207 protein-coding genes, 8 tRNA genes and 1 pseudogene (2 of these 216 cut by a window edge) are annotated in these 227,515 nt (G+C 71.0%); 134 read left to right on the top strand and 82 right to left on the bottom strand.

What is annotated here, in order from left to right; genetic code table 11:
* On the bottom strand, window positions 1–158 hold the start of the coding sequence (locus tag CRP56_RS08760) for a phosphotransferase family protein (protein WP_097261917.1). The gene continues 865 nt to the left of window position 1, outside the view; the window shows 158 of its 1,023 coding nt (coding positions 1–158); it begins with the start codon at window positions 156–158; its stop codon lies off the left edge, out of view.
* A 200-nt stretch (window positions 159–358) separates the two neighbouring features.
* On the bottom strand, window positions 359–655 hold the full coding sequence (locus tag CRP56_RS08755; RefSeq protein ID WP_097261915.1) for a hypothetical protein: 297 nt from the start codon (window positions 653–655) through the stop codon (window positions 359–361).
* A gap of 112 nt (window positions 656–767) precedes the next feature.
* Between CRP56_RS08755 and CRP56_RS08750 the strand changes: the two genes are divergently transcribed.
* On the top strand, window positions 768–1,745 hold the full coding sequence (locus CRP56_RS08750) for an NADP-dependent oxidoreductase (protein ID WP_097261912.1): 978 nt from the start codon (window positions 768–770) through the stop codon (window positions 1,743–1,745).
* A 75-nt stretch (window positions 1,746–1,820) separates the two neighbouring features.
* On the opposite strand, the gene CRP56_RS08745 is transcribed toward CRP56_RS08750, so the two are convergent.
* Both CRP56_RS08745 and CRP56_RS08740 read right to left on the bottom strand, forming a co-directional pair.
* Window positions 1,821–2,147, bottom strand: a complete 327-nt coding sequence (locus CRP56_RS08745; protein ID WP_373559634.1) for a DUF202 domain-containing protein — start codon at window positions 2,145–2,147, stop codon at window positions 1,821–1,823.
* Entirely contained in the window at window positions 2,144–2,536 is a 393-nt protein-coding gene (locus tag CRP56_RS08740; RefSeq protein ID WP_097261910.1) for a YidH family protein, read from the bottom strand. The genes CRP56_RS08745 and CRP56_RS08740 overlap by 4 nt, the downstream gene beginning before the upstream one ends.
* A 62-nt stretch (window positions 2,537–2,598) precedes the next feature.
* Here CRP56_RS08740 and CRP56_RS08735 point away from each other — a divergent pair, with 62 nt between their 5' ends.
* A complete protein-coding gene (locus CRP56_RS08735; protein WP_097261907.1) occupies window positions 2,599–3,372 on the top strand; it encodes a hypothetical protein in 774 nt (257 codons plus the stop codon).
* Here CRP56_RS08735 and CRP56_RS08730 read toward each other — a convergent pair.
* A complete protein-coding gene (locus CRP56_RS08730; RefSeq protein ID WP_097261905.1) occupies window positions 3,354–3,869 on the bottom strand; it encodes an NUDIX hydrolase in 516 nt (171 codons plus the stop codon). The two genes, CRP56_RS08735 and CRP56_RS08730, sit on opposite strands and share 19 nt — an antisense overlap.
* A 159-nt stretch (window positions 3,870–4,028) precedes the next feature.
* Window positions 4,029–4,922, bottom strand: coding sequence for a DMT family transporter (locus CRP56_RS08725; RefSeq protein ID WP_097261902.1), 894 nt, complete (start codon window positions 4,920–4,922; stop codon window positions 4,029–4,031).
* A gap of 421 nt (window positions 4,923–5,343) precedes the next feature.
* Here CRP56_RS08725 and CRP56_RS08720 point away from each other — a divergent pair, with 421 nt between their 5' ends.
* From CRP56_RS08720 to CRP56_RS08705, 4 genes are all read left to right on the top strand, one after another.
* The gene (locus CRP56_RS08720; protein ID WP_097261900.1) at window positions 5,344–6,294 is read left to right on the top strand and encodes a hypothetical protein; all 951 of its coding nucleotides are present in this window, start codon (window positions 5,344–5,346) and stop codon (window positions 6,292–6,294) included.
* Window positions 6,295–6,324: 30 nt separating this feature from the next.
* Window positions 6,325–7,848, top strand: a complete 1,524-nt coding sequence (locus tag CRP56_RS08715) for an APC family permease (RefSeq protein WP_097261897.1) — start codon at window positions 6,325–6,327, stop codon at window positions 7,846–7,848.
* 74 nt (window positions 7,849–7,922) lie between these two features.
* A complete protein-coding gene (locus CRP56_RS08710; RefSeq protein ID WP_097261895.1) occupies window positions 7,923–8,669 on the top strand; it encodes a molybdopterin-dependent oxidoreductase in 747 nt (248 codons plus the stop codon).
* Complete coding sequence (locus CRP56_RS08705; protein ID WP_097261893.1) at window positions 8,653–9,273, top strand: cytochrome b/b6 domain-containing protein; 621 nt, start codon at window positions 8,653–8,655, stop codon at window positions 9,271–9,273. Before CRP56_RS08710 ends, CRP56_RS08705 begins: the two co-directional genes overlap by 17 nt.
* A 1,161-nt stretch (window positions 9,274–10,434) precedes the next feature.
* Here CRP56_RS08705 and CRP56_RS08695 read toward each other — a convergent pair.
* Both CRP56_RS08695 and CRP56_RS08690 read right to left on the bottom strand, forming a co-directional pair.
* Complete coding sequence (locus CRP56_RS08695; RefSeq protein ID WP_097261888.1) at window positions 10,435–11,832, bottom strand: GntP family permease; 1,398 nt, start codon at window positions 11,830–11,832, stop codon at window positions 10,435–10,437.
* A 45-nt stretch (window positions 11,833–11,877) separates the two neighbouring features.
* Complete coding sequence (locus CRP56_RS08690; RefSeq protein ID WP_097273852.1) at window positions 11,878–12,384, bottom strand: gluconokinase; 507 nt, start codon at window positions 12,382–12,384, stop codon at window positions 11,878–11,880.
* A 148-nt stretch (window positions 12,385–12,532) separates the two neighbouring features.
* Here CRP56_RS08690 and CRP56_RS08685 point away from each other — a divergent pair, with 148 nt between their 5' ends.
* Window positions 12,533–13,234, top strand: coding sequence for a FadR/GntR family transcriptional regulator (locus CRP56_RS08685; RefSeq protein WP_097261886.1), 702 nt, complete (start codon window positions 12,533–12,535; stop codon window positions 13,232–13,234).
* Here CRP56_RS08685 and CRP56_RS08680 read toward each other — a convergent pair.
* The 4 genes from CRP56_RS08680 to CRP56_RS08665 all read right to left on the bottom strand — a co-directional run bounded on the left by CRP56_RS08680 (window position 13,231) and on the right by CRP56_RS08665 (window position 19,344).
* Entirely contained in the window at window positions 13,231–13,611 is a 381-nt protein-coding gene (locus tag CRP56_RS08680) for a YchJ family protein (RefSeq protein ID WP_097261884.1), read from the bottom strand. The genes CRP56_RS08685 and CRP56_RS08680 overlap by 4 nt on opposite strands.
* An 11-nt stretch (window positions 13,612–13,622) precedes the next feature.
* The gene (locus CRP56_RS08675) at window positions 13,623–14,966 is read right to left on the bottom strand and encodes a M1 family metallopeptidase (protein ID WP_097261882.1); all 1,344 of its coding nucleotides are present in this window, start codon (window positions 14,964–14,966) and stop codon (window positions 13,623–13,625) included.
* A gap of 68 nt (window positions 14,967–15,034) precedes the next feature.
* A complete protein-coding gene (locus CRP56_RS08670; protein ID WP_097261879.1) occupies window positions 15,035–18,886 on the bottom strand; it encodes a Pls/PosA family non-ribosomal peptide synthetase in 3,852 nt (1,283 codons plus the stop codon).
* Window positions 18,887–19,256: 370 nt separating this feature from the next.
* A tRNA-Leu gene (locus tag CRP56_RS08665) sits at window positions 19,257–19,344 on the bottom strand.
* Between the two features lie 187 nt (window positions 19,345–19,531).
* Here CRP56_RS08665 and CRP56_RS08660 point away from each other — a divergent pair.
* The 3 genes from CRP56_RS08660 to CRP56_RS49065 all read left to right on the top strand — a co-directional run bounded on the left by CRP56_RS08660 (window position 19,532) and on the right by CRP56_RS49065 (window position 22,241).
* Window positions 19,532–20,857, top strand: coding sequence for a M20/M25/M40 family metallo-hydrolase (locus CRP56_RS08660; protein WP_059196582.1), 1,326 nt, complete (start codon window positions 19,532–19,534; stop codon window positions 20,855–20,857).
* 142 nt (window positions 20,858–20,999) lie between these two features.
* Entirely contained in the window at window positions 21,000–21,233 is a 234-nt protein-coding gene (gene chpH / locus CRP56_RS08655; protein ID WP_097261877.1) for a chaplin ChpH, read from the top strand.
* Window positions 21,234–21,359: 126 nt separating this feature from the next.
* Window positions 21,360–22,241, top strand: a complete 882-nt coding sequence (locus tag CRP56_RS49065) for a chaplin family protein (RefSeq protein WP_097261875.1) — start codon at window positions 21,360–21,362, stop codon at window positions 22,239–22,241.
* Between the two features lie 66 nt (window positions 22,242–22,307).
* On the opposite strand, the gene CRP56_RS08645 is transcribed toward CRP56_RS49065, so the two are convergent.
* Window positions 22,308–22,496 carry a DUF5703 family protein gene (locus tag CRP56_RS08645; RefSeq protein WP_079308592.1) on the bottom strand — a complete coding sequence of 63 codons (189 nt, stop codon included), beginning with the start codon at window positions 22,494–22,496 and terminating at the stop codon, window positions 22,308–22,310.
* Between the two features lie 47 nt (window positions 22,497–22,543).
* Between CRP56_RS08645 and CRP56_RS08640 the strand changes: the two genes are divergently transcribed.
* Window positions 22,544–23,242 (top strand): hypothetical protein, encoded by a 699-nt coding sequence (locus tag CRP56_RS08640; RefSeq protein ID WP_097261873.1) that lies wholly within the window; start codon window positions 22,544–22,546, stop codon window positions 23,240–23,242.
* 146 nt (window positions 23,243–23,388) lie between these two features.
* Here the strand turns inward: CRP56_RS08640 and CRP56_RS08635 are convergent, their stop codons facing one another.
* Both CRP56_RS08635 and CRP56_RS08630 read right to left on the bottom strand, forming a co-directional pair.
* Window positions 23,389–25,512: a helix-hairpin-helix domain-containing protein gene (locus CRP56_RS08635; protein WP_097261871.1), complete on the bottom strand. Its 2,124-nt coding sequence runs from the start codon at window positions 25,510–25,512 to the stop codon at window positions 23,389–23,391.
* Window positions 25,509–26,495, bottom strand: coding sequence for an aldo/keto reductase (locus CRP56_RS08630; protein ID WP_097261869.1), 987 nt, complete (start codon window positions 26,493–26,495; stop codon window positions 25,509–25,511). The genes CRP56_RS08635 and CRP56_RS08630 overlap by 4 nt, the downstream gene beginning before the upstream one ends.
* A gap of 113 nt (window positions 26,496–26,608) precedes the next feature.
* Here CRP56_RS08630 and CRP56_RS08625 point away from each other — a divergent pair, with 113 nt between their 5' ends.
* The gene (locus CRP56_RS08625; RefSeq protein ID WP_097261867.1) at window positions 26,609–27,664 is read left to right on the top strand and encodes an LLM class F420-dependent oxidoreductase; all 1,056 of its coding nucleotides are present in this window, start codon (window positions 26,609–26,611) and stop codon (window positions 27,662–27,664) included.
* A gap of 291 nt (window positions 27,665–27,955) precedes the next feature.
* The gene (locus tag CRP56_RS08620; protein ID WP_097261865.1) at window positions 27,956–28,744 is read left to right on the top strand and encodes a hypothetical protein; all 789 of its coding nucleotides are present in this window, start codon (window positions 27,956–27,958) and stop codon (window positions 28,742–28,744) included.
* Window positions 28,745–28,754: 10 nt separating this feature from the next.
* Here the strand turns inward: CRP56_RS08620 and corA are convergent, their stop codons facing one another.
* A complete protein-coding gene (gene corA / locus CRP56_RS08615) occupies window positions 28,755–29,753 on the bottom strand; it encodes a magnesium/cobalt transporter CorA (RefSeq protein ID WP_179850971.1) in 999 nt (332 codons plus the stop codon).
* Window positions 29,754–29,815: 62 nt separating this feature from the next.
* Between corA and CRP56_RS08610 the strand changes: the two genes are divergently transcribed.
* From CRP56_RS08610 to CRP56_RS08590, 5 genes are all read left to right on the top strand, one after another.
* A complete protein-coding gene (locus CRP56_RS08610) occupies window positions 29,816–30,502 on the top strand; it encodes a histidine phosphatase family protein (RefSeq protein WP_097261864.1) in 687 nt (228 codons plus the stop codon).
* A 68-nt stretch (window positions 30,503–30,570) separates the two neighbouring features.
* Window positions 30,571–31,161 (top strand): DUF3090 domain-containing protein, encoded by a 591-nt coding sequence (locus CRP56_RS08605; RefSeq protein ID WP_079308586.1) that lies wholly within the window; start codon window positions 30,571–30,573, stop codon window positions 31,159–31,161.
* Entirely contained in the window at window positions 31,125–31,940 is an 816-nt protein-coding gene (locus tag CRP56_RS08600) for an SCO1664 family protein (RefSeq protein WP_097261862.1), read from the top strand. Before CRP56_RS08605 ends, CRP56_RS08600 begins: the two co-directional genes overlap by 37 nt.
* A gap of 121 nt (window positions 31,941–32,061) precedes the next feature.
* Window positions 32,062–33,291, top strand: coding sequence for a cysteine--1-D-myo-inosityl 2-amino-2-deoxy-alpha-D-glucopyranoside ligase (gene mshC / locus CRP56_RS08595; RefSeq protein ID WP_097261860.1), 1,230 nt, complete (start codon window positions 32,062–32,064; stop codon window positions 33,289–33,291).
* A gap of 221 nt (window positions 33,292–33,512) precedes the next feature.
* Entirely contained in the window at window positions 33,513–34,466 is a 954-nt protein-coding gene (locus CRP56_RS08590) for an SMP-30/gluconolactonase/LRE family protein (protein ID WP_097261858.1), read from the top strand.
* A gap of 67 nt (window positions 34,467–34,533) precedes the next feature.
* Here the strand turns inward: CRP56_RS08590 and CRP56_RS08585 are convergent, their stop codons facing one another.
* From CRP56_RS08585 to CRP56_RS08550, 8 genes are all read right to left on the bottom strand, one after another.
* Window positions 34,534–35,553, bottom strand: a complete 1,020-nt coding sequence (locus tag CRP56_RS08585) for a PAC2 family protein (protein WP_097261856.1) — start codon at window positions 35,551–35,553, stop codon at window positions 34,534–34,536.
* Between the two features lie 300 nt (window positions 35,554–35,853).
* Complete coding sequence (locus tag CRP56_RS08580) at window positions 35,854–36,525, bottom strand: FadR/GntR family transcriptional regulator (RefSeq protein WP_097261855.1); 672 nt, start codon at window positions 36,523–36,525, stop codon at window positions 35,854–35,856.
* Between the two features lie 99 nt (window positions 36,526–36,624).
* Window positions 36,625–37,920 (bottom strand): amidohydrolase, encoded by a 1,296-nt coding sequence (locus CRP56_RS08575; RefSeq protein WP_097261853.1) that lies wholly within the window; start codon window positions 37,918–37,920, stop codon window positions 36,625–36,627.
* Window positions 37,917–38,669 (bottom strand): nucleoside phosphorylase, encoded by a 753-nt coding sequence (locus CRP56_RS08570; protein WP_097261851.1) that lies wholly within the window; start codon window positions 38,667–38,669, stop codon window positions 37,917–37,919. Before CRP56_RS08570 ends, CRP56_RS08575 begins: the two co-directional genes overlap by 4 nt.
* Window positions 38,666–39,538 carry an ABC transporter permease gene (locus CRP56_RS08565; RefSeq protein WP_097261849.1) on the bottom strand — a complete coding sequence of 291 codons (873 nt, stop codon included), beginning with the start codon at window positions 39,536–39,538 and terminating at the stop codon, window positions 38,666–38,668. Before CRP56_RS08565 ends, CRP56_RS08570 begins: the two co-directional genes overlap by 4 nt.
* Entirely contained in the window at window positions 39,538–40,590 is a 1,053-nt protein-coding gene (locus CRP56_RS08560; RefSeq protein WP_257040269.1) for an ABC transporter permease, read from the bottom strand. Before CRP56_RS08560 ends, CRP56_RS08565 begins: the two co-directional genes overlap by 1 nt.
* On the bottom strand, window positions 40,580–42,124 hold the full coding sequence (locus tag CRP56_RS08555; RefSeq protein ID WP_097261845.1) for an ABC transporter ATP-binding protein: 1,545 nt from the start codon (window positions 42,122–42,124) through the stop codon (window positions 40,580–40,582). The genes CRP56_RS08560 and CRP56_RS08555 overlap by 11 nt, the downstream gene beginning before the upstream one ends.
* The gene (locus tag CRP56_RS08550) at window positions 42,105–43,154 is read right to left on the bottom strand and encodes a BMP family ABC transporter substrate-binding protein (protein ID WP_097261843.1); all 1,050 of its coding nucleotides are present in this window, start codon (window positions 43,152–43,154) and stop codon (window positions 42,105–42,107) included. The genes CRP56_RS08555 and CRP56_RS08550 overlap by 20 nt, the downstream gene beginning before the upstream one ends.
* A gap of 296 nt (window positions 43,155–43,450) precedes the next feature.
* Here CRP56_RS08550 and mtnA point away from each other — a divergent pair, with 296 nt between their 5' ends.
* Entirely contained in the window at window positions 43,451–44,482 is a 1,032-nt protein-coding gene (gene mtnA, locus CRP56_RS08545) for an S-methyl-5-thioribose-1-phosphate isomerase (RefSeq protein WP_097261841.1), read from the top strand.
* Between the two features lie 44 nt (window positions 44,483–44,526).
* On the opposite strand, the gene mtnB is transcribed toward mtnA, so the two are convergent.
* From mtnB to CRP56_RS08530, 3 genes are read right to left on the bottom strand one after another with little or no spacing between them, the layout of a single operon-like run.
* Window positions 44,527–45,135, bottom strand: coding sequence for a methylthioribulose 1-phosphate dehydratase (gene mtnB, locus CRP56_RS08540; protein WP_097261839.1), 609 nt, complete (start codon window positions 45,133–45,135; stop codon window positions 44,527–44,529).
* On the bottom strand, window positions 45,132–45,851 hold the full coding sequence (mtnC, locus tag CRP56_RS08535; RefSeq protein ID WP_097261836.1) for an acireductone synthase: 720 nt from the start codon (window positions 45,849–45,851) through the stop codon (window positions 45,132–45,134). Before mtnC ends, mtnB begins: the two co-directional genes overlap by 4 nt.
* Window positions 45,848–46,447, bottom strand: a complete 600-nt coding sequence (locus tag CRP56_RS08530) for a 1,2-dihydroxy-3-keto-5-methylthiopentene dioxygenase (protein ID WP_059196555.1) — start codon at window positions 46,445–46,447, stop codon at window positions 45,848–45,850. Before CRP56_RS08530 ends, mtnC begins: the two co-directional genes overlap by 4 nt.
* Window positions 46,448–46,965: 518 nt before the next feature.
* On the opposite strand from CRP56_RS08530, the gene CRP56_RS08525 reads away from it, so the two are divergent.
* The 4 genes from CRP56_RS08525 to mtnK are packed head-to-tail and all read left to right on the top strand — an operon-like array spanning window position 46,966 to window position 51,835.
* On the top strand, window positions 46,966–48,063 hold the full coding sequence (locus tag CRP56_RS08525; RefSeq protein ID WP_097261834.1) for a substrate-binding domain-containing protein: 1,098 nt from the start codon (window positions 46,966–46,968) through the stop codon (window positions 48,061–48,063).
* Window positions 48,050–49,579: a sugar ABC transporter ATP-binding protein gene (locus CRP56_RS08520; protein WP_097261833.1), complete on the top strand. Its 1,530-nt coding sequence runs from the start codon at window positions 48,050–48,052 to the stop codon at window positions 49,577–49,579. The genes CRP56_RS08525 and CRP56_RS08520 overlap by 14 nt, the downstream gene beginning before the upstream one ends.
* A gap of 28 nt (window positions 49,580–49,607) precedes the next feature.
* A complete protein-coding gene (locus tag CRP56_RS08515) occupies window positions 49,608–50,651 on the top strand; it encodes an ABC transporter permease (RefSeq protein ID WP_097261831.1) in 1,044 nt (347 codons plus the stop codon).
* 11 nt (window positions 50,652–50,662) lie between these two features.
* Window positions 50,663–51,835, top strand: coding sequence for an S-methyl-5-thioribose kinase (gene mtnK, locus CRP56_RS08510; protein WP_097261829.1), 1,173 nt, complete (start codon window positions 50,663–50,665; stop codon window positions 51,833–51,835).
* Here the strand turns inward: mtnK and CRP56_RS08505 are convergent.
* From CRP56_RS08505 to CRP56_RS08485, 5 genes are all read right to left on the bottom strand, one after another.
* The gene (locus CRP56_RS08505; protein ID WP_097273848.1) at window positions 51,824–52,372 is read right to left on the bottom strand and encodes an SMI1/KNR4 family protein; all 549 of its coding nucleotides are present in this window, start codon (window positions 52,370–52,372) and stop codon (window positions 51,824–51,826) included. The two genes, mtnK and CRP56_RS08505, sit on opposite strands and share 12 nt — an antisense overlap.
* A gap of 180 nt (window positions 52,373–52,552) precedes the next feature.
* Window positions 52,553–54,169 (bottom strand): glycerol-3-phosphate dehydrogenase/oxidase, encoded by a 1,617-nt coding sequence (locus CRP56_RS08500; RefSeq protein WP_097261827.1) that lies wholly within the window; start codon window positions 54,167–54,169, stop codon window positions 52,553–52,555.
* A gap of 45 nt (window positions 54,170–54,214) precedes the next feature.
* On the bottom strand, window positions 54,215–55,756 hold the full coding sequence (glpK, locus tag CRP56_RS08495; protein WP_097261825.1) for a glycerol kinase GlpK: 1,542 nt from the start codon (window positions 55,754–55,756) through the stop codon (window positions 54,215–54,217).
* A 90-nt stretch (window positions 55,757–55,846) separates the two neighbouring features.
* Window positions 55,847–56,647: an MIP/aquaporin family protein gene (locus CRP56_RS08490; RefSeq protein ID WP_097261823.1), complete on the bottom strand. Its 801-nt coding sequence runs from the start codon at window positions 56,645–56,647 to the stop codon at window positions 55,847–55,849.
* 354 nt (window positions 56,648–57,001) lie between these two features.
* Entirely contained in the window at window positions 57,002–57,766 is a 765-nt protein-coding gene (locus CRP56_RS08485; RefSeq protein WP_097261821.1) for an IclR family transcriptional regulator, read from the bottom strand.
* 305 nt (window positions 57,767–58,071) lie between these two features.
* Between CRP56_RS08485 and metH the strand changes: the two genes are divergently transcribed.
* The 4 genes from metH (at window position 58,072) to CRP56_RS08465 (ending at window position 66,148) form a co-directional block, all read left to right on the top strand.
* Complete coding sequence (gene metH / locus CRP56_RS08480; RefSeq protein ID WP_097261819.1) at window positions 58,072–61,587, top strand: methionine synthase; 3,516 nt, start codon at window positions 58,072–58,074, stop codon at window positions 61,585–61,587.
* 184 nt (window positions 61,588–61,771) lie between these two features.
* Window positions 61,772–62,473, top strand: coding sequence for an HAD family hydrolase (locus CRP56_RS08475; protein ID WP_097261817.1), 702 nt, complete (start codon window positions 61,772–61,774; stop codon window positions 62,471–62,473).
* Window positions 62,474–62,895: 422 nt separating this feature from the next.
* On the top strand, window positions 62,896–64,503 hold the full coding sequence (locus CRP56_RS08470; RefSeq protein ID WP_097261815.1) for an ABC transporter substrate-binding protein: 1,608 nt from the start codon (window positions 62,896–62,898) through the stop codon (window positions 64,501–64,503).
* A 67-nt stretch (window positions 64,504–64,570) separates the two neighbouring features.
* Window positions 64,571–66,148, top strand: coding sequence for an ABC transporter substrate-binding protein (locus CRP56_RS08465; RefSeq protein WP_097261813.1), 1,578 nt, complete (start codon window positions 64,571–64,573; stop codon window positions 66,146–66,148).
* Window positions 66,149–66,214: 66 nt separating this feature from the next.
* Here the strand turns inward: CRP56_RS08465 and CRP56_RS08460 are convergent, their stop codons facing one another.
* Window positions 66,215–66,886 carry a response regulator gene (locus tag CRP56_RS08460; protein ID WP_020141342.1) on the bottom strand — a complete coding sequence of 224 codons (672 nt, stop codon included), beginning with the start codon at window positions 66,884–66,886 and terminating at the stop codon, window positions 66,215–66,217.
* 14 nt (window positions 66,887–66,900) lie between these two features.
* Window positions 66,901–67,878: a RecB family exonuclease gene (locus tag CRP56_RS08455; RefSeq protein ID WP_097261811.1), complete on the bottom strand. Its 978-nt coding sequence runs from the start codon at window positions 67,876–67,878 to the stop codon at window positions 66,901–66,903.
* A 175-nt stretch (window positions 67,879–68,053) separates the two neighbouring features.
* Here CRP56_RS08455 and CRP56_RS08450 point away from each other — a divergent pair, with 175 nt between their 5' ends.
* From CRP56_RS08450 to CRP56_RS08440, 3 genes are all read left to right on the top strand, one after another.
* Entirely contained in the window at window positions 68,054–69,631 is a 1,578-nt protein-coding gene (locus CRP56_RS08450; RefSeq protein ID WP_101924575.1) for a site-2 protease family protein, read from the top strand.
* A 38-nt stretch (window positions 69,632–69,669) separates the two neighbouring features.
* On the top strand, window positions 69,670–70,572 hold the full coding sequence (locus tag CRP56_RS08445) for a tRNA (adenine-N1)-methyltransferase (protein WP_097261809.1): 903 nt from the start codon (window positions 69,670–69,672) through the stop codon (window positions 70,570–70,572).
* A gap of 209 nt (window positions 70,573–70,781) precedes the next feature.
* Entirely contained in the window at window positions 70,782–71,363 is a 582-nt protein-coding gene (locus CRP56_RS08440) for a hypothetical protein (RefSeq protein WP_097261806.1), read from the top strand.
* A gap of 96 nt (window positions 71,364–71,459) precedes the next feature.
* On the opposite strand, the gene CRP56_RS08435 is transcribed toward CRP56_RS08440, so the two are convergent.
* Window positions 71,460–71,765 (bottom strand): ferredoxin, encoded by a 306-nt coding sequence (locus CRP56_RS08435; RefSeq protein WP_097261804.1) that lies wholly within the window; start codon window positions 71,763–71,765, stop codon window positions 71,460–71,462.
* 574 nt (window positions 71,766–72,339) lie between these two features.
* Here CRP56_RS08435 and arc point away from each other — a divergent pair.
* The 6 genes from arc (at window position 72,340) to prcA (ending at window position 78,526) form a co-directional block, all read left to right on the top strand.
* Complete coding sequence (arc, locus tag CRP56_RS08430; protein ID WP_097261802.1) at window positions 72,340–74,106, top strand: proteasome ATPase; 1,767 nt, start codon at window positions 72,340–72,342, stop codon at window positions 74,104–74,106.
* 245 nt (window positions 74,107–74,351) lie between these two features.
* On the top strand, window positions 74,352–75,863 hold the full coding sequence (gene dop / locus CRP56_RS08425) for a depupylase/deamidase Dop (protein ID WP_373559633.1): 1,512 nt from the start codon (window positions 74,352–74,354) through the stop codon (window positions 75,861–75,863).
* A 188-nt stretch (window positions 75,864–76,051) separates the two neighbouring features.
* Window positions 76,052–76,270, top strand: a complete 219-nt coding sequence (locus tag CRP56_RS08420; protein WP_059196534.1) for a ubiquitin-like protein Pup — start codon at window positions 76,052–76,054, stop codon at window positions 76,268–76,270.
* A 166-nt stretch (window positions 76,271–76,436) separates the two neighbouring features.
* Window positions 76,437–76,925, top strand: coding sequence for an endonuclease VII domain-containing protein (locus CRP56_RS08415; protein WP_373559632.1), 489 nt, complete (start codon window positions 76,437–76,439; stop codon window positions 76,923–76,925).
* Window positions 76,877–77,722 carry a proteasome subunit beta gene (prcB, locus tag CRP56_RS08410; protein ID WP_097261795.1) on the top strand — a complete coding sequence of 282 codons (846 nt, stop codon included), beginning with the start codon at window positions 76,877–76,879 and terminating at the stop codon, window positions 77,720–77,722. Before CRP56_RS08415 ends, prcB begins: the two co-directional genes overlap by 49 nt.
* Before the next feature lie 66 nt (window positions 77,723–77,788).
* The gene (gene prcA, locus CRP56_RS08405; RefSeq protein WP_097261792.1) at window positions 77,789–78,526 is read left to right on the top strand and encodes a proteasome subunit alpha; all 738 of its coding nucleotides are present in this window, start codon (window positions 77,789–77,791) and stop codon (window positions 78,524–78,526) included.
* A gap of 79 nt (window positions 78,527–78,605) precedes the next feature.
* Here prcA and CRP56_RS08400 read toward each other — a convergent pair whose 3' ends face one another.
* On the bottom strand, window positions 78,606–79,625 hold the full coding sequence (locus CRP56_RS08400; protein ID WP_179850970.1) for a LacI family DNA-binding transcriptional regulator: 1,020 nt from the start codon (window positions 79,623–79,625) through the stop codon (window positions 78,606–78,608).
* Between the two features lie 107 nt (window positions 79,626–79,732).
* Between CRP56_RS08400 and CRP56_RS08395 the strand changes: the two genes are divergently transcribed.
* The 12 genes from CRP56_RS08395 to CRP56_RS08340 all read left to right on the top strand — a co-directional run bounded on the left by CRP56_RS08395 (window position 79,733) and on the right by CRP56_RS08340 (window position 92,013).
* Entirely contained in the window at window positions 79,733–80,992 is a 1,260-nt protein-coding gene (locus tag CRP56_RS08395) for an MFS transporter (RefSeq protein WP_097261787.1), read from the top strand.
* Between the two features lie 9 nt (window positions 80,993–81,001).
* A complete protein-coding gene (gene pafA / locus CRP56_RS08390) occupies window positions 81,002–82,363 on the top strand; it encodes a Pup--protein ligase (RefSeq protein ID WP_079311557.1) in 1,362 nt (453 codons plus the stop codon).
* 128 nt (window positions 82,364–82,491) lie between these two features.
* The gene (locus tag CRP56_RS08385) at window positions 82,492–83,499 is read left to right on the top strand and encodes an FKBP-type peptidyl-prolyl cis-trans isomerase (protein WP_097261784.1); all 1,008 of its coding nucleotides are present in this window, start codon (window positions 82,492–82,494) and stop codon (window positions 83,497–83,499) included.
* 61 nt (window positions 83,500–83,560) lie between these two features.
* Entirely contained in the window at window positions 83,561–83,932 is a 372-nt protein-coding gene (locus CRP56_RS08380) for an FKBP-type peptidyl-prolyl cis-trans isomerase (RefSeq protein WP_097261781.1), read from the top strand.
* Between the two features lie 149 nt (window positions 83,933–84,081).
* Complete coding sequence (locus CRP56_RS08375; protein ID WP_059196526.1) at window positions 84,082–85,035, top strand: helix-turn-helix transcriptional regulator; 954 nt, start codon at window positions 84,082–84,084, stop codon at window positions 85,033–85,035.
* Window positions 85,036–85,054: 19 nt separating this feature from the next.
* Window positions 85,055–86,083: a helix-turn-helix transcriptional regulator gene (locus CRP56_RS08370; protein ID WP_097261778.1), complete on the top strand. Its 1,029-nt coding sequence runs from the start codon at window positions 85,055–85,057 to the stop codon at window positions 86,081–86,083.
* Window positions 86,084–86,172: 89 nt separating this feature from the next.
* Window positions 86,173–86,433 (top strand): hypothetical protein, encoded by a 261-nt coding sequence (locus CRP56_RS08365; protein ID WP_097273845.1) that lies wholly within the window; start codon window positions 86,173–86,175, stop codon window positions 86,431–86,433.
* Window positions 86,434–86,442: 9 nt separating this feature from the next.
* Window positions 86,443–86,637 carry a hypothetical protein gene (locus CRP56_RS08360; protein WP_079311563.1) on the top strand — a complete coding sequence of 65 codons (195 nt, stop codon included), beginning with the start codon at window positions 86,443–86,445 and terminating at the stop codon, window positions 86,635–86,637.
* Between the two features lie 261 nt (window positions 86,638–86,898).
* Entirely contained in the window at window positions 86,899–87,186 is a 288-nt protein-coding gene (tatA, locus tag CRP56_RS08355) for a Sec-independent protein translocase subunit TatA (RefSeq protein WP_097261776.1), read from the top strand.
* 47 nt (window positions 87,187–87,233) lie between these two features.
* Window positions 87,234–88,196 carry a twin-arginine translocase subunit TatC gene (tatC, locus tag CRP56_RS08350; protein WP_097261774.1) on the top strand — a complete coding sequence of 321 codons (963 nt, stop codon included), beginning with the start codon at window positions 87,234–87,236 and terminating at the stop codon, window positions 88,194–88,196.
* 30 nt (window positions 88,197–88,226) lie between these two features.
* Complete coding sequence (locus CRP56_RS08345; protein WP_097261772.1) at window positions 88,227–89,117, top strand: diacylglycerol kinase; 891 nt, start codon at window positions 88,227–88,229, stop codon at window positions 89,115–89,117.
* 40 nt (window positions 89,118–89,157) lie between these two features.
* Window positions 89,158–92,013 carry a DEAD/DEAH box helicase gene (locus CRP56_RS08340; protein ID WP_097261769.1) on the top strand — a complete coding sequence of 952 codons (2,856 nt, stop codon included), beginning with the start codon at window positions 89,158–89,160 and terminating at the stop codon, window positions 92,011–92,013.
* Window positions 92,014–92,078: 65 nt separating this feature from the next.
* Here the strand turns inward: CRP56_RS08340 and atzF are convergent, their stop codons facing one another.
* The 4 genes from atzF to CRP56_RS08320 are packed head-to-tail and all read right to left on the bottom strand — an operon-like array spanning window position 92,079 to window position 98,680.
* Window positions 92,079–93,731, bottom strand: coding sequence for an allophanate hydrolase (gene atzF / locus CRP56_RS08335; protein ID WP_097261766.1), 1,653 nt, complete (start codon window positions 93,729–93,731; stop codon window positions 92,079–92,081).
* A 13-nt stretch (window positions 93,732–93,744) separates the two neighbouring features.
* A complete protein-coding gene (locus CRP56_RS08330) occupies window positions 93,745–97,248 on the bottom strand; it encodes a 5-oxoprolinase/urea amidolyase family protein (protein ID WP_097261764.1) in 3,504 nt (1,167 codons plus the stop codon).
* On the bottom strand, window positions 97,245–97,859 hold the full coding sequence (locus CRP56_RS08325; protein WP_097261761.1) for an urea amidolyase associated protein UAAP2: 615 nt from the start codon (window positions 97,857–97,859) through the stop codon (window positions 97,245–97,247). The genes CRP56_RS08330 and CRP56_RS08325 overlap by 4 nt, the downstream gene beginning before the upstream one ends.
* On the bottom strand, window positions 97,856–98,680 hold the full coding sequence (locus CRP56_RS08320; protein WP_097261758.1) for an urea amidolyase associated protein UAAP1: 825 nt from the start codon (window positions 98,678–98,680) through the stop codon (window positions 97,856–97,858). The genes CRP56_RS08325 and CRP56_RS08320 overlap by 4 nt, the downstream gene beginning before the upstream one ends.
* Window positions 98,681–98,872: 192 nt before the next feature.
* On the opposite strand from CRP56_RS08320, the gene CRP56_RS08315 reads away from it, so the two are divergent.
* The 6 genes from CRP56_RS08315 to CRP56_RS08290 all read left to right on the top strand — a co-directional run bounded on the left by CRP56_RS08315 (window position 98,873) and on the right by CRP56_RS08290 (window position 104,331).
* Window positions 98,873–99,499: a TetR/AcrR family transcriptional regulator gene (locus CRP56_RS08315; protein WP_179850969.1), complete on the top strand. Its 627-nt coding sequence runs from the start codon at window positions 98,873–98,875 to the stop codon at window positions 99,497–99,499.
* 269 nt (window positions 99,500–99,768) lie between these two features.
* Complete coding sequence (locus tag CRP56_RS08310; protein ID WP_097261756.1) at window positions 99,769–101,352, top strand: sensor histidine kinase; 1,584 nt, start codon at window positions 99,769–99,771, stop codon at window positions 101,350–101,352.
* A complete protein-coding gene (locus tag CRP56_RS08305) occupies window positions 101,349–101,756 on the top strand; it encodes a roadblock/LC7 domain-containing protein (RefSeq protein WP_097261753.1) in 408 nt (135 codons plus the stop codon). The genes CRP56_RS08310 and CRP56_RS08305 overlap by 4 nt, the downstream gene beginning before the upstream one ends.
* Window positions 101,753–102,160, top strand: coding sequence for a DUF742 domain-containing protein (locus tag CRP56_RS08300; RefSeq protein ID WP_097261751.1), 408 nt, complete (start codon window positions 101,753–101,755; stop codon window positions 102,158–102,160). Before CRP56_RS08305 ends, CRP56_RS08300 begins: the two co-directional genes overlap by 4 nt.
* Window positions 102,141–102,761, top strand: a complete 621-nt coding sequence (locus CRP56_RS08295) for a GTP-binding protein (RefSeq protein ID WP_097261748.1) — start codon at window positions 102,141–102,143, stop codon at window positions 102,759–102,761. The genes CRP56_RS08300 and CRP56_RS08295 overlap by 20 nt, the downstream gene beginning before the upstream one ends.
* 73 nt (window positions 102,762–102,834) lie before the next feature.
* A complete protein-coding gene (locus tag CRP56_RS08290; RefSeq protein ID WP_097261746.1) occupies window positions 102,835–104,331 on the top strand; it encodes a cytochrome P450 in 1,497 nt (498 codons plus the stop codon).
* On the opposite strand, the gene CRP56_RS08285 is transcribed toward CRP56_RS08290, so the two are convergent.
* Window positions 104,325–105,272 (bottom strand): RluA family pseudouridine synthase, encoded by a 948-nt coding sequence (locus CRP56_RS08285; RefSeq protein ID WP_097273841.1) that lies wholly within the window; start codon window positions 105,270–105,272, stop codon window positions 104,325–104,327. The genes CRP56_RS08290 and CRP56_RS08285 overlap by 7 nt on opposite strands.
* 19 nt (window positions 105,273–105,291) lie before the next feature.
* Window positions 105,292–106,833 carry an amino acid permease gene (locus CRP56_RS08280; protein ID WP_097261744.1) on the bottom strand — a complete coding sequence of 514 codons (1,542 nt, stop codon included), beginning with the start codon at window positions 106,831–106,833 and terminating at the stop codon, window positions 105,292–105,294.
* 226 nt (window positions 106,834–107,059) lie between these two features.
* Between CRP56_RS08280 and CRP56_RS08275 the strand changes: the two genes are divergently transcribed.
* The 3 genes from CRP56_RS08275 (at window position 107,060) to CRP56_RS08265 (ending at window position 109,609) form a co-directional block, all read left to right on the top strand.
* Entirely contained in the window at window positions 107,060–107,650 is a 591-nt protein-coding gene (locus CRP56_RS08275) for a PadR family transcriptional regulator (RefSeq protein ID WP_097261742.1), read from the top strand.
* A 187-nt stretch (window positions 107,651–107,837) separates the two neighbouring features.
* A complete protein-coding gene (locus CRP56_RS08270; RefSeq protein ID WP_097261739.1) occupies window positions 107,838–108,836 on the top strand; it encodes an ATP-binding cassette domain-containing protein in 999 nt (332 codons plus the stop codon).
* On the top strand, window positions 108,833–109,609 hold the full coding sequence (locus CRP56_RS08265) for an ABC transporter permease (protein WP_097261737.1): 777 nt from the start codon (window positions 108,833–108,835) through the stop codon (window positions 109,607–109,609). The genes CRP56_RS08270 and CRP56_RS08265 overlap by 4 nt, the downstream gene beginning before the upstream one ends.
* A gap of 56 nt (window positions 109,610–109,665) precedes the next feature.
* Here CRP56_RS08265 and CRP56_RS08260 read toward each other — a convergent pair whose 3' ends face one another.
* From CRP56_RS08260 to CRP56_RS08250, 3 genes are all read right to left on the bottom strand, one after another.
* Entirely contained in the window at window positions 109,666–110,508 is an 843-nt protein-coding gene (locus CRP56_RS08260) for a siderophore-interacting protein (protein ID WP_097261735.1), read from the bottom strand.
* 148 nt (window positions 110,509–110,656) lie between these two features.
* Window positions 110,657–111,586: a 5'-3' exonuclease gene (locus CRP56_RS08255; RefSeq protein WP_257041901.1), complete on the bottom strand. Its 930-nt coding sequence runs from the start codon at window positions 111,584–111,586 to the stop codon at window positions 110,657–110,659.
* 21 nt (window positions 111,587–111,607) lie between these two features.
* Window positions 111,608–111,967, bottom strand: a complete 360-nt coding sequence (locus tag CRP56_RS08250; RefSeq protein WP_257040231.1) for a hypothetical protein — start codon at window positions 111,965–111,967, stop codon at window positions 111,608–111,610.
* A 161-nt stretch (window positions 111,968–112,128) separates the two neighbouring features.
* On the opposite strand from CRP56_RS08250, the gene CRP56_RS08245 reads away from it, so the two are divergent.
* From CRP56_RS08245 to CRP56_RS08230, 4 genes are all read left to right on the top strand, one after another.
* Entirely contained in the window at window positions 112,129–113,187 is a 1,059-nt protein-coding gene (locus tag CRP56_RS08245) for a quaternary amine ABC transporter ATP-binding protein (RefSeq protein ID WP_097273839.1), read from the top strand.
* A complete protein-coding gene (locus tag CRP56_RS08240; protein ID WP_097261729.1) occupies window positions 113,180–115,795 on the top strand; it encodes an ABC transporter permease/substrate binding protein in 2,616 nt (871 codons plus the stop codon). Before CRP56_RS08245 ends, CRP56_RS08240 begins: the two co-directional genes overlap by 8 nt.
* Before the next feature lie 282 nt (window positions 115,796–116,077).
* The gene (locus CRP56_RS08235; RefSeq protein WP_079309904.1) at window positions 116,078–116,650 is read left to right on the top strand and encodes a helix-turn-helix domain-containing protein; all 573 of its coding nucleotides are present in this window, start codon (window positions 116,078–116,080) and stop codon (window positions 116,648–116,650) included.
* The gene (locus tag CRP56_RS08230; protein ID WP_097261726.1) at window positions 116,647–117,366 is read left to right on the top strand and encodes a helical backbone metal receptor; all 720 of its coding nucleotides are present in this window, start codon (window positions 116,647–116,649) and stop codon (window positions 117,364–117,366) included. Before CRP56_RS08235 ends, CRP56_RS08230 begins: the two co-directional genes overlap by 4 nt.
* Here CRP56_RS08230 and CRP56_RS08225 read toward each other — a convergent pair.
* Complete coding sequence (locus tag CRP56_RS08225; protein ID WP_097261723.1) at window positions 117,314–118,456, bottom strand: TDT family transporter; 1,143 nt, start codon at window positions 118,454–118,456, stop codon at window positions 117,314–117,316. The genes CRP56_RS08230 and CRP56_RS08225 overlap by 53 nt on opposite strands.
* Before the next feature lie 70 nt (window positions 118,457–118,526).
* Between CRP56_RS08225 and CRP56_RS08220 the strand changes: the two genes are divergently transcribed.
* Entirely contained in the window at window positions 118,527–119,459 is a 933-nt protein-coding gene (locus tag CRP56_RS08220) for a LysR family transcriptional regulator (RefSeq protein WP_097261721.1), read from the top strand.
* Between the two features lie 9 nt (window positions 119,460–119,468).
* Here CRP56_RS08220 and CRP56_RS08215 read toward each other — a convergent pair whose 3' ends face one another.
* Both CRP56_RS08215 and CRP56_RS08210 read right to left on the bottom strand, forming a co-directional pair.
* Window positions 119,469–120,152 (bottom strand): gamma-glutamyl-gamma-aminobutyrate hydrolase family protein, encoded by a 684-nt coding sequence (locus CRP56_RS08215; protein WP_097261720.1) that lies wholly within the window; start codon window positions 120,150–120,152, stop codon window positions 119,469–119,471.
* A gap of 125 nt (window positions 120,153–120,277) precedes the next feature.
* Window positions 120,278–121,030, bottom strand: coding sequence for a FadR/GntR family transcriptional regulator (locus CRP56_RS08210; protein WP_097261719.1), 753 nt, complete (start codon window positions 121,028–121,030; stop codon window positions 120,278–120,280).
* Window positions 121,031–121,124: 94 nt separating this feature from the next.
* Here CRP56_RS08210 and CRP56_RS08205 point away from each other — a divergent pair, with 94 nt between their 5' ends.
* The 4 genes from CRP56_RS08205 to CRP56_RS08190 are packed head-to-tail and all read left to right on the top strand — an operon-like array spanning window position 121,125 to window position 125,574.
* Window positions 121,125–122,483, top strand: coding sequence for a glutamine synthetase family protein (locus CRP56_RS08205; RefSeq protein WP_097261718.1), 1,359 nt, complete (start codon window positions 121,125–121,127; stop codon window positions 122,481–122,483).
* 11 nt (window positions 122,484–122,494) lie between these two features.
* Window positions 122,495–123,889 carry an aldehyde dehydrogenase family protein gene (locus CRP56_RS08200; protein WP_097261717.1) on the top strand — a complete coding sequence of 465 codons (1,395 nt, stop codon included), beginning with the start codon at window positions 122,495–122,497 and terminating at the stop codon, window positions 123,887–123,889.
* A complete protein-coding gene (locus CRP56_RS08195; RefSeq protein ID WP_059196491.1) occupies window positions 123,886–124,668 on the top strand; it encodes a 3-oxoacyl-ACP reductase in 783 nt (260 codons plus the stop codon). Before CRP56_RS08200 ends, CRP56_RS08195 begins: the two co-directional genes overlap by 4 nt.
* 27 nt (window positions 124,669–124,695) lie before the next feature.
* Window positions 124,696–125,574: a DUF2510 domain-containing protein gene (locus CRP56_RS08190; protein WP_097261716.1), complete on the top strand. Its 879-nt coding sequence runs from the start codon at window positions 124,696–124,698 to the stop codon at window positions 125,572–125,574.
* Window position 125,575: 1 nt separating this feature from the next.
* On the opposite strand, the gene CRP56_RS08185 is transcribed toward CRP56_RS08190, so the two are convergent.
* On the bottom strand, window positions 125,576–126,778 hold the full coding sequence (locus tag CRP56_RS08185) for an amino acid deaminase/aldolase (protein ID WP_097261714.1): 1,203 nt from the start codon (window positions 126,776–126,778) through the stop codon (window positions 125,576–125,578).
* Between the two features lie 465 nt (window positions 126,779–127,243).
* Between CRP56_RS08185 and CRP56_RS49060 the strand changes: the two genes are divergently transcribed.
* Both CRP56_RS49060 and mycP read left to right on the top strand, forming a co-directional pair.
* Entirely contained in the window at window positions 127,244–128,581 is a 1,338-nt protein-coding gene (locus CRP56_RS49060; protein WP_306459437.1) for a hypothetical protein, read from the top strand.
* Window positions 128,578–129,759, top strand: coding sequence for a type VII secretion-associated serine protease mycosin (gene mycP / locus CRP56_RS08175; RefSeq protein WP_097261710.1), 1,182 nt, complete (start codon window positions 128,578–128,580; stop codon window positions 129,757–129,759). Before CRP56_RS49060 ends, mycP begins: the two co-directional genes overlap by 4 nt.
* Before the next feature lie 4 nt (window positions 129,760–129,763).
* Here mycP and CRP56_RS08170 read toward each other — a convergent pair whose 3' ends face one another.
* Entirely contained in the window at window positions 129,764–130,792 is a 1,029-nt protein-coding gene (locus CRP56_RS08170) for a serine hydrolase (RefSeq protein WP_097261708.1), read from the bottom strand.
* A 150-nt stretch (window positions 130,793–130,942) separates the two neighbouring features.
* On the opposite strand from CRP56_RS08170, the gene CRP56_RS08165 reads away from it, so the two are divergent.
* A complete protein-coding gene (locus CRP56_RS08165; protein ID WP_097261705.1) occupies window positions 130,943–131,674 on the top strand; it encodes an SseB family protein in 732 nt (243 codons plus the stop codon).
* A 1-nt stretch (window position 131,675) separates the two neighbouring features.
* Here the strand turns inward: CRP56_RS08165 and CRP56_RS08160 are convergent, their stop codons facing one another.
* Window positions 131,676–132,035: a DUF1844 domain-containing protein gene (locus CRP56_RS08160; protein ID WP_059196484.1), complete on the bottom strand. Its 360-nt coding sequence runs from the start codon at window positions 132,033–132,035 to the stop codon at window positions 131,676–131,678.
* 387 nt (window positions 132,036–132,422) lie between these two features.
* Between CRP56_RS08160 and infC the strand changes: the two genes are divergently transcribed.
* From infC to CRP56_RS08110, 10 genes are all read left to right on the top strand, one after another.
* Window positions 132,423–133,088, top strand: coding sequence for a translation initiation factor IF-3 (gene infC, locus CRP56_RS08155; protein WP_097261702.1), 666 nt, complete (start codon window positions 132,423–132,425; stop codon window positions 133,086–133,088).
* A gap of 108 nt (window positions 133,089–133,196) precedes the next feature.
* A complete protein-coding gene (rpmI, locus tag CRP56_RS08150) occupies window positions 133,197–133,391 on the top strand; it encodes a 50S ribosomal protein L35 (protein WP_003977225.1) in 195 nt (64 codons plus the stop codon).
* Between the two features lie 98 nt (window positions 133,392–133,489).
* Window positions 133,490–133,873: a 50S ribosomal protein L20 gene (gene rplT, locus CRP56_RS08145; protein ID WP_033531708.1), complete on the top strand. Its 384-nt coding sequence runs from the start codon at window positions 133,490–133,492 to the stop codon at window positions 133,871–133,873.
* Between the two features lie 107 nt (window positions 133,874–133,980).
* A complete protein-coding gene (locus CRP56_RS08140) occupies window positions 133,981–134,823 on the top strand; it encodes a TrmH family RNA methyltransferase (RefSeq protein ID WP_097261700.1) in 843 nt (280 codons plus the stop codon).
* A gap of 53 nt (window positions 134,824–134,876) precedes the next feature.
* Window positions 134,877–135,986 carry a sensor histidine kinase gene (locus tag CRP56_RS08135; RefSeq protein WP_097261697.1) on the top strand — a complete coding sequence of 370 codons (1,110 nt, stop codon included), beginning with the start codon at window positions 134,877–134,879 and terminating at the stop codon, window positions 135,984–135,986.
* A 173-nt stretch (window positions 135,987–136,159) separates the two neighbouring features.
* Window positions 136,160–137,281, top strand: a complete 1,122-nt coding sequence (gene pheS / locus CRP56_RS08130) for a phenylalanine--tRNA ligase subunit alpha (protein WP_097261695.1) — start codon at window positions 136,160–136,162, stop codon at window positions 137,279–137,281.
* Window positions 137,281–139,791: a phenylalanine--tRNA ligase subunit beta gene (gene pheT, locus CRP56_RS08125; RefSeq protein ID WP_097261692.1), complete on the top strand. Its 2,511-nt coding sequence runs from the start codon at window positions 137,281–137,283 to the stop codon at window positions 139,789–139,791. Before pheS ends, pheT begins: the two co-directional genes overlap by 1 nt.
* 137 nt (window positions 139,792–139,928) lie before the next feature.
* Window positions 139,929–140,984: a PP2C family protein-serine/threonine phosphatase gene (locus CRP56_RS08120; protein ID WP_097261690.1), complete on the top strand. Its 1,056-nt coding sequence runs from the start codon at window positions 139,929–139,931 to the stop codon at window positions 140,982–140,984.
* 280 nt (window positions 140,985–141,264) lie between these two features.
* The gene (locus CRP56_RS08115; protein WP_059196476.1) at window positions 141,265–142,605 is read left to right on the top strand and encodes a hypothetical protein; all 1,341 of its coding nucleotides are present in this window, start codon (window positions 141,265–141,267) and stop codon (window positions 142,603–142,605) included.
* A gap of 74 nt (window positions 142,606–142,679) precedes the next feature.
* Window positions 142,680–143,225: an NUDIX hydrolase gene (locus CRP56_RS08110; protein ID WP_097261688.1), complete on the top strand. Its 546-nt coding sequence runs from the start codon at window positions 142,680–142,682 to the stop codon at window positions 143,223–143,225.
* Between the two features lie 21 nt (window positions 143,226–143,246).
* On the opposite strand, the gene CRP56_RS08105 is transcribed toward CRP56_RS08110, so the two are convergent.
* Both CRP56_RS08105 and CRP56_RS08100 read right to left on the bottom strand, forming a co-directional pair.
* Window positions 143,247–143,504, bottom strand: a complete 258-nt coding sequence (locus tag CRP56_RS08105) for a hypothetical protein (protein ID WP_097261686.1) — start codon at window positions 143,502–143,504, stop codon at window positions 143,247–143,249.
* A 223-nt stretch (window positions 143,505–143,727) separates the two neighbouring features.
* Window positions 143,728–144,588 carry a 3-hydroxybutyryl-CoA dehydrogenase gene (locus CRP56_RS08100; protein ID WP_097261683.1) on the bottom strand — a complete coding sequence of 287 codons (861 nt, stop codon included), beginning with the start codon at window positions 144,586–144,588 and terminating at the stop codon, window positions 143,728–143,730.
* A 250-nt stretch (window positions 144,589–144,838) separates the two neighbouring features.
* Here CRP56_RS08100 and CRP56_RS08095 point away from each other — a divergent pair, with 250 nt between their 5' ends.
* A complete protein-coding gene (locus tag CRP56_RS08095; RefSeq protein ID WP_179850968.1) occupies window positions 144,839–146,095 on the top strand; it encodes a glycoside hydrolase family 10 protein in 1,257 nt (418 codons plus the stop codon).
* 8 nt (window positions 146,096–146,103) lie between these two features.
* Here the strand turns inward: CRP56_RS08095 and CRP56_RS08090 are convergent, their stop codons facing one another.
* Window positions 146,104–146,301 (bottom strand): DUF1918 domain-containing protein, encoded by a 198-nt coding sequence (locus tag CRP56_RS08090; protein WP_097261681.1) that lies wholly within the window; start codon window positions 146,299–146,301, stop codon window positions 146,104–146,106.
* 92 nt (window positions 146,302–146,393) lie between these two features.
* A complete protein-coding gene (locus tag CRP56_RS08085) occupies window positions 146,394–147,338 on the bottom strand; it encodes a DMT family transporter (RefSeq protein WP_097261678.1) in 945 nt (314 codons plus the stop codon).
* Between CRP56_RS08085 and CRP56_RS08080 the strand changes: the two genes are divergently transcribed.
* The 3 genes from CRP56_RS08080 (at window position 147,337) to CRP56_RS08070 (ending at window position 150,008) form a co-directional block, all read left to right on the top strand.
* The gene (locus CRP56_RS08080; RefSeq protein ID WP_097261675.1) at window positions 147,337–148,770 is read left to right on the top strand and encodes an aminotransferase-like domain-containing protein; all 1,434 of its coding nucleotides are present in this window, start codon (window positions 147,337–147,339) and stop codon (window positions 148,768–148,770) included. The two genes, CRP56_RS08085 and CRP56_RS08080, sit on opposite strands and share 2 nt — an antisense overlap.
* 83 nt (window positions 148,771–148,853) lie before the next feature.
* Window positions 148,854–149,279, top strand: a complete 426-nt coding sequence (locus CRP56_RS08075) for a GNAT family N-acetyltransferase (protein ID WP_097261673.1) — start codon at window positions 148,854–148,856, stop codon at window positions 149,277–149,279.
* Between the two features lie 132 nt (window positions 149,280–149,411).
* A complete protein-coding gene (locus CRP56_RS08070; RefSeq protein WP_097261670.1) occupies window positions 149,412–150,008 on the top strand; it encodes a histidine phosphatase family protein in 597 nt (198 codons plus the stop codon).
* Window positions 150,009–150,037: 29 nt separating this feature from the next.
* Here CRP56_RS08070 and CRP56_RS08065 read toward each other — a convergent pair whose 3' ends face one another.
* Window positions 150,038–150,481, bottom strand: a complete 444-nt coding sequence (locus tag CRP56_RS08065) for a DUF6314 family protein (protein ID WP_097261668.1) — start codon at window positions 150,479–150,481, stop codon at window positions 150,038–150,040.
* A gap of 157 nt (window positions 150,482–150,638) precedes the next feature.
* Here CRP56_RS08065 and CRP56_RS08060 point away from each other — a divergent pair, with 157 nt between their 5' ends.
* Window positions 150,639–153,122 (top strand): alpha-L-arabinofuranosidase C-terminal domain-containing protein, encoded by a 2,484-nt coding sequence (locus CRP56_RS08060; protein ID WP_097261665.1) that lies wholly within the window; start codon window positions 150,639–150,641, stop codon window positions 153,120–153,122.
* On the opposite strand, the gene CRP56_RS08055 is transcribed toward CRP56_RS08060, so the two are convergent.
* Window positions 153,109–153,555: a carboxymuconolactone decarboxylase family protein gene (locus CRP56_RS08055; protein WP_097261662.1), complete on the bottom strand. Its 447-nt coding sequence runs from the start codon at window positions 153,553–153,555 to the stop codon at window positions 153,109–153,111. The two genes, CRP56_RS08060 and CRP56_RS08055, sit on opposite strands and share 14 nt — an antisense overlap.
* Before the next feature lie 165 nt (window positions 153,556–153,720).
* Between CRP56_RS08055 and CRP56_RS08050 the strand changes: the two genes are divergently transcribed.
* The 6 genes from CRP56_RS08050 to CRP56_RS08025 are packed head-to-tail and all read left to right on the top strand — an operon-like array spanning window position 153,721 to window position 161,189.
* The gene (locus CRP56_RS08050; protein WP_097261660.1) at window positions 153,721–156,291 is read left to right on the top strand and encodes a YfhO family protein; all 2,571 of its coding nucleotides are present in this window, start codon (window positions 153,721–153,723) and stop codon (window positions 156,289–156,291) included.
* A gap of 45 nt (window positions 156,292–156,336) precedes the next feature.
* The gene (gene argC / locus CRP56_RS08045; RefSeq protein ID WP_097261657.1) at window positions 156,337–157,365 is read left to right on the top strand and encodes an N-acetyl-gamma-glutamyl-phosphate reductase; all 1,029 of its coding nucleotides are present in this window, start codon (window positions 156,337–156,339) and stop codon (window positions 157,363–157,365) included.
* Window positions 157,362–158,513 carry a bifunctional glutamate N-acetyltransferase/amino-acid acetyltransferase ArgJ gene (gene argJ, locus CRP56_RS08040; RefSeq protein WP_097261655.1) on the top strand — a complete coding sequence of 384 codons (1,152 nt, stop codon included), beginning with the start codon at window positions 157,362–157,364 and terminating at the stop codon, window positions 158,511–158,513. The genes argC and argJ overlap by 4 nt, the downstream gene beginning before the upstream one ends.
* The gene (gene argB, locus CRP56_RS08035) at window positions 158,510–159,421 is read left to right on the top strand and encodes an acetylglutamate kinase (RefSeq protein ID WP_059196462.1); all 912 of its coding nucleotides are present in this window, start codon (window positions 158,510–158,512) and stop codon (window positions 159,419–159,421) included. The genes argJ and argB overlap by 4 nt, the downstream gene beginning before the upstream one ends.
* Window positions 159,418–160,623: an acetylornithine transaminase gene (locus CRP56_RS08030; RefSeq protein WP_097261652.1), complete on the top strand. Its 1,206-nt coding sequence runs from the start codon at window positions 159,418–159,420 to the stop codon at window positions 160,621–160,623. The genes argB and CRP56_RS08030 overlap by 4 nt, the downstream gene beginning before the upstream one ends.
* Before the next feature lie 20 nt (window positions 160,624–160,643).
* Window positions 160,644–161,189 (top strand): arginine repressor, encoded by a 546-nt coding sequence (locus CRP56_RS08025; RefSeq protein WP_059196460.1) that lies wholly within the window; start codon window positions 160,644–160,646, stop codon window positions 161,187–161,189.
* A 56-nt stretch (window positions 161,190–161,245) separates the two neighbouring features.
* Here the strand turns inward: CRP56_RS08025 and CRP56_RS08020 are convergent, their stop codons facing one another.
* The 5 genes from CRP56_RS08020 to CRP56_RS08000 form a co-directional block, all read right to left on the bottom strand.
* Window positions 161,246–162,046 carry an FAD:protein FMN transferase gene (locus CRP56_RS08020; RefSeq protein WP_373559631.1) on the bottom strand — a complete coding sequence of 267 codons (801 nt, stop codon included), beginning with the start codon at window positions 162,044–162,046 and terminating at the stop codon, window positions 161,246–161,248.
* Window positions 162,039–162,818, bottom strand: coding sequence for an FMN-binding protein (locus tag CRP56_RS08015; RefSeq protein WP_097261650.1), 780 nt, complete (start codon window positions 162,816–162,818; stop codon window positions 162,039–162,041). Before CRP56_RS08015 ends, CRP56_RS08020 begins: the two co-directional genes overlap by 8 nt.
* Window positions 162,819–162,888: 70 nt before the next feature.
* Window positions 162,889–164,271, bottom strand: coding sequence for a ferredoxin reductase family protein (locus tag CRP56_RS08010; RefSeq protein ID WP_165951302.1), 1,383 nt, complete (start codon window positions 164,269–164,271; stop codon window positions 162,889–162,891).
* Window positions 164,272–164,346: 75 nt separating this feature from the next.
* Complete coding sequence (locus tag CRP56_RS08005; protein ID WP_097261647.1) at window positions 164,347–164,778, bottom strand: FMN-binding protein; 432 nt, start codon at window positions 164,776–164,778, stop codon at window positions 164,347–164,349.
* Between the two features lie 10 nt (window positions 164,779–164,788).
* Window positions 164,789–166,138, bottom strand: a complete 1,350-nt coding sequence (locus CRP56_RS08000; RefSeq protein WP_097261644.1) for a ferredoxin reductase family protein — start codon at window positions 166,136–166,138, stop codon at window positions 164,789–164,791.
* A 175-nt stretch (window positions 166,139–166,313) separates the two neighbouring features.
* On the opposite strand from CRP56_RS08000, the gene CRP56_RS07995 reads away from it, so the two are divergent.
* The gene (locus tag CRP56_RS07995) at window positions 166,314–167,054 is read left to right on the top strand and encodes a response regulator transcription factor (RefSeq protein WP_059196454.1); all 741 of its coding nucleotides are present in this window, start codon (window positions 166,314–166,316) and stop codon (window positions 167,052–167,054) included.
* 11 nt (window positions 167,055–167,065) lie between these two features.
* Entirely contained in the window at window positions 167,066–168,559 is a 1,494-nt protein-coding gene (locus CRP56_RS07990; RefSeq protein WP_097273831.1) for a sensor histidine kinase, read from the top strand.
* On the opposite strand, the gene CRP56_RS07985 is transcribed toward CRP56_RS07990, so the two are convergent.
* The 3 genes from CRP56_RS07985 to CRP56_RS07975 form a co-directional block, all read right to left on the bottom strand.
* A complete protein-coding gene (locus CRP56_RS07985) occupies window positions 168,546–169,250 on the bottom strand; it encodes a L,D-transpeptidase family protein (RefSeq protein WP_097261642.1) in 705 nt (234 codons plus the stop codon). The genes CRP56_RS07990 and CRP56_RS07985 overlap by 14 nt on opposite strands.
* 3 nt (window positions 169,251–169,253) lie before the next feature.
* Window positions 169,254–169,841 carry a pyridoxamine 5'-phosphate oxidase family protein gene (locus CRP56_RS07980; RefSeq protein WP_097261640.1) on the bottom strand — a complete coding sequence of 196 codons (588 nt, stop codon included), beginning with the start codon at window positions 169,839–169,841 and terminating at the stop codon, window positions 169,254–169,256.
* A gap of 122 nt (window positions 169,842–169,963) precedes the next feature.
* Window positions 169,964–170,851 (bottom strand): hypothetical protein, encoded by an 888-nt coding sequence (locus CRP56_RS07975; protein ID WP_097261638.1) that lies wholly within the window; start codon window positions 170,849–170,851, stop codon window positions 169,964–169,966.
* 196 nt (window positions 170,852–171,047) lie between these two features.
* On the opposite strand from CRP56_RS07975, the gene argH reads away from it, so the two are divergent.
* From argH to CRP56_RS07955, 4 genes are all read left to right on the top strand, one after another.
* Window positions 171,048–172,475 (top strand): argininosuccinate lyase, encoded by a 1,428-nt coding sequence (gene argH, locus CRP56_RS07970; protein ID WP_097261635.1) that lies wholly within the window; start codon window positions 171,048–171,050, stop codon window positions 172,473–172,475.
* A gap of 141 nt (window positions 172,476–172,616) precedes the next feature.
* Complete coding sequence (locus tag CRP56_RS07965; protein ID WP_097273828.1) at window positions 172,617–173,594, top strand: aldo/keto reductase; 978 nt, start codon at window positions 172,617–172,619, stop codon at window positions 173,592–173,594.
* A gap of 83 nt (window positions 173,595–173,677) precedes the next feature.
* Window positions 173,678–174,268 (top strand): TetR/AcrR family transcriptional regulator, encoded by a 591-nt coding sequence (locus CRP56_RS07960; protein WP_097261633.1) that lies wholly within the window; start codon window positions 173,678–173,680, stop codon window positions 174,266–174,268.
* A complete protein-coding gene (locus CRP56_RS07955) occupies window positions 174,265–175,791 on the top strand; it encodes an MFS transporter (RefSeq protein WP_097261631.1) in 1,527 nt (508 codons plus the stop codon). Before CRP56_RS07960 ends, CRP56_RS07955 begins: the two co-directional genes overlap by 4 nt.
* Before the next feature lie 74 nt (window positions 175,792–175,865).
* On the opposite strand, the gene CRP56_RS07950 is transcribed toward CRP56_RS07955, so the two are convergent.
* Window positions 175,866–176,540: a lysophospholipid acyltransferase family protein gene (locus CRP56_RS07950; protein WP_079311818.1), complete on the bottom strand. Its 675-nt coding sequence runs from the start codon at window positions 176,538–176,540 to the stop codon at window positions 175,866–175,868.
* A 323-nt stretch (window positions 176,541–176,863) separates the two neighbouring features.
* Between CRP56_RS07950 and CRP56_RS07945 the strand changes: the two genes are divergently transcribed.
* The 3 genes from CRP56_RS07945 to CRP56_RS07935 all read left to right on the top strand — a co-directional run bounded on the left by CRP56_RS07945 (window position 176,864) and on the right by CRP56_RS07935 (window position 179,202).
* Entirely contained in the window at window positions 176,864–178,054 is a 1,191-nt protein-coding gene (locus CRP56_RS07945) for a glycerophosphodiester phosphodiesterase (protein ID WP_097261630.1), read from the top strand.
* Window positions 178,055–178,128: 74 nt separating this feature from the next.
* On the top strand, window positions 178,129–178,659 hold the full coding sequence (locus tag CRP56_RS07940; protein ID WP_097261627.1) for an RNA polymerase sigma factor: 531 nt from the start codon (window positions 178,129–178,131) through the stop codon (window positions 178,657–178,659).
* Between the two features lie 45 nt (window positions 178,660–178,704).
* The gene (locus tag CRP56_RS07935; protein WP_097261625.1) at window positions 178,705–179,202 is read left to right on the top strand and encodes a GNAT family N-acetyltransferase; all 498 of its coding nucleotides are present in this window, start codon (window positions 178,705–178,707) and stop codon (window positions 179,200–179,202) included.
* On the opposite strand, the gene CRP56_RS07930 is transcribed toward CRP56_RS07935, so the two are convergent.
* Complete coding sequence (locus CRP56_RS07930; RefSeq protein WP_373559630.1) at window positions 179,192–179,635, bottom strand: hypothetical protein; 444 nt, start codon at window positions 179,633–179,635, stop codon at window positions 179,192–179,194. The two genes, CRP56_RS07935 and CRP56_RS07930, sit on opposite strands and share 11 nt — an antisense overlap.
* Complete coding sequence (locus CRP56_RS07925) at window positions 179,616–179,975, bottom strand: hypothetical protein (RefSeq protein WP_097261620.1); 360 nt, start codon at window positions 179,973–179,975, stop codon at window positions 179,616–179,618. The genes CRP56_RS07930 and CRP56_RS07925 overlap by 20 nt, the downstream gene beginning before the upstream one ends.
* A gap of 111 nt (window positions 179,976–180,086) precedes the next feature.
* Here CRP56_RS07925 and CRP56_RS07920 point away from each other — a divergent pair, with 111 nt between their 5' ends.
* The 10 genes from CRP56_RS07920 (at window position 180,087) to CRP56_RS07875 (ending at window position 193,756) form a co-directional block, all read left to right on the top strand.
* Window positions 180,087–180,737, top strand: a complete 651-nt coding sequence (locus CRP56_RS07920; protein ID WP_097261618.1) for an HAD-IA family hydrolase — start codon at window positions 180,087–180,089, stop codon at window positions 180,735–180,737.
* A 322-nt stretch (window positions 180,738–181,059) separates the two neighbouring features.
* Window positions 181,060–182,091 (top strand): methionine ABC transporter ATP-binding protein, encoded by a 1,032-nt coding sequence (locus CRP56_RS07915; RefSeq protein WP_097273826.1) that lies wholly within the window; start codon window positions 181,060–181,062, stop codon window positions 182,089–182,091.
* On the top strand, window positions 182,088–182,813 hold the full coding sequence (locus tag CRP56_RS07910; RefSeq protein WP_097261617.1) for a methionine ABC transporter permease: 726 nt from the start codon (window positions 182,088–182,090) through the stop codon (window positions 182,811–182,813). The genes CRP56_RS07915 and CRP56_RS07910 overlap by 4 nt, the downstream gene beginning before the upstream one ends.
* Window positions 182,814–182,891: 78 nt before the next feature.
* Window positions 182,892–183,731 (top strand): MetQ/NlpA family ABC transporter substrate-binding protein, encoded by an 840-nt coding sequence (locus CRP56_RS07905; protein ID WP_097261616.1) that lies wholly within the window; start codon window positions 182,892–182,894, stop codon window positions 183,729–183,731.
* A 10-nt stretch (window positions 183,732–183,741) separates the two neighbouring features.
* Complete coding sequence (locus tag CRP56_RS07900; RefSeq protein WP_097261614.1) at window positions 183,742–184,566, top strand: MetQ/NlpA family ABC transporter substrate-binding protein; 825 nt, start codon at window positions 183,742–183,744, stop codon at window positions 184,564–184,566.
* 153 nt (window positions 184,567–184,719) lie between these two features.
* The gene (locus tag CRP56_RS07895; RefSeq protein WP_179850967.1) at window positions 184,720–185,361 is read left to right on the top strand and encodes a GNAT family N-acetyltransferase; all 642 of its coding nucleotides are present in this window, start codon (window positions 184,720–184,722) and stop codon (window positions 185,359–185,361) included.
* Between the two features lie 105 nt (window positions 185,362–185,466).
* On the top strand, window positions 185,467–186,678 hold the full coding sequence (gene cbiE, locus CRP56_RS07890) for a precorrin-6y C5,15-methyltransferase (decarboxylating) subunit CbiE (RefSeq protein ID WP_097261611.1): 1,212 nt from the start codon (window positions 185,467–185,469) through the stop codon (window positions 186,676–186,678).
* A gap of 367 nt (window positions 186,679–187,045) precedes the next feature.
* Window positions 187,046–191,401 carry a nicotinate-nucleotide--dimethylbenzimidazole phosphoribosyltransferase gene (gene cobT / locus CRP56_RS07885; protein WP_097261608.1) on the top strand — a complete coding sequence of 1,452 codons (4,356 nt, stop codon included), beginning with the start codon at window positions 187,046–187,048 and terminating at the stop codon, window positions 191,399–191,401.
* A gap of 239 nt (window positions 191,402–191,640) precedes the next feature.
* The gene (gene cobA / locus CRP56_RS07880) at window positions 191,641–192,873 is read left to right on the top strand and encodes a uroporphyrinogen-III C-methyltransferase (protein WP_097261606.1); all 1,233 of its coding nucleotides are present in this window, start codon (window positions 191,641–191,643) and stop codon (window positions 192,871–192,873) included.
* Window positions 192,874–192,937: 64 nt separating this feature from the next.
* Window positions 192,938–193,756, top strand: coding sequence for a TrmH family RNA methyltransferase (locus CRP56_RS07875; protein WP_097261604.1), 819 nt, complete (start codon window positions 192,938–192,940; stop codon window positions 193,754–193,756).
* 9 nt (window positions 193,757–193,765) lie between these two features.
* Here the strand turns inward: CRP56_RS07875 and CRP56_RS07870 are convergent, their stop codons facing one another.
* Window positions 193,766–195,172: a serine/threonine-protein kinase gene (locus CRP56_RS07870; RefSeq protein ID WP_097261602.1), complete on the bottom strand. Its 1,407-nt coding sequence runs from the start codon at window positions 195,170–195,172 to the stop codon at window positions 193,766–193,768.
* Between the two features lie 196 nt (window positions 195,173–195,368).
* Here CRP56_RS07870 and CRP56_RS07865 point away from each other — a divergent pair, with 196 nt between their 5' ends.
* The 4 genes from CRP56_RS07865 to CRP56_RS07850 all read left to right on the top strand — a co-directional run bounded on the left by CRP56_RS07865 (window position 195,369) and on the right by CRP56_RS07850 (window position 197,571).
* Window positions 195,369–195,644 carry a hypothetical protein gene (locus tag CRP56_RS07865; RefSeq protein ID WP_097261600.1) on the top strand — a complete coding sequence of 92 codons (276 nt, stop codon included), beginning with the start codon at window positions 195,369–195,371 and terminating at the stop codon, window positions 195,642–195,644.
* A 197-nt stretch (window positions 195,645–195,841) separates the two neighbouring features.
* Complete coding sequence (locus tag CRP56_RS07860; protein WP_059196429.1) at window positions 195,842–196,039, top strand: hypothetical protein; 198 nt, start codon at window positions 195,842–195,844, stop codon at window positions 196,037–196,039.
* A 222-nt stretch (window positions 196,040–196,261) separates the two neighbouring features.
* Window positions 196,262–197,197: a phosphotransferase family protein gene (locus CRP56_RS07855; protein WP_179850966.1), complete on the top strand. Its 936-nt coding sequence runs from the start codon at window positions 196,262–196,264 to the stop codon at window positions 197,195–197,197.
* Between the two features lie 80 nt (window positions 197,198–197,277).
* A complete protein-coding gene (locus CRP56_RS07850) occupies window positions 197,278–197,571 on the top strand; it encodes a TFIIB-type zinc ribbon-containing protein (RefSeq protein ID WP_079083420.1) in 294 nt (97 codons plus the stop codon).
* A gap of 61 nt (window positions 197,572–197,632) precedes the next feature.
* Here CRP56_RS07850 and CRP56_RS07845 read toward each other — a convergent pair.
* From CRP56_RS07845 to CRP56_RS07825, 5 genes are all read right to left on the bottom strand, one after another.
* Window positions 197,633–197,704: transfer RNA gene (locus CRP56_RS07845), tRNA-Val, on the bottom strand.
* A gap of 32 nt (window positions 197,705–197,736) precedes the next feature.
* Window positions 197,737–197,808 (bottom strand) — tRNA-Val (locus tag CRP56_RS07840).
* A gap of 32 nt (window positions 197,809–197,840) precedes the next feature.
* Window positions 197,841–197,912 (bottom strand) — tRNA-Val (locus CRP56_RS07835).
* Between the two features lies 1 nt (window position 197,913).
* A tRNA-Cys gene (locus CRP56_RS07830) sits at window positions 197,914–197,987 on the bottom strand.
* Window positions 197,988–198,028: 41 nt separating this feature from the next.
* Window positions 198,029–198,101 (bottom strand) — tRNA-Gly (locus CRP56_RS07825).
* 178 nt (window positions 198,102–198,279) lie between these two features.
* On the opposite strand from CRP56_RS07825, the gene CRP56_RS07820 reads away from it, so the two are divergent.
* The 3 genes from CRP56_RS07820 (at window position 198,280) to CRP56_RS07810 (ending at window position 201,112) form a co-directional block, all read left to right on the top strand.
* Complete coding sequence (locus tag CRP56_RS07820; RefSeq protein ID WP_097261596.1) at window positions 198,280–199,329, top strand: chorismate-binding protein; 1,050 nt, start codon at window positions 198,280–198,282, stop codon at window positions 199,327–199,329.
* A gap of 70 nt (window positions 199,330–199,399) precedes the next feature.
* Window positions 199,400–200,221 carry an aminotransferase class IV gene (locus CRP56_RS07815; RefSeq protein ID WP_097261595.1) on the top strand — a complete coding sequence of 274 codons (822 nt, stop codon included), beginning with the start codon at window positions 199,400–199,402 and terminating at the stop codon, window positions 200,219–200,221.
* Window positions 200,222–200,287: 66 nt separating this feature from the next.
* A complete protein-coding gene (locus CRP56_RS07810; RefSeq protein ID WP_097261593.1) occupies window positions 200,288–201,112 on the top strand; it encodes a GNAT family N-acetyltransferase in 825 nt (274 codons plus the stop codon).
* Window positions 201,113–201,141: 29 nt separating this feature from the next.
* Here the strand turns inward: CRP56_RS07810 and CRP56_RS07805 are convergent, their stop codons facing one another.
* Window positions 201,142–201,663 (bottom strand): DsbA family protein, encoded by a 522-nt coding sequence (locus tag CRP56_RS07805; protein WP_097261592.1) that lies wholly within the window; start codon window positions 201,661–201,663, stop codon window positions 201,142–201,144.
* Window positions 201,664–201,848: 185 nt separating this feature from the next.
* Here CRP56_RS07805 and CRP56_RS07800 point away from each other — a divergent pair, with 185 nt between their 5' ends.
* Both CRP56_RS07800 and CRP56_RS47485 read left to right on the top strand, forming a co-directional pair.
* The gene (locus tag CRP56_RS07800) at window positions 201,849–202,289 is read left to right on the top strand and encodes a hypothetical protein (protein WP_097273824.1); all 441 of its coding nucleotides are present in this window, start codon (window positions 201,849–201,851) and stop codon (window positions 202,287–202,289) included.
* Window positions 202,290–202,444: 155 nt separating this feature from the next.
* The gene (locus tag CRP56_RS47485) at window positions 202,445–202,597 is read left to right on the top strand and encodes a hypothetical protein (RefSeq protein WP_020138043.1); all 153 of its coding nucleotides are present in this window, start codon (window positions 202,445–202,447) and stop codon (window positions 202,595–202,597) included.
* 67 nt (window positions 202,598–202,664) lie between these two features.
* On the opposite strand, the gene CRP56_RS07795 is transcribed toward CRP56_RS47485, so the two are convergent.
* Both CRP56_RS07795 and CRP56_RS07790 read right to left on the bottom strand, forming a co-directional pair.
* Window positions 202,665–203,225, bottom strand: coding sequence for a CGNR zinc finger domain-containing protein (locus tag CRP56_RS07795; protein WP_097261590.1), 561 nt, complete (start codon window positions 203,223–203,225; stop codon window positions 202,665–202,667).
* A gap of 254 nt (window positions 203,226–203,479) precedes the next feature.
* Window positions 203,480–203,893 (bottom strand): SsgA family sporulation/cell division regulator, encoded by a 414-nt coding sequence (locus CRP56_RS07790; protein ID WP_004002642.1) that lies wholly within the window; start codon window positions 203,891–203,893, stop codon window positions 203,480–203,482.
* A 191-nt stretch (window positions 203,894–204,084) separates the two neighbouring features.
* Between CRP56_RS07790 and CRP56_RS07785 the strand changes: the two genes are divergently transcribed.
* From CRP56_RS07785 to CRP56_RS07755, 7 genes and pseudogenes are all read left to right on the top strand, one after another.
* Window positions 204,085–204,552, top strand: coding sequence for a TIGR02611 family protein (locus CRP56_RS07785; RefSeq protein WP_097261588.1), 468 nt, complete (start codon window positions 204,085–204,087; stop codon window positions 204,550–204,552).
* Between the two features lie 79 nt (window positions 204,553–204,631).
* Window positions 204,632–204,703 (top strand) — tRNA-Val (locus CRP56_RS07780).
* A gap of 324 nt (window positions 204,704–205,027) precedes the next feature.
* A pseudogene (locus CRP56_RS07775) lies at window positions 205,028–206,316 on the top strand (extracellular solute-binding protein).
* A 14-nt stretch (window positions 206,317–206,330) separates the two neighbouring features.
* Complete coding sequence (locus CRP56_RS07770; protein WP_097261583.1) at window positions 206,331–207,287, top strand: carbohydrate ABC transporter permease; 957 nt, start codon at window positions 206,331–206,333, stop codon at window positions 207,285–207,287.
* Window positions 207,284–208,159, top strand: a complete 876-nt coding sequence (locus tag CRP56_RS07765) for a carbohydrate ABC transporter permease (RefSeq protein ID WP_097261581.1) — start codon at window positions 207,284–207,286, stop codon at window positions 208,157–208,159. Before CRP56_RS07770 ends, CRP56_RS07765 begins: the two co-directional genes overlap by 4 nt.
* Before the next feature lie 10 nt (window positions 208,160–208,169).
* Window positions 208,170–208,760, top strand: coding sequence for a hypothetical protein (locus tag CRP56_RS07760; RefSeq protein ID WP_179850965.1), 591 nt, complete (start codon window positions 208,170–208,172; stop codon window positions 208,758–208,760).
* A 136-nt stretch (window positions 208,761–208,896) separates the two neighbouring features.
* Window positions 208,897–211,632: an exo-rhamnogalacturonan lyase family protein gene (locus tag CRP56_RS07755; protein WP_097261579.1), complete on the top strand. Its 2,736-nt coding sequence runs from the start codon at window positions 208,897–208,899 to the stop codon at window positions 211,630–211,632.
* A 67-nt stretch (window positions 211,633–211,699) separates the two neighbouring features.
* Here the strand turns inward: CRP56_RS07755 and CRP56_RS07750 are convergent, their stop codons facing one another.
* Window positions 211,700–214,087: an SCO7613 C-terminal domain-containing membrane protein gene (locus CRP56_RS07750; protein WP_257040173.1), complete on the bottom strand. Its 2,388-nt coding sequence runs from the start codon at window positions 214,085–214,087 to the stop codon at window positions 211,700–211,702.
* Window positions 214,088–214,173: 86 nt separating this feature from the next.
* Between CRP56_RS07750 and CRP56_RS07745 the strand changes: the two genes are divergently transcribed.
* Complete coding sequence (locus tag CRP56_RS07745; protein ID WP_097261574.1) at window positions 214,174–214,620, top strand: SRPBCC family protein; 447 nt, start codon at window positions 214,174–214,176, stop codon at window positions 214,618–214,620.
* A gap of 39 nt (window positions 214,621–214,659) precedes the next feature.
* A tRNA-Val gene (locus CRP56_RS07740) sits at window positions 214,660–214,731 on the top strand.
* A gap of 58 nt (window positions 214,732–214,789) precedes the next feature.
* Here CRP56_RS07740 and CRP56_RS07735 read toward each other — a convergent pair.
* Window positions 214,790–215,518: a 3'-5' exonuclease gene (locus tag CRP56_RS07735; RefSeq protein ID WP_097261571.1), complete on the bottom strand. Its 729-nt coding sequence runs from the start codon at window positions 215,516–215,518 to the stop codon at window positions 214,790–214,792.
* A gap of 168 nt (window positions 215,519–215,686) precedes the next feature.
* Between CRP56_RS07735 and CRP56_RS07730 the strand changes: the two genes are divergently transcribed.
* The 3 genes from CRP56_RS07730 to thrS all read left to right on the top strand — a co-directional run bounded on the left by CRP56_RS07730 (window position 215,687) and on the right by thrS (window position 219,534).
* Window positions 215,687–216,253 carry a DUF4365 domain-containing protein gene (locus CRP56_RS07730; protein WP_097261568.1) on the top strand — a complete coding sequence of 189 codons (567 nt, stop codon included), beginning with the start codon at window positions 215,687–215,689 and terminating at the stop codon, window positions 216,251–216,253.
* Entirely contained in the window at window positions 216,250–217,467 is a 1,218-nt protein-coding gene (locus CRP56_RS07725) for a hypothetical protein (protein WP_097261566.1), read from the top strand. The genes CRP56_RS07730 and CRP56_RS07725 overlap by 4 nt, the downstream gene beginning before the upstream one ends.
* Window positions 217,468–217,557: 90 nt before the next feature.
* A complete protein-coding gene (gene thrS / locus CRP56_RS07720; protein ID WP_097261565.1) occupies window positions 217,558–219,534 on the top strand; it encodes a threonine--tRNA ligase in 1,977 nt (658 codons plus the stop codon).
* Window positions 219,535–219,567: 33 nt separating this feature from the next.
* On the opposite strand, the gene CRP56_RS07715 is transcribed toward thrS, so the two are convergent.
* Window positions 219,568–220,236: a potassium channel family protein gene (locus tag CRP56_RS07715; protein WP_257040169.1), complete on the bottom strand. Its 669-nt coding sequence runs from the start codon at window positions 220,234–220,236 to the stop codon at window positions 219,568–219,570.
* 67 nt (window positions 220,237–220,303) lie between these two features.
* Between CRP56_RS07715 and CRP56_RS07710 the strand changes: the two genes are divergently transcribed.
* Entirely contained in the window at window positions 220,304–220,867 is a 564-nt protein-coding gene (locus CRP56_RS07710) for an HIT family protein (RefSeq protein WP_059196410.1), read from the top strand.
* A 4-nt stretch (window positions 220,868–220,871) separates the two neighbouring features.
* Here the strand turns inward: CRP56_RS07710 and CRP56_RS07705 are convergent, their stop codons facing one another.
* Complete coding sequence (locus CRP56_RS07705; protein WP_097261563.1) at window positions 220,872–222,539, bottom strand: hypothetical protein; 1,668 nt, start codon at window positions 222,537–222,539, stop codon at window positions 220,872–220,874.
* Between the two features lie 236 nt (window positions 222,540–222,775).
* Window positions 222,776–224,971, bottom strand: coding sequence for an elongation factor G-like protein EF-G2 (locus CRP56_RS07700; protein ID WP_097261561.1), 2,196 nt, complete (start codon window positions 224,969–224,971; stop codon window positions 222,776–222,778).
* Between the two features lie 216 nt (window positions 224,972–225,187).
* Here CRP56_RS07700 and pgsA point away from each other — a divergent pair, with 216 nt between their 5' ends.
* The 3 genes in view from pgsA to CRP56_RS07685 are tightly spaced (each overlapping or abutting the next) and all read left to right on the top strand, a layout consistent with a single transcriptional unit that may run on beyond the window.
* Window positions 225,188–225,904, top strand: coding sequence for a phosphatidylinositol phosphate synthase (gene pgsA, locus CRP56_RS07695; protein WP_097261558.1), 717 nt, complete (start codon window positions 225,188–225,190; stop codon window positions 225,902–225,904).
* Window positions 225,901–226,809 (top strand): phosphatidylinositol mannoside acyltransferase, encoded by a 909-nt coding sequence (locus CRP56_RS07690; protein ID WP_097261557.1) that lies wholly within the window; start codon window positions 225,901–225,903, stop codon window positions 226,807–226,809. The genes pgsA and CRP56_RS07690 overlap by 4 nt, the downstream gene beginning before the upstream one ends.
* Window positions 226,806–227,515, top strand: partial view of a glycosyltransferase family 4 protein gene (locus CRP56_RS07685; protein WP_097261555.1) — the 5' portion only. The gene runs 460 nt beyond the window's last position; the window shows 710 of its 1,170 coding nt (coding positions 1–710); its start codon is at window positions 226,806–226,808; the stop codon falls past the right edge of the window. The genes CRP56_RS07690 and CRP56_RS07685 overlap by 4 nt, the downstream gene beginning before the upstream one ends.

Below are 227,515 nucleotides of genomic sequence, written 5' to 3'. Positions count from 1 at the left end.
CAGCGCGAGGTGCCGTCGGAGACCGTGTACGTGAGGTTCGACCGTCCGCCCTCGATCAGCCGGCCGGTCAGGGGGCCGTTGACCAGACCGGGCCGCTCGCGGTCGAGCAGACCGCGCAGCCGGTCGAGGTCCAGTCCGGGCGGATGGTCCGGGCTCATACATCGCTCCTACGGGCAGGTGAACGGGTCTGCACCTCATGATGCCGACCGGTCGGTATGCCGTCCAGTGGGTGGAGCGAAAGTGATCCGGGCCACGATAGGCGGACGGCTCCCCGCGCGGTGCGACGAGGAGCCGTGGAGCTGTTTTCCGCGTGCCTTCCGCGTGCCTTCGGCGTGCTTTTTCGGCGCCCTTCGGCAGCTCAGTGATCGTCCCAGTGGCCGTTGTGCGGGGCGTGCCGGTGGCCGTCGTGCAGATAGTCGACGTGGTCGCCGTGCAGCACGCTCTCGTGGCCGCAGTCCTGGCCGTGCTGATGGTCGTGGCCCTCGTGCGAGACGTGGCCGGCGGGCTCGCACTCGTCCCAGTGGCCACTGTGCTCGCGGTGCAGGTGCCCGTCGTGTGCGTAGTCGACGTGGTCGCCGTGCCGGACCTCGGTGTGTCCGCAGTCGGGGCCGTGGGCGTGCGCGTGGGAGGCGTGTTCCTGGTGGACGGTGGTCATGTTGCTCACCTTCGGAGATGTTGCCGATGACGCCGGACAGGCTGCCACGCGAACGCCGCAAATCCGGGCATCCCGCTTGCGTGGCGCCCTACTACCCCGGAGGGTCGGTGCCATGAAGGCCATCAGCTACGCACGCTACGGCGGCCCCGAGGTCCTCGCGTACGGTGACGTCCGCGACCCCAAGGTCGGCGTCGACGGGGTCCTGGTCAAGGTCCGCGCGGCGGCCGTCAACCCGGTCGACTGGCACTGCCGCGAGGGACATCTGGACCGCGTCCTCGACCCGGTGTTCCCGGTGGTCCCCGGCTGGGACGTCTCCGGTGTCGTGGTCGGACTCGGCGTCTCCGTCACGGAGTTCGAGGTCGGCGACGAGGTGATCGGCTACGTCCGCGAGGACTTCCTGTCCCGTGGCACCTTCGCCGAGTACGTGGCCGCCCCGGTGCGCACCCTCGCCCACAAGCCGCGCAACCTCTCCTTCGAGGAGGCGGCCGGCCTGCCGCTGACCGGGCTGACGGCCTACCAGGTGCTCGTCAAGGCGCTGCAGGTCAAGCGCGGCGAGACGGTCCTCGTGCACGCCGCGGCCGGCGGCGTCGGCTCGATCGCGGTCCAGCTCGCCCGGCACTTCGGCGCCCGCGTCATCGGCACGGCGAGCCCGCGCAACCACGACTTCGTACGCGGCCTCGGCGGCGATCCGGTCGCCTACGGCGAAGGCCTGGCCGAACGGGTGCGCGGGCTGGCCCCCGAGGGCGTGGACGCGGCGTTCGACACGATCGGCGGCGAGACCCTCACGGTCTCGGCCAACCTTCTGGCCCCCGAGGGCCGCCTGGTCTCCATCGCGGACGGCGAGGTCGTCGCCTACGGCGGCCGCTACTACTGGGTCCGCCCCGACGCCGACGACCTCCAGCGCCTGTCCGAGCTCGCGGAACAGGGCGTGGTCTCGGTGCACGTGTCGGAGACCTTCCCGCTGGAGCGGGCGGCCGAGGCACAGCGGCTGAACCAGGAGGGGCGGACCAGGGGGAAGATCGTGGTCACGGTGGACTGGGAGACGGAGGGCGAGGAGGGACAGGAGGGCCAGGAGGGCCCGGGGCTCTAGAACCGGCGAGGAGGCCAGGGAGGCCAGGGAGGGCAGAGTCTTCAGAAGCCCAGGGTCTTCAGAAGCCCAGGGTCTTCAGAAGACCAGCGCCGCCCCGCACACCGCCACGGCCACCGTGCACAGCGCCGTGGCCGTGGCATGTCGCGGGGTGAGCGCTGCCGGGGCCCCGGTCGCGGCGAGCGCGCGGATCCGGCGGTGCGCGAGCAGCAGGAAGCCCAGCCACAGGACGGTGCTCAGGGCGCACGCGACGACACCGACCGGCGACACCCCGCCGTGCAGCGCGGCCTTCATGGCGAGCACGGCGGAGACGGTGCCGGACAGGGTCGTACGACGCCACGCGAGCCGTGTGCGCTCCGGCTGGAGTCCCGGGTCGCGTCCGGCGTCCGCGACCACCGCGCTCACCCCTCCCACCCGACGAGCACGACGAAGACCATCACGAGCGCGACGACCGCCACGACGATGCTCAGCAGCGCCGGGAACCTCGACACCGGCAGATCCTCGCCCCGGCGCATCGCCCGCTCGCAGCGCGTCCAGTGGTTGACCGCGCGCAGGGAGCACAGCACACCGGCGCCCAGCAGCGCGAGCGCCAGCCCGACCCGCCAGCCCCAGCGCAGGTCCGGCAGGAACTGGTCCACGGCGAAGCCCCCGCCGATCAGCGCGAGCGCGGTGCGCAGCCAGGCCAGGAAGGTGCGCTCGTTGGCGAGCGAGAACCGGTAGTCGGGCGTACCGCCTTCTTCCCGAACCTCCTCGGGCGCGAACCAGAGCCGGACGTTCCGTGCGAATTCGATCACGCGAAGGACCCTACCGGGCGGGGACGGGGGCGTTGTCAGTGGCGGTCGCTACGGTTCGGGGCATGGATCTTCCCTCGCCGCTCGCCGGGTACGCGGCGCCCGGTCATGGCATCGCCCCCGCCGAGCACCTGCTCGACCTGCCGGGGTTCTGGCCGGTGTTCTACGCACCGGTCTGGGACGAGTTCGCGGCGGACCCCGAGGTCTTCGGCGCCGACACGGCGGACGTCGACGAGGCGGCCGAGGTTCTCTACGGGCGGGAGGAGGTCTGGCCGGCGTTCCGCGTTCCGCTCGCCGGCGGACATGTGCTGTGGATCGTCCACCGGAACTTCCCGGGCGAGTCCGGCACGGACTATCTGATCACGCACCCCGACTGGGACCGACACGCCGATCTGGCCGCCATCGACGGGCATTTCAGCGGACCGGGCCTGTCCTGGCCGGAGCTGCTGGCCGTGGCCGGGTCGGCGCCGGACGGGGGCGAGGGCGTACGGGACGCGGACCGGCGTCTGCTCCTGCTGCTGCCCGCCTTCGGCGACGCGGACGTGCCGGTCGCGGCGGCCGTGGAGCGGATATCCGTGGCGCTCCGGGCCGTGGGCGTGGCTCCCGAGGCGGCGCCCGAGGTGGCCGAGCGGCTGCTGGACCACGACTTCTGGGACGGGCCCACCTGGACGTTCCAGGGCCAGAGCCCGCTCAGTGGCGGCACCCCCACCGAGCCGAGCCCGCTCGCCGTCTGCGACGGTCGCCACAGCCCGCGCGCGGCACCGCTCGGCTCACGCCTCACCGCGTCCCAGGCCCACGCCCTGGCGAACGCCCTGGGGGGTCAGCCGGCCGCCCGGTGAACCCGCAGCCGCGCGTAGGCGTCCAGCCCGTCCGGCACCCACTTCCACTCGGTGAGCCGCCGCTCCACCTCGTCCTCCGTCAGGAAGTCGTGCCAGGCGACCTCCTCCACCTGCGGACTGACCGGAAGCTCGCAGCGGACCTCGTACACCGCCGACCACCAGCTCTGCCCGGCCCCGTCGTCGTACAGGAACTTGAAGAGGAAGGCCGGCTCCGGCAGCCCGCTGACGCCCAGCTCCTCCTCGGCCTCGCGCAGTGCCGCGTCGTCGTAGGACTCGCCCGCGCCGACCACGCCGCCGACCCACATGTCGTACAGCGAGGGGAAGACCAGCTTGGTCGGGGTACGGCGATGCACGAAGAGCCGACCGTCCGCGTCCCGCGCCTGGATGAAGACGCAGCGGTGCCGCAACCCACGGGCGTAGGCCTCACCGCGCGGGACCTGCCCGACGACTTGGTCGTGCTCGTCGACGATGTCGAGGATCTCGTCAGCAGCGCTCATGGGTCCCATCCAAGCAGCCTGGCCTTTCCGAGCCGCCTGGGGGCAACGCCCCCAGGGGCGCGGGGCTGTGTCGATCAGCGGCTCCGCCGCGGGGCGCGCCCAGCCCCCACAAACCCGCAGCCGACACACCTCTCCGCACCCCAACGGCGAATGGTCGCCTCAGTTCGGCTGAAGCCTCCGAGCCCGAACACCCTCCCCGGCCCCACACGGCATGGCCGGATGCATCCCGAGCAGCACGATGCCCACGACAACCGCCGCAAGCCCCACCGCCTCCCACGCCAGTGCCCCGGTGTCGGTGCGCAGCCGGTCGCCGAGGAAGCCGACGCCGCAGATGATCCCGGCGAGCGGCTGGGCGGCGGTGAGGGCGGGCAGGGACATCCGCAGCGAGGCCGTCTCGAAGGCGCTCTGGACGAGGACCAGGCCGGTCACGCCGAGCGCGAGGACGGCGTACGGCTGCCAGCCGGTGAGGACCTCCATGAGGCCGCCCTCGGAGAAGCGCTGGCCGGTCACCCGGGTGAGGGCGTCCTGGACGCCGTAGAGGAGTCCGGCGGCCACCGCCAGCAGGGCCGGTCCCGAGCTCAGCCGCGAGCGCTTGGCGTACGTCGTCAACAGCAGCGCGAACCCGATCATGGCGCCGATGATCAGCCAGTGCCGGAAGGGGTCGGTCACCGCGGAGCCGCCGCGCGGCTCGCCCGCCATGATGAACGCCGTCACCCCGCCCGCGAGGAGCAGCAGACCCGCCCAGCCCTGCCGGCCCAGCGGCTGCTTGGTCTGGTGCCGGGAGAGGGCCATGGCGAAGAGGAGGTTGGTCGCGAGCAGGGGTTCGACCAGGGAGATCTCGCCCTGGCCCAGCGCGATCGCGCCGAGGACCATGCCCGCCACCATCAGGCCGATGCCGCCGAGCCAGCGGGGCATCCGCACGAGGTCGAGGAGCAGCCGGGGTGAGAGGAAGTCGTTCAGGGGTGCCCGCTGAGCCGCGTTCTGCTGGAGGACAAAGCCGATGCCCAGGCAGCAGGCCGCGCTCACGGCGAGAACCAGAACCAGAACCGACACGCTGCCTACCTCGATCACTCGGCCGGGCCACGGGGTGGGGAGAGGCCCGACTGTAGCGCCGTTGGGCCCGGCCTGCTCCCGGGAGTACCCGGATCCGGGCGGTTGACTCGGACCCGCACCGAGGTGCACGTCCCTTTCCGCCATGGTGAGCGCCCTGGGCGGCCGACGCCATGGCCTGCGCCACATTCATGCCGGGCCCGGGTGCGGAGATGTACGGTCAACATTCACAACTACCCCACGAGACCCACAAGTTGACGCGTGTAACACCCGTTTCGACCTTGACGGGAACCGTTGGCTGAGGGTTTGCTGTCCGTGACCATTTGCCCACGCCTTGATGATCAACTCCGTTGGTCGGCCCCGTGGGTCATCGCCCCTGCCCAACAGCCGACGTCGAGTCACGTCGCACGAGGAAGTCTCCGCGGTGTCACCACCCCCGCCTCCCCTCGGCCGCAGCCGCCGACGCGCGGCTCAGGCCTTCGACGCCGCCCTCGACGACGCCGAACTCGTCGCCGCCCGCGCCGCCTTGGCCCAGGGCCGCTGGCAGGCCGCCCGCACCCTGCTCGCCCACACGGGCGACGAGTGGGACCTGCGCGGCCACCGCGTGACCGTCCTCGCCATGGAGCCGTACAGCGCCGCCTGGGCCCGCGACTGGCTACTGGCCGAGCCCGAGTCCGCCGACGCCGCCGTCCTGCTCGCCCTCGCCCAGGTCCAGCGTGCCCTGCGCGGCAAGGAGAAGACCGACCGCGCCCGCGAGGCCTGCCGTACCGCGGCCGACCGGGTGCCCGCCGACCCCACACCCTGGTTAGGCATGCTCCTGCTGGAGCAGGGCTCGACCGCCGCCGAGAACGCGGTCCGCCTCTTCGAGCAGATCCGCGTGCGCTTCGCCGACCACCACCACGCCCACCACCTGATGGTCGCCCGCCTCGCCGAGCACCGCGCCGCCGCCGGCCCGGACCCGCTCCACGAGGTCTACGACTTCGCCAACTGGGCCGCCGAACAGGCCCCCGCCGACTCGCCGCTCGCCATCCTCCCGGTCATCGCGCACGCCGAGCGCTACCGCGTCCTCGCCGCCGCGGGACACGAGCCGGCCGACCCGGCCGCCTCCGGCCACTGGGTCGGCCGCCGGGCCCGCCAGGTGATGAAGTCGGCCTTCGACTGGTGGCTGGAGTGGGAGCACGAAGGCCACCCGCGCCGCCTCGTCGACCTCAACTTCCTCGCCCACGCCAAGGTCTGCGAGGGCCGCGGTGCCGAGGCCGCCGCCCTCTTCCACCGCATCGGCGAGCACCCCACCCCGGCCCCCTGGTCGTACCCCGACCGGGACCCCTACCCCGCCTTCCGCGCCGCCCGCGACCACGCGCTCGGCACGGTGTAACGCCCCCGAACCCAGCTAAGGACGGTCCCGATGACCACGAGCAGAGCCAGCGCCGGCGACGGCATCAGTACGTACAAGGGCGAGGAACGGGCCCTGCGCGCCGACCGCCTCGGCATCGGCGGCCTGCTGCTCTCCCTCCTGGCCGCGACCGCCCCCCTCATGGTGGTCGCGGGTGTCATGCCCACCACATTCGCGGTGATGGGCATCGTCGGACAGCCGCTGCTCTTCGTCGCCCTCGGCGTCATCCTGATCCTCTTCAGCGTCGGCTACGCCGAGATGAGCCGGCACGTCCACAACGCGGGCGCCTTCTACGCCTACATCTCCCGCGGCCTCGGCGGCACCGCCGGCGCGAGCGCGGCCCTCGTCGCCCTCGTCGCCTACAACGCCCTCCAGGTCGGCATCTACGGCATCTTCGGCTTCGAGGTCTCCGGCCTCTTCTCCACCTACGCCGACCTTGAAGTCGCCTGGTGGATACCGGCGCTCGCGGCCGTGGCCGCCGTCGGCGCGCTGGGCTGGCTGAAGATCGACGTCAACGCCAAGGTGCTCGGCGTGCTGCTGGTCATCGAGGTGGCCCTGGTCGTCATCTTCGACATCGCCGCCGTCGCCGACCCCGCCAAGGAAGGCCTGTCCCTGCACGCCTTCAACCCGGACACCCTCTCCGGCGCCGGCGTCGGCACCGCCCTGTGCTTCTGCATCGCCGCCTTCACCGGCTTCGAGCAGGCGCCCGTCTACGCCGAGGAGACCAGCCGCCCGCATGTGCTCGTCCCGCGCGCGATGTTCCTCGCCGTCGGCGGCGTCGCCGTGTTCTTCGCGCTCAGCAGCTGGGCCCTCACCGTGGCCACCGGACCCTCGGCCATCGTCGGCGAGGCCCAGAAGCAGAGCGCGGGACTGCTCTTCGGCCTCACCGAGGACCGCCTCGGCACCACCTTCACCGACGTGCTGCACTTCCTCTTCGTGACCGGCATGTTCGCGGCCCTGCTCAGCTTCCACAACGTCGTCGCCCGCTACGCCTTCGCCATGGGCCGCGAGGGCCTGCTGCCGCCCGCCTTCGGCCGTACGACGGGATCGAGCGGCGCCCCCGGCACCGGCTCGCTCCTCCAGACCGCCGTCTCCGCGGTGATCGTGATCGCCTTCGCGATCGCCGACGACAAGCCGACCGGCGACCCGACCGAGCCCGTCCTGCACCTGTTCACCTGGGGCGGCAACATCGGCGCCCTCGGTGTGATCCTGCTGATGGCCGCGGCCTCCTTCTCGGTCGTCGTGTTCTTCGCCCGCCGCGGCGCCGCCGGCGCCCAGGTCTGGCGGCTGGTCACCTCCGTGATCGCCGGGATCGCCCTGCTCGTCATCGCCGGCTACACGGTGAAGGACTTCGACGTCCTCGTCGGCGCGGGCCCCGACTCCTCCCTGAGCTGGCTGCTGCCCGGCATCATCGGCGCGTCCGTGATCGTGGGCCTCGTCCAGGGCCTGTACCTGCGTTCCCGCTCGCCGGAGGCCCATGCCCGCATCGGCCTGGGCAACGAGGCCTTCCAGCTGGACAAGGCGGCGCAGTCGTAAGAAGTGGTTACGGAAATCTGACGGGCACCCGCGAACCCTGGTCCGCCAGGGCCCGCGGGTGTTCGAATGAGTACGTGAATCCCGGACAACCCGAGGCGGACGGCCCGCACCCCGAGTCGACCGGCCGCCCCGTCGGCCGCCGCGTCCTCCTCGGCACCCTCGGCCTCGGCGCCCTGGGCGTGGTCACCGCGCCCACCCTGCAACGCGGCCTGGAGGCCTTCCTCGGCAGCGCCGCCGACAAGGACCCCACCGGCCTCACCGGCCTGCTCCCCAACGGCGGCGGCTTCCGCTACTACTCGGTCGCCTCCTCCGTCCCCCACAAGAACGCCGCGAACTATCGTCTGCGCATCGACGGCCTCGTCGACCGCCCGGCGACGTACACACTCAACGACCTGCGCGCGATGCCGCAGACCCGGATGGTCAAGGACGTCCAGTGCGTCACCGGCTGGCGGGTCCCCGACACCCCGTTCGAGGGCGTACGCCTGTCCCATCTGCTCGACGCCGCCGGCGTACGGGCCGAGGGCACCGCGATCCGCTTCTCGTGCTTCGACGGCACCTACACCGAGAGCCTCACCCTCGACCAGGCCCGCCGCGCCGACGTCCTGGTCGCCCTGCGCATGCAGGACAAGGACATCGGCCACTCCCACGGCGGCCCGGTCCGCCTGTACGTGGCCCCCATGTACTTCTACAAGTCCGCCAAGTGGCTCTCCGGCATCACCGTCACCGAGGATGTGGAGCCCGGCTACTGGGAGGGCCGCGGCTACGACGTCGACGCCTGGGTGGGCCGTTCGAACGGACGGGACGATGACCCTACGAGCTGACGCCCCGCCCGAGACCCGGATCCGCCGCTTCGGCCGCTCCCAGCGCTGGGTGCACCGCACCACGGCCGCCCTGATGGGCGTCTGCGTGGCCACCGCGGCCTGCCTCTACATCCCCCAGTTCGCCGAACTCGTGGGCCGCCGCGAGCTGGTCGTCCGCATCCACGAGTGGGCGGGCCTCGCCCTGCCGGTCCCCGTCCTGGCGGGCCTCGCCTCCCGCGCCTTCCGCGCCGACCTGGGCTTCCTCAACCGCTTCGGCCCGCACGACCGCGTGTGGCTCCGCGCGGCCCTGCACCGCGACAAACGGCCCTCGTCACGCCCGGCGGGCAAGTTCAACGCCGGGCAGAAGATCTACGCGTCCTGGATCGCCGGCGCCTCCCTGGTCATGCTCGGCACGGGCCTGCTGATGTGGTTCACCCACCTCACCCCGATCCAGTGGCGCACCAGCGCGACCTTCGTCCACGACTGGCTGGCCCTGACGATCGGCATCGTCCTCGCCGGCCACATCGGCATGGCCCTGGGCGACCCGGAGGCCCGCCGCGGACTGCGGACGGGGCTGGTCAGCCGGGAGTGGGCCGAACGGGAGCACTCCCTGTGGCGTCGCTGACCGGGTCAGTGGGCCGAACGGGAGCACCTCCTGTGGCGTCGCTGACCCGCTCGGTGTCGCCGCCACATCGGGCGCCACGACGGTGAAGGCGCCCTCCGCCCGCACCTCCACGCCCCCGAACTGGACGGCCACGTCGGCCTTCTTGGGCAGCCCGCCCGGGTCGAGCGCGGGCACCACCACGTCCAGCACCACCCGGTCACCCTCCGCCGAGCCCAGCACCGGCGGTGCGTCCGGCAGCCGCCCGTCGACCAGCACCCGCCCGTCCCGCAGCAGTTCCGCCGGGTCGAAGTAGACGCCGGTCAGCTCGACCGCCACCGTCTCGCCGGGCAGCGCCTCGCCGTCACCACCGGTGTCGACACCGGACAGCCGGTAGGCGCAGGCGGCAGCGCCCCCGGAGGAGGCCTCCAGCCGTACGGTGCCGGAGGGGTGCCGCCGGTGGAAGTCGAGCAGTCCGCCGAGCACGGTGTACGCGGCCCGCCCCTTGCAGGTGTCGGCCCGCCCGGCGAGCGCGGTGTACTCCTCGGCCGCCGACGCCCAGCTGCCGCCCTTGCCCTGCACGGCGAGACAGGCCGAGGCGAGGCCGCGCAGCAGCCGCCACTCCGGGTCGGCCGACGCGGCGGGGATGCCGTCGAGGACGGCCCGGCACTCGGCGGGGGCACGCAGCCGGTCGTATCCGCTGGACGGGTCCGCGATGCCGTCGGTGTTCGGCGAGCCGGGGCCGGGCGGCAGCCATGGCGGGCTCTGGAGAAGCCGGTTGCCGGGCGAAGGGGAGGGGGAGGGGCTGGAGTTACGGGGACCTTCCGGGCTGTCGGTGACGTGCGGAGTGTGCGCGTGGCCGTCGGGCGAGGGTCGGGCCGGGCCGGGGGAGGGCAGCGGTGTCGCCCGGTGTCCCGTGGGAGTGGGGCTCGACGGACCGGCGGTGACGATTCCGCCGCCTCCGTACCCCCTGTCCGGCGTGTCCCTCCCGCCCCCGGTGAAGGCCGCGGCGGCCACCGCCACCGCTCCGGCCAGGAGCAGCCCCGAGACACGCATCCCGAGGGAAACCGCCATGACGCCCCCCACGACGACGGTAGGCCCCTGGGGCCGGCGCCCAGGGGCCTACCATCATCGGTCCATCGGCGCCCGATACGGAAGCCGGTGACAGCGATGTCGTACGTACCGCTAGATGACCAGCGAGAGCAGCAGCACCAGACCGCCCGCGACCACCGAGATGATTGTCTCCATCACCGACCAGGTCTTGATGGTCTGGCCGACGTTCAGGCCGAAGTACTCCTTGACCAGCCAGAACCCGGCGTCGTTGACATGGCTGAAGAAGAGCGAGCCGGCGCCGATGGCGAGGACCAGCAGGGCCGTGTGGGTCGTCGACATGTCGGCGGCCAGCGGGGCCACCAGACCGGCCGCGGAGACCGTGGCCACCGTCGCCGAACCGGTCGCGAGCCGGATCGCCACCGCGATCAGCCAGGCCAGCAGCAGCGCCGGGATCGACCAGTCCTTGGAGATGTCCAGGATCATCTGGCCCACGCCGGTGTCGATCAGCGTCTGCTTGAAGCCGCCGCCCGCGCCGACGATCAGCAGGATGCCCGCGATGGGCGCGAGCCCCTTCTCGACCAGCGGCGTCAGCCGCTCCTTGCCGAACCCGGCGGGCCGCAGCAGCGTGAAGATGCCGACGAGCACGGAGGCGAGCAGGGCGATCAGCGGCGAACCGATGACGTCGAAGACCCGCTGCGTGGTGTTCTCGGGGTCGTCGATCATGATGTCGACCAGCGCCTTGGAGAGCATCAGGACGACGGGGAGCAGGATCGTCGCCAGCGTCGGGCCGAAGCCGGGACGCTTCTCCAGGTCCTCGGAGACACGCTGCGGAATCATGCGGTCCGGGGCCTGGACGTCCACCCAGCGGGCGGCGTACCGGGAGAACAGCGGACCGGCGATGATCACCGTCGGGATGGCGACGAGGACGCCGAGCGCGAGCGTGACGCCCAGGTTGGCCTTGACCGCGTCGATCGCGACCAGCGGGCCGGGGTGCGGCGGGACCAGGCCGTGCATCACGGACAGACCGGCGAGCGCCGGGATGCCGATGCGCATCAGCGAGTAGTTGCCGCGCTTGGCGACCATGAGCACGACCGGGATCAGCAGGACGACGCCGACCTCGAAGAACAGCGGCAGACCGATCACCGAGGCGATGAGCACCATGGCCCACGGCATCGACCGGCCGCCCGCCTTGGCGAGGATCGTGTCGACGATCTGGTCGGCGCCGCCGGAGTCGGCGAGCATCTTGCCGAGGATCGCGCCCAGCGCGATCAGCACGCCCACACCGGCGACGGTGGTGCCGAGACCGCCGGTGAAGCTGGTGATGACCTTGTCGAGCGGCGCCCCGGCGAACGCGCCCAGCGCGAGCGAGCCGATGGTCAGCGACAGGAAGGCGTGGAGCTTGAACTGCGTGATGAGCAGGACGATGACGGCGATGCCCGCCAGGACGGCGATGCCCAGCTGAGCGTGACCGGCCGAGGTGATGGGCTCGACGGGGTCCGCTGCCAGTATCTCGACGCTGAGTCTGGTCACGGGGGTTCCCTTGCAGGTACGGGGATGGGGAGGGGAGGAGGCGAGTTACGAGAGCGCGGCGAGCGCCTTGGCGGCCCGTCCGGTGATCTCCTCGGGGCTGCCGGCCACGTCCACCACGACACCCGGCTCGTCCTCCTGGAGCGGCTGGAGGGTGGCGAACTGCGAGTCGAGCAGGGCGGTCGGCATGAAGTGCCCCTGCCGATGGGACATGCGGTCCTCGATGAGGGCGCGGTCGCCCGCGAGGTGCACGAACACGACACCGGGAGCGGCGGCGCGCAGCCGGTCGCGGTACGACCGCTTCAGCGCCGAGCAGCTGACCACCCCGCCGAGCCCCGCCCGCCCGTGCGCCCAGTCGCCGATGGCGTCCAGCCACGGCCACCGGTCGTCGTCGGTGAGCGGAGTACCGGCCGACATCTTGGCGATGTTGGCCGGCGGGTGGAAGTCGTCGCCCTCGGCGTACGGGACGCCGAGCCGAGCGGCGAGCAGCGGACCGATCGTGGTCTTGCCGGTGCCCGCGACGCCCATCACCACGACGACATGGGGGGTGTTCATCACTGCCTCACTGTCCGTTGTCTTCTTCGACAGGTCGACGCCCTCGGGCGTCGACGACACTGAAACTCATTAGGTACGACGAATTCAAGAGTCTGTGACAAATAAGTCTGACTTTTTGTTCCCGTGACATGCCCCGTACGCTGAGTGCATGAGCACACCGGGCCGGGGGCTGCACGGCCAAGTACTGGACACCCTCGGACCTGCGATCACCGCGGGTGAGTACCCGCCGGGCAGCGTTCTGCGCACCGACGAACTGGCACAGCAGTTCGAGGTCTCGCGGTCGGTGATGCGCGAGGCGGTCCGCGTGCTGGAGTCCATGCACCTGGTCGAGTCCCGCCGCCGCGTGGGTGTGACGGTCCGCCCCAAGTACGAGTGGAACGTGTACGACCCTCAGGTCATCCGCTGGCGCCTGGCCGGCGCCGACCGCCCCCAGCAGCTGCGCTCGCTGACGGTCCTGCGCTCCGCGATCGAACCGGTCGCGGCGGGCCTGGCGGCCAAGCACGCCACGGCGGAGCAGTGCGCCGAACTCACCAAGTGCGCCCTGGGCATGGTCGCCCACTCACGCGGCCACCAGCTGGAGGGCTATCTGGTCCATGACATGGCCTTCCACCGGGTGATCCTCACGGCCTCGGGCAACGAGATGTTCGCCCGTCTCGGCGACGTCGTGGCCGAGGTCCTCGCGGGCCGTACGCACCACGAGGTCATGTTCGAGGACCCCGACCCGGCCGCGGTCACCCTGCACGTCCAGGTCGCGGAGGCGGTCCGCGAGGGCGACGCGGTACGAGCGGAGGAGCTGACCCGCGAGATCACGGTGGGCGCGCTCCAGGAGCTGGACATCCTCGCGCCTTAGTTCTGGGCGGGGAACTCCCCGTCGACGTACACCCACGCCCCGTCCACCCGCTCGAACCGGCTGCGCTCGTGCAGCGAGCCGCCCCGGTAGGACGCCCGGAACTCCACGGTCCCGGTGCTGTGGAACGCGGACCCGTCCCCCGTGCCCAGGATCTCCAGCCCCGTCCACCGCATCCCCGGATCGAGGTCGAGCCGCGCCGGCCGCGTCCGCGGATGCCAGGTCCGCAGCAGATAGGCCGCGTCCTGCCGCACGAAGGCGCTGTACCGCGACCGCATGAGCGCCTCGGCGGTCGGGGCGGCGGCGGCACCGGAGTGGTACCGGCCGCAGCACTCGGCGTAGGACTTGGGCAGGCCGCAAGGGCAGGAACGCGCGTTCATGGCAGCCATTCTCAGCCCGCCGCCCGCGTCCGAGGCATCGGCAGCGGCGGCAGCGCCGCCCCGTACACCCACGCGTCGAAGACGTCGTCCAGCGGCTCGGGCGCGAACCGCGCCACATGCGCGGTGAACGTCTGGGTCGTCACCGCCCCGCCCCGGTGCAGCCCGGCCCAGCCGCGCAGCATCCGGAAGAAGGCGTCGTCGCCCATCGCGCAGCGCACCGCGTGCACGGTCAGCCCGCCGCGTTCGTAGAGCCGGTCGTCGAACATCGACTTGCGGCCCGGGTCCGCCAGCCGCAGGTCCTGCGGCAGCCCCGACAGCAACCGGTGCGCGGCGGCGGCGAGTTGCTGGGCACCACGGCCGCCCGAACGCTCCGACCACAGCCACTCCGCGTACTTCGCGAACCCCTCGTTGAGCCAGATGTGCCGCCAGTCGGCGATCGAGACACTGTTGCCGAACCACTGGTGCGCCAGCTCGTGCGCCACCAGCCGCTCCGAACTCCGCGCCCCGTCCACGTGGTTGGACCCGAAGAGCGACAAGCCCTGGGCCTCCACCGGCACATCGAGCTCCTCCTCCGTCACCACGACCGCGTACTCGTCGAAGGGATACGGCCCGAACAGCTGCTGGAAGACGTGCATCATCTGCGGCTGGCGCGCGAAGTCCCGGGAGAACTGCGGGAGGAGCTGCGCGGGGATGTGCCCGTGCTGCGGCACCCCACCCAGCCCCGGGTCGGCCAGCACCACCGTCTGGAACTTGCCGATCGCCAGCCCCACCAGATAGCTGGAGGTCGGCGCCGCCTGCTCGTACACCCAGGTCGTCGTGGACGCCTTGGTCGTACGGGTCAGCAGCCTGCCGCCCGCGACCACCGCGTACGCCGACGGCGTGGTGATCGAGATCTGGTACGACGCCTTGTCCGCGGGCCGGTCGTTGCACGGGTACCAGGACGGCGCCCCGATCGGCTGGCTCGCCACCAGCGCCCCGTCCTCCAGCTCCTCCCAACCCAGGCCGCCCCACGGACTGTTGACCGGCTTGGGGTTGCCCGACCAGTGCACCTCGACCGTGAAGGCCGCGCCCGGCCGCACCGGCTTGGCCGGGCGGACGCGCAGCTTGCCGCCGCGGTGCGTGTAGTGCGGCTGACGCCCGTCCACCCGCACCCGCCCGATCCTGAAGTCGGCGAGATTCAGGAAGAACTCGGAGAGCGGCGACCGTCCCGCTATGCCGTTGATCCGGGCCGTGCCGGACAGCCGGTTCGGGCCCGGACGGTAGTCCAACGTGAGCTCGTACCGGTGCACCCGGTAACGCGCGTCACCGTTGTCCGGGAAGTACGGGTCGGACCCCGCCGCCTGCTGAACCGCCACTGGTGTGTCTACTCCCTGCGCCGTACTGCCACTCTGACCGCCGCCCATGGGCTCCGAGTGGCCCGCGCTCAGGGTCGCCATGCCTCGATCGGGTTGCCGAGCCAACGGGTGTCGTCCGGCACGGACTCCGCGGCCATGACGAGCGACGCGGGACCCAGGGTCGTACGGGCCCCGATCGTGCTGCCGGGCAGCACGATCCCGCCAGGACCCAACGTCGCGCCCTCACGGAGGACCACAGTATCCGTCCGCAAGATCCGGTCGTGGAAGAGGTGCGTCTGGAGCACACAGCCCCGGTTCACGGTCACCGCGTCCTCCAGGGTCACCAGGTCCGTCTCCGGCAGCCAGTAGCTCTCCACCCAGACACCCTTGCCGACCCGTGCCCCGAGCCCCCGCAGCCACGCCGTCATCAGCGGCGTCCCCGGCACCGAGCCCGCCAGCCACGGCACCGCCACGACCTCGACGAACGTGTCCGCGAGCTCGTTGCGCCACACGAAGGAACTCCACAGCGGATGCTCCCCGCTGCGGTGCCGCCCCACGAGCAGCCACTTCGCGACGATCGACAGCAGCGCGGCCGCGACACCGGCCGCGAGCAGCACCACACCGGACAGCACCGGCGCCCACGCACCCAGCGCGCACAGCGCCGCCACCGTCAGCACCCCGATCGCCGCCGAGCAGAACACCGGCACGATCCGGCACAGCTCCACCAGAGCGCGCGCCCACAGCAGCCGCGCCGGCGGGTCGTACGTCCGGCTCTGGTCGCCGTCGGCCGTGCTGCGCGGCAGCTTCACCGGCGGCAGCCCCAGATAGGAGCTGCCCTTCTTGGCCTTCTTCGGCGTCGCCGACAGCACCCCGACCAGACCGCCGTCCGGCACGGACCGCCCCGGCGCGGTCATCCCCGAGTTCCCGAGGAAGGCCCGCCGCCCGATCTCGGCCCGCCCGATCCGCATCCAGCCGCCACCGAGCTCGTACGGCGCGGTCAGCGTGTCGTCGGCCAGGAACGCCCCCTCGCCGACGGTCGTCAGGCTGGGCAGCGCGAGCACGGTCGACACCTCGGCGCCGCGCCCGATCCGCATCCCGAGCAGCCGCAGCCACACCGGCGTGACCAGCCCGGCGTACAGCGGGAACAGCGTCTCCCGCGACCGGTCCATCAGCTGCGTCACCGTCCAGGCCTGCCACCCGACCCGGCTGTGCGTCGGATGCGTCCCCTCGCGCAGCCCCAGACTCAGCAGCCGCACCCCGACGAGGATCAGCAGCGCGTACGCCGCCCCGAAGGCCAGCGTGGCCGGTACGAGGGCGATCAGGGCCCCCGTCAGCGGCGCGTCCGGCGTGAAGAACAGGCGGCCCACCGCGAACGCGGCCGCGCCCGCCAGCACCGGCAGCGCGCTCAGCCCGAACCCGGCAACGCCGTACATCACCCGCCAGGACGTGCCCCGGCGCGGCCGGTCCTTCGGCCAGTTGCGCTTGGCCTTGCCCAGCTTGACCGCGGGCGCGCCCGCCCATCGCTGACCGGTGGGGATCTGCCCGGTGACCGCCGAACCCGGCGCCACCTCGGCCCGCTTGCCGACCCTGGCGCCCGGGAAGAGCATGCTGCGCGTCCCGACGACCGCGTGCGCGCCCACCTTGACCTGGCCGATCTCCAGCCGGTCGCCGTCCAGCCACCAGCCGGAGAGGTCCACCTCGGACTCGACGGCCGCGCCCCGGCCCAGCTTGAGCATGCCGGTCACCGGCGGCAGCGAGTGCAGGTCGACGTCCGGACCGACCTTCGCGCCCAGCGCCCGCGCGTACCGCTCCAGCCACGCGCCGGTCAGCCCGGTCGCCCCGCTGAACTCGGCCAGCCGCTCCGCCGCCCACAGCCGCAGATGCACACTCCCGCCGCGCGCGTACCGCCCCGGCCGCACACCCCGCAGCAGCAGCCGGGCCCCGCCCGCCGCGATCGCGAGCCGCCCCGGCGGACTGAACAGCACCAGAGCGCCCGCCGCGACCAGCCACCACGGGGCGGTCGGCAGCCAGGCGTACGGCAGCACGTTCCCCAGCGCGGCCAGCACGACCGTCCAACGCAGCCCCAGCAGCGTGAACAGCGGCACCAGCAGCAGGAGCTGCAGCACCTTCGCGCGCACGGGCACCGGCGCGACGAACCGCGTGCCGCCGTCGTCCTGCCTCGACTTCTCCAGCCGGCGGGCCAGCTTCCGCAGCACCGGCTGCTGGTAGATGTCCAGGACGGCCGCGCTCGGGTAGCGGGTGCGCAGCCGCGTGGTCAGCTGCGCGGCGGCGAGGCTGCCGCCGCCGATCGCGAAGAAGTCGTCGGAGGCGCTGCTCACCGGGATGCCGAGGACCTCCGCCCACTGCTCGGCGAGCCAGGCCTCGGTGCCGTACAACTGCTCGGCCGGGCCGGACGTTTCGAGGTTCTCCAGCGGCCAGGGCAGGGCGTTGCGGTCCACCTTGCCGCTCGTCCGCGTCGGCAGTTCGTCGACCGGCGCGAGCAACGGCACCAGCGCGGCGGGCAGTTCGGCGCGCAGCTTCTCCACGGCCGTCGCCTGGTCCCAGCCGTCCTGCGTGACGACGTACCCGACGAGCAGCTGATTGCCGCTGCGCGCGGTCCGTACGGCCGCCGCGGCTCCGGCGACACCCGGCAGCGCCTGCAGCGCCGCGTCGACCTCACCCAGCTCGATCCGCCGCCCGCCGAGCTTGATCTGCTCGTCGGCCCGTCCGAGGAACACCAGTCCCTCGGCGTCCGCGCGGACCAAGTCCCCGCTGCGGTACGCCCGTTCCCAGCCCAGCGACGGGAGCGGCGCGTACTTCTCCGCGTCCTTCTCGGCGTCCAGATACCGCGCGAGCCCGACGCCGCCGATCACCAACTGTCCGCTGGCGCCCATGGGTACGGGCTCCCCGGCCTCGTCGACGACGGCCAACTCCCAGCCGCGCAACGGCAGTCCGATCCGGATCGGCTCCTCGCCGGTCATCAGCGCCGCACAGGCCACGACGGTCGCCTCGGTCGGCCCGTAGGTGTTCCACACCTCGCGCCCCTCGGTGACCAGCCGCTGCGCCAGCTCGGGCGGGCAGGCCTCACCGCCGAAGATCAGCAGCCGTACGTCGTTGAGGGTCTCCGGCTCCCAGAGCGCGGCGAGCGTCGGCACCGTCGACACGACGGTGATCTCCTGCTCCACCAGCCAGGGCCCGAGATCGGCCCCGCTCCTGACCTGCGACCGCGGCACCGGCACCAGACAGGCCCCGTACCGCCACGCCAGCCACATCTCCTCGCAGGACGCGTCGAAGGCGACCGACAGGCCCGCCATGACCCTGTCACCCGGACCGATGGGCTCGTCGGTCAGGAACAGCGCGGCCTCGGCGTCCACGAACGCGGCGGCGCTGCGGTGACTGACGGCGACACCCTTGGGCTTCCCGGTCGACCCGGAGGTGAAGATGATCCACGCGTCGTGCTCGACGCCGGGCCGTGCGGCGGGCTTCGCGCTGCGCCCGGTGACGGTCAGCTCGTGCCCGGCCCCGACGACGGCCCGTACCTCGGCCTCCCCGAACACCAGCTCGGCCCGCTCGTCCGGGTCCTCGGCGTCCACCGGCACATAGGCGGCACCGGCGGCGAGTACGGCGAGAATCGCGACGTAGAGCTCATTGGTCCCGGACGGAACCCGGACCCCCACCCGGTCCCCGAGCCCGACCCCGGCCTCCGCGAGCCGCCGCCGCAGCCGCTCCACCTCGACGGCCAGCGCGCGGTAGCTGAGGCACGTCGTGCCGTCGTCCAGGGCGGGCTCGTCGGGGTAGGAGCGCACGCACGCGTCGAAGATGTCGACGAGCGTGCGCGGAGAGGCCGCGGGGCCCCCGGAGAAACGCGCCGTGTCCCCGAACCGCTCGCGGATCTCCTCGTCGAGCAGGCCGAGAGCACTGCTCTCGTGTATGGCTGCCATCGGTCCTCGCGTCTCGATCCCGGAAGCCTCCGGGGCGCTGGCGGGCCCGCAGGTCTGCCTGGGGTTGTCCGGGTCCAGCTCCGTAACAAGCCGGAAATTTTAGTACGACGCTAGGTCCGGGCCCCTGGGACGGCCACCGGACAGGCCCGTATGGGTGGCTGGTCGAACCGGCCGCACACCGCCTGACCTGCGGCTTCTGGCAGTGGACGAGACATGCCCCACATCGGCCGCACATCGCCCAAGAGTGGGGAGAACAGGCGGAGTTGGGGGAATTGTCCACGGGGTGTACCGCCGCGTGCACCGCGGGGCGCACCGCCTCGGACCCGGCGCTCGGAAAAGCAAAAAACCCCTGCTCGACAGGGGTTTCAGCTGGTGTCCGAGGGGGGACTTGAACCCCCACGCCCGATAAAGGGCACTAGCACCTCAAGCTAGCGCGTCTGCCATTCCGCCACCCGGACAAGGTGTCTGTCGTGCGGGGTTTCCCTCGCGGCGACAGAGGAAACATTACCAGGCTTTCGAGGCGCCCCGATCACCCCCTCGCTCCCGCGTGAACGGCGTGTGACGGACCGGGTCCGGTCTTGGGCGCAGCCCCTCGGAGAGAGAGGATGAGGGGAACCACCAGCAGGTACAGCGGGAGGAAGCAGCGTGAGCGGGACGGACACGACCAGGCACGTCACCGGCGAGGACGAGGTCGTGGACCTCTGCCGCGAGCTGATCCAGATCGACACCAGCAACTACGGCGACCACTCGGGGCCGGGTGAGCGCAAGGCCGCCGAGTACGTCGCCGAGAAGCTCGCCGAGGTGGGCCTCGACCCGCAGATCTTCGAATCCCACCAGGGGCGCGCCTCCACGGTCGCCCGCATCGAGGGTGAGGACCCCTCCAAGCCGGCCCTCCTCATCCACGGCCACACCGACGTCGTACCGGCCAACGCGGCGGACTGGACCCACCACCCCTTCTCCGGCGAGGTCGCCGACGGGTGCGTGTGGGGCCGCGGGGCCGTCGACATGAAGGACATGGACGCGATGACCCTCGCGGTCGTCCGCGACCGGCTGCGCAGCGGCCGCAAGCCCCCGCGCGACATCGTCCTCGCCTTCCTCGCCGACGAGGAGGCCGGCGGCACGTACGGCGCCCGGTACCTCGTCGACAAGCACCCCGACCTCTTCGAGGGCGTCACCGAGGCGATCGGCGAGGTCGGCGGGTTCTCCTTCACCGTCAACGAGAACCTGCGGCTCTACCTGGTCGAGACCGCCCAGAAGGGCATGCACTGGATGCGGCTCACCGTGGACGGCACCGCCGGCCACGGCTCGATGACCAACACCGACAACGCCATCACCGAGCTGTGCGAGGCCGTCGGCCGGCTCGGCCGGCACAAGTGGCCGGTGCGGGTCACCAAGACCGTGCGGTCCTTCCTCGACGAGCTCTCCGACGCCCTCGGCACCGAGCTCGACCCCGAGAACATGGACGAGACCCTCGCCAAGCTCGGCGGCATCGCCAAGATGGTCGGCGCGACGCTCCAGAACTCGGCGGCGCCGACCATGCTCGGCGCCGGCTACAAGGTCAACGTCATCCCCGGCCAGGCCACCGCCCACGTCGACGGCCGCTTCCTGCCCGGCTACGAGGAGGAGTTCCTCGCCGACCTCGACCGCATCCTCGGCCCGCGCGTGCGCCGCGAGGACGTGCACGGCGACAAGGCGCTGGAGACCGACTTCGACGGCCGGCTCGTCGACGCCATGCAGACCGCGCTGAGCGCCGAGGACCCGATCGCGAAGGCCGTGCCCTACATGCTCTCGGGCGGCACCGACGCCAAGTCCTTCGACGACCTCGGCATCCGCTGCTTCGGCTTCGCCCCGCTTCAGCTGCCGCCGGAGCTCGACTTCGCGGGCATGTTCCACGGCATCGACGAGCGGGTGCCCGTGGAGGGGCTGAAGTTCGGCGTGCGGGTGCTGGACCGTTTCATCGACGCCTCCTGAAGTTGACGTTGCTTATCGGGCGCACGTGCGACCGGGCCTGAGAAGGGTGAATGCGCTCATAAGCTCGTAGCTCCATTACTCCCTCCTCGTTACAGGTGATGCGATCCGCTACTTGGGATCGCATTGCCAACAAGGAGGAATAATGATCAAGAAGGTCGTCGCCGCCGCGGCTGCCACGGGTGGCCTGGTTCTCGCGGGCGCGGGCCTCGCTGCTGCCGACGCGGGTGCTCAGGGTGCCGCGGTGCACTCCCCGGGCGTCCTGTCCGGCAACGTCGTCCAGGTGCCGGTTCACATCCCCGTGAACGTCTGCGGCAACACGGTCTCCGTGATCGGCTTGCTGAACCCCGCCTTCGGCAACACCTGCATCAACAAGTGACGTTGTGCCTCGCCCCATGAGGGGCTGAGCCCGTCGGCCTCGGAGCGCGCGCCATGCGCTCCGGGGCCGACCGGTCTTTTCACGAGGATCGCAGGACGGAATCGACAAGGCAGGGGGAATTCAGGAATGCGACAGGCAACCCGCAAAGGCCTGATGACGGTGGCGGCCGCGACCGGCGTGATCGCCGCGGCGGGCGGCGCCGCGCACGCCGACTCGGGGGCGGGCGGTTCCGCGTCGAACTCACCCGGCGTGCTGTCGGGCAACACGGTGCAGGCGCCGGTGCACGCGCCGGTGAACGTGTGCGGCAACACGGTCAATGTCGTCGGGGTGCTCAACCCGGCGGTCGGCAACAAGTGCGCCAACCAGGGCGGATCGTCCGGTTCCGGCGGGTATGGCGACTCCGGGGGGTACGGCGGACACGGGGGTTCCGGGGGTGGTTCGTCGTCCGGCGGGCACGCCTCGGACTCGCCGGGTGTCGGCTCGGGCAACCATGTCCAGGCGCCGGTCGACGTCCCGGTCAACGTCTGCGGCAACAGCGTCGACGTCATCGGCGTCGGCAACTCCACGACGGGCAACGACTGCGGCAACGGCGGTACCGGCTCGGGCGGCGGCCACCCGGGCACCCCTCCGGGCGGGCCGGGCCAGCCGGGGAACCCGGGTACGCCCGGGAACCCGGGTACGCCTGGGAACCCCGGTACTCCGGGCAACCCCGGCACCCCTGGCAACCCGGGTATTCCGGGCACCCCTGGCAACCCCGGCACTCCGGGCAACCCCGGCAACCCGGTCGAGCCGGGTCAGCCCGGCACCCCGGGCACTCCGCCCTCCGCGGGCGGCCAGACGCCGGGCGGCGGCAACCACCAGGGGACCCAGACGGTCACCCAGCCCCACGGTGACGCCCAGCTCGCCCACACGGGCAGCGACCTGCCGCTGGGCCTGACCCTCCCGGTCGGGGCGGGCGCGCTGCTGGCGGGCGCGGTGCTCTACCGCAAGGCCCGTGCCGCGGCGTAGCGGTACAGGCACGAAGCGGAGCGGGCCCCGCGGCCGCGGGGCCCGCTCCGTTCTCCCGGCCTCACCTCACCAAGTGGCCCGCACCTGGCGGATGATCCTGCGGCGCAGCCGCACCTTGCGGCTTCCGTCACGCAGCAGGCTCAGGCGGTCCAACTCCCAGTGTCCGTACTCGGCATGGTCCGTCAGCAGACGTGTGGTGTCCTTGCGGGAGACCCCGCGCGGCACGTACACGTCGACAAATTCGTATTCCGGCATCGCATCTATTGTGCGGGCTGGGGCCCGGTACGGATAGCGTCTGCACTATGTCTGATGCTGTGCAGCCCACCGCTGCCGAGGTACGTGCCGCCGCCGACGCGGTCAAGACCGCGCTCGACCGCCACCTGGCGGCGGTCGAACGCCGGTCGGGGGAGGACGACGAGGCCGTCTACGAGGCGTTCAACGAACTCGCCGCGGCCGCCGAGGCGTACGACGAGCTGCTCTACGACCGTTACGACGAGGTCACGCCCTTCGAGATCCCCGGCGGGGAGGAACTGCCGCCGTACGCCGGCCCCGAGGAACCGAACGCCCTGAGTGTGCTGATCCGCCGCGACTACGCGGTCGCGGAGCCGCAGCGGCTGTTGGCGCAGGCCCAGCGGATCGAGGCGGCGGACCCCGGCGGGGAGGCCTCCGGCACGGCTGCCTCCGGCACGGTGCATGGGGCGCTGGGGTTGCTGTTCGGTGAGTACGAGCCGGACGAGATCGCCTCGCGGCACAAGGAGTTCGGTCTGGAGGAGGGCGATTCCACGCTGTGGGTGACCGCGGCGGAGGAGCCGGCCGAGCCGGGGGAATGGCTGGATGCGCCGTTCGACGGGGTCGATCCGCAGCAGGTGGTGTGCCGGTTCGATGTGAGCGCGGTCTTCGACGACGACGTCGACGACGGTGCGGAGGATGACGAGCTCGATGAGCTCGATGCGGATCTGGACGAGGACGAGGATCTGGAGCCCTTGGACGCGGAACGCTAGCGCTGGGCTTGGGCGGCGGCGGTCATGGAGGTTCCTTCCGTGGCCGCCGCCGGGTTTTTGCGCCGATTCGCCGTGGGGGCGTTGTGTCGTACGCGACTGAGGCTTCGTTGTGGCTGGTCGCGCAGTTCCCCGCGCCCCTGGGTGGGTCAGCTCGACGCCAGTTGTGGGGTGAGCAGTACCTGTAGACGGGTGGTGCGGGGCTTTGCCTCGATTTCTGCGACTGCCCTCGGCAAGGCCTGTTCCGCGCCGTGTACCACCGACAGGTGGCGGGCGGCTCTGCCGAAGGCCGTGTAGACCCAGGGGCGGTTCAGGGCCTGGGTGGCGTCGCCCGGGAGGACCACCACGACCGCCGGCCAGCGGCCGCCGACCGCCTGGTGGGCGGTCAGGGCCCAGCCGTGGCGGACGGACTGGTCCACGCGGTCCTTCGGGACGACGACGGCCTCGCCCGAGCAGGTCAGGTGCAGGCCCTCCGCGTCGGCCTTCACCACCTGGCCCGGCAGGGTGCGGCCCGGGGTGGGGGAGTAGGCGACCCGGTCGCCGGGGTCGAAGCCGCCGAAGCGGCCCGGGCCCGGGTTGAGGCGCTCCTTGAGGGCGGCGTTGAGGGCGCGGGTGCCCGCCGCTCCGCCGTGGCCCGGGGTGATGACCTGGGTGTCCTCGGGCGGGACGCCGATCGCCCGCGGCACCGAGTCGGCGACGAGCTGCACGGTCCGGTGCACGGCCTCGCCCGCGTCCCGCACCGGCACGATCACGACCTCCTTGCCGGGAGCCTCGACCTGGTTCAGCTCGCCGATGCCGATACCGGAGACCAGCTCGCCGAGCGGACCGGGGTCGGGGCGCCGGGAGGCGACCTGGGGGCAGACCCGCGCGGCCAGCAGATCGGCGAACACCCGTCCGGGGCCCGCCGACCACAGCACCGCCGGGTCTCCGGCCAGCAGCAGCCGCGCCCCGTCCGGCAGCGACTCCGTGAGCAGCGCCGCCGTCTCCACGTCCAGCTGCGGGGCGTCGAGCACGACGAGGAGGTCCAGGTCGAGGGCGCCGTCGGTGTCCCGGCCCGGTCCCTCGGCACCGGACAGGAGACCGCTGACCGTCGTCACGGTGGTCGCCTCGGGGAGCAGCGCCGCGAAGCGGTCGCGTCCGAGCGGGCCGTGGGCCGCCGCCCAGGCACGCAGGCCGAGTTCCCGGGCCGCCTGGAGCAGCGCCGCCGGTTCCGCCAGGGACGCCTCCCCGCCGGTGTGCAGGACCAGGCCGTGGCCCGCGACCGCGCGGATCAGCTCGCCGGCCGACGCCTGCGCGGCGCCCGCGGCGCGCTCCCAGTCCTCGGCCGACCCGTCCTGCTTCGGCGCCGAGTTGATCAGCCGGGCCAGTCCGTCAGCGAGGCTCTCCTCGGCCAGCGCGTACCGCTCCAGGCCGACCAGGACGCGGACCGGGCGCTCCTCGTCCTCGGCCTCGGGCTCCGGGGCCCGTGGGTCGAGGGCGTCCTGGAAGACCAGGGCCTCGGCCTCCGCGAGGGTGTTCTGCACGGCCGCGTCGGCGTCCGGCACGCCCTGCTTGCCCAGCGCGGCGACGAGCGTGGGCAGTTCGAGGGCGGTGTGCCCGGCCAGCGCGGCCTGCTCCAGCAGCCAGACGGTCACGGCACGGCCCCGGCGCTCGTCGTCCGGGCCGCACTCCGCGCCCAGCAGCGCCCGCGCGAACCCGTCGGCCTGCTCCGGCCGTACGCCGGTGACGCGCAGCAACTGCCAGGGATCGGCGCGCAGCTGCTCGGCCGCGCCCTCCCCGAGCGCGGCGGCCACCTGCGGGACGAGCGCCTCTGGGGCGCCGCCCTCGGCCAGGACGCCACGCACCGACTCGACGGTCTCGGCGGCCGGGGCCGCGGGAACGTCCGCGGCGACGGGCTGGGGGCGCCGCTCCGGTTCCGGCGCGGGCCGGCGCGGTGCCGGGGGCTCGCTGAAGACCGCCGCCACCGGCTTGGCCCCGCTCTCCACCGCCCGCACGGCCGCGAGCAGATCGGCGGCCTTGCCGCTGAGCTTCGCCCCGCTCTCGACGGGCCCCTGCTTCTCGGCCTTCCGCCGCGCGATCCGCTCCCGCTCGACCTTCTGCGCCGCGAGCTCGGCCTCGGCCTCGGACAACTGGGGAGCGGCGTCGCCCTCGCCGCCGGTCGTGGCCTCGCTCTCCACGGCACCGGCCTGCTCTCCGGTCGCCGTCGCGGTGTCCTCCCCGGTCGGCGTCTCCTCCGGCTCGGTCTCCTCGGTGGGCCCCGGCTCCGTGCTCACAGCGTGCTCCAGTCGTGATCGGGATAGCGGTGCACGGGCGCCGACACGTCGTCGAGCGCCCGGCAGATCTCGTCAGGAAGACTAAGGGCCTCCACTGACAATGCCGCCGTGAGCTGCTGCGCGTTGCGCGCGCCGACGATCGGGGCGGTCACCCCGGGCCGGTCGCGGACCCAGGCGAGGGCCACCTGGAGCGGGGTCACCGCGAGCCCGTCGGCCGCGGTCTGCACGGCGTCCACGATGCGGCTCGCGGTGTCGTCGAGGTACGGCTCGACGAAGGGCGCCAGATGCTCGGAGGCGCCCCGCGAGTCGAAGGGCGTGGCGTCTCCCCGGTACTTGCCCGTCAGCACTCCGCGGCCCAGCGGGGAGGAGGGCAGCAGCCCGATGCCCAGGTCCAGCGCGGCCGGCAGCACCTCGCGCTCGACGCCCCGCTGGAGCAGGGAGTACTCCAGCTGCGTGGCCGCCAGCCGGGTCCGGGTACCGGGTGCCGCCAGCTGCCAGGTCGCGGCCTTGGCGAGCTGCCAGCCGCAGAAGTTGGAGACGGCGGCGTAGCGCGCGCGGCCGCTGCTGACCGCCAGGTCGAGCGCCTGGAGGGTCTCCTCCAGGGGGGTTTCGGGGTCGTAGGCGTGGATGTGCCACACGTCGACGTAGTCCGTGCCGAGACGGGTGAGGGAGGCGTCCAGCGCGGAGAGCAGATGGCCGCGCGAGCCGTCGAAGCGGCGGTCCGGGTCCGGCACGCTGCCCGCCTTGGTGGAGATGACCAGGTCCCGGCGCGGGACCAGGCCTTCTATGAGACGTCCGAGCAGATACTCGGCCTCTCCGTCGCCGTAGACGTCGGCCGTGTCGACGAGGCTGCCGCCCGCTTCCCAGAACGTCTTCAAGAGGTCCGCGGCGTCGTGCTCGTCGGTGTCCCTGCCCCACGTGAGGGTGCCGAGTCCGATACGGGACACACGCAGGCCGGTGCGGCCGAGATGCCTCTGCTCCATGAGCGCCGACATTACTGGCCTGAACCAGTGGTGTGGGGGCCTGTGGACAACCAGTTTCCCCACGCTAAGGTCACCTCACAAGGGACGTTACTGATCGGTAAGGGGAATCGGCCATGCAACTCGGCATCAACCTCGGTTACTGGGGCGCCGGAATGGACGCGGACAATCTCGCCGTCGCCCAGGAGGCCGACCGCCTCGGCTACGCCGTGTGCTGGGCCGCCGAGGCCTACGGCTCCGACGCGGCCACCGTGCTCAGCTGGGTCGCGGCGCAGACCGAGCGCATCGACGTCGGCTCGGCGATCTTCCAGATCCCGGCCCGCCAGCCCGCGATGACGGCGATGACCGCCGCCACCCTGGACTCGCTCTCCCACGGCCGTTTCCGCCTCGGCCTCGGCGTCTCCGGGCCGCAGGTCTCCGAGGGGTGGTACGGCGTCAAGTTCGACAAGCCACTGGCACGCACGCGTGAGTACGTCGAGATCGTGCGCAAGGCCATGACCCGCGAGCGGCTGTCCTACGACGGCGCCCACTGGACGCTGCCGCTGCCGGGCGGCCCGGGCAAGCCCCTGAAGCTGACCGTGCACCCGGAGCGTGAGCACATCCCGCTCTACATCGCCGCGATCGGCCCCAAGAACCTGGAGCAGACCGGTGAGATCGCCGACGGCGCGCTGCTGATCTTCCCCTCGGCGGCGCACCTGGAGGAGACCACGATCAAGTACCTGCGGGCCGGGCGGGAGAAGGCCGGGAAGACCCTCGAAGGCTTCGACGTCCACCCGACGCTGCCGCTCGCCCTGGGCGAGGACAAGGACGTGGCCACGCTCGCCGACACCTTCCGCCCCTACACGGCCCTGTACGTCGGCGGCATGGGCAGCGCCAAGCAGAACTTCTACAACCAGCTCGCCCAGCGCATGGGCTTCGAGGCGGCCGCCGCCGAGGTCCAGGAGAAGTACCTCGCGGGCGACAAGCAGGGCGCCGCGGCGGCGATCCCGCACGACCTGATCGACCAGACGACGCTGCTGGGTTCCGTGGACCGCATCGCGGACCGGATGAAGGAGTACGCCGCGGCCGGTGTCACCTCGCTGAGCCTCGCTCCCGCCGGCTTCACGCTCGACGAGCGGATCGCCGCGCTCCGCGCCGGGGCCCAGGCACTGGAGCTGTCCGGACTGGCGTAACAGCGGGCCGGACCGCGTAACGGCGGGTCGAGCGACGTAACGGCGGGCGCCGTAACACGCGCTTCAAGACCGCCGGAGGTTTCTGCGGCCGTGGTGGGGGCTCGGGGGTCTTCCCCGCCACGGCCGTCACGCAGAACAACGCGCGCGTGCCCGCCGGGTTACGCCCCCGACGTGACCCCGTGGGTCCTCCTTTTGGCGGAGTTGTCCGACACAGCTGTTGCAGCACCTCTCTCGCCGCATTTGACTCGTTCTCTGGCGGATTGCCGCGGAGTCCCGCAGAGAGGTGCCACGATGCTTTCGGCCAAGAGTCTGTTCACCGAGATCCTCGACAACGACGATTCCTTCCGCCTGTTCTGTTCCATCGCCGCCAGCGGCGAGTCGCAGGGAGGCTGGGAGAACGCCCGCATCGCCGCCCTGGTCCCGGAGGGCGAGCGCGACCTCGCCCCCAAGATCACCCGGCACGGCGCCGACGAGGACAAACACGGCCGGATCTTCAACGCCCTCATGAAGAAGCGCGGCCTCGACCCCGTGCCCGTACCCCCCGACACCGACTACACGATGCTCCTGGAGCGCAACGGCATCGGTCTCGCCCACGACAAGCTCAAGGCCGACCAGCCGCTCACCGTGCGGGACATCGTGACCTACCTCTCGCACAGCAGGGTCACCGAACAGCGCGCCTCCGAGCAGATGGAGCTGCTGCGCAAGCACTTCGCCGACCACCCAGACCTGGGGCGCGCGGTGAAGATGATCTCCAACGACGAGGACAACCACCTCGCTTACTGCCACGAGGAGTTGCTGCGCTTCGCGCACGCGGGCCACGGCCGGGACATCCAGCGCATCCTCCGGGAGTGCGCGCTCGCCGAGATCCGCGTCTACCGCGACGTCAGCCTCGCCGTCATGGCCCACATGGGCCGCATCCTGGGCTGGCCCAAGGCCAAGTCGGCGGTCCTCGCGGCGGGCATCCACGCCGTGTACGCCTACGAACGCGCGGCGGGCTGGCGCCGGATGGTGTCCCTGAAGATGCCCGAGCGGCGTGACGCGCTCGGCGGCCCGGCCACCGCCGCCCCCGAGTTCGCCTGAGCGTCGGTTCCTAGAGCCAGCCCCGGCGCTTGAACGTCCGGTACAGCAGGACCTCCAGGACGGCCATCAGCGCGATCACCGCCGGATACGCCCACACCCAGTGCAGCTCCGGCATGTGGTCGAAGTTCATGCCGTAGATCCCCGCGATCATCGTGGGGATCGCGGCCATGGCCGCCCACGCGGAGATCTTCCGCATGTCGTCGTTCTGCCGGACGCTCATCTGCGCCAGATGAGCCGACAGGATGTCCGACACCAGCCGGTCCAGGCCCTCCACGGACTCGTTCACGCGCGTGAGGTGGTCGTTGACGTCCCGGAAGAAGGGCCGCGCCGTCTCACTGACGAACGGCACCGAGCCGCCGAACTGGCCGATCCCCGCCAGCCGGGTCAGCGGCAGCGCCAGCGGGCCGGTGGCCCGGCGGAACTCCAGGATCTGCCGCTTGAAGGTGTAGATCCGCGACGCCGTGGTGCGCGAGCCGCCGCCCCCGTCCGGCGAGAACACCTCCGCCTCCAGTTCCTCCAGGTCCGTCTGGAGCTCGGTCGCCACCTCCAGGTAGTGGTCGACGACAGCGTCCGAGATGGCGTACAGCACCGCCGTGGGCCCCTTGTGGAGCATGTCCGGCTCCTGCTCCAGGCGCCGCCGTACGGCCTTCAGCGGGGCGCCCTCGCCGTGCCGGACGGTCACCACGAAGGAGTCGCCGAGGAACAGCATGACCTCGCCGCTGGAGACCTGGTCGCTGTCGGGCTCGTACACGACCGGTTTGAGGACGAGGAAGAGGGAGTCGTCGTAGACCTCCAGCTTGGGCCGCTGATGGGCCTTCAGGGCGTCCTCGACCGCCAGCGGGTGCAGCCCGAACTCCTGGGTGACGAGGTCGAACTCCCGCTCCGACGGCTCGTGCAGCCCGATCCAGACGAACCCGCCGGCGGCCCGCGCCTCCGCCAGGGCGTCGGACAGGTCGTCGGGGCCCTCGGTGCGGTGTCCGTCGCGGTAGACGGCACAGTCCACGATCACGGTGCGTATTCTCCCGTCACTCGCTCGCCGGCGCACGGGCGCGTGCGCCTACCCTGGGCCGCATGCCCACGCTGATCCTCGTCCGGCACGGACGATCCACCGCCAACACCGAGGGACTGCTCGCCGGGTGGACCCCCGGTGTCGCCCTCGACGAGCGCGGCCGGACCCAGGCCGCCGCGCTGCCCCAGCGCCTCGCCGAGCTGCCCCTCGCCGAGATCGTCAGCAGCCCGCTCCAGCGCTGCCAGGAGACGCTCCAGCCCCTCCTGGACGCCCGGCCCGGGCTGACCGTCCACAACGACGAGCGGATCGGCGAGTGCCACTACGGCGACTGGTCCGGCCGCAAGCTCGCCGAGCTCAACGACGAGCCCCTGATGCAGGTCGTCCAGGCCCACCCGTCGGCGGCCGCGTTCCCCGGCGGCGAGTCGATGCGGGCCATGCAGACCCGCGCCGCCGAGGCCGTACGGGAGTGGAACGCGCGTGTGGAGCGCGACCACGGCGCCGACGCCGTCTACCTCATGTGCTCGCACGGCGACATCATCAAGTCGCTCGTCGCGGACGCGCTCGGACTTCATCTCGACCTCTTCCAGCGGATCTCTGTCGATCCGTGTTCCATCACCGCGATCCGTTACACCCGTCTGCGCCCGTTCCTCGTACGCCTCGGCGACACCGGTGATTTCGCCTCCCTGGCCCCGCGCGAGACCCCGCCCGCGGACGACGCCCCGGTCGGGGGTGGTGCGGGCGCACCGTGATCGTCGGGCGCAGTAGGGTGAAGCGGTCGCAATAGCGCCGTACCCATCACGACTCCAGGAGACAGGACGTGTCCCGTCAGGTGTTCCTCTACGACCCTCCGGACCGCTTCGTGGCCGGCACGGTCGGACTGCCCGGACGCCGTACGTTCTTCCTCCAGGCCATCGCGGGCTCCCGGGTGACCAGCGTGGCCCTGGAGAAGACCCAGGTCGCCGCCCTCGCCGAGCGCATGGACGAGCTGCTGGACGAAGTGGTCCGGCGCAGCGGCGGCAACGCCTCCGTCCCGGCCGTGGCACCCACCGAGATCTCCGACACCGCCCCGCTGGACACCCCCGTCGAGGAGGAGTTCCGCGTCGGCACCATGGCGCTGGCCTGGGACGGTGAGGAGCAGCGCATGATCGTCGAGGCGCAGGCCCTCGTGGAGCTCGACGCGGAGTCCGAGGAGGACCTCGCCGAGGCCGAGGAAAGGCTCCTCCAGGACGAGGAGAACGGCCCCCCGATGCTGCGGGTCCGGCTCACCGGCGCGCAGGCGAGGGCCTTCGCCAAGCGGGCCCTGGACGTCGTCAACGCCGGGCGGCCGCCGTGCCCGCTGTGCAGCCTCCCGCTCGACCCGGAAGGACATGTATGTCCGCGCCAGAACGGATACCGCCGCGGGGCGTGACCACGGCCGAGCTGCTCACCCGCGGTGAGCTGACGGTGCGCGGACAGATCCGGGACGCCTCCAACGCGGTGCTGCACTGCTCCGTGGAGCACGACGGCCAGGAGGCCCTCTGCGTCTACAAGCCCGTCCGCGGCGAGCGCCCCCTGTGGGACTTCCCGGACGGCACCCTCGCCCAGCGCGAGGTCGCCGCCTACGAGGTGTCCGAGGCGACCGGCTGGGGCCTGGTCCCGCCCACCGTGCTGCGCGACGGGCCGTTCGGCGAGGGCATGGTCCAGCTGTGGATCGAGGGCGCGCCCGGCGCCGAGCTGCTCGCCTTGGTCGACGGCGAGGAACCCGAGCCCGGCTGGAAGGCCATCGGCCTCGCCGAGGTCGGCGAGGGGAAGACCGCGCTGCTGGTGCACGCCGACGACGAACGGCTGCGCCGGCTCGCCGTCCTGGACGCCGTGATCAACAACGCGGACCGCAAGGGCGGCCATCTGCTGCCCGCGGGGGAGCGCCTGTACGGCATCGACCACGGCGTCACCTTCAACGTCGACAACAAGCTCCGCACCCTGCTGTGGGGCTGGGCGGGCGAGCCCCTGACGGGGGAGGCGGTGGACGTCCTCAAGGGCCTCAAGGAGGCGCTCGGCGCCGAAGGAGCGCTGGCCGCCCGTCTGGCCGTACTCATCACCCCTGCCGAACTCGACGCCACGCGCGCGCGTGTCGACGAACTGCTCGCCACCGGCAAGCACCCGGAGCCGAGCGGGGAGTGGCCGGCCATTCCCTGGCCGCCGGTGTAGCGGCACACTGGACGGCCGCCGGTGTAGCAGCACACCGGACGGCAGCACGCAAGACCGCCTTACCGGCCATCCGGCCCGGTCCGGTTCGTATACGGAACATCCGTCCGGTTAGGCTCATGACATGCATGCCTGGCCCGCTTCCGAGGTCCCCGCCCTGCCTGGTCAGGGCCGCGACCTGAGGATCCACGACACCGCGACCGGCGGTCTGGTCTCCCTCGACCCCGGTCCCGTCGCCCGAATCTACGTCTGCGGCATCACGCCGTACGACGCCACCCACATGGGACACGCGGCGACCTACAACGCGTTCGACCTCGTGCAGCGCGTGTGGCTCGACACCAAGCGGCAGGTTCACTACGTCCAGAACGTCACCGACGTCGACGACCCGCTCCTGGAGCGTGCCGAGCGGGACAGTGTCGACTGGGTCGCCCTCGCCGAGAAGGAGACGGCCCTCTTCCGTGAGGACATGACCGCCCTGCGGATGCTCCCGCCGCGGCACTACATCGGTGCCGTCGAGGCGATACCCGGCATCGTTCCGCTGGTGGAGCGGCTGCGGGACGCGGGTGCCGCCTACGAACTCGAAGGCGACATCTACTTCTCCGTCGAGTCCGACCCGAACTTCGGCAAGGTCTCGAACCTCGACGCCGCCGCCATGCGGCTGCTGTCCGCCGAGCGCGGCGGCGACCCGGACCGGGCGGGCAAGAAGAACCCGCTCGACCCGATGCTGTGGATGGCCGCCCGCCCGGGCGAGCCCAGCTGGGACGGCGGCTCGCTCGGCCGCGGCCGCCCCGGCTGGCACATCGAGTGCGTCGCCATCGCCCTCGACCACCTCGGCATGACCTTCGACGTCCAGGGCGGCGGCTCCGACCTCGCCTTCCCGCACCACGAGATGGGCGCCTCCCACGCCCAGGTGCTCACCGGCGAGTTCCCCATGGCCAAGGCGTACGTCCACGCCGGCATGGTCGCCCTGCACGGCGAGAAGATGTCCAAGTCCAAGGGCAACCTCGTCTTCGTCTCGGCGCTGCGCCGCGAGGGCGTCGACCCGGCCGCCATCCGGCTCGCCCTGCTCGCCCACCACTACCGGGCCGACTGGGAGTGGACCGACCAGGTGCTCCAGGACGCGGTCGCGCGGCTCGGACGGTGGCGTGCCGCCGTCTCCCGGCCCGACGGTCCGGCCGCCGAGGAGCTCGTCGAGGAGATCCGCGAGGCCCTCGCGAACGACCTCGACGCCCCGGCCGCGCTCGCCGCGGTCGACCGCTGGGCGGCCCGCCAGGAGGAGTCGGGCGGCACGGACGAGAGCGCCCCCGGCGTCGTCTCGCGCGCGGTGGACGCGCTGCTGGGTGTCGCGCTGTAGCGCTGCGGTACCGAGAACGGCGCTTCCCCGGCGGGGGAAGCGCCCTTCTCATGACCGGGTGCCGGTCAGTTCAAAGGGGGTAACGCGTGCAATCCGTCCGGAAACAGATGTCACGTCACAATCCGGCCAGTGACTGCGGAGGCGACGGTCATGTGATGGGGTGAGATCGTCTGTTGACCGTTCGGCCGGTGATCGCCGGCCCCTTGGCAGAAGGACGCACAGTGGCACCCACAGCACGTTCCTTCGCACGTAGAAGACTGCTCACCGGCACCGCGGCGCTGACGGGAGCGGCGCTGCTCGGCGGCACCGCGCACGCGGCCGAAGCGCCGAAACCCGCCTGGCCCGACCAGTTCCCGCTGCCCGACGGCTTCCAGCCCGAGGGCATCACCATCGGCGGCAAACCCTTCGCCTACTTCGGCTCCCTGGCCAATGGCGACATCTACCGGGCGAACCTCGCCACCGGCCGCGGCTCGGTCGTCAGCAAGGGCCTCGGCGCCGAACACCCCACCGTGGGCCTCAAGATCGGCCAAGGCAGGCTGTTCCTCGCCGGCGGCGTCAGCGGCGAGATCCGCACGGTGGACCTCCGCTCGGGCGCCCTCGAGAAGGTGTACGCCACCGGCGGCAGCTTCGTGAACGACGTCATCCTCACCCCGGGCGCCGCCTGGTTCACCGACTCCTTCAAGGCCCAGCTCTACCGCGTGGCCCTCGGCAAGCACGGCGAGCCCGGGACCCTGACGACGCTGACCCTGTCCGGCGACTGGGTCCAGGGCGACGACTTCACCGCCAACGGCATCGAGCGCACCCCCGACGGCCGCGCCCTGCTCGTGGTGAACTGCTTCGCCGACGGCGGCACCCTCATGCGGGTCGACCCGCGCACCGGAGCCGCGACCGCCGTCGACCTCGGCGGCGCCAAACTCCCCAACGGCGACGGCATGTTGCTGCTCGGCCGGACCTTCTACGTCGTCCAGCAGGCGCAGAACGCCATCGACGTCTTCCGCCTGAACGCGGCCGGCACCAAGGGCACGGCGATCACCCGGATCACCGACCCGCGCTTCCGCATCCCGACCACCGCCGCGGCCTGGGGCGACCGGCTCTACCTGCCCAACGCCCGCTTCGACGTGGAGCAGCCGACACCCGACACCGGCTACGACGCGGTGGCGGTACCGCAGGTGTGACGCAGACCTGCCGGGCATGCAGAAGGGCGGTGCGCGCCAGGCGCACCGCCCTTCCCCGTCCCGCTTCTCACTCCTCCGACGAATCCCCTGAATCGTCGCCGTCGGTCCCCGTCTCCGCACCCGGCTCGGGATCCGTGTCCGCGCTCGGCTTCGGCGGCTTCGGCGGGCGCGTACGACCGCTGGGGCCGTCCCGCAGATACGACGTACCGTCGCCGCTCTCCGTCGCGTGCCCGCCCGGCGGGCTGCCGCCGTCCCGGCGCCGCAGATACCGCTCGAACTCGCGGGCGATCGCCTCGCCCGACGCCTCCGGCAGCTCGGCGGTGTCCCGGGCCTCCTCCAGCGTCTGCACGTACTCGGCGACCTCGGTGTCCTCGGCGGCCAGCTGGTCCACGCCCACCTGCCAGGCGCGCGCGTCCTCGGGCAGCTCGCCCAGCGGGATGCGCACGTCGATCAGGTCCTCGAGCCGGTTGAGCAGGGCCAGCGTGGCCTTCGGGTTCGGCGGCTGCGACACGTAGTGCGGCACGGCCGCCCACAGCGACACGGCCGGCACACCCGCGTGCGTGCACGCCTCCTGGAGGACGCCGACGATGCCCGTGGGCCCCTCGTACTTGGTCTCCTCCAGGTCCATCCGCTGGGCCAGGTCCGCATCCGACGTGGTCCCGCTGATCGGGACCGGACGCGTGTGCGGGGTGTCACCGAGCAGAGCGCCCAGGATCACGACCAGTTCCACGCCCAGTTCATGGGCGAAGCCCAGCAGCTCGTTGCAGAACGAGCGCCAGCGCATGGACGGTTCGATACCTCGGACCAGTACGAGATCGCGCGGCTTCTCGCCGCCGACCCGGACCACGGACAGCCGTGTCGTGGGCCAGGTGATCTTGCGTACTCCGGCGTCCATCCACACCGTGGGCCGGTTCACCTGGAAGTCGTAGTAGTCCTCGGCGTCCAGCGCCGCGAACACCTCGCCCTTCCACTCCCTGTCCAGATGCGCGACCGCGGTGGAGGCGGCGTCGCCGGCATCGTTCCAGCCCTCGAACGCGGCCACCATGACCGGGTCGATCAGCTCGGGAACCCCCTCGAGCTCGATCACCCAGTGCCTCCTTCCGACGTGCCCTCCCGTACGCCCCAACCTTACGGCGTCCAGCGGGGGCGTCCGCAGCCCCCTTGCACGGGGGAGTGAACGCATCACTGCCCCATTAGCCACCCCGGAACACCCCCCGGTCATCCGAGCTGTGCCGAATCACCCTGCACGGATGTCACGCGGGCCGGCCGGTGACCCGGGTAGACGTCGGAGGACGCCGAGCGAACAGGGGAGGTCACAGTGACGCGCGTAGCCCCTGCGGTCCCGGGGCGTCACAGTGACGCGCGCAGCCACTGCGGTCCCGGGTCGTCACAGTGACGCGCGCAGCCACTGCTCCACGCTCGCGATGTGCACCGTCGCCCAGGACCGCGCCGCCTCCGCGTCCCGGTCCCGCAGGGCGGCGAGGATCATGCGGTGCTCGTGCAGGGTGCGGCTGACGGCGTCCTCCTGGGTCAGGCCGCGCCAGATCCGGGCCCGGGTGGTGGGGCCCGACAGACCGTCGAGGAGGGAGCACAGCACGGAGTTGCCGGAGCTCTGCACGATGCCCCGGTGGAAGTCCAGATCGGAGGCGACCAGCTCCTCCACCGACGGGGTGTCGCCGAGCTTGTCCAACTGGGCCGAGAGCGCGTCCAGTTGCTGCTCGCTGACCCGGGAGGCGGCCATCCCGGTCGCGGCCGGCTCCAGGATGCGGCGCACGGCGAGGAACTCCAGCACGGTGTCGTCGCGGTGGAAGTCGACGACGAAACTCAGGGCTTCCAGGAGGAGTTGGGGGTCGAGGCTGGTCACGTACGTGCCGTCGCCCTGTCGCACGTCCAGGATCCGGATCAGCGACAGGGCGCGCACGGCCTCGCGCAGGGAGTTGCGGGACAGCCCCAGTTCCGAGGCGAGTTCGGACTCCTTCGGCAGCCGGTCGCCGGGGCGCAGCGCACCGGAGACGATCATGTCCTTGATCTTCTCGATCGCCTCGTCGGTCACTGCCATGGCCGGCCTCCCTGTGGTTCACGCGCATGTCCGTCGAGACATCCGATGTCTCACGTCATTATGGGGGCGGAAACAGCGCCGCGGGAGCGAAATCCCCGGTCAGACCAGTGCTTCCAGGTCGGCGATCACGGCCGGCTCGTCCAGCGTCGTCAGCACGCGGTCCCGCATCAGCACCCGCCCGTCGACCACGGTGTCCCGGACATCCGCCGAGTGCGCCGCGTAGGCGAGCGTCGACCACGGGTCGTGCGGCGGCCGCAGATGCGGGGCGTTCAGGTCGAGGACGACGAGGTCGGCCCGCTTGCCCGCCTCCAGGGAGCCCAACTGCTCCCCGAGCCCGAGCGCCCGCGCACCCTCGATCGTCGCCATCCGTACGGCCTGTTCGGCGCCGACGAGGGTGGGGTCGCCGCCCGCCTTGTGCACGAGCGCCGCCTGCCGCACCGCCCCCAGCACATCCAGCGTGTTGGAGCTGACGGCCCCGTCCGTGCCGAGCCCGACGGTCACCCCGGCGCTCAGCAGCCGCGGCACCGGCGCGATCCCGCAGCCCAACTTCAGGTTGGAGACGGGACAGTGGGCGACCGAGGTGCCGGTGCGGGCCAGCACCGCGATCTCCGGGCCGGTCAGATCCACGGCGTGCGCGAGCAGCACGTCGTCACCGAGCAGCCCGAGCGAGTCCAGCAACTCCACCGGCCGCTTGCCGTACTTGACCTCGACCGTGGCGACCTCGGTGGCGTTCTCGGCCGCGTGGATGTGGATCAGGGCGCCGAACTCCCGTGCCAGGGCGAAGATCTCGACGAGCTGGTCGGGGGAGAGCGTGTACGTCGAGTGCGCGAACACCACGGGCCGGTGGCCGGGGCGGGCCGGGCCGCGCGCCACCAGATCCCGGCGCGCCCACTCCAGCCGGTCCTCGTACACGATCGCGTCCGGCGGCTCGGGTACGTCCATGAAGGTGGGCCCGGTGTGCAGCCGCCAGCCCGCCTCACGGGCCGCCTGCTCGGCCGCCTCGTGGAACCAGTACATGTCGAGCGCGGAGGTCACTCCGGCCCGGACGCTCTCGGCGACCGCGAGCCGCACCGCTGCCGCCACGTTCTTCGGCGCCAGCAGCCGGGCCTCGGCGGGCAGCACCCGCTCCAGGAACCCCTGGAGGGTGACGTCGTCGGCGAGACCGCGCAGGAGGGTCATCGCGAGGTGGGTGTGCGTGTTGACCAGACCCGGGAGGACGAGACAGCCCGCCGCGTCAATGCGCTCGGCGGCTGTGAATCGCGCTTTCAGCTCCTCGGCAGGGCCGACGGCGACGATCTCGCCCTCGTGGACCGCGACCGCCCCGTCCCGTACGACGGTCCCGGCCTCGTCGACGGTCAGCACGTCACCGCCGTGCACCAGCAGATCGATGCTCACAGCCCGTACTCCTCGGCCAGCAGCCGCAACGCCTCCAGCGACACGACCGCCCCCTTCTCGACACCGGCCGCGACCACGTCACGGTGCGGGTCGTAGACGCTGGTGCCGGCCTCGTCCACCAGCTCGTCCGCGTTCGCCCCGTCGACCACCAGCACGCCACCCGCGACCAGTCCGCGCAGCGACGCCGTGACCAGCAGGGCGGAGAGCTCCATCTCGATGGCGGCGAGGCCGGCACCGTCGTAGGAGAACATCGGCAGCAGGCCGGGCTGGAAGGCCGCGCGGGTCCAGACGACGCCCCGGTGGTGCGGGGCGTCCGCCTCGCGGGCCGCGCGCTGGAGCGCGAAGACGGCCTCGGGGGAGGAGACCGCCGGGTACTCCGGCGGCAGCAACTGCTGGGTGACCCCGTCGTCGCGGACCGCCGCCTCGGCGATGACGAGGTCGCCGTCGGCGATCCCCGGCTTCATCGCCCCCGCCGTACCGAACCGCAGCAGCACCCGCACGCCCGCGTCCGCGAGCTCCTGGAACAGCAGGATCGCGCCCGGACCGCCCACCCCGTGCGAGGCGACGACGACCGGCAGGCCTTTCCAACTGCCGCTGAACACACGGTATTCGCGGTGGTACGACACCTCCTCGGCGCCGTCGAGCAGCGCGGCGACGGCCGCGGCGCGCGCCGGGTCGCCGACGACGACCGCGTGGGCCGGCAGGCCGGTGCGGGGTATGCGGGTGATGGGCAGCAGGTCCTGCGTCATGAGGCGACTCCGGTGGACGACGGACGGACACGGCGACGACGGCGTGCCGTGGTGAGGAAGAGGGCGCCGAGCGTGACGACGTACGGCGCGGCGTCGGTGGCCTGTTGGGGCAGACCGAGGCCCTGGAGGCGGAAGCCGGCCGCCTCGGCGAGGCCGAAGAGCAGCGCGGCGAGCAGGACGCCCAGCGGCAGGGCGCGGCCGAGCATGACGGCGACGACGGCGATCCAGCCGCGGCCCGCGGTCATGTTCTCGGTGAACAACGTGACGTTGCCGAGCGCGAGTTGGGCACCGGCCAGTCCGCACAGGACGCCGGAGAGCAGGACGGCCGCGTACTTGTACTTCGCTGGGCTCACCCCGAGGGTGGCCGCCGCGTCCGGCGCCTCGCCGACCCCGCGCAGCCGAAGGCCCCACACATGCCGGGACAGCATGACCGCGGCCACCGCGACCGCCGCCCACGACAGATAGGCGAGCGGACTCAGACCGCCGATCAACGGCAGCCCGGCGAGTGACGGGTCGTCAAAAGTGCCCTGAACACCGAAGATCGTACGCAGCAGGAAGCTGGTGAGGCCCACGGCGAGGAGGTTCATGGCCACGCCGAGAACCACCGCGTCTCCGCGGAGCGTCACGGTCCCGACGGCCAGGATCAGCGAGTAGGCCGCGGCCGCGAGCGCCGCCGCCAGCACGCCCAGCCACGGGCTCCCGGTGAACCAGCTCGTCGCCACGGCCGTGAAGCAGCCCATCAGCATCATGCCTTCGAGGCCGATGTTGAAGACCCCCGCCCGCTCGCAGATCGCACCGCCCAGCGCGGCCAGCAGGATCGGGGTCAGCGCGCGCAGCGCCGACATCAGGAGATCGGAGTCGAAGAACATCACACCGCCTCCTTACGACGGTTGAACCACCGGCTGGGGAAGCGCAGTCGGGCCGCGAGGAACACGATCACGATCGCCTGGAGCACCTGCGTCAGTTCGCGCGGCACCTCCGTCGTCCGCTCCATCGCCAGACCGCCGACCTGGAGGACGGCGAAGAAGAAGGACGCGACGACCGTGCCCAGCGGGGCGGCCGTCGCCAGCAGCGCGGCGGTGAGTCCCGTCCAGGTGTAGCCCGGTGCGGTCAGCGAGCCGTCCACGAAACGGTAGGGGAAGCTCAACACCCCGATGGCGCCCACGAGTCCGGCGGTCGCGCCCGACACGGACATCAACTTCAGTGTCAGGCCCCGGCGTTCGACGCCCGCGTAGGCCGAGAAGCGCGCGTTGAGACCGGTCATGCGGATCTCGTACCCGATCGCGGTCCGCCGGTCCGTGAACCAGTAGGCGGCCGCCGCGAGGACGACCAGGACCAGCCCCCAGGTGACCGTGGAGTCGCCGAACGCGGGCAGCGCGACCCCGTCCGGCAGGGCACGGGTCTGGGGGAGGCTGGAGCCGGGCTCCTTGAGCGGGTAGCGCGCCAGGTAGGAGGCGAGCGACACCGCCGGGTAGCTCAGCAGCAGGCTGCTGACCAGCAGAGGGACACCGAAGTGGTTCTCGCACAGGGCGGCCAGGGCGGCGTAGAGGGCACCGGCCGCCATGCCCGCGAGGAGGGCGAGGACGACGGTGAGGGGCGCCGGCAGCGGTGAGTACAGGCCGGTCACGGCCGCTGTGATGCCGCCGAGGACCATCTGGCCGTCGCCGCCCAGGTTGATGAGCCCGGCCCGCAGCGGGATCGCCAGCGCGAGCGCCATGCCGAGCACGCTGGTGCCGGTCGTCAGCGTGGAGCCGATGCCGTCGGCGCCGAGCGAGCCGGTGAGGACCGCCTCGTAGGCCGCGATCGGGTCCGCGCCGGTGCCGACCAGGAAGAGGGCGCCGACGAGGACGCCCGCGAGCACGGAGAAGGTGATGGGGGAGCGCAGGGCTCCCGATATCCGGTCGTTCATGTCAGGCGACATCCGATTGTTCATGCCGGTCGACGGCCTCCACGGTGACCTGGCCGCCCGCCATCGCGAGACCCAGCGTCCGCTCGTCCGCCTCGTCCTTGCCGTACGACGCCGTGATCCGGCCCTCGTACATCACCAGCACCCGGTCCGCCAGGCCCCGGATCTCGCTCAGTTCGGCCGAGACGAGGAGCACGGCGTGACCGGCGTCGCGGTAGGCGATCAGCTGGTCGTGGATGTTCTGGATGGCACCGATGTCGACCCCGCGGGTCGGCTGCTCGACGAGCAACAGCGGCGCCTCATGGGCGAGTTCACGGCCGATGAGCAGCTTCTGGAGATTGCCGCCGGACAGGGCGGAAGCCGGTGCCTCTGGCGCCGACGCCTTGATGCCGAAGCGGTCGATCAACTGCCGTGCGTGCGCCCGGACTCCGGCCGGCGCCAGCAGCCCGCGGGACGACAGCGACGTACGGTGATGTCCCATCGCGAGGTTCTCGGCGACGGACGCGGCAGGTGCCGTACCGACCGCGTGGCGGTCCTCGGGGACGTACGCCAGCCCCTTGAGGCGGCGTTCGGTGGCCGAGGCGTGGGTGATGTCGGCGTCGAGCAGGGAAACGCGTCCCCCAGTGGTCGGCCGCAGTCCGGCCAGCGCCTCGATCAGCTCGCTCTGGCCGTTGCCCGCGACGCCCGCGATGCCGACGATCTCGCCCGCCCGCACCGTGAGCGAAGCCTCGCGCACCCCGTCGGTGGTGAGGCCGGCCACGCTCAGGACCACGTCACCCGGCGTCCCCGGGGCGTGGATGCGGTCCAGTTCGACCGCGCGGCCGGTCATCGCGGCCGCGATCTCGTCCGCGGAGGTCTCCGCGGTGACCAGGCGGGCCACCACCCGGCCGTCCCGCAGCACGGTCACCCGGTCGCTGCCTTCGAGGACCTCGCGCAGCTTGTGCGTGACGAGGATCACCGTACGGTCCTGCGCGGCCAGCGACTTGAGGACGGCGAACAGCGCGTCCGCCTCGGCGGGCGTGAGCACCGCCGTCGGCTCGTCGAGGATCAGCGTGCGGGCGCCGCGGTGCAGCAGCTTGAGGATCTCGACGCGCTGACGCAGGCCCACGGGCAGGTCGCCGACGCGTGCGTCCGGGTCCACGGCCAGGCCGTGCTCCTCGGCGAGCGCACGCACCCGGCGGCGGGCCGCGGCCCGGTCCACCAGGCCGAAGCGGCGCGGCTCGGCGGCGTAGACGACGTTCTCGGCCACGCTCAGCGAGTCGAACAGCTTGAAGCTCTGGTGGACCATGCCGAGTCCGGCGGCCATCGCGTCGCTGGGGCTGGCGAAGTCCGCCTCGCGCCCGTCGACCCGGACCGAACCGGCGTCGGCGCGCGTCATGCCGTACAGGATCGACATGAGCGTGGACTTGCCCGCGCCGTTCTCGCCCATGAGGGCGTGGATCTCGCCGCGCCGGACGGTCAGGTCCACGGCGTCGTTGGCGAGCGTGCCGGGGAACCGCTTGGTGATTCCCCGGAGCTCGACCGCCGGATCAGCTTGCGGCGGGGTCATCGACCGTCAGCTTCCCGGACACGATCTGGTCGCGCAGTTCCTTGACCTTCGCGAGGACGTCCGTGTGGTCGGCGATGACGCACTTCGACGTCGCGACGCCGTCCTCCAGGCCGGTCAGACTGATGCCGCCCTCCTTGAGGCCGTAGGAGACGGTCGTGCCCGCCTTGCCGTCGAGCACCGACTCGATGCCCTTCTCCACGGCCACGTCCGTGCGCTTGATCACGTTGTCGACGACCGTGCCGGGCGCCGAGGTGCACTGGTTGACGTCGACGCCGTACGCGTAGGCGCCCTTGGCCTTCGCGGCCTCGAAGACGCCGTAGTTGCCGGCCGCCGCGGCCGCCATCAGCTGGTCGTACCCCTTGGCGAGCAGGGTGCCCGCCTGCTCCTTGGCGCGCGCCGAGTCGTCGAAGGGGGACTGGCCGCCGACGAAGCGCGTGTCGGTGGTGGTCTTCGGCGCGACCTTCTTGGCGCCGGCCGCGAACGGGTCGCTGTAGCGGCGGAACTGGGGCGTGTCGAGGACGTCGACCGCGCCGACCTTGCCCGACTTGCTGAGCAGGCCCGCCTCGGCGCCCGCGAGGAAGACGCCCTCGTGCTCACGGAAGACCGCGCAGCTGACGTTCTTGAAGGTCTTCGTGGTGCAGGCGTCGATGATCAGGAACTGCTGCTTCGGGTTCTTCTGGGCCTGCTGCGCGACGATGTCGGCGAACTCGAAGCCCACCAGCACGATGACGTCCGGCTTGGCGTCGACCGCGGCCTGCACGTTCTGCTGCTGGGAGGCGGTGTCCGTGGACTCGTAGACCTTCTGTGAGCCGTCGTGCTTCTTCGCCGCGGACTTGATGCCGCTGACGGCGAGCTTGAGGAACTCGTTCTGGCCGACGGCGTCCGGGGTGACCAGCGTGAAGGACGTCTTGCTGCCCGCGCTCGCGCTGCCGGAGTCGTCCTTCGCGGCGGCGTTGCAGGCGGTGGCCGCGGTGACGATCAGCGCGGTGGTGGCGGCGACCTGGAGCGTACGGCGGGATCTGCGGAGCATCGGGGGAGGCCTTCCGGATACGGCGATACGCGCTCCGCCGGGAGCGCGTGGGGGTGATGGGTGGGGTGACGCTGCGGGGACGGGGTCAGCGTCGACAGCCGTCGCCGGCACACCGGCCGAAGTCGAGGAAACGGCGCTTGGTCAGCAGCACGATCTTTCCTCCTTCGTCTCGGTCTGCGGACTGATCGCTGGACAGTAGCATCCGTTTCCGGACATCTGCTCGACTGTCTCGAACTATGGTTCGTGCAGGTCATGTACGGTGGCGGAGACCACCGGAACATCAGGAGTGTCCCGATATGCCCCAGGAATTGCGCGCGGTCGAGTGGACCGGGGAGAGCCTCGCCCTCATCGACCAGACGCTGCTGCCGCAGCGTACCGAGACGCTGGATGTCCACGATGTGGACACCCTGGTCGACGCGATCCAACGCCTCGTGGTGCGCGGCGCTCCGGCCATCGGCGCGGCCGGCGCGTACGGTGTCGCGCTCGCGCTCATCGAGGGGGAGCGCGAGGGCTGGTCCCAGGACGAGGTGCGTGCCGCCGTCGCCCGGGTCCGCGCGGCCCGCCCCACCGCCGTCAACCTCATGGTGTGCGTGGACCGCGTCATGACCCGCTTCGACGAAGGTCTCGACGCGGTACTGGAGGAAGCCGCCGCCGTCCAGCGCGAGGACGTCGAGGCGAACCGCGCGATGGGTGCCTTCGGCGCCGACTGGCTGCTCGAAATGGTCGGCGAGGACCGGCCGTTGCGCATCCTGACCCACTGCAACACCGGCGCCCTCGCGACCGCCGGCTGGGGCACGGCACTCGGCGTCATCCGTGAACTCCACGCCCGCGGGCGCCTGGAGGTCGTGTACGCCGACGAGACGCGCCCGCTGCTCCAGGGATCCCGGCTCACCGCCTGGGAGTTGGTCCAGGAGGGCATACCGCACTACGTCCAGGCCGACGGGGCCGCCGCCGGCACCATCCTGCGCGGCGAGGTCGACGCGGCGATCGTCGGCGCGGACCGCATCGCCGCCAACGGCGACACCGCCAACAAGGTCGGCACCGTGGGCGTCGCCCTCGCCTGCGCCGACGCCGGCATCCCGTTCCTGGTGGCCGCGCCGACGACGACGGTCGACCTCGCCACCAAGACCGGCGACGACATCCACATCGAACTCCGCGGTGAGGCCGAGGTGTTGGAGTGGGGCGGGGTGCGCACGGCACCCGCCGAGTCACGCGGCCACAACCCCGCGTTCGACGTGACGCCGGGGCGGCTGGTGACGGGGCTCGTGACGGAGCGGGGCGTGCTGGAGGTCTCCGCCGGTCAACTGCCCGGGGATCACCTGAAGTAGACGGAAAGGGACCCCCTGATCCCAGGGGGTCCCTTTTTCTGTGCTCAGCGCTGCGACAGCTCCAACTCCAGCAGCCACTCCACCACTTCGGTGTGGTGCCGGGCCTGCTTCGGACTGTCGCCCCAGACATAGAGGCCGTGCCCCGCGACCACCACCGCCGGCATCCGCGGGTCCCGCGCCGCCTCCAGCCGGTCCCCGAGCACCTTCATGTCCTGGCTGTTGGCGATGACCGGCAGCGTCACCTCGACGTCGTGCGCGGGCTGCCCGACGCCCTTCAGCATCTCCAGGTCCCTGAAAACGATCCCGCCCGGCTCGCGTCGCCCCATGGCCACGGACGCCACAGTGTGGACGTGCACCACGGCCCCGGCCCCGGTCAGCGCGGCGACCCGGGCGTGCAGCTCGGCCTCGGCGGACGGCTTGCCACCCTGCACGGCCGCCCCCTGCCCGTCCACCAACACCACGTCGGCGGGCGTCAGTTCACCCTTGTCGTGGCCGCTCGCGGTGACCGCGAGGCGCAGCGGGTCACGGGTGAGCACCACGGACAGGTTGCCGGAGGTGCCCCGCATCCAGCCGAAGGAGGCGAAGCGGGCGGACTCGGCGGCGAGGACCGCCCCCGCCTCCTCCAGATCGAGTGCGCTGATCTCAGCGGTCATGTGGTGCTCCTGGAAACGGTGATCTCGTCGAACGTCCCCGCCTGCGCGTGGTCGCCGACGCCTTGCTCGTAGTACGGCTCCCCGGGCCGCCGGATGCCGACCGCGTGCCAGCCGGCCGCGCGGGCCGCGTCCAGCTCGCCGGGGCGGTCGGAGAGGAAGAGGAGCCTCGACGGCTCGACGCCGGTCGCCTCCGCGATACGGCGGTACGACTCCGGCTCCTGCTTGGGGCCCGCGTTCTCGGTGTCGTACAGCCCCGAGACGAGGGACGTCAGGTCGCCCTCCGGGCTGTTGGTGAACCACGCCCGCTGCGCCGCCACCGACCCGGACGAGTAGACGTACAGCCCGAGGCCCGCCGCGTGCCAGGCGCGCAGACGCGGTACGACGTCGTCGTAGAAGTGCGAGACGAGGTCGCCGCGGGCGAAGCCCTCGGACCAGATGATGCCCTGGAGGGTCTTGAGCGGGGTGGCCTTGCGGTCCTCGTCGAGCCAGGAGTTGAGGGCCTTCTCGACGGCCGTCGCGTCCGCGTCCGGGTCGCCGAGCTCCTCGCGGACCTGTGCGACGGCCCGCTGGACGTCCGGATCACCACCGCGCTGGGAGAGCAGTGCTCCGAAACGTGAGCGGGAGTAGGGGTAGAGGACGTCGACGACGAAGCCCGTGGCGCTCGTGGTGCCCTCGATGTCGAGCACCACGGCGTCCACGTCGTACGACAGACTCATGCGGAGGCCTTGTCCGCCTCGTAGCCCGCCGCGATCGTGTCGTAGTCCGGGAAGCGGGACGCGATCGTCGAACCGGTGAAGTTGCCGATCCAGCCGTCCTCCTCGTGGAAGAAGCGGATCGCGGTGAACGACGGGTTGGTGCCCATGTCGAACCAGTGGGTGGTGCCGCGCGGCACGCCCAGCAGGTCGCCCTTCTCGCAGAAGACCGCGTGCACCTCGCCGTTCACGTGCAGATAGAAGATGCCGGAGCCGGAGACGAAGAAGCGGACCTCGTCATCGTCGTCGTGCGTGTGCTCCTGGAGGAACTTCTCGCGCGCGGCCTTCGCCTTCGCCGGGAACTCCGGGTCGTCGCTGGGGTGCAGGCCGAGGACGTCGACGGTGGTGAAGCCCTCCTCGGCGTTCAGCTTCTCGATCTCCGGGCCGTACGCGGCGAACACCGTGTCGCTGTCCGCGTCGAAGGGGACGTCCTCGCGGATCGGCCACTGCTCGTAGCGCACACCGAGCGGCTTGAGCGCCTCGGCGATCTCGGCGGGGTCCGAGGTGCGGCGGACCTGCGTCTCGGGGCCGGACTCGGACCAGGTGGTCAGCAGCGTCATGGGAACAACTCCAGGAGTCTGGAAGGAAAGTCCGGATACCGAGACAAGCACCGGACCGGCGGGGGAGGAAGAGGACGGCGGCGAAACGCGGCGGGACAGTCGGTCAGCCGCGACACAGCGCGCGACAACAGCGGCGCATGCAGGGCATACGCAGCGCGTTCGCACGGGGTGTCGTCATCGGGGCCTCACTGTGCCGGGTCGGGTGCCGGTCCCGCGATGGTAACCCGCCATGTCCGGTCAATCGCGTGTGACGTAGTCGTTGTCTCACCTGCTGAGAAACCGCTTCCACACCTTTGACGGATGGCTGAAATCGTTCTCATGATCTGCGTATGAAGACGCTGCTGCTCGTACGGCGGCTGTACGTGGACCTGCTCCGGACGACCACCGCCAGCTGTCGCTGACCCCTCCCGGAGCCCCGCCCTGCCCTTCTTAGGCGGTGGCGCATTCCCTTCTGCTCGCGCTCCGGGCCAGGCACCCCCTTCATCCGCTCAGCACCACCCCGCACCTGGAGCCCCACCATGTCCCGCACCCGTCTGCCCCTTGCCGCGCTCTCCCTCGCGTCCGTCTCCGCGCTCGTGCTCTCCGGCTGCTCGCAGTCGAGCGACGCCTCCAAGGACGCCGGCGACACCGCCGCCTCCGCATCGGCCGCCACCGGCAAGAAGCCCGCCCCGTTCAGCGCGGGCGCGGTCAAGGTCGCCCTGGTCAGACAGAGCGGCGCAGGCGACTACTTCGAGCAGTGGGGCAACGGCGCCAAGGCGCAGGCCAAGGCCCTCGGCATCGACCTGACCGTGTACGACGCCCAGGCCGACAACGCCAAGCAGGCCACCGACCTGTCCTCGGCCATCAACTCCGGCGCCAAGGCGATCATCATCGACCACGGCTTCCCGGCCACCATCCAGCCGGAGATCGACAAGGCCGTGAAGAAGGGCATCAAGGTCGTCGTCTACGACGTCGAGACCCCCACCAAGGGCGTCGTCTCCACCGAGCAGGACGACGCCAGCATGGCCCAGGCCGTCCTCGACGTGATGGCCCAGAAGGTCGGCAAGAACGCCAAGGTCGGCTACGTCAACGTGGCCGGATACGCCGCCCTCGACAAGCGCAACACCGTCTGGGCGAAGGAACTCGCCGCGCAGGGCTGGAAGCAGGAGTTCAAGGTCGGCAAGGTCACCGACTCCACGGCCACCGACAACGTTCCCCTCGTCTCCGCCGCGCTCACCCAGCACGGCGACGTCGCCGGCGTCTTCGCCCCCTACGACGAGCTCGCCAAGGGCACCGTCCTCGCCGTGCAGAACAAGAAGCTCCAGGACAAGGTGAAGGTCTTCGGCGCGGACGTCTCCAACGCCGACATCCAGCAGATGACCGCCGCCGGCAGCCCCTGGGTCGCCACCGCCGGCACCGACCCGTCCGCCGTCGGCGCCGCCGTCGTCCGCACCACCGCCCTGGAACTGGCCGGTCAGCTGAACAAGACCTCCGTCGAGTTCCCGGCCGTCGCCATCACCCAGGACTTCCTGCGCGAGAAGAAGATCGAGAACATGGACCAGCTGCGCGAGGCGCTGCCGGCGCTGAACCTGTCCCAGGTCTCGACCGCGGACTGGATCTCGAATGTCGCCCACTGAGACGACGAAGACTCCTGCTGTCGCTCTCACCGACGTCAGCATGGCCTTCGCCGGCAAGACGGTCCTGGAGTCCGTCTCGCTGGACATCGAGCCGGGCAGCGTCGTCGCGCTGCTCGGCGCGAACGGCGCCGGCAAGTCCACGCTGATCAAGATCCTGTCCGGCGTGCACACCGACCACGGCGGCCAGGTGCGGGTCGCCGGGGAGCCCGCGGCCCTCCAGTCGCCGCTGGCCGCCCGGCAGTTGGGCATCCAGACCGTGCACCAGCGCATCGGCGAGGGCATCGTGCCCGGCCTCACGGTCGCCGAGAACCTCGCCTTCGAGGAACTCGCCCAGCGCCGCGGCAACCCCTTCCTCAACGGCGCGAAGCTCCTGGCCCGCGCCCGCGAGATCCAGGCGGGCCTGGAACTGGGGTGGAGCGACGCGCTGTTGAAGAGAGACGTCACGGAACTCGGCATCTCCGACCGTCAGTTGCTCATCCTCGCCCGCGCCCTGGCCACCCGCCCGCGCCTCCTCATCCTCGACGAGCCGACCTCCGCGCTGTCGGCGGCCGAGGCGGAACGCCTCTTCGCCCTCGTCGAGAAGATGCGCGACGACGGCATCGCCGTGCTCTACGTCTCCCACCGCCTCGGCGAGATCGACGCCCTCGCCGACCGGCTGGTCGTCCTGCGGGACGGCCGTCTCACCGAGGACCAGGCCAAGCCCTTCGACTGGGACGCGGCCCTGCGCGCGATGCTCGCCCAGGCCCACGAGGCGACCACGGCCCGGCCGGTACGGGAAGGCGCGGCCGGTGAGGTCGCGCTGTCCCTGCGCGGGGTACGTCTCTTCGAGGGCCGCACGCCCCTGGACCTGGATGTCCGCACAGGCGAGGTCACCGGCGTCGTCGGCCTGCTGGGCGCGGGCAAGACCGAGCTGGCCCGCGGCCTGTTCGGCGCCGAGCCCTTCACGTCGGGCACCGTCGAACTCGACGGCAGGCCCTACGCGCCCCGCCGCCCCGCCGACGCCATCCGCGCCGGCATCCACCTGGTCCCCGAGGACCGGCACGCCGACGCCCTCGTCCCCGGCTGGTCCCTCGCCCAGAACGTCTCGCTGCCGTTCCTGAAGTCCCTGTCCCGCCTCGGTCTCGTCAACACGGCCAAGGAGGACGCCCTCGGCCGCGACACCATCGACGCCCTCGGTGTCGTCACCCGCGACGAGCACAGCACCGTCGAGGAGCTGTCCGGCGGCAACCAGCAGAAGGTCGTCGTCGGCCGCTGGCTCGCCGAGACCCCTCGCGTCCTCATCCTGGACGAGCCGTTCCGAGGAGTGGACATCGGTGCCCGCCGTGACATCGGCCGCCGTGCCCGCGCCCTGGCCGCCGAGGGCGCCGCCGTGCTCGTCCTGTCCGCCGACGTCGACGAGGTGCTGGAGGTCGCCGACCGGGTCGTCGTGCTGGCCGCCGGCGAGATCCACCTCGACGCCTACGGCGAGGACGCGGAACGCGACCGCGTGATCCAGACCATCTCGGCGTCGGTGTGACGCCCGCCGCCGCTGAAGGAAGCACCCCATGACCACAGCCCAGAGCACCCCGGTGAAGACGGCGACCCCGTCCACCACGGCCACCCCGGCCGCGCGCGTCCAGAACGCCGTCATCAAGTACGGCTTCATCTTCGTGACGGTCGCCCTCTTCCTCTACTTCGCGCTCAGCGAGGGCTCCTTCCGTGAGTCGGCGACCCTCCTCGACACCCTGCGCTATGTCTCCGTCGCCGCCATCCTCGGCCTCGGCGTCACCCTCACCCTGGCCGTCGGCGGAATGGACATGTCCGTCGGCGCGGTCGCGGGCCTCGGCGTCTCCGTCGCCGCGCAGACCATGGTCGTCTACAACCAGGTCGGCACCGTCGCCATCGTCGCGGTGCTCGCGGCGGGCGCCGTGGTGGGCCTGCTCAACGCCCTGCTGATCGTCGTACTGAAGATCCCCGACATGCTGGCGACGCTCGGCACGCTGTTCATCGTCCAGGGCCTCAAACTCGTCCTGGTCGACGGCCAGTCCATCACCCCCGGCATGACCCTGGACGACGGCACCACCGCGCCCGGCAAGTTCACCGAGGGCTTCCTGAAGATCGACCGCGGCACGGTCCTCGGCATCCCCATCTCCGTCCTCGTCTTCGGCGGGCTGACCATCGCCGCCTGGGTCTTCCTCGCCCGCACCCGCTGGGGCCGGGTGCTCTACGCCATCGGCGCCAACCCCGAGGCGTCCCGGCTGGCCGGCATCCGCGTCGGCGCGTACCGGGCCCTCGCCTACGTCCTGTCCGGCGTCCTCGCCTCCGTCGGCGGCCTGATCCTGGCGTCCCGCATCGGCCAGGGCGACGTGTCGGCCGGTACCTCACAGCTCCTGGAGGCCGTGGCGGTCGCCCTGGTCGGCACGTCGGTCCTCGGCAAGGGCCGACCGAACGTCTGGGGCACGGCCCTGGGCGCGGTGCTGATCGGCATCATCACCACCGGCCTGACCATCAAGGGCCTGCCGTACTACACCCAGGACGTCGTCGAGGGCGCGGTCCTCATCCTCGCCCTGGTCTTCAGCTTCACCCTGTCCAAGCGCCGCACCGCATAGGGGAGTTCACGATGGGTTACCGCATCCTGGAGACCGAGGACATCCCGGCCTACCTGCGCGAGCGCGGCCACTGGGACGAGGCCGCCGACCCGGAGGTCCGCGAGGTCTCCGACGGCAACATGAACCGCGTCTTCCTGGCGACCTCGCCCGCCGGCACCCACAGCCTCGCCGTGAAGCAGGCCCTGCCGTGGGTCCGCGTGGCGGGCCCGTCCTGGCCGATGAACCCGGACCGCGCCGACGCCGAGGCCCGCGCCTACGACCAGGTCGCCAAGGTGGCCCCGGACAAGATCCCGGCGATCCACGGCTACGACCCCGAGAACTACGCCCTCGTCATGGAGGACATGTCGGACCTGGAGGTCCTGCGCACGCTCCTCAACGAGGGCGCGGCCTACGGCCCGGACACCTCGGCCCGGGTGGGCGAGTTCGTGGCCCAGCTCTCCTTCGCCACCAGCGACTTCGGGATGCCCTCCGCCGAGCGCAAGGCCCTGATCGCGGCCTCGGTCAGCCCCGAGCTGTGCAAGATCACCGAGGACGTGGTCCTCTCCGAGCCGTACATCGAGCACGAGCACAACCACTGGCACGAGGGTGTGGCCGACCTGGCGGCGGAGTTCCGCGCGGACGCCCGCCTGCGCACCGAGGTCGCCGACCTCCGGCACACCTTCATGACCAGCGCCCAGGCCCTTCTCCACGGCGACCTGCACACCGGCAGCATCATGGTCGGCGACCGCGAAGGCGCCCCGGTCGTGCGGGTCTTCGACCCGGAGTTCTCCTTCGTCGGCCCGATCGGCTACGACCTCGGCCTGTACTGGGCCAACGCGCTGGTGTCGGAGGAACGGGCCCGGGCGCTGGGGTCTCTGAGCGACCACGGCGACCAACTCCGGCTCTCCTGGGAGGCCTTCGAGACGGAGTTCCGTCGCCTCTGGCCGACCCGCGTCGACACCTTCTTCGACGACACCTACCTGGACCGCTTCCTGCGCCGCGTCTGGACGGAATCGGTCGGCTACGCGGGCACGGAGATCATCCGCCGCATCATCGGCTTCGCCCACCTGACCGACCTGACGACCCTCCCGGACCCGGCACCGGCGTCCCGCAGGGCGCTGCTGCTGGGCCGTGAACTGATCGTGCGCCGCGAGGAACTGCGGGACGTGGCCGCCGTCCGCGAGGCCGTCACCTCACTGGGCTGACTCGGCGTCGAACCACTCCTGGCCGGCGGCCCAGTGCCGCACCCACCCGGCGAAGCCGGGCGCGGCGGTCGTATGACCGAACTCCGCGCCGAACGGCAGGGCGCCCACATCGGTGACCTGCCATATCTGCCCGCGGTGCGGGCCGGTGACGACCAGGTGCCAGTCCATGCCGCAGCCGTCCGTGCCGAGGTTCAGCGACCCCTGGTGGACGACCTGCTCGACGACGGCGTCGGGGTCCGCGTGACCTCCGTCGTCGTCCTCCCACATCCAGGGCTCGGCGAGTGGGAAGGGACGGCCCAGATCCTGCCCCTTGGCACTCTCGGCCAGCCCCACCAGCCCGTACTCCGGCGGCCCCTGGAACGACCCGTCCGACACCTCCGCCACGAAGGTCCGGTACGGCTCCGGCAACACCACGCCGTGCTCCGCCTCGAAGGCGTGCACCGCCTCCCACCCCAGCGCCGAGGCACCCTCGTCGTCCACGCCGAACGCCTCGCGCAGCGCGGCGAGTTCCTCGGGGACGGCCCGTTCGATGTTCATGCGCCCCATGAAAGCACCCGCCACTGACAACGCGGCATGCGAGAGGGGCGGCTCCATCGGCGTGGAGCCGCCCCTCTCGCGTACCGGCCCCATAGGGGAGGAGGGCCGGGCCTCGGTCGGGCCGGCTCCCGTCAGGAGGAGCCGCGCCCTTCGAGTCGTAGCGCCTGCTTCTCGAAGCGCCTACTTCTTGTCGAGCAGGTCCTGCACCTTCGCCCGGACCTCGTCCGTGGCCAGACCCCGGATCGTCAGCGTCGTCCGGCGGCGCAGCACGTCGTCCGCCGTCTCGGCCCACTCGGTGTCACGGGCGTACACGACCTGCGCCCAGATCTCGGGGGCGTCGGGGTGGACGCGCTCACCCAGCTCCGGGTTCTCGTTCGCCAGCCGGGCGATGTCGAAGGCGAGGGAGCCGTAGTGGGTGGCCAGGTGCTTGGCCGTGTCGGCGGCCATGCGCGGACCCGGCGCCGGGTTGTCGACCAGCAGGCGGTGCGCGACCGCGCGCGGGTTGGCGACACCGGGCAGCGGGAGCTTCTTCGGCAGGGACGAGATCGGTTCGAAGTCGTCGCCCAGCGGGTGGCCCGGCAGCGCCTCCAGCTTCTGCATGACGGTGCGGCCGATGTGCCGGAACGTCGTCCACTTGCCGCCCGCGACGGACAGCATGCCGCCCTTGCCCTCGGTCACGACCGTCTCGCGCTTGGCCTTGGCGGTGTCACCGGGCCCGCCCGGCAGCACGCGCAGACCCGCGAAGGCGTACGTGATGAGGTCACGGTCGAGCTGCTGGTCCCGGATGGAGAACGCGGCCTCGTCGAGGATCTGCGCGGTGTCCTTCTCGGTGACCTTGACGTCCGCCGGGTCGCCCTCGAACTCCTCGTCGGTCGTACCGAGAAGGAGCATGTCCTCCCAGGGGAGGGCGAAGGTGATCCGGTACTTGTCGATGGGGGTCGCGAGCGCGGCCTTCCACGGGGAGGTCCGCTTCAGGACCAGGTGCGCGCCCTTGGAGAGGCGGATGGAGGGCGCCGCGTTCGGGTCCTCCATCTTGCGCAGGTGGTCGACCCACGGGCCGGTCGCGTTCAGCACGAGCCGGGCGTTGACCCCGAACTCGTCGCCGGACAGCCGGTCACGCAGCTCGGCGCCCGTGACCCGGCCCCGGGTGAAGCGCAGGCCGGTCACCTCGGCGTGGTTCAGGACGACCGCGCCCGCCTCGACGGCCGCGCGGACCGTCATCAGCGCCATGCGGGCGTCGTTCATCTGGTCGTCGCCGTAGACCGCGACGGCCTTGAGGTTGTCGGTGCGCAGCTCGGGCACGTCCTGCGCCGCCTTCGCGGGGGACAGGAGGTGGCCGACGCCGTCACCGAACGCGGAGAGCGCGGAGTAGGCGAAGACGCCCGCCCCGAGCTTCGCCGCGCCGTGCGGCCCGCCCTTGTACACGGGCAGGTAGAACGTGAGCGGGTTCGCCAGGTGGGGAGCCACCTGGCGGGAGACCGCACGGCGCTCGAAGTGGTTCTCCGCCACCAGCTTCACCGCGCCGGTCTGCAGGTAGCGCAGACCGCCGTGGAGAAGCTTGGAGGAGGCGGAGGAGGTGGCGCCGGCGAAGTCACCGGCGTCGACCAGAGCCACCCTCAGGCCGGACTGCGCGGCGTGCCAGGCGGTGGAGATGCCCAGGATGCCGCCGCCGATCACGAGAAGGTCGTACGACGCCTTGGCGAGCTGCTCCCGGGTCTCGGCGCGGCTCGGGTTGGAGCCGGAGGCCGGGCGCGTACCGAGGGCAGGCACGGACTGGAGGGTGGACTGACTGGTCATTTCGGGTTCTTACTCCTCATCAGAGATGCCGGAGGGGGGAGGCCTTCAGCTCTCCTCGTCCTCGAGCCAGCCCATGGTCCGCTCGACGGCCTTGAGCCAGCTCTTGTACTCACGGTCGCGCTTCTCCGCGGCCATGTTGGGGGTCCACTCGGCGGCTCGGCGCCAGTTGGCGCGCAGGTCGTCGGTGCTGGTCCAGAAGCCGACGGCGAGACCGGCGGCGTAGGCGGCACCGAGGCAGGTGGTCTCGGCGACCATCGGACGGACCACGGGGGCGTCCACGAAGTCGGCGAGGGTCTGCATCAGCAGGTTGTTGGAGGTCATACCGCCGTCGACCTTGACGGCCGCGAGCTCGACACCGGAGTCCTTGGTCATGGCGTCGGTGATCTCACGGGTCTGCCAGGCCGTGGCCTCCAGGACGGCGCGCGCGAGGTGCGCCTTGGTGACGTACCGGGTCAGGCCGGCGATCACACCGCGGGCGTCGGAGCGCCAGTACGGGGCGAACAGACCGGAGAAGGCCGGCACGAAGTAGGCGCCGCCGTTGTCCTCGACCGAGAGCGCGAGCGTCTCGATCTCGGCGGCGGTGGAGATCAGGCCCATCTGGTCGCGCATCCACTGCACCAGCGAACCGGTGACGGCGATCGAGCCCTCGAGGGCGTAGACCGCCTTCTGGTCGCCGATCCGGTAGCCGACCGTGGTGAGCAGGCCGTTGTACGAGTTGACCGGCTTCTCTCCGGTGTTCATCAGCAGGAAGGTGCCGGTGCCGTACGTCGACTTGGCCTCGCCCTCGGCGAAACAGGTCTGGCCGAACAGGGCCGCCTGCTGGTCACCGAGCGCCGAGGCGACCGGGATGCCGCCGAGCAGGTCGCCCAGCTTGCCGCCGGTGACCTCGCCGTAGACCTCGGCGGAGGAGTGGATCTCCGGGAGCATCGACAGCGGCACGCCGATGGACTCGGCGATCTTCTCTTCCCACTCCAGGGTGTGGAGGTTCATCAGCAGGGTGCGGGAGGCGTTGGTGACGTCGGTGTAGTGCTTGCCGCCGTTGACACCGCCCGTCAGGTTCCAGATGACCCAGGTGTCCATGGTGCCGAACAGGATGTCGCCGGCCTCGGCGCGCTCGCGCAGGCCCTCGACGTTGTCCAGCAGCCAGCGGGCCTTGGGCCCGGCGAAGTAGCTCGCCAGCGGCAGACCCGTCTCACGGCGGAAACGGTCCTGCCCGACGTTGCGGCCGAGCTCCTTGCACAGGGCGTCGGTGCGGGTGTCCTGCCAGACGATGGCGTTGTGGACGGGCTCACCGGTGTTCTTGTCCCACAGCAGCGTGGTCTCACGCTGGTTGGTGATACCGATGGCCTTGATGTCGTCCCGGGTGATGCCGGCCTTCTGGATGGCTCCGGCGACGACTTCCTGGACGTTGGTCCAGATCTCGTTGGCGTTGTGCTCGACCCAGCCCGGCTTCGGGAAGATCTGCTCGTGCTCCTTCTGGTCGACGGAGACGATACGGCCGTCGCGGTCGAAGACGATGCAGCGGGAAGAGGTCGTGCCCTGGTCGATCGCGGCGATGAAGGGGCCGGCGGTGTGGGCGTCGGTCACGGTGTGCTCCTGAGGTTCCGTGGATAAGCGGTCTGTCTACGGCTGCTTGCTACGAGTGCTTGCTACGCGTGCTTGCTAGGAGTGCTGCTTCTAAGCGAAAGCGACGTTGTAGATGCCCGCAGCGATCGCGCCGCCGATCAGCGGACCGACGACCGGGACCCAGGCGTAGCTCCAGTCGGAGCCACCCTTGTTGGGCAGGGGCAGGAGGGCGTGCACGATACGCGGACCGAGGTCACGGGCCGGGTTGATCGCGTAACCGGTCGGGCCACCGAGGGACAGACCGATGGAGACGACGACGAGGGCGGTGATCAGGGCGCCCAGGGTGCCCAGGCCCTTGCCGTCGCCGTTGAGGCCCTGCGTGAGGACGGCGAGGACCAGCACGATGGTGCCGATGACCTCGGTGGCGACGTTCTGCCAGGCGACCCGGATCTCCGGACCGGTGGAGAAGATGCCCAGGACCGGGCCGGCGCCCTGCTCCTGTGCCTCGACGGCCTTGGTCTTGGTGGACTGCGCGCCCGGACCGCCGACGATCTCCTTGTCGGTGAGGTGCGCGTGGAACTGGCCGTAGTAGGCGATCCAGACCAGAGCCGCACCGATCATGGCGCCGAGCAGCTGCCCGCCCCAGTAGACCGGGACGTCACTCCAGGAGATGCCGTTCTTCTTCAGCGCGAGCGCGAGGGTCACGGCCGGGTTCAGGTGTGCGCCGGACAGGGGCGCGGAGGTGTAGACGGCCGTGAGAACGGCGAAACCCCACCCGAAGGTGATGGCGAGCCAACCGGCGTTACGGGCCTTGGAGGCCTTCAGCGTGACGGCGGCGCACACGCCACCGCCGAGCAGGATGAGTATGGCGGTACCGATGGTCTCGCCGATGAAGATGTCGGAGCTGGACACCCGCGACTCCTTTGTCCTTCGTCCAGGGAAAGCGGAACCCCGGGTCCCTCCGGTGGTTCGCGTGCCCTCGGGGGTGAGAGCGTTGCCGGCCCTTGGCGTTGTCACACTCTAGCGCGTATTGCCGGTAGGTGTTCGACAATGCCGACCGATGGACGGGAGTCTTGCTCCGGCGTTACGTGCGCGTCAAGGGTTCTGTTATCGAAAGCGCGATCGTTATTGATTGCTGTGGGCTATCGATCTCCAGGCGGGGCAGTTGAGGCGCCTCGCCCGATTTGTCCACTTCAGGGTATGGCGAAGCCGGGGCGCCGTCGCGGCGTCCCGTTGGCTTTACCGATTTCTCTGGCTCGACGGGCCCTAGAAGCGCCCGGCGCCCAGGTCGCGCGACACCGCGCGGGCGCAGTCGCGGACCGCCGCGATCAGCTCGGGCCGCAGCTCGCCGTCCCGGCACAGCCGCTCCACGGCACCCGTGATGCCGACCGCGCCGACGGGCATCCGCCGCCGGTCGTGGATGGGGGCGGCGACTCCCGCGACGCCCTCCCAGGTCTCCTCCACGTCCGCCGCGTAGCCACGCGCGCGGGTGATGTCGAGGACGTTCTCGAAGCTCTCCAGCTCGCACACCGTGCGATCCGTGAACGGTTTGCGGTCCGCCTCGATGACCTCGCTGTGCGCCACCGGGTCGTAGGCCGACAGCACCTTGCCCAGGGCCGTGGAGTGCAGGGGCTGCATGGCCCCGATCTCCAGCACCTGACGGCTGTCGTCGGGCCGGAAGACGTGGTGCACGATCAGCACGCCCTGCTGGTGCAGGACCCCCAGATAGACGCTCTCGCCGCTGGAACGGGCCAGGTCGTCGGTCCACACCAGCGCACGTGCCCGCAGCTCGTGCACGTCGAGATAGGTGGTGCCCAGGCGCAGCAGCTCGGCGCCCAGCTGATAGCGCCCGGAGACGTCGTCCTGCTCGACGAAGCCCTCCGCCTGGAGCGTGCGCAGAATCCCGTGCGCGGTGCCCTTGGCGAGGCCCAGGGCCGAGGCGATGTCCGACAGGCCGAGCCGCCGCTCGCCGCCCGCGAGCAGCCGCAGCATCGCGGCCGCCCGTTCGAGCGACTGGATGTTCCGTGCCATCGCCGTCCTGCCTCCGTCCCCTTCGCCGTCGACCCGCGACGTCGCTGCCGCCGTTCGGCAATGTCGAACACTACTAGTCCATGCCGACCGACCGCCAATAGTCGGACGACACGTTCGCGTCAGTCGACGCGCAGTCTTGCGTCACTCGTATCCCGCTGGTGACCTGCTCGTCATCCTCGTCCGCCCCGTGGACTTCCTGACCATCCTGGTTCGGTCCCGGCTACCCTGGCGGCGTGCGCCTGCTGAGGGAAGCCCCACCGCAGGTCGCAAAGCCGACAGCCGTCGCACCCAAAGGGAGCCCTTTCATGGCCTCGTTGCCACCGTCCCCTTCCGCCGACAGCCGGGCCCGTGTGTCCGCGCTCCGCGAGGCGCTCGCCACCCGTGTGGTGGTCGCCGACGGAGCCATGGGCACCATGCTGCAGGCGCAGGACCCCACTCTTGAGGACTTCGAGAACCTCGAAGGCTGTAACGAGATCCTCAACGTGACCCGCCCGGACATCGTCCGCTCCGTCCACGACGCCTACTTCGCGGTGGGCGTGGACTGCGTCGAGACCAACACCTTCGGGTCCAACCACACGGCCGCCTCCGAGTACGACATCGCCGACCGGGTCCACGAACTGTCCGAGGCCGGCGCCCGCATCGCCCGTGAGACGGCCGACGAGTACACCGCCCGCGACGGCCGCCAGCGCTGGGTCCTCGGCTCCGTCGGCCCCGGCACCAAGCTGCCCACTCTCGGCCACATCGACTACGCCACCATCCGCGACGGCTACCAGGCCAACGTCGAGGGCCTGCTCGCCGGCGGCGCCGACGCCCTGATCGTCGAGACCACCCAGGACCTCCTGCAGACCAAGGCCTCCGTCCTCGGCGCCCGCCGCGCCATGGCGGCACTCGGCGCCGACGTACCCCTCGTGGTCTCCATGGCCTTCGAGACGACCGGCACCATGCTGCTCGGCTCCGAGATCGGCGCCGCGCTGACCGCGCTGGAGCCGCTCGGCATCGACATGATCGGCCTGAACTGTTCCACCGGTCCCGCCGAGATGAGCGAGCACCTGCGCTATCTCACCCGGCACTCCCGCATCCCCCTGCTGTGCATGCCGAACGCCGGCCTGCCCATCCTCACCAAGGACGGCGCGCACTTCCCCCTCGACCCCGAGGGCCTGGCCGACGCCCAGGAGAACTTCGTCCGCGACTACGGCCTGAGCCTCATCGGCGGCTGCTGCGGCACCACGCCCGAGCACCTGCGCCAGGTCGTCGAACGCGTCCGCGACCTCACCCCGGCCGAGCGCCACCCGCACCCCGAGCCCGGCGCGGCCTCCCTCTACCAGACCGTCCCGTTCCGCCAGGACACCTCGTACCTGGCGATCGGTGAGCGCACCAACGCCAACGGCTCCAAGAAGTTCCGTGAGGCGATGCTGGAGGGCCGCTGGGACGACTGTGTGGAGATGGCCCGCGACCAGATCCGCGAGGGCGCGCACATGCTCGACCTGTGCGTGGACTACGTCGGCCGCGACGGCGTCGCCGACATGAAGGAACTGGCCGGCCGCTTCGCCACCGCCTCCACGCTGCCGATCGTCCTGGACTCCACCGAGGTCGACGTCATCCAGGCCGGCCTGGAGAAGCTCGGCGGGCGCGCGGTCATCAACTCCGTCAACTACGAGGACGGCGACGGCCCCGAGTCCCGCTTCGCGAAGGTCACCCAGCTCGCCCAGGAGCACGGGGCGGCGCTGATCGCGCTGACCATCGACGAGGAGGGCCAGGCCCGCACCCCGGAGAAGAAGGTCGAGATCGCCGAACGGCTGATCGACGACCTCACCGGCAACTGGGGCATCCACGAGTCCGACATCCTCATCGACACCCTGACCTTCACGATCTGCACCGGTCAGGAGGAGTCCCGCAAGGACGGCATCGCCACCATCGAGGCGATCCGCGAGCTCAAGCGCCGCCACCCGGACGTGCAGACCACGCTGGGCCTGTCGAACATCTCCTTCGGCCTGAACCCGGCCGCCCGCATCCTGCTGAACTCGGTCTTCCTGGACGAGTGCGTCAAGGCGGGCCTGGACTCGGCGATCGTGCACGCGTCGAAGATCCTGCCGATCGCCCGGTTCTCCGAGGAGGAGGTGCAGACAGCCCTCGACCTCGTCTACGACCGTCGCGCCGAGGGCTACGACCCGCTGCAGAAGCTGATGGCCCTGTTCGAGGGCGCCACCACCAAGTCCCTGAAGGCGGGCAAGGCCGAGGAACTGGCCGCGCTGCCGCTGGAGGAGCGCCTCAAGCGCCGCATCATCGACGGCGAGAAGAACGGCCTGGAAGCCGACCTCGAGGAGGCCCTCCAGGACACGCCCGCTCTCGACATCGTCAACAACACTCTCCTGGACGGCATGAAGGTCGTCGGCGAGCTGTTCGGCTCCGGCCAGATGCAGCTGCCGTTCGTGCTCCAGTCCGCCGAGGTGATGAAGTCGGCGGTCGCCTACCTCGAACCGCACATGGAGAAGTCGGACGCCGAGGGCAAGGGCACCATCGTGCTGGCCACGGTCCGCGGCGACGTCCACGACATCGGCAAGAACCTCGTCGACATCATCCTGTCCAACAACGGCTACAACGTGGTCAACCTCGGCATCAAGCAGCCGGTCTCCGCGATCCTGGAGGCGGCCGAGGAGCACAAGGCCGACGTCATCGGCATGTCCGGGCTGCTGGTGAAGTCCACGGTGATCATGAAGGAGAACCTGGAGGAGCTCAACTCCCGTGGCATGGCCGCCGATTACCCGGTCATCCTCGGCGGCGCCGCGCTGACCCGCGCCTACGTCGAACAGGACCTCCACGAGATCTACCAGGGCGAAGTCCGCTACGCCCGCGACGCGTTCGAGGGCCTGCGCCTGATGGACGCCCTCATCGGCGTCAAGCGCGGCGTGCCCGGGGCGGCGCTGCCCGAGCTCAAGCAGCGCCGGGTGCGCGCCGGTTCCGTACAGGCCGAGGAGGAGCGGCCCGAAGAGGGGCACGTCCGCTCCGACGTCGCCACCGACAACCCCCTCCCCACCCCGCCGTTCTGGGACACCCGCGTCATCAAGGGCATCCAGCTCAAGGAGTACGCCTCCTGGCTCGACGAGGGCGCCCTCTTCAAGGGCCAGTGGGGCCTGAAGCAGGCCCGCACCGGCGACGGACCGACCTACGAGGAACTCGTCGAGACCGAGGGCCGCCCGCGGCTGCGCGGGCTGCTCGACCGGCTCCAGACGGAGAACCTCCTCGAAGCAGCCGTCGTCTACGGCTACTTCCCGTGCGTCTCCAAGGACGACGACCTGATCATCCTCGACGACCAGGGCAACGAGCGCACCCGCTTCACCTTCCCGCGCCAGCGCCGCGGCCGCCGCCTGTGCCTGGCCGACTTCTTCCGCCCGGAGGAGTCGGGGGAGATTGACGTCGTCGGCCTCCAGGTCGTCACCGTGGGCTCCCGCATCGGCGAGCAGACCGCCAAGCTCTTCGAGGCCAACGCCTACCGCGACTACCTCGAACTGCACGGTCTGTCCGTCCAGTTGGCCGAGGCCCTCGCCGAGTACTGGCACGCGCGCGTGCGGTCGGAACTCGGCTTCGCCGGGGAGGACCCGAGCGACATCGAGGACATGTTCGCCCTGAAGTACCGGGGCGCGCGCTTCTCCCTCGGCTACGGCGCCTGCCCCAACCTGGAGGACCGCGCCAAGATCGCCGACCTGCTCCAGCCGGAGCGCATCGGCGTCCACCTGTCCGAGGAGTTCCAGCTGCACCCCGAGCAGTCCACGGACGCGATCGTGATCCACCACCCGGAGGCGAAGTACTTCAACGCCCGCTAGAAAGGTGCCTGAGGGGCACATAAGCGCAGCTCAAGACGGCCCCCGGCGGTACTTGAGATGTGCCCCGGGCCACGTCGGATAAACAAGGCGCATCCCCCGGGACAGTCGTACACTGGACGGTCCATCGCAGGCCGGTTCCCTCCGTGGGAACCGGCCTGATCGTCCCTCAAGGAGGTGCGCCTAGATGACCAGTACGGTCCCCGCGCTCGGAACCCGTACGGCCGAAGGCTCGGCCCTGCAGGCCGTGCTGCTCGACATGGACGGCACCCTGGTGGACACCGAGGGCTTCTGGTGGGACGTCGAGGTGGAGATCTTCGCCGGGCTCGGCCACACCCTCGACGACTCCTGGCGCCATGTCGTGGTCGGCGGTCCCATGACCCGCAGCGCGGGGTTCCTGATCGAGGCGACCGGCGCCGACATCACCCTCCCCGAACTCACGGTGCTGCTCAACGAGGGCTTCGAGGACCGCATCGGCCGCGCCCTGCCGCTGATGCCGGGCGCCCTGCGGCTGCTGGCCGAACTCTCCGAGTACGAGATCCCCACCGCCCTGGTCTCCGCCTCCCACCGGCGCATCATCGACCGCGTGCTGACCTACCTCGGCCCCCAGCACTTCGCCCTCACCGTCGCCGGCGACGAGGTGGCGCGCACCAAGCCGCACCCCGACCCCTACCTCTTCGCCGCCGCGGGACTCGGCGTCGATCCGGCCAGATGCGCCGTCGTGGAGGACACCGCCACCGGTGTCGCCGCCGCCGAGGCAGCGGGCTGCCATGTCGTGGCCGTGCCGTCCGTCGCGCCCATCGCCCCCGCCGCCCGGCGCACCGTCGTCGGCTCCCTCGAGGAGGTCGACCTGGCATTTCTGCGCGGCCTGATGACGGAAATGCGCTGAGCGTTCACCCAGCGTGCATCGCGGATAACGCAAGCATTTCCGAGCCGCGCGCAAAGGAATTCGAATCTTGATCGCTGACCGAATTCCGCTGTCCGTACACCTTGTTGAGCATGTGACGTTCCCCACTCGACGGGAGGTCGACAGGTGGCGCAGCCTGTGCCTGCGGCCCGCAATGAGAGGGTTGTGCCGTGCCCTTGTGTCCTGATTGATGGAAACCTGCACTAATCCTTCCCCTGTCGGGTTTTCGGTGTGTCCGCACCCGGTTTCGCTCCGTGATGACACCTCAACTCCGGTGCCTGTGAACCCCTCTGCGAGCGCGGACTAATCTCGTCGCGAGAACATCACCGCACCCCCCCGTGGATCCGCCGCACCACCCATGCATGCCGGATACACGGACTCGACAGCTCTGGAGAAACTCGAGCATGAACCGCAAGACTTTGGTGCTGCCGGCCGTGATCGGTCTGCTCGCGCCGGTTCTCGCCGCCTGCGGCGGGTCCGACGGCAGCAGCGGCGGCGGAGACGCGATAGTCGTCGGCACCACGGACGCGGTCACTGCCTCGAAGGACGCCCCCGCGCCCCTCGACCCGGCCTACGCCTACGACGCCGGCATCTGGAACATCCTGCGCCAGACCGTGCAGACCCTGATGATCCAGCCGCGCGGCGAGGGCGAGCCCGTGCCCGAGGCCGCCGAGAGCTGCGGTTTCACCGACACCGGCAACGAGCGCTACGCCTGCAAGCTGCGCCCGGGCCTGAAGTTCGCCAACGGCGACGATGTCACCGCCAAGGACGTCAAGTACTCCATCGACCGCGCGCGGAACATCAACGTCGAGGGCGGCCCGGTCGGCCTGCTCTCCACCATCGACACCGTCGAGACCCAGGGCGACCGTGAGGTGATCTTCCACCTCAAGACGGCCGACGCCACCTTCCCGTACAAGCTCTCCACGCCCGTCGCCGGCATCCTCGACCCCGAGGACTACCCGGCCAAGAGCCTGCGCGACGGCTTCGACCTCGACGGCTCCGGCCCGTACACCATGTCCGCCGAGGTCAAGGACGACCAGCTCGTCAGCGCCGTGTTCACCAAGAACCCCAACTACAAGGGGATCCTGAAGGTGAACAACGACAAGGTCGAACTGCGCACCTTCGCGGACGCCGACGCCATGGGCACCGCCATCGACAAGGGTGACATCGACGTCATGTCCCGCACGATGTCGCCCGAGCAGATCGAGAAGCTCTCCGCCGCGTCCAGTGACAGCGATGTCGACCTCGTCGAGATGCCCGGCCTGGAGATCCGCTACCTGGCCTTCAACACCAACGCCCCGACGGTCAAGACCAAGGCCGTGCGCCAGGCGATGGCCCAGGTCATCAACCGCAGCGAACTCGTCTCCAAGGTCTACGGCTCCGAGGCCGAACCGCTGTTCTCGCTGGTGCCGGCGAGCATCATCGGCCACTCCAACTCGTTCTTCAACAAGTACGGCGACCCCAGCAAGACCAAGGCCGCAGCCCTCCTGAACAGGGCGAACATCACCACCCCGGTCAAGCTGACGCTGCACTACACCACCGACCACTACGGCTCGGCCACCAAGAAGGAGTTCGAGCAGCTCCAGCAGCAGCTCAACGCCTCCGGCCTGTTCGACGTCAGCATCAAGGGCGAAGCCTGGAAGACCTTCCGCCCCGCCGAGCAGAAGGGCACGTACGACGTCTACGGCATGGGCTGGTTCCCGGACTTCCCCGATGCCGACAACTACCTCGCGCCCTTCCTCGACAAGGACAACTTCCTCGGCTCGCCCTACGCCAACAGCGAGATCCGCAACACCCTGATCCCGGAGTCCCGCCGCCAGGCCGACCGGCTGTCCGCCTCCAGCAGCCTCACCGACATCCAGGACATCGTCGCCGACGACGTCCCGGTGCTGCCGCTGTGGCAGGGCAAGCAGTACGTCGCCGCCCGCGACGACATCACCGGCACCGCCTACGTCCTCAACTCCTCCTCCACCCTTCAGCTGTGGGAGCTCGGCCGTGGCGTGAGCGGCTGATCGTCCCTGCCCGGGGCCCGGGACGGCCGGCCCCGGGATCCGACACCCGACGACAAGGCACTCGCACGTGAACCTGCGCAACCAGTGGCCGGTCCTGCCCATCATGGCGGGGCTGGCCTCCGGCCTGTTGACCGGCTGCGGCTCGGAGAACGGAGAATCCGGAAGCGGTGGCTCCACCGTGGTGATGGGGATGTCCGACGACGTCCTCGCCACCGACCCGGCCTCCGGCTACGACCCCGGCTCGTGGCTGCTGTTCAACAACGTCTTCCAGTCGCTGCTCAGCTTCCCCAAGGGAGGCACCGAGCCGGTGCCGGAAGCCGCCGAGAGCTGCGGGTTCAGCGACAGCCAGACCAAGGTCTTCAAGTGCACGCTGAAGGACGGCCTGAAGTTCAGCAACGGTGACGACCTCACCTCGGAGGACGTCAAGTTCTCCTTCGACCGCATGCTGAAGATCAACGACGACGCCGGCCCCGCGATCATGTTCCCCATGCTCGACAAGGTCGAGACGCCGAACGAGAAGACGGTCGTGTTCCACCTGAACACGCCCGACGCCACCTTCCCCAGCAAGCTCGCCTCCGGCGCCGGCTCGATCGTCGACCACAGCCAGTACGACGCCGACAAGCTCCGCGAGGACGGCGAGGCCGTCGGCTCCGGCCCCTACAAACTCGACTCGTTCGACGACGGCGAGGCCGTCTTCTCCGTCAACGAGAACTACGAGGGCTCCGCCAAGATCAAGAACTCGGGCGTCACCCTGAAGTTCGGCGTCGACCAGGCCCAGCTCAAGCAGGACCTCACCGACAACAAGATCGACATCGCCTACCGAGGCCTCAGCGCGAGCGACATCTCCGACATCGAGGCCGCCGGCAGCGACGCCGACGTCGAACTCGTCGAAGGCACCAGCGCCGAGGTCCAGCACCTCGTCTTCAACATGGACGACCCCGTCGCCGGCAAGCTCGGCGTCCGCAAGGCCATCGCCTACCTGCTCGACCGCGACGCCCTCATGGCCAAGGTCTACCAGGGCACCGCCACCTCGCTCTACTCGATCATCCCGGCCGGTATCGCGGGCCACAACACGGCCTTCTTCGACACCTACGGCGCCCGCCCCTCCAAGGCCAAGGCCGCCGCCGCCCTCAACACCGAGGGCATCACCGGCAAGGTCAAGCTCACCCTCTGGTCCACCCCCACCCGCTACGGCCCCTCCACCGACCAGGAACTCAAGGCGATCGCCGGCCAGCTCAACGACAGCGGCCTCTTCGCCGCCGACGTCAAGTCCGTCGCCTACGACCAGTACGAGAAGGACATAGCCAAGGGCAAGTACGGCGTCTACGTGAAGGGCTGGGTCCCCGACTACCCGGACGCCGACAACTTCACCGCCCCCTTCTTCGGCAAGGGCAACGTGCTGAGCAACAACTACACCAACAGCACGATCACCGACACGCTCATCCCGCGCACCGCCGCCCAGAGCGACCGCGCCGCCACCGACAGCGACTACGGCCACCTCCAGGACGTCGTCGCCGCCGAACTCCCCGTCCTGCCCCTGTGGCAGGCCAAGCAGTACGCCGTCGTCCGCGACAGCGTCTACGGCCTCGAGTACTGCCTCGACGCCTCCACCGTCTTCCGCTTCTGGGAGATCAGCAAGGGCTGACCGGCCCCGGCAACAGCAAGGGCGCCCCCTCCGGAGAGCGGGCGCCCTTGCTGTTGCCGGCTGTGGCTACTGCGCGCCGGGGCGCACCAGCCCGCTCTCGTACGCGTACACCGCCGCCTGCACCCGGTCCCGCAGCCCCAGCTTCGTCAGCACATGCCCCACATGCGTCTTCACCGTGGTCTCGCTGACGAACAGATCGGCCGCGATCTCCGCGTTCGACAACCCTCGCGCCACCAGCTTCAGCACCTCCACCTCACGATCGGTGAGCGTGTGCAGCGTGTCCGGCACCGGCTCGTCACCCGACGGCAGATGCGTGGCGTACTTGTCGAGCAGCCGCCGCGTGATGCTCGGCGCGAGCATCGCCTCACCCGCGGCCACCACCCGGATCGCCTGCACCAGCTCGTTGGCCGGCGCGTCCTTGAGCAGGAAGCCGCTGGCCCCCGCGCGCAGCGCCTCCACCACGTACTCGTCGAGATCGAACGTGGTCAGCACCAGCACCTTCGCCGGACCGTCCCGCCCGGGCCCGGTGATCTGCCGGGTCGCCTCGACGCCGTCCATCCGGGGCATGCGGATGTCCATGAGAACCACGTCGGGCTGCAACGCCCGCACCTGGTCGAGCGCCTGAAGGCCGTCTCCGGCCTCGCCGACCACAGCGATGTCCTGCTCCGCCTCCAGAATCATCCGGAAGCCGGTACGCAGCAGCGGCTGGTCGTCGACCAGTAGGACGCGGATGGCCACGTGACACTCCTTCGCTAGTCCGGCCCCATTCTGCCCTGTGACGCCCCGCCGGACTCGGCCGCCCTCACCGGCAGCGGATACGGCGGGGGAGTACCGCCGAACTCCGGGCAGTGCGCCTGGTGGTCACACCAGCCGCACAGCTTCGTCGGCCGCGGCCGCCAGTCGCCCGTCTCCGTCGCCAGCCGGATCGCCTCCCACAGCGCCAGCAACTTCCGCTCCACCCGCTCCAGATCCGCCGGCACGGGGTCGTACGTCAGCACGTCACCACTGCCGAGATACACCAGCTGCAACCGCCGCGGCACGACCTGCTTCAGCCGCCACACCACCAGCGCGTAGAACTTCATCTGGAACAGCGCACCCTCGGCGTACTCCGGCCGCGGCGCCTTGCCCGTCTTGTAGTCGACGATCCGCACCTCACCCGTGGGCGCCACGTCCACCCGGTCGATGATCCCGCGCAGCCGCAGCCCCGACTCCAGCTCCGCCTCGACGAACAACTCCCGCTCGGCAGGCTCCAGCCGCGTCGGATCCTCCAGACTGAACCACCGTTCCACCAGCTGCTCGGCCTCCCCGAGCCACCGCGCCAGCCGCTCACCCTCCGGATCGTCGGCGAACAGCTCCACGACCTCGGGCCGCGACTCCCGCAACCGGTCCCACTGGCCGGGGACCAGCGACTTCGCCTGGGGCGCCGTCCGCTCGCCCGCCGGAGCGTCGAACAGCCGCTCAAGCACCGCATGCACCAAAGTGCCCCGCGTCGCCGCCTCACTCGGCTTCTCCGGCAACCGGTCGATCACCCGGAACCGGTACAGCAACGGGCACTGCATGAAGTCGCTCGCCCGCGACGGCGACAGCGACGCGGGCGCTATGGCGACACGCGCCTCGGCCGTGACCGTCACATCCTGTGCCGTCGCCGCCTGCTCGCCCACGACCGGCGGATCCACGTCCGCGACCCCGCCGCCGGCGGCCTCCGCCGCGCCCTCGGTGCTCGTCTCCATGCCCACAGACCTTACGGCCCACCACTGACAGTGACCCACTCACCGCCCGGACCCGCACGACGGCCCGGGAAACACGGGGGGTGCCGGGGCGGAACGCGTCGCGACCGCCGCATACCATCGACCCCGAGACCCTTCCGCCGGCAGGCGCGGAAGACGCTTCGAACGAGGGGACACCGTGGACGAGAGCGGCGGGAGCGGGCAGCCGCGGTCCGGCAACGACGAGCCGACCCAGCACGCAGGCCCTACGACCCCGGCCGCCGACCCCACCACGGGGGAGGGGCAGCGGGACGAGCCCACGACCGGCCCCACCGAGGACACGACACCGGGCGAAGCGACCCCGCCGAGCAGCTCAAGCACCACGGACGCCGAGGCGAAGCGCCAGAAGGCGGAGCCGGACGACCACACCGACGGGGAGGCCACGGAGACCACCGGGTCCACCGGGTCCACCGGGGCCACCGGGGCCACCGGGGCCACCGACGGTGTCGAGGACCACCCGACGACGCCGCGGACCCCCACCCCCCACGACCAGGACCCGGCCCACGACCACCGCACCCTCGCCCACTCCGGCGCCACCAAGGGCCGCCCGCCCCAGCGGCAGCGCGAACCCGGTGGAGGACTGCTCATGGGACGCCCCTTCGGCGTGCCCGTCTACGTCGCGCCCAGCTGGTTCCTCGTGGCCGCCCTCATCACCTGGGTGTTCGGCGGACAGCTCGACCGCGTCCTGCCCGAACTCGGCGCCGCCCGCTACCTCGTCTCCCTCTTCTTCGCGATCGCCTTCTACGCCTCCGTCCTCATCCACGAACTCGCCCACACGATCGCCGCCCTCCGCTTCAAGCTCCCCGTACGCCGCATCCAGCTCCAGTTCTTCGGCGGCGTCTCCGAGATCGAGAAGGAAGCCGAGACCCCCGGCCGCGAGTTCGTGCTGGCCTTCGTCGGCCCCCTGCTCTCCCTCGTCCTCGCCGGCCTCTTCTACGTCGCCCTCCAGCCCGTCGAACCCGGCACCGTCCCCGGCGTCCTCCTCGCCGGCCTGATGATCTCCAACCTCATCGTGGCCGCCTTCAACCTCCTGCCCGGCCTGCCCCTCGACGGCGGCCGCATGCTCCGCGCCGTCGTCTGGAAGATCACCGGCAAGCCCATGAGCGGCACCATCGCCGCCGCCTGGGTCGGCCGCGCCCTCGCCGTCTCCGTCCTCATCGGCCTCCCGCTGCTCACCCAGTCCGGAGCCCTCGGCTCCAACGCCGAGGACAACGTCGGCATGGACACCGTCATGGACGCCCTGCTCGCCGCGATCCTCGCCGCCATCATCTGGACCGGCGCCGGCAACAGCCTTCGCATGGCCCGGCTGCGCGAACACCTCCCGGAACTGCGCGCCCGCAACCTCACCCGCCGCGCCGTCCCCGTCGAGACCGACACCCCCCTCTCCGAGGCCCTGCGCCGCGCCAACGAAGCCGGCGCCCGCGCCCTCGTCGTCGTCGACACCGACGGCGAACCCCTCTCCCTCGTCCGCGAGGCCGCCATCGTCGGCATCCCCGAACACCGCCGCCCCTGGGTCGCCGTCAGCGGCCTCGCCCAGGACCTCACCGACGGCATGCGCGTCTCCGCCGAGCTGGCCGGCGAGGACCTCCTCGACGCCCTGCGCGCCACCCCCGCCACCGAATACCTCGTGGTCGAGGACACCGGCGAGATCTACGGCGTCCTGTCCGCCGCCGACGTCGAGCGCGCCTTCGTCAAGGCCATGGCCCGCCCCTCCTAGTGGTCGGCGGCCCTCCGAAACGCCGGTAGTCTGTTCACATGTCCGAACCGACCGGTGCCGCCCGCAGGCGCGGGCCCTTCAAGGTCGGGGACCAGGTTCAGCTGACCGACCCCAAGGGCCGCCACTACACGTTCACGCTCGAAGAGGGAAAGAACTTCCACACCCACAAGGGTTCCTTCCCCCACGACGAGCTGATCGGCGCACCCGAGGGCAGCGTTGTCCGCACCACCGGTAACGTCGCCTACCTCGCGCTGCGCCCCCTGCTCCCCGACTACGTCCTGTCCATGCCCCGCGGGGCAGCCGTCGTCTACCCGAAGGACGCGGGACAGATCCTCGCCTTCGCCGACATCTTCCCCGGCGCACGCGTCGTCGAAGCCGGCGTCGGCTCCGGCTCGCTCAGCAGCTTCCTGCTGCGCGCCATCGGCGACCAGGGCATGCTGCACTCCTACGAGCGCCGCGAGGACTTCGCCGAGATCGCGCAGGCGAACGTCGAGCGCTACTTCGGCGGCCCGCACCCGGCTTGGCAGCTCACCGTCGGCGACCTCCAGGACAACCTGTCCGACACCGACGTCGACCGCGTCATCCTCGACATGCTCGCCCCCTGGGAATGCCTGGAGGCCGTCTCCAAGGCACTCGTCCCCGGCGGCATCCTGTGCTGCTACGTCGCCACCACCACCCAGCTCGCCCGGACCGTCGAGTCCATCCGCGAGATCGGCTCCTTCAACGAGCCGACCGCCTGGGAGTCGATGATCCGCAACTGGCACATCGAGGGCCTCGCCGTCCGCCCGGACCACCGGATGATCGGCCACACCGGCTTCCTGCTCACCGCCCGCCGCCTCGCCGACGGCGTCGAGCCGCCCATGCGCCGCCGCCGCCCCGCCAAGGGCGCCTACGGCGAGGACTACGCCGGCCCCAACGCCGACGGAGGCTCCGGCCGCTGAGGCGGCCCCGTGCCGCGTACAACGCAACCGCGCCGCGGCCGAGTTCCCGACACCCGCTCCGGAACTCGGCCCCGGCGCCTTTTCGTTGCCGACACCCCGCGTCCCGAGGTCCGTGCGACAACCACCGACCCCGCCGTTCCGCTCCCCTGTGACGTGTGGCACCATGCGGGACACCCCCACCGCCACAGCCCTCTCGGGAGTCACCCCTAGTGCAGCCCTCCGCGGTTCCGGAACTCGCTCACACGCACACCCGCCCCATCCACTGGGTGGCCACCGCCACCGCCGTGGCAGGCGTCGTAGCCCTCTCCTCGGTCCTCCAGCCGAATCCGGCCACCGCCGCCCAGGCCGCCGGCCCGCAGTCGCAGCAGGCCCCCGCAACCACCACCACCGCCCCGAACCCGGCCCACGTCGACTTCCCGATCGACTGCGGCCCCGTCAAAGCCCTGGTGGTGAAGAAGGCCTCCGGCGACCTCGACGGCGACGGCCGCCCCGAGACCGTCGCGGTCGTCCACTGCGACGCCCCGATGGGCACCCCGCCCGACGCCGTCTACGTCCTCACCCAGGCCGCCGACGCCAAGAAGCCCCGCGTCGTGGCCACCCTGATCGCCCCCAAGGCCCGCACCAACGTCAAGACCCTCACCGTCTCCGACGGAACCGTCCTCGCCGACACACTCGGCTACTCCTCGGACTCCGTACCCAGTTGCTGCCCGGACGTGCAGGCCAGCGTGAAGTGGCAATGGAAGAACGGCACCTTCCTGCGCTCCACCCCGGCGGGCGCACAGAGCGTCTGAGCCCCGCTCAGCACGCCACCACGGCCGCGACCAACTGACAGAGCGACACCAAGCGTTCCGGCCGGGGCGACACCGCCGACCGGCACCCGCGCGCGCTCACGCCACGTCGGGCCCGTACACCTCGACCCCGTCCGACACCCGGCGCACATGAATGCACTCGCCAGGGCACTCCTTGGCCGAGTCCACCACGTCCGTCAGCAACGGCAGCGGCACCGGCGTCGACGCACCCGCCGACTGCAGCAGCTCGTCGTCCGCGCCCTTCACGTACGCCAGACCATCGATGTCCAGCTCGAACACCTCAGGCGCGTACTGGACACAGATGCCGTCGCCGGTACAGAGATCCTGGTCGATCCAGACCTCCAGAGCCTGCCCCTCGACCCCGGCCTCCTGCTGCACGCTCACGTCTCCTGCCACCTCCGGTGCTCAACACCCCCGACCCTACCCCCGCCACCGTACGAACCCTCGGCCGCCGACCAGCCCCCCGGACCCGGCCACCTCATCGCGCGCCGGTGGAGTACCCCTCGAAAACACCTCGACCCCGCCTCGCGCACCGGTCCGGACACCCCCGCTCCACACCCGTGCGCCCCCCGTGCCACCGCCCGCCGGCCGCCCACCCACCGGCCACCACCATGACGCACCCCACCCATCCGCACACGCTCCGTCAACACCGCCCCGCCATCGCCCGACTACCCCCACCCCCGTGAAAACAAGCACCGAAGGCCCGATCACGGGGCTCCACGAGCCCACGACCGGCGGCGCTGCGGGCAACTCACCCCCGCCACGGAAGATTTCGAGCACTCCTGCCCAGGAACAGTCGGCTTCTGAATCACGTTGACTGGGTATTCAGACGGCGTGAGGGAGAGCGCAGGGTGACCGACGACACACCTTGACAGTCTTTGTGATCTAGGGGTTTCAATCGACACCCACCCAGGTAGGGTCTGGAAGCGTCCAGCTCCCCTTGGAGGAGGTGAGGACCGTGGCAGCCCACGACGACGACATGAACCGCGGCATCCGCCCGGGACGAGGGTCCGACGACCCGGCCGGGCAGATTGCCTACCTTGAGCAGGAGATCGCCGTCCTGCGACGCAAGCTCGCCGACTCTCCGCGGCACACGAGGATTCTCGAAGAGCGGATCGTCGAGCTGCAGACCAATCTGGCCGGCGTGTCCGCCCAGAACGAGCGACTCGCGAACACGCTCCGCGAGGCCCGCGACCAGATCGTGGCCCTCAAGGAAGAAGTCGACCGGCTCGCACAGCCCCCGGCCGGCTTCGGCGTCTTCCTGCAAGCCAACGAGGACGGCACCGCCGACATCTTCACCGGAGGACGCAAACTCCGGGTGAACGTCAGCCCCAGCGTCGACCTCGAAGAACTCCGGCGCGGCCAAGAACTGATGCTCAACGAAGCACTCAACGTGGTCGAGGCCATGGAGTTCGAGAGCGTCGGCGACATCGTCACCCTCAAGGAGATCCTCGAGGACGGCGAACGCGCCCTCGTGCAGGGGCACACCGACGAGGAAAGGGTGGTGAGGCTCGCCGAGCCCCTGCTGGACATCACCATCCGCCCCGGCGACGCCCTCCTGCTCGAACCCCGCTCCGGCTACGTCTACGAAGTCGTGCCCAAGAGCGAGGTCGAAGAACTCGTCCTCGAAGAAGTCCCCGACATCGGCTACGAACAGATCGGCGGCCTCGGCGGCCAGATCGAAGCCATCCGCGACGCGGTCGAACTGCCGTACCTCTACCCGGACCTGTTCAAGGAGCACGAACTCCGCCCGCCCAAGGGCGTCCTGCTCTACGGACCCCCCGGATGCGGCAAGACGCTCATCGCCAAGGCCGTCGCCAACTCGCTGGCCAAAAAGGTCGCCGAGGTCACCGGCCAGGCCCAGGGCAAGAGCTTCTTCCTCAACATCAAGGGCCCCGAACTCCTCAACAAGTACGTCGGCGAGACCGAGCGGCAGATCCGCCTCGTCTTCCAGCGTGCTCGTGAGAAGGCGAGCGAGGGCACTCCCGTCATCGTCTTCTTCGACGAGATGGAGTCCCTGTTCCGTACCCGTGGCTCGGGTGTCAGCTCGGACGTGGAGAACACCATCGTCCCGCAGCTGCTCGCCGAGATCGACGGTGTCGAGGGCCTGCAGAACGTGGTCGTGATCGGTGCCTCCAACCGCGAGGACATGATCGACCCCGCCATCCTGCGCCCCGGCCGCCTGGACGTGAAGATCAAGATCGAACGTCCCGACGCCGAGGCCGCGAAGGACATCTTCGGCAAGTACCTCACCGAGCGCCTCCCGCTGCACGCCGACGACCTCGGCGAGCACGGCGGCAGCAGGACGACCACCGTCGAGAGCATGATCCAGACGGCCGTCGAGCACATGTACGCGGAATCCGAGGAGAACCGCTTCCTGGAGGTCACCTACGCCAACGGTGACAAGGAAGTCCTCTACTTCAAGGACTTCAACTCCGGCGCCATGATCGAGAACATCGTCGGCCGCGCCAAGAAGATGGCGATCAAGGACTTCCTCGACCACAACTCCAAGGGCCTTCGGGTCTCCCACCTCCTCCAGGCGTGCGTGGACGAGTTCAAGGAGAACGAGGACCTGCCCAACACCACCAACCCGGACGACTGGGCCCGCATCTCCGGAAAGAAGGGCGAGCGGATCGTCTACATCCGTACCCTCATCACCGGAAAGCAGGGCGCCGACACCGGACGCTCCATCGACACGGTGGCGAACACCGGACAGTACCTGTAAAAAACAGGGCGGCTGCGGGTGCCCTCACCGGGTACCCGCAGCCGACTGTTTTCCAGGACACCGTCACAACCACAGGCGTGCAAGGCAATGACGCAAATGATCTCCCCACCAGCGCAAAGCCGTTCTAGGCTCTTCGGTACCGCCGAGTCGCGCAGTGCGGGGACGGGCACCGCACACGCACCGGAGCGCCAGCGGTACTTGAGCGCCGCCCCCGACCGAGGGCGCCGCCGGGCAAGGAGGGCCGCATGACCGTACGGCGAGTAATGGGCATCGAGACGGAGTACGGGATCTCCGTCCCCGGCCACCCCAACGCCAATGCCATGCTCACCTCGTCCCAGATCGTCAACGCCTACGCGGCGGCGATGCACCGGGCCCGCCGGGCCCGCTGGGACTTCGAGGAGGAGAACCCGCTACGGGACGCGCGAGGCTTCGACCTCGCCCGCGAGGCCGCCGACTCCAGCCAGCTCACCGACGAGGACATCGGCCTCGCCAACGTCATCCTCACCAACGGCGCCAGGCTCTACGTCGACCACGCACACCCCGAATACAGCTCCCCCGAAGTCACCAACCCCCGCGACGCCGTCCTCTGGGACAAGGCCGGCGAACGCATCATGGCCGAAGCCGCCGAACGCGCCGCCGCACTCCCCGGCGCCCAGCCCATCCACCTCTACAAGAACAACACCGACAACAAGGGCGCCAGCTACGGCACGCACGAGAACTACCTGATGAAGCGGGAAACCCCCTTCTCGGACATCGTGCGCCACCTCACCCCCTTCTTCGTCTCCCGCCAGGTCGTCACCGGCGCCGGCCGCGTCGGCATCGGCCAGGACGGCCACGAACACGGCTTCCAGATCAGCCAGCGCGCCGACTACTTCGAGGTCGAGGTAGGCCTGGAGACCACCCTCAAGCGCCCGATCATCAACACCCGCGACGAACCCCACGCCGACGCCGAGAAGTACCGCCGCCTGCACGTGATCATCGGCGACGCGAACCTCTCCGAGATCTCGACGTACCTGAAGCTCGGCACGACGGCCCTGGTCCTGTCCATGATCGAAGACGGCTTCATCGCCGTCGACCTGGCGGTCGACCAGCCCGTCCGCACCCTCCACCAGGTCTCCCACGACCCGACCCTGCGACGGCTGGTCACCCTCCGCAGCGGCCGGACACTCACCGCAGTCCAACTCCAGATGGAGTACTTCGAGCTCTCCCGCAAGTACGTCGAGGAACGCTACGGCGCCGACGCCGACGAACAGACCAAGGACGTCCTCGCCCGCTGGGAAGACACCCTCAACCGGCTCGAGAACGACCCCATGAGCCTCGCAGGCGAACTCGACTGGGTCGCCAAGCGTGAACTCATGGAGGGCTACCGACGCCGCGACGGCCTGGAGTGGGACGCGGCCAAGCTCCACCTCCTCGACCTCCAGTACGCCGACGTACGCGCCGAGAAGGGCCTCTACAACCGCCTCGCGGCCCGCGGCCGCATGAAGCGACTCCTGGACGAGGCGGACGTCGAGCGGGCCCGTACGAAGCCGCCAGAGGACACACGCGCCTACTTCCGCGGGCGCTGCCTGGAGCAGTACGCCGACGACGTCGCCGCGGCCTCCTGGGACTCCGTCATCTTCGACCTCCCGGGCCGCGACTCCCTCCAGCGGGTCCCAACCCTGGAACCACTACGCGGAACGCGAAATCACGTCAAGGAGCTCCTGGACCGCTGCCGCACGGCGGAAGACCTGGTCAGGGTCCTCTCCGGCGGCTGAGCGGGTACTCGGGCAGTGTCGGCCGGACAGGGTGGAAATCCCTCCGTCCGGGAATCATCGAGGTGGCCCCCGCACGTTGAGGAAACTGCGGGGCCGATGTCAGACCCGGCTTGTAGGGTCTGATCATCACCGAACGGCGGATAGCCGACCTGGCGACCATGTCGGGCGAAACGAGCGGGGTGAGGGTTATGTCAACCAAGGACACCGGCGGCGGCCAGCAGAAGGCGACGCGCTCCACGGAAGAGGCCGAGGAGCAGACTGCGGAAGCGCAGGGCTCGGAAGACCTCAAGGAGCGCCACGAGAAGCTGAGCGATGACGTGGACTCGGTTCTCGATGAAATCGACGACGTACTCGAGGAAAATGCCGAGGATTTCGTGCGCTCCTTCGTGCAAAAAGGTGGAGAGTAAAGGTCGTTTGGCCACTTTGCCTTCGAAGTGAAGGTGGCGGGGGAATAGGGTGGTTGACGAGCCGAACGCGAAGGAGTGCAGAAAGTGCCAGCGAGAGCTGCCGCTTGCTGCATTCGCGCGAGACAAGAATCGGCGTGATGGCCTCCAGGTGCACTGCCGGGAGTGCGTGGCGGAATACAGCGCCGCGTACTACCGGCGGCGCCGGGAATCCATGGGCAAGGCGGTCCGGGAGCCCGTGGAGGCCCCGGCCGGGCACAAGCACTGTCGGACCTGCGGCGAGGTCAAGCCACACAGCGAGTGGCATCGCAACGCAACAGCGTCCGACGGCTTGTCGACACGCTGCAAGGCGTGTCGGGCGGTCCAGGGGAGACAGGATCACCTCAAGCGTCAGTACGGCATGACGGAAGCCGAGCGTGACGAGATGGTCGCCTCACAGATGGGCCTCTGTGTGATCTGTCTGAAGGCCCCGGCCGTTCATGTGGATCATTGCCACAAGACGGGTAGGGTCCGTGGCGTACTGTGCTTCAACTGCAATTCGGCCATCGGCAAGTTGGGAGACGATCCCGACGCCGTCCGCCGGGCCGCCGCTTACTTGGAAGGAATCGCGTGGAAGCCAACACTCGTAGCACCGGGCGTCTACCAGCTGCCTTCCTGACGCCAGGGTCCTCGTCCTTCATGGACTTCCTCTCCGAGCACCAGCCGGAGATGCTCCCCGGAAACCGTCAACTCCCGCCCACTCAGGGCGTGATCGAGGCGCCGCACGGGACGACCATCGTGGCCGTCACCTTCCCCGGGGGCGTTGTGCTCGCCGGTGACCGGCGAGCCACCATGGGCAATGTCATCGCGCAGCGGGACATCGAGAAGGTGTTCCCGGCGGACGAGTACTCGGCGGTGGGTATCGCCGGTACCGCCGGCCTTGCTGTCGAGATGGTGAAGCTCTTCCAGCTGGAGCTGGAGCACTTCGAGAAGGTGGAAGGCGCTCAGCTGTCGTTGGAGGGCAAGGCCAACCGGCTGTCGACCATGATCCGGTCCAACCTCGGCATGGCCATGCAGGGGCTGGCCGTGGTGCCGCTGTTCGCGGGGTACGACGTCGACCGGGAGAGGGGGCGGATTTTCTCCTACGACGTCACGGGCGGTCGTTCCGAGGAGCACAACTACGCCGCCACCGGTTCCGGGTCGATCTTCGCGCGCGGTGCGATGAAGAAGCTGTTCCGTGAGGATCTGACCGAGGAGCAGGCGACCACGCTGGTGGTGCAGGCTCTGTACGACGCGGCTGACGACGACTCGGCGACCGGTGGTCCCGATGTCGCCCGCCGGATCTATCCGATCGTCACCGTGATCACCGAGGACGGTTTCCGTCGGTTGACGGACGAGGAGTCGTCCGACATCGCCCGTTCGATTCTGGAGCGGCGTCTGGAGCAGCCTGACGGTCCGCGGGCCGCGCTGCTGTAGGCGGTCGGCGCTCCGGTTCTTGTTCAGGTGATCGCAGTGACTTCTACAGAAAGGGACGGATAACCGGTGTCGACGCCGTTCTATGTCTCCCCCCAGCAGGCGATGGCCGACCGGGCGGAGTACGCCCGTAAGGGCATCGCGCGTGGCCGCAGCCTGGTTGTGCTGCAGTATGCCGACGGCATTGTGTTCGTCGGTGAGAACCCGTCCCGTGCGCTGCACAAGTTCAGCGAGATCTATGACCGGATCGGTTTCGCGGCCGCCGGTAAGTACAACGAGTACGAGAACCTGCGGATCGGTGGTGTGCGGTATGCCGATCTTCGTGGGTACACGTACGACCGTGATGATGTGACCGCGCGTGGTCTGGCGAACGTGTACGCGCAGACGCTGGGCACGATCTTCTCCTCCGCGGCCGAGAAGCCGTACGAGGTGGAGCTGGTCGTGGCGGAGGTCGGTGACACGCCTGAGGGCGATCAGATCTATCGGCTGCCGCATGACGGTTCGATCGTGGACGAGCACGGTTCGGTGGCGGTCGGTGGTAATGCGGAGCAGATCAGCAGCTATCTCGATCAGCGTCATCAGGACGGTATGAGTCTGGCCGAGGCGTTGAAGCTCGCGGTGCAGGCGTTGTCGCGGGACACGAACGGTACGCAGCGGGAGATTCCGGCGGAGCGGCTGGAGGTCGCGGTGCTGGACCGTACGCGTCCGCAGCAGCGGAAGTTCAAGCGGATCGTGGGTCGTCAGCTGGCGCGGCTGCTGGAGACCGATGGTGCGGAGACCGAGGCGGAGAGTTCCGAGGAGGAGTAGTCCGGTCCCTCTGCGGTTGTTCTCTGCGCTCACCCTTTTTGTGCCCCGGCCCGGGTCTCCCGGTCGGGGCACAGGGCGTTCAGGGGGTGCTGGGCGGGGCTGTGGAGGCGCGTACGACGAGTTCGACGGGGATGTCCCCGGCGTCGGGTGTGCGGCCGTCCAGGACGGTCAGGAGGGCTTGCATGCCGCGTTCGCCGAAGAGCTCGGCGTCGAGTCGTACGGTCGTGAGTTCGGGGTCGAGGGCGGCGGCGAGGGCGATGTCGTCGACGCCGGTGACGGAGACGTCGTCGGGGATGCGCAGGCCGCGGCGGCGGAGGGCTTTGTAGACGCCGGCGGCGAGTTTGTCGTCGTCGCAGACGACGGCGGTGGGGTGGTGGGGGCCGGGGGCTGCGAGGGCTGCTTCGGTGGCTGCGAGGGCGCCTTCGATGGACATGGGGGTGTGGGCGGTCCGGAGTGATGTTCCGGGGGTGGCCGCGAGTCGTTCGGCGAGGGCACGCGCGCGTACTTCGAAGGTCCAGGAGGGGATGTCGGCGGCGAGGTGCAGGAAGTGCCGGTGGCCGAGGCCGAGGAGGTGGTCGGCGATCTGGTGGGTGCCGTCGGTGATGTCGAGGTTGACGGTGGCGGCGCCGAGGCTGCCTTCGGGGTCGCTGTCGAGCATGACGAGGGGGAGTTGGTCGCCGCGGATGGCGGTGAGGGCGTCGGCGGCCATGGAGGAGGCGATGACGCCGTCGAGGGCGGCCGGGGCGGAGGCGAAGGGGTCTCGGGCGGGGCCGACGCCTTCGGGGGAGGGGTAGAGGACGACGCCGAAGCCGCGTTCGGCGGCGACGCGGGCGGCGCCGGTGTAGACGCCGGCGAAGAACTCGGTCGTCAGGGCGGGGACGACGAGGAGGACGGTGCGGGTGCGGCCGAGGCGGAGGTTGCGGGCGGCGAGGTTGGGGCGGTAGCCGAGTTCCCGCGCGGCTTGCCGTACCCGCTCGGCGGTGGTCTCGGAGACGCGGCCGCGCCATTTGTCGCCGAGTACGAGGGAGACGGCGGCCTGGGAGACGCCGGCGGCCTGGGCGACGTCGCGGCTGGTGGGGCGGGTGCTGCCTCGTGCCACCGTGTGCCTGCTCTTTCGTCTGGACTCGTGAACAGCGCACATGGTACGTATGACTCGGGACGTTATACGTAACACTTGAGTGCTGTCGGCGAGGAAGAGGGCGGAACATGGCCGCGGGATACCTGGAGATCCTCAGGGCTAGGCATGCGACGCGGCTGCTCGTCGGCACGCTCGTGGGGCGGCTGCCCAACGCCATCGCGGCGATCGCGATCGTGCTGTTCATCCGCTCCGAGGGCGGCACCTACAGCCTCGCGGGCGCGCTGGCGGCGGTGTACGGGGTCGCCAATGCCGTGGGGCAGCCGGTGCTGGGGCGGCTGGTCGACCTGTACGGGCAGCCGCGGGTGCAGCTGCCGGCCGCGGTCCTGTCGGCGCTGGCGATGACCGCCTTCGCCTTCACCGGCACCGAGCCGCTCGTGCTGTCCTACGCCGCCGTGGCCGCCGCCGGTCTCTTCACGCCGCCCCTGGAGGGCGGTCTGCGGGCGCTGTGGTCGTCGGTCCTGCACCGGGAGGACCAGGTGCACACGGCGTACGCGATGGACGCCGTGGCGCAGGAAGTGATGTTCACGGTGGGGCCGTTGCTGCTGACGCTGTGCGCGTCGCTGTGGTCGGCGCAGGCGGCGTTGCTGGTGTTGAACGTCCTCGGGGTGCTGGGGGCGCTCTCCGTGGTCGTGTCGCAGCCCTCGCGCGCGTGGCGGTCGGCGCCGCGGGAGGCGCACTGGCTGGGTGCGTTGCGCTCGCCGGGGTTGCTGGCGTTGCTGGCGGCTTTCCTGTTCGTCGGTGCCTCGCTGGGGTCGATCGCGGTCACGTCGGTGTCGTATGCGGACCATCACGGTGGTGACGTGGTGTACGGCTGGATGATGGCGGGCCTGGGGCTGGGTGCGCTCATCGGTGGCACGGTGTACGGGGCGCGGCAGTGGACCGGTGAGCCGGCGCGTCGACTGCGGGTGCTGGTAGCTCTTCTGGCGGCATGTCAGGTGCCGTTGATGCTGCGGCCCGGTCCGGTGGCGATGGTGGTGCTGACCGTGCTCGCCGGGCTGTTCCTGGCGCCGGCGATCGCGTGTGCGTTCGTGCTGGTCGACCGGCATGCGCCGCGGGGCACGGTCACGGAGGCGTTCTCCTGGCTCGTGACGACGTTCACGGTGGGTTCCTCGGTCGGAACGGGCCTCGCGGGGCCGGTCGTGGAGCGCGGTGGGGCGCTGTGGGGGTTCGCCGTGCCGGCGGTCACGGGGGGTGTGTCGTTGCTGGTTCTGCTGGCCACCGGGCGGGTCCTCGCAGCTCCCGGCAGGGGGGCGGTGGTTGCGGCTTCATCGGAAAATGATCCAAACCGTGCTGCCGAACCCCGTTTCAGCACAGGGGATCGGGCGTAATGTTCACTCATGGACCGCCGCATTTTCGGGCTGGAGAACGAGTACGGCGTCACATGTACGTTCAGGGGACAGCGACGCCTGTCTCCCGACGAGGTGGCGCGGTACCTCTTCCGCCGTGTCGTGTCATGGGGCCGCAGCAGTAACGTCTTTCTGCGAAACGGCGCCCGCCTCTATCTCGATGTCGGGTCACATCCGGAATACGCGACTCCCGAATGTGACAACGTGACGGAACTGGTCACGCACGACAAAGCGGGCGAGCGCATTCTCGAAGGACTCCTGGTGGACGCCGAACGACGCCTGCACGAGGAAGGAATCGCGGGCGACGTCTACCTCTTCAAGAACAACACCGACTCGGCCGGCAACTCCTACGGCTGCCACGAGAACTACCTCGTCGCCCGCCACGGGGAGTTCTCCCGGCTCGCGGACATCCTCATTCCGTTCCTCGTCACGCGGCAGTTGCTGTGCGGTGCCGGCAAGGTGCTGCAGACGCCGCGGGGCGCGGTCTACTGCGTGAGTCAGCGGGCGGAGCACATCTGGGAGGGCGTCTCCTCGGCGACGACCCGTTCGCGCCCGATCATCAACACGCGTGACGAACCGCACGCGGACGCCGAGCGTTACCGTCGTCTCCACGTCATCGTGGGCGACTCGAACATGTCCGAGACGACCATGCTGCTGAAGGTCGGGGCGACCGACCTGGTGCTGCGCATGATCGAGGCGGGCACGGTGATGCGTGACCTGACGCTGGAGAACCCGATCCGGGCGATCCGCGAGGTCAGCCATGACATCACCGGCCGGCGCAAGGTGCGTCTGGCCAGCGGCCGGGAGGCCTCCGCGCTGGAGGTGCAGCGCGAGTACTACGAGAAGGCCGTGGACTTCTGTGAGCGCCGCGGTATTCGTACGGGCACCGTCGAGCAGGTCCTGGAGCTGTGGGGCCGCACGCTGGACGCGATCGAGGCCGAGGACCTCGACCGGATCGGTACCGAGATCGACTGGGTGATGAAGTACAAGCTCATCGAGCGGTACCGGGCCAAGAACAACATGACCATGTCGCATCCGCGGGTCGCGCAGATAGACCTCGCGTATCACGACATCCACCGTCGTCGCGGGCTGTACTACCTTCTGGAGCGGAAGGGGCAAGCGGCCCGTATCTGCAACGACTTGAAGATCTTCGAGGGCAAGTCCGTGCCCCCGCAGACCACTCGGGCCCGGCTGCGCGGTGACTTCATCCGCCGGGCCCAGGAGCAGCGCCGGGACTTCACCGTCGACTGGGTCCATCTCAAGCTGAACGACCAGGCGCAGCGCACGGTGTTGTGCAAGGACCCGTTCCGTTCGGTGGACGACCGGGTGGAGAAGCTGATCGCCGGTATGTGAGTCGGGTGTTCCGGCCGGATTGCCGGAACGCAACACGGGCGCCGTACGTTTTCCGTACGGCGCCCGTCTCACGCCGTAGAGTTGCGCGCACGCCATCAACAAGATCGATCGATTACGAGGCTCTCACCGTGCGCCGACGCTCACTTCTCATTGCCGTACCCGCTGGAATGGCCACACTCGCCGCGTGCGGTGACGAGGATTCCGACTCGAGCAAGGCGAGCGAGAGCACGTCTCCGTCTCCCTCGGCGTCGGAGACGTCCGCCGCGCCGGCGCCGAAGATCGTCGACGGTCCGCTGCCGGCGATCACGGCGGGGACCAAGTTCGGTGAGAAGCCGACGGTCGCCAAGGGCAGCGGTGATCCGTCGGACCAGGTCGCGGTGAAGACGGTGATCGCGGGAGGCGGCCAGACGGTCGCGGAGAACGACTACATCCAGGCGAACTACCTGGGCCAGATCTGGGACACGGCGAAGGTCTTCGACAACTCCTACGACCGCAAGACGCCGCTGGTGATCCAGCTCGCCCAGGGCTCGATCATCGACAGCTGGCGCTATGCGCTGGCGGGCAAGAAGGTCGGCAGCCGGGTGCTGATGTCCACGGCGCCGACGTGGGGGTACGGCAAGACGGGCAACTCGCAGGCGGGCATCAAGGGCACCGACACGCTGGTCTTCGTGGTCGACATCGAGGGCACGTTCAACGCCAAGAGCTCGGCCAAGGGCAAGACCGTCGCCCAGGACGACAGCAAGCTGCCGAAGGTGAGCACCAACACCGACGGCAAGGCGCCGACCATCGACGTGCCGAAGGCTGACGCGCCGACCAAGCTGGTCGCGGAGTACGTGATCGAGGGCGACGGCGACGAGGTCAAGGCGGAGAACACCGTGCTCGTCCAGTACAAGGGCGTGCTGTGGGACACCGGCAAGGAGTTCGACTCGACGTACAGCCGCAAGGCGCTGACGTCGTTCTCGCTGCAGCAGGTCGTCAAGGGGTGGGCGCAGGGTCTGACCGGAAAGAAGGTCGGCAGCCGCGTCCTGATCGTGATCCCGCCGAAGCTGGGCTACGGCGACAACCCGCCGGCCGGCAGTGGCATCTCGAAGGACTCGACGCTGGTGTTCACCGTGGACATCCTCGCGAAGATGTGAGCCCTGTCAGGGTGTAAGACTGTCCCTGTTGCCTTTCCGTGAACAAGCAGGAGCTAGTGACGTGAGCATCGACAAGCCCGAGATCGACTTCCCGGGCGGCGAGCCCCCGGCGGACCTCGAGATCAAGGACATCTGGGAGGGCGACGGCGAGGTCGCGCAGGCCGGTCAGAATGTGACCGTGCACTACGTGGGTGTCGCCTTCAGCACCGGCGAGGAGTTCGACGCCAGCTGGAACCGCGGTACGCCGTTCAAGTTCCCGCTCGGTGGCGGCCGCGTCATCAAGGGCTGGGACCGGGGCGTGCAGGGCATGAAGGTCGGTGGCCGTCGCCAGCTGACCATCCCGGCGCACCTCGCCTACGGCAACCAGAGCCCGACCCCGGCGATCAAGCCGGGCGAGACGCTGATCTTCGTGGTCGACCTGATCGCCGTCTGATCGTCCCATCTGACGTGTGATCGTCACACGATCGGTCTCGATCGGCTGGGGCCCATGCCTGTCCGGGCATGGGTCCTCGGCTTTTGCCACGCCACCGCGGGGCGGTACGGTCAACGTCATTACGCACCATAGGGAGGCGAAGGGCGTCGATGGCCATTGCCAAGGCCGAGCGGCTGATGAACCTGGCGCTGTGTCTGCTGGGGACCCGCAGGCCGCTCAGCAAGCGTGAGCTCCGCGAGTCCATCGAGGCCTACCTCGAAGCCAGCAGCGACGACTCCTTCAACCGGATGTTCGAGCGCGACAAGGACGATCTGCGCGAACTCGGGCTGGTCATCGAGACCGTGGAGAACCTCGACGGCGAAGTCGGCTACCTCGCCCGCCGCGACAGCAACCGCCTGCCGCCCATCACCCTCGACGCCGAGGAGGCCGCGGCCCTGGGCCTGGCCGCGAAGGTGTGGCAGCAGGCCCGCCTCGCGGGCGCGGCCAGCGGCGCCCTGCAGAAGCTGCGCGCGGCCGGGCTGCCGGAGGACGTCGACCCGTACGAGGCGCACGGCGCCCTGGAGCCCCGTATCCCCGTGCACGAGGCGGCGTTCGAGCCGTTGATGCTGGCCTGCCGGGACCGCCGCCCGGTCGTCTTCGACTACCGCAAGGCCACCGCCGCCCACCCCGAGACCCGGCATGTGGAGCCATGGGCCCTGGAGTGCTGGCGCGGGCACTGGTATCTGGCGGGCTGGGACCGCGACCGGGGTGCCGAGCGGGTCTTCAGGCTGTCGCGGATCACCGGCAAGGTGCGCTCGCGCGGCAGCAGCTTCACCGCGCCGGTGCCCGACGTCGTCACCGTCCGTGAGACGGTCGCGAGCTGGGCCGGGGAGACCGCCGACCGCAGCGCGCTGATCCGGCTGCGCACGGACGCCGGTTACCCCTTGCGGGCGAAGGCCACCGCGGTGCGGGAACTCGGGGACGGCTGGGACGAGTTGGAGATCCCGTACGGCCACGGGCTGGACGCCTGGCTGGTGGAGTTCGGTCCGGACGTGGTCGTCCTGGAGCCCGCCGAGCTGCGGGCCGACGTGGTGGACCGGCTGCGTGCCGTGGCCAAGGGCTGAGGGGGAGCGGGAAACAACTGTGGCAGGCAAACCGGTCAGGCCCGTCAACGCCATCGACCAGACCCGGCGGATGCTGTCCCTGGTGACGTATCTGAAGGAGCGGCCCGGCGCCCGCGTCGAGGACGTCGCCCGGGCCTTCGGCATCACCGAGGACGAGCTGGTCTCCGACCTCGACGTGCTGCCCATGTGCGGCACCAGCTTCCGCGGCGGTGACCTCCTCGACATCGACACCGACGGCGAGCGCATCTGGTGGCACAACCCGGCCGCCCTCGGCGAGGAGACCGCCGAGCCGCTGAGGCTCGCCGCCGACGAGGCCACCGCGCTGCTCGTCGCCGCCCGCGCGGTGTCCACGCTGCCGGGTCTGCGCGAGAGCGACCGGCAGGCGCTGCTGCGGGCGACGGCCAAGGTGGAGACCGCCGCCGGTGAGCAGGCGGGCGCCAGCTCCCGGCTGTCGGTGACCTTCGAGTCCGAGGGTGGCGTCTTCGCCGACGTCGACCGGGCGATCTCCGAGCGGCGCCGGCTGTGGATCCGCTACTACTCGCCCGCCCGTGACGAACTCAGCGAGCGCGAGATCGACCCGATCCGCCTGGTCAGCGTCGGCCACACCTATGTCGAGGCCTGGTGCCGCCGCTCCGAGGCGCGCCGCACCTTCCGCCTCGACCGGGTCGCCGAGATCAAGATCCTCGACGAGCCGTCCGCGCCGCCCGAGATCGAGCTGCGCGACCTGTCCGAGGCGCTGGTGCAGCCGGCCGCCGAGGACCCGGAGGTCGTCGTCGAGGTGGGCCCGGGCGGTCGCTGGGTCGCCGAGTACTACCCGCACGACAGTGCGGATGAGCTTCCGGACGGCGGGCTGCGTATTACCCTGCGCACCCCCGACCCGGCCTCCCTGCGCCGGCTGGCGCTGCGCCTGGGCCGGGACGGCCGCATCGTCTCGCCGAGCGGGCTGGCCGACAGCGCCCGGCAGGCGGCGCGCGAGGCGCTGGCGGCGTACGACGGGGTCGAGGTGCGGGACGACGAGCGGTACGACAGGCAGGAGCAGGGGCTTTGAGCGAGTCGGCTACCTCCGGTGCGGTCACCTCGGGTGCGGCGACCTCCGGGGCGAGTGTCCCCGGCGCCGCCGCTTCCGATGCGGCGGGGATGTCCGTGGCGGCTGCCTTCGCCGGGATGAGAAGCGTCTCCCCGATGGTGTTCCGGGCGGGCTGCCCGGACTGCCGGGGCCGCTTCGAGCTCACCGCGAGCGCCCTGCGGCTGGCCATCGGAGCCACCAGCAAGACCACGTTCTACTCGTTCACCTGCCCCGACTGCGGAGTCTCCGTGCGCAAGCCGGCCGGGGAGCGGATCGTGGAGCTGCTCACCGGCGGCGGGGTCAGGACACTGCGCCTGCACTCGACCCTCTAGGGTCTGCCTATGTTCTGGTCGATGTTCGCCGTCGCTGTGGGCTTCCTGGGAATCGCCGTCCTCGGTGTGCTCGCCGTACGCGTCTTCCTGGAGGCGCAGCGTCTGGGCCGGCAGGTCTCCGACTCCGCGCAGCGCATCAGCAGGGCCGCGGCGGATCTGGAGCGGGCCGCCGAGAGCACCGCGCGCTCGGTGGACGCACTGTGAGTGCCGCTGTGCTGTCCATGTGAGTCCTGCGCCGCAAGCGTTTTGGGTCACTTCGCCCTGTCACCTTGACGGCATGGGCAGGTACGCTGCTGGTCGCGGACCGGAGAACGAGGCCCGGATCGCGGACCGGGAGTACGCACGGGGATTGCCTCACGTTTACCCCTGAGCGTTACGATCGCTGACAACACGATCGTTCAGACACCTGTCCGACCGGTCGTACAGCACCCCACTCCAGCCGCCTCGGTGAGAAGGTAAAGACTTATGTTCGGAAGGCTCGGCGCCCCCGAGATCATTCTCATCCTCGTCGTCATCATCCTGCTGTTCGGCGCGAAGAAGCTTCCCGACATGGCGCGCTCGCTCGGCAAGTCCGCCCGCATCCTCAAGAGCGAGGCGAAGGCGATGAAGGACGAGGGCAAGACCCCCGCCCCGGCCGACCCGCCGCAGCAGGCCGACGACCAGGCCTCGGCGCAGCGCATCATCCAGGCCGCTCCCGGTGACGTGACCAGCTCCCGCCCGGTCACCGAGCCGACGGACACGACCAAGCGCTGACGCAGGGCCGGTGACCTCCGGCCCGCCGCACGAGATGGGAACGTGGGTTGCTGAAGTCTGCCCGCAAAGAGGAGAAGGATCCCGAGGGGCGGATGCCCCTTGCGGACCACCTTCGTGAGCTTCGCAACCGGCTCGCGAAGGCGCTGCTGGCCATCGTCATCGTCACGATCGTCGCCGCCTTCTTCTACAACGACATCATCAACTTCCTGACGAAGCCGATCCTGGACTCGATCGGATGTCAGCAGAGTTTCGCGGAACTCGCCAAGGCGGGGGCTTCCGACGACTCCAGCGTGAAGTGCGCCCGGATCACCATCAACGGTCTGCTGGCGCCCTTCAATCTGGCTCTTCAGGTTTCGTTGATGGCCGGTGTCGTGATCGCCTCGCCGATCTGGTTGTACCAGCTCTGGGCGTTCGTCGCCCCGGGCCTGCACAGGCACGAGAAGAAGTACGCCTACGCCTTCGTATTCACGGGCGCCCCGCTGTTCCTCGGCGGCGCGTACTTCGCGTACGCGGTGCTTCCCACCACCGCGAAGGTGCTGATCGACTTCACCCCCAACGGCAGCATCGACAACCTGCTGCCGCTCGACGATCTGCTCCAGCTCGTCACCCGCATGGTGATCGTCTTCGGTCTCTCCTTCGAGCTGCCCCTGCTGCTGGTCTTCCTCAACCTCACGGGGATCATCACCGGCAAGCGGATGCTCGGCTGGTGGCGCGGAATGATCATGGGAATCACCGTGTTCGCCGCCGTCGCGACGCCGAGCACGGACCCGCTGAGCATGCTCGCGCTGGCCGGCCCCATCTGGGTGCTGTACTTCGGCGCCACGCTGTTCTCCCTGCTCAACGACAAGCGCCGGCGCCGCCGCGAGGCCGAGGGCCCCGCCGACGACGAGGCCTCCGACCTGGATCTCACCCCCGAGGACATCGGCGAGGTCGAGACGGTCTCCGCGAGCCGGGCGCTGCCCGAGCAGTCGACCACGGAGCGGGTCAACGGTTATGACGACGTGACCTGAAGATCGGGTGGCCGCTCGTAGGGTCGGGACGTGACCAGCGAGATCACCCTCTTCGTCAACCCCACCGCGGGTCGCGGCCGGGGCGCCCATGCGGCGCAGCCGGCCGCTTCCGCGTTGCGGGCGGCCGGTTTCTCCGTGCGCACGGTGCTCGGGGAGAACGCCGGGGACGCCCTCACGCGCGCGCGTGCCGCCGTCGCGGACGGCACCGGCGCGCTGATCGCCGTCGGCGGCGACGGCATGGCGCACCTCGCGCTCCAGGCCGTTGCCGGCACGCGCACCCCGCTCGGCCTGGTCGCCGTGGGCACCGGCAACGACCTCGCCCGCGCCCTGGGCCTGCCGGTACGGGACCCGGCCGCCGCGGGACGGCGGATCGCCGGCGCCCTCAAGGGCGGCGAGCTGCCCGACATCGACCTTGGACAGGTGGGCGACCGCTGGTTCGGTACCGTCCTCGCCTCCGGCTTCGACTCCCGCGTCAACGACCGAGGCAATCGCCTGCGATGGCCCACGGGCCGCTTCAAGTACGACCTCGCCATGATCGCCGAACTGGCCGCGTTCAAGCCCTTCCCGTACCGGATCAGGCTCGACGACGGCGAGGTCCGCGAGATCGAGGCGACCCTGGTGGCGGTCGGCAACGGATCGTCGTACGGCGGCGGCATGCGGATCTGTCCCGGCGCCGACCTCACCGACGGCCTGTTCGACATCACCGTCGTCGGCGACTGCAGCCGGGCCACCCTGCTCAGGGTGTTCCCGCGCGTGTACCGGGGCACCCACGTCGACCATCCCAAGGTCACCGTGCACCGGGCGGCGAAGGTCGAGATCGGCGCGGCGGGGATCACCGGCTACGCCGACGGGGAGCCGCTCGGGCCGTTGCCGCTGACCGCGCGCTGTGTGCCGGGCGCGGTGCGGGTCGCGGGGCTCTGAAGTGCACGGACCCCGGGTTTGACAAGACGGGATCCGGATAATGATCGTCCTGTTGTCAGTGGGGCCCGGTACGCTCGAAAGCACGATGACAGAGGACCTCTCACCGGCCGAGCGGTATGCGGCTGCCCGTGTGCGGGCTGCCGAGCAGGCCACCGCGCTCGCGGGCTTCCGCGAGATGTACGACTTCGGCCTCGACCCCTTCCAGATCGAGGCCTGCCGGGCTCTTGAGGCGGGGAAGGGCGTGCTGGTGGCCGCCCCCACCGGCTCCGGCAAGACGATCGTCGGCGAGTTCGCCGTCCACCTCGCCCTGCAGCAGGGCAAGAAGTGCTTCTACACGACACCCATCAAGGCGCTGTCGAACCAGAAGTACGCCGACCTGTGCCGCCGCTACGGCGCCGACAAGGTCGGTCTGCTCACCGGCGACAACAGCGTCAACTCCGAGGCCCCGGTGGTCGTGATGACCACCGAGGTGCTGCGGAACATGCTGTACGCGGGCTCCCAGACCCTCCTCGGTCTGGGTTACGTGGTCATGGACGAGGTGCACTACCTCTCCGACCGCTTCCGCGGTGCCGTATGGGAAGAGGTGATCATCCACCTTCCCGAGTCGGTGACGCTGGTCTCGCTGTCGGCGACCGTGTCCAACGCCGAGGAGTTCGGCGACTGGCTCGACACCGTCCGCGGCGACACCGAGGTGATCGTCTCCGAGCACCGGCCCGTGCCGCTGTTCCAGCACGTGCTCGCCGGGCGGCGGATGTACGACCTGTTCGAGGAGGGCGAGGGCCACAAGAAGGCCGTCAACCCCGACCTGACGCGGCTGGCCCGCATGGAGGCCCAGCGGCCCTCGTACCAGGACCGCAGACGCGGCCGGGCGATGCGCGAGGCCGACCGCGAGCGGGAGCGCAGACAGCGCTCGCGCGTGTGGACCCCGGGCCGTCCCGAGGTCATCGAGCGGCTCGACGCCGAAGGGCTGCTGCCCGCCATCACGTTCATCTTCAGCCGCGCGGCCTGCGAGGCGGCCGTACAGCAGTGCCTGTACGCCGGCCTCAGGCTCAACGACGACGAGGCGCGGGCCAAGGTCCGTGACCTGGTCGAGGAGCGCACCGCCTCCATCCCGCACGAGGACCTGCACGTCCTCGGGTACTACGAGTGGCTGGAAGGCCTGGAGCGCGGCATCGCGGCCCACCACGCGGGCATGCTGCCGACGTTCAAGGAGGTCGTCGAGGAGCTGTTCGTACGGGGGCTGGTCAAGGCCGTGTTCGCCACCGAGACCCTCGCGCTCGGCATCAACATGCCCGCGCGGTCGGTGGTGTTGGAGAAGCTCGTCAAGTGGAACGGCGAGCAGCACGCCGACATCACGCCGGGCGAGTACACCCAGCTGACGGGGCGTGCGGGGCGCCGGGGTATCGATGTCGAGGGCCATGCCGTCGTGCTGTGGCAGCGCGGCATGAGCCCCGACCACCTCGCCGGGCTCGCCGGCACGCGCACGTACCCGCTGCGGTCCAGCTTCAAGCCGTCGTACAACATGGCGGTCAACCTGGTCGAGCAGTTCGGGCGGCACCGGTCCAGGGAGCTGCTGGAGACGTCGTTCGCGCAGTTCCAGGCCGACAAGTCGGTCGTGGGCATCTCGCGTCAGGTGCAGCGCAACGAGGAGGGTCTCGAGGGCTACAAGGAGTCCATGACCTGCCACCTCGGCGACTTCGAGGAGTACGCGCGCCTGCGGCGTGAACTGAAGGACCGTGAGACCGAGTTGGCCCGGCAGGGCACCAACCAGCGGCGTGCCGAGGCCGCCACGGCGCTGGAGAAGCTCAAGCCGGGTGACGTCATCCACGTCCCGACGGGCAAGTACGCCGGTCTGGCCCTGGTGTTGGACCCGGGCCTGCCCGCCGGGCGGTCCAACGGACACCGGGGGTTCGAGCAGCATGACGGGCCCCGGCCGCTGGTGCTGACCGCCGAACGGCAGGTCAAGCGGCTGGCGTCGATGGACTTCCCCGTGCCGGTCGAGGCGCTGGACCGGATGCGGATCCCCAAGTCCTTCAACCCGCGCTCGCCGCAGTCGCGTCGGGACCTGGCCTCCGCCCTGCGGACCAAGGCCGGGCACATTCCGCCGGAGCGGGCCCGTAAGAAGCGGGCGGAGGCCGCCGACGACCGTGAGATCGCCCGGCTGCGGACCGCGATCCGGGCGCACCCGTGCCACGGGTGCGACGACCGGGAGGACCATGCGCGGTGGGCCGAGCGGTATCACCGGCTGCTGCGGGACACCTCGCAGCTGGAGCGGCGCATCGAGGGGCGCACGAACACGATCGCGCGGACCTTCGATCGCATCGTCGCGCTGCTGACCGAGCTCGACTATCTGCGGGCCGACGAGGTCACCGAGCACGGCAAGCGGCTGGCGCGGCTCTACGGCGAGCTCGATCTGCTGGCCAGTGAATGTCTGCGGGCCGGGGTCTGGGAGGGGCTTGCTCCTGCGGAGCTCGCTGCTTGTGTCTCGGCGTTGGTGTATGAGGCGCGGGTCGGTGACGATGCCATGGCGCCGAAGGTGCCGTCCGGCAAGGCGAAGGCCGCGCTGGGGGAGATGGTGCGGATCTGGGGGCGGCTGGATGCGCTTGAGGAGGACTTCCGGATCACGCAGACCGAGGGGGTCGGGCAGCGGGAGCCGGATCTCGGATTCGCCTGGGCCGCGTACATGTGGGCCAGTGGGAAGGGGCTCGACGAGGTGCTTCGGGAGGCTGAGATGCCGGCCGGGGACTTTGTGCGGTGGTGCAAGCAGGTGATTGATGTGCTGGGGCAGATCTCGGCTGCGGCGCCTGCGAGGGAGGGGTCTTCTGTGGCCAAGGCTGCGCGGAAGGCGGTTGATCTCTTGCTGCGGGGGGTTGTGGCCTACTCGTCGGTGGGGTGACGGTTTGCTTCGCGGGTGCGGGTGCGCTGTGGCTGGTCGAGCAGTTCCCCGCGCCCCTAGGTCCGTCAGTGTCCCGTGTGTTCGAGATAGTTCCGCCAACTGCCGTGTCGCGTGATGTCTTCCGCGTCCGTCAAGGCGGCTGGCTCGCAGAGGAAACCTGGGGCCCTGCTTCCGTCCGACAGTTCCACGCTGCCCAGGGTCATCGGCCTCGGGAGCGTGGACAGGAGGCGGCCCAGGCCCTCTGCCGGGAGGCGCCAGATCTCTGTCTCGATCGCGGCTCCCTGCTCGCCTACGTGCACCAAGCCCGGCTTCGGTGGCGTCGTGCGCAGGGCATGGAGGTGATAGGCCGCGGCCGTCGTGGTCGTGCGTTCCAAGCGGGCGCCCAGTGACAGGAGTTGGGGGTTCAGGGGCTGGCCCGACAGGTGGGCCCCTACCACCGCCAGCCTCGTCTCCGGCTGGAGCAGGGCGGCCAGCCTCGCCAGGCGTTCGTCCGTGAAGGCCGGGCCGATCAGCATCACGCCGAACGGGAGGCCGTTGACCTCGCCCGCCGGTGCTGCCACCGCTGCCAGGTCGAAGAGGTTGGTGGAGTTGGTGAAGCGGCCCAGGCGGGCGTTGCTGGACAGGGGGCCCGCGGCCACCTCCGCGAGAGTGGGGTGGCCCGGGGTCGTGGGGAGCAACAGGGCGTCCGCGTCGGACAGTTCGGTCAGGGCGCGGGTGCGGAGGGCCGCCAGGCGGTCCATGTCGGCGTAGAGCTGGTGGGCCGGGATGTCGCGGGCGCGGGTGATGATGCCGGCGACGGTCGGGTCCAGGCCCTCGCCGCCCTCTGTGAGCAACTTGTCGACAAAGCTCCCCACCGCCGTGTAGCGCTCGGCCACGAACGCGCCCTCGTAGAGCATCGCGGCCGCCTCGGTGAACGGGGTCAGGTCGAGGGTGCGGATCTCGGCGCCGGCAGCCGCCAGCCGCGCCACTGCCGCCTCGTAGGCCTCCGCCCAGCCCTCGTCCAGTTCGCCGAGCTGGGCCACTGGAGGCACTGCGATTCGCCACGGGCCCGGTGCCCGGCCGGGGAGCGGCGGGGGTGTGGCTGTCGTCATGTGGGCGAGCGCCTGTTCCGCCTCGGGGAGGGTGCGGGCGAAGACCGTCACGCAGTCCAGGGAGGCGCAGGCCGGGACCACGCCGGTCGTCGGGACCAGGCCTCGGGTGGGCTTGAGGCCGACGATGCCGTTGAAGGCGGCCGGTACCCGGCCCGACCCGGCCGTGTCCGTGCCCAGGGCGAAGTCGACCAGGCCGAGGGCCACCGCGACGGCCGAGCCCGAGCTGGAGCCGCCGCTGATGCGGGACGGGTCGTGGGCGTTACGGACGGCGCCGTGCGGGGAGCGGGTGCCGACCAGGCCGGTGGCGAACTGGTCCAGGTTCGTGGTGCCCAGCACGATCGCGCCCGCCGCGCGGAGGCGGGCCACGACGGGCGCGTCCTCGTCGGGGTGGTAGGCGTACGCCGGGCAGCCCGCGGTCGTCGGCAGGCCCGCCACGTCGATGTTGCCCTTGGCGGCGAACAGGCGGCCGGCGAGGGGGAGGTACGCGCCGCCGGCCACGCGGGCATCCAGGGCGCGGGCCTCGGCCTCGACCTCCGCCTGCGCCCGCAGGTCGATCCAGATCTCGGGGCGGTCCACGGCCTCGATACGGGCGTAGGCGGCGCGGACGCGGGTGAGGGCGTCGGTCATGCTGTTCCTCGTTTCAGTTCGCGGGGCCGAGGACCAGCAACGCCGTCCCCGCTTCCACCTGGTCGCCCGGTCTGGCCAGGATCTCCGTCACCACGCCGTCGACCGGCGCGTGCACCCTGGACTCCATCTTCATCGCCTCCAGCGCGAGGAGCGGCTGACCGGCCGTCACCTCGTCGCCGGGTGAGACATTCAACTGCCATACGGAGGCGGCGAATTCGGCCTCGACCAGGTGTCCTCCCGCCGGGACCGTCACCTCCGCCGGGGGAGCCGGCGGTGCCGCCGCGGCCTCCGCCCTGGTGAACTCGCCCGCGGCCTCCCACGCGTCCCGTTCCGCGGCGAACGCCGACTGCTGCCTGGTCCTGAACTCGCCTATGGAATCGGCGTTGTCGGAGAGGAAGGCCTGGTAGTCGGCGAGGGAGAAGGTGCCCTCGTCGATGCGGGGCACGAAGCGGCCGGAGGTGATGTCCGCCCGCAGGTCGAGGAGTTCGTCCGCGTCGACCGGGTACCACTTGATCCGGTCGAAGAAGCGCAGCAGCCAAGGGGACCCGGGCTCGAACGCGCCGCGCTGTTGCCATCCCGACCACACCTGGGTCGTACGGCCCACGAACTGGTAGCCGCCGGGGCCCTCCATGCCGTAGATGCAGAGGTAGGCGCCGCCGATGCCGACCGAGTTCTCCGCGGTCCAGGTGCGGGCCGGGTTGTACTTGGTCGTCACCAGGCGGTGACGGGGGTCGAGGGGGGTGGCGACCGGGGCGCCCAAGTAGACGTCTCCCAGGCCCAGTACGAGGTACTCCGCGTCGAAGACCGTGCGGTAGACGTCGTTCACCGAGTCGAGGCCGTTGACGCGGCGGATGAACTCGATGTTCCACGGACACCAGGGCGCGTCGTCGCGCACGCCCGCCATGTAGCGGGCGATCGCCTCCCGGGTCGCCGGGTCGTCCCAGGACAGCGGGAGGTGGACGGTGCGGGAGGGCACGACCAGTTGGTCCGTCGGAGGGAGCCCGTCGACGATCTCCCGTACGGCGGCGAGGAGTTCGTGCTGGGGCAGGCGCCGCGGGTCCGTCTGGATCTGGAGGGAGCGGATGCCCGGGGTGAGGTCGGTGACCCCGTCCAGAACCGCCTCGGCCACCGCTTCCATCAGGGCGTGGACGCGCATGCGCAGCGCCAGGTCCAGCTGCATCGGCCCGAACTCGACGAGCAGGTTGTCGTCGCCGCTGCGGCGGTAGGTCACATCGCCGTCGCGGGCGAGGATGCCGCCGTCCACGATCTCCGGTCGGGGTGAGCCGTCGACGTCCACCGGTACGAAGCGGACCGTGTCGCCCGGCCGCAGCTGGCCCAGCTTCCAGCGCTCGGCGCTCAGGACCGTCGCCGGGCACACGAAGCCGCCAAGCGAGGGGCCGTCCGGGCCGAGCAGCACCGGCATGTCGCCGGTGTAGTCGACGGCGCCGACCGAGTACGGGGTGTCGTGGATGTTGGACGGGTGCAGGCCCGCCTCGCCGCCGTCGGTGCGGGCCCAGCGGGGCTTCGGGCCGACGAGCCGGACGCCGGTGCGCGCCGAGTTGAAGTGCACCTTCCAGTCGGCGGCGTAGAAGTCGCGGATGTCGTCCTCGGTGAAGAACTCCGGTGCCGCGTGCGGGCCTTCGACGGCGGCGATGTGCCAGGTCGAGCCGTACGACGGCCGGTCGGTGACCGGCGTGCCGGTGGTGACCGACCCTCCGTGCAGGACGTCGCCGGTGCGCAGCGCCCTGCCGCCGTGCCCGCCGAAGCGGCCCAGCGTGAAGGTGCTCGCGCTGCCGAGGAACGCGGGGACGTCGAGGCCGCCGGCGAAGAGGACGTAGGTGCGCAGGCCGTGCTCGGTGGGCGCGCCCACGGCCAGCAGCGACCCGGCGGGTAGCGTCACCGGCTCCCACTGCGGGACCGGTACGCCGTCCACGGTGACCTCGGCGGGGGCGCCCGTGACGCACACGGTGGTCGGGTGGGTGAACCTCAACGACGGTCCCTGGAGGGTGCATTCGAGGCCGGGCGCGCCTTCGTGGTTGCCGAGCGCCTGGTTGCCGAGCCGGAAGGCGCGGTCGTCCATCGGGCCGCACGGGGGTACGCCGACCTGCCAGTAGCCGGTGCGGCCGGGCCAGTCCTGCACGGTGGTGAGGGTGCCGCCGGAGACGACCTCGATGCGTGGGGTGGGGTCGGTGATGCCGGCCAGGGTCGCCGTCGAGTGCGTCGCCCGGGTGAAGCGCGGGTCGGCGAGGGCGGCGCGGACCAGGCCCAGGTTGGTCTCGATGCCGTCGACGCGGGTGCGGGCCAGCGCCTCGTCGAGGCGGCGCAGCGCGTGGGCGCGGTCGGAGCCGTACGCGATGACCTTCGCGAGCATCGGGTCGTACGACGTCGTCACCTCGGTGCCCGTCTCCACCCAGCCGTCGACGCGGACGCCCGGCGGGAACTCGACCCGCGTCAACAGGCCGGCGCTGGGCCGGTGTTCGCGGGAGGGGTCCTCGGCGTAGACGCGGGCCTCGACGGCGTGGCCGCGCGGGGGGCCGGGGTCGCGGACGACGTCCGTCTCGCCGCGGGCCAGCCGCAGCATCCAGGCGACCAGATCGACGCCGTAGATCTCCTCGGTGACCGGATGCTCCACCTGGAGGCGGGTGTTGACCTCCAGGAAGTAGGCCTCTTCGCGGGCGGCGTCGTAGACGAACTCGACGGTCCCGGCGGAGCGGTAGCCGACGGAGGCGCACAAGTCACGGGCGCTGGAGGCGAGTTGCTCGCGCACGTGGTCGGGGAGGCCCGGGGCCGGTGCCTCTTCCAGGACCTTCTGGTTGCGGCGTTGCAGGGAGCAGTCGCGGTCGCCGAAGGTGACGACCCGGCCCTCGCCGTCGCCGAAGACCTGGACCTCGACGTGGCGGGCGTGCTCGACGAGGCGTTCCAGGAAGACGCCCGCGGAGGAGAAGGAGGCGGCGGCGACGCGCTGCACGCGGTCCCAGGCATCCTCCAAGTCCGCCCTGGAGCGACATGCCGACATACCGATGCCGCCGCCACCGCCGGTCGCCTTGAGCATGACCGGGTAGCCGATCGCCGACGCCCGCGCGAGGGCCTCGTCCAGCGAGGCCAGCAGGCCCGTCCCGGGTGCCAGCGGCACCCCCGCCGCCTCGGCCGCCGCCCGCGCGGTGTGCTTGGCGCCGAACAGCTCCAGCTGCTCCGGCGTCGGGCCGACGAAGACGATCCCGGCCTCCTCGCAGCGCCGCGCGAAGTCGGCGTCCTCGGACAGGAAGCCGTACCCGGGGTGGATGGCGCCCGCGCCGGTGTCCTTCGCCGCCCTCAGGACCAGGTCGGCGTCGAGGTACGACTCCTTGGCGGGTGCGGGCCCCAGCCGTACGGCCGTGTCGGCGAGCCGGACGTGGGCCGCCGAGCGGTCCGGGTCGGAGTACACGGCGACCGTGCGCAGGCCCAGCTCCCGAGCCGTGCGGATGATCCGTACCGCGATCTCGCCGCGGTTCGCGACGAGCAGCGTGTCGAAGCTCATCCGGCGGCCCCGATCGTCATCTCGACCGCCGTCGGCTCGAAGCCGTTGCAAGGGTTGTTGATCTGGGGGCAGTTGGAGACGAGGACGAGGACGTCGCACTCGGCGCGCAGGGTGAGGGAGAGACCCGGCGCCGAGAGGCCGTCGACGATCCCGAGCGTGCCGTCCTTCTCGACCGGCACGTTCATGTACCAGTTGATGTTGGAGACCAGGTCGCGCTTGCCGAGGCCGTGCCGGGCGCCCTCGGCGAGGAAGTTGTCCACGCACGCGTGCTGGGACCAGGTGTGGTGGCCGTAGCGGAGGGTGTTGGACTCCTTGGAGCAGGCGCCGCCGACCGTGTCGTGGCGGCCGACGTCGTCGGCGACGACCGTCATCAGCGGCGTGTGCTCGTTCGACATCAGCACGCTGCCGGTGGTGAGGAAGATGTTGCCCTGGGCGTGCAGGGTGTCCGGCGCGCTGTAGCGGACGGACGTGTCGTGGGCGTCGTAGACGAGGAAGTCGACGGCCTGGTTGCCGTGCAGGTCGGTGATGGTGAGGGTCTCGCCCGCGCGGACGACGGAAGACCAGGCGGCCCGGGCCGGTACGACGGTCTTGGCGGGAACCGTGGACGTCATGCGAGCCCCCTTGCGGCGAGGAATTCGGCGGTGTTGAGGAAGGCGCGGCGGCCCTCGGGCGTGGCGTCCCGCAGGGGGTCGCCGGGCGCGGTCGGCGCGGCCCGCCAGGCGAGGACCTCCAGCGGGGTGCTGACGTAGTCGGGGCGCGGGTCGGCCGGGTGCGGGACGTTGGCGATCAGCACGGTGACGTCCTGCTCGGTCCGCAGGGTGACGCTGCCGCCGGGACCGGCCGAGCCGGTGAAGTCCAGGGCGCCGTCCTCGCGGACCTCGACGCCCTGGAAGAAGGAGAGCGACGGGGGCAGATCGCGGGGAGCGAGGCCGTTCTTGGCCGCCGCCAGCTTGAACAGCTCGCGGCCGGCGGGGGAGGGGGACTGCGGGGTGCCGTCGCCGTAGCGTTTCGTGTTGCGTACGAGGGTGGAGGTGCCGCACAGCGCGTCGTGCCGGCCCGAGCTGTCGGCGACCACGGTCGCGAGGACGCGGCCCTGGTCGGACAGGAGAAGCTGGCCTTCGCCGAGGTAGGCGTTCCACTGCACCTTCACCGTGTCGGCGACGTTCAGCCGTTCCCAGGGGCGGTCCGCCGCGTACAGCAGGAGGTGGGCGCAGGCGTCGCCGCGCAGGTCGGTCAGGCGCAGCTCGGTGCCGCGGGCGAGCACCCGGTGGGTGTAGTTGCCGCCCGCGACCGTCTCGGCCCACACCAGATGGCCCGCCTCGCAAGGGGGCTCGGGCCAGTCGGCGGCCGGCACCACCGGCATGGCCTCGGTGCGCGTGCCCTCCTGGGCGCGGGCGTGATCGCGCGCTCCGTACGTGGTCGCTGTCGCCATCGCGGGACCTCCGGCTCCGGGAAACTTCGTGAGGGGCTTCATGCGGGGGTATTTCTGTCGTGCGACAGAAATTAGGGGCCGGTCGGGTCGCGGGGGTTGCCCGGGTGTTGCGGGGCGGTTACCGAGGGCTCACCCCGGCGGCCCCGTCGACGCGTGGATCACCAGGTGGCGCCCTGTGCGAGGATCGAACGCATGGGAGCGACAGGTGGGCGACGGGTCGGCAGGCCGCGGGCCGCGCAGCGGGCGGACAGCGGTCTCGAACCGCGGGCCGAACTCCTCGACGCCGCCGCCGAGTTGTTCACCACCCGCGGCTACGCGGCCACCACCACCCGCGCGGTCGCCGAGCGCGCGGGCATGCGGCAGGCCTCCATGTACCACTACGTCTCCGGCAAGGAGGAACTGCTCGCCCAGCTCCTGGAGTCCACGGTCACCCCGTCCCTGGGCTACGCCCGTGAACTCCTCGCCGACGACGCGACACCGGCCGCGGACCGGCTCTGGGAGCTGTGCCGCGCCGACGTCGAGCTGCTGTGCGGCGGCCCGCACAACCTCGGCGGCCTGTACCTGCTGCCCGAGGTGCGCGCCGAGCGGTTCGCCGGGTTCCGCGCCGTGCGCGCCGAACTCAAGGACGCCTACCGGCAGTTGCTCGCCGCGACCGAGGCCGGCGGCGGGCTCGCCAAGAGCGAGCTCGACCTGCGCACCGACCTGGTCTTCGGGCTGATCGAGGGCGTCATCCTCGTCCACCGCTCCGACCCCGAACGCCCGGTGTCGGTGTTCGCGGAGGCGACGGCCGACGCGGCGCTGCGCATCGCCGGGATCTGAACCCCGTATCGGAAACGGGCCTTCACCCGTCACGGTGAGTGGCTTTCGCATGCCTGTACGCCGTGACGCACCGTGTGCGAATGGCGGCTCAGCGTGCAAATGGAGCCGAGGGTACTCCTCTCGCGGGGGCGATTTCAGGTGCTTGCTGAATATGACACGGCGATGATCCGGTCGGACTAAGCTCGCCCGCAGCGCACCGAGTTGAGATGTATTCGGGCGCTTGTTCCCTAGAAATGCGCCTCCCAGCCGATATGTTTCAGAGGGCCCACATGGTGAGTGTTCAATCCCCACCCGGACGCCGTGAACTTCCCTACGCGCGCGTGCTGTTGCTGCCCGCGATACTGATGGCGGCGGCGACCGGAGCCGCAGCCGCCGCCGTGTCGGAGCCCGCCCGTACGGCCGTCGGCTGGTGCGGCGGCGTCGCCATGCTCCTGGTGCTCGCGGTGGCGACCGAAGCGGTACGCCGCGGCCGGGCCCTGCGTGACCTGCGGGCCGAGCACGCCGGTCACACTGCGTATCTGGAACGCCGGGTCGCCTCCCACGAGGCCGAACTGATCCGCTTCGCCAAGGAGATCGTGCCCAACGCGATCCACCGGTTGCGATCCGGAAATTCGCCCGGTGAGGTGATTCGCCGGATCGGCGACATCGACCCCTCCTACCGCGAACTGCCCGAGTCACAGCTGAGCGTGCTCCACACGATCCTCCAGATCATCGACAGCGAGGAAGCCCTGCGCGACTCCGCACAGCGCAACTTCGTGAGCATCGCCCGCCGCGTCCAGGCCATCGTCCACCAGCAGAACAACGAACTCCGGGAGATGGAGGAGGACCACGGCCGCAACCCCGAGGTCTTCGACGACCTCCTGCGCATCGACCACGGCACCGCGCTGATCGGCCGCCTCGCCGACTCCATCTCCGTGCTCGGCGGCGGCCGCCCCGGCCGCCAGTGGCCCGACCCCGTCCCGCTCTACAGCGTGCTGCGCGGCGGTATGTCCCGCATCCTCGAGTACCGCCGCATCAAGCTGGACTCCATCGCCCAGGTCAACATCCGCGGCATCTCCGTCGAACCGGTCATCCACGCCGTCGCGGAACTCATGGACAACGCCACCCGCTACTCGCCGCCGCAGACCAAGGTCCACGTCACGGCGACCGAGGTGCAGACCGGCGTCGCCGTCGAGATCGAGGACGCCGGCGTCAGCTTCAGCGAGGAAGCACGCAACAAGGCCGAGGGCATGCTGGAGCGGGCCAAGGCCGGCGTCGACCTCCAGGACCTCGGCGACACCCCGCGCCTCGGCCTGGCCGTCGTAGGACGCCTGTGCACACAGTTCAACATGCAGGTCTCGCTGCGCAGTTCGGCATATGGCGGGGTCCGCGCCGTGCTCATCGTGCCGCGCGAGATGATGACCGAGGAGCCCGCTCCCGGACTCGCCCACGGCATCGGCGCCGGTGCCGTACCGAAGACCGAAGGTGCGCTCGAAGGTCCCAAGCGCGCACCCAAGAGGCGGCGCCCCACCAGCCCCCGCATCCCGGCCCATGTGTCCATGGAGGACGAGGTCCCCGAGGTGACCGAATGGACCGCGGGCGGGCTGCCGCAGCGTCGCAGCCGGGTCAAGATCCCGCTCAGCCAGCGGCTCGCCGAACAGGCCGCCATCGAGAAGGCCGAGCGCGAGGGCAAGCCGTCCATCTGGTCGACATCCGCACCCGCCCCCGAGCCGGACGAGAAGGAACCCGCACCCGGCCTGTGGGTCGAAGCGTTCTGGAACGGACTCAAGGGCGCCCCGGACCCGACCGCAGTCACCCAGCAGACCACTGAGCCGGCCCGCATCGAGGCCGACGACGAGAGGGACCATAAGTGATCCAGCAGCGCGCCAACTTCGACTGGATGCTCAAGGATCTCGCCGATGGCGTACCGGGCATCGAGATGATCGTGGTGCTCTCCGCCGACGGCCTGCGCATCGCCCGCCACGGCGGCGACCCGGACGCCGCCGATCGCGTCGCCGCGGCCTGCGCCGGGCTCCAGAGCCTGGCCGGTGCCGTGGCCCACGAGATCCCGGGCAGCGACGGCCGGATGAAGATGGTGCTCATCGAGATCAACGGCGGCTACTTCTATCTGATGGCCGCGGGCGCCAACGCCTACCTCGCGGTCCTGTCCGACGTGGTCGCCGAACCGGGTCTGATGAGCAACAGAATGGCCGACCTGGTGGTCCGGATCGGGGCCCATCTCACCAGCCCGCCCAGGCGCAACGGCCAGACCGTATGACTCCTCCGCAACGCCAGCGGCGACTCCCCAGCCCCGAACTCGTCGAACCGGTCGCCAAACCCGAGGGGGCGGGCGGCGGGAAGCGCCCGCCCGAACGCCTCTACGTGGTCGCGGGACCGGACGGCGAACGCGCCGACCTCGACCTCGTCACGTTAATCGTGGCGCGCGCCGACCCCCCGCCCTCCGCGACGCCCGAGCAGACGGCGATGCTCCGGCTCACCACGGCCCCCCTGTCGGTGGCCGAGCTCTCGGCCTATCTCAACCTGCCGTTCAGCGTGGTGACCGTACTGATCACCGAGATGCTGACGGCCGGACTGGTGCAGGCGCGCGCCCCGATCGTCCGGCAGGCGCTCCCCGACCGTTCCCTTCTCGAAGCGGTGATGCATGGACTTCAAAGGCTCTGACACCATCCCCGGACCACGAACAGAGGATCATCTGCCGCACACGGCCCAGGCCGCGGTGAAGATCGTGATCGTGGGCGGCTTCGGAGTCGGCAAGACGACGATGGTCGGCTCGGTCAGCGAGATCAGGCCGCTGACCACCGAGGAAACCATGACGCAGGCCGGTATCGGTGTCGACGACAACTTCGGCTCCGACACCAAGACGGCCACCACCGTCGCCATGGACTTCGGCCGGATCAGCATCACCGACCAGCTCGTGCTGTACCTGTTCGGCACCCCCGGCCAGGAACGCTTCTGGTTCCTGTGGAACGGTCTGTTCGAAGGCGCGCTCGGCGCGGTGGTGCTCGTCGACACCCGCCGCCTGGAGGTCAGCTTCGACGTCATAGGGCGGCTGGAGGAGCGCGGCGTGCCCTTCGTCGTCGCCGTCAACAGCTTCCCGGACGGGCCGCGTTACCCCATCGCGGACCTGCGCACCGCGCTCGACCTGGCCCCGGACATCCCCATCATGGAGTGCGACGCGCGCCGCCGGGCGTCCAGCCGCGACGTGCTGATGACCCTGATGCGCTTCCTGCACTCGCTCGCCATGACCGGCGCGCTCACCTGACGCCCGACCCCTGACGGGCGCCGCCCCCCGACCTCAACTCCCCTGCAACCGGATCCACTTCGGAGCGACCACAGTGACGCCTGAACCCCACTCCCTGACCGGGGCCGGCCCCCTCGCCGGCCCACCCCCCGGCTGCCCCGCCCACGGCCGCGGCCCCGGGGGGCTGCACCGGCTGTACGGCCCCGACGCGGAGGACCTCGAAGGGCTCTACGAGAAACTCCGCGAGGAACACGGCCCGGTGGCGCCCGTACTGCTCCACGACGACGTCCCCATGTGGATCGTCCTCGGCCACGCCGAGAACCTCCATCTGGTCGGCACGCCCTCGCACTTCTGCCGCGACAGCCGCATCTGGACCCCGCAGATCGAGGGCATGGTCAAGCCCGACCACCCGATGATGCCGCACATCGCCTGGGCGCCCATCTGCTCCTACGCCGAGGGCGACGAGCATCTGCGGCTGCGCGGCGCGGTCACCGGCGCCATGTCGACCATCGACTACCGCGCCATCCGCCGTCACATCAACCGCCACACCCAGCGCCTGGTCAACGAGTTCTGCGAGACCGGCAGGGCCGACCTGATGAGCCAGTTCGCCGAGCACCTGCCGATGGCCATCCTGTGCGAGATCCTCGGCATGCCGGACGAGTACAACGACCGGCTCGTCCAGGCCACCCGCGACCTCCTCAAGGGCACCGAGACCGCCAACGCCAGCCAGGGGTACGTCATGGGCGTCCTCCAGCGGCTCGCCGAACGCCGCCGCAAGGACCCGCAGGACGACTTCGCCAGCCACCTCGTCCTGCACCCGGCGAAACTCACCGACGACGAGGTCACCACCCACCTCTGGCTCGTCCTCATGGCCGCCTACGAGGCCACGGTCAACCTCATCGGCAACGTCATCCGCGTGGTCCTCACCGACCCGGGCTTCCGCGCCCGGCTCAACGGCGGCCAGATGACGGTCCCGCAGGCGGTGGAGCAGTCCCTGTGGGACGAGCCGCCGTTCAGCACCGTCTTCGCCTACTACGCCAAGCAGGACACCGAGTTGGGCGGCCAGCGCATCCGCAAGGGCGACGGCCTGCTGTTCGGCATCGCGCCGGGCAACGTCGACCCCCGGGTACGTCCCGACCTCGACGCCAACATGCAGGGCAACCGCTCCCACCTCGCCTTCGGCGGCGGCCCGCACGAGTGCCCCGGTCAGGACATCGCCCGTGGCATCGCCGACACCGGTGTCGACGCGCTGCTGATGCGGCTCCCGGACGTCCAACTCGACTGCGACGAGGACGAGCTGGAGTGGCGGCAGTCGATCTCCTCGCGGCATCTGGTGGAACTGCCCGTCCGGTTCGAGCCCAAGCCGCAGCAGGACATCATGCAGAAGCCGGGCCACGCGCCGGTGCCGCAGCAGCGGCCGGCGTGGCAGCTCGGCACGGAACCGCCGGAGCCGGCAGCTCCCGTGGCGCCGGTGGCGGCGGAGCCCCGGCCGGCCGCGCCCCCGGCGCCGCAGCCGCCCCTGCCGACGCCCGAGCCCGCGCGGCCGAGGGGCGCCTGGCAGCGGTTCCTGCGCTGGTGGCGGGGCTACTGACCGGCCCAGTCCGCGTAGGAGAACCAGGCCTGCAGCGTCGCGGCGCTGCGGAACCGGTGCTCGACCCCGGTGACCGGATCGGTGAACTCCAGTGAGCGTGCCAGCAGTTGCAGCGGTCGCCGGAAGTCACCGGCCGGCACGGCGTCGGCCACCACGGGGTACAGCGGATCACCGAGGATGGGCAGGCCCAGGGCGTTCATGTGGACGCGCAGCTGATGGGTCTGCCCGGTGGCGGGCAGCAGCCGGTACCAACCCAACTCGCCTCGGTGGTCGATGAGTTCGACCCGGCTTATGGCGTTGGGCTCGCCCGCCACCTCATAGGCGGCCAGCACCCCGCGCTCCTTCACGATCCGGCTGCGCACGGTCCGGGGGAGGGCGAGCGAGGGATCGTACGCCGCCACCGCCTCGTACTCCTTGCGGACCCGCCGCTCGGCGAACAGGGTCTGGTAGGCGCCCCGTTCGCCGGGGCGGACCGTGAACAGCACGAGGCCGGCGGTGAGGCGGTCGAGCCGGTGGGCGGCGCCGAGCGTCGGGATGCCCAGCTCCCGGCGCAGCCGGGCGAGCGCGGTCTCGGTGACATGGCTGCCGCGCGGGGTGGTGGCCAGGAAGTGCGGCTTGTCCGCGACGACGATGTGCTCGTCCCGGTGGACGACCGTCAGCGGGAACGGCACGACCGGCTCGTACGGCAGCTCGCGGTGGAACCACACGTACATGCCCGGGACGTACGCCGCGTCGGGCGGCACGGCCCGGCCGTCCGCGTCGACGACCTGCCCCGCCGTGAACATCCCGTCGACGACCCCGGCCCCCGCCCCGCTGAGCCGCTCCACGAGGTGCTCCCGGACCGTGGTCCACGGCCCCTCGGGGGGCAGCCGCACGCGCACCGGGTCCACCCCCTCGCGCTGGGGGAGGGGAGAGGGCGGAATCCGGTTCTTGCGTCTCATCACCGGCCAGGGTAGATCGTCACGCCGGGGCGACGGCCTCCGCGGCGACCGGCGTACGGGCCTTGTAGGCCCGGTAGGCCACGCCCGCCGCGACGGTCACGCCGAGGAACAGCACCGTGAACCACTGGAACCACCAGTGACCGCCCGCCGGGTCGTACACCGCCGCCCGCGGCCAGGCCAGGTTCACGGCCATGAGGAGGCCGTAGAGCAGGGCCAGGGCGTTGACCGGGACGCCCCAGCGGCCCAGGGAGAACAGGGGCGCGCCCGTCTCGTCCGTGCCGTCGGTGGTGAACCGGCCGCGCAGGCGGGTGACCAGGAGCGGGCCGGTGACCATCGCGTACGCCAGGTACAGCATCACGATGCAGGTCGTGCCGATGGCCAGGAACGCGTCCGGTGAGGCGAAGTTCAGCAGGAGCAGGGCGGCGGCGAGGACGCCGACGACCAGGGCGGGCGCGGTCGGCATACCGGTGCGGGAGTTGACCCGGGCGAGCCGTGCCGAGAAGGGCAGCTGGCCGTCGCGGGCCATGGAGAACAGCATCCGGCAGGCCGCCGTCTGGATCGCCAGGGTCGCCACCGCGATCGCCACCACCACGTCGGCCAGCAGCACCTTGCCGACCCCGTCGCCCAGGCTGCTGGTGAGGACGTAGCTCAGCCCGTCCACCGCGAGGTGCCCGTCGGTGAGGCTGGGCGCCGCCAGCAGGCCGCCCAGCACGATCAGCCCGCCGAGCAGCCCCGCCGCGCCCAGCGCGGTGAGGATCGTCCGGGGAGCGGTGCGCCGCGGATTATGCGTCTCCTCGCTCATCTCGCCCGCGCTGTCGAAGCCGATCATCACGTACGCCGCCGTGAACGAACCGACCAGCAGCGCCCCGAACAGGCCGCTCTGCGCCGCGCCCTCGGTGTGGAAGGTGATGCCCGGCGTGCGCTCGGAGTGCGTGAGCAGCAGGACGACGATGAGGACGGCGCCGATGATCTCGGCGGTCACGCCGACCCGGTTGACGACCGACATCACGCGGTTGTCCAGGATGTTCACCAGCGTCGTCAGCGCCAGCAGGATCACGCCCAGCACCGCCGCGTTCGCCGCGCCGTCCGTGGACGTCACCGCCGGGTCGGTGCCGACGAGTTGGAAGCCGGACCAGATCGCCGGGAGCACCAGCTGCAGGGCCAGGGCCGCCGCCGCGACCACCACGATCTGCCCGATCACCATGATCCAGCCGGCGAACCAGCCGAAGGTGAGGTTCGACAGCCGGGACGACCACTGGTAGATCGCGCCCGAGATCGGATAGCGCGCCGCCAGCTCCGCGAAGCAGGCGGCCACCATCAGCTGCCCGAGCAGCACCGCGGGCCAGGCCCAGAAGAAGACGGGGCCGCCGAACGCGTACCCGAAGGCGAAGAACTGGAAGACGGTCGTCAGGACGGAGATGAAGGAGAACCCGGCCGCGAACGAGGCGTATCTGCCGAGGCTGCGGTGCAGCTCCTGGCGGTAGCCGAACTCGGCGAGGGAGCGGTCGTCGGGGGAGTGCGGTGGATCGGGGTGGACGTCGGACGGGGTGGTGGTCGTCACGGAGGCACCTGCCTTCGACGTGGAATTCCTGTCAGGCGACAGAAATTAAGGAGAGGCTGTTTCGCCCCGATGACGCGGCCATGTCGAGGACGGTCCCAACTCCTCACGCCCTTGCGTGGAGCGCTCAAACGCGATACATCGTGTCTATTGACGGCTCTCCGTAGATCGCGATATGTTCGGCTACGGATATTCGGATGCGGGTGAGGATGCGAGGTGGATCGGGACCATGCGGCGACGCAAGCTCCGCAACCCCCTGGCGCTCGCCGTGCTGGCGACGCTGTGGCAGAAGCCGATGCATCCCTACGAGATCGCCCAGACCCTGCGCCGCCAGGGCAAGGACTCCAGCACGAAGATCAACTACGGCTCGCTCTACACGGTCGTGCAGAGCCTCGAGAAGCACGGCTTCGTCGAGGTCACGGACGTGGAGCGACAGGGCAACCGCCCCGAGCGCACGGTGTACGGCATCACCGCGGCCGGCCGCCAGGAGACCACCGAGTGGATGTCGGACCTGGTCGCCTACCCGGCCAAGGAGTACCCGATCTTCGAGACCGCGCTCTCGCTGCTCGGCGTGCTGCACCCGGACGACGTGGTGACCCTGCTGGAGGAGCGGCTCGAAGCCCTGCTGGTCAAGGCGGCCGCCGACCGCGGCGCGCTGGAGAAGCTGTCGGAGACCCTGCCCCGGCTCTTCCTCGTGGAGAACGAGTTCCAGCTCCACATGGTGGAGGCGGAGGCGGAGTGGGTCCGCGGCTTCCTCGACGAACTCAAGGCGGGCGCACTGCCCGGGATCGAGGAGTGGAAAGCCCTGCACGAGACGTGATCTGAACCGGCAAGAACACAAGAACAGGCCCCGGCACGGCTGTTGCAGCAGCGGTGCCAGGGCCTCGAACCCCGAGCTGAATCCGCCGTGAGGCACATCCAGGCGATCGAGGTGCGGCACACCCAGGATAGCCCGGTGCCCCTCCAGCGGATCAGCTGTCATCCGCTCACCCAGGAGAGCACCTGCCATGAACACCCGTGCGCCCGCAGTCGAGGCGCGTCAGCTGATCAAGACCTACCCCGGTGACGTCACCGCCCTCAACGGCATGGACCTCACCGTCGAACCCGGCACGGTCTTCGGGCTCCTCGGCCCCAACGGCGCCGGCAAGTCCACCACCGTCAAGATCCTCACCACCCTGGCCCGCCCCGACTCCGGCGCCGCCACCGTCGCCGGCCATGACGTGCTGCGCCACCCGGACCGGGTCCGCCGCGCGATCGGCGTGGTCGCCCAGAACTCCGGCGCCGACCCCGTCGCCACCGGCCGCGAGAACCTCCGCCTCCAAGGGCGGCTCCACGGCCTGAAGGGCGCCGACCTCGACCGCCGGGTGACCGGGCTGCTCGACCGCTTCGCCCTCGCCGACGCGGCGAACCGCCCGGTCAAGGGCTACTCCGGCGGCATGCGACGCCGACTGGACGTGGCCCTCGGGCTGGTGCACCGCCCCCAGGTCCTCTTCCTCGACGAGCCCACCACCGGCCTCGATCCGCAGGTCCGCGGCGCGATGTGGGACGAGATCGGCCGGCTCGCCGACGAGGAGGGGCTGACCATCCTGCTCACCACGCACTACCTCGAAGAGGCCGACCGGCTCGCCGAACGCGTCGCGATCGTCGACCGCGGCCGGGTCGTCGTCGAAGGCACCCCCGACGCCCTCAAGGGCGAACTCCGCGGCGACGCCGTCCACCTGGAACTGCGCGCCACGGTCGGCGAGGCCGGCCGTACGCTGCTCAAGGGCGCCCTCGGCGGACTGCCGGGCGTGCACGAGGTGGTGGTCGACGGCCACCACGCCAGCGTCCGCGCCGACGACGGGGCGGCCGCGATGCCCACCCTGCTCGGCGCCCTGGAGCGGGCCGGGGTCGGCGTCGCCGCCGCGACCGTCGCCCGCCCCTCGCTCGACGACGTGTACCTCCGCTACACCGGCCGCCGCTACACGCAGACCGACGAACTCGTCCTCGCGGGAGGTGAGCGATGAGCACCGCCGTCTCCCAGACCTGGTACATGACGCAGCGTCAACTCATGGTGTTCGTGCGGCAGCCCGCCTTCGCCGTCATCACGCTGATCCAGCCGGTCATCTGGCTGTTCCTGTTCGGCAGCCTGTTCCGCCATGTCGTCGAGCTCGGTGGCTTCGGCACCACCTCCTACCTCGACTATCTCGTCCCGGGCGTGGTCGTGATGAGCGCGCTCAGCTCCAACATGTGGGCCGGGATGACCACCCTCGACGAGATCCAGCGCGGCACCCTCGACCGCTTCCTGACGACGCCGGTCAGCCGGGCCGCGCTGATGAACGGCAACGTCGTCAACAACGGCCTGGTCACCGCCCTGCAGTCGGTCGTCATCGTGCTGCTCGGGCTGCTGGGCGGGGCGGACTACCCCGGCGGGATCGCGGGCGTCGCGGTGCTGGTGCTCGCCTCGGTCCTGCTCGGCACGGTCTTCGGGGCGTTCTCCAACGCGCTGGGGATGCTGGTGCGGGAGCGGGAGTCGATCATCGGCATCAACACCTTCCTGCTGCTGCCGCTGACGTTCCTGTCCTCCGCCTTCATGGCACCGAGCCAGATGCCGTCCTGGATCCGGCACGTCGCCGACTTCAACCCGCTCAACTGGGCGATGGTGGCCGGTCGTTCGGCACTGTCGGAGAACCCGGACTGGGGGGCGGTGCTGGTGCGCGGCGGGGCGCTGCTGGGGCTCGCGGTGGTGGCCGTGTGGCTGTCGATACGGACGTTCAGGTCGTATCAGCGGTCGGTGTAGCGGGAAAAGCGAGGGAGGGCGCCGCGGCGCCCTCCCGAAGACCGCTCACTGCTGAGCTACGCCGCCGGCGTGCCCTCCTGCTCGCTCTCGATCCGGGCGTTCCACTCCCGCTTCGAGGCCTGCCAGCCGTCCTCGTTGTGGCCGAGCCGCCAGTAGCCGGAGATCGACAGGTCCTCGCGGGGGATCTCCCGCTCGACCCGCAGCAACTGCCGCAGCTCCTTCACGAAGTGCGCCTCGCCGTGCACGAACGCGTGCACCCGCCCCTCGGGGAACTCCAGCGCCCGCACGGCCTCGGTCAGCGCCTCGCCGACCGGGCGGTCCCCGCGGTGCAGCCAGACGACCTCCACATCGGAGTCGATCTTCTGCTCCTCCTCGGGACCGGCCACCTCGACGAAGGCGTACGCGGTGACGCCGTCGGGCAGCGCCTCCAGGGAGCGGGCGATCGCGGGCAGCGCGCTCTCGTCACCGGCGAGCAGATGCCAGTCGGCGGCCTCGTCGGGGGCGTAGGCACCGCCCGGGCCCATGAAGTGAACGGTCTCGCCCGGCTGGACCCGCATCGCCCACGGACCGGCGAGGCCCTCGTCGCCGTGGATCACGAAGTCAAGGGTCATCTCGCCGTGCTCGGCATCCCAGTGCCGGACCGTGTAGGTCCGGGTCACCGGCCACTGCTCGCGCGGGAACTCCTCGCGGATCCGCTCCACGTCGAAGGGCTCGGGGTAGACGGCACCCCCGGCCGGGAACAGCAGCTTCACGTAATGGTCGGTGCAGGTGTCCGCCGCGAACTCGGCGAGCCCCTCGCCACCGAGCACCACTCGCTGCATGTGCGGGGTCAGTCGCTCGGTGCGGACGACCTGCGCGGAATGTGGCTTGCGCGGCTTGCGTCCCGGTCGTTCTGCCATGGCGGCCTCCCTGCTTCCATGCTTAGGCTTACCTAAGTTAGCATCTCACCCCTGCGTCACGCCCCTTGTCCGAAGGCAAGATTGGGCCAAGACCGAGAACGCCGATCCCGGCCGCTGAGAAGGTAATTCGCCCAGCGGGAAAGATGATTTACGGTGCCAGGGTCGTCAGCAGCCGCTTCAGCGAGCCGCCGAGGCCCCAGCGGGCGCCCAGCTCCTCCACCGCCGCCGGGTCGCGCGGACCGCGCGGCAGGGTCGTGTCGACGTCCGGCAGCGGGACGTCGTCCGCGACCCGGACGACCTTCGGCGCCACCGCGACATACGGCCGGGACTCGTCCAGGCGCTTGCGCTGCGACGGCGTGAGCTTCGCCTTCGGGTCGTCGACCGCCGCCATGATCCCGGCCAGGTCGCCGAACTCGGCCAGCAGCTTGGCCGCCGTCTTCTCCCCGATGCCGGGCACTCCCGGCAGGCCGTCGCTCGGGTCGCCGCGCAGCAGCGCCAGATCCGCGTACCCCCGCCCGTCGACCCCGTACTTCTCGCGCAGCCACGCCTCGTCGGTGAGCTGGAGCGTGCCCACGCCCTTGAGCGGGTACAGCACGCGGATGCCGCGGGCGTCGTCCACCAGCTGGTAGAGGTCGCGGTCGCCGGTGACGATGTCGACCGGGCCCTTGGCCCGCCCGGTGAACGTGCCGATCACGTCGTCCGCCTCGTACCCGGCGACGCCCACGCGCGCGATGCCGAGCGCGTCCAGGACGGCCTCGATGACCGGCACCTGCGGCGACAGCGTGTCCGGCACCTCCTCCTCGTCCGGCCCCGCCTCGTGCTCCTCGGCGACGCGGTGGGCCTTGTAGGAGGGGATCAGGTCGACCCGCCACTGGGGGCGCCAGTCGGCGTCCATGCAGGCCACCAGCTCATCGGGGCGGTGGTCCTTGACCAGGCGGTCGATGAACTCCAGCAGCCCGCGCACGGCGTTCACCGGCGTGCCGTCCGGGGCCTTCACGGACTCCGGGACGCCGAAGTAGGCGCGGAAGTAGAGCGAGGCGGTGTCGAGAAGCATCAGTCGTCCGGTCACGCCTCGCATCATGCCGTACGGCACCGACAGTCACCCGTCGACGCGGGTCAGCAGCCAGCGCCAGCGCGGTTGTTCGGTGACGAGGGTCGCGGCGGCCAGTACGGACACCGGAACCGCCGCCCACACCGGCCAGGCCCACCACGCCGCCACCACCGCCGCGACGAGCTGCAGCAGCACCAGCAGGATCGTGACCGCGCCGGGCACCGGGACGATCACCTGCGCCTTGTCGCCCGGGGTGGAGAACACGGTCGGCAGACCGATCAGAATCGCCACCGCGAGAATCGCGAGCGCCCAGGAATGCGGGGCCAGCGCCCAGGGCGTGGCGACCCACGCCACCAGCTCCGTCGCGAAGCGCAGCGCCGACGCGCCTCTGTCGTCCGGTCGTTCCACAGTCGTCCCCCCAGCATCCATGTGAAGCGTCGACGGTGATCCTACGGACCGCAGGGGGTGATCGTACGGAATGGTTGTGAACTGAACCACTTACCGGTTTGTCCTGGTCGGCCGGGGGCAGGCGCGGCCACTGACCCCCGCCCCCGATGCAAGAGGTACGCGTGTCTTCCAGGCTTGAGGCCGAACATCTCTACAAGGTGTTCGGCAGACGACCGAGTGAGGCAGTCGAGAGGCTGCGCAGTGGAGCCGACCGGGAGGAGCTGCGCGCCGACGGCACGACCGCCGCCGTCATCGACGCCTCCTTCACCGTGGACCCGGGCCAGATCTTCGTCGTCATGGGCCTGTCCGGTTCCGGCAAGTCGACGCTGCTGCGCATGCTCAACGGGCTGCTGGAACCGACCGCGGGACAGGTCCGCTTCGACGGCCAGGACCTGACCGCCCTCGGCGCCCGCGACCTGCGCGAGGTCCGGGCCCGCAAGATCAGCATGGTCTTCCAGCACTTCGCGCTGTTCCCGCACCGCAGTGTGCTGGAGAACGCCGCCTACGGTCTCGCCGTCCAGGGCGTGGCCAAGGCCGAACGCGTCAAGCGTGCCACCGAGGCCCTGGAGCTGTGCGGCCTGGCCGGCTGGGAGAAGTCCTGGCCGGACGAGCTGTCCGGTGGCATGCAGCAGCGCGTCGGCCTCGCCCGCGCCCTGGCCACCGACGCCGACCTGCTGCTGATGGACGAGTCCTTCAGCGCCCTGGACCCGCTGATCCGCCGGGACATGCAGGACCAGCTGCTCACGCTCCAGCAGACCCTGAAGAAGACCATCGTCTTCATCACCCACGACCTGAACGAGGCCATGCGCCTCGGCGACCGCATCGCCGTCATGCGCGACGGCCGCATCGTCCAGAACGGCACCGCCGAGGACATCCTGGTCCGGCCCGCGAACGACTACGTCGCCTCCTTCACCAAGGACGTCGACCGCTCCAAGGTGCTCACGGCGTCCGCCGTGATGGACACCGACGTACGCGGCGACGAGACCGACTGCGGCTGTGCGGGCGACTGCGAGACCGTCACGCCCGACACCCCGTTCACGGAACTCTGTGCCGTCAGCGCCCGGACGACCCATCCGGTGGCCGTCGTCGACGACGAGCGGAAACTCGTCGGAGTGGTCCCGCCGCAGCGGCTGATCGGCTTCCTCGGCGAGCAGCAGGAGCGGGAGGCCGCTCATGCCTAGGATTCCGCTCGGCGACTGGGTCAACGACGCCGTCGACTGGCTGCTCGCCCACATGGGCTGGCTCTTCGACTTCCTCAAGACCGTCTTCACCAGTACCTACGACGGCATCGACGCCGTCCTCCAGGCGCCCGCACCGCTGCTCCTCGCGGGCATCTTCGCCGTGCTCGCCTTCTGGCTGCGCGGCACCCTCGCCGGTGTCCTCACTTTCGCGGGGTTCGCCTTCATCGACTCCCTCGAACTGTGGGACGACGCGATGGTGACCCTCTCGCTCGTCCTCGTCGCCACGCTCATCGCGCTGGTGGTCTCGGTGCCGGTGGGCATCTGGGCGGCCCGCTCCGAGCGGGTCGGCGCCCTGGTCCGGCCGGTGCTGGACTTCATGCAGACACTGCCCGCGATGATCTACCTCATCCCGGCGATCCTGTTCTTCGGCACCGGCGCCTCCGCGGGCATCGTCGCCACCCTGATCTTCGCGCTCGCCCCCGGCGTGCGCATGACCGAGCTGGGCATCCGCCAGGTCGACAAGGAACTGGTCGAGGCGGCCGAGGCGTTCGGCACGACTCCCAAGGACACCCTGCTGCGCGTCCAGCTCCCGCTCGCCCTGCCCACCGTCATGGCGGGCGTCAACCAGGTCATCATGCTGGGCCTGTCCATGGCCGCGATCGCCGGCATGGTCGGCACCGGCGGCCTCGGCGGCCGGGTCAACGAGGCCATCGGCCAGCTCGACGTCGGCCTCGGCTCCGAGGCGGGCGTCGCGATCGTGATCCTCGCGATCTACCTCGACCGCATGACCGGCGCCCTCGGCACCCAGGTCTCCCCGCTGGGCCGCCGCGCCGCCGCCAAGGCCCGCGCGGCACAGGGGCTGAAGATCTGGTCGTACCGCCCCCGTCCCCAGGTCGCCGTGGTCGGCATCGTGATCCTGGCCCTCGTGGCGGGCGGCATGGGCATCTTCGGCGGCAAGAGCGACAGCGCGGTCCCGGTCGCCGACGCCAAGAACGTCGGCCAGGGCGAGAAGGTCCGCATCGGCTACGTCCCCTGGGACGACGGCGTCGCCTCCACCTTCCTGTGGAAGGAGATCCTGGAGGAGCGCGGCTTCCAGGTCGAGGCCAAGCAGCTCGACGCGGGCCCGCTCTACACCTCCGTGGCCTCCGGCAACGTCGACTTCATGACAGGCGCCTGGCTGCCGACGACCCACGAGCAGTACTGGAAGAAGTACGGCGACCGGCTCGACGACCTGGGCGCCTGGTACGACAAGACGTCGCTGGAGCTGAGCGTCCCGTCGTACATGAAGGGCGTGGACTCCCTCGACGACCTCAAGGGCAAGGCCTCCGAGTTCGACGGGAAGATCACCGGCATCGAGTCCAGCGCCGGTGAGATGGCCCTGCTGAAGAGCAAGGTGCTGGGGGCGTACGGCCTCGACAAGGACTACAAGGTCGTCGACAGCTCCACGCCCGCGATGCTCGCCGAGCTCAAGCGCGCGTACAGCAAGAAGGAGCCGATCGTCGTCACGCTCTGGTCGCCGCACTGGGCGTACAACGACTACGACCTGAAGAAGCTCAAGGACCCGAAGGGGGCCTGGGGTTCCGGTGACGGCATCCACACCGTCGCCCGCAAGGGCTTCGCCGCGAAGAACCCCGTCGTCGGCAAGTGGCTCAAGGACTTCAAGCTCGACGAGAAGCAGCTCACCAGCCTCGAGGCCGAGATCAACAAGGCGGGCAAGGGCGAGCAGCAGGACGCCGTCCGCAGCTGGCTCAAGAGCAATCCGGGCGTCGTCGACAAGCTGGCCCCGGTCGCGAAGAGCGCGGCCGCGCCCGCCGAGGCCAAGAACCCGATCGACGTCGCCTGGTTCCCCTGGGACGAGGACATCGCCGTCACCCACCTGTGGAAGAACGTCCTGGAACGGCGCGGCTACAAGCTCAACCTCAAGCAGATGGACGTCGGCCCCGTCTACACCGGCCTCGCCTCCGGCGACCTCGACCTCAACTTCGACGCCTGGCTGCCGTACGCGCAGGCGAACTACTGGCAGAAGAGCAAGGACCGCCTGGCCGACCTCGGCACCTGGTACGAACCGACCTCGCTGGAGGTCGCGGTCCCGTCGTACGTCAAGGGGATCAAGACCTACGAGGACCTCAAGGGCAAGGCCGACCTCTTCGGCGGGAAGATCATCGGCATCGAACCGGGCACCGGCGAGATGAACCTCCTGAAGAACAAGGTCCTGCCCGGCTACGGCCTCGACAAGGAGTACGACGTCGTCGACGGCTCCACGCCCGCGATGCTGACCGAGCTCAAGCGCGCGTACGCTGAGAAGAAGCCGGTCGCCGTCGTGCTCTGGTCGCCGCACTGGGCGTACAGCCAGTACCACCTCACCAAGCTGACGGACGGCAAGAAGCTCTTCGGCGAGGGGAACACGATCCGCACGATCGCCAACGAGAAGTTCCCCGAGCAGTACCCGCGGCTCACCAAGTGGATCAAGGGCTTCCATCTGAGCGAGGGCGAGCTCGGCACCCTCGAGGGCGAGATCAACGCGCACGGCCAGGGCCACGAGGACGAGGCCGTGGACGCCTGGCTGAAGAAGCACCCGGACGTCGTGGAGCGGATGACACCGCGATAATCGCGACGATAAGAAATCGGACAACCACATACAGCTACGTCGTCACCTGAGCCTCATCCGGCCGTCGTGGTCAGGCCGTTCGGCCTGACGGAGGAATCCCCTCACACGGCGGCCGGAGAGCTGATCTACTGGCTTGAGTTGGCGAGATCGCCCGCACCTGGTTTACGGCAATGTGACGGGCGCGTGAAACGGTTTGCCGAACATGCGTAGGGTGCAGACAACTCAACAGAGACGTGTTCAGCGAGCGATGCCGAGCGACGAGCGAAGGAGGGAGCCGGAGCGATGGGCGACCACAAAGAACAGCCCCTGCGGGTGGGCGCGGCCGTACGGCGGCGGCGTCGCGCGCTGGAGCTCACCCTCGCCGTCGTGGCCGAGCGCAGCGGCCTGTCGGTCCCCTTCCTGAGCCAGATCGAGAACGAGCGGGCGCGCCCCAGCACCAGCTCCCTGGAGAAGGTCGCGGACGCCCTGCGCACCACCGCCGTCGAACTCCTCGCCGCCGCCGACCCGGCGTGCAGCGTCGACGTCGTGCGCGCCGACGACCCCGAGCCGGCGACGCCCGGCCCCCGGGCCCGTTCCCTGGTGCGCGGCCATCACCAGATGCACGCCCAGGAGTTCACCGGCGACCATGACGCGGGCCGTGAATTCCAGTACCGCAACGACCAGTTGATGTATGTCGCCGACGGCGCGGTGGAGATCGAGGCGGAGGGCCGGGCGTACCGGCTCGGCCGCGGCGACACGCTCTACCTCACCGGTGGCGTCCGGCACCGCTGGCGGGCGACCGTGTCGGACACCCGGCTGGTCGTCGTCGCCGTCGCGGAACACATCGAGGCGGTCCAGGACCGGCGCCGCCCGTGAGGGTCGTCTCCCTCGTCCCGTCCCTGACGGAGGCGGTGGCCGAGACCGTCCCCGGCGCGCTGGTCGGCGTCACCGACTGGTGCACGCATCCGGCCGGCCTGGACGTGACCAGGATCGGCGGCACCAAGAACCCCAAGCTCGACCGGATCCTCGACCTCGCCCCCGACCTGGTGATCGCCAACGAGGAGGAGAACCGCGCTCCCGACCTGGCGGCCCTGCGCGAGGGTGGCCTGGACGTCCTGGTGACCGAGGTGCGGACCGTCCCGCAGGCCTTCTCGGAGCTGGCGCGGGTGGTGGCGGCCTGCGGGGCGCCGGCCCGGCCGCGCTGGCTGGACGAGGCGGAGGAGACCTGGGCGACGCTGCCGCCCCCGGAGCGGCGGGTACGGGCCGTCGTACCGATCTGGCGCCGCCCGTGGATGGTGCTGGGCCGGGACACCTTCGCGGGCGACGTGCTGGCCCGCCTGGGCGTGGACCACCTGTACGCGACCCACGCCGACCGTTATCCCCGCATCCCACTGCCCGAGTTGCGGGCGTCGCGCCCCGACCTGGTGGTCCTGCCGGACGAGCCGTACGCCTTCACGGCGGACGACGGCCCGGAGGCGTTTCCCGGCATCCCCTGCGCCCTGGTCAGCGGCCGGCACCTCACCTGGTACGGCCCCTCCCTCAGGGAAGCGCCAGGGGCCCTGGCCGAGGCCCTGCGAGCAGCTCACCGCTGACGAGTCCCCGTACGGTGTGCAGGGCGGCGACACCCCAGGCGGCGACGAGGACGGCGTACAGCCCGACCGCGAGCCCGTCGAAGGCGACCAGCCCGGTGTGCCGGGCCAGCCCCTCCGCCCCGGTGACACAGGTCCCCACCGGGAACGTGAACGCCCACCAGGTCATCGCGAACCCCATGCCCGCCCGGCGGGCCCGCACGACGTGCGCGACGGCGAGCGCGCACCAGAGCAGGGCGAAGCCCATGACGGGGACCCCGTAGAGCACGGCGAGGACCGAGAAGCCGCCGCTGTACGGGGCGGGGACGACACCGGGGGCGATGTCCGCGAACTTGTCGACGGCGGTGGTGGACTGCCCCAGCGGGCCGAGCACGAGGAACAGGGTCGGGGTGAGGGCGAGCGGCAGCGGCCCGCCGGTGATCAGCCGGGCGAAGACGAGGGGCAGCATGAGCAGCGTCGCCAGCAGCGAGAGGCCGAACAGGGCGACGCAGGCCAGCAGCAGGGTCTCCTGGGCCTGACCGGCGGGCAGATGGGGCACGAGGAGCGGGCCGAGCGCCGCGGACACCATCGGCGCGACGAGCGGCAGCAGCCACACGGGGGTCGCCTGTCCCGGCTCGATGCGATGGCGTACGGCCATGAGGTACGGGACGGCGACGGCGGCCGCGAGTCCGACGGCCGTTCCGGCGGTGAACAGCACGGCGTCGAGCGCCACCGCCGCCTTGGTGCCGATCCAGTCGGAGCCGACGGTGAGGGCACCGCCGCCGACGGCGAGCAGGGCCATGGCCAGGCAGCCGTAGAAGGGCGCCATGGCGGGGTCGAGGAGGTGGGCGCGGGCCTGGTCGCGGTGGTGCGTCCAGTGCAGGGCGCGGGCGCAGAGGAGGGCGAGGAGGACGACGAGCGAGAGCGCCCAGACGCCGGTGAGGGCAGGGCGCAGGCCGGGGAGAGAGACGGGAAGTGCGGCTCCGGCGGTGGCGACGACGGCGGTGCCCATGACGGTGGCGTACCAGTTCGGTCCGAGGTGACGGACGGCTGTGGCGCGCGGGGGACGTGCGGTGGCACGGAGGGGGTGGAGAGGCTGGGCTGCGGTGACCATGCTGCGAGCGTCGCCCGGTTCGGCGCTCCCCACCAGGGACGATCTTTCTATGGGGACATAAACTGGGCTTATGAGCAGTGCGCAGCCTGATCCCTCGTCGTCCCCGGTCGCCGCCTCCCTGGCACACCGGGTGCCGGACCTCGGGGCGCTGGAGCTGCTGCTCGCGGTGGCGCGGCTCGGCAGTCTCGGGGCGGCGGCCCGCGAGGTCGGCATCACCCAGCCCGCGGCGAGCAGCCGGATCCGGTCCATGGAACGCCAGCTGGGCGTGGCGCTGGTGGACCGCTCGCCGCGCGGTTCCCGGCTGACGGACGCCGGGGCGCTGGTCACGGACTGGGCGCGGCGGATCGTGGAGGCGGCGGAGGCCTTCGACGCGGGCGCGCAGGCGCTGCGGGACCGGCGGGACTCGCGGCTGCGGGTGGCGGCGAGCATGACGATCGCGGAGTACCTGCTGCCGGGCTGGCTGCTGGCGCTGCGCGCCCAACGCCCCGACACCGCCGTGTCGTTGCTGGCGGGCAACTCCGCGGCGGTCGCGGCACGCCTGCTGTCGGACGAGGCGGACCTCGGCTTCGTGGAGGGGCTCACGGTCCCGACGGGCCTCGACTCGGTCGTCATCGCCCACGACCACCTCATCGTCGTCACGGCCCCGGCCCACCCGTGGGCCCGCCGCCGACGCCCGCTGGCCGCGGCGGAGCTGGCGTCGACGCCGCTGATCCTGCGGGAGAAGGGGTCGGGGACGCGGCAGGTCCTGGACGCGGCGCTGGGCGGTCTGGCCCGCCCGCTGATCGAGCTGTCGTCCACCACGGCGGTGAAGGCGGCGGCCGTGAGCGGGGCGGGTCCGGCGGTGCTGAGCGAGCTGGCGGTGGGGGAGGAGCTGGCGATGCGCCGACTGGTACGGGTCCCGGTGGCGGACGTCTCCCTGGCCCGCGACCTCCGAGCGGTGTGGCCGACGGGCCACCGACCGGTGGGCCCGGCACGGGATCTGTTGTCGCTGACGCGGGGGTAGGGACCTTCCTCACGAAGCGGCTGTGACCAACCCCCGCACCACCCGCAGATCCTCGCCCATCTCCGGATGCCACTGCACCCCCAACACCCAGTCGGCGGTGGGCAGTTCCACGGCCTCCACCGTCCCGTCCGCCGCGTGCGCCGACGCCGTCAGGCCGGTGCCCAGGCGGTCCACGGCCTGATGGTGGTACGTCGGTACCGACGTCTCCTCCGGGACGACATCCGCGTACAGCGTGCCCGGCACCGGCTTGACCGTGTGCCGTCCGAAGACGCCGACCACCTCCGCGTGGCCGTCGATGTGCTGGACGAGCGTGCCGCCGAGGGCGACGTTGAGGAGCTGCATGCCACGGCAGATCCCCAGAAGAGGGACGCCCGCCGCCAGGGCCGCGTCGATCAGCGCCAGCTCCCACGCGTCCCGTTCCCGTGCGGGCGGGCCGGTGCGGGGCTCGCGCTCGGCGCCGTAGTGGACCGGCTCGACGTCCGGACCGCCCGCGATCACCAGCCCGTCGAGGCGGGCCACGGACGCGGCGGCGTGCTCCGGCGCGTCCGGCGGCAGCATCGCCACCAGCCCGCCGGCCCGCTGCACCAGGCGCGGGTACCCGACGGGCAGCAGCGCCGCCTCCAGCTCCCACACGCCCCAGCGCGCCCCGGCCTCCAGATACGTACTGATGCCGATCAGCGGCCTGCCCGCCATACGCCCTCCCGCACCGCAATGGATTACCCGCATACCTTTGCCGATACCTTCGCCGAGCCGGGCCCGGTACGGCAAGAGCACGCCGGTCGCGGAGCCCGTACGGCAAGAGCACGCCGGTCGCCGGCCTACGCCAGGAACCCCCTGAGCAGCGCGGCCGTGCCCCCGCAGTGCTCCCGCATCATCTCCCGCGCCCCGTCCGCGTCCCCGTCGAGGACCGCCTCCACCAGCGCGCTGTGCTGGCGCTGCGAGTGCTCCAGGTTCCGCACCAGGAGCGGGATGCAGTCCAGCAGGTCGTTCACCGTGGCCCGTACCGCCGCGTACTGCGCGGTCAGCGTCGGCGAGCCGCACAGCTCGGCCAGCGTCAGATGCAGCAGGGTGTCCAGGCGCCGGTAGTCGGTCAGCGGAGCGTCCTGCGTGCGGGCCAGCGCCTCGCGCAGCCGGTCCGCCTGCTCGTCCGTCAGTCCGTGCGCCGCGCACAGCCCCGCCGCCCCGACCTCCAGCACCTCCCGGAAGCGCAGGACGTCCTCGATGTCGACCTCGGCGATCCGCCGCCGCAGCTCGCCCTCGCCGAGGTCGCCCGCGGTCGCGCGCGGCAGCACGAAGGTGCCGCCGTACCGCCCGCGCCGCGACTCGACCAGCCCCTGGTCCTGGAGGACCTTCAGCACCTCGCGCAGCGTCACCCGGCTGATCCCGAGCCGCTCCGCCAGCTCCCGCTCGGCGGGCAGCCGCTCGCCCCCCGGCACCAGACCCAGCCGGACGACCTGGAGGATCTGCTCCAGCGCTTCCTCGAACCCGTTGCCCGCCCGCACCGGCCGCAACACCGGCGTCAGACGGTCCTCCAGCCGGCCCTCCAGACCGCCCTCCGGATCCAGCGACATCCCGCCGCACCCCCTTCCCAAGCAATGGTTCTCCGCAATACCTTATGGCTTCCGGCCCGGCCGAAAACAGCGCAGAAGCCGAAGGAGCCTTCCCGTGGCAGACCGCACACCCCCGCTGAGCGTCGAGGAACTGCACGCCCTCGTCGCGAGCGGTGAGATCGACACCGTCGTCCTGGCCTTCCCCGACATGCAGGGACGACTCCAGGGCAAGCGGTTCGCCGCCCGCTTCTTCCTCGACGAGGTACTCCACCACGGCACCGAGGGCTGCAACTACCTCCTGGCCGTCGACACCGAGATGAACACCGTCGACGGCTACGCGATGTCGTCGTGGGACCGGGGGTACGGCGACTTCGCCATGCACCCGGACCTGTCCACCCTCCGCCGCGTCCCCTGGAACGCCGGCACCGCCATGCTCATCGCCGACCTCGCCTGGGAGGACGGCTCCCCGGTCGTCGCCGCACCCCGCCAGATCCTCCGCCGCCAGCTGGAGCGGCTCGCCGAGCACGGCTACACCGCCCAGGTCGGCACCGAGCTGGAGTTCATCGTCTTCAAGGACACCTACGAACAGGCCTGGGACGCCAACTACCGCGGGCTCACCCCGGCCAACCAGTACAACATCGACTACTCGGTGCTGGGCACCGGCCGGATCGAGCCGCTGCTCCGCCGGATCCGCAACGAGATGGCCGGCGCGGGGCTGACCGTCGAGTCCGCCAAGGGCGAGTGCAACCCCGGGCAGCACGAGATCGCCTTCCGCTACGACGACGCCCTCGTCACCTGCGACCAGCACGCCATCTACAAGACCGGCACCAAGGAGATCGCCGCCCAGGAAGGTGTCTCGATCACCTTCATGGCCAAGTACAACGAGCGCGAGGGCAACTCCTGTCACATCCACCTCTCCCTCGCGGACGCCGCCGGCAACAACGCCATGGCCGCGGACGGCGGCATGTCGGAGGTCATGCGGCACTTCCTCGCCGGGCAGCTGGCCGCGCTCAGGGACTTCTCGCTCCTCTACGCGCCCAACATCAACTCGTACAAACGCTTCCAGCCCGGCTCCTTCGCCCCGACCGCCGTCGCCTGGGGCCACGACAACCGCACCTGCGCGCTGCGGGTCGTCGGCCACGGCCGCTCGATGCGCTTCGAGAACCGGCTGCCGGGCGGCGACGTCAACCCGCACCTAGCGGTCGCGGGCCTGGTCGCGGCCGGGCTGTACGGCATCGAACAGAAGCTGGAGCTGCCCGAGGCGTGCCTCGGCAACGCCTACACCGGCGAGTACGAGCACGTCCCCACGACCCTCCGCGAGGCCGCCGAGCTCTGGGAGAACAGCCCCATCGCCAAGGCCGCCTTCGGCGACGAGGTCGTCGCCCACTACCGCAACATGGCGCGCGTCGAGCTGGACGCCTTCGACGCCGCGGTGACCGACTGGGAGCTCCGCCGCTCCTTCGAACGCATGTGAGAGGTTCACTCTTGTCGCACGAGTACGAGCATGAGCTCACGATCCTCAATCCGGCGACGGAGGAGGTCGTGGCGACCGTGCCCGCCGCCACCGCGGCCGACGTGGACGCGGCGGTCGCGCGTGCCGCCACGGCACAGACCAAGTGGGCCGCCCTCGCGCCCGCCGACCGGGCGCGCCTGCTGTGCCGGTTCGCCGACGCGGTGGACCAACACGTCGAGGAACTCGCACAGTTGGAGGTGCGGGAGGCCGGACACCTGCTCGGCAACGCCCGCTGGGAGGCCGGCAACGTCCGTGATCTGCTGGCCTATGCGGCCGGGGGAGTGGAGCGGCTGAACGGCCGTCAGATCCCGGCCCCCGGCGGCCTCGACGTCACGATTCTCGAACCGCTCGGCGTCGTCGGGGTCATCGCCCCCTGGAACTTCCCCATGCCCATCGCGGCCTGGGGCACCGCCCCCGCGCTCGCCGCCGGCAACGCGGTGATCCTCAAGCCCGCCGAGACCACCCCGCTGACCGCCCTGCGACTCGCCGAACTCGCCCTGGCGGCAGGCCTGCCGGAGGGCCTGTTCCAGGTGCTGCCCGGCCATGGCCCGGTCACCGGCAACGCCCTGGTCGAGCACCCCGGCGTCGCGAAGATCGTGTTCACCGGGTCCACCCGCACCGGCCGCGCCGTCATGGAGCAGTGCGCCCGCCAGATCAAGCAGGTCACCCTCGAACTCGGCGGCAAGAGCCCCAACATCGTCTTCGCCGACGCCGATCTCGCCACGGCCCTCGACCCGTTCTCCTTCCTCGACAACTCCGGCCAGGACTGCTGCGCCCGCACCCGCATCCTCGTCCAGGAGTCCGTCTACGACGAGGCGCGGGAGCTGCTCGCCGACGCGCTCAAGGCGGTCGTCGTGGGCGACCCGGCCGACGAGAAGACCCAGATGGGTCCGCTGATCTCCCGTCAGCAGCTTGACCGGGTACGGGCGTTGGCGCCGGACGACATCCCTGGCCTGCGCGGCAGCGCCCCCGACGGACCCGGCTTCTGGTTCGCGCCGACCGTGCTCACCGGCGCGGCCCCCGACTCCCAGGCCGCCCGCGAGGAGATCTTCGGCCCGGTCGCCGTCCTGCTCCCCTTCACCGACGAGCCGGACGCCGTCCGCCTCGCCAACGACACCCCGTACGGCCTCTCCGGCTCCATCTGGACCCGGGACGTGGGCCGCGCCCTGCGGATGTCGAGCGCCGTCCGGGCGGGCAACCTGTCCGTCAACTCCCACTCCAGTGTCCGCTACTGGACCCCGTTCGGCGGCTACAAGCAGTCCGGACTCGGCCGTGAACTCGGCCCGGACGCCCTCGCCGCCTTCACCGAAACCAAGAACGTCTTCATCAGCAACGTCTCCACCAGCACGGAGGGCCCCGCACAGTGACCGAACAGATCGTGTGCCGTCGTCTCGTCGGCCGCACCGCCGTCATCACCGGCGCCGGCAGCGGCATCGGCCTCGCCACCGCCCGCCGCCTCGCCTCCGAAGGCGCCCACGTCGTCTGCGCCGACGTCGACGAGGCCCGCGGCAAGGCAGCCGCGGACGAGGTCGGCGGCCTCTTCGTGAAGGTCGACGTCACCGACGCCGAGCAGGTCGAGGCGCTGTTCAAGACGGCGTACGACACCTACGGCAGCGTCGACATCGCCTTCAACAACGCGGGCATCTCCCCGCCCGACGACGACTCCATCCTGGAGACGGGGCTGGAAGCCTGGAAGCGCGTCCAGGAGGTCAACCTCACCTCCGTCTACCTGTGCTGCAAGGCGGCCATCCCCTACATGCGGCAGCAGGGCAAGGGCTCCATCATCAACACCGCGTCGTTCGTGGCGCGGATGGGCGCGGCGACGAGCCAGATCTCGTACACGGCGTCGAAGGGCGGCGTCCTCGCCATGTCCCGTGAACTGGGCGTGCAGTTCGCACGCGAGGGCATCCGCGTGAACGCGCTCTGCCCGGGCCCCGTCAACACCCCCCTGCTCCAGGAGCTGTTCGCCAAGGACCCCGAGCGGGCCGCCCGCCGCCTCGTCCACATCCCCGTCGGCCGGTTCGCCGAGGCCGAGGAGATCGCCGCCGCCGTCGCCTTCCTGGCCAGCGACGACTCCTCCTTCGTCAACGCCAGCGACTTCCTGGTCGACGGCGGGATCTCCGGGGCTTATGTCACACCGCTGTAGGCCTCGCCCTACAGTGCCGGGATGAGCATGACGCCCCCGCCCGGCTGGTACCGCGACCCGCACGCCCCGCACCTGGAGCGCTGGTGGGACGGCACCGCGTGGACCGAGCACCGGCGCGAGCCCGCACTCCCGGGTCCGCCGGTGCCGGTTCCCACCGAGGGCGCCTCGGGGCGGGCCAAGGCGATCGCCCTCACGACCGCCGGGGTGGTGCTGGTGGCGGCGATCGTCACGGGCGCGTTCGTGCTCCGCGAGGACGACGGCGGCGTAGACGCGGCCGTCACCGAGTCCGTCACCCCCGGGACGCCTTCAGAGTCGGTGAGCGCACCCTCCGCCGACGCCCCGGCCGTCGTCGAGGACCAGCTGAACGGCATCACCCTGCCGCTCCTCGACGGCTGGGTACGACCCCAGTACGTGGTCGACGACGACGTCCTCATGACCACCGACGGCACCTACGACTGCCCCGGCGACCCCGGCGTGTGCCGGCACGGCCTCGTCATGTCCCGCACGGTCACCGACAACGACGAGACATCCCCGGAGGTGCTCGCCAAGGCGGACATCTCCGAGGCCGCCGACGCCGCCTACGACCGCGACCTCGTCGGCACGCGGCCCTTCGGCGGCATCGAGTCCCACGAGCTGGTGAAGGCGGGGCCGGTCGCGGTGGCGGGCCGCGCGGGGTATTTCGTGCGCTGGCGCGTCAAGACGGCGGCGGGGCCCGGCGGTTACGTGCAGTCCCTCGCCTTCCAGTCCAGCGTCGGCACCGAGTCACCGGTGGTCGTGCGCTACGTCTTCGACGCGGGCGAGGACGGGCCGCCGCTCGCCGACATGGACCGGATCACCAAGGGCATCCGGTCCGTGGCCGACACCGGGGGCGGGGGCGTGGGCAGCAGCATCGGCCCCACCGGCTGACCTACAGGAACGTGCGGCCTTCCCCGCGGTACGTCGGGACGGTCGCCGTCACCGCGTCCCCCTCCACGAGATGCAGCGTGTCGAACCGCTCGCACAGCTCACCGGCCTTGGCGTGCCGGAACCACACCTTGTCGCCGATGAGCAGGTCGTCGGCGGGAGCGCCCAGCAGCGGCGTCTGCACCTCGCCGGGACCCTCCTGGGGGTCGTACTTCAGCCCCTCGGGGAGATAGGGCACGGGCAGCCGGTCGGGTCCGGGCGCACCGGAGGCGGGATAGCCGCCGCCGAGGACCGTGACGACCCCGACGCCGGGCCGCCGTACGACGGGCTGGGCGAACAGCGCGGCCGGACGCCCGCTGAAGGACGTGTAGTTGTCGAACAGCCGCGGTACGTACAGCCCGGAACCGGCACCGATCTCGGTGACCGCGTCCTCGGCCGCGGTGGTCTGCACACTGCCCGTACCGCCGCCGTTGACGAACTCCAGGTCCGGCACCACGGCCCGCACCGCCCGCACCACCGCGGCCCGCCGCTCGGCGAGTTCACGGCGCGCGGTGGCCTGCATCAGCCGCACGGCACGCGAGCGGAACGGACGCCCGGCGACGGAGTCGCCCACACCGGCGATATGACCCTCGTACGCCATGATCCCGACGACCTTGAACCCGGGCCGCCGGGACACCGCCCGGGCCAGGTCGGCGACTTGGGCGGGGGAGTGCAGCGGGGAGCGGAGAGCACCGACACGCACCCGCCCGCCGAGGAGCTTCAGGGCCGTGTCCAACTCCAGGCACACCCGGACGACTTCACGTCCGCCGTCCCGGGAGCGGTCGATGAGATCGAGCTGGGCGACGTCGTCGACCATCACGGCGACGGCCGAGGCGAGCTTGGGATCGGAGGTCAGCTCGGCGTAACCGGCGCTGTCCACGGACGGATAGGCGAGCAGTACGTCGTCGAACCCGGAGCGGGCCAGCCACAGCGACTCGGCGAGGGTGAAGGACATGATCCCCGCGAAGCCGTCCTTGGCGAGCACGCGTTCGAGCAGCGCCCGGCACCGCACGGACTTGCTGGCGACCCGGATCGGCTTCCCGCCCGCACGGCGGACGAGATCGTCCGCGTTGGCGTCGAAGGCGTCGAGATCCACGATCGCGAGTGGGGCGTCGAGGTGGGCGGTGGCCCGGTCGTAACGGGCCCGGTCGGCGGCGCGCGCAGTCATGAACGAAGCCTGCCAGACAGGATTACCGCAGGGTAGGGGGACGATCCGGGCAGATGCCCCGGGCTCGTGGACTGGTTCCCGTTCGCCCAGGGACAAGCCGTAGAGTGACGCGCACGTAGGACGGGTGCGCCGGGATGCCGGGCCATCCGCGCGGGTATGCGTGCCCGGGGACGGAGAACGACACGGGACTCCGCACGGGCCCGGACACCCACGCCCGCGTACGACGACAGACCCGGGCACGAGGGAAACGGGGGGCGCATGAGCACGGAAGCGCAACACGCCTCCATCCCCCCACGCCCCACAGCCCCACCCCGCCCCACGGAGCCCCCGACGTCCCCCACCTCCCGCCCCGACGACGCCGTCCCACCCCGCCCCACCACACCCCCGAGGCCACGCCCTTCAGCCCACCCGGAACGACCTGCGGCTGAGGCGGCTGGGCGCCGACAGGGGCGTGAGGCCGACGAGGTGGGCGAGGGAGGTCGCTCCGAGCGCCCCCAGGGTCAGGAAGCCGGGCGGTCTGAGCGGTCCTCGGAAGGCGGCGGTGGTCGGTCGAGTGCGCGTGGGTCCTCGGGCGAGGGCACCCTGGATGCCTCGCCCCGCTTTCCCAGCCTGCGTGCGCGCTCCCTCGGCGGTGCCTCGGCCTCCCGTACGACCCCGCCCCCGCCGCGCGCCTCGGCCCGTTTCCCCGACGCCCCGCCGGCCCAGGGCGTGGGCTCCGACGGCGCCGGCACCGCCGTACCGCCGCGCCCGCCGCACCGACCCCCGGCGTCACCGCGACGCGACGGCGCAGCCCCCGAGTCGGCCTCGGAGTCGACGTTCCGGCTGCGTCGACTCCCCACGGACCGCGGGCCCGAACGGGACGCCCAGCGCGACCCCGCCGGACCCACGTCCTCGGCCTCTGCCCCCGACACCGCAGCAGCCCCCCTCCACCCCGACCCCGCCCTCTCCTGGAACGCCCCCGGCGCCGGGCGGCCCGTCGTGTCGTTCGGGGAGCCTGAGGGGTACGGCGAGGGCGGGCGGCCGCGGCCGTTGGGGGTACGGGGCGGGGCCCGTACCGCTGCCGTGGCCGTCTGTCTCGTGCTCGGGCTCGGGCTCATCGGCGGTGCGGTGACCGGGAGTTGGCTGGTCGGGGACTCTGCCGCGGCGGGGGACAAGGACTCCTTCACCGCTGCCGAGGGGCTGTGGCACAGCGTCCCCGTGGACCAGCTCTTCCCGCCCACCGTGCAGGGCCAGGGCGCCGGCCCCGGCGGCGCCGACCGCACCTGGACGCGGATCGCCGTCGCCCCGGACAGCGGCTGCAAGGACGCCTTCGACCCGCTGCTGGCCAAGGCCCTCGCCCCCGTCGGCTGCCGCCGCCTCCTGCGCGCCACCTACACCGACGCCACCCAGAGCTACGTCACCACCGTCGGCCTGCTCTTCACCAAGGCCGACGCCGCCGGCATGACCGCCCTCGACACCCGCTTCACCAAGGAGCGCCTCGGCGACCGGGCCGACCTGATGCCCCGCCCGTACCCCGCCGAGGACACGGCCGCCGCCGACTTCGGCGCCAAGCAGCGCGCCTCCTGGGCCGTCTCCGTCCTCACCGACGCCCCCGTCGTCGTCTACGCCGTCTCCGGCTGGGCCGACGGCCGCACCGTCGACGAGCCGCAGTCCGCCGCCGCGGCCATGCAGTCCGGCGCCACCACCTCCATCGCCCAGGCCGGCCTCGGCCACGAGGCACAGGGCCTCGCCGACCGCGTCGAACGCGGCCTGCGCAGAACCGTCCACGCCCCGGCCACGGAGGGGACGGGAACGACCTCATGAGCGCCGCCCTTCACACCCGACGGGCCGGCATCGTCAGCGCCCTCCTCGCCGCCTCCCTCGCCCTCGTCCCGCCCACCGCCGCGCACGCCGACGGCATACGCGCCAAGCAGTGGGCCCTGGAAGCGATGCACACCCAGGAGGCCTGGCGGACCACCAAGGGCAAGGGCGTCATTGTCGCCGTCCTCGACACCGGCGTCGAGAACGACCACCCCGACCTCGTCGGCAACGTCCTCGAAGGCAAGGACATGGTCGGCTTCGGAGCCGGCCGCGGCGACCGCGCCTGGGCCCGCCACGGCACCGCGATGGCCGGCATCATCGCGGGCCACGGACACGGGTACGCCAACGGCGACGGCGTCCTGGGCATCGCCCCCGAGGCCAAGATCCTCCCCGTCCGCGTGATCCTGGAGGACGGCGACTCCTCCCGCGGCAAGGCCCGCAACACCCGCGGCAACGCCCTCGCCGAAGGCATCCGCTGGGCCGCCGACCACGGCGCCGACGTCATCAACCTCTCCCTCGGCGACGACTCCAAGTCCGCCCACCCCGAACCCGCCGAGGACGAGGCCGTCCAGTACGCCCTGCAGCAGGGCGTGAGCGTCATCGCCTCGGCCGGCAACGGCGGCGAGAAGGGCGACCACATCTCCTACCCGGCCGCCTACCCGGGCGTCATCGCCGCGACCGCCGTCGACCGCTACGGCACCCGTGCCTCCTTCTCGACCCGCCGCTGGTACGCCACGGTCGCCGCCCCCGGCGACGACGTCGTCATCGCCGACCCGGACCACAAGTACTACGAGGGCTGGGGCACGAGCGCGGCGGCGGCCTTCGTCTCCGGCGCCGTCGCCCTCGTCAAGGCGGCCCACCCGGACCTGACCCCGGCGCAGATCAAGAAGCTCCTGGAGGACACGGCCCGGGACGCCCCCGTCGGCGGCCGCGACGACTCCCGCGGCTACGGCTTCGTCGACCCCGCCGCCGCCCTCAAGGCCGCCGCCCGGCTCGACCCCGAGGGCCTCAAGTCGGCGGCGTACGGCGACCGTTACTTCGGCTCGGGCCCCGACGCCCCCGAGACGGACGACGACACGGCCGACTGGGCAGCGCCGCTCGCGGGCAGCGCAGGAGGCGTCCTGTTGGTGGCAGCGGTGGTGCTGTGGCGGGGCCGCAGGCAGCGGTACGACGGCTTCTAGAACGTCACTGGGAGGCGATGGTGGCGGAAGCCGACGCCGAGGCGTCCGTGCTCTCGCCCGCGAACACCGACACCGCCGCCCGCGCAGCCGACTCCACCAACGAGATCCCCTTCTCCTTCGTCGCGTTGCCCTTCGAGAGCGCGACGACGAGATACTCGTTCCCGTCCGCAGCGGTCACCCGTCCGATGCTGTTGATGTCCCACAGCCCGGTCGCGCTGCGCGGCAGCCAGCCGTTCTTCAGCGCCCACGCGGAGCCGTCGGCGGCGGCCGAAACCCCCCAGTGCTGATCGGTGGCTATCTGCCCCATCAGCCCCTGGAGATACTTCCGAGAGGCCTCGCTCAGCTTCGAGTCGTCCCCGAACACCTGCTGGAGCAGGGTGAGTTGATCGGCGGCCGTGGTCTGGGTCAGCCCCCACAGCATGCCGTCGCCGCCCTCGGTGTCCGTGAGCCCGAAGCGCTTGTTCGCCGCGTCCAGCCCCGCCGCCCCGCCGATGATCCGCCACAGCGCCGACGCGGAGGCGTTGTCGCTGTTCTCGATCATCGTGGTGGCGTACGACTTCTCCGCCGCCGTGAGCGAACGGGCCTCGTCCTGCGCCTGGAGCAGCAGCGTCGCCAAAATGTCCACCTTGACGATGCTCGCCGTGTCGAAGGCGGCGTCCCCGTACGTGGCACTGTCACCGGAGTCCGGATCGAGCACGGCCACCGAGACATGGGCATCGTCCGGCACGGTCACCGCGTCCATCGCGTCGGCCAGCAGCGCGTCATGGTCCACCTCCGGTACCACCACGGGCTCCACGGACGCCTCCTCGCTCGCCTCGCTCGACTCGCTCGGCTCGCTCGACGCGCTCGCCGCCGGGCTCGACGACGCCGCCGACGATACGGTCCCGGCACCGGAGTGCGCCTGCGCCTTCACATACACCGTCCCGGCGGCCGTACCGCCGACGATGGCCACGGAGGCGAGGGCGGTGTACATCAGGGGGCGGCGCCGGGACGGACGGGTGCGGCGGCTCCGGCGGGCTCTGGGGGACTCCATGTCCGTGATGCTGGGGGCACCGACTGTGCGCACTGTTAGACGGACGTTAGATGTGTGTCAGGGAAATCTGAGATTCCGGTGAAGGCGGTCACGCCCAGGTTTCCGGGCCCGCACAAGGCCAGCAGCATCCCCCCTATAGGGTCGGTGACCGTGGCGAACAAGAACATTCCCGACCCCGGCTTCTCCGACGACGACGGCTCCGCCGACCCCCGGCTGAGCGCGGCGCTCGCCGGCTGGGCCGAGGACCGCACCGCTGTGGGACCCGTCCTGGAGGCGCTCAAGGGCGCCCGGCTGCTCGTCCCCGTCGTGGCCGTGCTCGGCGAGGTCGAGGAGGACGAGAACGGACTGCGCCGCGAGAAGACCAGCGACATGGCCGTGCCGACCCTCAAGGCCGGACCCCGGACCGCCCTGCCGGCCTTCACCTCCACCGACTCGCTCGCCCGCTGGGACCCGGCGGCCCGCCCCGTCGCCGTACCCCTGCACCAGGCGCTCCAGGCCGCCGCGCACGAGAAGGCGGACACGGTCGTACTGGACATGGCCGGACCTGTGACCTTCGAGCTGACCGGGCCTGCGCTGCTCGCCCTCGCCGAGGGCCGTACGACGACCGACCCGCTCGCCGATCCGGCGGTCCTCGCGGCGGTACGGGAAGCGGTGGCCGCCGAGCCCGCCGTACTGCGCGCCCATCTCGGGCCTGGGCAGGCCGACGGCACGCTCGCCCTCGTGCTCGACCCGGCGGCGCCCCCCGCCGAGGCGGCCCGAGCGGTCGCCGAGCGGATCGCCGCCGACGAGACACTGAGGGCCCGCCTGGTACGCGGCCTCGACCTGGCACTGCTGCCGGCCACGGCCACGCCTCCGGGCGAGCCCTTGTACGTGCGCGGGTGAACTAGCCGTAGATCGGGCCGGTGTACTTCTCGCCCGGCCCCTGGCCCGGCTCGTCCGGGACGATCGACGCCTCGCGGAACGCCAGCTGGAGGGACTTGAGGCCGTCGCGGAGCGGGGCCGCGTGGAAGGAGCTGATCTCGGTCGCGCTGCCGTCGAGGAGGCCGGCGAGGGCGTGGATCAGCTTGCGGGCCTCGTCCAGGTCCTTGTACTTGTCGCCCTCCTCGGTCAGACCGAGCTTCACCGCGGCGGCGCTCATCAGGTTGACGGCGACCGTCACGATCACCTCGACGGCGGGGACCTCGGCGATGTCGCGGGTCATCTCGTCGAAGTCGGGGGAGTCAGCGGGAGGGGTGTCACTCATGTCCCACACGATAGGGCCCGGTGCGCACCGCTCCGCACCGGCCCCGCTGCACGCCGGTTCGCACCACCCCCTCGATGCTGCTAACCTTGTGTGACGACCGGCTGGATACTCGCGTGTCCGGCCCACAAGTGGAGGCTCCGATCTCCCACCTGACCGCCCCCAGGGCGGCGGGTCACCCGGTCAGGCGGCCGCCATCGTTCCGTACGGACGATGGAGTCGCCCGAAATCGCGCCCCGCGATCATCGTGGCGGTGCTCCGGTAGTGCTTTGGAGCCCCCTCATGTGATCGTCCGGGGCATTTTTTGTGCTTCGGTGCGGTTAGGTCCTACGAAAAGAGACGTACGCGGCTGTCCGCCAGACCGCCGTATGGTGCTACCGAGGAGGATCCATCAGCACCGAGCCCCGCATCAACGACCGGATTCGCGTTCCCGAGGTGCGACTTGTCGGTCCCAGCGGCGAGCAGGTCGGGATTGTCCCGCTTGCCAAGGCCCTGGAGCTTGCGCAGGAGTACGACCTCGACCTGGTCGAGGTGGCGGCGAACGCCCGCCCGCCGGTCTGCAAGCTCATGGACTACGGGAAGTTCAAGTACGAGTCGGCCATGAAGGCCCGTGAGGCGCGCAAGAACCAGGCGCACACGGTCATCAAGGAGATGAAGCTCCGGCCGAAGATCGACCCGCACGACTATGACACCAAGAAGGGTCACGTCGTTCGGTTCCTCAAGCAGGGCGACAAGGTCAAGATCACGATCATGTTCCGTGGTCGCGAGCAGTCCCGGCCGGAGCTCGGCTACCGACTGCTGCAGCGGCTCGCGGAGGACGTCCAGGACCTCGGCTTCGTGGAGTCGAACCCGAAGCAGGACGGCCGAAACATGATCATGGTTCTCGGTCCGCACAAGAAGAAGACCGAGGCCATGGCCGAGGCTCGCCAGGCGCAGGAGGCCCGCAAGGCCGACGCGAAGGCCAACCCTGGCAAGTCGCAGAACGTCGCGGAGACCCAGGTCGACGAGACGTCTGAGGCCGCCGAGGCACAGACCGAGGCTCCGGCCGAGGCGTGATCCCAGGGACGCGAGTCCCCAGGACGTAACCGATACAAGAGCGACGCTCCACCGTGCCCGGTTTCACGACCGGGCATCGGAGCGCCACCCAGAGGAGAGAACGGCGCTATGCCGAAGAACAAGTCGCACAGCGGTGCCAGCAAGCGCTTCAAGATCACCGGCTCCGGCAAGGTGCTCCGCGAGCGCGCCGGCAAGCGCCACCTGCTCGAGCACAAGTCGTCCCGCGTGACGCGTCGCCTCACCGGCAACGCCGAGATGGCCCCGGGCGACGCCGCGAAGATCAAGAAGCTTCTCGGCAAGTGAGGTCGGGCGCGCAGCGCCTGATCCACCTCCAGACCGGGACCCCATCGATTACCGGGCCGTGTGAGTCCAACCACGGCCCCGCTACAAGGAGTTAACAAGTGGCACGCGTCAAGCGGGCAGTCAACGCCCACAAGAAGCGCCGGGCGATCCTCGAGCAGGCCTCCGGCTACCGCGGTCAGCGTTCGCGCCTGTACCGCAAGGCCAAGGAGCAGGTCACCCACTCGCTGGTCTACAACTACAACGACCGCAAGAAGCGCAAGGGCGACTTCCGTCAGCTGTGGATCCAGCGCATCAACGCCGCTGCCCGCGCCAACGGCATCACGTACAACCGCTTCATCCAGGGTCTGAAGGCCGCGAACATCGAGGTCGACCGCAAGATCCTGGCCGAGCTGGCCGTCAACGACGCCACCGCGTTCGCCGCGCTGGTCGAGGTCGCGCAGAAGGCCCTCCCGGCCGACGTCAACGCCCCCAAGGCCGCGTGACGTAAGCGCTGGCTTCGAGCCGACGTGACATGAGGGACCCGCAGGCTTTCGGGCTTGCGGGTCCTGTCTTGTTGTCCTGCTTGTTGTGCTTTCCGAAAGTGAGCCCCATGTCCCCGACAGCCCCTGAGCTGATCTCCCCCCGTTCCCCCCGCGTCTCCGCCGCCCGGCGGCTCGCCAAGCGGAACTTCCGGGGGAAGGAGCGGCTGTTCCTGGCCGAGGGGCCGCAGGCCGTGCGGGAGGCCGCCGGGCACGGGCTCGTGGAGCTGTTCGCCACCGTCGAGGCCGCGGAGCGGTACGCCGACATCATCGCGGAGGCCCGCGCCGTCGACGCGCGCGTGCACCTCGCCTCCGAGGACGTCATCGCCGACATCTCCACCACCGTCACGCCCCAGGGGCTCGTCGGGATCTGCCGGTTCCTGGACACGCCCTTCGAGGAGATCCTCGCGGCGAAGCCCAAGCTGGTCGCCGTGCTCGCCCACGTCCGCGACCCCGGCAACGCCGGCACCGTCCTGCGGTGCGCGGACGCCGCCGGCGCCGAGGCCGTCGTTCTGACCGACGCCTCCGTCGACCTCTACAACCCCAAGGCCGTGCGCGCCTCCGTGGGATCGCTCTTCCATCTGCCCGTCGCCGTCGGGGTACCCGTCGAGGACGCGATCCAGGGGCTCAAGGACGCCGGTGTGCGGATCCTCGCCGCCGACGGTGCCGGGACCGACGACCTCGACGACGAGCTCGACAAGGGCACCATGGGCGGGCCGACCGCGTGGGTGTTCGGCAACGAGGCGTGGGGGCTCCCGGAGGAGACCCGCGCCCTCGCGGACGCCGTGGTGCGCGTCCCCATCCACGGAAAGGCCGAGAGCCTGAACCTCGCGACCGCGGCCGCCGTATGTCTCTACGCGTCGGCCCGTGCACAGCGTGCCTCCGGAGGCTGCCGCTCCGTCACCGAGAGCTAGTAGGGTGACCAGCTCGGGGGCCCCTCAGCCGTCGTGAGAGGTGGGGTACGGGGATGAGTGTCGGGACGAGCGGGGCGCCGGGAGCACAGGCCGGTGAGCACGCCGCGCACGCCTGTGACCCCAACGATCTGCCCGACGGTCTCGTCGTCGCCGACGAGCAGGGACGCGTGGTCTGCTACAACACCGCCGCCGAACGCATCACCGGGACCCCCGCCGCCGAGGCCCTCGGCCGGCGGCTGGAGAAGGCCCTGCCGTTAGAGGACCTGGAGGGGCGGCGCTGGTGGCAGCTGACCGACCCCTACGGCGGGCTCGCCATCCGGACCCGGCAGCCCGAGCGCAACCTGCTGCTCCCCGGCGGCCGCGAGGTCCTCGTCTCCGCGCGCTACGTCCGCGGCGGCCCCACCGGGCCCGTCGAGCGCGTCGTCGTCTGTCTCCGCGACACCGAGGCCCGGCGCCGCACCGAGCGCAGTCACGCCGAGCTGATCGCCACCGTCGCCCATGAACTGCGCTCCCCGCTCACCTCCGTCAAGGGCTTCACCGCGACCCTGCTCGCCAAGTGGGAACGGTTCACCGACGACCAGAAGCGGCTGATGCTGGAGACCGTCGACGCCGACGCCGACCGGGTCACCCGGCTCATCGCCGAGCTGCTGGACATCTCCCGGATCGACTCCGGCCGCCTCGAGGTGCGACGCCAGCCCGTCGACATCGGGGCCGCCGTCGGCCGGCACATCCAGGCGTACGTCGCCGCCGGACTGACCGCCGACCGGTTCCTGCTCCGCATCGAGCAGCCGCTGCCCCAGCTCTGGGCCGACCCCGACAAGATCGACCAGGTGCTCAGCAACCTGCTGGAAAATGCCGTGCGTCACGGCGAGGGAACCGTCACGATTGACGTCACGCCCGCCGCGTCCCCCCGGGAAGGGGAGGACACCGGCACATCGGTCACCGTCAGCGACGAGGGGCCCGGCATCCCGGAGGAATCCATGAACCGCGTCTTCACCCGCTTCTGGCGGGGCAGCAAGCGCGGTGGCACGGGCCTCGGGCTCTACATCGTCAAGGGCATCGTCGAGGCCCACGGCGGCGCCATCACGGTCGGCCGCGCCCCGGGCGGCGGCGCCGAGTTCCGATTTACGTTGCCCGTGGCGGCCCCGGCCTATCTCACCTGAGAGCCGGTAAGCGCCCCACGGGCGCATTCGTATACCTGAGGGCCGCTCGCTCCCGGTCCGGGAGCGGCCCTCCACCCCGTTAGACTCGGCCCTTGGCACCTTTGTGTCCTGCACACGGCTGAGAGCGCCGGTCACGGGAACCATCCGCCAGCCAATCGGAAGCACGGGAAGAGATGTCGGCACCGAATAAGTCGTACGACCCTGTAGAGGTCGAGGCCTTGAAACCCGAAGAGATCGAGCGCATGCGGGACGAGGCGCTCGCCGCCTTCGCCGCCGCGGACTCCCTCGACGCGCTCCAGGAGGCCAAGGTCGCCCACACCGGCGGCACCTCGCCGCTGGCCCTCGCCAACCGCGAGATCGGCGCCCTGCCCCCGCACGCGAAGGCCGCCGCCGGAAAGCTCGTCGGCCAGGCCCGCGGCGCCGTGAACAAGGCCCTCGCCGGCCGCCAGGCCGAGCTGGAGGCCGAGCGCGACGCGCGCGTGCTGGTCGAGGAGTCGGTGGACGTCACGCTGCCGTACGACCGCGTACCGGCCGGCGCCCGCCATCCGCTCACCACCCTGTCCGAGCGCATCGAGGACGTCTTCGTGGCCATGGGCTACGAGGTCGCCGAGGGCCCCCAGGTCGAGGCGGAGTGGTTCAACTTCGACGCCCTCAACATCGGCCCGGACCACCCGGCCCGCGGCGAGGCCGACACCTTCTTCGTGCAGGGCCCCGACGGCGGCACCGAGTCCGGTGTCGTGCTGCGCACCCACACCTCGCCCGTGCAGATCCGCTCGCTGCTCAGCCGTGAGCTGCCGGTGTACGTGATCTGCCCCGGCGTCGTCTACCGCACCGACGAGCTGGACGCGACCCACACCCCGGTCTTCCGCCAGGTCGAGCTGCTCGCCGTCGACGAGGGCCTCACCATGGCCGACCTCAAGGGCACCATGGACCACATGGTCCAGGCCCTGTTCGGCGAGGGCATGAAGACCCGGCTGCGGCCGAACTTCTTCCCCTTCACCGAGCCGTCCGCCGAGATGGACATGGTGTGCTACGTCTGCCGCGGCGAGTCCGTCGGCAACCCCGACCGCCCCTGCCGCACCTGCTCCTCCGAGGGCTGGATCGAGCTCGGCGGCTGCGGCATGGTCAACCCCAAGGTGCTCACCGCCTGTGGCGTCGACCCCGAGAAGTACAGCGGATTCGCCTTCGGGTTCGGCATCGAGCGGATGCTGATGTTCCGCCACAACGTCGAAGACATGCGAGACATGGTCGAGGGTGACGTCCGGTTCACCCGGCCGTTCGGGATGGAGATCTGATGCGGGTCCCGCTTTCTTGGCTGCGGGAGTACGTCGACCTGCCGGCGACGGAGACCGGGCGTGACGTCCAGGCCAAGCTCATTTCGGCAGGCCTCGAGGTGGAGACCGTCGAGCAGCTCGGCGACGGCCTCAAGGGCCCCCTGGTCGTCGGCCAGGTGCTGACCATCGAGGAACTGGAGGGCTTCAAGAAGCCGATCCGGTTCTGCACGGTCGACGTCGGCACCGCCAACGGCACCGGCGAGCCCCAGGAGATCGTCTGCGGCGCCCGCAACTTCGCCGTCGGCGACAAGGTCGTCGTCGTGCTCCCGGGCGCCGAACTGCCCGGCGGCTTCGCCATCTCCGCCCGCAAGACCTACGGCAAGACGTCCCACGGCATGATCTGCTCCAGCGACGAGCTGGGCATGGGCGACGACGGCACCAAGGGCATCATCGTGCTGCCGCCGGAGACCGAGGTCGGCAAGGACGCCATCGAGCTCCTGGAGCTGGTCGACGAGGTCCTGGACATCGCCGTCACCGCCAACCGGGGCGACTGCCTGTCCATCCGCGGCGTCGCCCGTGAGACCGCCATCGCCTACGGCCTGCCGCTGCGCGACCCGGCCCTCCTCGACGTCCCGGGCCCCAACGCCTACGGCTACCCGGTCCAGGTCTCCGACCCGTTCGGCTGCGACCGCTTCACGGCCCGTACGGTCAGCGGCCTCAGCCCCGAGGCCCGCTCCCCGATCTGGCTCAAGCGCCGCCTTCAGAAGGTCGGCATGCGCCCGATCTCGCTCGCCGTCGACATCACCAACTACGTGATGATGGAGCTCGGCCAGCCGCTGCACGCCTACGACCGCGGACTGGTCCAGGGCACCATCGGCGTCCGCCGGGCCGGCGAGGGCGAGGAGATCGTCACCCTCGACGGCGCCAAGCGGAAGCTGCACGCTGAGGACCTCGTCATCACCGACGACCGCGGCCCCATCGGCCTCGCCGGCGTGATGGGCGGCGCCAACACGGAGATCGCCGACCACGAGGAGGGCGAGGGCACCACCGACGTCGTCATCGAGGCCGCGCACTTCGACGCGGTGTCGATCGCCCGTACGGCCCGCCGCCACAAGCTGTCCTCCGAGGCGTCCCGGCGCTTCGAGCGCGGTGTCGACCCGGCGGCCGCCGCCGCTGCCGCGCAGCGCACGGTCGACCTGCTCGTGCTCCTCGCGGGCGGCACCGCCGACGCCGGCGTCACCGAGATCGCCGCGCCGTCCGCGCCGCACACCATCGCCGTCCCGGCCGACCACCCGGACAAGGTGGCGGGTGTGGAGTACGGCCGCGAGACCGTCGTACGCCGTCTCCAGCAGGTCGGCTGCGACGTGTACGGGCAGGACGAGCTGATCGTCACCGTGCCGTCCTGGCGTCCCGACCTCACCGAGGTCAACGACCTCGCCGAAGAGGTCATCCGCCTCGAGGGCTACGAGAACCTGCCCTCCACGCTGCCCAAGCCCCCCTCGGGCCGCGGCCTGACCCACCGGCAGCGGCTGCACCGCCGCGTCGGCCGGGCGCTGGCCGGCGCCGGGTACGTCGAGGCGCCGAACTATCCCTTCCTCGGCGAGCAGGTCTTCGACCAGTTCCTCCTGGAGGCCGACGACCCGGCCCGCCGCGTCGTGAAGCTGACCAACCCGCTCAACGACGAGGAGCCCGCGCTCCGTACGACGCTGCTGCCGGGGCTGCTCGGTGCGCTGCGGCGCAACGACGGCCGCGGCTCGCACGACCTCGCGCTCTTCGAGACGGGCCTGGTGTTCCTGCCCCGTGCCGAGCAGAAGGCCGCCGCCGCCCTGCCGGTGGACCGGCGTCCCACCGACGAGGAGATCGCCGACCTGAACTCCGCGCTGCCCGAGCAGCCGCGCCATGTCGCCGCGGTCCTCGCCGGGGCCCGCGAGCAGGCCGGCTGGTGGGGCAAGGGCCGTCCGGCCGACTGGGCCGACGCCATCGAGGCGGCGCGCGCGGTCGCCCGGGAAGCCGGGGTCGAGCTGATCGTCCGTGGCGGTCAGTACGGGCCGTGGCATCCGGGCCGGTGCGCCGAGCTCGTGGTCGTGGCGGACGGCGCCGAGAAGGTCGTCGGTCACGCCGGTGAGCTGCACCCGCGCGTGGTGAAGGCCTTCGGCCTGCCCGCCCGTACCTCTGCGATGGAGCTGGACCTGGACGCGCTGGAGGCCGTCGGCGACGACACTCCCCAGGCGCCGGCCATCTCCACGTTCCCGGTGGCGACGCAGGACGTGGCGCTGGTCGTGGACAAGTTCGTACCGCACGCGGACGTCGAGGCGGCGCTGCGGGAGGGCGCGGGCTCCCTGCTGGAGGGCATCCGGCTGTTCGACGTGTACGAGAACGCCGAGCAGCTGGGTGACGGCAAGAAGTCGCTGGCGTACGCGCTGCGGTTCCGCGCCGGTGACCGGACGCTGACCGTGGACGAGGCCTCGGCCGCGCGGGACGCCGCGGTGGCCCTGGCGGGGGAGCGGACCGGAGCCGTCCTGCGCGGCTGAGCACATCCGTCACCTCACTCGTTTGAGTGAGAACTCCAGGTGATCTGGTCCATACGGGCCATGTGTCGACAGAATCGGACCGGCCTTTCGGGGTCGGTCCGATTCTGCTGTCTGGGCCTATATGGGGGGCCATCGGCATGATCCGTATCAGGGGTCGGGTTCCCCGCAAGGTGCTCGCGCTGGGGCTGCCCAGCGCATGGGGTGCCGTGGCGATCTCGTACAAGATGACCTGCCCGCTCGCCCAGCAGGCCGGGTTCGAGGCGCGGCTCGCCACCAGTGCCGTCTTCTTCGCGGTCGGCACCGGGCTGATACTCCACGTCCGCAAGGCGCTGGTGCGTGAGCTGCGGCAGATCCGGCAGGTCGCCGGGGTCGCCCAGAGCGCGCTGCTGCGGCCGCTGCCGCCACGGATCGACGGGCTGAACGTCGCCGCGGCCCAGTTGTCGGCCGACCGCGGCGCGTCCGTCGGCGGTGATCTCTACGAGGTCATCGCCACCGAGCACGGGGTGCGCGCGGTCATGGGCGACGTCCGAGGGCACGGGCTCGCGGCCATCGGCACGGCCGCCGCCGTCCTGGGCAGCTTCCGCGAGGCCGTGCACGACGAGGCCGAACTCGGCTGTGTCCTACGGCGGCTGGAGCGGGCGCACGCCCGCCATCTGCGCGAGCGGGCCCGCGCCGAGCACCCGTCCAGCGGGGCGGAGCCGGAGCATCCGGTCGCCGAGGAGTTCGTCACCGTACTGCTCCTGGAGATCCGTCAGGACGGCGCGCTGTACGCGCTGAACTGCGGGCACCCCTGGCCGTATCTCCTCAGCGGCCCGCAAGCAGACCCCCTGACCCGAGCGGATCCCCTCCCTCCGCTCGGGCCGTTCCCGCTCCCGCCCCACCTGCCCGCGGTGTCCTGCGGCCACCTCCTCCCGGGCGAGACCCTGGTCCTCCACACGGACGGAGCCGAGGACGCGAGGGACGCGCACGGCCGGTTCTTCTCCCTCCCGGAGGCCCTGAAGAAGGCGGCAGGCCAGCCCCCACAGTCCCTACTGGGCTCGGTCTTCACGGCATTACTGCGCCACGCGGGAACCCCGAAGGACGACATCGCCTTACTGGTCCTACAAAACGACCGCCCACACAAACGCCGCTCAGGGGCGCGGGGAACTGCGCGCCCAGCCACATCCCACCCGCAGCCGACAACGCACCTTTAGGAACCCGGCGTTCAGTCGCACCGCCAAGCCGGCGCGGCGACGCCGTCCGCCCCGCCACGGAGTGTCGGGCAGGCAGCTGGGCGGACGGCGCGGAATCGGGCCGCCGCACTGTACGAGGGGGAGCCGGCGGCCCGGCCGGCCTCTTGCGAGGCATTTCAGTCAACCGGGTGGAAACTCTCCGCGACAGTGCGCGCACGCTGCGGATTCGAGCACTCCGTTCACACCCCGTGTGAAGGCACACCTACTACTCTGACGGCACCGAGCCACCCGGGGGGCATATATGCAGCCCAATACTCTGCTCGACGCGATCCTGGACGAGGCGGGGATCTCGCACGCGGGGTTGGCCGCACACGTGAACCAGGCGGGACGGGCGCGCGGACTCGCGCTCCGGTACGAACACACCGCCGTGGCACGCTGGCTGAAGGGGCAGCGGCCCCGCGGCCAGGTACCCGACCTGATCTGCGAGGTGCTCGCCGGCCGGCTGCACCGCACGGTCACGCTCGACGACATCGGCCTCGGTGTCCCCGGCGAGCCCGCCACCCCGCACACCACCTCGCTGTCCGGGTTCGTGGAGCGGGCCACCGCCCTGTGGCGCTCCGACGAGCAGCAGCGCCCGCACATCCTGGGCGCCCCCGCGGTCACCGGCACGCCCGCCGTCATGCCGGTGTGGGAGTGGGAGAACCCGCCCGAGGACGTGGACGTGTCGCGGGGCGGCCGGCACCGGGTGACCGCCGGCGACCTGGAGATGCTGCGGGCCGCGCGGACCCACTACGAGCAGATGTACCGCAAGGCCGGCGGCATAGCGACCCGTACCCGGATCGTCGGGTTCCTGAATGCCGAGGCGGCGCCCTTACTGCGCGGCAGCTACACCGACGCCACCGGCCGCCAACTGCACCGGGCCACGGGCGGGTTGGTGGCGATCGCGGGGATCTGCGCGTACGACTCCGACGCGCACGGACTCGCGCAGCGCTACTTCCACCAGGCGCTGCGGCTGGCGAAGGCCAGCGGGGACCGGGGACTCGGCGCCTACATCATCGCGCTGCTCGTCAACCAGGCGCTGTTCATGCGCGAGCACCGGCAGGCCGTCGCCTTCGCGGAGGCCGCGCTGCGCGCCGCCGGCAAGCACATCACCCCCGCCCTCGCGTCCGACCTGTACGCGATGCAGGCGAAGGCGTACGCACACCTCGGCGACGGTACGAGCGCCCTGTCCTGCATCCGGCGTGCCGAGCAGGCCGCCGAACGCATCCGGCGCGGATACGAACCCGACGAAACGGGCTATGTCCAGCCGGGGTTGGTCAACGTCCAGGTGGCGGAGGCACTGCTCAGCCTCGGCGAGCTGGTGGCCGCGGGCGAGCATGCCGCGGCGGCCGTGGACAACCCGGCCCACGACCGCGGCCGGGTGCACCGGCTGGCGATGCTCAGCACGATCGAGCTGCGCCGCGGCAACGCCGACAAAGCGGTGGCCACCGCGGTGCAGATGGCCGAGCAGGCCCGCGGAATGGAGTCCCAGCGACTGCGCGACAGACTCCGGGCGGTGCGCGAACATCTGGTCCGCAGCGGCTGCGCGGGCACGTCCGAGGCGGCCGAACTCATCGACGGAGCACTGCGCGTACCGCTGTAGACAGGTCCCTGAACGCGGACAGCCACAGTCCCTGCTGCGATATTGCCACTTACTCGACGGAAGGTGGCAGAACCGTGCAGTGGACGAAACAGTACGAACAAACTGTGTATGCAAACCGCTGGTTCACCGTCAACCTGGCAGACGTGGAACTGCCGGACGGGCGGCATCTGGATCACTTTCTGATACGGCTGCGGCCCGTCGCCGTGGCCACGGTGGTGAACGAGGCCAACGAGGTCCTGCTCCTGTGGCGCCACCGCTTCATCACCGACAGCTGGGGGTGGGAACTGGCCGCGGGCGTCGTCGAGGACGGTGAGGACATCGAGAGCGCGGCCGCCAGGGAACTCGAAGAAGAGACCGGCTGGCGGCCGGGCCCGCTGCACCACCTCATGAGCGTGGAACCGTCCAACGGCCTCACCGACGCCCGGCACCACATCTACTGGGCCGAGCAGGGCGAGTACGTCGGACACCCCGTGGACGACTTCGAGTCGGACCGTCGGGAATGGGTCCCCCTCAAGCTCGTCCCCGACATGGTCGCCCGGGGCGAGGTCCCGGCCGCCAACATGGCGGCCGCGCTACTGCTGCTGCACCATCTCAGGCTCGGGCAGGACGTCTTGCCCTGATCCCCCACCACGTCCTGGTCTCTAGTGCCCGAGGGCCTGCCAGACCGCGACGATGAGCGCGCCCACGGCCGTGACGGCCGCGACCGCGGGCAGCGGCCACCGGGCGTGCTCCAGCGCGACGATCCGTGAACTCAGGTCGTCGAGTTCCTTGTCCGTCTCCTCCGTGCGATGACTCAGCAGGGCGAGCCCTCCCTCGACACGCGCGTACGCGACGTCGAGGCGGCGGCGTAACTCTGCGAGTTCTCCATGGACCACGGGATGCTCCGGGTCGGCGGTCACTTTTCCGCTCCTTTCCGTAGTCATCACATCCCTTGCATGCGCATGAAGAGTCAACCGCCCTGGTGGGCGCGTGGGGAGCGTGTGCGACGGGCATATGCGTGCCCGCCGCGCACACGGTGTGTGAATACGGCGGGCCCGGCGCTCCGAAGAGTGCCGGGCCCGTGTTCGTCGCACTGTGTCATCAGCACCCTGCAACGGGCACTGTGCAACCGGCCGGGATCTGTCAGCCGTAGGTGTAGAAGCCGGAACCGGTCTTGCGGCCGAGGCGGCCGGCGTCGACCATGCGCTGGAGCAGCGGGGGAGCGGCGTACAGCGGCTCCTTGTACTCCTCGTACATCGAGTTGGCGATCGAGACGATGGTGTCCAGGCCGATCAGGTCGGACAGCTTCAGCGGGCCCATCGGGTGGGCGCAGCCCATCTCCATGCCGTTGTCGATGTCCTCGCGGCCCGCGATGCCCGACTCGAACATCCGGATAGCGGACAGGAGGTACGGCACGAGGAGGGCGTTCACCACGAAGCCGGAGCGGTCCTGCGCACGGATCGCGTGCTTGCCGAGCAGCTTCTCGGCGAAGCCCTGGGCGCGGCTGATCGTGCCCTCGGAGGTGGTGAGGGCCGGGATCAGCTCGACGAGCTTCTGCACCGGGGCGGGGTTGAAGAAGTGGATGCCGATGACCTGGTCGGGCCGCGAGGTGGCGACCGCCAGCTTCACCAGGGGGATGGAGGAGGTGTTGGAGGCGAGGATCGCGTCCGGGCGGGTCACGACCTGGTCGAGCACCTGGAAGATCTCGGTCTTCACCTGCTCGTTCTCCACGACGGCCTCGATGACCAGGTCGCGGTCGGCGAACTCGCCGAGGTCGGTGGTGAAGGAGAGCCGGGCCAGCGCGGCGTCCCGCTCCTCTTCGGTGATCTTGCCGCGCTCGGCGGCCTTGCCCAGGGAGTTCAGCAGCCGGGTCCGGCCGATCTCCAGGGCCTCACCGGTGGTCTCGGCCACCTTCACGTCCAGTCCGGAGCGGGCGCACACCTCGGCGATGCCCGCTCCCATCTGGCCGCAGCCCACCACTCCGACGCGCTCGATGTCCGTCACATCGTCCCCTTCGCAGATCTACGAATCCGGCAGGACCCGCGTGGTTCGCTGCCTGCTCCATCCGTGCACGTTACTGGAAAGTATCGATGATCGATCGATCGGGTCGGAGATGTGCGGCAGGCGCCACACGCAGGCCCCGAGCCGTCCCGCACCCAATCTGCACGTTCCCTTCGGCGATCGTTGATCGAATACCCGGGGTCCGCATGGGAGGCTGCGGCTGGACGGAACGTGCACGGAGGTACGAGTGAGGATGCATCGGAAGTCGCGGCTGTCGAGGCGGGCGTTCGCGGTGACCGCCCTGTCGGCTCTCGTGGCGGGCGGCGGCGCGGTCGCGGCGGGCGCGGCGATGGCCGGCGGTTCGGACTCCCCGCGGCGCCGGGGGCCCGGTGAGCTGCGGGGCATGTGGGTGGCGAGCGTCGCCAACCGCGACTGGCCCTCGAAGGCGGGGCTGAGCGCCGCACAGCAGCGGGCCGAGCTGATCAAGCTGCTCGACCAGGCGGTGGAGCGCCGGCTGAACGCGGTGATGCTTCAGGTGCGGCCGACGGCCGACGCGCTGTGGCCCTCACCGTACGAACCCTGGTCGCAGGTGCTCACCGGCACCCAGGGCGAGGCCCCGGGCTGGGACCCGCTCGGCACGGCGGTCGAGGAGGCCCACGCCCGCGGTCTGGAACTGCACGCCTGGTTCAACCCGTATCGGATCGCCAACCACGCCGACCCGACGAAGCTCGTCGCCTCCCATCCCGCCCGGGTGCACCCCGAGTGGGTGGTGACGTACGGCGGCAAGATGTACTACAACCCCGGGCTGCCCGAGGTCCGCGCCTTCGTGGAGAAGGCGATCCTGGACGCGGTGCGCAAGTACCCGCTGGACGCGGTCCACTTCGACGACTACTTCTACCCGTACCCCGTCGCGGGCCAGACCTTCGACGACGACGCGGCCTTCGACGCCTACGGCGGCGGCTTCGGCACCCGGGGGGACTGGCGGCGCGACAACATCGACAAGCTGGTCCTGGAAACGGCCGCGAAAATCCAGCAGATCCGGCCGGCCACCCAGTTCGGGATCAGCCCCTTCGGAGTGTGGCGCAACTCCTCCACCGACCCGCTCGGCTCCGACACCAAGGCCATGCAGGCGTACGACGACGTCTTCGCCGACACCCGCAAGTGGGTGCGGGAGGGCTGGATCGACTACATCGTCCCGCAGATCTACTGGAACATCGGCTTCTCGGTCGCCGACTACGCCAAGCTCGTGCCCTGGTGGGCGCAGCAGGCGCGGGGCAGCAGCACGAAGTTGTACATCGGCGAGGCCCTCTACAAGGCCGGCGACCCGGCGCAGGCCGCCGCTTGGCAGGACCCCGCCGAACTGTCGAGGCATCTCGCGCTCGCGTCCGACCAGGTGCAGGTGCGCGGGCATGTCTTCTTCGCCGCGCGCGAGGTCGCGGCGGACCCGATCGGGGCGATGACGCGGGTGGTCGCCGACCACTACCAGGAACCGGCACAGCCCCCGCGCTGAGCGCCGGGCTACCGGGAGGTCTGCTGCCGATGCCGGATCTCGGTGTCGGGTCCGGGTGAGCACACGCCCTCGTGCCCGTCCTCGAAACGGACGCGGTACGGGGGGTTGCCACCCTGTCCCATGACTTCGACGATCTCGCCGACCTTGTCGTGCTGTCCGACCACCCTGCCGTGCTGGACGAGCTGGTCGCCCACGGTTGCACGCATCTTCGGGGCCTCCTCACCGTGTACGGGAGCAGCGGTCCGTGGCCTTGAGTCTACGGCGCGGGGCCCCGGTGGGAACCGGTGCGTTCCCGCCCTCAACCGCGCGCCCGCTGCGTGACGGCGATGCACACCAGCACCGCCGCGGCCGTCAGTGGGGCGGCCACCGTCAGGTGCTCGCCGAGCAGCAGCACCGACCACACCAGTGTGAGCAGCGGCTGGGCCAACTGCAACTGGCTGGCCTTGGGGATACCGATGGACGCCATGCCCCGGTACCAGACGACCAGACCGAGGAACTGGGAGCCCGCCGCGACCCAGAGCAGACCGCTCACGCTGTGGAAGGTCAGGTGGACGGGCTCGTACGACAACGCCAGCACGGCGGCGGGCAGGGTGAACGGCAGGCACAGCACCAGCGCCCAGCCGATGACCTGCCAGCCCGGCATGACCCCGGCCAGCCGGCCGCCCTCGGTGTACCCGGCGGCGCACACCAGCAGGGCGGCGAAGAGGTAGAGGTCGGCGGTGGTGAGGGCGCCGCCGCTCTGCTGGACGGTGAAGGCGATCACCGCGGCGGCGCCGGCGAGGGCGGCCGTCCAGAAGGTGCGGGACGGGCGGGTGCCCATGCGCAGGGCGGACAGCAGCGCGGTGGTGAGCGGGAGCAGACCGACCACGACGGCGGCGTGCGCGGTGGTGGAGGTCTGCAGCGCCAGGGTGGTGAGCAGCGGGAAACCGACGACGACCCCGGCGGCGACGACCGCGAGCCCGGCGCGGTGCCGCCGGTCCGGCAGGGGGACGCGCAGGGCCAGCAGACAGGTTCCGGCGATCAGTGCCGCGAGCACCGACCGCACGGCGACCAGCGACCACGGCCCGAAGCCCTCCAGGCCCCACGCGGTCGCGGGAAAGGTGAGGGAGAAGGCGACGACACCGAGGGCGGCGAGGAGGGTGCCGGTCGCCCGGGACGGCTCCGGGGACGTCTGGGTCGGCTGAGATGGCCGGGTGTCGACCGCTATCGTAACCGGGTCAGTAGCGCTACTCTGTGCTCTCATGCAAGAGCGTAGCAGCGTCGGTGAACTGGCGGAACGCCTACGGCAGGAGCTCGACCGCTACTCACCGGGTGGAAAGCTCCCGTCGAGCCGGGCCCTGGTGGAGCGGTACCGGGTGAGCCCGGTGACCGTCTCCCGCGCGCTGGCCCAGCTGGCCGCGGAGGGGCTCGTGGTGACCCGCCCCGGCGCCGGGGCGTTCCGCAGCCGGCCCCGGACGACGGCCGCCCCCGCCGGTGACACCTCCTGGCAGGAGGTGGCCCTGAGCGCGGACGCGTCCACGGACCTCGTACCGCGCTCGGTGGACGCGTCCGGGGTCGTCGTCTCGCTCGACACGCCGCCGCCCGGTGTCATCGAGTTCACCGGCGGCTATCTGCACCCCTCCCTCCAGCCCGAGCAGGCCCTCGCCGCCGCGCTGTCCCGGGCCGCACGGCGTCCCGGGGCGTGGGGCCGGCCGCCGATGGAGGGGCTGGTGGAGCTGCGGGAGTGGTTCGCGCGGAGCATCGGCGGGGCGGTGAGCGCGGCCGAGGTGCTGATCGCCGCGGGCGGCCAGTCGGCGCTGACGATCGCGCTGCGCGCGCTGGCGCCGCCGGGGGCACCGGTGCTGGTCGAATCGCCCACGTACCCGGGCATGCTGGCGATCGCGCGGGCGGCGGGCCTGCGCCCGGTGCCGGTCCCGGTGGACGCGGACGGCGTGCGTCCCGAGCTGCTCGCGGACGCCTTCCGGGCCACCGGCGCCCGGGTGTTCGTCTGCCAGCCCCTCTTCCAGAACCCGACCGGCGCGGTACTGGCCCCCGAACGCCGGGGCGAGGTGCTGCGGATCGCGCGCGAGGCGGGCGCCTTCGTCGTCGAGGACGACTTCGTACGACGGCTCGTGCACGAGGACGCCGGTGAACTCCCGCGCCCGCTGGCCGCCGAGGACGCGGACGGGGTCGTCGTCCACGTGTGCTCGCTGACGAAGGCGACCTCACCGAGCTTCCGTGTCTGCGCGCTCGCCGCCCGGGGCCCGGTCCTGGAACGCCTGCGCGCCATCCAGATCGTCGACACCTTCTTCGTGCCGCGCCCCCTCCAGGAGGCGGCCCTGGAACTGGTCGGCTCCCCGGCCTGGCCCCGCCATCTCCGGGCGATCTCCGCGGACTTGAGAGCCCGCCGCGACACCATGACCTCGGCCCTGCGCCTCAACCTCCCCGAACTGGCCCTGCCCCACATCCCGTCCGGCGGCTACCACCTCTGGCTCCGCCTGCCCGAGACCCTCCCCGAGCCCGCCCTGACGGCCGCGGCCCTGCGCGCCGGCGTCGCCCTCACCCCGGGCCGCCCCTACTTCAGCGCCGAACCCCCCGCCGGACACATCCGGTTGAGCTTCGCGGCGGTCGCGGGAGCGGGGGAGATCGCGGAAGGGGTACGACGACTTCGTACGGCGTGTGACGAGGTGCTGTAGGGGGGGCGCGGGAAACCGTTCCGCTGTAGGGGAGCGCCGGAAACCGTTCGCGCCCGGCCGCCGCCCCCTGCGAGGATCCCGGCATGAACGACCTCGCCACCGGCTACGAGATCTCCACGGACCCCGACCGCGTCGACGCCGAGCGGGTGCACCGCTGGCTGTCCGAGGACGCCTACTGGGCACTCGGCCGGTCCCGGGAGAAGCAGGACCGGGCCATCGCCGGGTCGCTGAACTTCGGGGTGTACGACATCGCCTCGGGGGAGCAGGTGGCGTACGCCCGGGTGATCACCGACCGGGCCACCTTCGGGTGGCTGTGCGATGTGTACGTCGACCCGTCCGTGCGCGGGAAGGGGATCGGGACCTCGCTGGTCGAGGCGGTGCGCGAGCACCTGCGGGAGTACGGGCTGCGGCGCATCCTGCTCGCCACCCACGACGCGCACGGCGTCTACGAGAAGGCCGGGTTCGCGCCGCTTGCCCAGCCGGACCGGTGGATGGCGTATCTGTACTAGGGCCTACCAGGGCCCATCGTTTCAGGTGACTTGTCCGGCCCGTCCCGACCTCGTTGTGAGGGTTTACCGACCCTGCGTAACTCCCGGGTAACGCCCCTTGACCTGCGCACTTTCTCCACTCACCATCACCGCATGGCACTCCGGGTCACATTCGTCGCCGCCGCCCGCAGCTCCCCGCTGCTCGCGGAGCGGTTCGAGGACGACCGGCCCCTCGATCAGGCCGGCTGGGGCGAGGTGCAGCGCTCCGCGCAGGAGCTGCTGCCCCTGTCCGCGGCCGAGCTGCGCTACTGCTCGCCGACCCCGCGCAGCCGCGCCACCGGTGACGCCCTCGGCTACGCCCCGCTCGTGCAACTGGCGCTGCGGGACTGTGACATGGGCCGCTGGCGCGGGCTGACGCTGGGCGAGGCGATGGCGCGGGAGCCGGAGGCGGTGGACGCCTGGCTCGCCGACCCGAGCGGCGTCCCGCACGGCGGCGAGTCGCTGTTGTCGTTCATCACGCGCGTGGGTGGCTGGCTCGACACCCGGCCGGTGGGGGACGGCGGCCGGATCGTCGCCGTCGCCGAACCCTCGGTGGTCCGGGCGGCGTTGGTGTACGCCCTGAAGGCGCCCCCGTCGACGTACTGGAACATCGACGTCCGCCCCCTGTCGACCACCACCCTCACCGGCCACGCCGGCCGCTGGAACCTGCGCTTCGACGCAGCGGCGTCCGCTCAGTCCTCGCGGACGTAGTCGCTTCGGCTCTCCCGGACGTGGGCGGTTCAGCCTTCGCGGATGTAGTCCGTGGTCAGCACCAGGTCCTTCGCGGGGCCGCCCACCCGCCACACCGTCCGCCATTGGTCCGCGTCCAGGACGCTGAACTCGCCGCGGTAGAGGTCCGCCGAGCAGGGGTGATCGGCGACATGCCGGCCGGTCGTCAGGTCCAGGTCGTGGAAGGGCCGGCCGTCGGCGAAGCGGACGTCCGCCGTGCCCGGCCGCCCGCCCGGCAGGAACCGCAGCGTCCGCTCGGCTGGGCGCGGGACGCCGAGCCAGGTGAAGGTGCCCGACTCGTGGTGCAGGAGCCCGTCCTCCTCCCACGGGCCGAAAACCGTCGTACCGGAGAACGTGCCCGCCTCCCCGCTCGCCAGATCCCGCACGGTCCGCTCCGCCCGCCAGCTCCCGGCCAGAAAGGTCAGCACGTCCGGTACCGGCCAGAACTCGCCCATCGGTCCCTCCCTTTCGACACTTTCGGTACCGCGCGACCCGTTGACGCTCTTCGATCTCTCTCCCTATCTTGCCGTTCGAATTGCTGATCAACGTCTGATATCTCGAACGACTCGCACATGCCTTGCACGACTCCCCCCGTCGAGCCGCGGAGTATTCATGTCACGCACCCGCTGGAGATACGGCATCGCCGCCACCGCCCTCCTGGCGGCGGCCGGCCTCATCCCCACCCCCGCCCCCGCCCATGCCGAGGACGCCACCGACTACACCCTCACCGTCGACCCCACTGCCAAGGGCGCGCGGATCGACGACACGATGTACGGCGTCTTCTTCGAGGACATCAACCGGGCCGCCGACGGCGGTCTGTACGCCGAGCTCGTGCAGAACCGGTCCTTCGAGTACTCCACCGACGACAACACGTCGTACACGCCCCTCACCTCCTGGACGGTCGACGGCACCGGCCGGGTCGTCGACGACGCCGGCCGCCTCAACGCCCGCAACCGCGACTACCTCTCCCTGGGCGCCGGTTCGTCCGTCACGAACGCGGGCTACAACACCGGCATCAACGTCGAGAAGGGCAAGCGGTACGACTTCTCGGTGTGGGCCCGCGCCGCGGCCGGCACGACCCTCACGGTCACTCTCCAGGACGCCGACGGCAGCCTCGCGACCGCCCGCCGGGTGGACGTGACGAAGCGCGGCTGGGCCAAGTACAAGGCGACGTTCACGGCGACCCGTACCAGCAGCGCAGGGCGTCTCACCGTCGGCTCCGCCGCCGCGGCCGCGCTCGACATGGTGTCCCTCTTCCCGCGCGACACCTACCGCAACGAGCCCAACGGCCTGCGCAAGGACCTCGCCGAGAAGATCGAGGCCCTGCACCCCGGTTTCGTCCGCTTCCCCGGCGGCTGCCTGGTCAACACCGGCTCCATGGAGGACTACAGCGAGGCCTCCGGCTACCAGCGCAAGCGGTCCTATCAGTGGAAGGACACCGTCGGCCCGGTCGAGGAGCGCGCCACCAACTCCAACTTCTGGGGCTACAACCAGAGTTACGGCCTCGGCTACTACGAGTACTTCCGCCTGGCCGAGGACATCGGCGCCATGCCGCTGCCCGTCGTCCCCGCCCTGATGACCGGCTGCGGCCAGGACAAGGCCGTCGACGACGAGGCGCTGCTGCGGCGGCACATCCAGGACACCCTGGACCTCATCGAGTTCGCCAACGGCCCGGTGACGAGCGAGTGGGGCGGCAAGCGCGCCCGGATGGGCCACCCCAAGCCCTTCCACCTCACGCACATCGAGGTCGGCAACGAGGAGACCCTCCCCGAGGCGTTCTTCGCCCGGTTCAAGGAGTTCCGCGCCGCCATCGAGGCGAAGTACCCCGGCATCACGGTCATCTCCAACTCCGGCCCGGACGACGCCGGTACGACCTTCGACACGGCGTGGCGGCTCAACAAGGACGCCAAGGTCGACATGGTCGACGAGCACTACTACAACAGCACGCAGTGGTTCCTGCAGAACAACGACCGCTACGACTCCTACGACAGGAACGGCCCCAAGGTCTTCCTCGGTGAATACGCCTCGTGGGGCAACGCGTTCAAGAACGGTCTCGCCGAGGCGGCCTACATGACCGGCCTGGAGCGCAACGCGGACGTCGTCAAACTCGCCTCGTACGCCCCGCTGTTCGCCAACGAGGACTACGTCCAGTGGCAGCCGGACCTCATCTGGTTCAACAACCACGCGGCCTGGAACTCGGCCAACTACGAGGTCCAGAAGCTGTTCATGAACAACGTCGGCGACCGTGTCGTCCCGTCGACCGCCACCGGCACCCCCGCGCTCACCGGCCCGATCACCGGCGCCGTCGGCCTGTCCACCTGGGCGACCACCGCGGCCTACGACGACGTCCGGGTCACGGGCGTCGACGGCACCTCCCTGCTCAGCGACGACTTCTCCGGTGACGCCTCGCAGTGGACGCACACCGGCGGCGGCAGCTGGAGCATCCAGGACGGTCAGTACGTGCAGACCGACGTCGCCGCCGAGAACACCATGGTGTCGGCAGGCGACCCGAACTGGCACGACTACGACCTCAAGGTGAAGGCCACCAAGAAGTCCGGCAAGGAAGGCTTCCTCGTCGCCTTCGGCGTGAAGGACACCGGCAACTACTACTGGTGGAACCTCGGCGGCTGGAACAACACCCAGTCCGCCGTCGAACAGGCCGTGGACGGCGGCAAGTCCACGCTGATCTCCAAGCCCGGCACGATCGAGACGGGCCGCACCTACGACATCGACGTCAAGGTGCGCGGCCGGAAGGTCACCCTGTACCTCGACGGCCAGGAATGGGGCGGCTTCACCGACGACAAGCCGGCCGAGCCGTTCCGCCAGGTCGTCACCCGGGACGACAAGACAGGTGATCTGATCGTCAAGGTCGTCAACGCCCAGGCCGCCGCGGCCCGTACGGCGATCGACCTCGGCGGCGCGAAGGTCGCCTCCAAGGCGCGGGTCACCACGCTGACGGCCGACGCCAACGCGGTGAACACCGAGACCGAGACGCCGGTCGCACCGGTGCGGTCCACGTTCGACGGGGTCGCCGGCGAGTTCACGTACACCTTCCCGGCGAACTCCGTCACGTTCCTGCGGATCAAGCGGAAGTAGGCGGGTTCTCCCGGGTCGTGGGCTGCTGCTGGTCGACCGGCAGCAGCCCACGCTCGTCGAAGACCTTCTTCGCGACGAACGTGGCGTTCAGGGCACGCGGGAAGCCGCAGTAGCCGGCGGAGTGCAGCAGCGCCTCGACGATCTGCTGGGGCGTCAGCCCCACGTTCAGCGCCGCGTTGATGTGCACCTCCAGCTGCGGCTCGCAGCCGCCGAGGGCGGTGAGCATGCCCAGCGTCACCAACTGGCGGTCCCTGGGCTGGAGTTCGGGACGGGAGTAGATCTCGCCGAAGCCCCAGGCGACGATCTGGTGGCCCATCTCCGGGTTGATGTCGGCGAGCGAGTCGATGACCCGCTGCCCGATCTCGCCGTCGACGCTCCGCAGCACCTTCAGGCCCTGCGCGAAACGCTCCTCACGGGTGGTGCTGCCGCTCATGTCGTACCCTCCATTAACCTTCGAATAAGCTGGAATTCATTCCACCACTTTCGGTGACGGCACAACCGGTCGTATTCCCCCTCTGTCTAAAAGGTCGCAGTGAATTGCTGCGAATGGACGCACGGGGATGAACCCCCGGACGGGGGGCCGGAATTGCACGGTGGAATGACCAGAACTCGACGAGCCGCGGCCGGGCTCGCGGCGCTGATCACCGTCATCGTCTTCTGCGCCGCCGACGCCGTCGCCCGCAGCTACCCCTTCGGCCCCCGCACCCGCACCGTCAACGACCTCGGCAACCAGTACGTGCCCTTCCACGCCCACCTGTGGGACCTGCTGCACGGCCGCGCCGACGGCGGCCTCCTCGTCAACTGGCAGTCCGGGTACGGCAGCAGCTTCCTGCCCGACCTCGGCACCTACCTCACCAGCCCCTTAGCCCTGCTCGTGGCGGTGTTCCCGCGGGACGAGATCGACCTCGCGGTGTATGCGATCACCGTCCTGAAGGTCGCGTGCGCCGCGGCCGCCATGGCCTGGCTGCTGCTCGCGCTGCGCCCCGGGCGCTGGTGGGCGGCGGGGCTGCTGGGAGCGTCGTACGCCCTGTGCGGGTGGACCGTGGCGGCGGCCGTCTACAACCTCATGTGGCTCGACGGCCTCATCGCGCTGCCGCTGCTGTGCCTGGCAGGCGAATGGATTCTGCACCGGAGGCGACCGCTCCTCGGTGTGCTGGTCGTGGCGGCGGCCTGGATCGCCAACTTCTACACGGCGTACATGGCCACCCTCGCCGCCGGTCTCGTCCTGCTCCTGAGGCTGGCCCTGTCCGGTCTTCCGGCGCGCCGGAAGGCGGCGGTGGCGGGCCGCGCCGCACTGACCGTGGCCCTCGGCGTCGGCCTGGCCGCACCCCTCGTGACGGTGATCTACTTCGGCACCCAACACGCCTCACCCGGCCGGTTCACCGAGTTCAAACCGGTGGGCGCCGAGGATCTGCTGGCCCGGCTGCTGCCGACGACGTACAGCTTCGGCTCCCCGGCGCTCTTCGTCGGCACCACGGCCCTGCTGCTCGCCCTCGCCCTGCCCTTCCACCGGGCGGCCCCCCGGCAGGTGCGCGCCGGATGGACGCTGCTGGTGGCCGGGGTGACGCTGTCGATGCAGTGGGACCCGACCCATCTGCTCTGGCACGCCTTCGCCGCCCCGCAGGGCAGCCCGTACCGGCAGGCCTTCGTGGTGTGCGCCCTGCTGGTGATGGCCGCCTGGCACACGCTCTCGTACGGTGTGCCCGCGCCGCGGGCGCTGGGCGCGGCCACCGGTGTCCTCGCCCTGATCGTGGCCGTCGCCGCGGGCAGCGATCTGGTGCGGCAGATCGCCTGGCCGGTGCTGCTCCTGGCCACGGCGGGCGCGCTGGGCGGGCTGACGCTGCTGGGCATCGCGAGCGGGACGGGTGACTGGAGGCCTCTCGGTGACCGGGCCCGGCGCCTGCTCCCCGCACGTGACCGGCGTCTTCCCGCCGGAGCCCGCCGTACCGCGCCCGTCGCGCTCGCCGTCGTGCTGCTTCTCGGTGCCCAGTTCGGCGAGACCGTCGCCACCTCCGCCGTGGCCTCCCGGCTGCGGCTCGCGCACCTGGACGACTACGCCCCCTGGGGCGACCGGCAGCAGCGGCAGGCCGAGGCGATCGCGCAGGCCGACGCCTGGCCCCGCTACCGCACCGACCCGGGTCGCGAGCAGACCGTCGCCAACGACCCGATGCTCGTCGGCGGCCAGGGCGCCCAGTACTACAGCAGTCACACCTCCGACGTGCTCTTCCGTACGCTCACCGCCCTCGGCGGCGGCTGGACCTCGGGCGGCCGCAGCCTCCAGAGCCTGGACAACGCCGTCACGGACGTGATCTTCTCCGTCGGCGCCCGGGTGCACTCACCGCCGGACCCGCACCAGAGCCCGTATCCCGAGCCCGAGGGCCGGGTGACCGTCTCCCGCCAGGACGTGCCGCCCCTGGTGACCGTACGGCCCACGGCCGCCGCGGCGCCTGCCTTCGGGCCGTCGCCGTACCGCAACCAGGAGCTTCTGCTCGGCGCCCGCGTCTACACCGTGCCCCGGCTCGACGTGAGCGCCGAGGCCGTCGGCGCCCGGTGCCCGGCGGGCAGCGAGGTGTACCTCTGGGCCCCGCGCTTCGAGGGCACGGCCCAGCTGGCCGGTGCCTCGGGACCGGCCGCCCGCTTCCGGTCCGACGCGAGCAAGCGCGCCGCCATGCAGCCGCTCGGTACGGTCCCGCCGTCCGGGCGGCTGACCATCGCGCTGTCCGCCTACCGCCCGGGCAGGATCCCGGCCGGCGCGGTCGGCTGCCTGGACATCGGCAAGCTGCGCACGGTCGTCCAGCGGCTCAAGACCACCGGTGCCACGAAGGTGACGGTCTCGGACGGCACGATCCGGGCGGAGCTCCCGGCCGGCAGCAAGGGCATCGCATTGGTCGCGGCCCCTCGCATCGCCGGCTGGCGCTGCGCCACCGGAAATTCCGCCGCCGCACCGGCCGGGAATTACCACGGGCTGATCTCCGTGCCTCTCGACGGCACCTCGACCTCGCTCACGTGCACTTTCCGGCCACCTGGCTTGCGGCTGGGCATGACGGTCGGGGGAGTGGCGTTCGGGACCGTCCTGCTGCTCGGGGCCGTGGGCGTGGTGCGACGACGGGGCACCCTTCAACCCATGGCGCGTCCCGCCTCCCGGGGGGACCTCGCCAAGATTGCATAAACGTGCATCGCTGCGTATAGTCATGCCATCCAAGAGGAGGGTGACATGGCGGTACGTGCGGCAGTGGCCGGGGCGAGCGGTTATGCGGGCGGCGAGGTCTTGCGGCTGCTCCTGGCCCACCCCGAGGTCGAGATCGGTGCCCTGACCGGCAACTCCAACGCCGGCCAGCAGCTGGGCGCCCTGCAGCCGCATCTGCTGCCGCTGGCCGGCCGCGTGCTCCAGGAGACCACCCCCGAGGTGCTCGCCGGGCATGACGTCGTGTTCCTCGCGCTGCCCCACGGCCAGTCCGCCGCGGTCGCCGAGCAGCTCGGCCCGGACGTCCTCGTCGTCGACATGGGCGCCGACTTCCGGCTCAAGGACGCCGCCGACTGGGAGAAGTTCTACGGCTCCGCCCACGCCGGGACCTGGCCGTACGGCCTCCCCGAACTTCCGGGTGCCCGCGCCGCGCTGGAGGGGTCCAAGCGCATCGCGGTCCCCGGTTGCTACCCGACCGCCGCCACCCTCGCCCTCTTCCCGGCGTACGCCGCCGGGATCGCCGAGGCCGAGGCCGTGATCGTCGCGGCCTCCGGCACCTCCGGCGCGGGCAAGGCGCCCAAGGCGCATCTGCTGGGCAGCGAGGTCATGGGGTCCATGACGCCGTACGGCGTAGGCGGCGGCCACCGGCACACCCCCGAGATGATCCAGAACTTCAGCGGGGTCGCGGGCGAGCGGATCACCGTCTCCTTCACGCCCACCCTGGCCCCGATGCCCCGCGGCATCCTCGCCACGTGCAGCGCCAAGGCCCGGGCCGGTGTCACCGCCGAGTCCGTCCGCGCCGCCTACGAGAAGGCCTACGCCGACGAGCCCTTCGTGCACCTCCTCCCCGAGGGGCAGTGGCCCGCCACCGCGTCCGTCTACGGTTCCAACGCCGTTCAGGTGCAGGTCGCGTACGACGAGACCGCGGGCCGCATCATCGCGATCAGCGCCATCGACAACCTCACCAAGGGCACCGCGGGCGGTGCCGTACAGAGCATGAACATCGCCCTCGGTCTCGACGAGACCACGGGGCTTTCCACGATCGGAGTCGCACCGTGAGCGTCACGGCAGCCAAGGGATTCCGGGCTGCGGGCATCGCCGCCGGGATCAAGCAGAACGGCAACCCCGACCTGGCCCTCGTGGTCAACGACGGGCCCCGCCGCGCCGCCGCCGGTGTCTTCACCTCCAACCGTGTGAAGGCCGCCCCGGTCCTGTGGTCCGAGCAGGTGCTGAAGAGCGGCGAGTTGACCGCCGTCGTCCTCAACTCCGGTGGCGCCAACGCCTGTACGGGACCGAAGGGCTTCCAGGACACGCACGCGACCGCCGAGAAGGTCGCCGACGTGCTGGGCATCGGCGCCGGCGAGGTGGCGGTCGCGTCCACCGGCCTCATCGGGGTCCTGCTCCCGATGGACAAGCTGCTGCCGGGAGTCGAGAGCGCTGCCGAGGCGCTGAGCGAGCACGGCGGCGAGAAGGCCGCCATCGCCATCAAGACCACCGACACCGTCCACAAGACGTCCGTCGTCACGAAGGACGGCTGGACGGTCGGCGGCATGGCCAAGGGCGCGGGCATGCTCGCCCCCGGCCTCGCCACCATGCTCGTCGTCCTCACCACCGACGCCGACCTCCCGAGCGACGTCCTGGACAAGGCGCTTCGCGCCGCCACGCACACCACCTTCGACCGCGTCGACTCCGACGGCTGCATGTCCACCAACGACACCGTGCTGCTGCTCGCCTCCGGCGCCGCCGAAGTCGCCCCGGCCTACGACGAGTTCGCCGAGGCGGTCCGGCAGGTCTGCGACGACCTCGGACAGCAGCTCATCCGGGACGCCGAGGGCGCCAGCAAGGACATCAAGGTCGAGGTGGTGGGCGCCGCGACCGAGGAGGACGCCGTCGAGGTGGGCCGCTCCATCGCCCGCAACAACCTCCTCAAGTGCGCCATCCACGGCGAGGACCCCAACTGGGGCCGCGTGCTCTCCGCGATCGGCACCACCAAGGCCGCCTTCGAGCCGGACCAGCTGAACGTCGCCATCAACGGCGTCTGGGTGTGCAAGAACGGCGGCGTCGGCGAGGACCGCGACAAGGTCGACATGCGCTACCGCGAGGTGCACATCGTCGCCGACCTCGCCGCGGGCGCCGAGACCGCCACGATCTGGACCAACGACCTCACCGCCGACTACGTCCACGAGAACAGCGCGTACTCCTCATGAGCAATGTGACCCGCAAGCACACCGCGCTGCCCAAGGCGCAGATCCTCATCGAGGCGCTGCCCTGGCTGGTCCGGCACAACGGCAAGACGGTCGTCATCAAGTTCGGCGGCAACGCCATGATCGACGAGGACCTGAAGGCCGCGTTCGCCCAGGACGTCGTCTTCCTGCACCACGCCGGGCTCAAGCCGGTCGTCGTGCACGGCGGCGGCCCGCAGATCAGCGCCGCCCTCGACCAGGCGGGCATCGTCAGCGAGTTCAAGGCCGGCCTCCGCGTCACCACCGAGGACGCCATGGACGTCGTACGGATGGTGCTGGCCGGCCAGGTGCAGCGCGAGCTCGTCGGACTCCTCAACCAGCACGGACCGCTGGCCGTCGGACTGACCGGCGAGGACGCGCACACCATCACCGCCACCAAGCACCAGCCCGAGATCGACGGCGAGTTGGTCGACATCGGGCGGGTGGGCGAGATCACCGCGATCGACACGGGCGCGATCGAGGCACTGCTCGCCGACGGCCGGATCCCGGTCGTCTCGTCGATCGCCCGTAGCCAGGACGACCACCATGTCTACAACGTCAATGCTGATACGGCGGCTGCGGCACTCGCGGCTGCGCTGGGAGCGGAGACTCTCATGGTCCTCACGGACGTCGAGGGTCTCTACGAGGACTGGCCCCACTCCGACGAGGTGATCAGCCGCCTCACCGCTTCCCAACTGGAGAAGCTGCTGCCGGAGTTGAGCTCCGGCATGGTCCCGAAGATGGAGGGCTGTCTGCACGCCGTGCGCAACGGCGTCACCACCGCCCGCGTCATCGACGGCCGGGTCCAGCACTCGATCCTGCTGGAGATCTTCACCGACGAAGGCATTGGCACGATGGTCGTGCCGGACGCGCAAGAGGGGGATGGGGAATGACCGACAATCAGGAGCTCACCCAGCGGTGGCAGGGCTCGCTCATGAACAACTACGGCACCCCCCGCCTCCCCCTCGTCCGCGGTGCCGGCCTCAAGGTCTGGGACACCGAGGGCACGCAGTACTACGACTGGGTCGGCGGCATCGCCACCAACGCGCTCGGCCACGCCCACCCGGCGGTCATCGACGCCGTCACCCGGCAGATCGCGTCCCTCGGCCACATCTCCAACTTCTTCATGGCCGAGCCGACCATCGCCCTCGCCGAACGGCTGCTCCAGCACTTCGGCCGGGACGGCAGGGTCTTCTTCTGCAACTCCGGCGCCGAGGCCAACGAGGCCGCCTTCAAGATCGGCCGGCTGACCGGGCGCGGCCACATGGTGGCCACCCAGGGCGGCTTCCACGGCCGCACGATGGGCGCCCTCGCCCTCACCGGCCAGCCCGCCAAGCAGACCCCGTTCCTGCCGCTGCCGGGTGAGGTCACGCACGTGCCGTACGGCGACGCGCAGGCGCTGGCCGCCGCGGTCACCGAGGACACCGCGCTCGTCGTCATCGAGCCCATCCAGGGCGAGAACGGCGTCGTCGTCCCGCCCGCCGGCTATCTCAAGGCGGCCCGGGCGATCACCGCGGCCAAGGGCGCGCTGCTGGTCCTCGACGAGGTGCAGACCGGCATCGGCCGCACCGGGCACTGGTTCGAGTACCAGGCCCACGAGGGCGTCCTGCCCGACGTCGTCACCCTCGCCAAGCAACTCGGCGGCGGACTGCCCCTCGGCGCCACCGTCGCCTTCGGCCGCGCCGCGGAGCTGCTCCAGCCCGGCCACCACGGCACGACCTTCGGCGGCAACCCGGTCGCCTGCGCCGCCGGACTCGCCGTCCTCGACACCATCGCCGGTGAGGGGCTGCTCGACAACGTGAAGCGGCAGAGCGCCGCGCTGGTCGAGGGAATCGAGTCCCTGGGACACCCGCTGATCGACCACGTCCGGGGCTCCGGGCTCCTCCTGGGTATCGTGCTCACCGAGCCGCTCGCGCCCCAGGTGCAGCAGGCGGCTCAGGACGCCGGTTTCCTGGTGAACGCGCCCGCCCCCGATGTCGTACGGCTCATGCCGCCGCTGAATCTCGGCGACGACGAGGTGGCTGCGCTGCTCCAGGCGCTGCCCGGCGTTCTTGACACGGTGAAGGCGGCGAACGCGGCCGACGGGGACGGATGATCCGGAGAAATGAGACGTCGATGAGCCAGGCGCAGGAGCACGAGCAGAACGGGGCCGGCGGGCCTGCGGTGCCGCAGACGCGCACGGCGCGGCACCGCCGGATCGTGGACATCCTCAACCGGCAACCGGTGCGGTCGCAGAGCCAGTTGGCCAAGCTCTTGTCCGACGACGGGCTGAGCGTCACGCAGGCGACGCTCTCCCGGGACCTCGACGAGCTGAACGCGGTGAAGATCCGTAACACCGACGGGGATCTGATCTACGCCGTGCCCAGTGAGGGCGGGTTCCGTACGCCTCGGGCGCCGCTGGGGGAGTCGGCGAAGGAAGAGCGGATGCGGCGGTTGTCGCAGGAGCTGCTGATCTCCGCGGAGGCGTCGGCGAATCTGGTGGTGCTGCGGACGCCGCCTGGCGCTGCGCAGTTTCTGGCGTCGGCCATTGATCAGGCTGAGCTGCATGACATTCTCGGGACCATCGCCGGTGACGACACGCTGTTGCTGATCAGCCGGGATCCGGTGGGTGGGCAGGCGCTGGCCGAGCATTTGTTGCGGTTGGCTCAGAACGGACATTGAGTTTCGGGTGCGGGCTTGTGGGGGCTGGTCGCGCAGTTCCCCGCGCCCCTAAAGCCTTAACCGAGCCTTGCTGCCAAGCCGCCCGTGCACCTCACCTCATCGCCCGCCGTGATCAGCAGTGCCTCCACGTCCGGCAGGGACTCCAGCCAGCGCAAGCCCTCCCGCGAACCCATCGCGAACGCCGCCGTCGCCCAGCAGTCCGCCCACGTCACGCTCGGGGTCACCACCGTCACCGCGACCAGGTCCGTCACCGCGGAGCGGCCCGTGCGGGGGTCGACGATGTGGGCGCCGCGTTCGGCCGTGCCGGATGTCGCCACGGCCAGTTCGCTCGTGCCCGCCGCCGAGACCACCGCCGCCAGGCCCCCGGGGCGGAGCGGATCCGCCACGCCGACCCGCCACGGGCGCTGCGGCCCCGGCGTGCCGAGCAGTTGTACGTCCCCGCCGCCGTTCAGGCTGACCCCGGTCGCGCCCGCCCTGAGCAGATGTCTGGCCGCACGCTCCACCGCCCACCCCTTGACGATGCCCGTCGGGTCGAGCCGGCCCTCGTAGCGGAGACTGAACCAGCCGTCGCTCAACCGCTCGGCCTCGGCGCCCAGTTCGAGGACCTCGGCGACCTCCGGATCGCACTGCCCGACCGTCAGCTCGTCGCGGGCCAGCCGCGAGATCTGGCTGTCCTCGCGGTACGTGCTGAAGACGGCGTCGGCCCGGTGCAGCCCGGCCACCGCCTCCTCCAGTGCCGCGCGGACGGCACCGGGGTCCCCGCCGCGGACGTCGAAGGAGAAGACGGTCCCCATGACCTCCTCCGCGTGACGTACCGCGGCGGGAGCTTCTGCCGACTCGGCCACGGTGTCAGCCACCGGCCTGGTCCAGCGCCGACTGGAGGGACTTCTTGTAGCCCGCGCTGGTGTAGGTGGCCCCGGACACCGAGTCGATGTCCGCGCTGCCGGCCGCCACCGCCGCCGCGTTCAGCTTCGGCACGGCCAGCTCGGTCTTCTGCGTGCTCTGGCCGCCGCTCGGCGCCTGGACCGCCTCGGCCTTGGTGATCTTGCCGTTGCTGACCGTGATCCGGACCTGGACCGGGCCGTACTGGGTCTGCGCGACCGTGCCCGTGAGGGTCTTGGAGGCGGCGCCCTGCGCGGGGGCCGACGCGCCCTGCGAGGGCTGGGCGGCCGAGGCGGCGGCGTTCGCCTTGTCGATCGCCGACTGGAGGGACTTCTTGTAGCCCTCGCTCGTGTACGTCGCCCCCGACACGGTGTCGATGTCGGGACTCTGCTTGGCGACCACCGCCGCGTTGAGCTTGGGCACCGCCAGGTTGGTCTTCTCGGTGCTGGTCCCGCCCTGCGGCGCCTGCACCGCCTCCGACTTGGTGATCTTGTTGCCGACGACGGTGATCCGCACCTGCACGGCACCGTACTGGGTCTGCGCGACGTCCCCGGTGGACGTGCTCGTCCCCGCCGCCTGCGCCCCGCCCTGCGCCGACTCCTGCGCGGCGGCCGGCGGGACCGCGCCGCCCGCCGCGGACGCGGAGGCCGGGTCGGACGCCGGTTTCAGCGACAGCAGCAGCACGATCCCGGAGACGGTGGCGGCGCCGGCCAGGACGACACGCCGGATCGGATGACTCTTCCTCATGGCTGAATGAACTCCTGAAGTCTGGGGCTGCCGAGCAGAGTTGAGGGGCCGTGACGTGCGGGAGCGTCGCTCACATCTCGAACGACTCGTGGTGGATACGGCGGGCCGGGACGCCCGCGTCGCGCAGGGAGTCGTACACGGACTGCGCGAACCCGGGCGGCCCGCACAGGAACACGTCGTGGTCGTCGATGTCCGGCAGCTTCTGCCGCAGCCGCTCCGCCGAGATGTCGGGCCGCTCGCCGTCCGGGCTGTTGACCGCGTACATCAGCCGGGCGCCCCGCTCGTCGGCGATGGTGGCCAGCTCGTCCCACAGCGCCAGGTCCTGGGTGCTGTTGGCCCGGTAGAGCAGGGTGATGTCACCGGACGCCCCGGGCAGCGTCTCGAACAGCGCCCGCATCGGCGTGATGCCGACGCCGCCCGCGACCAGCAGCACCTTGCCGCGGCTGCGGCGCTGGGCGGTCAGGGCGCCGTACGGCCCCTCGGCCCACACCCGGGTGCCGGGCCGCAGTTCGCGCAGGCGGGCGGTGTGGTCGCCGATCGCCTTGACGGTGATCCGCAGCATGTCCGGGCGGGGCGCCGCCGACAGTGAGTACGGGTGGGAGCTGAACCGCATGCCGGGCGCCATGAAGCGCCAGCGGAAGAACTGCCCGGCCTCCGCGCCCATCCGGTGCAGCTTCTTGCCGCCGATCAGCACCGACACGATGCCCGGCGTCTCCTCGATGACCGCCTCGACGTACATCCGGTGCCTGAGGTTGAGGCGGAGCGGGGTGAGGATCCGGTACCAGACCACCAGCGCGGTGACGACACCGTAGAGCCCGTACCAGAAGGTCTTCGCGGTGGGCTGGACGGCGAACTCGTTGCCGGTGGTGATCTGGTGCCAGAACGTCAGGAACACCACGGCGTAGGTGAGCAGGTGGACGTGGTACCAGGTGTCGTACGGCAGCCTGCGCCGGACCCCGCCGACCGAAAGGAGCGCGATGACCACCAGCAGGCCGGTGCCGATCGCCGCCTTGCCCATGTCGGGCAGGGTCGTGACCATGTCCATGAACTGCTGCACGATGTCGCCGAGCGTCTTGCCGGCCTGGAGCGCGTACGCCCAGGTGATCAGGAAGACGTGCGCGATGACCAGGCTCACCGTGTAGCGGCCGCTCATCGCGTGCCAGCGGGCCACCCGGTCCGAGCCCACCCGCCGCTCCAGCGCCGGCACCCGGGCCATCTGGAGGACGACCAGCGCCATCAGATAGCCCGCGAGGAGGCCGGTGATCCGGCCCGCGGCGAGGATCTTCGCGGTGTTGTCCGCGAGGGAGGGGGTGTTGTCCCACCACAGCCACAGCACCGCCGCCGCGCCCGCCCATAGGGCGATCACCAGCGGGACGGCCGGGGAGCGGCGCGGGCGGATGCGGCGCATCGTCTGGCGGCGGGCGGCGCGGCCGCCTGCGAGCGTGGTGGTCACGATTCCTCCGGGAGCGGGGCAAGGGGGGTGGCGTGGTCCCTTGGTCCTCAGATACGTGCCGTGACGCCTGGGTGTTCAGCCGGTCGCCGAGTCGAGGGCGGACTGGAGCGACTGGCGGTAACCGTCGCTCGTGTACGTGGCCCCCGAGACCGTGTCGATGTCCGCGCTCTGCGCCTGGAGGGCCTCGGTCCGCAGCCGGGGGAGGGCGTAGCTGTTGATCTCCTGGTCCCGCGGATTGTCCGACGGATAGGCGACCGCCGTGACGTCGGTGAGCTTGCCGCCCCTGACCGTGATCCGGACCTGGACGGGCCCCCAGCGGGTCTGCACCGAGTCACCGGTGAACGTGCCCGCCCCGGCCGCCGAGGGGGCCGCGGAGGGGGACGTGACGGCTATGGCGGCCGGGGTGTCGTGCGGCTTCAGCGACAGCAGCAGGACCATGCCGGAGACGGTGGCGGCGCTCGCCAGCACGATCCGGCGCAGCGGATGGTTCTTCCTCAGTGCGTGCACGTGCGTGGCCTCACAACTCGAACGACTCGTGGTGGATACGGCGGTCGGGCACCCCGGCGGAGCGCAGCGCCCCGTACACCTCGCGGGCGAAGCCGTCCGGACCGCACAGGTAGACGTCGTGCCGGGCCAGCCCCTCGGGTACGGCCGCTCGCAGCAACTCGGCGGTCAGGCGCAGACGTTCGCCGCCCGGTCCGTTGAGCAGGTAGTGCACCCGCGCCCCGCGCCACCGCGCCAGCGCCTCCAACTCGCCGCCCAGCGCGAGGTGTTCGACCGTGCGCGCCCGGTACAGCAGGGTCACCTCGCCCGGCAGCGTCTCGAACAGCGCCCGCAGCGGGGTGACGCCGACACCGCCCGCGATGAGCAACGCCCGCTGCGAGGTGCGCCGTTCGGCGGTCAGCGCGCCGTACGGCCCCTCCGCCCACACCCGGGTGCCGGGCCGCAGCAGCGCCACGGCCGTGCTGTGGTCGCCGAGCGCCTTCACCGTGATCCGCATCCGGTCCCCGCGGGGCGGCGCCGACAGCGAGTACGGCGTCGACGTCCCCCACATGCCCCCGGTGAGGAACCGCCAGCGGAAGAACTGCCCGGCCTGCGCCCCGAGTTGCTCCAGCCCCTGCCCGTGCACGACGACGGACCACACGTCCGGCGCCTCCCGGTGCACGGACTCCACCCGCAGCCGGTGCCGCAGGTTCAGCCGCACCGGCACCAGCACCCGGAACCACAGCACCAGCGCCGCCACCCCCAGGTACAGCCCGTACCAGGCGGCCCGCACCGGACCGGCCGTGAGGTCGGAGCCCAGCTGGACCTGGTGGAAGAAGGCCAGGAACACGGCCGCGTACGTCAGCAGGTGGACGTAGTACCAGAACTCGTGCGCGACCCGGCGCCGCACGGCCCGCGCCGAGGTGACACCGACCGCCACGAGGATCAGCGTGCCGGCGGTCGCCTTCAGCATCTCCGGGTAGTCGAGGACCACCGTCACCGTCTCCTGCCAGAGCGACCGGCCGTCCTGCGCGGCGTACCCCGCGAGGATCAGCACGACGTGCGCCACCAGCAGACCGATCGTGTAGCGGCCCGCCATCGCGTGCCAGCGCGCCACCCGGTCCGAGCCGATCCGGCGCTCCAGCAGCGGCACGCGCGCCATCAACCCGACCAGCACGGCACAGGCGTACCCGCACAGCAGCCCGGCGATCCGCCCGGCGTTCGTCAGCCAGCCCGCCGCCCCGACCACGGAACCGGTGTGCGCCCACCACAGCGCGACCGCACCCGCCGCCCCGCCCCACAACAGGGCGAGCAGCGGGCCCGCGGGGGAGCGCCGGGCGGGCAGCGGCACGGGCGGCGCCGTCCGCTCGTACACGGTGGTCATGAGTACGTCCCGTACAGGGTGGTCATGCGCACGTCCTTTCGTCCTGCCAGGACGCCACTGTGCGGGCCGAACTTCTCAGAACCCTCTGAAGCGGCTGCCGCAGAGCGCACTCAGAGGAAACTCAGAGCAACCGGGGACGCGACGGTGACGCGCCAGGGGCCATCCTGGAAGGGCCATGAACACCACCCGCTCCGGCCGCCCCGCCCTCGCCCGCCCCGACGGCACCCCGCTGCGCGTCCTCGTCGTGGACGACGACGAGGACCTCGCCGAGGTCCTGTCCGGCGCCCTGCGCTACGAAGGCTGGCAGGTACGCACCGCCGGCGACGGGGCCTCGGCGGTCGCCGCGGCCCGCGAGCTATTGCCCGACGCCGTCGTCCTCGACGTGATGCTCCCCGACACCGACGGCTTCGCCGTGCTGCGCGGCCTGCACGCCGTGAAGCCCGACGTGTGCGTGCTCTTCCTCACCGCCCGGGACGCCGTCGAGGACCGGATCGCCGGGATCACGGCGGGCGGCGACGACTACGTCACCAAGCCGTTCAGCCTGGAGGAGGTCGTCGCCCGGCTGCGCGGACTGCTGCGCCGCGCCGGCATGGCCCGGCAGCTGGAGGAGGGCCCGCGGCTGACCATCGGCGACCTGGTCATGGACGAGGACGCCCGCGAGGTGACCCGTGCGGGCGAGCTGATCGAACTCTCCCCGACCGAGTTCGAACTGCTCCGCTTCCTCATGCGCAACCCGCGCCGGGTGCTCAGCAAGGCCCAGATCCTCGACCGGGTGTGGTCCTACGACTTCGGCGGCCGCGCCCATGTCGTCGAGCTGTACATCTCCTACCTGCGCAAGAAGGTGGACGCGGGCCGGGAACCGATGATCCACACCGTGCGCGGCGCCGGATACGTGCTCAAGCCGGTGACCCCGTGACCCCAGCTCTCCTGCGACGGTTGCCCCGTCCACACACCCTGCGCGCCCGGCTCACCTGCGGCCTTGTGGTGCTGCTGGCGGTGAGCTGTGCGGCGGTCGGCCTGGCGGCCGTCGTCGGGCTCCAGGGCTTTCTCGTGGGCCGCCTCGACGAGCAGCTGACCGAGGCCGGGAACCGCTTCGCGGTGAGCCTGGAGCACAACGGCACCCTCCCCGACGACCACGACGGTGACGAACACGGCGACACCCGCCGCCAGGCCACCGGCACCTTCGGCGCCCGGCTGGTCGACGGCACGGCCACCCACGCGGCGGTCGTCCGCCCGAGCGGCACCGAGAACGTCTCGCTGACCCGCGGCGACGAGCGGCGCCTCGCCGCCATCCCGGCCGACGGCAAGGCCCACACCGCCGACCTCTCCGCGCTCGACGACTACCGCGTACTGGTGACGACCGGCAACGACGGCGACGTCCTCATCACCGGCCTGCCCCTGGAGCCCGTCGAGGCCACGGTCCACCGCCTCGAACTGCTCGCCGGTATCGTCTTCGGCCTCGCCCTCACCGTCACCGGCGTGGCCGGGGCGCTCTGGGTGCGCTGGTCGCTGCGCCCGCTGAGCCGGGTCGCGGCGACCGCCACCCGGGTCAGCGAACTCCCGCTGGCCAGCGGCGAGGTGGCGCTGCCGCCCCGGGCCCCGGAGTCCGACCCCCGCAGCGAGGTCGGCCAGGTCGCCGGCGCCTTCAACCGGATGCTGGGCCATGTCGAGGACGCGCTCACCAAACGGCACGCGAGCGAGGAACGGCTGCGCAGCTTCGCCGCCGACGCCAGCCATGAGCTGCGCACCCCGGTGGCGTCGGTGCGCGGCCACGCGGAACTGGCGCTGCTGCACCCCGGCCCGGTCCCGCCGGAGATCACCCGGGCCCTGGAACGCATCGCCGCCGAGTCGGCCCGCATGGGCGAGATGGTCGACGAGATGCTGCTGCTGGCCCGGCTGGACGCGGGCCGCCCTTTGGAGCGCCACCCGGTCGACCTCACCATCCTGGTCCTGGACGCGGTGACGGACGCCCGGGCCGCGGGCCCCGATCACCGCTGGACGCTGGAACTTCCCGAGGAACCGGTCACGGTCACGGGCGACGCCCACCGACTGCAACAGCTGTTGGCCAACCTGTTGGCCAACGCGCGTGGGCACACACCTGTGGGCACCAAGGTGACGGTCTCCCTGGAGACCGAGACCGAGGCCGAGACCGAGGCCGGGGCTGAGGTCGGAACCGGGGCCGAGGCCGCCACGGCCGTCCTCACGGTCCACGACGACGGCCCCGGCGTCCCCGAGGACATCCAACCCGGCGTCTTCGAACGCTTCACCCGAGCCGACCGCCGCCGCACCGACGCCCCGGGCGGCGGCGCGGGCCTGGGCCTGTCGATCGTGGCCGCGGTGGCCGAGGCCCACGGCGGAGAAGTGAGCCTGCGCAGCGCACCGGGCTCGACCACCTTCACCGTCCGGCTCAGTACCGGGTGATCGCCGTCCGCCCGCCCGTCGTACCGATCGCGATGTGCGGCGCCTGCCCGGGATCGGCCCACTTCAGGATCCGGCGCATCGCGTCCGCCGACACGGACACGCAACCCGCCGTCGCCCCAGCCCCGTTGACGTGCAGGAAGATCCCGGCACCCCGCCCCCGCACCGGCTGCGCGTAGTTGAACCCGATCACCATGGCGTACGCGTACTGCTTCTCGTAGGCGATCAGATGCTCGGACTCGGCGGCCCGGCAGTCCTTGGCGAGGGGCTCGCTCCAACGGTTGTAGACGCGCGAGTCGTTGTCCTGACACCACCAGGAACTCCCGTGCACGGGACGGTACTTGTACGACGTCCCGCTCGGCGCGGCCTTGATGCCGAAGGCGTACGGCAGCTCGTACAGCCCCGCCGGCGTCGTGTTCGTGCCCTGCTTGCGCGAGGCGCCCTCCACAAGGCCGTTCGCCCCGAACCGCGCCTTCGCCGAACCGGCCTTCACCCACCGCCCGTTGTCGAGCTCCCACCAGGTGACCGTGCCGGAGGTGGCGGAGGCCTTCGCGGCCACCGCGGTGATCAGCTGGGTGCCGCCGCCGGTGTCGGCCATCCGGGAGGGAAGCGGCGGCTGCCCGCCGCCGGGCGCGGCGCCGAGCACGAGGAGGGACGCGGACACGAGAGCCGTGGCGACGGCGGGGGAGGCCATGGCTCAGACGGTAGAGGGCGGCAGCGGCAGCGGCAGCCCGGGTAGGCCGTCCAGGCTCGTCGCGATGTGCTCCTTCTTGGCGAAGTAGGCGCTCAGCGATTCGTCGTCCTCACGGGCGAAGCGCCTGGCGTGCAGGTCGCGGTCCTCGTCGTACGTCATGAAGGGCACCGCGTAGCCGCAGGAGTCCCGGATCTGCCGGGCCGTCACCACGATGATCGCCCGCAGGCCGTGCAGGCTCGGGTCGATGTCCGGGAAGTGCGTGAGCAGTTCCTTGAAGCGGGGGTCGTCGCGCAGCACCGCCTCGCCCTCGCCGTGCACCCGGACGATGTTGGGCGGTCCTTGGAAGGCGCACCACATGAGCGTGATCCGGCCGTTCTCCCGCAGGTGCGCGACCGTCTCGGCGGTGGACCCGGCGAAGTCCAGGTAGGCGACGGTCAGTTCGTCGATGACCGCGAAGGAGCCCTTGAGGCCCTTGGGGGAGAGGTTGACCGTGCCGTCACCGGCCAGCGGGGCGGTCGCGGTGAAAAAAAGAGGCTGCGCCTCGATGAAAGTGCGCAGCCTGCCGTCTATGCGTTCGTAAGTCTTTCCCATGTCTAACGATTATGGGCGCAAGTCTTTCGCCTGTCTAATGAATTGCGGGCTCCGTTTGTCCGGACCCCGCCGTGGCCGCCCCGGCCGGCGCGGAACTCGGGGCGGCCACAGCGCCTGTCACGTCACTTGGTGAGCGTGCAGGCAGCCAGGGAGTTCAGGCCCTGGGGCTTGGCGGCGGTCCGGCCGATGGAGATGGCGATGCGGTCGATGGTGGACGTCCGCTTGTCCTTCAGCGGGCCGAGGATCGCGTTCTGGACGAAGTTGGGTCCGCCCTGGCCGACCGTGTTGACCAGTCGCGTGTTGGCCTCGTTGATCTGCGTCTGCAGGAGGGCGAGGTTGCGGTCCACCTCGGCCTTCGCGGAGGCCGGAACGGCGGGGAGCTGGGAGGCGACGTCGGGGCAGCTGATGGTGCCGACGGCGGCGTTGCCCGTGTTCTTCCCGGCATTGCCCGCGTTGGCGTTGCCCGTGTTCTTCCCCGCGTTGCCGGTGTTCTTGCCGGCGTTCCCCGCGTTCCCCGCGTTCCCCGCGTTCCCCGCGTTTCCGGTGGCGCCCGTGGCGCCGGCGGCGTTCAGGGTGCAGGGTGCGAGGGCGTCCAGGCCCTGGGGCTTGGCGGCGGTCCGTCCGATGGCGGTGGCGATCCGGTTGACGGTCGCGACCCGCTTGTCCTTCAGGGGGCCGAGGATGGCGTTCTGGACGAAGTTGGGTCCGCCCTGGCCGACGGTGTCGACGAGGCGCTTGTTGGCCTCGTCGATCTGGGTCTGGAGGAGGGTGAGGTTGCGGGTCACCTCGGCCTGCGCGGAGGCGGGGATCGCGGGGAGCTTGGAGGCGACGTCCGGGCAGCTGATGGTGCCAGGGCTCGCCAGGGTGCGGGCGTCGGTGGCGCCGCTGCTCTTGGAGCTCTCCCCGGCGAGGGCGGAACCGGCGATCACCGCACCGGTCAGCACCAGTGCGGTGGCGCTGCCGATGAGGGCGACGCGGCGCTTGTTGTACTTAGGAAGAGCCCTGGACATGCGGATGCCTCACAAGGGTCGGGAGTGTCTTCGAGTTCCTGGTGTGTACAAACGCGGCGCCTGCGTTCGGGGTGAGGTACGCGCAAGCGGTTTCTCCTGTTCAAAGGGAAACCAAAAAGAGGGTCAGATTGACGAATCATGCATAGGTCTGCATACTCATGCATAACCTTGAATGCGGCGATGAGGAGCAACGCAAGTGAGCAGCAACAGCGGTGACGTCCGGCTCTGGGGCGGCCGTTTCGCCGACGGTCCCGCCGAGGCCCTGGCCAAGCTGTCCGCGTCCGTGCACTTCGACTGGCGGCTGGCGCCGTACGACATCGCCGGTTCGCGTGCCCACGCGCGCGTGCTCCACAAGGCGGGCCTGCTCACCGAGGACGAGCTCCAGCGCATGATCGCCGGGCTCGACCAGCTGGAGGCCGACGTGGCCTCCGGTGACTTCGTCGGCACCATCGCCGACGAAGACGTCCACACCGCCCTGGAGCGCGGCCTGCTGGAGCGCCTCGGCCCGGACCTCGGCGGCAAGCTCCGCGCCGGCCGCTCCCGCAACGACCAGGTGGCGACCCTCTTCCGGATGTACCTGCGGGACCACGCCCGGATCATCGGCGGTCTGATCGCCGACCTCCAGGACGCCCTGATCGGCCTGGCGGAGGCGCACCCGGACGTGGCGATGCCCGGCCGCACCCACCTCCAGCACGCCCAGCCGGTCCTCTTCGCCCACCACGTCCTGGCCCACGTCCAGTCCCTGTCCCGGGACGCGGAGCGGCTGCGCCAGTGGGACGAGCGCACGGCCGTGTCGCCGTACGGCGCGGGGGCCCTGGCCGGTTCCTCCCTCGGCCTGGACCCGGAGGCGGTGGCCAAGGACCTCGGCTTCGAGCACGGCAGCGTCGGCAACTCCATCGACGGCACGGCGTCCCGTGACTTCGTCGCGGAGTTCGCCTTCATCACCGCGATGATCGGGGTGAACCTCAGCCGTGTCGCCGAGGAGATCATCATCTGGAACACGAAGGAGTTCTCCTTCGTGACCCTGCACGACGCCTTCTCGACGGGCTCGTCGATTATGCCGCAGAAGAAGAACCCCGACATCGCGGAGCTGGCGCGCGGCAAGTCGGGCCGCCTGATCGGCAACCTGACGGGCCTGATGGCCACCCTCAAGGCGCTGCCGCTGGCCTACAATCGGGACCTCCAGGAGGACAAGGAGCCGGTCTTCGACTCCTGTGACCAGCTGGAGGTCCTGCTCCCCGCCTTCACCGGCATGATGGCCACCCTCACGGTCAACCGCGAGCGCATGGAGGAACTGGCCCCGGCCGGCTTCTCCCTCGCCACCGACATCGCCGAGTGGCTGGTCAAGCAGGGCGTCCCGTTCCGCGTCGCCCACGAGGTCGCCGGCGAGTGCGTCAAGGCGGCCGAGGCCGAGGGCAAGGAACTGGACGAACTGACGGACGACCAGTTCGCCAAGATCTCCGCCCACCTGACCCCGGAGGTCCGCACGGTCCTCAACGTCCAGGGCGCCCTGGCCTCCCGCAACGGCAGGGGCGGCACGGCCCCGAGCGCGGTGGCGATCCAGCTGGCGGAGGTGAAGGCGGACGTCGCGGCGCAGCACGAATGGGCGACGGCGAAGAAGTAGGCCTGGCTTCAACGCCCCCATGGGCCGCAGGCCCTATGGGGGCGCGGGGAACTGCGCGACAAGCCACGACGTACCGCACCCGCCAAAACACCGCACAAGCCGAGCTCTCCGGCGAACGGCATCCCGCGTTACGTTGTGGGCATGCCCTTCGCCCGACTCGCCACAGCCACCACCCCCACCTGTCACATCGGCCTCGGCCTCGCCGCAGTCGGCCGCCCCGGCTACATCAACCTGGGCCGCGACGAAGACCTGGGCCTCGCAGAGACCCGCAGCGTCGAATCGCTGCGCACCCGCACCCACGAACTCCTAGACGCCGCCTACTTCCAAGGCGTCCGCTACTTCGACGCGGCCCGCTCCTACGGCCGCTCGGAGGAGTTCCTCGCCGACTGGCTGAACGCCCGCCCCGACATCGACGACGTGGTCATCGGCAGCAAGTGGGGCTACACATACACCGCCGCCTGGACGACCGACGCCGAGAAACACGAGGTCAAGGACCACAGCGTCGGCACCTACGACCGCCAGCGCGGCGAGACCGCCGAACTCCTCGGCGACCACCTCGACCTCTACCAGATCCACTCGGTGACCCCGGACAGCCCGGCCCTCACCGACAAGGAACTGCACGCCAGGCTCGCCGAGGCCGCCGCCGACGGCATCAGCATCGGCTTCTCCACCAGCGGCCCCGCCCAGGCGGACGCCATCCGGGCCGCCCTGGAGGTCACGGTCGACGGCGAGCCCCTCTTCCGTACCGTCCAGTCGACGTACAACGTCCTGGAGACCTCCGCCGCCCCCGCCCTCGCCGAGGCCCACGACGCCGGACTGACGGTCATCGTCAAGGAGGGCATGGCCAACGGCAGGCTCGCGGACCCGTACGCGCCGGACGCCCTGAAAGCCGTCGCGGCGGAAACCTCCCTCGGCTGTGACGCGGTCGCCCTCGCCCTTGTCCTGCGCCAGCCCTGGGCCGGTGTCGTCCTGTCCGGCGCCGCGACCGCCAACCAGCTGGCCTCCAACCTGCACGCGGCCGTAGTGGACCTGGACGAGGACCAAATGGCCCGCCTTGCCGAACTGGCGGAGGAGCCGCGGGCGTACTGGGAGAAGCGCGGCAGCCTTCCCTGGCACTGAGAAAACCCTGGTCGACACGACAGCCGTGAGACATCTGCGCCCGTTGTGAGACATGAATGTCTCATATGGGCTAGGGTTGTCTCATGGCTGTCGATCGCGACCACGCGCTGCGCAGTGCCGCGGCCCTGCTGACCCGCAAATCCACCGCGACCATGGACGAGGTCGCCAAGGCCGCCGGGATCAGCCGGGCCACGCTGCACCGCCACTTTGCGGGGCGCGACGCACTCGTACGGGCTCTTGAGGCGCTCGGCATCGAGGAGTGCGAGGCCGCGCTGGACGCGGCGCGTCTCGACGAGGGCCCGGCGCGGGACGCCGTCCACCGTCTCGTCCGCGAGATCGAACCGGCCGCCGCCCTGCTCGCCTTCCTCTACACCGAGAACCAGCTGTTCGAGGGCGAGGAGCAGAACCCCGGCTGGACGAGGATCGACGACCGCATCGCGACGGTGTTCCGGCGCGGACAGGCGGCCGGTGAGTTCCGTATCGACCTGACCCCGGTCTGGCTCACCGAGGCGCTGTACGGCCTGCTGGCCTCCGGCGCCTGGGCGGTGTCGGAAGGCCGCGTGGCCCGCAAGGACTTCACCCACATGATCGCCGAGCTGCTCCTCGGCGGCGCACTGAGGCACCACGCAGAACCGAGCACAGAACCGAGCACAGAACCGAGAGAGGAATCATGACCAGCACCCTGCAGCCGACGACCACGACCGAGGCGGTGACCAAGCGCCCGGGCCGTTGGCTCGCGCTCTCCGTCCTCGTGCTCGCCGTGCTGCTGGTGGCCGTCGACGCGACCGTCCTCGGTCTCGCGACCCCCTACATCAGCGAGGACCTGAACCCCACCGGCTCCCAGCTCCTCTGGATCGGCGACGTCTACTCCTTCGTCATCGCGGGTCTGCTCGTCTCCATGGGCAGCCTCGGCGACCGCATCGGCCGCAAGCGCATCCTCCTCATCGGCGCGACGGCGTTCGGCGCGATATCGGTGCTCAACGCCTATGCCACGACTCCGGAGTTGATGATCCTCGCCCGCGCCCTCCTGGGCGTCGCGGGCGCGACGCTCATGCCGGCGACCCTCGCCCTGATCCGCAACCTCTTCCACGACCCGCACGAACGCAGCCTCGCCGTCGGCATCTGGGGCGCCACGGCCTCCGCGGGCACCGCGATCGGCCCGATCGCCGGCGGTTTCCTGCTCGAACACTTCTGGTGGGGCTCGGTCTTCCTGATCAACCTGCCCGTGATGGCGGTCCTCGTCCTCGTCGGCATCAAGCTGCTCCCCGAGTCGAAGAACCCGAACCCGGGCCCGTGGGACCTGATCAGCGTGACCCTGTCCCTGGTCGGCGTGATCGCGGTGGTGTACGCGGTCAAGGAGACGGCCACGCACGGCTTCGGCTGGGAGATCCTCGGCGTCGGCGCCCTCGGCGCGACGGCCCTGTACTGGTTCGTCCATCGCCAACTGACCCTGCCGACACCCCTGTTGGACATGCGCCTGTTCCGCAACCGCGGCTTCAGCGCGGCGGTCCTGGCCGACCTGCTGACCATCCTCGGCCTGTCCGGCCTGGTCTTCTTCCTCTCCCAGTACCTGCAACTCGTCCAGGGCAGGCGCCCGTTGGAGGCGGGCCTTGCCGAACTCCCCGCCGCGGTGGGCGCGGTGGCGGCCGGTCTGGTCGCGGGCTGGGCGGCCCGCCGCTGGTCGGTGCGCGCGGTGGTCTCCGGCGGCCTGGCGGCGGTGGGCGTGGCACTGGCCTCGCTGACGGTCATCGACCAGAGCACGGGTTACCCGCTGCTCGGCACCGCCCTGCTGGTCGTCGGCATCGGCGCCGGCTTCTCCTTCACGGTGACGGCGGACGTGATCCTCTCCAGCGTCCCGAAGGAACAGGCGGGCTCGGCGTCCGCAGTATCGGAGACGGCGTACGAACTGGGCGCGGCCCTGGGCATCGCGGTACTGGGCTCGATCGTGACGGGCGTGTACCGGGGCTTCACAGCTCCGGCGGGCACACCGGAGGGCGCCCACGAGTCGCTGGGCGGCGCGGTGGAGGCGGCGGGGGGAATGCCGTCAGGCCAGGCCGCGGCACTGCTGACGTCGGCGCGAGAGTCCTTCGTGGACGGCTTGGCGATCGCGGCAGGCGCAGGCGCAGCGGTCCTGCTGTCGACGGCGGTGGCAGCGTGGTTCTTGTTGCGAAACGCGCGGTTGGACAACGCCCTCTAGGGGCGCGAGGCTGTGTCGATGTGCGGCTCCGCCGCGTGGGCGCGACCAGCCCCCACCCGCCCGCAGCCGAAAAACTACGCCGCTTCCTTCGCCTTGGTCGCATACATGTCCACGTACTCCTGCCCGGACAACCGCATGACCTCAGCCATCACAGAGTCCGTCACAGCCCGCAGCACATACCGATCCCGGTCCATCCCGTCATACCGAGAGAACTCCATCGCCTCACCGAACCGAACAGTGACCCGGCCCGGCCGGGGCATCCCCGCACCGCCCGGCTGCAACTTGTCCGTGCCGATGACGGCGAACGGCACCACAGGCGCCCCCGTCATCATGGTCAGCCGCGCGATACCGGTACGCCCCCGGTACAGCCGCCCGTCGGGGGACCGCGTCCCCTCCGGGTAGATGCCGAAGACCTTCCCCTCCTCCAGCACCCGCCGCCCGGTCATCAGCGCGGCGACGCCACCACGTCCACCGTCCCGGTCCACCGGAATCATGCCGACGCCGGTGAAGAACCACGCCATGAGCCGGCCCTTCAGGGTCTTCCCGGTGACGTACTCGTCCTTGCCGATGAAGAAGACCTGCCGGTCGCAGACGAGCGGGAGGATCATCGAGTCGATGAAGGTGAGGTGGTTGCCGGCCAGGATGACCGGGCCGTCCCCGGGGATGTGCTCGGCGCCTTCCACCTGTGGGCGGAACATCAGGCGCATGATCGGTCCGAGCACTGCCTTGATGAGCGCGAAGCGGGACAACGGGCCCTCCGGTGTCAAGGGAATCGGTGTAAGTCTGTGCAGGTGAGGACGATACTCGCGGCCCGGGGGGTCTTGCACATCGGGTTCACCGAGGTCTTACGCAGTGTTGACGCGGGTTTACCTGCGATGGCGCGCGGAAGACCGGCCGTAACCGGATGGCCATCATGTGACGGACATCGCGTCCGCGCCCTGACGGGCTGTCAACTTGCGCCTCATGCACGACATCCCGAGTCACCCGCGTGTTCCGCCGCAGGTCTCCCCGCGGTCATGCACACGCACCTACGATCGGCCCGCACTGACGAGCCGACGCAAGGAGGGCGCTCATGGGATCGCAGGATTCTCAGGCCGTGGACGGGCAGACGGGTGTAACCGGACGGCGGGCGCTCCTCGGCGCGGCCGTGCTCGGCGCCGGGGGAGCGGTCCTCGGTCTGTCCGGTACGGCGAGGGCCGCCGCGGCCGACGGGACCGCCGAGGCGCGGCACGGCGGCGGGCTGAGAAGCCTGCCGGTGCCGACGATCATCGGCCACCGGGGTGCCAGCGGTTACCGTCCCGAGCACACGTTCGGGTCGTACCAGCTCGCCCTCGACCTCGGCGCGCACGTCGTCGAGGCCGGCGACCTGGTGCCCACCAAGGACGGTCACCTGGTCTGCCGCCACGAGCCGGAGATCGGCGGGACGACGGACGTCGCGGACCACAAGGAGTTCGCCGACCGCAAGACGACGAAGGTGCTGGACGGCGTCTCCGTCACCGGCTGGTTCACCGAGGACTTCACGCTCGCCGAGCTGAAGACCCTGCGTGCCGTCGAGCGCATCCCGGCCAACCGCCCGCACAACACCCTCTACAACGGGCGCTGGGAGATCCCCACCTTCGAAGAGGTCCTGAAGTGGCAGGACGAGCAGACCCGCAAGCGCGGCAAGCAGGTGTGGATCTACCCGGAGACCAAGCACCCCACCTACTTCCGCAAGCTCGGCCTGGGCCTTGAGGAGCGGGTCGCCAAGCTGCTGCGCAAGTACGGCAAGGACGGCCGCAACTCCCCGGTGATCCTCCAGTCCTTCGAGCCCAGCAGCATCCAGCGCCTGAACCGTCTGGTCGACAACCCGCTGGTCGTCCTGCTCTCCTCGGCGACCAGCCGCCCCTGGGACTTCGTCGAGGCGGGCGACCCGCGCACCGTCGCCGACCTGATCACCCCCGCCGGGCTCCGCGAGATCGCCGGTTACGCCCAGGGCATCGGCCCCACCCTCGACCTGGTCATCCCGAAGGACGCGAACGGCGACCTCACCACGCCGACCACCCTCGTCGCCGACGCGCATAAGGTGGGGCTGATCCTGCACCCCTACACCATGCGCAACGAGAACCCCTTCCTGCCGACGAGCTTCCGCAAGGGCACCGACCCCGACGCGTACGGCGATGTCTTCGGCGCCTGGAAGACGTACTTCGCCACCGGCATCGACGGCGTCTTCACCGACAACGCCGACACCGGCCTGCTGGCCCGCGAGGACTTCGTCAACAGCTGAGCGCCCGCCCCCGATCGGGGTGACAACCGGCCGTCCGGGCAACCCGCCGCCCGGACGGCCGCGTCGTGAGCCATATGACGTACGACCTGGTCACCGCCCCGCAGCATGAACTGCTCGCCACCCTGCGCCCGCTGCTCACCGCCGAGGCCTCCGCGGAGGCGCACGCCTCCGGCGCCGAGGCCGGCGACCTGGAGCAGGCGGTCTGGCTCCGCCTCCTGGAGCGCCTCGACACCGACGGCCCGCCCGTGGACCCGCCGGGCTGGCTCCGCCGGGCCGTCCGCTCCGAGGTGCGCCGGTCCCGTCGTACGACGAGACTCGAACGGCCCTATGAGACCGAGCCCGCGGACGAGGCCGGCGGCAGCCCCGAGGACCAGGTCCTGGCCGCCGCGCGGCGCCGGGCGCTGCGGGACGCGGTACGCCGGCTGCCCGGCCGGTGCCCGCGGCTGATGGAGGCGCTGCTCTCCCCGAAGGACCTCACCTACCGGGAAATCGCGGGGGAGTTGGGTATCTCACAGGGCAGTCTCGGTCCGGAACGTTCCAGATGCCTGGGATGTCTGCGTCGATTGCTCACACCGGAGGTTGCGGCCCGCGGAGCGCGGGGATAGGAGTGAGGGACGACAGGCGATCAGGTGAGCGGGAGGCGTGCGCACATGGGCATGAGCGTGACCATCTCTGCGGCGACCGTGCAGGACGCGGAGCAGATCTTCAGGTTGCAGTACCTGTGCTTCCAGAGCGAGGCGGCGCTGTACGGCAACTACCGCATCGATCCGCTCGTCCAGAGCCTGGACTCGGTCCGTGAGGAGGTCGTCTCGGACTGCGTCTTCGTGGCCCGGCTCGGCGAGGAGGTCGTCGGCTCGGTCCGCGGCCATGTCACCGAGGACGGCTCGGCCGCCATCGGCAAGCTCTGCGTCCACCCCCGCCTCCAGGGCCACGGCATCGGCGCCCGGCTGCTGAGGGCTGCGGAGTCGGCCCTGGCCGAGGAGCGCGGCGCGACCCGCTTCCGCCTCTTCACCGGCCACCGCAGCGAGGGCAACCTCCGCCTGTACCGCAAGGTCGGCTACGAGGCGGTGGGCACGTCCCAGGGCAACGACGGCGTACCGATGATCGTCCTGGAGAAGCCGGCGGGGACGTACGCGGCTACCGCGTAGCGGTGGTGGTGCCGGCCTTCCGGAGCCAGTACAGCGCGGACAGGGGCAGCAGCACGGGGATGAAGATGTACCCCATGCCGTAGTCCGACCACACCGTCGCGTCCGGGAAGGCCGAGGGCTCGATCAAGGTCCAGGTACCGACGATCAGCACACCCGCGAGCTCGGCGGCGCAGCACACCTGCGCCGCTTTGCGGGCGGTCTCGCCGCCCCGGACGAGCGAGTACGTGATGAACCCGTAGACCACGCCCGCCACCGCGGACAGCGAGTAGGCGAGCGGCGCGCGGTCGAACTCGGTGGCGATCTGGTACGCCGAGCGCGACACCGCACCGACCACCATCACCCCGTAGAGCCAGACCAGCAGCATCCCCGGCCCGCTGATCAGCCGCGTCGGCTTCTCCTCGGTCGTCGCCACTTCAGCCTCCCCAGATGTCATAGAGCCGCACCTCAAGGACCGCCAGCACCACACCGCCGCCGGCCGCCGTCACCGAGCCCCACTTCGAGCGCTCGGTCAGCGACATCAGCCCCGCCGCCGGAACACACGCGAACGCACCCAGCAGATACGCCACGAAGATCGTCGTCCCCTGCTCCGGCTTCTCGCCCCGGGCCAGCTGCACGATCCCCACGATCAGCTGGACGACCGCCAGCAGCGACACCACGCCCATCCCGATGAAGTGCCAGTCCTTCGTCGGCTGGTCACGGTAGGCGGCCCAGCCGCACCAGGCGGCGAGCAGCAGCGCGGCGACGCCGGTCACGAGCGTCAGGGCATCAAGCATGCAGCGACCTTATTACGGCGCGGAAGACCGGCCGGGGTCGGCCCCGGCCTCGCCCCGAGCCCTCGTGCAGAGAGATTCGAGCAAGCGGCGCGACCCCGTAGGGTCGAGGGCATGAAGATCCGTGCACAGGCCATGCTTTTCGACAACGACGGCACGCTCGTCTCCTCCCTCGCCTCCGTGGACCGCTGCTGGGCGCAGTGGGCCGAGGAGTACGGCATCACGGCCGAGGACTTCGCGCGCGTGGAGCTGCACGGCCGACCGGCCGTCGAGATAGCCGCCGACCTGCTGCCCGCCGAGATCGTGCCCGAGGCCCTCGCGCGGATCGAGCAGCTGGAGGTCGAGGACGTCCCCAACGACGGCGTCCAACTGCTGCCCGGCACCCGGGACTTCCTCGCCGCGCTGCCCGCCGACCGGTGGGCCGTCGTCACCTCCGCCACCCGGCGGCTCGCCGAGGCCCGCCTCGACGCCGTCGGCATCCTCCCCAAGACCCTCGTCTCCGCCGACGACATCACCCGCGGCAAGCCCGACCCCGAGCCCTACCTCCTCGCCGCCCGCGAACTCGGCGTCGACCCCGCCGACTGCGTCGTCTTCGAGGACGCCCCCGCGGGCCTCGCGGCCGGCCGCGCCGCCGGGATGATCACCGTGGCATTGACCACAACGCACCAGGTCCACGAGCTGGAGGCCGACCTGGTGGTCGAGAACCTGTCGGCCTTGTCCGCACTGGTCACCGCCGGGGGAGTGGAGATCTCCGTCCGCGCCTGACCCTGTCCGCCGCTGTCCAGCATGCGGACAGCGGCGCTTGGTAAGGACCATGCGTCTGCTTTACTGATTCCATGACCACGACGAGCTGCCGCACCTTTGCGACCGAGGCGACCATGACGCCCGGTGCTCGCTGTATGTGTCGAATGTGCGCCTTCTAGAGGGCCCCCGCACCACCCCCTGAGCCTCGCGCCCCGAAGCGAGCAGCTGTGGCATGTCCGTACCGGCCCCGCCGTACGTGACCGTGCTGCCCCGCGCACACCCGTTCCTCTCGTACCAGGGCACACCCACGTCCGCGTACGAACTCGACAGTGATGGAATCCCAGTGATCACCACATCGGGCCTGACCAAGGTCTACCGCTCACGCGGCCGCGAGGTCACCGCCCTCGACGGCGTCGATCTCCACGTCCGCGAAGGCGAGGTGTACGGCGTCATCGGCCAGTCCGGCGCCGGCAAGTCCTCCCTCATCCGCTGCGTCAACCTGCTGGAGCGCCCCACCGCCGGCACGGTCACCGTCGCCGGTCAGGACCTCACCGCCCTCGCCGGGCGCGGCCCGCGGGCCGGCAGGCAACTCCGCGAGGCGCGCAGCCGTATCGGCATGGTCTTCCAGCACTTCAACCTGCTGTCCTCCCGGACCGTCCAGGACAACGTCGAGCTGCCGCTGGAGATCCTCGGCAAGTCGGGGAAGGAGCGCTCGCGCAAGGCCCTCGAACTCCTCGACCTCGTCGGGCTCGCCGACAAGGCAAAGGCCTACCCGGCCCAGCTCTCCGGCGGCCAGAAGCAGCGCGTCGGCATCGCCCGCGCGCTGGCCGGCGACCCCAAGGTGCTGCTCTCCGACGAGGCCACCAGCGCCCTCGACCCGGAGACCACCCGCTCCATCCTCCAGCTGCTGCGCGACCTCAACCGGCAACTGGGCCTGACCGTCCTGCTCATCACGCACGAGATGGACGTCGTGAAGTCGATCTGCGACTCCGCCGCCCTGATGGAGAACGGCCGCATCGTCGAGTCCGGGACGGTCAGCGAGCTGCTCGCGACCCCGGGCTCCGAGCTCGCCACCGCGCTCTTCCCGGTCGGCGGCGAGGCCACCGGCGCCGACCGCACCGTCGTCGACGTCACCTTCCACGGCGAGGCCGCGACCCAGCCGGTCATCTCCCAGCTGTCGCGCACCTACAACATCGACATCTCCATCCTCGGCGCCGCCATCGACACCGTCGGCGGCCTCCAGGTCGGCCGGATGCGCATCGAACTGCCCGGCCGCTACGAGGACAACGTCGTTCCGGTCGGCTTCCTGCGCGAGCAGGGCCTCCAGATCGACGTCGTCGGTGAAGACCTGCTGGTGAAGGAAGGTGCCAAGTGACCTGGTCCGAGATGCAGCCCCTGCTGTCCCAGGCGTGTTGGGACACCCTGTACATGGTCGGCTGGTCCACCGTCATCGCCGTCGTCGGCGGTCTCCCGCTCGGCGTCCTGCTCGTCCTCACCGACCGGGGCGGACTCCTCCAGAACCTCGTCGCCAACAAGGTCATCGGGCAGGTCGTGAACGTTGCCCGCTCGATGCCGTTCATCATCCTGATGGTCGCGCTGATGGGGTTCACCCGCTCCATCACGGGCACCACCATCGGCCGTGAGGCCGCGATCGTGCCGCTCGCCATCGGGGCGATCCCGTTCTTCGCGCGTCTGGTCGAGACGGCTGTCCGCGAAGTGGACGGCGGACTCGTCGAGGCCGTGCAGTCGATGGGCGGCAACACCTGGACGATCGTCCGCAAGGTCCTCGTACCGGAGTCGCTGCCCTCGCTGATCGCCAGCACCACGACCACGATCGTGGCGCTCATCGGCTACTCCGCCATGGCCGGCACCGTCGGCGCCGGCGGCCTCGGCGACATCGCCATCCGCTACGGCTACCAGCGCTTCGAGACCCAGCTCATGTGGATCACCGTCGCGATCCTCGCGGTCGTCATCTCGCTGATCCAGTTCGCCGGCGACTTCGCGGCCCGCTCCCTGCACAGCCGCGGCGGCAAGACGGGACCGGCGCCGAAGCTGCGGCTGCTGAAGGCCGCGACGGCGGACACCAAGACCGTCTGACCTCGCCCCCCTCACCCCCAAAAACTTCCCCGCACCACAAACGCGGGGTCGCTCTGCCCAAAAGGAAAGGCACTTTTCGTGCGTAACACCGCAAAGCTCACCACCGCCGTCCTCGCCGCCGGAGCCCTCACCTTCGGGCTCACCGCCTGCGGCTCCGAGGACTCCTCCTCCGCCGGGTCCTCCTCCGACTCCAGCGGACCGCTGGTCGTCGCCGCGAGCCCCGTCCCGCACGCCGAGATCCTCACCTACGTCAAGGACCACCTGGCGAAGAAGGCGGGCCTCGACCTGGAGGTCAAGGAGTTCACGGACTACGTCACGCCGAACACGGCGACGGAGGACGGCTCGGTCGACGCCAACTACTTCCAGAACCAGCCGTACCTCGACGACTTCAACAAGAAGAACGGCACCCATGTCGTGCCCGTCGTGACGGTCCACCTGGAGCCGCTCGGCCTCTACTCCCACAAGGTGAAGAGCGCCGACGCGCTGAAGAGCGGTGCGACGGTCGCGGTCCCGAACGACAGCGTCAACGAGGCCCGTGCGCTCAAGCTGCTCGCCGCCAACGGGATCATCACGCTCAAGGACGGCGTGGGCAACGAGGCGACCCCCGCCGACATCACCAAGAACCCCAAGAACCTCAAGTTCAAGGAGCTGGAGGCGGCCCAGACCCCGCGCTCCCTGGACGACGTCGACGCGGCCGTCATCAACGGCAACTACGCCATCGAGGCCGACCTGTCCCCGGCCAAGGACGCCCTCGTCCTGGAGTCCGCCAAGGACAACCCGTACGGCAACTTCCTCGCGGTGAAGGACGGCAACGAGAACGACCCGCGCGTGAAGAAGCTCGCGAAGCTCCTCACCTCCGCCGAGGTGAAGAAGTTCATCGAGGACAAGTACGACGGCTCCGTCATCCCCTCCTTCTGAGGCACCCGACATGCGCAAGACACTCACCGCCGCCTCGGTCCTCGCTCTGGCGCTGGGGCTCGCCGCCTGCGGTTCGGACTCCGGTGACAGCGGCGGTGGTGACGACGGCACCCTGGTCGTCGGCGCCACCGCCGTCCCGGCCGGCGAGGTCCTGACGTACATCAAGGACAACCTCGCCGAGAAGGCGGGCCTGAAGCTGGAGATCAAGGAGTTCACGGACTACGTCCTGCCGAACACCGCGCTCCAGGAGGGCTCGCTGGACGCGAACCTCTACCAGAACAAGCCCTACCTGGACGACTTCAACAAGTCCAAGGGCACCGACCTCGTACCGGTCGTGGACGCCTACCTCCCGCCCATGGGCGTCTACTCGAAGAAGGTCACGGACGTCACGAAGCTCGCCGACGGAGCCACCGTCGCCGTGCCCAACGACACCACCAACGAGGGCCGCGCGCTGAAACTCCTCGCCGCCAAGGGCGTCATCACGCTCAAGGACGGCGCGGCCACCGACGCGTCCCCCGCGGACATCGAGGCCAACCCCAAGCACCTGAGCTTCAAGGAGCTGGAACCCGCCCAACTGCCGCGCTCGCTCGACGACGTGGCCGCCGCGGTCATCAACAACAACTACGCCCAGGACGCGGGCCTCAGCCCCACCGAGGACGCGATCCTCCTGGAGTCGGCGAAGGACAACCCCTACGCCAACCTCCTCGCCGTCAAGCGCGGCAACGAGGACGACCCCCGGGTCGAGAAGCTCGCGGGGCTCCTGACCTCCGCGGAGGTCAGGAAGTTCATCGAGGACAAGTACCAGGGCAGCGTCCTGCCGGTCACCACCGGCTGACGGCGCGTATACCGCGTATCGCCACGCACAGGGTCCACTCGCTCACCCCGGGTGGACCCTGTAGTGCGGTCCAGTGCTTTCATGCTGCATGCTGGGCAGTTCAGCAGGACCCCGGCAGGACTTGAAGGTTTTCCGAAGGTTACGGAGCGGCGCATGACTAGCACCTTCCCCAACATCTCCATCAGCACGGAGCGGTTGGTGCTGCGTCCCCTCGACGAGGACGATGTGGCCGCCCTGACCGAGATGATGAACGACGAGCAGATCGCCGCCTGGACCGACGTCCCCCAGCCCTTCACCGAGGAGAACGCGCGCGGCTGGATCACCGAGTACGCGCCCACCGAACGCGCCGCGGGCCGCGGCCTCGACCTCGCCGTCACGGAGTTCCTCACCCAGCGCCTCGTCGGCATCGTCCAGCTCACCAAGACCAACTGGCACATCAGGTCCACCGAACTGTCGTACATCATCGCCCCCTGGGCCCGCGGCGAGGGCTACGCCTCCGAGGCCGCCCTCGCCACCGCCCAATGGCTGTTCACCGACCAGAAGTTCGAGCGCATAGAGCTCCGTACGGCCGCCGACAACACCGCCTCCCAGCAGGTCGCCCAGAAGATCGGCTGCATCAGCGAGGGCGTCCTGCGCAACGCATGCATAGCGCGCGTCCGCACCGAGGACGACACCTGGGCCGACGTCCGCACCGACTTCATCGTCTGGAGCCTGCTGCCGGAGGACCTGGAGGGCGGCGCGGGAGAGCAACTGTCCGACTCCGACGGTTTCACCTCGTACGGCGACTGGAACTGAACCAGGGGGCGGCCAAGGGACCACCGCCGCGTTCACCGGGTCGACCAGGTACTCTCACGGAGCCCGCCCCCTGACGACCTGCGCAAACCCTGGAGACTGACGACGATGGCCGACCGGGTCACGGTGATCGGCTGGGACGGCTCGCCCCTGACGGCCGCGGCACGCGCCGCGCTCGGCGCCGCCACGCTGGTGGCGGGCGCCGCCCACCACCTGGCACTGCCCGAGGTGCCGCCCGCCGCCGAGCGCATCCGCCTCGGCAGCGTCTCGCTGGCCGCCCGCCGGATCGCCGGCCACCGCGGCACCGCGGTCGTCCTCGCCGACGGCGACCCCGGCTTCTTCGGAGTCGTACGGACCCTGCGCGCACCCGAGTTCGGCCTGGAGGTCGAGGTCGTCCCCGCCGTCTCCTCGGTCGCCGCCGCCTTCGCCCGCGCAGGCATGCCCTGGGACGACGCCCAGGTGGTCGTCGCACACCGCCGCACCCTGCGCCGCGCGGTGAATGTGTGCCGCGCCCACACCAAGGTCGCCGTCCTCACCTCACCCGGCGCGGGCCCCGCCGAACTCGGCCTCCTCATGGAGGGCGTCCACCGCACCTTCGTCATCTGCGAGGAACTCGGCACCGACCGCGAACAGGTCACCATCCTCACCTCCGACAAGGCTGCCGACCACACCTGGCGCGACCCCAACGTGGTCATCGTCATCGGCGGCCCGGTCAGCGCGGGCGAGGACGGCGGCTGGATCTCCGGACGCGACCCGGCCACCGGACCCCGCGGCTGGACCCAGCCCGCCGAGGCGTACGACGGCCCGCTCGGCGAGGGCGAGACGGATCTGCTGCGCGCGGCCCAACTCGCCCGCCTCGGCCCGCGCGTCGGCGACCTCGTCTGGGACATCGGCTGCGGCAGCGGCGCCTTCGCAGTCGAGGCCGCCCAGGCCGGCGCCGCCGTCATCGCCGTCGACCACGACCTCACCGCCTGCGGCCGCACCGACGCCGCCGCCCGCCGCTTCGGCGTCCAGCTCCAGATCGTCCGCGGCACCGCCCCGCACGTCCTGGAGAACCTGCCCGAACCGGACGTCGTCCGCGTCGGCGGCGGGGGAGCCGCGGTCGTCTCCGCGGTCGCCGACCGCCGCCCGCAGCGCATCGTCGCCCACGCCTCGACCCGCGACGAGGCCGAACTCATCGGCCGCGACCTCACGGAGCACGGCTACCACGTCGAGTGCGCCCTCCTGCAGTCCCTCGAACTCGACACCAGGGCTTGGACGGAGAAGGAACGGAGCGTCGCGTTCCTGCTCAGCGGGGCGCTCGCCGATCGCACGGTGTGACTCTGTACGCCGTCCCGGTGATCCTGTTGTCGTACCGCGCGCGGTAGGCTGGCCGACTGTTGTACCGCACCCGGTGGCCCGGTCTTTCGTTCGTCAATGTCCGGAAAACGCGCCCGTTTTGGGGTGGGTGTGGTACGGCAGAACCGGAGGACGCGCAACGTGGCGCAGTCCACAGCGGGCTGTCGCGGATCAACCTGTCGCGACGGGGGAACGGCCGGGACAATGCCAGTTAATGGCTTTGTCGTCTTTCTCGGCGGGCCGTTCGTGCCGCTGGGCACGCACGCTCGTTCTTCACTGCGGGGGCGGTCGGTGCGCCGTTCCCGGTGAGCTGGTCGTAGAAGCACTAACCGATGGGCGAGGGGTACGCATGACCGACACCGGCCAGGTCCCGGGCGAGGGGCTGCCGGAGAACGCAGGCATGGTGGAGCAGCCGGGCGTCCCCGCGCACGGTGCGTACACCTACCTCTCCGAGACCACCGCCGAGGACGAAGACCTGTTGCTGCTGCCGGGTGCCCAGGGCGCATGGGGCAACGAGGTCGCCCCGCCCGCACCGGAGCCCGTCGTCGAGACCGTGCACGCGCCGCCGGCGGAAGCCGCGCAGGAGCCGCCGACGGACCCGACGCACCAGGCCTTCACGGACCCGGCGCAGGCCTTCGCGGACCCGGCGCAGGCCTTGGCGGATCCTGCGCACCACGCCCTGGCGGATCCTGCGCACCAGGCCTTCGCGGATCCTGTGCACCAGGCCTTCGCGGACCCAGGTCACCAGCCCCTCGCGGACGCGGCGCACCAGCCCCTGGCTGACGGGATGCACCAGCCGCCCGCCGACGCGGCGCACCAGCCCTTCGCCGAGCCCGCGCAGGAGGCCCTCGGGGCTCCGGTGCCGGACGCCTCTTACGGGGACGGTGTGCACGAACCCGGTCCGCACGAGATGTCCGGTCGCGACAGCGGCTCGGTCGACCTCGGTGGCGTCCGCCTGCCCGCCCCGCAGCCCGCAGCCACGGCCCGGTCGGCTCCGTCGACGCCGATCCCGCCGATCACGCCCCGCCGGCCCCTGCACCTCGGCCCGCCCATCCCCGACGCCTCCGCGAGCCCGGTCCGCTCCCTCGCCGACCGCGGCCCCGCGGGCGCGCCCACCCGTCACGCGGGCCCGCCGACCTCGGGCCCCGAGTACCTCGACGTCCCCCAGCCCTTGCGCGAGATGGCCCCACAGGGCGCCACCGCCTGGGGCGCCCCCGCTCCGGCGGGCGCGGTGGCCCAGACTGCCGAAACGGTTGTCCCGACCGCCGGCCCCGCGGTCCAGCACGCCCCCGAGCCGGTGGGCGCGGCCCAGGCCGCGGTCGCCCGCGTGGCCACACAGACGGGTGCCGTTGGTGGGGAGGCGCAGTCGGAGTCGGCGCCGGTCGGGGACGAAGGCGTTCTGGTTGAGGGCGAGGGTGTGCCCGTCGCCGGTGCGGGCGTCGACGCGGACGGTGGGACGGTCCCCGCGGACGAGGCGGTGGTCCCTGCGGCTACTGATGCTCCTGCCGCTTCCACGGCTCCTGTGAACTCCGCGGCCTCTGAGGCTTCTACGGCGGCTCAGGCGCCGGATGCCGGGGAGGTTCCGGCCACCGTGTCCGAGACCGGCGCTGCCGGTGTCGGGGAGCAGCCCGTCGTCGACGCCGCTGTCACGGACGCCGGTCAGGACCAGGTCGTCGGGGTGGCCCCCGAGGCTGAGGCCGCACACACGGTCGACGCCGCTCAGGGCATCGAACCCCCGGTCGCATCAGAGCCCGCCGAGACCGAGGAGCTCATCGCCCCGCAGCCTCAGGAGGCGCCGGTCGCTGAGGTTCCCGCTGACGCAGGACAGCCTGTCGCTGCTGAGGCCTCCGACCCTGCTACCGACCTGCCCCAGGGGCCCGCCGCACCTGAGGTCGCCGAGCCCGAGGCCACCGCGCCCACGGCTCCCGCGCCCGAGGTCGTACCGGCCCCCTCGGAGGCAGACGTGGAGCAGCCCGCGTCGGAGCCCCCGCTCGCCGCAACCCCCGAGGCCGACGGCGCAACCCTCGATGCCGAAGCCACGGCTCCCGAGGCCGCCGCCACGCCCTCCTCCGCCGCGGTCGCCGACCAGCTCGCGCAGCCGGAGGGCGCCCCGGCCACGCCCGCCGAACCCATTGCCGCCGCCGCAGCCACCGTCGTAGAACCGTCGCCCGAAGCCACCCCCGGCACCGAACCGTTGCCCGGTCCCGCGGACATCACCCAGGCGCAGACCGAGCAGCCGGCCGACCTCGACCCGCAGCAGGCCGACCCCGCCGCTCAGCAGGCCGACCCCACCGCATCTCACAACGCGGTCGCCGCATCCCACACTCCGGACGACCCGCAGCCCGAGGCTCCGGCAGCCACCCCCGTGGACGCACCGGCTACCGCGCCCCTGGACGCACCGGCTCCCGCGCCCTTGACGGACGCGGCCCACCCCGCCGACCTCCAGCCCGCCCCCGCCTCCGAGCCCGCGCAGGCCCCCGCACCGGCAGACGCCCCTCAGGCAGACACCCCGCAGCCGTCCGCCCTGCCCACACCCCCGCACGCACTGGCCGACCAACCCGCAGGCCCCCAGGTCCTGTTCATGGACCAGGCCACGCCCGCACAGACCCCGGCCGCCCCGGACCTCGCGTCCGGCGCCCCGTGGACCTCCCACCCCGAGCAGCCCGTGGGGCAGTTCGTCCCGGTGGAGGGTTCGGTGCCGACCACACCGCACCTGGCCCCCACCCCGCCGCAGCCGCTCGTCCTGCCCGCCGAAGCGGCGGAGACCGCAGAGGCCGGACAGGCGCCCGAGACCGGCGCGGCCGAGGCACTCCCGGCTCAGGGCCAACCCGCCGTCCCCGCCCCCCGAGACGGCGACGGCGACCCCGAACTCGACGACGCAGTACTCGCACAGAACGCCGACGACCTGGACACCCGGGCCGCCGATCAGGAAGAAAGCACGGCCACCGTGGAAGAAGTACGTCAGTCCACCGGCCCGGCCGCGCCCGCCTACGACGATGCCGAGCGCGAGGCCGTCCTCAAGGTCATGCGCGAGCGCCGCGACATCCGCAACGGCTTCCGCAGCGACCCCATCCCGCACGAGGTGCTGCTGCGCGTCCTGGAGGCGGCCCACACGGCCCCGTCCGTCGGCCACTCACAGCCGTGGGACTTCGTCGTCATCCGCTCCGCGGACACCCGGCGCAGCATGCACGAGCTGGCGATGCGCCAGCGCGACGCGTACGCCAAGTCCCTGCCCAAGGGCCGGGCGAAGCAGTTCAAGGAACTGAAGATCGAGGCGATCCTCGACACCCCGGTGAACATCGTCGTCACCGCCGACCCGACGCGCGGCGGCCGCCACACCCTCGGCCGCCACACCCAGCCCCAGATGGCGCCGTACTCCGCCGCGCTCGCCGTCGAGAACCTCTGGCTCGCCGCCCGCGCCGAGGGCCTCGGCGTCGGCTGGGTCAGCTTCTTCGACGAGCGCGAGATGGTGCGGGCGCTGGGCCTGCCCGAGCACCTCGAAGTCATCGCCTACCTGTGCGTCGGGTACGTCGACGAGTTCCCGGACGAGCCCGAGCTGATGCAGGCCGGCTGGTCCAAGCGCCGCCCGCTGTCGTGGGTCGTGCACGAGGAGACGTACGGCCGCCGCGCGCTGCCCGGCGAGGAGCCGCACGACCTGCTGGCCGAGACCGTCTCGCAGATCCGCCCGCTGGACGCCAAGGCGCTCGGCGAGGCCTGGGAGCGGCAGAAGCGGATGACCAAGCCCGCCGGCGCGCTCGGCATGCTGGAGATCATCTCCGCGCAGCTGTCCGGCCTGTCCCGCCAGTGCCCGCCGCCGATCCCGGAGCCCGCGGCCGTCGCGATCTTCGCCGGCGACCACGGCGTGCACGCCCAGGGCGTCACCCCCTGGCCGCAGGAGGTGACGGCCCAGATGGTGGCCAACTTCCTGGGCGGGGGCGCGGTCTGCAACGCGTTCGCGAGCCAGGTGGGCGCCGAGGTCTGCGTGGTGGACGTAGGCGTCGCCGCCGACCTCCCCGCCACCCCCGGTCTCCTGCCCCGCAAGGTCCGCGCGGGCACGTCCGACATGACCACCGGCCCCGCGATGACCCGCGAGGAGGCCAAGCAGGCCATCGAGGTCGGCATCGAGACGGCCCGCGACCTGGTGGCGGCCGGCAACAAGGCGCTGCTGACCGGCGAGATGGGCATCGCGAACACCACGGCGTCCGCTGCCCTGATCTCCGTCTTCACGGACACCGACCCGGCCGAGGTCACGGGCCGCGGCACGGGCATCAACGACGAGACCCTCGCCCGCAAGACCGAGGTCGTCCGCCGTGCCATCGAGGTGCACCAGCCGGACCCGGCCGACCCCATCGGCGTCCTCGCGGCGATCGGCGGCTTCGAGCACGCGGCGATGGTCGGCCTCCTGCTGGGCGGCGCCTCCCTGCGCACCCCGGTGATCCTGGACGGCGTCAGCGCCGGCGCCGCCGCGTTGGTCGCCCGCGCGATCGCCCCCGAGGTCCTCGCGGCCTGCATCGCGGGCCACCGCAGCGCCGAGCCCGGCCACGTGGCCGCCCTGAACAAGCTCGGCCTGCGCCCCCTGGTCGACCTCGACCTCCGCCTCGGCGAAGGCACCGGCGCCCTCCTGGCCCTCCCGCTGGTCCAGAGCACGGCGAGGGCGATGCACGAGGTGGCGACGTTCGACTCGGCGGGGGTAACCGAGAAGTAGCGGGTGCTCCGACACGGGCAGGGGCTGGGTACGCCAGTCCCGGGTCCCATGTCAGCTGCCCGTGGGGCTGTGGGCAGTCGTTCCGCAGGGCGGAACGGGTGGGCACAGCCCCACGCACCCGCACCCGGCCACGATGCCCAACCACTGGACACCTGAGCCCGCCCCCGCGCCCACCCCGTAAAATCCGCACGTCAGAGGCCTGCAAGCCATCGCACTGCCTGCCCGAGGAGCCGCCCCTCATGGCCGAAAACCCCGCCTACCCCGTAGGCCTCCGCCTCACCGGCCGCAAGGTCGTCGTCCTCGGCGGCGGCCAGGTCGCCCAGCGCCGCCTCCCGGCCCTGATCGCGGCGGGCGCGGACATCCTCCTCGTGTCCCCCGAGGCGACCCCCTCCGTCGAGGCCATGGCGGACGCGGGCGAGATCACCTGGGAGAAGCGCCCCTACGCGACCGGCGACCTCGCCGACGCCTGGTACGCCCTCATCGCCACCAGCGACCCCGAGGCGAACACCGCGGCCTCCGCCGAAGCCGAGACCCACCGCGTCTGGTGCGTCCGCTCCGACGACGCCGACCAGGCCACCGCCTGGACCCCCGCCACCGGCCACAGCGAAGGCGTCACCGTCGCGGTCCTCACCACCGACGCGCGCGGCCGCGACCCCCGCCACACCGCCGCCATCCGCGACGCGGTCGTCGAGGGCCTGCGCGACGGCACCCTCGTCGCCCCCCACCACCGCACCCGCACTCCGGGCGTCGCCCTGGTCGGCGGCGGCCCCGGCGACCCGGACCTCATCACGGTCCGCGGCCGCCGCCTGCTCGCCGAGGCCGACGTCGTCATCGCCGACCGCCTCGGCCCCCGCGACCTGCTCGCCGAACTCCCGCCGCACGTCGAGGTGATCGACGCGGCGAAGATCCCGTACGGCCGTTTCATGGCCCAGGAGGCCATCAACAACGCGCTGATCGAGCACGCCAAGCAGGGCAAGTCCGTCGTACGGCTGAAGGGCGGCGACCCCTACGTCTTCGGCCGTGGCATGGAGGAGCTGCACGCCCTCGCCGAGGCCGGCATCCCCTGCACCGTCGTCCCTGGCATCTCCAGCTCCATCTCGGTCCCGGGCGCGGCCGGCATCCCGGTCACCCACCGCGGGGTCGCACACGAGTTCACGGTGGTCAGCGGCCATGTCGCCCCTGACGACGAACGCTCCCTGGTCGACTGGCCGGCGCTCGCCCAGCTCACCGGCACCCTGGTGATCCTCATGGGCGTCGACAAGATCGGCAGGATCGCCGAGACGCTGGTCGCCCACGGCAAGCCGGCGGACACCCCGGTAGCCCTGGTCCAGGAGGGCACCACGGCCGCCCAACGCCGCGTGGACGCCACCCTCGCGACGGTCGCCGAGACGGTCGTACGCGAGGATGTGAAGCCCCCCGCGGTGATCGTCATCGGCGCGGTCGTCACCGTAGGCCCGGGAACATCCGAGTAACCCCGGGTAACACATCTCGTACCCAGCCGTTGGCACCGCACCCAGAGCAAGGCAGTATCACCCTGTGGCCGATCTCATCACCGTCGAGGACCCCGACGACCCGCGCCTGCGCGACTACACAGGCCTGACCGACGTGGAGCTGCGCCGCAAGCGCGAACCGGCCGAGGGCCTGTTCATCGCCGAGGGCGAGAAGGTCATCAGACGGGCCAAGGACGCCGGCTACGAGATGCGTTCGATGCTGCTGTCCGCCAAGTGGGTCGACGTCATGCGCGATGTCATCGACGAGCTCCCGGCGCCGGTCTACGCCGTCAGCCCGGAGCTCGCCGAGCGGGTCACCGGCTACCACGTGCACCGCGGCGCGCTCGCCTCCATGCAGCGCAAGCCCCTGCCGACGGCGAGCGACCTCCTCCAGACGGCCCGCCGGGTCGTGGTCATGGAGTCGGTCAACGACCACACCAACATCGGCGCGATCTTCCGCTCGGCGGCGGCCCTGGGCATGGACGCGGTCCTGCTCTCCCCGGACTGCGCGGACCCGCTCTACCGCCGCAGCGTGAAGGTCTCGATGGGCGCGGTCTTCTCCGTCCCCTACGCCCGTCTCGACACCTGGCCCAAGGGCCTGGAGTCGGTCCGCGAGGCCGGCTTCACGCTCCTCGCCCTCACTCCGGACGAGAAGGCCAAGACCCTCGACGAGGCGGCTCCGCACAAGATGGACCGCGTCGCCCTGATGCTCGGCGCGGAGGGCGACGGCCTCTCCACCCAGGCCCTGGTCGCCGCCGACGAATGGGTCCGCATCCCGATGGCCCACGGCGTCGACTCCCTCAACGTCGGCGCGGCGGCAGCGGTCGCCTTCTACGCGGTGGCCACGGGCCGCCCCGACCTGTAAGCCCGCGCCTCAGTCGGAAGTCTCCAACGTCGACTCGAACCGCTCGGACATCAACTTCCCCTTGTCCAGCGGCGGATAGTGCACCTGCTGCTGCCGTACGCCGTCACGATCGTCGCCGATGCCCCGCGCCGGACCCTGACACCCCTGCGCCGCGGCGATGCCGAGCGCCACCAGCAGGGTCACGACCACGAACACGAACAGCCGCTGCCGCAGCAACCGCGGATTGGCGGGCCGCCGGCCCGTCCCCGTGGTCCTGGGCGCCGGACGACCCGTGCCACTGCGCGGCGCGGGACGGTTCCCGCCCCCCGAACGGGTCGTGTTCCGCGAGGCCGGCGTCGGCCGGGCACCGGACCGGGACGTGGGGCCGCCACCCCGCGACGGCGTGCCGTTCCGCGAGGGAGCGGGCCCGCGTGAGGACGACGGCGTGCCACCGCGCGGCGCCGGAGTGCGCTGCGTGGGCCCCGGCTGCGCCCCCTGAGGCCGCCGCTGCTGCACCCGCTGCGGGTCGGAATAGCTCTCGGTGACCCGCCCGGCGGGCCGGTCGGCGTCGGCACCGCGCGGCGCAGGCGGCCGTACGTCGGCGAGTCCCTGCGCCTCCCGCGCGGCGATCTCCTTGAGCCGCAACGACAGTTGGAGCGTGCTGGGCCGCTCCTCGGGGTCCTTGGCGAGACAGGCACGCACGAGCGGAGCAAGAGCGTCCGGTACGCCGTGCAGCTGCGCCTCCTCGTGCACGACCCGGTACAGCATCACTTCGGAACTGCCGTGCCCGAAGGGCGAGTCGCCCATCGAGGCGTACGCCAGTGTCGCCCCGAGCGAGAACACGTCGGTGGCCGGAGTGACGGCCGCGCCCCGCACCTGCTCCGGCGCGAGAAAGCCGGGCGAACCGACGGCGGTGCCGACATGCGTGAGCGTCGAGGCCCCCGTCGCCCAGGCGATGCCGAAGTCGATGATCCGAGGACCCTTGGGGGAGAGCAGGATGTTGGACGGCTTCAGATCCCGGTGCACCACGCCGGCCTCGTGCACCGCGACCAGCCCCTCCGACAGCGCCGCACCGATCGCGGCGACCTCGGCCGCGACCAGGGAACCCTCGTCGGCGACCTTGTCGTGCAGGGAGGGCCCGGGCACGTACTGGGTGGCGAACCACGGCCGCTCGGCCTCCAGATCGGCCGCCACGAGCCGTGCCGTACAACCACCCCTGATCCGCCGGGCCGCCGAGACCTCACGCGCGAACCGCGAACGGAACTCCTGGTCCTCCGCCAGATCGGGCCGGATCACCTTCAGCGCGACCCGCTGCCCTTTCTTGTCGGAGCCCAGGTAGACGACGCCCATACCGCCCGCGCCGAGCCGTCTGTGAAGCCTGAACGAGCCGACGACGCGCGGGTCCTCGCGCCTCAGGCGCATCATCGCCATGTTCATCCCCGCTGCCCGGTCCGTGTGACGAGCCACAGCTTACGTTTATGCGGCCGCCCGCGCGCAGAGGCCGCGCCCTCTCGTCCCGACGGATTGTCAGTGCCCGGTGGGAGAATTGAAGGGTGGTCAGGGAGCGCGCGAACAGCGGGGCTTTGACGGCCGCGCTCTCCCAACCATCCATCACAGAAGGGGGATTGAACCCGTGAAGGGTGATCGCGTGGAGATAGTCGTGGACGCAGGGGACACGACGCGCACGTACGAGGTGGTGGCGAGCAGAGCGGGCCGCCGAGTGGAGACGGCGGTCCGCCGAGGAGTCGTGGAAGTGAGCGAAGTCACCCGGAGCGGCTCCGTCGTCCGGACGGCCCGCTTCATGGCGACCCGCGTCCTGGCGCTGGTCGAGCAGCCGGTGCCGCGCGAGGACAGCTCGGAGAAACAGGGGCAGACCGGGCGCCCCCTCCGGGAAGACCCGGAGACCTAGGTCTCCGTCTCCACCCAGGGGAGTACTCCGCAGGTCATGGCTCATCCTCCGGGAGGCCCGGCAATCGGTACGAGGGCATGACGTGCGGCGCTCGCCGTCCGCCTAGATTTGAGGTCAAGCGGCGGGTGCAGCACTCGTCCCCCGAGGTCAGACACCCGCCGCTGCCAACGACAACGGAAACGGTCAGGAGAGGGACCATGGCCCACACGGCACCGCGGACGATCGTCCGCACACAGGGACGCACCACGTTCCGCCCCCGCCGCACGGGCCGTCGCCACCCCTTGGTGGCGACGCTGATGGCCCTTCCTCCCGCGGTCCTGCTCTTCCTCCTCTTCGGAGGCTGGGAGACGGTGGCCACACAGGCGTCGTCCGTGGGCGTGATGCTGGGGCGCTGAGCGGCGACCCCAGGCCCGGAAGAGCGGTCCGGGCGGGGACATCCACCCATGAAACCCCGTGGGGACGGGGGTGCGGCGGACGGCACAAATGCCGGCGCAGCTGGGGAGCTGCGCCGGCATTGCTTTTTCCGTGATGCGGTCGTCCCGGGTATCCGTCTGCGATCGGCCCGGGGCCTGCCCGTACCCTCACAGTCACACCGCGCACCGCCTCCAGGGAGCCCCGTGACCGCCACCGCCCTGCTCTCCGAGCTCACCGTCCGGGCCAAGGTCACGGCGCACTCCCGCACCTCGACCTGCGTCTGCGGCACCAGCACCCTCACCGACCGCCCCGACGCCACCGTCGTCCGCCATGCCGACACGGTCGCGAAGGCCCACGCCCCGAGCACACCCCTCGCGGAGCTGACCCCACGCCTCGCCGCGGCCACCCGTCTCCCGGACATCCTCCTCCCGCCGCTCGCCCCCACCCCGGCCGCCCTCCACGACCGGCTCGTCACGTTCTGGCCGTACGGCACCCCCGTCGACCCGGAGGACCCGGACGCGGCCCCCTGGGAGGCGGCGGCGACCCTCCTCGCCCGTCTCCACCGCACCCCGGCCACCCCGGACCTCCCCGCGATGCGCGGCCCGGCCAAGGCCGCCCAGGCGGTCGAGCGCCTCCGCGCGGCACCCCCGCACCCCGCCACCCACCCCGTCCTCGCTGCCTGGGCCACCCTCCCCGCCTGGGCCCGCGACGAGGCCCCCATGCCGGACACCGGCACCCTCTGTCACGGCGACCTCCACCTCGGCCAGCTGGTCCGCCACCCCGCCCCCGACGGCCCGTGGCTCCTCATCGACGTCGACGACCTCGGCACCGGCGTCCCCGCCTGGGACCTCGCCCGCCCGGCCGCCTGGTACGCCTGCGGACTGCTCCCGCCCGACGAGTGGACCCGCTTCCTCGACGCCTACCGCGCCGCGGGCGGCCCCGCCGTACCGCCCGACGGCGACCCCTGGCCCGCCCTGGACGTCCCGGCCCGCGCCCTGACCGTGCAGACCGCCGCGCGTTCCCTCACCAAGGCCCTCGCGGCGGACCGCCCGCTGGACGAGATCGAGCGGTCCCTGGTCGACGCCTGTGCCCGAATAGGTTCGGTCCCCCCGGAGTTGACCGGGACATTCGCGAAGTAGGGTGCAACCGACCGCAGCCGGACAGTGTCTGTCCTGGCGGAACACGAAGCAGGACCGACCGGCGAGGAGTTGAGCCGACGATGCAGTGCCCCAAGTGTCACGCGCCCATGCACACGTACAACCGCAACGGCGTTCAGATCGAGCAGTGCAGTGGCTGCCGTGGGATCTTCCTGGACTACGGCGAGCTGGAGGCGCTGACCCGCCTGGAGTCCCAGTGGACCCAGCCCGCCCCGCCGCCCCCGGCCGCCCCGCAGGCGTACCCGGCCCCCGCCGCGCCCGCCTGGGGCGCCCCGCAGCACGGCGGTCACCACGGCGGCCACTACGGTCATCACCAGCGGCACAAGAGCTTCGGCCACATGCTGTTCTCCAGCTGAGCGGCCCGACGGCCGACGCACACGAAGAAGCCCCCGGCACAAGGCCGGGGGCTTCGGTGTGTGGACGATACTGGGATTGAACCAGTGACCTCTTCCGTGTCAGGGAAGCGCTCTCCCGCTGAGCTAATCGTCCTCGGGATCACAGTCGAGACTGTGGATCTTGCGTGCGCGATACTGGGATTGAACCAGTGACCTCTTCCGTGTCAGGGAAGCGCTCTCCCGCTGAGCTAATCGCGCGGGTCAGACCTTCGATGAACTCGAAGATCCAGTGGACGATACTGGGATTGAACCAGTGACCTCTTCCGTGTCAGGGAAGCGCTCTCCCGCTGAGCTAATCGTCCTTGGAGGTGGAGACGGGATTTGAACCCGTGTAGACGGCTTTGCAGGCCGTTGCCTCGCCTCTCGGCCACTCCACCAGGAGTGTCGGGGTATCGGGATGATCCCCCTTGCTCTTCCGAGCGAACGACGAGGTTCGAACTCGCGACCTCAACCTTGGCAAGGTTGCGCTCTACCAACTGAGCTACGTTCGCCTGTCTTTCCGTTCCGCTTGCGCGGCCCGGCGACGTGTTGAACTCTAGCGGATTCCTGGGCCAGTACAAAAACGCGTTTGTGCAGCGTGCTGCGCTGCGTCCGCCCGCGTACCTGCTCAGGGGGCTCCGAAGGGACATGACCAGGTCACCCGCGCGACACCCGCCATAGACTCGACGCGTGCTCGACCTCGCTCCTCTCGCCCGCTTCGGTGACCGTGTCGCCACCGGTCTCCTCGACATCACCAGCGACCCGGCCGCCCTGGACTCCCGTGGCTTCTGGGCCGTCTGCGCCGACTTCGAGGGCCGTCTGACCTGCGCCCGCTTCCGGGACGTACGACAGGAGCCGGTGCCCGCCCCGGTGCCGGGGGCGTGGCACGGCCCGGCGGTAGGGGAGTGGACGTCGTCCCTCGACCGTGCCGGTTACACGGCGGGAGTGCGGCGCATACGGGAGCACATCGCGGCCGGTGAGGTCTATCAGGCGAACCTCTGCCGCGTCCTGAGCGCGCCTGTGGCGCCCGACGCCGATGTGGACGCGCTGACCGCCCTGCTGGCCCGCGGCAACCCGGCACCGTATGCAGGAACGATCCGGCTGCCGGAGCACGGCGTGGAGATCGCCACCGCCTCACCCGAGCTCTTCCTGCGCCGCGACGGCCGGGTCGTCGAGTCCGGGCCGATCAAGGGCACCGGACGCACCGAGGCGGACCTGCTGGAGAAGGACTACGCCGAGAACGTCATGATCGTCGACCTGGTCCGCAACGACATCGGGCAGGTCTGCGCCACCGGCAGCGTCAGCGTCCCCGACCTGTGCGCCGTGGAGAAGCACCCCGGTCTCGTGCACCTCGTCTCGACGGTCCGCGGTGAGCTGCGCGAGGGCTCCGGCTGGCCGGAGCTGCTGGCCGCCGCGTTCCCGCCGGGCTCGGTCACCGGCGCGCCCAAGTCCAGCGCCCTGCGGATCATCGACGCCCTGGAGACGGCGCCGCGCGGCCCCTACTGCGGCGGCATCGGCTGGGTCGACGCCGACCGCGGGACCGGGGAGCTGGCCGTCGGCATCCGCACCTTCTGGATCGACCGCGCCGAGGGCGTGCTGCGGTTCGGCACCGGCGCCGGGATCACCTGGGGTTCCGACCCCGAGGGGGAGTGGCGGGAGACCGAGCTGAAGGCCGCCCGACTGCTCGCGGTAGCGTCGGGAACGTACGAGGTGAGCGGAGAGGGACTACAGACGTCCTGAGCCGGCCCCGGGACACCCCCGGACCCCCGGCCGCGACTCATCCGGCACGGATTCTGCGAGGTAGGGACCAGTGAGGATTTGGCTCGACGGCGGGCTCCAGGACAGCGAGTCCGCCCGCGTCTCCGTCTTCGACCACGGACTGACCGTGGGCGACGGCATCTTCGAGACCGTGAAGGCGGTGGACGGCCGCCCCTTCGCCCTGACCCGGCACCTGGACCGGCTGACCCTGTCGGCGCGCGGTCTCGGCCTGCCCGACCCGGACCTCGACGAGGTGCGCCGCGCCTGCGCCGCCGTCCTCGACGCCAATCCCGTGCCGCTCGGCCGGCTGCGCATCACCTACACCGGCGGACACGGCCCCCTCGGCTCCGACCGCGGTGAACACGGCCCGACCCTGGTCGTCGCCCTCGGCGAGACCAAGCGCCGCCCCGACTCCACGGCCGTCATCACCGTCCCCTGGACCCGCAACGAGCGCGGCGCCCTGACGGGCCTGAAGACCACCTCGTACGCCGAGAACGTCGTCGCGCTCGCGCGCGCGCACGGCCGGGGCGCCTCGGAAGCGCTGTTCGCCAACACCGTGGGACAGCTCTGCGAGGGCACCGGGTCGAACGTCTTCGTCGTCCTGGACGGCGAGCTCCACACCCCGCCGCTCGCCTCCGGCTGCCTCGCGGGCATCACGCGCGCGTTGACGGTCGAATGGACCGGCGCCAAGGAGACCGACCTGCCGCTGGACGTCCTGGAGCGGGCCGAGGAGGTCTTCCTCACCTCCACCCTGCGCGACGTCCAGGCCGTGCACCGCGTCGACGACCGCGAACTGCCCGCTGCGCCGGGCCCGGTGACCGCGAAGGCCATGCGGATCTTCGACGAGCGGGCCGGGAACGACCTCGATCCGTGACAGCCCCCTGGGGCCCTCCCGAATATTCGGCTGCCCCGGAGCACCGCAGCGGGTAGAACACCCCTGATGACCACCACCCTGCGGCCGACCGAGCCGCTCCAGCAGCATGCCGACGGCACGCGTTCACGCCGCTACCAGGTGTGCGTGAACAGCCGTCCCGTCGGCGCCGTCCACCTCGGCACGTCGCCCGGCCTCGGCCCCTCGGTCGCGAGCATCCGCGACCTGCGCATCGAGGAACCCGATCGGCGCCGGGGCCGCGGGACGGTGGCCGCGCTGGCCGCCGAGGAGGTCGCGCGCGGCTGGGGCTGCCGGGAGATCGAGATCAGTGTCGCCGCGACCGAGGAGGCGGCGCTCCGGCTCGTCCGGGCGCTCGGCTACGTCCTGCGCAACCGCGGCATGCGGAAGCAGCTCGCCGACACCGCGCCCACGCTGCCGGCCGGCTACCGGCCGCGGCCCATGACCGAGGCCGACTTCGACGCCTGGCTGGTGCACGAGTCCGAGGACTACGCGCGCACCTGGATCGCCCGGGGCGTACCCGAGGCCGATGCCCGCGCCAAGTCCCAGCGCGACCACGACACACTCCTGCCCCAGGGCTTCGCCACCGAGGACACGTGGTTCACCATCCTCGAACACGAGGGCACGCGCGTGGGCGTCCTCTGGCTCGCCCTGCGGGACGGCAAGCCCTTCGTCTACGACGTCGAAGTCGACCCGGCCCACCGCGGCCACGGCCACGGCCGCGCCCTGATGCTGCTGGCGGAGACCCAGGCACACGCCCTCGGCAGCAGCACCCTGGGCCTCAACGTGTTCGCGGGCAACACCCCGGCCGAGCGCCTGTACGAGTCACTGGGGTACGAGACGACGCGTCACGCCTTCTACAAGCCGCTGCTGTAGCCGTCGAGGGGCCCGGGGAGCCGCGGGGTTCAGGCGTTCTCGGCCAGCAGCCGGTCCACGATCCCCTCGATGCGTTCGCGCAGGCCCTCCTGGCTCTGGCCGCCGTCGAGCCGCTCACCGTCGACGACGTACGTCGGGGTGCCGGTCACGCCGATCGCCTTGCCCTCGGCCTGGTCGGCGTCCACGATCAGGATGTGCCGGCCGTCGATCAGCGCGGTGTCGAACTCCTCGGCGTCGAGACCCAGTTCACCGGCCACCTCGACCAGGAAGGGCTCTCCCTCACGGTCCAGCTCCCCGACCCGCCCCAGCACGGCCTCGACGTACTCCCACGCCTTGCCCTGCTCCGCGGCCTCCTCGGCGGCCTGCGCGGCGGCGAAGGCGTGCTTGTGCTTCTCCAGCGGGAAGTGCCGCAGGCGCACCTCCAGCCGGTCGCCGTAACGGGCCCGCAGAGCCCGGATGTCGTCCAGGGCGTCACGGCAGTCGGCGCACTGAAGCTCGCACCAGACATCGAGCACGGGAACGACGGGAGGCACGGGAGAGGAGTCACTCATGCCCTCAGTCTCCCAGCCGACCTGCGAACGACCGAATCGACCCCGGCGCCCCCTCCAACCGGCACCTGCGGACGATCCGACCCGGAGATGTCCCTGATGTCCTGTCGGAGCATGGCCCCATGGGGTTCGGGCGGTGCAGGATGGAAGGGACGAACTGGCCGAGCGACCCCTGCCTGGAGGACCGGATGATTGCCGAGACCGTCTGTTCCGCCGTCTCCGCGGCCGGCCTGGGCATCGCGGCGGTCACGGCGTACCGCAAGCGCTTCCTCGCGGCCGCCCGGATCGCCGCGTACTCCCTCGTGCCGATCGGCCTGGTGATGACCGGCGTCGTCGAGTGGGCGGCCGACACGGCGTTCAGTGTCACGGCGTGGGCCGGCTTCGGTGTGCTCGGCGCCGCCTGGCTGCTCTTCTCCGCCACGCGTGCGGTGGAGCGCCGCCGCGGCGGCACCCGCAAGGAGCGCAGGGCGGCCCGGTCGGCTCAGCGTGAGGCGGTCGCCCCGGCGGCCTCGGCCCCCTCCCTCGGCCCGAGCGCCCGTCCCGCGTCCCGCCCGGCCGCCGCGCCGCGCTCCGGGGCCGCGGACGACTTCAGCGACATCGAGGCCATCCTGAAGAAGCACGGCATATGACGGACGCAGACTGACTGAAACGACACAGTCGGTCCCGATCCGAACGCGAGCGTGAACGTTGTGGACCGGACATCACGGGATCCGGCGAACTACCCTGCCTTTCCGGGCGTGTTGGTAACGCGAGGGGTGCGGTCTGCGTCATCATCGCCCGCGAGATGCTGGACACGACACAGAGCGACGCCGCGCCGCCTCAGGATGAGCCGCGCGGGTGCCTTTTCGCCCTTTCCCAGCCACCGCTGATGATCTTCCTTGCGGTGATCGGGTGTCTGCTGCTCATGGCTGCGCTGCACGATCTGCTGTTGCTGTGAGCCGTTCCCGCGGTACCCGGCGTCACCCGCCGGGTACCGCGTCGACACTCCCGCGGAGCGCTGACGCTCAGCCCGCCGCTTCCTTCCGACGCGCCCGGTAGGCGGCCACGTGCAGCCGGTTCCCGCAGGTGCGGCTGTCGCAGTAGCGCCGCGACCGGTTGCGGGAGAGGTCGACGAAGGCGCGCCGGCAGTCGGGCGCCTCGCAGCGCCGCAGCCGCTCCTGCTCCCCGGCGACCACGAAGAAGGCCAGCGCCATCCCGCAGTCGGCCGCCAGGTGATCGGCGACGGAGGCGCCCGGGGCGAAGTAGTGCACGTGCCAGTCGTAGCCGTCGTGATCCGTGAGCCGGGGCGTGGTGCCCGCCGCGGCCACCAGCTCGTTGATCATCCCGGCGGCGGTCCGGGCGTCCGGGGCCGAGAAGATCGCGGCGAACCGCCCGCGGATCTTGCGCACCGCGGAGAGGTCGAACTCGGAGAGCACGCCGACATCACTGATGTCGTGCTTTCGTACGAAATCCTCGAGAGCGACGAGGTCTGGCAGCGCGTCCGGGGTCGTGGTGTCCTCCGGTGCGGTGTTCACCAGATCCACCACGGCATCGAGGGCACACCGGGTGTCATGGGTGATCAGCACATTTCGCTCCCTGGCCTGGGGGGTCGGGCGAGTGCCCGCCGATGCTGGCCGATGGTAGTGGCTTCCAGGGCGGCTGTACCGGTCGCGGCCGCCCGGATCCCGCGCCGACGTGCGGCGGACGGAGCGCACAAGCACACCGGCGCCGTCCCGCGGGAATCCGCGGTGACAGCGCCGGTGTGTGTACCTATGCGGTTGTCTTGGCCCGAGCCGTCACCCCGAGTCGACGGCGCCGGGCGGCTTGGTGGGGCCTCGCCCTAGCTTTCCGCCAGGATGTGCGAGAGCTCCTGATCGAGGTCGAAGTGCCGGTGCTCGGTGCCGGGGGGCACCGCGGCGTCCGTGCGCTTCAGGAACGACTCCAGGGCCCGCGCCGGGGCCTCGAGCAGGGCTTCGCCCTCCGGAGAGCTCAGGGCGATGCACACGACGCCCTGACCGTGACTGCGCGACGGCCAGACTCGGACGTCGCCGGTGCCGGTGGGCCGGTGGAGGCCCTCCGCGAGGAGGTCGCGGGCGAACACCCACTCGACGGTCTCCTCGGCTCCGGTGTGGAAGGTGGCGTGCACGGCGTAGGGGTCGGCCGTGTCGTACCGCAGGCCTGCGGGGACAGGCAGGGAGGACTCGCTCGACACAACGAGGCGCAGGTGCAGCTCGCAGCTGACCGTGGTGTTCATAAGCGCCAGGGCCTTTCGCTCAGTGTGCGCTCGGGGATTCGCACGTCGGCGAAATCGACATGCCACCTACGGTGCCGTTGTAAACCCCTCTGAGTGTTTTGCGTGCCTTTACGTAACTCTTCCGGCCGAGGTCCTGTTCGCGAGGTACGACCATTCCGGTGACTGGTTTCTCTCCGGTAGGGTTTGGCTGTATGAACACGGGGAGTGACGAGCGGGCCGAGGTGGCCGTGTCATCGGACGAGACGCAGACCGACGGGGCGCAGACCGACGGGGCGCAGGGCGAGCAGGGGCTCGGCTCGAAAGCGCCGGAATTCATCAAGGCCCGCCGTGTGCTGCACCTGAGCTGGCAGGTCGGCATCTTCATCATCGGCCTCGCGGTCGTGGTCCTGGGCATCATCATGCTTCCGCTGCCGGGACCGGGCTGGGTCGTGATCTTCGGCGGCATGGCGATCTGGGCGACCGAGTTCGTCTGGGCCCAGCTGGTGCTGCGCTGGACGAAACGCAAGGTGACCGAGGCGGCACAGCGGGCGCTCGACCCGAAGGTCCGCCGGCGCAACATCATCCTGACGTCGATCGGCCTGGTGATCGTGGCCGCGATCGTCGCGGTCTACGTCTACAAGTTCGGCTTCGAGATGCCCTGGAACATCAAGGACCAGTGATCCGCGGCCGGGGGTGCCGGCCCCCGTTCGCGCTGGTCACAGGCACCCCCTGACATGGGGTAATGTTCTTCCTGCGTCCGGGCGATTAGCTCAGTGGGAGAGCGCTTCGTTCACACCGAAGAGGTCACTGGTTCGAACCCAGTATCGCCCACCGGACACGACGGCCCGTCTGCGAGAGCAGGCGGGCCGTCGTCGTTCCCGGCGTCGGCTCCGGCGGCGAGTTTCGGCCGGACAATCTCCTGGTGCGACGGCCCCGTTCGCGTTCGGTCGCTCGAACTCACCTCCCTCACCTGCGGCTTCGCGCTCTGTGTCGCAGCACAGTCCTGCACTGTGCCGTCAACTCGCCCAGCCGCCCCGCAAGAAATTCCTGTCCGAATCATTGACGCACCCCGAGGCCCCTCGTAGCTTGTGCCAGCAAGCGCTTACTTGAAACGATTCATGCAGGCGGCAACGACGCTGCGGGGAGGGCCCGACTGTGGGAACCAGCAGGAATGTTGAGAGGCGTACGATCCTGAAGGCGGCCGGTGGAGCGGCGGCCGCGCTGGGGCTGGCGACGACCACGGCGTGCGGGGCGGTGACAGCGGATCCGGTGACGGGAATGTGACGCTCCGTTACGCCTGGTGGGGCGGCGAGCCGCGGACCATTGCCATGAAGAAGGCGATCGCGGTCTTCGAGAAGAAGTATCCGAAGATCAAGATCAAGCCCGAATTCACCGATTACGCGGCGTTCTGGGAGAAGTTCCAGACCCAGGCCTCCGGTGGAAATCCGCCGGACGTTTTCCAGAATGCCGTCGGATTCCTGCGCAAGTACGACAAGCGCGGAGTTCTGATGGACCTCAAGTCCCAGGCGGACTCCGGGAACCTGGACCTGAACAACTTCCGCAACGGCGTTCTGGCGAACGGTCAGGTCGACGGCAAGCAGCTCGGCATCCCCGTCGGCGCCAACACCATGGCGCTCGTCATCGACCTCAAGGCCTTCAAGAAGGCCGGCGTCGAGGCGAAGATGGGCTGGACCTGGGACGAGTACTTCGACGCCCTCCAGACCATCCAGGACAAGCTGAAGATCGCAGGCGACACCGGCTACTTCGGCATCATGTACCTGTACGACCTGTACCTCCGTCAGAACGGCAAGGCGTTCTTCACCGACTCCGCTCTCGGCTTCACCGAGGACGACCTGACGCAGTGGTGGGCGGACGGCTACAAGCGCGTGAAGTCCGGGCTCGTCGCCGACCCGAAGAAGATCGAGCAGGTACAGCCCAAGTCGGGCCTGTCGGCCGGGCTCGCCGCGTCCGAGTTCACCTGGGACAACTTCTCCATCCGCTACGAGGGCGAGGGCGAGTCGGACTACGGGCTCGCGCCGATCCCCACCACGGACGGCAAGGACACCGGCCAGTACCTCGGTTCGCTGATGCTCAGCGCCTTCTCCGGGACCAAGCACCCCAAGGAGGCCGCCCAGTTCATCTCCTTCATGGTCCACGACCCCGAGGTCGGCAAGATCATGGGCTACGACCGCGGCATCCTCTCCACGACCGAGCAGTACGACGCGTTCGTGCCCACCGACGACCAGAACAAGGGCGTCAAGGCGTACGAGGAAGAGGTCGCCAAGGCCGGTGTGCTGGGGAAGATCACCCCGCACCCGTCCGGCGCCGATGTCGTCGAGGCGGCGTTCCTGCGTATCGCCGGCGAGGTGTCCCAGGGCAAGACCAAGCCCGCCGACGCCGCCAAGGCACTGTTCAGCGAGGCCAAGGCCGCGTTCGCGGGCTGAGGGGACGTACCACCATGACGCTCGTCAAGGAAGCGCCCGCGCGCCCGGCGAAGAAGCGGTCCGCCGCTCCTGCCGCCGGGCGGCGCGGGCGGCGCCGCGAGAACATCGCCGGCTATCTCTTCATGTCGCCGTGGATCGCCGGGTTCCTGGTGCTCACGGCGGGGCCGATGATCGCGTCGCTCTACTACGCGTTCACCCGCTACAACCTCTTCACCCCGCCGGAGTGGGTGGGCCTCGACAACTTCACGACCATGTTCCAGGACCCGCGCTGGCAGAAGTCGGTCGAGGTCACGCTGAAGTACGTCGTCGTGGCCACCCCGCTCAAGCTGCTGCTGGCCCTCGGAGTGGCGCTGCTGCTCGCGCAGAAGCGGAGCGGACAGGGGCTGTACCGGGCCGCGTTCTACATGCCCTCGCTCATCGGCGCCAGCGTTTCCGTCGGCTTCGTGTGGCGGGCGCTGTTCTCGGACGACGCGATCGTGGACCGTACCCAGAAGGTCTTCGGACTCGACGTCGGCGGCTGGATCGGCAACCCGGACTACGTCCTCTACGCGCTGGTGGCCTTGAGCATCTGGCAGTTCGGCGCGCCGATGGTCATCTTCCTGGCCGGTCTCAAGCAGGTCCCGCAGGAGCTGTACGAGGCCGCCGAGATGGACGGCGCCGGACCGCTGCGCCGGTTCTGGAACATCACCCTGCCGATGATTTCCCCCGTGCTGTTCTTCAACGTGCTGCTGGAGTCGATCCACGCGTTCCAGGTGTTCGGGTCCGCGTACGTCGTCTCCAACACCCAGTGCGGGCCCGCCGACGCCACCCTCGTCTACACCTGTTACCTCTACCAGAAGGGCTTCAAGGAGGCCCAGATGGGCTTCGCCTCGGCGATGGCCTGGACGCTGGTGGTCGCGGTGGCGCTGGTCACGGCGGTCCTGTTCTGGTCGCAGAAGAAGTGGGTGCACTACGAGGAGGCCGCCAAGTGACCAGCGCCACCAGTACTCCTGCCGTCCGTTCCGCGAGCGGGCGGCGGCGCACAGGGTCGATCGCCTGGCACGTCGGCGCGCTCGCCGTCCTCGCGGTCGTCCTCTACCCCGTCATCTGGGTGCTCGGCGCCTCGTTCAAGCCGAGCAAGGACATCATCGCCAGCATCGACCTGCTGCCGGCCAAGCCGGTCTGGGCGAACTTCTCGGGGCTCGCCGACGGTATCTCCGGCATCTCCATCAGCACGTTCTTCCTGAACTCGCTGACCTACGCCGGGCTCGCCGTCGTCGGGGTCGTGATCTCCAGCTCGCTGACCGCCTACGCCTTCGCCAAGATCGGGTTCGCCGGGCGGAATCTGCTGTTCACGCTGATGATCGGCACGCTGCTGCTGCCGTACCACGTGCTGCTCATCCCGCAGTACGTGATGTTCCGCAAGCTGGAACTCGTCGACACCATGGTGCCGCTCGTGGCGGGCAAGTTCCTGGCCACCGAGGCGTTCTTCGTCTTCCTCATGGTGCAGTTCATGCGCGGACTGCCGCGCGAGCTGGACGAGGCCGCCAGGCTCGACGGCTGCGGGCACTTCCGGACCTACTGGTCCATCGTGCTGCCGCTGACCCGCCCGGCCCTCATCACCAGCGCCATCTTCACCTTCATCAACGCGTGGAACGACTTCATGGGGCCGTTGATCTACCTCAACACCCCCGACAAGTACACCGTCTCGCTCGGCCTGATGATGTTCCGCGACCAGGAGGGCATCTCCAACTACGGAAGCATGATCGCGATGTCCCTGGTGGCGCTCGTGCCGGTCATCGCCTTCTTCATGGCCTTCCAGCGGTATCTCATCGACGGCATGGCGACGTCCGGACTGAAGTGAGGCGGTCGGCATGGCGCAAGCACGGGTGAAGGCCCGCAGGCCGGCCTTCGGGGGCGAGCGGTTCGCCGTGTTCGCCGAGTGTCTGCTCACCGGGGTGTGGATCGCGGTGGCCTCGCTCGGCGTCGCCACCTACCCCGCGGCCTTCGCCGCCGGCGCCCGCCATCTGCGACGGCGGATCCGCCATGAGGCCGGAGGCTGGCGGGAGTTCGTCGCGGACTTCCGTACGGCCCTGCGCCGCGGGTGGGTCGTCGGGCTCGCCGGCTGGGCCGTGGCCGGCGCGGTCTGGGTGGACGTCCTGGCCGCGCGGGCCGGGATTCCCGGCGGGCCTTTTGTCGGGGCCGTCGGTCTGTTCGCCCTGATCGCCGTCGTCGTGGCGCTGCTGCGGGCGGCGGCCGTCTGGACGCCCGGCGACTCCTGGCGGGCGCTGCTCTCGGACGCCGGGCGCCGCACCCTGCTCGACCCCGCCGGGTCCTTCCTGATCGTGGGCGGGCTGGGTGTCGTGGTCCTGTCCGCCGCGTTCGTCGCGCCGCTGGCGGTTCCCGTCCTGGGAGCCGTCGCGGCGGCGGCCGTCGCCGTGGAAGAGCGGTACCGCCACCGCTGACGGGCGGTGCGCTCCCGCGCAGCCGGCACCGCTGACGTGCGGGCCGCTGCGCCTTCAAGGTCGGTGCCCCGGGCGCCGTACCTCTCTCTGTCATGCCCCTGACCAGCCGTACAGCCGCCCATGGAAAGGAATGACCATGTCTCCCATCCCCCGCAGGTCCCTCCTCAAGGCCGCCGCCGTCGCCGGCGCCGCCGCGCAGTTCAGCTGGGCGCTGGGAACGAAGGACGCGCAGGCCGCGCCCAGAGCCGCCGAGGCCGACGACGGTCCCGTGGTCCTGGACTGGCTGGAGGACGGCGGACTCGGCGCCGCCCCCGGCTCCACCCTCGGCGTGCCCTGGCCCAGGGGCGTCCACCAGGAGGACCAGACCTTCGCGCTCACGGACGCGGACGGCACATCCGTGCCCGTGCAGTCCTGGCCCCTCGCCTACTGGCCCGACGGCTCCCTCAAGTGGACCGCCCACGCGGTGAGTTCGGGCAACGGCAAGCTCACCCTGTCCGCGGGCGAGGCCGCCGTACCCGACAAGAAGGTCACCGTCGACAAGAGCGGCGGCACCATCACCGTCTCCACCGGTGTCATCACCGCCAGGATCGGCAAGTCCGGCGCCACGCTGATCAAGTCGGTCACCCGCGGCTCCACCGAGATCGCCAAGAACGGCAAGCTCGTCCTGATCCGCCAGCCCGAGATCGAGGACGAGGATCAGGGCACGGTGAAGACCGAGCGCTTCGACGGCGCCATCGCCGACGTGACCGTCGAGCAGGACGGCCCGGTCCGCGCGGTCGTCCGCATCGACGGCAAACACCGTAAGGGCGACCGGAGTTGGCTGCCGTTCTCCCTCCGCGTCTACTTCTACGCGGGCGCCGACTCCTTCCGCATGGTGCACACCCTCACCTTCGACGGAACCCAGGAGCCGGGCAAGGCGAGCGGCGACTTCATCCGCGGCATCGGCGTCCGCTTCACCGTGCCGATGCGCGACCCGTCGTACGACCGCCACGTCCGCATCGGCGGCGAGGGCACCGGTCTGCTGCGCGAGGCCGTCAAGGGCATCACGGGCCTGCGGCGCGACCCGGGGGCCGCCGTCCAGGCCGCCCAGTACGCGGGCGAGAAGCTGCCCGACCCCGCCACCTGGGACCAGCGGGTGACGACGAGATTGCAGTACATCCCCGAGTGGGGCGACTACACCCTCTCCCAGCTCTCCGCCGACGGCTTCACCCTGCGCAAGCGGACGAAGAAGGGCCACGGCTGGATCGGCGCGGGGGGCGGCAAGCGGGCCTCCGGGTTCGGTTACGTCGGTGGCGTCAGCGGCGGACTCTCCTTCGGCCTGCGGGACTTCTGGGAGAAGTTCCCCGCCCAGCTCGACATCCGCGACGCCCACACCGACGAGGCCGAGGTCACCCTCTGGCTCTGGTCGCCCGAGGCGCAGCCCATGGACCTGCGCTTCTACCACGACGGCATGGGCCAGGACACCTTCGCCGAGCAGCTCGAAGGCCTCAACATCACCTACGAGGACTACGAGCCGGAGTTCGGCACGCCGTACGGCATCGCCCGCACCTCAGAACTGCTGTTCTGGGCCAACGAGTCGACCCCGTCGGCGGCCGCTCTTGCCCAACAGGTCGCAGCCGTACGGGTGTTGCCGCAGCTCGCCGCGCCGCCCAAGCAGCTCATCAAGGCGAAGGTCTTCGGCCCCGGCCTGTACTCCGAGCCCGACCGCTCCACGCCAGCCAAGGCGAAGATCGAGGACCACCTCGACTTCCTCTTCACCTACTACAAGGACCAGGTGGAGCAGCGCCGTTGGTACGGCTTCTGGGACTACGGCGACATCATGCACACCTATGACACCGTCAGGCACCAGTGGCGGTACGACATCGGCGGCTACGCCTGGGACAACTCCGAGCTCTCGCCCGACCTGTGGCTGTGGTTCGCGTACCTCCGCTCCGGCCGCGCGGACATCTTCCGGTTCGCCGAGGCGATGACCCGGCACACCGGCGAGGTCGACGTCTACCACCTCGGCAAGTGGGCCGGCCTCGGCACCCGGCACGGCGTGCAGCACTACGCCGACAGCGCCAAGCAGCAGCGCATCGCCAACACCACGTACCGGCGCTACTACTACTTCCTCACCGCGGACGAGCGGGTCGGCGACCTCATGCACGCCAACGTCGACTCCGACGAGACGTTCCTCGTCCTCGACCCGCTGCGCAAGATCCGCACCGAGCCCTACACGCCCGACCGGCACGCCCTGTCGGTCGGCTTCGGCACCGACTGGTCGGGCCTGGTGTCGGCGTGGCTGACCGAGTGGGAGCGCAAGGGGCCCAAGTGGGAGAAGGCCAAGGCGCGGGTCCTGTCGACCATGGAGGGGATCGCCGCGCAGCCCAACGGGTTCGTGCAGGGCAGTGGGCTGTACGACCTCGACACGGGCAAGTTCACGGTCGCCGCGACACCGGTCGTCGGGGTCTCGCACCTCTCCGCCGTGTTCGGCCTCAACGAACTGTGCGCCGAACTCATCGACCTCGTCCACATGCCCGCGTTCAACGAGGCGTACTACGACTACTGCCGCTACTTCAACGCCACCAAGGCCGAGCAGGCGGCGCGCTACGGGTCCAACTTCGGGACGCTGCTGCTGTTCCAAGGGCACTCGCGGCTCGACGCGTATGCCGCGGTGCAGACGGGGGACGAGAAGCTGGCCAAGCGGGCGTGGGAGAAGTTCTACAACTCCGACGGGTACAAGGAGTCGGCGCCTTGGAAAACGGAGGCCTTGAGCGGGCCGGTGGCATTGGTGGCCGGTAGTGAGGCGGCGTGGGTTTCCACGAATGACACCGCGTTGTATGGGCTCGCGGCCATTGAGAACCTGGCGTTGCTCGGGGACAGGATGCCGTGACGGTTCGTGGGGAACTGCGGGACCGTTGTGGCTGGTCGCGCAGTTCCCCGCGCCCCTTGGCGGTGTCTCAGCTGAACTTGCCCAGTTTGTTCCGCATTCGCTGCACATCCCTGATGCGCTGCTCGTACGTCGCTCCCAGGGCCAGGAGCAGGAGGCCCGCCAGTGCCGGGGGGACCCAGCGGGGGAGAGCGTCCGTCACCTGGACTATGTACGGAGCCAGTTCGTGGAGGGCGTCCAGGGTCAGGACCGAGCCGCCCAGGACCAAGGGCGCCTGGAGGCTGTAGCCGCCGCCCAGCAGGGTGAGGGACAGCGCCGCCAGGCCCAGGAGCAGCGGGCGGGTCCAGTGCGGGTCGCCCCAGGCCATGACCAGGCTCGGCAGGAGCGTGGCGGCCAGGCCCGGACCGTACGCCGTCCAGGACGAGGTCTCCGGGGCGCGCCGCCTGCGGAGCCGGCCGACGAGCAGCGCCGGGATCGTGACCGGGAGCGTGTACGCCTCGGGGGTGTCGACCTGCCAGGCCGCCAGGCGCACCCAGGTGGCCAGGAGGAAGAGGGTGGCGGCCGCGTAGCCCACGGTGTGGCGGTCGGGGCGGAGGGCGGTGCCCGCGGCGATCACTCCGCACAGGGACAGGACCAGGGCCAGCATCGGGGGGTCGGTCGCGGCGAGGGCGAGGGCCAGGAGGGCGGCGACGGCTCCGGTGACCTCCACCGTCAGCGTCGCCCGGGGCTCCTTGAGCCACGCCGCCAGCAGGGCCGCGGACACCGGGACCGCCAGCACGAGCAGGGCCGTGTACTGCGGCTGCCAGTCCGCCGCGGCGCCGATCGCGCAGGCCAGTGCGGTGGCGTACGCGAGGGCCGCCGGGGCCGTGATGACCGTGATCCGCCAGGAGACCACCGCGAAGAACGCCGTGAGGGCGCCGAGCGCGGTGAGGGTCGCCGACTGGGAGGCCAGGGCGGCGAAACCCAGGTTCGCGGAGGTGACGAGGGCGAGGACGGTCGCGGTCGGCTGACCGTAGGGCGACGCCAGGATCACGCCCGTCACCGAGCCCAGCACCAACAGGCCGAGCGTGTACGGCAGTTCGAGGACCGCGGGAAGCGTCAGCGCCGCCGCCCACGTCAGCACCAGCGCACCGGTCAGGGCTCGCGGACGCCAGTCGGTGTGCCGTACCGCCAGGGCCAGTACCGCCGCCACGGCCACCAGGACCAGCGGGGCCGTCGCCGCGTCCGGCGGCCAGGGGATGTCCACCGTGACCGCCTCGCGCAGATCCGCCGGCGCGCCCGACCAGGCGTGCGCCACCCACGCGACCGGCCCCAGCAGAGTCACCGCCACGACGGGCAGCGTCCACACCACGGCCAGGGCCTGGACGGCACCGGAGGCCGCGGCGAACCCGCGCCGCACCGTCTCCGGCAGCCCCTCCGGTCGTACCGCCGCCAACAGGGCGATGCCGCAGGCGAGATGGACCGGAACCGCCCAGGCGCCGGGAAGCGCGGAGCGCGCCAGGCCACCGAGCGCGGCGACCAGCAGGAGGGCGGAGGCGATCGAGAGGCCGAAGGCGTGACCGGTGCTCCGCGTCGCCGGGACGTCTGAGGCGGGCGCGGTGGCCTGCGCGCTCGCGCCTCGCCACGCCGCCGTCAGGGCGATCGTCGCGGCGAGGAGGAGGAGCGCCGCCGCACGGGCGGCGGCGCTCGGGCCGGTTGCCGTCCAGGACAGCGAACCGGCCGCCCATACGCCCGAGCCGCCCAGGCCGTACGCGCCGACGACGGCGAGCAGGCGTACGGGTCCGGCGGTCGCCCGGAGCGCCACAACTGTGTCGAACGCGGCCGTCAGCAGCACGGCCGCCGTGACGCCGTAGGAGTCGGCGTCCAGCGCCAAGGCGCTGAAGAAGAGCGGCAGTTGGGCCGACAGGAGGGCCGCGGGAAGCGGCAGACGCAGGTCCTTCAGAGGCGGCAGCAGGCCGTACGCCAGCCACAGGGCCGCCAGCAGCGCCGACGCGATCGCCGTGTAGGGCGCGCCCTCCGCCTGCGGGAAGACCGTCTCGTGCAGCGCGTACGCGTCCAGGACCGTCAGCGCCAGGCCCAGGCCCGCCACCGACTCGGCCGTCGAGCGCAGGCCGCGCTTCAGCAGGACCGTGGGCGTGGCGAGCGCCGCCGCGGTGACCGCGCCGAGCACCAGGGCCCGCCCCGCGATCCCCAGGTCACCCCAGCTGACCAGCGTGAACGCCGTCGCCGCGATGACCAGCAGGACACCGCCCAGCATCAGCAGCACGTTCTGCACCCGGGGCGCGGTGGCCTCGGAGCGGGCGGCCTGGGCGGAGTGGGGCGGGGGAGGGACCGGTGTCTGGAGGGCGGTGACCAGCCAGGCGCGGCGCCGGAGCAACTGGGTCCGGCGGGCGTCGAGGTGGAACAGCTCCGCGTCCAGGAGCCGCAACTCCTCGGCCGGGGGCGGAAAGTGCGTCATGCCTTGGAGTGTGGTCCGGGTCACGTCGTACGACATGAGTGCGCGTACTCAGAACGTACTCAGATCCCTACGGGCAGACTCGGCACATGGACTGGAGCCGTTACCGCTTCCACACCCGATGGACCCTGCCCGCGCCCCCCGCCACCGTCTACGACGTGCTGGAACAGGCCGAGGACTACCCCCGCTGGTGGCCCCAGGTCCGTGCCGTGGAACGCCTCGACGACACCAGCGGCGTCATCACGATCCGGGCCACCCTGCCCTACGCCCTCGTCTTCACCGCGCGGGAAGTGCGGCGCGACCGGGCCGCCGGGGTGCTGGAGATCGCCATGACGGGGGACCTGGAGGGCTGGGCGCGCTGGACGATCACCGGGGACGGGGCGGGCACCCTAGCGCTGTACGACCAGGTCGTCGATGTGAACAAGCCGCTGCTGCGGCGCCTCGCCGTGCCGGGGCGGCCGGTGTTCCGGGTCAATCACCGGCTGATGATGCGGGCCGGACGGCGGGGCCTGGCCGCCTACTTGGAAGCGGTTTGAAGGAAAGCCGCGGGGACCTGTATTGTTCAGTGCGTTCCCGGGCGATTAGCTCAGTGGGAGAGCGCTTCGTTCACACCGAAGAGGTCACTGGTTCGAACCCAGTATCGCCCACCGGGAGAAAGCCGGTCCGCAGCACGCGGACCGGCTTCTTTGTTTGTCGCGTGGCCCTTCAGGCGGCCGCCGCCGGCAGTTCCGGACGCAGCGGCCATGCCGGGTCCACCGCCTCCGGGGTGCCGCTGCGCGCGAACCACGCCTGGAGCCCGCGCGCCTGCGCCGCGTGCCACCCGGCCTGGAGGGTGTGCAGCTCGACTGGGCTCAGCCGCTCCAGGCGGGCCGCGAAACGCCGCCCCACCGCTCGTACGACCTCCAGCGCGGCCAGTGCGTCCGCGCCCGCGTCGTGCGCGCCGTCCAGTGTGACCTCGTAGTGCGCGCACAGGTCGGTCAGGGTGCGGCGGCCCTTGCGGTAGCGGTCCAGGTGCTTGTCCAGGACCCGCGGATCGAGGACCAGCAACGGCGACGCCTCGAACCAGCGGTCCAGGGACGACGCGCGATGGCGGCGCAACTCCCGGTCCAGCAGCGTCAGATCGAACGGCGCGTTCATCACCACCAACGGCCGCCCCGCGGACGCCTGTTCGCCCAGCTGTTCCGCTATCTCGTACATCACCGGCGCCGGCCAGCGGCCGTTGCGCTGCAGGTGTTCTTCCGTCAGCCCGTGCACCGCCGTCGCGCTCTCCGGCACCGGCACACCCGGGTTCACCAGCCACCGGCTCACCCGCGGCCGGGTGCCCGGGGCGTCCTGGACGACTATGGCGGCCGACACGATCCGGTCGGTCTCCACGTCGACGCCCGTCGTCTCCGTGTCGAAGGCGGCCAGGGGCCCTTCGTACCAGCACGTCATACCTACACAACCCCTCGTTCACCCACGGCAGCTGACGCACCGTCTTCTGCCGCTTTGGTGATACCCGGGCTGTTTGCGCCGTACGCCGGACGGACACAACAGGAATACCGGTCTTTGCAGTTCAGAGACCCGAGGTTCGGATTCACCGAGCGTGGAAGGCTGTTGGTCATGGCGATAGCGCAGCCCGAGCGGGGCGGGCTGCTGCCCGAACGTACGGGCCCCCTTCGCGGCACACTCGCCACCACCGCCTGCATGGAGACCTTGCAGGTGGGCTATCTGCACGCCGTCGCCGCGGCGGCCGGCTGCTCGCTGTCGCAGCCGTTCCCCGACAACGGCATCGACTGGCACGTCAGCCACGGCTCGCCCGGGCACACCGTCGACGACGAGGTCACCATCAAGGTGCAGCTCAAGTGCACCTACCAGGTCGCGCCCAACCCGCCGGGCCGGTTCTTCTCCTTCACGCTCGACAACGACCATCTGCGCAAGCTCGCGCGCACCCCCGTCTCGGTGCACAAGATCCTCGTGGTCATGCTCGTTCCGAGATCCCAGGACGACTGGCTGCGCGCCAGCCACGACCGCCTCGACCTGCGGCACTGCTGCTACTGGGTCAACCTCGCCGGGCACCCGGTCACGGGCCGGACCCGGACCACCGTACGGATACCGACCGCACGCATCTTCGACGACCGGGCGCTGTGCGAGATCATGACGCGGGTCGGGACGGGAGGCAGACCATGACCCACCGCCCCGTGGAAGAACCCCTGCGGCCGGTCCGGCCGCACCCCGTCGACGCCGCCGCCTGGAACCGCGCCCCCGAGCCGGACGACGTCGACCCCGCCGTCCTCAGCGCCCTGCTGCACCGGCACGGCTGGCAGCGCCGCGGCGGCGCCCCCGGACGCTACGGCCGCTGGACCCCACCGGGCCCCGGCACCGGAGGCACCAGCCTGCTCGTCCCCGAGAGCCGCGCCTTCCCCGACAGCGACGATCTGCTCGGCGAGGCGCTCGTCGCGCTCGCCCGCAGCGGCACACCCTCCGCGCACGAGGTCCTCGTCGGCCTCGCCGTGCCCAGCGACGAGATCCGCTGGTGGCGGGACGTACCGACCGGGCCGGCCGGAGCCGCGTCCTGGGCGGTGGAAGAGCAGTTGCGCGCCGCTGCCCGGCAGACCCTCCTCGCCGGCGCACTCGCCACACGCGCGCGTGCCGGCTACTACGGCGCCCGGCATCGCCGCGCCGCCCTTTCCCTGCTGGAGAACGTCCTCGTCGGCGCCGCCACCGACGGCCGGCTCACCGCCTTCGTGCCCGTCGGCACCGGCCGCCCCCTCGCCGTACGCCTCCACCAGGCCCTGTGCGCGGCCCGCGAGGCCATCGACTACCAGCGGGCCACCGGTGGCATGGACGCCTTCGACGGGGCCGTCGAGGCAGGCGTGAGCCGTGAGCTCACCGAGGCCCTCATCGCGCTCGTGCGCGGTACGGAGGGGGCGCGCATCGCGGTGGACTGGGCGCCGGCGGCCGGAGTGCCCGAGGGGTGCGCGGCGTCCGGGGAGCCCGTCGAGTTCTCGCCCGGTGACCTGCCCGTGCTGCGCGAGGCCGGGGCCCGCTATCTGCGCGAGGAACCGTCCGTGCCGGTGCGGGTCACCGGGACGGTGGTGCGGATGCGCAGGTCGGGGCCGCGCGGGGAGGGCAGCGTACGGCTGCGGGTGATCGCCGGCGTGGAGGTGCCGCACATCCGGCTGACCCTGGACGAGGAGGCGTACCGCATCGCCGGGCACGCCCACCTCGTCGGGCTGCCGGTGCGGGTGCACGGGCGGCTGGAGAGCCGGGGCGGGTTCCGGCGGCTGACCGGCGCCTCCGGCGTCGTACCGGTGCAGGTGGACGAGGCGGAGCGGGACCGGCTGATGAAGTCGTTGCAGGAGAACCTGGACTTCTTCGAGGAGGCCTGCGGAGGGGACTGATTTCGCGGTCGGTGGGTGCGGGTCGGTACGATCCCCTATTGCGCGCGCTCACGGTATGGCGCCCGCATCCCCTTCAGTCAGGAGAGACCGGTGTCAGACGTCCGTGTGATCATCCAACGCGATTCCGAGCGGGAAGAGCGCACGGTGACGACGGGCACTACGGCCGCCGAGCTCTTCGCCGGCGAGCGCTCGATCATCGCCGCGCGGGTGGCCGGTGAGCTGAAGGACCTGGCGTACGAGGTCAAGGACGGCGAGACCGTCGAGGGCGTCGAGATCTCCTCCGAGGACGGTCTCAACATCCTGCGCCACTCCACCGCCCACGTCATGGCGCAGGCCGTGCAGGAGCTCTTCCCCGAGGCCAAGCTGGGCATCGGCCCGCCGGTCAAGGACGGCTTCTACTACGACTTCGACGTCGAGAAGCCGTTCACGCCCGAGGATCTCAAGGCCATCGAGAAGAAGATGCAGGAGATCCAGAAGCGCGGGCAGAAGTTCTCCCGCCGGGTGGTGACCGACGAGGCGGCCCGCGAGGAGCTGGCGGACGAGCCGTACAAGCTGGAGCTGATCGGCCTCAAGGGCTCGGCGTCGCACGACGACGGCGCGGACGTCGAGGTCGGCGCCGGTGAGCTGACGATCTACGACAACCTCGACGCCAAGACCGGCGACCTGTGCTGGAAGGACCTCTGCCGCGGTCCCCACCTGCCCTCCACCCGGAACATCCCGGCGTTCAAGCTGATGCGCAACGCGGCCGCCTACTGGCGCGGCAGCGAGAAGAACCCCATGCTCCAGCGCATCTACGGCACCGCCTGGCCGACCAAGGACGAGCTGAAGGGCTACCTCGACTTCCTCGCCGAGGCCGAGAAGCGCGACCACCGCAAGCTGGGCTCCGAGCTGGACCTGTTCTCCATCCCCGAGCAGATCGGCTCCGGCCTCGCCGTCTTCCACCCCAAGGGCGGCATCATCCGCCGGGTCATGGAGGACTACTCGCGCCGCCGCCACGAGGAGGAGGGCTACGAGTTCGTCTACACCCCGCACGCGACGAAGGGGAAGCTCTTCGAGACGTCCGGGCACCTGGACTGGTACGCCGACGGCATGTACCCGCCCATGCAGCTCGACGAGGGCGTGGACTACTACCTCAAGCCCATGAACTGCCCGATGCACAACCTGATCTTCGACGCGCGCGGCCGCTCGTACCGTGAACTGCCGCTGCGCCTCTTCGAGTTCGGGACCGTGTACCGGTACGAGAAGTCGGGCGTCGTGCACGGCCTGACCCGCGCGCGTGGCTTCACGCAGGACGACGCGCACATCTACTGCACGCGCGAGCAGATGTCGGAGGAGCTCGACAAGACGCTCACCTTCGTCCTCGGCCTGCTGCGGGACTACGGTCTGACCGACTTCTACCTGGAGCTGTCGACCAAGGACCCGGAGAAGTTCGTCGGCTCGGACGAGGTCTGGGAGGAAGCGACCGAGACGCTGCGCCAGGTCGCCGAGAAGCAGGGGCTGCCCCTCGTCCCCGACCCGGGCGGCGCCGCGTTCTACGGCCCGAAGATCTCCGTCCAGACCAAGGACGCGATCGGCCGCACCTGGCAGATGTCGACCATCCAGCTCGACTTCAACCTGCCCGAGCGCTTCGACCTGGAGTACACGGGTCCGGACGGCTCCAAGCAGCGTCCGGTCATGATCCACCGCGCGCTGTTCGGCTCCATCGAGCGGTTCTTCGCGGTGCTCCTGGAGCACTACGCGGGCGCGTTCCCGGCGTGGCTGGCGCCGGTGCAGGCGATCGGTATCCCGATCGGTGACGCGCACGTCGAGTACCTGGAGAAGTTCGCCGCCGCCGCGAAGAAGCAGGGGCTGCGGGTCGAGGTGGACGCCTCCTCGGACCGGATGCAGAAGAAGATCCGCAACGCCCAGAAGCAGAAGGTGCCCTTCATGGTCATCGCGGGCGACGAGGACATGTCGGCGGGCTCGGTGTCCTTCCGCTACCGCGACGGCTCGCAGGAGAACGGCATCCCGTTCGACGAGGCCATCGCGAAGATCGCGAAGGTCGTCGAGGAGCGGGCGCAGGTCTGATCGTCCGGCGGTACGCGGAGGCCCTCGGGAGGCTCAGCTTCCCGGGGGCCTCTCGTCGTCCTCCCGCGAGAACACCTGGAGCAGCCAGGAGGCGAACGTGCCAGTCACCGTGCCCACCAGCGCCAGCCCGATGGCCATCATCCCGACCGCGATCAGGCGTCCGGTCGGGGTGACGGGCGTGACGTCGCCGTATCCGACGGTCGTGAGGGTGGCGCAGGCCCACCACAAGGCGTCCCCGAAGGTCCGCATGGAGGACCCCGCCGCGTCCCGCTCGCGCTGGTAGACCGCGAGCGCGCCCGAGAAGCCGAGCAGGAACGTCGACAGACCGGCGTAGGCCATCACACGCGCGTGCAGCGCGAGCCGGGGCCGGCCGTGGCGGCGCTGGACGGCCTCGTAGACCTTGACGATCCGCAGGGGCCGCAGCAACGGCAGCAGGACCACGACCGTGTCCAGCAGGTGCGTCCGGACGAAACGCAGCCGCTGCCCGCTCGCCCGCCAGCGCACCGCGTAATCCGCCACGAAGAGAGCCCACGCGGCCAGCATCACCGCCAGGCACGCGTCCGCCCCGGCCTGTGGCAGGTCCTCCGCCAATACGCGGACCGCGTACGCGGCGAGGAACACCAGCGATGCCACGGCGAGGGGGATCTCGGTGCGCTCCTCCCAGGCGGTCCTGGAGCTGGTCGTACGGCTGTCATCGGTCACCGGCCCAGCTTCGCGCGGGAGGGTTTTGCCGCAACCCCGCCGACACGCCGCGAACGGGCGAAGCCATATGCTTCCCTGCATGACGAGTGAGCCGGAGCAGCAGTGGGGAGTGGGGACCCAGGACGCGTTCCAGCGTCTGTGGACGCCCCACCGGATGGCCTACATCCAGGGCGAGAACAAGCCGACCGGCCCGGGCGCCGACGACGGCTGTCCCTTCTGCTCCATCCCGGCCAAGTCCGACGAGGACGGTCTGATCGTCCGGCGCGGCGAGCAGGTGTACGCGGTGCTGAATCTGTATCCGTACAACGGCGGTCACCTGATGGTCGTGCCCTACCGGCACGTGGCCGACTACACCGATCTCACGGACGCGGAGACCGTCGAGCTGGCCGCGCTGACCAAGCAGGCGATGACGGCCCTGCGCACCGCGTCCGGCGCGCACGGCTTCAACATCGGCATGAACCAGGGCACGGTGGCGGGCGCCGGTATCGCCGCCCACCTGCACCAGCACATCGTGCCCCGCTGGGGCGGCGACACGAACTTCATGCCGGTCGTCGGCCACACGAAGGTGCTGCCGCAGCTGCTCGCCGACACCCGGAAGATGCTGGCGGACGCCTGGCCCGCGTCCGCCTAGCCGGCTACGCGTCGTAGAGGTCGGCCTTCTTGGGCGACGGGTCCTGGATCGCGGTGCTCAGGAACGCCGACCTCGTGCCGAACTTCTCCGTGTCGACGCCGTTGTCCTCCAGGACCTTGATCGCCGCCGCGTGCACCACGCGCAGCACCGGTGTCGCGGCGCGCATGGCGTCGTCGGCCATGAAGCGGTGGCGCCAGGGCTGGTCGGCCCAGACGTGCCGCAGGCCGAACGGCTCGGGGAGGACGATGGTCCCGCCGAGCCAGTTCAGCAGGGGCGGGTACCAGGTCAGCGGGGCGCGCACGGTCAGTCGTACGACCTCGTCGGTGGGGACCAGCGGCAGGTTGACCTTGCGGGTCTCCCACGGCTTGAAGGACTTCGCGACCTCCTTCGTGGGGGCCTCGGACTTGCCCGTGAACAGGGAGTTCACCGGGCCGAGCGCATGTCCTGTCACCTCGATGCGCAGTGTCTCGTGCAGCACGGTGACGGTGATCATCATCGTGAGGATCAGCTGGCCGTCCCACAGCGTCCACTGCACGCCGAGGTAGTGCCGGTCGCCGCTGCCGAACTGCTGCTTGTTGCAGATGTCCTGTATCGAGTGCTGGCGGTGCTGGAACGCCTCGATGTCGGCCGACTGCTCGGTGCGGGTCACCGCGTTGGCGTTCTCGCCGATGGGGGAGACGATCCAGTGCCGTATGGACGCCTTCGGGAAGCCGCCGGTGTTGATGGTGTTGCGCTCCAGCATCCGCAGCCGGGCCTCGATGTTGCGGATGACGTCCCAGCTGCGGAAGGGGTGGATCTCCCGGGTCGGGTCGGCGGGGATGAGGTCCTCGGCGAGCTGCCAGCTGCCCCAGCGGGTGCCCATGCCGAGGATGCCCTTGGGGCCGGCGTAGAAGACGTGGTTGGACTGCTGCTCGGCGCTGAGGCGGGCGAGGGACTGGCGCTTCTGCTCGGCCTGGGTCTCGCCGGGGCTGCTCGGCACCGCCTCGGGCACCTGGGCGCCGACGCTGCTGCCCGCGATCAGTCCGTCCCAGCGGGCGCGAAGGTCCTTCGCGGCGCTGTCGCAGATCTGCTTGGCCCAGAACCAGCCGATGACGGGGGCGACCACGCACGCGCGTGCGTACAGGCCCCAGAAACCGGTGAACGGCATCTTGATCAGGAAGAGGACGGCGAGGGCACCGACGCCCACCAGCAGTGCGGTGGCCGCGGCGGAGGCGCGCTTGTTCGGGTTCTTGTCGATGGTCGTGCGGATCACGAACACCAGGAGCCACACCAGCAGGCCGGGCAGGAACAGCACGCCGGTCAGCAGCATGACCGTGGACAGCCGCAGGTCCCGCGCGCGCCGCAGGCGGTAGGCGGCCAGGCAGTGGTCGACGACGACCTGGGGCTCGGTGCCGAAGGACTGGATGAGCGGTTTGCGGCCGCCACCGATCATGCGGTCGATCACGGCCCGGGAGAACGCCTCACCGAGATTGGGCTTGAACAGGCCGCCGGTCCAGCCCTGGCCCTCCTTGACCGTCGTCTTGTGCCATTCGTTGTCGGCCTTCTTGATGTCGTCGACCAGATTGTCCCGGTACGCCGCCGAGGCCAGGGCGAAGGTCGCCGTCTGGCTCTCGTCCCCCGTGCGGGGCACCTGTGGTCCGAAGACGCTCTCGTAACCGGCATCAACGGTCATTCCCGCCCCCGATCGCCGCCATGGTCGTCGCTCCTGCGGCCTTCCCGACTTGCTTGCTTCGCACACCTGTTGATCAGGTCATCAGCGTATCCGCAGCCACCGACATTCGTCGGCGGACGGCCGAAGCCGCCCGCCAACTCGGAGGGGAGCGTTCCGCAAAGGTCACTCGGAGGGTTCCACAAAGGTCTCTTGGCGCGTCCCACAAAGGTCACTTGGAGCGTGCCCGGCGCCAACTGCTAGGAATCGCGGGCCTCTTCACGGATCCTTTCGGCGATCTGCGCCGGCATCGGTTCGTGCCGGGCGTAGGAGCGGTGGAAGCGGGCCGTGCCGTGGGACAGGGAGCGCAGGTCGACCGCGTACCGGCCGATCTCGATCTCCGGCACCTCGGCCTTGACGAGGGTGCGGTTGCCGCTGGTCTGCTCGGTGCCCAGCACCCGGCCGCGCCGCCCGGACAGGTCGCTCATCACGGCGCCCACGTAGTCGTCGCCGACCAGGATGCTCACCTCGGCCACCGGCTCCAGCAGATGGATCTTCGCGTCGGCCGCGGCTTCCCGCAGCGCCAGCGCGCCCGCCGTCTGGAAGGCGGCGTCGGAGGAGTCCACCGAGTGCGCCTTGCCGTCGAGCAGCGTGATCCGCACGTCGATGAGCGGATGGCCGGCCGCAACTCCCTTGGCGGCCTGGGCCCTTACGCCCTTCTCGACCGACGGGATGAACTGCCGCGGCACCGCGCCGCCGACGACCTTGTCCACGAACTCGATGCCCGAGCCGCCCGGCAGTGGCTCCACCTCGATCTCGCAGATCGCGTACTGCCCGTGCCCGCCGGACTGCTTCACATGCCGCCCGCGCCCGCCCGACTTGCCGGCGAACGTCTCCCGCAGGGAGACCTTGTGCGGTACGACGTCGACCTGGACGCCGTAGCGGCTGCGCAGCCGCTCCAGCGCGACGTCGGCGTGGGCCTCGCCGAGGCACCACAGCACCACCTGGTGGGTGTCCTGGTTCTGCTCCAGCCGCATCGTCGGGTCCTCGGCGACGAGCCGGGACAGACCCTGCGAGAGCTTGTCCTCGTCCGCCTTGCTGTGCGCCTGGATGGCGAGCGGCAGCAGCGGGTCGGGCATCCGCCAGGGCTCCATCAGGAGCGGGTCGTCCTTGGCCGAGAGGGTGTCGCCGGTCTCCGCGCGGCTGAGCTTCGCCACGCACACCAGGTCCCCGGCGATGGCGTGCGTCACCGGGCGCTGCTGCTTGCCGAAGGGCGTGGACAGGGCGCCGACGCGTTCGTCGACGTCATGGTCCTCGTGGCCGCGGTCGGCCAGGCCGTGCCCGGAGACGTGGACGGTCTCGTCGGGGCGCAGGGTGCCGGAGAAGACGCGGACCAGGGAGACGCGCCCCACATAGGGGTCGGAGGACGTCTTGACGACCTCCGCGACCAGCGGGCCCTCGGTGTCGCAAGCCTTGATCTCGCGCGGCTTGCCGTCGATGGTCGTCACGCCGGGCGTGGGGTGCTCGAACGGCGTCGGGAAGCCGCGGGTGATCAGCTCCAGCACTTCCACGGTGCCGAGCCCCTGCTTGCCCCCTTCGGCCGCGGGTGCGGCGGCCAGCACCGGGTGGAACACCCCGCGCGCGACGGCCCGTTCGAGGTCCTCGATCAGGGTCTTGACGTCGACCTGCTCACCGCCGAGATAGCGGTCCATGAGGGTCTCGTCCTCGCTCTCGGAGATGATCCCCTCGATCAGCCGGTTGCGGGCCTCCTCCAGCTCCGGCAACTGGTCCTCGCCCGGCTCGGACTCCTTGCGCTCGCCGGAGGAGTAGTCGAACAGCTTCTGCGACAGCAGCCCGGTCAGCCCGGTCACGGGCGCGTGCCCGTCGGGGCCCTCGGGGCCGCGCAGCGGCAGATAGAGCGGCAGCACGGCGTCGGGGTCGTCCCCGCCGAACGCCTCCGCGCAGGTGCGGGTCATCTCCTCGAAGTCCGCGCGGGCGGCCTCCAGGTGCGTGATCACGATCGCGCGCGGCATGCCGACGGCCGCGCACTCCTCCCACACCATGCGGGTCGAGCCGTCCACGCCGTCCGAGGCGGAGACGACGAAAAGGGCCGCGTCCGCGGCTCGCAGACCGGCCCTGAGCTCCCCCACGAAGTCGGCGTATCCGGGGGTGTCCAGAAGATTGACCTTGATGCCGTCCCATTCGACCGGCACCAGGGAGAGCTGCACCGAACGATTCTGCCGGTGCTCGATCTCGTCGTAGTCGGATACGGTGCCGCCGTCCTCCACGCGGCCCGCCCGGTTCACCGCCCCCGCGGTCAGTGCGAGGGCTTCCACCAATGTCGTCTTGCCCGATCCGGAGTGGCCGACCAGCACCACATTCCGTATGGACGCGGGGTGGTCGGCCGCTGTTGCCCTGCCGGCGGCTCCGGGGTGTGCGTTCGCCTTGTCGCCCATGGTCCTGCCTCCCGTGCACGGTGAGGTCACTGTGGGCGCGGACATGCGGATCCGCGTGCGATGGCGGCTCCGGTGACGCCCGCGGTTCTTCGAGCTTTCCACTCTCGTCACGGTGCGTCCATACGGCGGACGCGATCGCGCCGTTACCCGCACGCCACGGGGACGTGACACGGGGCTCGGGTGCCCGGCGGTCGCACACGCGCGCGCGTGACTACGATGGGCCAGCCGGTGGTCAGCAGGGGCCGCGCGGCGACACCGACCCTCGGGAAGGCCATGCTGAACAAGTACGCGCGTGCATTCTTCACGCGTGTCCTCACACCGTTCGCCGCGTTTCTGATCCGCAGGGGCGTCAGCCCCGACACGGTCACCCTCCTCGGCACCGCAGGGGTGGTCGCGGGCGCGCTGGTCTTCTACCCCATGGGCGAGTTCTTCTGGGGCACGATCGTGATCACGCTCTTCGTGTTCTCCGACCTCGTCGACGGCAACATGGCCCGCCAGCTCGGCCGCTCCAGCCGCTGGGGCGCCTTCCTGGACTCCACGCTCGACCGGGTGGCGGACGGCGCGATCTTCGGCGGCTTCGCCCTCTGGTACGCCGGTGGCGGCGACGACATCGCGCTGTGCGCCGTCTCGATCTTCTGCCTGGCGAGCGGCCAGGTGGTGTCGTACACCAAGGCCCGGGGCGAGGCGATCGGGCTGCCGGTCGCGGTGAACGGGCTGGTCGAGCGGGCCGAGCGGCTGGTGATCTCCCTGGTCGCGGCCGGTCTTGCCGGTCTGCACAAGTTCGGTGTGCCGGGCATCCAGTACCTGCTGCCCGTCGCCCTGTGGATCGTCGCGGTCGGCAGTCTGGTAACCCTGATCCAGCGCGTGGTCACGGTCCGCCGTGAATCGGCGGAGGCCGACGAGGCGGCGGCCGCGCAGGAGGCGGCGAAGTGAGCGCCAAGGACCGGCTGACCGACGCCCTGTACGGCCTCGGTTGGGGAGCGGTCAAGAAGCTCCCCGAGCCGGTCGCCGTGCGCCTCGGGCAGACCATCGCCGACCTCGCCTGGAAGAAGCGCGGCAAGGGCGTCCAGCGGCTGGAGAGCAACTACGCGCGTGTGGTGCCCGACGCGGGCCCCGAGCGGCTCGCCGAGCTGTCCCGCGCGGGCATGCGCTCGTACCTGCGCTACTGGATGGAGTCCTTCCGGCTGCCCGCGTGGAGCGCGGAGCGCGTGAAGACGGGCTTCGACCCCAAGGACGTGCACTACCTCACCGACGGCATCGCCTCCGACCGGGGCGTCATCCTCGCGCTGCCCCACATGGGCAACTGGGACCTCGCCGGCGCCTGGGTCACCACCAAGCTGGAGACGCCCTTCACGACCGTCGCCGAGCGACTCAAGCCCGAGACCCTGTACGACCGTTTCGTCGCCTACCGCGAGGGCCTCGGCATGGAGGTCCTGCCGCACAGCGGCGGCTCCGCCTTCGGCACCCTGGCCCGGCGGCTGCGCGACGGCGGCCTGGTCTGCCTGGTCGCCGAGCGCGACCTGTCGTCGTCCGGCGTCGAGGTCCAGTTCTTCGGCGAGGCGACCCGCATCCCCGCCGGGCCCGCGCTCCTCGCCCAGCAGACCGGGGCGCTGCTGCTCCCCGTGACGCTCTGGTACGACGACTCGCCGGTGATGCAGGGCAGGGTGCATCCCCCGATCGAGGTGCCCGGGTCAGGTACGCGGGCGGAAAAGACGTCTGTCATGGCACAGGCGCTGGCCGATGCCTTCGCCTCGGGCATTGCCGACCATCCGGAGGACTGGCACATGCTGCAGCGGTTGTGGCTCAAGGATCTCGATCCCGGTAGGGCGCCCTCGTGAGGATCGGCATCGTCTGCCCGTACTCCTGGGACGTGCCGGGCGGCGTCCAGTTCCACATCCGTGATCTCGCCGAGTACTTCATCCGTCTCGGTCATGACGTCTCCGTCCTCGCCCCGGCGGACGACGACACCCCCCTGCCGCCGTACGTCGTCTCGGCGGGCCGCGCGGTGCCGGTGCCGTACAACGGCTCGGTGGCCCGGCTGAACTTCGGGTTCCTGAGCGCGGCACGCGTGCGCAGATGGCTGCACGACGGCGCGTTCGACGTCGTCCACATCCACGAGCCGTCCTCGCCCTCCCTCGGCCTGCTCACCTGCTGGGCCGCGCAGGGCCCGCTGGTCGCCACCTTCCACACCTCCAACCCGCGCTCCAAGGCGATGATCGCCGCGTACTCGATCCTCCAGGCCGCCCTGGAGAAGATCAGCGCGCGCATCGCGGTGAGCGAGTACGCCCGGCGAACGCTGGTGGAGCACCTCGGCGGCGACGCGGTCGTGATCCCCAACGGCGTCGACGTCGGCTTCTTCGCCAAGGCCGAGCCCAAGCCGGAGTGGCAGGGCGACACCATCGGCTTCATGGGCCGCATCGACGAGCCCCGCAAGGGGCTGCCGGTGCTGATGAGGGCCCTGCCGAGGATCCTCGCCGAGCGGCCGCAGACCCGGCTGCTGGTGGCGGGGCGCGGCGACGAGGAGGAGGCGGTGGAGACGCTGCC

The sequence above is a fragment of the Streptomyces sp. TLI_55 genome (assembly GCF_900206255.1).
Classification (GTDB): Bacteria; Actinomycetota; Actinomycetes; order Streptomycetales; family Streptomycetaceae; genus Streptomyces; species Streptomyces aquilus.
This window is presented reverse-complemented; position numbering and strand designations above follow the sequence as displayed.

What these genes read in the sequence shown, in the direction of transcription:
- CRP56_RS08755 (WP_097261915.1), bottom strand. Translation starts at nt 655, where the DNA reads ATGACCACCGTCCACCAGGAACACGCCTCCCACGCGCACGCCCACGGC.
- CRP56_RS08750 (WP_097261912.1), top strand. Translation starts at nt 768, where the DNA reads ATGAAGGCCATCAGCTACGCACGCTACGGCGGCCCCGAGGTCCTCGCG.
- CRP56_RS08735 (WP_097261907.1), top strand. Translation starts at nt 2,599, where the DNA reads ATGGATCTTCCCTCGCCGCTCGCCGGGTACGCGGCGCCCGGTCATGGC.
- CRP56_RS08730 (WP_097261905.1), bottom strand. Translation starts at nt 3,869, where the DNA reads ATGAGCGCTGCTGACGAGATCCTCGACATCGTCGACGAGCACGACCAA.
- CRP56_RS08715 (WP_097261897.1), top strand. Translation starts at nt 6,325, where the DNA reads ATGACCACGAGCAGAGCCAGCGCCGGCGACGGCATCAGTACGTACAAG.
- CRP56_RS08705 (WP_097261893.1), top strand. Translation starts at nt 8,653, where the DNA reads ATGACCCTACGAGCTGACGCCCCGCCCGAGACCCGGATCCGCCGCTTC.
- CRP56_RS08690 (WP_097273852.1), bottom strand. Translation starts at nt 12,384, where the DNA reads ATGAACACCCCCCATGTCGTCGTGGTGATGGGCGTCGCGGGCACCGGC.
- CRP56_RS08685 (WP_097261886.1), top strand. Translation starts at nt 12,533, where the DNA reads ATGAGCACACCGGGCCGGGGGCTGCACGGCCAAGTACTGGACACCCTC.
- CRP56_RS08680 (WP_097261884.1), bottom strand. Translation starts at nt 13,611, where the DNA reads ATGAACGCGCGTTCCTGCCCTTGCGGCCTGCCCAAGTCCTACGCCGAG.
- CRP56_RS08670 (WP_097261879.1), bottom strand. Translation starts at nt 18,886, where the DNA reads ATGGCAGCCATACACGAGAGCAGTGCTCTCGGCCTGCTCGACGAGGAG.
- chpH (WP_097261877.1), top strand. Translation starts at nt 21,000, where the DNA reads ATGATCAAGAAGGTCGTCGCCGCCGCGGCTGCCACGGGTGGCCTGGTT.
- CRP56_RS49065 (WP_097261875.1), top strand. Translation starts at nt 21,360, where the DNA reads ATGCGACAGGCAACCCGCAAAGGCCTGATGACGGTGGCGGCCGCGACC.
- CRP56_RS08645 (WP_079308592.1), bottom strand. Translation starts at nt 22,496, where the DNA reads ATGCCGGAATACGAATTTGTCGACGTGTACGTGCCGCGCGGGGTCTCC.
- CRP56_RS08640 (WP_097261873.1), top strand. Translation starts at nt 22,544, where the DNA reads ATGTCTGATGCTGTGCAGCCCACCGCTGCCGAGGTACGTGCCGCCGCC.
- CRP56_RS08630 (WP_097261869.1), bottom strand. Translation starts at nt 26,495, where the DNA reads ATGGAGCAGAGGCATCTCGGCCGCACCGGCCTGCGTGTGTCCCGTATC.
- CRP56_RS08625 (WP_097261867.1), top strand. Translation starts at nt 26,609, where the DNA reads ATGCAACTCGGCATCAACCTCGGTTACTGGGGCGCCGGAATGGACGCG.
- CRP56_RS08620 (WP_097261865.1), top strand. Translation starts at nt 27,956, where the DNA reads ATGCTTTCGGCCAAGAGTCTGTTCACCGAGATCCTCGACAACGACGAT.
- CRP56_RS08610 (WP_097261864.1), top strand. Translation starts at nt 29,816, where the DNA reads ATGCCCACGCTGATCCTCGTCCGGCACGGACGATCCACCGCCAACACC.
- CRP56_RS08600 (WP_097261862.1), top strand. Translation starts at nt 31,125, where the DNA reads ATGTCCGCGCCAGAACGGATACCGCCGCGGGGCGTGACCACGGCCGAG.
- mshC (WP_097261860.1), top strand. Translation starts at nt 32,062, where the DNA reads ATGCATGCCTGGCCCGCTTCCGAGGTCCCCGCCCTGCCTGGTCAGGGC.
- CRP56_RS08580 (WP_097261855.1), bottom strand. Translation starts at nt 36,525, where the DNA reads ATGGCAGTGACCGACGAGGCGATCGAGAAGATCAAGGACATGATCGTC.
- CRP56_RS08570 (WP_097261851.1), bottom strand. Translation starts at nt 38,669, where the DNA reads ATGACGCAGGACCTGCTGCCCATCACCCGCATACCCCGCACCGGCCTG.
- CRP56_RS08565 (WP_097261849.1), bottom strand. Translation starts at nt 39,538, where the DNA reads ATGTTCTTCGACTCCGATCTCCTGATGTCGGCGCTGCGCGCGCTGACC.
- CRP56_RS08560 (WP_257040269.1), bottom strand. Translation starts at nt 40,590, where the DNA reads ATGTCGCCTGACATGAACGACCGGATATCGGGAGCCCTGCGCTCCCCC.
- CRP56_RS08555 (WP_097261845.1), bottom strand. Translation starts at nt 42,124, where the DNA reads ATGACCCCGCCGCAAGCTGATCCGGCGGTCGAGCTCCGGGGAATCACC.
- CRP56_RS08550 (WP_097261843.1), bottom strand. Translation starts at nt 43,154, where the DNA reads ATGCTCCGCAGATCCCGCCGTACGCTCCAGGTCGCCGCCACCACCGCG.
- mtnA (WP_097261841.1), top strand. Translation starts at nt 43,451, where the DNA reads ATGCCCCAGGAATTGCGCGCGGTCGAGTGGACCGGGGAGAGCCTCGCC.
- mtnB (WP_097261839.1), bottom strand. Translation starts at nt 45,135, where the DNA reads ATGACCGCTGAGATCAGCGCACTCGATCTGGAGGAGGCGGGGGCGGTC.
- mtnC (WP_097261836.1), bottom strand. Translation starts at nt 45,851, where the DNA reads ATGAGTCTGTCGTACGACGTGGACGCCGTGGTGCTCGACATCGAGGGC.
- CRP56_RS08530 (WP_059196555.1), bottom strand. Translation starts at nt 46,447, where the DNA reads ATGACGCTGCTGACCACCTGGTCCGAGTCCGGCCCCGAGACGCAGGTC.
- CRP56_RS08525 (WP_097261834.1), top strand. Translation starts at nt 46,966, where the DNA reads ATGTCCCGCACCCGTCTGCCCCTTGCCGCGCTCTCCCTCGCGTCCGTC.
- CRP56_RS08520 (WP_097261833.1), top strand. Translation starts at nt 48,050, where the DNA reads ATGTCGCCCACTGAGACGACGAAGACTCCTGCTGTCGCTCTCACCGAC.
- CRP56_RS08515 (WP_097261831.1), top strand. Translation starts at nt 49,608, where the DNA reads ATGACCACAGCCCAGAGCACCCCGGTGAAGACGGCGACCCCGTCCACC.
- mtnK (WP_097261829.1), top strand. Translation starts at nt 50,663, where the DNA reads ATGGGTTACCGCATCCTGGAGACCGAGGACATCCCGGCCTACCTGCGC.
- CRP56_RS08505 (WP_097273848.1), bottom strand. Translation starts at nt 52,372, where the DNA reads ATGAACATCGAACGGGCCGTCCCCGAGGAACTCGCCGCGCTGCGCGAG.
- CRP56_RS08500 (WP_097261827.1), bottom strand. Translation starts at nt 54,169, where the DNA reads ATGACCAGTCAGTCCACCCTCCAGTCCGTGCCTGCCCTCGGTACGCGC.
- CRP56_RS08485 (WP_097261821.1), bottom strand. Translation starts at nt 57,766, where the DNA reads ATGGCACGGAACATCCAGTCGCTCGAACGGGCGGCCGCGATGCTGCGG.
- metH (WP_097261819.1), top strand. Translation starts at nt 58,072, where the DNA reads ATGGCCTCGTTGCCACCGTCCCCTTCCGCCGACAGCCGGGCCCGTGTG.
- CRP56_RS08475 (WP_097261817.1), top strand. Translation starts at nt 61,772, where the DNA reads ATGACCAGTACGGTCCCCGCGCTCGGAACCCGTACGGCCGAAGGCTCG.
- CRP56_RS08470 (WP_097261815.1), top strand. Translation starts at nt 62,896, where the DNA reads ATGAACCGCAAGACTTTGGTGCTGCCGGCCGTGATCGGTCTGCTCGCG.
- CRP56_RS08455 (WP_097261811.1), bottom strand. Translation starts at nt 67,878, where the DNA reads ATGGAGACGAGCACCGAGGGCGCGGCGGAGGCCGCCGGCGGCGGGGTC.
- CRP56_RS08445 (WP_097261809.1), top strand. Translation starts at nt 69,670, where the DNA reads ATGTCCGAACCGACCGGTGCCGCCCGCAGGCGCGGGCCCTTCAAGGTC.
- dop (WP_373559633.1), top strand. Translation starts at nt 74,352, where the DNA reads ATGACCGTACGGCGAGTAATGGGCATCGAGACGGAGTACGGGATCTCC.
- CRP56_RS08420 (WP_059196534.1), top strand. Translation starts at nt 76,052, where the DNA reads ATGTCAACCAAGGACACCGGCGGCGGCCAGCAGAAGGCGACGCGCTCC.
- CRP56_RS08395 (WP_097261787.1), top strand. Translation starts at nt 79,733, where the DNA reads ATGGCCGCGGGATACCTGGAGATCCTCAGGGCTAGGCATGCGACGCGG.
- pafA (WP_079311557.1), top strand. Translation starts at nt 81,002, where the DNA reads ATGGACCGCCGCATTTTCGGGCTGGAGAACGAGTACGGCGTCACATGT.
- CRP56_RS08375 (WP_059196526.1), top strand. Translation starts at nt 84,082, where the DNA reads ATGGCCATTGCCAAGGCCGAGCGGCTGATGAACCTGGCGCTGTGTCTG.
- CRP56_RS08365 (WP_097273845.1), top strand. Translation starts at nt 86,173, where the DNA reads ATGTCCGTGGCGGCTGCCTTCGCCGGGATGAGAAGCGTCTCCCCGATG.
- CRP56_RS08360 (WP_079311563.1), top strand. Translation starts at nt 86,443, where the DNA reads ATGTTCTGGTCGATGTTCGCCGTCGCTGTGGGCTTCCTGGGAATCGCC.
- tatA (WP_097261776.1), top strand. Translation starts at nt 86,899, where the DNA reads ATGTTCGGAAGGCTCGGCGCCCCCGAGATCATTCTCATCCTCGTCGTC.
- CRP56_RS08340 (WP_097261769.1), top strand. Translation starts at nt 89,158, where the DNA reads ATGATCGTCCTGTTGTCAGTGGGGCCCGGTACGCTCGAAAGCACGATG.
- atzF (WP_097261766.1), bottom strand. Translation starts at nt 93,731, where the DNA reads ATGACCGACGCCCTCACCCGCGTCCGCGCCGCCTACGCCCGTATCGAG.
- CRP56_RS08330 (WP_097261764.1), bottom strand. Translation starts at nt 97,248, where the DNA reads ATGAGCTTCGACACGCTGCTCGTCGCGAACCGCGGCGAGATCGCGGTA.
- CRP56_RS08325 (WP_097261761.1), bottom strand. Translation starts at nt 97,859, where the DNA reads ATGACGTCCACGGTTCCCGCCAAGACCGTCGTACCGGCCCGGGCCGCC.
- CRP56_RS08320 (WP_097261758.1), bottom strand. Translation starts at nt 98,680, where the DNA reads ATGGCGACAGCGACCACGTACGGAGCGCGCGATCACGCCCGCGCCCAG.
- CRP56_RS08315 (WP_179850969.1), top strand. Translation starts at nt 98,873, where the DNA reads ATGGGAGCGACAGGTGGGCGACGGGTCGGCAGGCCGCGGGCCGCGCAG.
- CRP56_RS08310 (WP_097261756.1), top strand. Translation starts at nt 99,769, where the DNA reads ATGGTGAGTGTTCAATCCCCACCCGGACGCCGTGAACTTCCCTACGCG.
- CRP56_RS08300 (WP_097261751.1), top strand. Translation starts at nt 101,753, where the DNA reads ATGACTCCTCCGCAACGCCAGCGGCGACTCCCCAGCCCCGAACTCGTC.
- CRP56_RS08295 (WP_097261748.1), top strand. Translation starts at nt 102,141, where the DNA reads ATGGACTTCAAAGGCTCTGACACCATCCCCGGACCACGAACAGAGGAT.
- CRP56_RS08285 (WP_097273841.1), bottom strand. Translation starts at nt 105,272, where the DNA reads ATGAGACGCAAGAACCGGATTCCGCCCTCTCCCCTCCCCCAGCGCGAG.
- CRP56_RS08275 (WP_097261742.1), top strand. Translation starts at nt 107,060, where the DNA reads ATGCGGCGACGCAAGCTCCGCAACCCCCTGGCGCTCGCCGTGCTGGCG.
- CRP56_RS08270 (WP_097261739.1), top strand. Translation starts at nt 107,838, where the DNA reads ATGAACACCCGTGCGCCCGCAGTCGAGGCGCGTCAGCTGATCAAGACC.
- CRP56_RS08265 (WP_097261737.1), top strand. Translation starts at nt 108,833, where the DNA reads ATGAGCACCGCCGTCTCCCAGACCTGGTACATGACGCAGCGTCAACTC.
- CRP56_RS08260 (WP_097261735.1), bottom strand. Translation starts at nt 110,508, where the DNA reads ATGGCAGAACGACCGGGACGCAAGCCGCGCAAGCCACATTCCGCGCAG.
- CRP56_RS08255 (WP_257041901.1), bottom strand. Translation starts at nt 111,586, where the DNA reads ATGCGAGGCGTGACCGGACGACTGATGCTTCTCGACACCGCCTCGCTC.
- CRP56_RS08240 (WP_097261729.1), top strand. Translation starts at nt 113,180, where the DNA reads ATGCCTAGGATTCCGCTCGGCGACTGGGTCAACGACGCCGTCGACTGG.
- CRP56_RS08235 (WP_079309904.1), top strand. Translation starts at nt 116,078, where the DNA reads ATGGGCGACCACAAAGAACAGCCCCTGCGGGTGGGCGCGGCCGTACGG.
- CRP56_RS08225 (WP_097261723.1), bottom strand. Translation starts at nt 118,456, where the DNA reads ATGGTCACCGCAGCCCAGCCTCTCCACCCCCTCCGTGCCACCGCACGT.
- CRP56_RS08220 (WP_097261721.1), top strand. Translation starts at nt 118,527, where the DNA reads ATGAGCAGTGCGCAGCCTGATCCCTCGTCGTCCCCGGTCGCCGCCTCC.
- CRP56_RS08215 (WP_097261720.1), bottom strand. Translation starts at nt 120,152, where the DNA reads ATGGCGGGCAGGCCGCTGATCGGCATCAGTACGTATCTGGAGGCCGGG.
- CRP56_RS08210 (WP_097261719.1), bottom strand. Translation starts at nt 121,030, where the DNA reads ATGTCGCTGGATCCGGAGGGCGGTCTGGAGGGCCGGCTGGAGGACCGT.
- CRP56_RS08190 (WP_097261716.1), top strand. Translation starts at nt 124,696, where the DNA reads ATGACGCCCCCGCCCGGCTGGTACCGCGACCCGCACGCCCCGCACCTG.
- CRP56_RS08185 (WP_097261714.1), bottom strand. Translation starts at nt 126,778, where the DNA reads ATGACTGCGCGCGCCGCCGACCGGGCCCGTTACGACCGGGCCACCGCC.
- mycP (WP_097261710.1), top strand. Translation starts at nt 128,578, where the DNA reads ATGAGCGCCGCCCTTCACACCCGACGGGCCGGCATCGTCAGCGCCCTC.
- CRP56_RS08170 (WP_097261708.1), bottom strand. Translation starts at nt 130,792, where the DNA reads ATGGAGTCCCCCAGAGCCCGCCGGAGCCGCCGCACCCGTCCGTCCCGG.
- CRP56_RS08160 (WP_059196484.1), bottom strand. Translation starts at nt 132,035, where the DNA reads ATGAGTGACACCCCTCCCGCTGACTCCCCCGACTTCGACGAGATGACC.
- rpmI (WP_003977225.1), top strand. Translation starts at nt 133,197, where the DNA reads ATGCCGAAGAACAAGTCGCACAGCGGTGCCAGCAAGCGCTTCAAGATC.
- CRP56_RS08140 (WP_097261700.1), top strand. Translation starts at nt 133,981, where the DNA reads ATGTCCCCGACAGCCCCTGAGCTGATCTCCCCCCGTTCCCCCCGCGTC.
- CRP56_RS08135 (WP_097261697.1), top strand. Translation starts at nt 134,877, where the DNA reads ATGAGTGTCGGGACGAGCGGGGCGCCGGGAGCACAGGCCGGTGAGCAC.
- pheS (WP_097261695.1), top strand. Translation starts at nt 136,160, where the DNA reads ATGTCGGCACCGAATAAGTCGTACGACCCTGTAGAGGTCGAGGCCTTG.
- pheT (WP_097261692.1), top strand. Translation starts at nt 137,281, where the DNA reads ATGCGGGTCCCGCTTTCTTGGCTGCGGGAGTACGTCGACCTGCCGGCG.
- CRP56_RS08120 (WP_097261690.1), top strand. Translation starts at nt 139,929, where the DNA reads ATGATCCGTATCAGGGGTCGGGTTCCCCGCAAGGTGCTCGCGCTGGGG.
- CRP56_RS08115 (WP_059196476.1), top strand. Translation starts at nt 141,265, where the DNA reads ATGCAGCCCAATACTCTGCTCGACGCGATCCTGGACGAGGCGGGGATC.
- CRP56_RS08095 (WP_179850968.1), top strand. Translation starts at nt 144,839, where the DNA reads ATGCATCGGAAGTCGCGGCTGTCGAGGCGGGCGTTCGCGGTGACCGCC.
- CRP56_RS08090 (WP_097261681.1), bottom strand. Translation starts at nt 146,301, where the DNA reads ATGCGTGCAACCGTGGGCGACCAGCTCGTCCAGCACGGCAGGGTGGTC.
- CRP56_RS08080 (WP_097261675.1), top strand. Translation starts at nt 147,337, where the DNA reads ATGCAAGAGCGTAGCAGCGTCGGTGAACTGGCGGAACGCCTACGGCAG.
- CRP56_RS08085 (WP_097261678.1), bottom strand. Translation starts at nt 147,338, where the DNA reads ATGAGAGCACAGAGTAGCGCTACTGACCCGGTTACGATAGCGGTCGAC.
- CRP56_RS08075 (WP_097261673.1), top strand. Translation starts at nt 148,854, where the DNA reads ATGAACGACCTCGCCACCGGCTACGAGATCTCCACGGACCCCGACCGC.
- CRP56_RS08070 (WP_097261670.1), top strand. Translation starts at nt 149,412, where the DNA reads ATGGCACTCCGGGTCACATTCGTCGCCGCCGCCCGCAGCTCCCCGCTG.
- CRP56_RS08065 (WP_097261668.1), bottom strand. Translation starts at nt 150,481, where the DNA reads ATGGGCGAGTTCTGGCCGGTACCGGACGTGCTGACCTTTCTGGCCGGG.
- CRP56_RS08060 (WP_097261665.1), top strand. Translation starts at nt 150,639, where the DNA reads ATGTCACGCACCCGCTGGAGATACGGCATCGCCGCCACCGCCCTCCTG.
- CRP56_RS08055 (WP_097261662.1), bottom strand. Translation starts at nt 153,555, where the DNA reads ATGAGCGGCAGCACCACCCGTGAGGAGCGTTTCGCGCAGGGCCTGAAG.
- CRP56_RS08050 (WP_097261660.1), top strand. Translation starts at nt 153,721, where the DNA reads ATGACCAGAACTCGACGAGCCGCGGCCGGGCTCGCGGCGCTGATCACC.
- argC (WP_097261657.1), top strand. Translation starts at nt 156,337, where the DNA reads ATGGCGGTACGTGCGGCAGTGGCCGGGGCGAGCGGTTATGCGGGCGGC.
- argB (WP_059196462.1), top strand. Translation starts at nt 158,510, where the DNA reads ATGAGCAATGTGACCCGCAAGCACACCGCGCTGCCCAAGGCGCAGATC.
- CRP56_RS08030 (WP_097261652.1), top strand. Translation starts at nt 159,418, where the DNA reads ATGACCGACAATCAGGAGCTCACCCAGCGGTGGCAGGGCTCGCTCATG.
- CRP56_RS08025 (WP_059196460.1), top strand. Translation starts at nt 160,644, where the DNA reads ATGAGCCAGGCGCAGGAGCACGAGCAGAACGGGGCCGGCGGGCCTGCG.
- CRP56_RS08015 (WP_097261650.1), bottom strand. Translation starts at nt 162,818, where the DNA reads ATGAGGAAGAGTCATCCGATCCGGCGTGTCGTCCTGGCCGGCGCCGCC.
- CRP56_RS08000 (WP_097261644.1), bottom strand. Translation starts at nt 166,138, where the DNA reads ATGACCACCGTGTACGAGCGGACGGCGCCGCCCGTGCCGCTGCCCGCC.
- CRP56_RS07995 (WP_059196454.1), top strand. Translation starts at nt 166,314, where the DNA reads ATGAACACCACCCGCTCCGGCCGCCCCGCCCTCGCCCGCCCCGACGGC.
- CRP56_RS07985 (WP_097261642.1), bottom strand. Translation starts at nt 169,250, where the DNA reads ATGGCCTCCCCCGCCGTCGCCACGGCTCTCGTGTCCGCGTCCCTCCTC.
- CRP56_RS07980 (WP_097261640.1), bottom strand. Translation starts at nt 169,841, where the DNA reads ATGGGAAAGACTTACGAACGCATAGACGGCAGGCTGCGCACTTTCATC.
- CRP56_RS07975 (WP_097261638.1), bottom strand. Translation starts at nt 170,851, where the DNA reads ATGTCCAGGGCTCTTCCTAAGTACAACAAGCGCCGCGTCGCCCTCATC.
- CRP56_RS07965 (WP_097273828.1), top strand. Translation starts at nt 172,617, where the DNA reads ATGCCCTTCGCCCGACTCGCCACAGCCACCACCCCCACCTGTCACATC.
- CRP56_RS07960 (WP_097261633.1), top strand. Translation starts at nt 173,678, where the DNA reads ATGGCTGTCGATCGCGACCACGCGCTGCGCAGTGCCGCGGCCCTGCTG.
- CRP56_RS07955 (WP_097261631.1), top strand. Translation starts at nt 174,265, where the DNA reads ATGACCAGCACCCTGCAGCCGACGACCACGACCGAGGCGGTGACCAAG.
- CRP56_RS07945 (WP_097261630.1), top strand. Translation starts at nt 176,864, where the DNA reads ATGGGATCGCAGGATTCTCAGGCCGTGGACGGGCAGACGGGTGTAACC.
- CRP56_RS07940 (WP_097261627.1), top strand. Translation starts at nt 178,129, where the DNA reads ATGACGTACGACCTGGTCACCGCCCCGCAGCATGAACTGCTCGCCACC.
- CRP56_RS07935 (WP_097261625.1), top strand. Translation starts at nt 178,705, where the DNA reads ATGGGCATGAGCGTGACCATCTCTGCGGCGACCGTGCAGGACGCGGAG.
- CRP56_RS07930 (WP_373559630.1), bottom strand. Translation starts at nt 179,635, where the DNA reads ATGACATCTGGGGAGGCTGAAGTGGCGACGACCGAGGAGAAGCCGACG.
- CRP56_RS07925 (WP_097261620.1), bottom strand. Translation starts at nt 179,975, where the DNA reads ATGCTTGATGCCCTGACGCTCGTGACCGGCGTCGCCGCGCTGCTGCTC.
- CRP56_RS07920 (WP_097261618.1), top strand. Translation starts at nt 180,087, where the DNA reads ATGAAGATCCGTGCACAGGCCATGCTTTTCGACAACGACGGCACGCTC.
- CRP56_RS07900 (WP_097261614.1), top strand. Translation starts at nt 183,742, where the DNA reads ATGCGCAAGACACTCACCGCCGCCTCGGTCCTCGCTCTGGCGCTGGGG.
- CRP56_RS07895 (WP_179850967.1), top strand. Translation starts at nt 184,720, where the DNA reads ATGACTAGCACCTTCCCCAACATCTCCATCAGCACGGAGCGGTTGGTG.
- cbiE (WP_097261611.1), top strand. Translation starts at nt 185,467, where the DNA reads ATGGCCGACCGGGTCACGGTGATCGGCTGGGACGGCTCGCCCCTGACG.
- cobT (WP_097261608.1), top strand. Translation starts at nt 187,046, where the DNA reads ATGACCGACACCGGCCAGGTCCCGGGCGAGGGGCTGCCGGAGAACGCA.
- cobA (WP_097261606.1), top strand. Translation starts at nt 191,641, where the DNA reads ATGGCCGAAAACCCCGCCTACCCCGTAGGCCTCCGCCTCACCGGCCGC.
- CRP56_RS07870 (WP_097261602.1), bottom strand. Translation starts at nt 195,172, where the DNA reads ATGAACATGGCGATGATGCGCCTGAGGCGCGAGGACCCGCGCGTCGTC.
- CRP56_RS07860 (WP_059196429.1), top strand. Translation starts at nt 195,842, where the DNA reads ATGGCCCACACGGCACCGCGGACGATCGTCCGCACACAGGGACGCACC.
- CRP56_RS07850 (WP_079083420.1), top strand. Translation starts at nt 197,278, where the DNA reads ATGCAGTGCCCCAAGTGTCACGCGCCCATGCACACGTACAACCGCAAC.
- CRP56_RS07810 (WP_097261593.1), top strand. Translation starts at nt 200,288, where the DNA reads ATGACCACCACCCTGCGGCCGACCGAGCCGCTCCAGCAGCATGCCGAC.
- CRP56_RS07805 (WP_097261592.1), bottom strand. Translation starts at nt 201,663, where the DNA reads ATGAGTGACTCCTCTCCCGTGCCTCCCGTCGTTCCCGTGCTCGATGTC.
- CRP56_RS07800 (WP_097273824.1), top strand. Translation starts at nt 201,849, where the DNA reads ATGATTGCCGAGACCGTCTGTTCCGCCGTCTCCGCGGCCGGCCTGGGC.
- CRP56_RS47485 (WP_020138043.1), top strand. Translation starts at nt 202,445, where the DNA reads ATGCTGGACACGACACAGAGCGACGCCGCGCCGCCTCAGGATGAGCCG.
- CRP56_RS07790 (WP_004002642.1), bottom strand. Translation starts at nt 203,893, where the DNA reads ATGAACACCACGGTCAGCTGCGAGCTGCACCTGCGCCTCGTTGTGTCG.
- CRP56_RS07785 (WP_097261588.1), top strand. Translation starts at nt 204,085, where the DNA reads ATGAACACGGGGAGTGACGAGCGGGCCGAGGTGGCCGTGTCATCGGAC.
- CRP56_RS07770 (WP_097261583.1), top strand. Translation starts at nt 206,331, where the DNA reads ATGACGCTCGTCAAGGAAGCGCCCGCGCGCCCGGCGAAGAAGCGGTCC.
- CRP56_RS07760 (WP_179850965.1), top strand. Translation starts at nt 208,170, where the DNA reads ATGGCGCAAGCACGGGTGAAGGCCCGCAGGCCGGCCTTCGGGGGCGAG.
- CRP56_RS07755 (WP_097261579.1), top strand. Translation starts at nt 208,897, where the DNA reads ATGTCTCCCATCCCCCGCAGGTCCCTCCTCAAGGCCGCCGCCGTCGCC.
- CRP56_RS07750 (WP_257040173.1), bottom strand. Translation starts at nt 214,087, where the DNA reads ATGACGCACTTTCCGCCCCCGGCCGAGGAGTTGCGGCTCCTGGACGCG.
- CRP56_RS07745 (WP_097261574.1), top strand. Translation starts at nt 214,174, where the DNA reads ATGGACTGGAGCCGTTACCGCTTCCACACCCGATGGACCCTGCCCGCG.
- CRP56_RS07735 (WP_097261571.1), bottom strand. Translation starts at nt 215,518, where the DNA reads ATGACGTGCTGGTACGAAGGGCCCCTGGCCGCCTTCGACACGGAGACG.
- CRP56_RS07730 (WP_097261568.1), top strand. Translation starts at nt 215,687, where the DNA reads ATGGCGATAGCGCAGCCCGAGCGGGGCGGGCTGCTGCCCGAACGTACG.
- CRP56_RS07725 (WP_097261566.1), top strand. Translation starts at nt 216,250, where the DNA reads ATGACCCACCGCCCCGTGGAAGAACCCCTGCGGCCGGTCCGGCCGCAC.
- CRP56_RS07710 (WP_059196410.1), top strand. Translation starts at nt 220,304, where the DNA reads ATGCTTCCCTGCATGACGAGTGAGCCGGAGCAGCAGTGGGGAGTGGGG.
- CRP56_RS07705 (WP_097261563.1), bottom strand. Translation starts at nt 222,539, where the DNA reads ATGACCGTTGATGCCGGTTACGAGAGCGTCTTCGGACCACAGGTGCCC.
- CRP56_RS07700 (WP_097261561.1), bottom strand. Translation starts at nt 224,971, where the DNA reads ATGGGCGACAAGGCGAACGCACACCCCGGAGCCGCCGGCAGGGCAACA.
- pgsA (WP_097261558.1), top strand. Translation starts at nt 225,188, where the DNA reads ATGGGCCAGCCGGTGGTCAGCAGGGGCCGCGCGGCGACACCGACCCTC.